This is a genomic window from Ferrovum sp. JA12 (assembly GCF_001431705.1).
Taxonomy (GTDB): domain Bacteria; phylum Pseudomonadota; class Gammaproteobacteria; order Burkholderiales; family Ferrovaceae; genus PN-J185.
The window spans coordinates 742095-972780 of record NZ_LJWX01000001.1 but is presented as its reverse complement, the minus strand read 5'-3'; the positions used below and the strand labels follow the sequence as shown (position 1 = coordinate 972780).

Annotated in this window: 212 protein-coding genes, 3 tRNA genes, 1 other RNA gene, 4 pseudogenes and 1 riboswitch (2 of these 221 only partly in view); of the genes and pseudogenes, 67 read left to right on the top strand and 153 right to left on the bottom strand. The window is 43.2% G+C overall.

Annotated features, from left to right (window positions below):
• Positions 1-1513 carry the 5' portion of a bifunctional isocitrate dehydrogenase kinase/phosphatase gene (gene aceK / locus FERRO_RS05005; protein WP_204374745.1) on the bottom strand. It extends 374 nt beyond the left edge of the window, so only the first 1513 of its 1887 coding nucleotides appear in the window; the start codon lies at positions 1511-1513; the stop codon falls past the left edge of the window.
• 3 nt (positions 1514-1516) lie between these two features.
• Between aceK and FERRO_RS05000 the strand changes: the two genes are divergently transcribed.
• Positions 1517-2767, top strand: coding sequence for an MFS transporter (locus FERRO_RS05000; RefSeq protein WP_056929733.1), 1251 nt, complete (start codon positions 1517-1519; stop codon positions 2765-2767).
• On the opposite strand, the gene FERRO_RS04995 is transcribed toward FERRO_RS05000, so the two are convergent.
• Genes FERRO_RS04995 through maiA form a run of 4 tightly spaced genes read right to left on the bottom strand, consistent with a single transcriptional unit; the run spans position 2718 to position 5892 of the window.
• A complete protein-coding gene (locus FERRO_RS04995; protein WP_056929732.1) occupies positions 2718-4241 on the bottom strand; it encodes a hybrid sensor histidine kinase/response regulator in 1524 nt (507 codons plus the stop codon). The two genes, FERRO_RS05000 and FERRO_RS04995, sit on opposite strands and share 50 nt — an antisense overlap.
• A gap of 4 nt (positions 4242-4245) precedes the next feature.
• On the bottom strand, positions 4246-4563 hold the full coding sequence (locus FERRO_RS04990) for a hypothetical protein (RefSeq protein WP_056929731.1): 318 nt from the start codon (positions 4561-4563) through the stop codon (positions 4246-4248).
• An 11-nt stretch (positions 4564-4574) separates the two neighbouring features.
• Complete coding sequence (locus tag FERRO_RS04985) at positions 4575-5231, bottom strand: DUF1614 domain-containing protein (RefSeq protein WP_056929730.1); 657 nt, start codon at positions 5229-5231, stop codon at positions 4575-4577.
• A gap of 7 nt (positions 5232-5238) precedes the next feature.
• Positions 5239-5892: a maleylacetoacetate isomerase gene (maiA, locus tag FERRO_RS04980; RefSeq protein WP_056929729.1), complete on the bottom strand. Its 654-nt coding sequence runs from the start codon at positions 5890-5892 to the stop codon at positions 5239-5241.
• An 85-nt stretch (positions 5893-5977) separates the two neighbouring features.
• On the opposite strand from maiA, the gene FERRO_RS04975 reads away from it, so the two are divergent.
• Positions 5978-6436, top strand: a complete 459-nt coding sequence (locus tag FERRO_RS04975; protein WP_056929728.1) for a phosphate-starvation-inducible PsiE family protein — start codon at positions 5978-5980, stop codon at positions 6434-6436.
• An 8-nt stretch (positions 6437-6444) separates the two neighbouring features.
• On the top strand, positions 6445-6855 hold the full coding sequence (locus FERRO_RS04970; protein WP_056929727.1) for a thioesterase family protein: 411 nt from the start codon (positions 6445-6447) through the stop codon (positions 6853-6855).
• Here the strand turns inward: FERRO_RS04970 and FERRO_RS04965 are convergent.
• The 3 genes from FERRO_RS04965 to FERRO_RS04955 are packed head-to-tail and all read right to left on the bottom strand — an operon-like array spanning position 6848 to position 9016.
• A complete protein-coding gene (locus tag FERRO_RS04965) occupies positions 6848-7783 on the bottom strand; it encodes a S49 family peptidase (protein WP_056929726.1) in 936 nt (311 codons plus the stop codon). The genes FERRO_RS04970 and FERRO_RS04965 overlap by 8 nt on opposite strands.
• Before the next feature lie 5 nt (positions 7784-7788).
• Positions 7789-8535 (bottom strand): YdcF family protein, encoded by a 747-nt coding sequence (locus FERRO_RS04960; RefSeq protein ID WP_056929725.1) that lies wholly within the window; start codon positions 8533-8535, stop codon positions 7789-7791.
• Between the two features lie 13 nt (positions 8536-8548).
• Positions 8549-9016: a TspO/MBR family protein gene (locus FERRO_RS04955; protein WP_082601186.1), complete on the bottom strand. Its 468-nt coding sequence runs from the start codon at positions 9014-9016 to the stop codon at positions 8549-8551.
• Between the two features lie 51 nt (positions 9017-9067).
• On the opposite strand from FERRO_RS04955, the gene FERRO_RS04950 reads away from it, so the two are divergent.
• The gene (locus tag FERRO_RS04950; protein ID WP_056929723.1) at positions 9068-9619 is read left to right on the top strand and encodes a thioredoxin family protein; all 552 of its coding nucleotides are present in this window, start codon (positions 9068-9070) and stop codon (positions 9617-9619) included.
• An 88-nt stretch (positions 9620-9707) separates the two neighbouring features.
• On the opposite strand, the gene FERRO_RS04945 is transcribed toward FERRO_RS04950, so the two are convergent.
• The 11 genes from FERRO_RS04945 to FERRO_RS04900 are packed head-to-tail and all read right to left on the bottom strand — an operon-like array spanning position 9708 to position 20896.
• Positions 9708-10346, bottom strand: coding sequence for a class I SAM-dependent methyltransferase (locus FERRO_RS04945; protein ID WP_056929722.1), 639 nt, complete (start codon positions 10344-10346; stop codon positions 9708-9710).
• A complete protein-coding gene (gene cydX, locus FERRO_RS09940; protein ID WP_082601185.1) occupies positions 10343-10465 on the bottom strand; it encodes a cytochrome bd-I oxidase subunit CydX in 123 nt (40 codons plus the stop codon). The genes FERRO_RS04945 and cydX overlap by 4 nt, the downstream gene beginning before the upstream one ends.
• Positions 10466-10494: 29 nt before the next feature.
• A complete protein-coding gene (cydB, locus tag FERRO_RS04940) occupies positions 10495-11631 on the bottom strand; it encodes a cytochrome d ubiquinol oxidase subunit II (RefSeq protein WP_056929721.1) in 1137 nt (378 codons plus the stop codon).
• 14 nt (positions 11632-11645) lie between these two features.
• Positions 11646-13214, bottom strand: coding sequence for a cytochrome ubiquinol oxidase subunit I (locus tag FERRO_RS04935; protein WP_056929720.1), 1569 nt, complete (start codon positions 13212-13214; stop codon positions 11646-11648).
• On the bottom strand, positions 13204-13401 hold the full coding sequence (cydP, locus tag FERRO_RS04930; protein WP_056929719.1) for a cytochrome oxidase putative small subunit CydP: 198 nt from the start codon (positions 13399-13401) through the stop codon (positions 13204-13206). The genes FERRO_RS04935 and cydP overlap by 11 nt, the downstream gene beginning before the upstream one ends.
• A gap of 3 nt (positions 13402-13404) precedes the next feature.
• Positions 13405-13731, bottom strand: coding sequence for a rhodanese-like domain-containing protein (locus FERRO_RS04925; protein WP_056929718.1), 327 nt, complete (start codon positions 13729-13731; stop codon positions 13405-13407).
• 10 nt (positions 13732-13741) lie between these two features.
• Positions 13742-15019 carry an NAD(P)/FAD-dependent oxidoreductase gene (locus tag FERRO_RS04920; RefSeq protein WP_056929717.1) on the bottom strand — a complete coding sequence of 426 codons (1278 nt, stop codon included), beginning with the start codon at positions 15017-15019 and terminating at the stop codon, positions 13742-13744.
• Positions 15020-15032: 13 nt separating this feature from the next.
• Positions 15033-16418, bottom strand: coding sequence for a TolC family protein (locus tag FERRO_RS04915; RefSeq protein ID WP_056929716.1), 1386 nt, complete (start codon positions 16416-16418; stop codon positions 15033-15035).
• Positions 16418-16630 carry a YgaP family membrane protein gene (locus tag FERRO_RS04910; RefSeq protein ID WP_056929715.1) on the bottom strand — a complete coding sequence of 71 codons (213 nt, stop codon included), beginning with the start codon at positions 16628-16630 and terminating at the stop codon, positions 16418-16420. The genes FERRO_RS04915 and FERRO_RS04910 overlap by 1 nt, the downstream gene beginning before the upstream one ends.
• Positions 16627-19854, bottom strand: coding sequence for an efflux RND transporter permease subunit (locus tag FERRO_RS04905; protein WP_056929714.1), 3228 nt, complete (start codon positions 19852-19854; stop codon positions 16627-16629). Before FERRO_RS04905 ends, FERRO_RS04910 begins: the two co-directional genes overlap by 4 nt.
• A 10-nt stretch (positions 19855-19864) precedes the next feature.
• On the bottom strand, positions 19865-20896 hold the full coding sequence (locus FERRO_RS04900) for an efflux RND transporter periplasmic adaptor subunit (RefSeq protein WP_056929713.1): 1032 nt from the start codon (positions 20894-20896) through the stop codon (positions 19865-19867).
• A gap of 133 nt (positions 20897-21029) precedes the next feature.
• Between FERRO_RS04900 and FERRO_RS04895 the strand changes: the two genes are divergently transcribed.
• From FERRO_RS04895 to FERRO_RS04865, 7 genes are all read left to right on the top strand, one after another.
• The gene (locus tag FERRO_RS04895) at positions 21030-21365 is read left to right on the top strand and encodes an ArsR/SmtB family transcription factor (protein WP_056929712.1); all 336 of its coding nucleotides are present in this window, start codon (positions 21030-21032) and stop codon (positions 21363-21365) included.
• Positions 21365-22162, top strand: coding sequence for a sulfite exporter TauE/SafE family protein (locus FERRO_RS04890; RefSeq protein ID WP_056929711.1), 798 nt, complete (start codon positions 21365-21367; stop codon positions 22160-22162). Before FERRO_RS04895 ends, FERRO_RS04890 begins: the two co-directional genes overlap by 1 nt.
• On the top strand, positions 22155-22379 hold the full coding sequence (locus FERRO_RS04885) for a TIGR02450 family Trp-rich protein (RefSeq protein WP_056929710.1): 225 nt from the start codon (positions 22155-22157) through the stop codon (positions 22377-22379). Before FERRO_RS04890 ends, FERRO_RS04885 begins: the two co-directional genes overlap by 8 nt.
• Positions 22379-22633, top strand: a complete 255-nt coding sequence (locus FERRO_RS04880) for a hypothetical protein (RefSeq protein WP_056929709.1) — start codon at positions 22379-22381, stop codon at positions 22631-22633. Before FERRO_RS04885 ends, FERRO_RS04880 begins: the two co-directional genes overlap by 1 nt.
• A gap of 51 nt (positions 22634-22684) precedes the next feature.
• Positions 22685-23563 carry an oxygenase MpaB family protein gene (locus FERRO_RS04875; protein WP_056929708.1) on the top strand — a complete coding sequence of 293 codons (879 nt, stop codon included), beginning with the start codon at positions 22685-22687 and terminating at the stop codon, positions 23561-23563.
• A 101-nt stretch (positions 23564-23664) separates the two neighbouring features.
• Entirely contained in the window at positions 23665-24204 is a 540-nt protein-coding gene (locus FERRO_RS04870; RefSeq protein WP_056929707.1) for a peroxiredoxin, read from the top strand.
• 6 nt (positions 24205-24210) lie between these two features.
• The gene (locus tag FERRO_RS04865; RefSeq protein ID WP_056929706.1) at positions 24211-25629 is read left to right on the top strand and encodes an exonuclease domain-containing protein; all 1419 of its coding nucleotides are present in this window, start codon (positions 24211-24213) and stop codon (positions 25627-25629) included.
• On the opposite strand, the gene FERRO_RS10650 is transcribed toward FERRO_RS04865, so the two are convergent.
• Genes FERRO_RS10650 through FERRO_RS04850 form a run of 3 tightly spaced genes read right to left on the bottom strand, consistent with a single transcriptional unit; the run spans position 25622 to position 27764 of the window.
• On the bottom strand, positions 25622-25807 hold the full coding sequence (locus FERRO_RS10650; protein WP_446718617.1) for a DUF1289 domain-containing protein: 186 nt from the start codon (positions 25805-25807) through the stop codon (positions 25622-25624). The genes FERRO_RS04865 and FERRO_RS10650 overlap by 8 nt on opposite strands.
• Positions 25807-26442, bottom strand: a complete 636-nt coding sequence (locus tag FERRO_RS09935; RefSeq protein WP_160318104.1) for a TonB-dependent receptor domain-containing protein — start codon at positions 26440-26442, stop codon at positions 25807-25809. Before FERRO_RS09935 ends, FERRO_RS10650 begins: the two co-directional genes overlap by 1 nt.
• On the bottom strand, positions 26337-27764 hold the full coding sequence (locus tag FERRO_RS04850; protein ID WP_056929703.1) for a TonB-dependent receptor: 1428 nt from the start codon (positions 27762-27764) through the stop codon (positions 26337-26339). Before FERRO_RS04850 ends, FERRO_RS09935 begins: the two co-directional genes overlap by 106 nt.
• Before the next feature lie 146 nt (positions 27765-27910).
• A riboswitch (cobalamin riboswitch) is annotated at positions 27911-28106 on the bottom strand.
• A gap of 94 nt (positions 28107-28200) precedes the next feature.
• On the opposite strand from FERRO_RS04850, the gene FERRO_RS04845 reads away from it, so the two are divergent.
• Entirely contained in the window at positions 28201-29109 is a 909-nt protein-coding gene (locus FERRO_RS04845; protein ID WP_056929702.1) for a 3'-5' exonuclease, read from the top strand.
• 460 nt (positions 29110-29569) lie between these two features.
• Here FERRO_RS04845 and FERRO_RS04840 read toward each other — a convergent pair whose 3' ends face one another.
• The 3 genes from FERRO_RS04840 to lptF form a co-directional block, all read right to left on the bottom strand.
• Positions 29570-30862 carry a serine hydrolase domain-containing protein gene (locus tag FERRO_RS04840; RefSeq protein WP_056929701.1) on the bottom strand — a complete coding sequence of 431 codons (1293 nt, stop codon included), beginning with the start codon at positions 30860-30862 and terminating at the stop codon, positions 29570-29572.
• A gap of 292 nt (positions 30863-31154) precedes the next feature.
• Positions 31155-31245, bottom strand: a tRNA-Ser gene (locus FERRO_RS04835).
• Between the two features lie 35 nt (positions 31246-31280).
• Positions 31281-32381 (bottom strand): LPS export ABC transporter permease LptF, encoded by a 1101-nt coding sequence (gene lptF / locus FERRO_RS04830; protein WP_056929700.1) that lies wholly within the window; start codon positions 32379-32381, stop codon positions 31281-31283.
• Positions 32382-32471: 90 nt separating this feature from the next.
• Between lptF and FERRO_RS04825 the strand changes: the two genes are divergently transcribed.
• From FERRO_RS04825 to FERRO_RS04815, 3 genes are read left to right on the top strand one after another with little or no spacing between them, the layout of a single operon-like run.
• On the top strand, positions 32472-33953 hold the full coding sequence (locus FERRO_RS04825; RefSeq protein ID WP_056929699.1) for a leucyl aminopeptidase: 1482 nt from the start codon (positions 32472-32474) through the stop codon (positions 33951-33953).
• Positions 33954-33976: 23 nt separating this feature from the next.
• The gene (locus tag FERRO_RS04820) at positions 33977-34399 is read left to right on the top strand and encodes a DNA polymerase III subunit chi (protein WP_056929698.1); all 423 of its coding nucleotides are present in this window, start codon (positions 33977-33979) and stop codon (positions 34397-34399) included.
• 2 nt (positions 34400-34401) lie between these two features.
• Positions 34402-37149, top strand: coding sequence for a valine--tRNA ligase (locus FERRO_RS04815; protein ID WP_056929810.1), 2748 nt, complete (start codon positions 34402-34404; stop codon positions 37147-37149).
• Between the two features lie 4 nt (positions 37150-37153).
• Here the strand turns inward: FERRO_RS04815 and FERRO_RS04810 are convergent, their stop codons facing one another.
• A complete protein-coding gene (locus FERRO_RS04810) occupies positions 37154-38587 on the bottom strand; it encodes a beta-barrel assembly-enhancing protease (RefSeq protein ID WP_160318103.1) in 1434 nt (477 codons plus the stop codon).
• Positions 38588-38630: 43 nt separating this feature from the next.
• Between FERRO_RS04810 and moaC the strand changes: the two genes are divergently transcribed.
• The 3 genes from moaC to FERRO_RS04795 all read left to right on the top strand — a co-directional run bounded on the left by moaC (position 38631) and on the right by FERRO_RS04795 (position 42572).
• Positions 38631-39122, top strand: a complete 492-nt coding sequence (gene moaC / locus FERRO_RS04805) for a cyclic pyranopterin monophosphate synthase MoaC (RefSeq protein WP_056929696.1) — start codon at positions 38631-38633, stop codon at positions 39120-39122.
• A 98-nt stretch (positions 39123-39220) separates the two neighbouring features.
• The gene (gene aceE, locus FERRO_RS04800) at positions 39221-41881 is read left to right on the top strand and encodes a pyruvate dehydrogenase (acetyl-transferring), homodimeric type (RefSeq protein ID WP_056929695.1); all 2661 of its coding nucleotides are present in this window, start codon (positions 39221-39223) and stop codon (positions 41879-41881) included.
• Between the two features lie 103 nt (positions 41882-41984).
• Positions 41985-42572 carry a superoxide dismutase gene (locus FERRO_RS04795; protein WP_056929694.1) on the top strand — a complete coding sequence of 196 codons (588 nt, stop codon included), beginning with the start codon at positions 41985-41987 and terminating at the stop codon, positions 42570-42572.
• An 80-nt stretch (positions 42573-42652) separates the two neighbouring features.
• On the opposite strand, the gene FERRO_RS04790 is transcribed toward FERRO_RS04795, so the two are convergent.
• Genes FERRO_RS04790 through fdxA form a run of 3 tightly spaced genes read right to left on the bottom strand, consistent with a single transcriptional unit; the run spans position 42653 to position 48273 of the window.
• Entirely contained in the window at positions 42653-45292 is a 2640-nt protein-coding gene (locus FERRO_RS04790) for a UvrD-helicase domain-containing protein (protein WP_056929693.1), read from the bottom strand.
• Positions 45293-45295: 3 nt separating this feature from the next.
• Positions 45296-47992: a PD-(D/E)XK nuclease family protein gene (locus FERRO_RS04785; protein WP_152975699.1), complete on the bottom strand. Its 2697-nt coding sequence runs from the start codon at positions 47990-47992 to the stop codon at positions 45296-45298.
• Positions 47950-48273, bottom strand: a complete 324-nt coding sequence (fdxA, locus tag FERRO_RS04780) for a ferredoxin FdxA (RefSeq protein WP_056929691.1) — start codon at positions 48271-48273, stop codon at positions 47950-47952. Before fdxA ends, FERRO_RS04785 begins: the two co-directional genes overlap by 43 nt.
• A 270-nt stretch (positions 48274-48543) precedes the next feature.
• Here fdxA and trxA point away from each other — a divergent pair, with 270 nt between their 5' ends.
• The 7 genes from trxA (at position 48544) to FERRO_RS04745 (ending at position 57362) form a co-directional block, all read left to right on the top strand.
• Positions 48544-48870 (top strand): thioredoxin TrxA, encoded by a 327-nt coding sequence (gene trxA, locus FERRO_RS04775; RefSeq protein WP_056929690.1) that lies wholly within the window; start codon positions 48544-48546, stop codon positions 48868-48870.
• Positions 48871-48991: 121 nt separating this feature from the next.
• Positions 48992-50251: a transcription termination factor Rho gene (rho, locus tag FERRO_RS04770; protein ID WP_056929689.1), complete on the top strand. Its 1260-nt coding sequence runs from the start codon at positions 48992-48994 to the stop codon at positions 50249-50251.
• A gap of 107 nt (positions 50252-50358) precedes the next feature.
• The gene (gene rpmE, locus FERRO_RS04765) at positions 50359-50565 is read left to right on the top strand and encodes a 50S ribosomal protein L31 (protein WP_056929688.1); all 207 of its coding nucleotides are present in this window, start codon (positions 50359-50361) and stop codon (positions 50563-50565) included.
• A 61-nt stretch (positions 50566-50626) separates the two neighbouring features.
• On the top strand, positions 50627-52285 hold the full coding sequence (locus FERRO_RS04760) for an ArnT family glycosyltransferase (RefSeq protein ID WP_056929687.1): 1659 nt from the start codon (positions 50627-50629) through the stop codon (positions 52283-52285).
• 5 nt (positions 52286-52290) lie between these two features.
• Positions 52291-56007: an ATP-dependent RNA helicase HrpA gene (gene hrpA, locus FERRO_RS04755; RefSeq protein ID WP_056929686.1), complete on the top strand. Its 3717-nt coding sequence runs from the start codon at positions 52291-52293 to the stop codon at positions 56005-56007.
• A 31-nt stretch (positions 56008-56038) separates the two neighbouring features.
• On the top strand, positions 56039-56482 hold the full coding sequence (locus FERRO_RS04750; protein WP_082601180.1) for an FKBP-type peptidyl-prolyl cis-trans isomerase: 444 nt from the start codon (positions 56039-56041) through the stop codon (positions 56480-56482).
• Between the two features lie 7 nt (positions 56483-56489).
• Positions 56490-57362 (top strand): MBL fold metallo-hydrolase, encoded by an 873-nt coding sequence (locus FERRO_RS04745; RefSeq protein WP_056929685.1) that lies wholly within the window; start codon positions 56490-56492, stop codon positions 57360-57362.
• Positions 57363-57717: 355 nt separating this feature from the next.
• On the opposite strand, the gene FERRO_RS10175 is transcribed toward FERRO_RS04745, so the two are convergent.
• The 7 genes from FERRO_RS10175 to rpsU form a co-directional block, all read right to left on the bottom strand.
• Positions 57718-57861: a hypothetical protein gene (locus tag FERRO_RS10175; RefSeq protein ID WP_160318102.1), complete on the bottom strand. Its 144-nt coding sequence runs from the start codon at positions 57859-57861 to the stop codon at positions 57718-57720.
• Positions 57862-58093: 232 nt separating this feature from the next.
• The gene (locus FERRO_RS04740; protein ID WP_056929808.1) at positions 58094-59143 is read right to left on the bottom strand and encodes a Fic family protein; all 1050 of its coding nucleotides are present in this window, start codon (positions 59141-59143) and stop codon (positions 58094-58096) included.
• Positions 59144-59266: 123 nt separating this feature from the next.
• Positions 59267-59629 (bottom strand): phospholipase D-like domain-containing protein, encoded by a 363-nt coding sequence (locus FERRO_RS04735; RefSeq protein WP_275044306.1) that lies wholly within the window; start codon positions 59627-59629, stop codon positions 59267-59269.
• 873 nt (positions 59630-60502) lie between these two features.
• A complete protein-coding gene (rpoD, locus tag FERRO_RS04730) occupies positions 60503-62386 on the bottom strand; it encodes an RNA polymerase sigma factor RpoD (RefSeq protein WP_056929684.1) in 1884 nt (627 codons plus the stop codon).
• Positions 62387-62458: 72 nt separating this feature from the next.
• Positions 62459-64207: a DNA primase gene (dnaG, locus tag FERRO_RS04725; protein WP_056929683.1), complete on the bottom strand. Its 1749-nt coding sequence runs from the start codon at positions 64205-64207 to the stop codon at positions 62459-62461.
• Positions 64208-64229: 22 nt separating this feature from the next.
• Positions 64230-64682, bottom strand: coding sequence for a GatB/YqeY domain-containing protein (locus FERRO_RS04720; RefSeq protein WP_082601199.1), 453 nt, complete (start codon positions 64680-64682; stop codon positions 64230-64232).
• Positions 64683-64700: 18 nt separating this feature from the next.
• Positions 64701-64913, bottom strand: coding sequence for a 30S ribosomal protein S21 (rpsU, locus tag FERRO_RS04715; RefSeq protein ID WP_056929681.1), 213 nt, complete (start codon positions 64911-64913; stop codon positions 64701-64703).
• A 103-nt stretch (positions 64914-65016) separates the two neighbouring features.
• On the opposite strand from rpsU, the gene tsaD reads away from it, so the two are divergent.
• A complete protein-coding gene (gene tsaD / locus FERRO_RS04710; protein WP_056929680.1) occupies positions 65017-66042 on the top strand; it encodes a tRNA (adenosine(37)-N6)-threonylcarbamoyltransferase complex transferase subunit TsaD in 1026 nt (341 codons plus the stop codon).
• 3 nt (positions 66043-66045) lie between these two features.
• On the opposite strand, the gene FERRO_RS04705 is transcribed toward tsaD, so the two are convergent.
• The 4 genes from FERRO_RS04705 to gpmA are packed head-to-tail and all read right to left on the bottom strand — an operon-like array spanning position 66046 to position 70199.
• Positions 66046-66810: a HesA/MoeB/ThiF family protein gene (locus tag FERRO_RS04705; protein ID WP_056929679.1), complete on the bottom strand. Its 765-nt coding sequence runs from the start codon at positions 66808-66810 to the stop codon at positions 66046-66048.
• Between the two features lie 7 nt (positions 66811-66817).
• The gene (locus FERRO_RS04700; protein ID WP_056929678.1) at positions 66818-68218 is read right to left on the bottom strand and encodes a S41 family peptidase; all 1401 of its coding nucleotides are present in this window, start codon (positions 68216-68218) and stop codon (positions 66818-66820) included.
• 19 nt (positions 68219-68237) lie between these two features.
• Positions 68238-69449, bottom strand: coding sequence for a murein hydrolase activator EnvC family protein (locus FERRO_RS04695; RefSeq protein ID WP_056929677.1), 1212 nt, complete (start codon positions 69447-69449; stop codon positions 68238-68240).
• A complete protein-coding gene (gene gpmA, locus FERRO_RS04690; RefSeq protein WP_056929676.1) occupies positions 69450-70199 on the bottom strand; it encodes a 2,3-diphosphoglycerate-dependent phosphoglycerate mutase in 750 nt (249 codons plus the stop codon). It lies immediately after the preceding gene.
• Between the two features lie 122 nt (positions 70200-70321).
• On the opposite strand from gpmA, the gene FERRO_RS04685 reads away from it, so the two are divergent.
• The 4 genes from FERRO_RS04685 to FERRO_RS04670 are packed head-to-tail and all read left to right on the top strand — an operon-like array spanning position 70322 to position 72486.
• Positions 70322-70741, top strand: coding sequence for a rhodanese-like domain-containing protein (locus tag FERRO_RS04685; protein WP_056929675.1), 420 nt, complete (start codon positions 70322-70324; stop codon positions 70739-70741).
• Positions 70742-70761: 20 nt separating this feature from the next.
• Positions 70762-71022, top strand: coding sequence for a glutaredoxin 3 (gene grxC, locus FERRO_RS04680; RefSeq protein WP_056929674.1), 261 nt, complete (start codon positions 70762-70764; stop codon positions 71020-71022).
• Positions 71023-71032: 10 nt separating this feature from the next.
• Entirely contained in the window at positions 71033-71500 is a 468-nt protein-coding gene (secB, locus tag FERRO_RS04675) for a protein-export chaperone SecB (RefSeq protein ID WP_056929673.1), read from the top strand.
• A gap of 2 nt (positions 71501-71502) precedes the next feature.
• Positions 71503-72486, top strand: coding sequence for an NAD(P)H-dependent glycerol-3-phosphate dehydrogenase (locus FERRO_RS04670; RefSeq protein ID WP_056929672.1), 984 nt, complete (start codon positions 71503-71505; stop codon positions 72484-72486).
• Positions 72487-72489: 3 nt separating this feature from the next.
• On the opposite strand, the gene trmL is transcribed toward FERRO_RS04670, so the two are convergent.
• Positions 72490-72951: a tRNA (uridine(34)/cytosine(34)/5-carboxymethylaminomethyluridine(34)-2'-O)-methyltransferase TrmL gene (gene trmL / locus FERRO_RS04665; protein WP_056929671.1), complete on the bottom strand. Its 462-nt coding sequence runs from the start codon at positions 72949-72951 to the stop codon at positions 72490-72492.
• 156 nt (positions 72952-73107) lie between these two features.
• Here trmL and bioB point away from each other — a divergent pair, with 156 nt between their 5' ends.
• Positions 73108-74100, top strand: a complete 993-nt coding sequence (gene bioB, locus FERRO_RS04660; protein ID WP_152975698.1) for a biotin synthase BioB — start codon at positions 73108-73110, stop codon at positions 74098-74100.
• Between the two features lie 5 nt (positions 74101-74105).
• Positions 74106-74939: a methyltransferase domain-containing protein gene (locus tag FERRO_RS04655; protein ID WP_056929669.1), complete on the top strand. Its 834-nt coding sequence runs from the start codon at positions 74106-74108 to the stop codon at positions 74937-74939.
• 9 nt (positions 74940-74948) lie between these two features.
• Here FERRO_RS04655 and ppa read toward each other — a convergent pair whose 3' ends face one another.
• Entirely contained in the window at positions 74949-75476 is a 528-nt protein-coding gene (ppa, locus tag FERRO_RS04650; protein ID WP_056929668.1) for an inorganic diphosphatase, read from the bottom strand.
• A 108-nt stretch (positions 75477-75584) separates the two neighbouring features.
• Between ppa and FERRO_RS04645 the strand changes: the two genes are divergently transcribed.
• Complete coding sequence (locus FERRO_RS04645; RefSeq protein ID WP_056929667.1) at positions 75585-76814, top strand: D-amino acid dehydrogenase; 1230 nt, start codon at positions 75585-75587, stop codon at positions 76812-76814.
• Between the two features lie 157 nt (positions 76815-76971).
• Here the strand turns inward: FERRO_RS04645 and FERRO_RS04640 are convergent, their stop codons facing one another.
• The 3 genes from FERRO_RS04640 to phaR are packed head-to-tail and all read right to left on the bottom strand — an operon-like array spanning position 76972 to position 80157.
• Positions 76972-78150 carry an acetyl-CoA C-acyltransferase family protein gene (locus tag FERRO_RS04640; RefSeq protein ID WP_056929666.1) on the bottom strand — a complete coding sequence of 393 codons (1179 nt, stop codon included), beginning with the start codon at positions 78148-78150 and terminating at the stop codon, positions 76972-76974.
• A 29-nt stretch (positions 78151-78179) separates the two neighbouring features.
• Positions 78180-79532: a 30S ribosomal protein S12 methylthiotransferase RimO gene (rimO, locus tag FERRO_RS04635; protein ID WP_056929665.1), complete on the bottom strand. Its 1353-nt coding sequence runs from the start codon at positions 79530-79532 to the stop codon at positions 78180-78182.
• Entirely contained in the window at positions 79525-80157 is a 633-nt protein-coding gene (gene phaR, locus FERRO_RS04630; protein ID WP_082601178.1) for a polyhydroxyalkanoate synthesis repressor PhaR, read from the bottom strand. Before phaR ends, rimO begins: the two co-directional genes overlap by 8 nt.
• A 274-nt stretch (positions 80158-80431) precedes the next feature.
• Here phaR and FERRO_RS04625 point away from each other — a divergent pair, with 274 nt between their 5' ends.
• On the top strand, positions 80432-80968 hold the full coding sequence (locus tag FERRO_RS04625; RefSeq protein WP_056929664.1) for a phasin family protein: 537 nt from the start codon (positions 80432-80434) through the stop codon (positions 80966-80968).
• A gap of 82 nt (positions 80969-81050) precedes the next feature.
• Here FERRO_RS04625 and phbB read toward each other — a convergent pair whose 3' ends face one another.
• The 8 genes from phbB to rluD all read right to left on the bottom strand — a co-directional run bounded on the left by phbB (position 81051) and on the right by rluD (position 91902).
• Positions 81051-81794 (bottom strand): acetoacetyl-CoA reductase, encoded by a 744-nt coding sequence (phbB, locus tag FERRO_RS04620; RefSeq protein ID WP_056929663.1) that lies wholly within the window; start codon positions 81792-81794, stop codon positions 81051-81053.
• 67 nt (positions 81795-81861) lie between these two features.
• Positions 81862-83628: a PHA/PHB synthase family protein gene (locus tag FERRO_RS04615; protein WP_056929662.1), complete on the bottom strand. Its 1767-nt coding sequence runs from the start codon at positions 83626-83628 to the stop codon at positions 81862-81864.
• Between the two features lie 146 nt (positions 83629-83774).
• Entirely contained in the window at positions 83775-86825 is a 3051-nt protein-coding gene (locus FERRO_RS04610; protein WP_056929661.1) for an efflux RND transporter permease subunit, read from the bottom strand.
• Positions 86825-87829, bottom strand: a complete 1005-nt coding sequence (locus FERRO_RS04605) for an efflux RND transporter periplasmic adaptor subunit (RefSeq protein WP_056929660.1) — start codon at positions 87827-87829, stop codon at positions 86825-86827. Before FERRO_RS04605 ends, FERRO_RS04610 begins: the two co-directional genes overlap by 1 nt.
• Positions 87829-89181 (bottom strand): TolC family protein, encoded by a 1353-nt coding sequence (locus FERRO_RS04600; protein ID WP_056929659.1) that lies wholly within the window; start codon positions 89179-89181, stop codon positions 87829-87831. The genes FERRO_RS04605 and FERRO_RS04600 overlap by 1 nt, the downstream gene beginning before the upstream one ends.
• A gap of 171 nt (positions 89182-89352) precedes the next feature.
• Complete coding sequence (locus tag FERRO_RS04595) at positions 89353-90126, bottom strand: ZIP family metal transporter (RefSeq protein ID WP_204374741.1); 774 nt, start codon at positions 90124-90126, stop codon at positions 89353-89355.
• Positions 90127-90158: 32 nt separating this feature from the next.
• The gene (gene pgeF / locus FERRO_RS04590) at positions 90159-90914 is read right to left on the bottom strand and encodes a peptidoglycan editing factor PgeF (RefSeq protein WP_056929658.1); all 756 of its coding nucleotides are present in this window, start codon (positions 90912-90914) and stop codon (positions 90159-90161) included.
• A complete protein-coding gene (rluD, locus tag FERRO_RS04585) occupies positions 90907-91902 on the bottom strand; it encodes a 23S rRNA pseudouridine(1911/1915/1917) synthase RluD (RefSeq protein ID WP_056929657.1) in 996 nt (331 codons plus the stop codon). Before rluD ends, pgeF begins: the two co-directional genes overlap by 8 nt.
• Between rluD and FERRO_RS04580 the strand changes: the two genes are divergently transcribed.
• A complete protein-coding gene (locus tag FERRO_RS04580; RefSeq protein WP_082601177.1) occupies positions 91895-92695 on the top strand; it encodes an outer membrane protein assembly factor BamD in 801 nt (266 codons plus the stop codon). The two genes, rluD and FERRO_RS04580, sit on opposite strands and share 8 nt — an antisense overlap.
• 10 nt (positions 92696-92705) lie before the next feature.
• Here FERRO_RS04580 and ftsB read toward each other — a convergent pair whose 3' ends face one another.
• The 5 genes from ftsB to frc all read right to left on the bottom strand — a co-directional run bounded on the left by ftsB (position 92706) and on the right by frc (position 98206).
• On the bottom strand, positions 92706-93047 hold the full coding sequence (ftsB, locus tag FERRO_RS04575) for a cell division protein FtsB (protein WP_082601176.1): 342 nt from the start codon (positions 93045-93047) through the stop codon (positions 92706-92708).
• 18 nt (positions 93048-93065) lie between these two features.
• Positions 93066-94346: a phosphopyruvate hydratase gene (gene eno, locus FERRO_RS04570; protein WP_056929656.1), complete on the bottom strand. Its 1281-nt coding sequence runs from the start codon at positions 94344-94346 to the stop codon at positions 93066-93068.
• 19 nt (positions 94347-94365) lie between these two features.
• Entirely contained in the window at positions 94366-95199 is an 834-nt protein-coding gene (gene kdsA / locus FERRO_RS04565) for a 3-deoxy-8-phosphooctulonate synthase (protein WP_056929655.1), read from the bottom strand.
• Entirely contained in the window at positions 95196-96845 is a 1650-nt protein-coding gene (locus tag FERRO_RS04560) for a CTP synthase (RefSeq protein ID WP_056929654.1), read from the bottom strand. Before FERRO_RS04560 ends, kdsA begins: the two co-directional genes overlap by 4 nt.
• A gap of 119 nt (positions 96846-96964) precedes the next feature.
• Positions 96965-98206 carry a formyl-CoA transferase gene (gene frc / locus FERRO_RS04555; protein ID WP_056929653.1) on the bottom strand — a complete coding sequence of 414 codons (1242 nt, stop codon included), beginning with the start codon at positions 98204-98206 and terminating at the stop codon, positions 96965-96967.
• Positions 98207-98617: 411 nt separating this feature from the next.
• On the opposite strand from frc, the gene FERRO_RS04550 reads away from it, so the two are divergent.
• Together FERRO_RS04550 and FERRO_RS04545 are read left to right on the top strand one after the other, a co-directional pair.
• Positions 98618-99640, top strand: a complete 1023-nt coding sequence (locus FERRO_RS04550) for a 2-dehydropantoate 2-reductase (protein ID WP_056929652.1) — start codon at positions 98618-98620, stop codon at positions 99638-99640.
• A 141-nt stretch (positions 99641-99781) separates the two neighbouring features.
• Positions 99782-100714 (top strand): LysR family transcriptional regulator, encoded by a 933-nt coding sequence (locus tag FERRO_RS04545; protein WP_056929651.1) that lies wholly within the window; start codon positions 99782-99784, stop codon positions 100712-100714.
• A gap of 47 nt (positions 100715-100761) precedes the next feature.
• Here FERRO_RS04545 and FERRO_RS04540 read toward each other — a convergent pair whose 3' ends face one another.
• Positions 100762-101637 carry an NAD(P)-dependent oxidoreductase gene (locus FERRO_RS04540; RefSeq protein WP_056929650.1) on the bottom strand — a complete coding sequence of 292 codons (876 nt, stop codon included), beginning with the start codon at positions 101635-101637 and terminating at the stop codon, positions 100762-100764.
• An 88-nt stretch (positions 101638-101725) separates the two neighbouring features.
• On the bottom strand, positions 101726-104098 hold the full coding sequence (ppsA, locus tag FERRO_RS04535; RefSeq protein ID WP_056929649.1) for a phosphoenolpyruvate synthase: 2373 nt from the start codon (positions 104096-104098) through the stop codon (positions 101726-101728).
• A gap of 81 nt (positions 104099-104179) precedes the next feature.
• Here ppsA and ppsR point away from each other — a divergent pair, with 81 nt between their 5' ends.
• From ppsR to FERRO_RS04520, 3 genes are all read left to right on the top strand, one after another.
• Positions 104180-105001: a posphoenolpyruvate synthetase regulatory kinase/phosphorylase PpsR gene (gene ppsR / locus FERRO_RS04530; RefSeq protein ID WP_056929648.1), complete on the top strand. Its 822-nt coding sequence runs from the start codon at positions 104180-104182 to the stop codon at positions 104999-105001.
• A 62-nt stretch (positions 105002-105063) separates the two neighbouring features.
• Positions 105064-105432, top strand: a complete 369-nt coding sequence (locus FERRO_RS04525) for a hypothetical protein (protein ID WP_056929647.1) — start codon at positions 105064-105066, stop codon at positions 105430-105432.
• Positions 105433-105491: 59 nt separating this feature from the next.
• The gene (locus tag FERRO_RS04520; protein WP_056929646.1) at positions 105492-105761 is read left to right on the top strand and encodes a hypothetical protein; all 270 of its coding nucleotides are present in this window, start codon (positions 105492-105494) and stop codon (positions 105759-105761) included.
• Here FERRO_RS04520 and FERRO_RS04515 read toward each other — a convergent pair.
• From FERRO_RS04515 to rpsB, 16 genes are read right to left on the bottom strand one after another with little or no spacing between them, the layout of a single operon-like run.
• A complete protein-coding gene (locus FERRO_RS04515) occupies positions 105748-106542 on the bottom strand; it encodes a TrmH family RNA methyltransferase (protein WP_056929645.1) in 795 nt (264 codons plus the stop codon). The genes FERRO_RS04520 and FERRO_RS04515 overlap by 14 nt on opposite strands.
• The gene (gene rnhB / locus FERRO_RS04510; protein WP_056929805.1) at positions 106539-107147 is read right to left on the bottom strand and encodes a ribonuclease HII; all 609 of its coding nucleotides are present in this window, start codon (positions 107145-107147) and stop codon (positions 106539-106541) included. The genes FERRO_RS04515 and rnhB overlap by 4 nt, the downstream gene beginning before the upstream one ends.
• The gene (gene lpxB, locus FERRO_RS04505; RefSeq protein ID WP_056929644.1) at positions 107137-108282 is read right to left on the bottom strand and encodes a lipid-A-disaccharide synthase; all 1146 of its coding nucleotides are present in this window, start codon (positions 108280-108282) and stop codon (positions 107137-107139) included. The genes rnhB and lpxB overlap by 11 nt, the downstream gene beginning before the upstream one ends.
• Positions 108282-109055, bottom strand: coding sequence for an acyl-ACP--UDP-N-acetylglucosamine O-acyltransferase (gene lpxA, locus FERRO_RS04500; RefSeq protein ID WP_056929804.1), 774 nt, complete (start codon positions 109053-109055; stop codon positions 108282-108284). The genes lpxB and lpxA overlap by 1 nt, the downstream gene beginning before the upstream one ends.
• On the bottom strand, positions 109055-109495 hold the full coding sequence (gene fabZ, locus FERRO_RS04495; protein WP_082601197.1) for a 3-hydroxyacyl-ACP dehydratase FabZ: 441 nt from the start codon (positions 109493-109495) through the stop codon (positions 109055-109057). Before fabZ ends, lpxA begins: the two co-directional genes overlap by 1 nt.
• A gap of 17 nt (positions 109496-109512) precedes the next feature.
• Positions 109513-110547, bottom strand: coding sequence for a UDP-3-O-(3-hydroxymyristoyl)glucosamine N-acyltransferase (gene lpxD / locus FERRO_RS04490; RefSeq protein ID WP_056929642.1), 1035 nt, complete (start codon positions 110545-110547; stop codon positions 109513-109515).
• Positions 110548-110559: 12 nt separating this feature from the next.
• Entirely contained in the window at positions 110560-111057 is a 498-nt protein-coding gene (locus FERRO_RS04485) for an OmpH family outer membrane protein (RefSeq protein ID WP_056929641.1), read from the bottom strand.
• Positions 111058-111069: 12 nt separating this feature from the next.
• Entirely contained in the window at positions 111070-113364 is a 2295-nt protein-coding gene (gene bamA / locus FERRO_RS04480) for an outer membrane protein assembly factor BamA (RefSeq protein ID WP_056929640.1), read from the bottom strand.
• 9 nt (positions 113365-113373) lie between these two features.
• Positions 113374-114735, bottom strand: coding sequence for an RIP metalloprotease RseP (rseP, locus tag FERRO_RS04475; protein ID WP_160318101.1), 1362 nt, complete (start codon positions 114733-114735; stop codon positions 113374-113376).
• A 9-nt stretch (positions 114736-114744) separates the two neighbouring features.
• Complete coding sequence (gene ispC / locus FERRO_RS04470) at positions 114745-115926, bottom strand: 1-deoxy-D-xylulose-5-phosphate reductoisomerase (RefSeq protein ID WP_056929638.1); 1182 nt, start codon at positions 115924-115926, stop codon at positions 114745-114747.
• Between the two features lie 3 nt (positions 115927-115929).
• Positions 115930-116751 carry a phosphatidate cytidylyltransferase gene (locus FERRO_RS04465; protein WP_056929637.1) on the bottom strand — a complete coding sequence of 274 codons (822 nt, stop codon included), beginning with the start codon at positions 116749-116751 and terminating at the stop codon, positions 115930-115932.
• A gap of 3 nt (positions 116752-116754) precedes the next feature.
• A complete protein-coding gene (locus tag FERRO_RS04460) occupies positions 116755-117537 on the bottom strand; it encodes an isoprenyl transferase (RefSeq protein ID WP_056929636.1) in 783 nt (260 codons plus the stop codon).
• A gap of 25 nt (positions 117538-117562) precedes the next feature.
• The gene (frr, locus tag FERRO_RS04455) at positions 117563-118120 is read right to left on the bottom strand and encodes a ribosome recycling factor (RefSeq protein ID WP_056929635.1); all 558 of its coding nucleotides are present in this window, start codon (positions 118118-118120) and stop codon (positions 117563-117565) included.
• A 14-nt stretch (positions 118121-118134) separates the two neighbouring features.
• Positions 118135-118851, bottom strand: coding sequence for a UMP kinase (gene pyrH, locus FERRO_RS04450; protein ID WP_056929634.1), 717 nt, complete (start codon positions 118849-118851; stop codon positions 118135-118137).
• 4 nt (positions 118852-118855) lie between these two features.
• A complete protein-coding gene (tsf, locus tag FERRO_RS04445; RefSeq protein ID WP_056929633.1) occupies positions 118856-119743 on the bottom strand; it encodes a translation elongation factor Ts in 888 nt (295 codons plus the stop codon).
• Positions 119744-119781: 38 nt separating this feature from the next.
• Positions 119782-120522, bottom strand: a complete 741-nt coding sequence (rpsB, locus tag FERRO_RS04440; protein WP_056929632.1) for a 30S ribosomal protein S2 — start codon at positions 120520-120522, stop codon at positions 119782-119784.
• A 246-nt stretch (positions 120523-120768) separates the two neighbouring features.
• Here rpsB and map point away from each other — a divergent pair, with 246 nt between their 5' ends.
• A complete protein-coding gene (map, locus tag FERRO_RS04435; RefSeq protein ID WP_056929631.1) occupies positions 120769-121563 on the top strand; it encodes a type I methionyl aminopeptidase in 795 nt (264 codons plus the stop codon).
• Positions 121560-124121: a [protein-PII] uridylyltransferase gene (locus tag FERRO_RS04430; RefSeq protein ID WP_160318100.1), complete on the top strand. Its 2562-nt coding sequence runs from the start codon at positions 121560-121562 to the stop codon at positions 124119-124121. Before map ends, FERRO_RS04430 begins: the two co-directional genes overlap by 4 nt.
• Positions 124122-124171: 50 nt before the next feature.
• On the opposite strand, the gene FERRO_RS04425 is transcribed toward FERRO_RS04430, so the two are convergent.
• The 6 genes from FERRO_RS04425 to smc form a co-directional block, all read right to left on the bottom strand.
• Complete coding sequence (locus FERRO_RS04425; RefSeq protein ID WP_056929629.1) at positions 124172-125971, bottom strand: DUF5666 domain-containing protein; 1800 nt, start codon at positions 125969-125971, stop codon at positions 124172-124174.
• A gap of 98 nt (positions 125972-126069) precedes the next feature.
• Complete coding sequence (gene def, locus FERRO_RS04420) at positions 126070-126597, bottom strand: peptide deformylase (RefSeq protein WP_056929628.1); 528 nt, start codon at positions 126595-126597, stop codon at positions 126070-126072.
• Positions 126587-127465, bottom strand: coding sequence for a UTP--glucose-1-phosphate uridylyltransferase GalU (gene galU / locus FERRO_RS04415; RefSeq protein ID WP_056929627.1), 879 nt, complete (start codon positions 127463-127465; stop codon positions 126587-126589). The genes def and galU overlap by 11 nt, the downstream gene beginning before the upstream one ends.
• 8 nt (positions 127466-127473) lie before the next feature.
• Complete coding sequence (gene ligA, locus FERRO_RS04410; protein WP_056929626.1) at positions 127474-129480, bottom strand: NAD-dependent DNA ligase LigA; 2007 nt, start codon at positions 129478-129480, stop codon at positions 127474-127476.
• Entirely contained in the window at positions 129480-130553 is a 1074-nt protein-coding gene (locus FERRO_RS04405; protein WP_056929625.1) for a cell division protein ZipA C-terminal FtsZ-binding domain-containing protein, read from the bottom strand. Before FERRO_RS04405 ends, ligA begins: the two co-directional genes overlap by 1 nt.
• A gap of 16 nt (positions 130554-130569) precedes the next feature.
• A complete protein-coding gene (smc, locus tag FERRO_RS04400) occupies positions 130570-134100 on the bottom strand; it encodes a chromosome segregation protein SMC (protein WP_160318099.1) in 3531 nt (1176 codons plus the stop codon).
• 71 nt (positions 134101-134171) lie between these two features.
• On the opposite strand from smc, the gene queF reads away from it, so the two are divergent.
• The 6 genes from queF to prmB are packed head-to-tail and all read left to right on the top strand — an operon-like array spanning position 134172 to position 139481.
• Positions 134172-134600, top strand: coding sequence for a preQ(1) synthase (gene queF / locus FERRO_RS04395; protein WP_056929623.1), 429 nt, complete (start codon positions 134172-134174; stop codon positions 134598-134600).
• A gap of 2 nt (positions 134601-134602) precedes the next feature.
• Positions 134603-135793, top strand: a complete 1191-nt coding sequence (dapC, locus tag FERRO_RS04390; RefSeq protein WP_056929622.1) for a succinyldiaminopimelate transaminase — start codon at positions 134603-134605, stop codon at positions 135791-135793.
• 8 nt (positions 135794-135801) lie between these two features.
• Complete coding sequence (gene dapD / locus FERRO_RS04385) at positions 135802-136623, top strand: 2,3,4,5-tetrahydropyridine-2,6-dicarboxylate N-succinyltransferase (protein WP_056929621.1); 822 nt, start codon at positions 135802-135804, stop codon at positions 136621-136623.
• A gap of 5 nt (positions 136624-136628) precedes the next feature.
• On the top strand, positions 136629-137447 hold the full coding sequence (locus FERRO_RS04380) for an NRDE family protein (protein WP_056929620.1): 819 nt from the start codon (positions 136629-136631) through the stop codon (positions 137445-137447).
• Positions 137434-138570: a succinyl-diaminopimelate desuccinylase gene (gene dapE / locus FERRO_RS04375; RefSeq protein WP_056929619.1), complete on the top strand. Its 1137-nt coding sequence runs from the start codon at positions 137434-137436 to the stop codon at positions 138568-138570. The genes FERRO_RS04380 and dapE overlap by 14 nt, the downstream gene beginning before the upstream one ends.
• A gap of 5 nt (positions 138571-138575) precedes the next feature.
• Positions 138576-139481, top strand: coding sequence for a 50S ribosomal protein L3 N(5)-glutamine methyltransferase (gene prmB / locus FERRO_RS04370; protein ID WP_056929618.1), 906 nt, complete (start codon positions 138576-138578; stop codon positions 139479-139481).
• Here prmB and rluB read toward each other — a convergent pair.
• The 5 genes from rluB to FERRO_RS04345 are packed head-to-tail and all read right to left on the bottom strand — an operon-like array spanning position 139445 to position 143822.
• Positions 139445-140323 carry a 23S rRNA pseudouridine(2605) synthase RluB gene (rluB, locus tag FERRO_RS04365; protein ID WP_056929617.1) on the bottom strand — a complete coding sequence of 293 codons (879 nt, stop codon included), beginning with the start codon at positions 140321-140323 and terminating at the stop codon, positions 139445-139447. The two genes, prmB and rluB, sit on opposite strands and share 37 nt — an antisense overlap.
• Positions 140292-140939 carry an SMC-Scp complex subunit ScpB gene (gene scpB, locus FERRO_RS04360; RefSeq protein ID WP_082601174.1) on the bottom strand — a complete coding sequence of 216 codons (648 nt, stop codon included), beginning with the start codon at positions 140937-140939 and terminating at the stop codon, positions 140292-140294. The genes rluB and scpB overlap by 32 nt, the downstream gene beginning before the upstream one ends.
• A gap of 5 nt (positions 140940-140944) precedes the next feature.
• The gene (locus tag FERRO_RS04355) at positions 140945-141760 is read right to left on the bottom strand and encodes a segregation and condensation protein A (protein ID WP_056929616.1); all 816 of its coding nucleotides are present in this window, start codon (positions 141758-141760) and stop codon (positions 140945-140947) included.
• Positions 141757-142959 (bottom strand): tryptophan--tRNA ligase, encoded by a 1203-nt coding sequence (locus FERRO_RS04350; protein ID WP_056929615.1) that lies wholly within the window; start codon positions 142957-142959, stop codon positions 141757-141759. The genes FERRO_RS04355 and FERRO_RS04350 overlap by 4 nt, the downstream gene beginning before the upstream one ends.
• Before the next feature lie 14 nt (positions 142960-142973).
• On the bottom strand, positions 142974-143822 hold the full coding sequence (locus FERRO_RS04345) for a 3',5'-nucleoside bisphosphate phosphatase (protein WP_056929614.1): 849 nt from the start codon (positions 143820-143822) through the stop codon (positions 142974-142976).
• Positions 143823-143936: 114 nt separating this feature from the next.
• Here FERRO_RS04345 and FERRO_RS04340 point away from each other — a divergent pair, with 114 nt between their 5' ends.
• Genes FERRO_RS04340 through glnE form a run of 4 tightly spaced genes read left to right on the top strand, consistent with a single transcriptional unit; the run spans position 143937 to position 148349 of the window.
• Positions 143937-144497: a septation protein A gene (locus FERRO_RS04340; RefSeq protein WP_056929613.1), complete on the top strand. Its 561-nt coding sequence runs from the start codon at positions 143937-143939 to the stop codon at positions 144495-144497.
• Positions 144490-144753 carry a BolA family protein gene (locus FERRO_RS04335; protein WP_056929612.1) on the top strand — a complete coding sequence of 88 codons (264 nt, stop codon included), beginning with the start codon at positions 144490-144492 and terminating at the stop codon, positions 144751-144753. Before FERRO_RS04340 ends, FERRO_RS04335 begins: the two co-directional genes overlap by 8 nt.
• A gap of 30 nt (positions 144754-144783) precedes the next feature.
• A complete protein-coding gene (locus FERRO_RS04330; protein WP_056929611.1) occupies positions 144784-145614 on the top strand; it encodes a peptidylprolyl isomerase in 831 nt (276 codons plus the stop codon).
• Between the two features lie 2 nt (positions 145615-145616).
• The gene (gene glnE, locus FERRO_RS04325; protein ID WP_056929610.1) at positions 145617-148349 is read left to right on the top strand and encodes a bifunctional [glutamate--ammonia ligase]-adenylyl-L-tyrosine phosphorylase/[glutamate--ammonia-ligase] adenylyltransferase; all 2733 of its coding nucleotides are present in this window, start codon (positions 145617-145619) and stop codon (positions 148347-148349) included.
• On the opposite strand, the gene purL is transcribed toward glnE, so the two are convergent.
• Entirely contained in the window at positions 148342-152232 is a 3891-nt protein-coding gene (purL, locus tag FERRO_RS04320; protein ID WP_056929609.1) for a phosphoribosylformylglycinamidine synthase, read from the bottom strand. The genes glnE and purL overlap by 8 nt on opposite strands.
• Positions 152233-152375: 143 nt before the next feature.
• On the opposite strand from purL, the gene ygfZ reads away from it, so the two are divergent.
• A complete protein-coding gene (gene ygfZ / locus FERRO_RS04315; protein ID WP_056929608.1) occupies positions 152376-153293 on the top strand; it encodes a CAF17-like 4Fe-4S cluster assembly/insertion protein YgfZ in 918 nt (305 codons plus the stop codon).
• The gene (locus tag FERRO_RS04310; protein ID WP_056929607.1) at positions 153290-154195 is read left to right on the top strand and encodes a lysophospholipid acyltransferase family protein; all 906 of its coding nucleotides are present in this window, start codon (positions 153290-153292) and stop codon (positions 154193-154195) included. Before ygfZ ends, FERRO_RS04310 begins: the two co-directional genes overlap by 4 nt.
• 281 nt (positions 154196-154476) lie before the next feature.
• Here the strand turns inward: FERRO_RS04310 and FERRO_RS04305 are convergent, their stop codons facing one another.
• The 4 genes from FERRO_RS04305 to secA are packed head-to-tail and all read right to left on the bottom strand — an operon-like array spanning position 154477 to position 160348.
• A complete protein-coding gene (locus tag FERRO_RS04305) occupies positions 154477-155454 on the bottom strand; it encodes a Nudix family hydrolase (RefSeq protein ID WP_056929606.1) in 978 nt (325 codons plus the stop codon).
• Positions 155455-155466: 12 nt separating this feature from the next.
• Positions 155467-156342, bottom strand: a complete 876-nt coding sequence (locus tag FERRO_RS04300; RefSeq protein ID WP_056929605.1) for an ATP-binding protein — start codon at positions 156340-156342, stop codon at positions 155467-155469.
• On the bottom strand, positions 156343-157569 hold the full coding sequence (gene argJ, locus FERRO_RS04295) for a bifunctional glutamate N-acetyltransferase/amino-acid acetyltransferase ArgJ (RefSeq protein ID WP_056929604.1): 1227 nt from the start codon (positions 157567-157569) through the stop codon (positions 156343-156345).
• Positions 157570-157603: 34 nt separating this feature from the next.
• Entirely contained in the window at positions 157604-160348 is a 2745-nt protein-coding gene (secA, locus tag FERRO_RS04290) for a preprotein translocase subunit SecA (RefSeq protein WP_056929603.1), read from the bottom strand.
• A 53-nt stretch (positions 160349-160401) separates the two neighbouring features.
• Between secA and FERRO_RS04285 the strand changes: the two genes are divergently transcribed.
• The gene (locus FERRO_RS04285; protein ID WP_056929602.1) at positions 160402-160839 is read left to right on the top strand and encodes a DciA family protein; all 438 of its coding nucleotides are present in this window, start codon (positions 160402-160404) and stop codon (positions 160837-160839) included.
• Here the strand turns inward: FERRO_RS04285 and lpxC are convergent.
• The 18 genes from lpxC to pyrC form a co-directional block, all read right to left on the bottom strand.
• Positions 160836-161765 (bottom strand): UDP-3-O-acyl-N-acetylglucosamine deacetylase, encoded by a 930-nt coding sequence (lpxC, locus tag FERRO_RS04280; RefSeq protein WP_056929601.1) that lies wholly within the window; start codon positions 161763-161765, stop codon positions 160836-160838. The two genes, FERRO_RS04285 and lpxC, sit on opposite strands and share 4 nt — an antisense overlap.
• Before the next feature lie 16 nt (positions 161766-161781).
• Positions 161782-162921 (bottom strand): cell division protein FtsZ, encoded by a 1140-nt coding sequence (gene ftsZ, locus FERRO_RS04275; protein WP_056929600.1) that lies wholly within the window; start codon positions 162919-162921, stop codon positions 161782-161784.
• 37 nt (positions 162922-162958) lie between these two features.
• Complete coding sequence (gene ftsA / locus FERRO_RS04270) at positions 162959-164197, bottom strand: cell division protein FtsA (protein WP_056929803.1); 1239 nt, start codon at positions 164195-164197, stop codon at positions 162959-162961.
• The gene (locus tag FERRO_RS04265; protein ID WP_056929599.1) at positions 164197-165060 is read right to left on the bottom strand and encodes a cell division protein FtsQ/DivIB; all 864 of its coding nucleotides are present in this window, start codon (positions 165058-165060) and stop codon (positions 164197-164199) included. Before FERRO_RS04265 ends, ftsA begins: the two co-directional genes overlap by 1 nt.
• A gap of 15 nt (positions 165061-165075) precedes the next feature.
• The gene (gene murB, locus FERRO_RS04260) at positions 165076-166011 is read right to left on the bottom strand and encodes a UDP-N-acetylmuramate dehydrogenase (RefSeq protein WP_056929598.1); all 936 of its coding nucleotides are present in this window, start codon (positions 166009-166011) and stop codon (positions 165076-165078) included.
• Entirely contained in the window at positions 166008-167435 is a 1428-nt protein-coding gene (murC, locus tag FERRO_RS04255; RefSeq protein WP_056929597.1) for a UDP-N-acetylmuramate--L-alanine ligase, read from the bottom strand. The genes murB and murC overlap by 4 nt, the downstream gene beginning before the upstream one ends.
• On the bottom strand, positions 167425-168540 hold the full coding sequence (gene murG, locus FERRO_RS04250; RefSeq protein WP_056929596.1) for an undecaprenyldiphospho-muramoylpentapeptide beta-N-acetylglucosaminyltransferase: 1116 nt from the start codon (positions 168538-168540) through the stop codon (positions 167425-167427). The genes murC and murG overlap by 11 nt, the downstream gene beginning before the upstream one ends.
• Positions 168537-169697, bottom strand: coding sequence for a putative lipid II flippase FtsW (gene ftsW, locus FERRO_RS04245; protein ID WP_446718616.1), 1161 nt, complete (start codon positions 169695-169697; stop codon positions 168537-168539). The genes murG and ftsW overlap by 4 nt, the downstream gene beginning before the upstream one ends.
• A complete protein-coding gene (gene murD, locus FERRO_RS04240) occupies positions 169697-171076 on the bottom strand; it encodes a UDP-N-acetylmuramoyl-L-alanine--D-glutamate ligase (RefSeq protein WP_056929594.1) in 1380 nt (459 codons plus the stop codon). Before murD ends, ftsW begins: the two co-directional genes overlap by 1 nt.
• A 7-nt stretch (positions 171077-171083) precedes the next feature.
• Positions 171084-172175 (bottom strand): phospho-N-acetylmuramoyl-pentapeptide-transferase, encoded by a 1092-nt coding sequence (gene mraY / locus FERRO_RS04235; RefSeq protein WP_056929593.1) that lies wholly within the window; start codon positions 172173-172175, stop codon positions 171084-171086.
• A 19-nt stretch (positions 172176-172194) separates the two neighbouring features.
• Positions 172195-173580, bottom strand: a complete 1386-nt coding sequence (locus FERRO_RS04230) for a UDP-N-acetylmuramoyl-tripeptide--D-alanyl-D-alanine ligase (RefSeq protein ID WP_204374737.1) — start codon at positions 173578-173580, stop codon at positions 172195-172197.
• Positions 173580-175082, bottom strand: coding sequence for a UDP-N-acetylmuramoyl-L-alanyl-D-glutamate--2,6-diaminopimelate ligase (locus tag FERRO_RS04225; RefSeq protein WP_056929592.1), 1503 nt, complete (start codon positions 175080-175082; stop codon positions 173580-173582). Before FERRO_RS04225 ends, FERRO_RS04230 begins: the two co-directional genes overlap by 1 nt.
• Entirely contained in the window at positions 175082-176815 is a 1734-nt protein-coding gene (locus FERRO_RS04220) for a peptidoglycan D,D-transpeptidase FtsI family protein (RefSeq protein ID WP_056929591.1), read from the bottom strand. The genes FERRO_RS04225 and FERRO_RS04220 overlap by 1 nt, the downstream gene beginning before the upstream one ends.
• Positions 176812-177099, bottom strand: a complete 288-nt coding sequence (gene ftsL, locus FERRO_RS04215) for a cell division protein FtsL (protein ID WP_056929590.1) — start codon at positions 177097-177099, stop codon at positions 176812-176814. The genes FERRO_RS04220 and ftsL overlap by 4 nt, the downstream gene beginning before the upstream one ends.
• A complete protein-coding gene (rsmH, locus tag FERRO_RS04210) occupies positions 177096-178046 on the bottom strand; it encodes a 16S rRNA (cytosine(1402)-N(4))-methyltransferase RsmH (protein ID WP_056929589.1) in 951 nt (316 codons plus the stop codon). The genes ftsL and rsmH overlap by 4 nt, the downstream gene beginning before the upstream one ends.
• A complete protein-coding gene (gene mraZ / locus FERRO_RS04205) occupies positions 178046-178492 on the bottom strand; it encodes a division/cell wall cluster transcriptional repressor MraZ (protein ID WP_056929801.1) in 447 nt (148 codons plus the stop codon). Before mraZ ends, rsmH begins: the two co-directional genes overlap by 1 nt.
• A gap of 168 nt (positions 178493-178660) precedes the next feature.
• Positions 178661-179015, bottom strand: an RNA gene (rnpB, locus tag FERRO_RS05020) — RNase P RNA component class A.
• 19 nt (positions 179016-179034) lie between these two features.
• Positions 179035-180072: a dihydroorotase gene (pyrC, locus tag FERRO_RS04200; RefSeq protein ID WP_056929588.1), complete on the bottom strand. Its 1038-nt coding sequence runs from the start codon at positions 180070-180072 to the stop codon at positions 179035-179037.
• A 91-nt stretch (positions 180073-180163) separates the two neighbouring features.
• On the opposite strand from pyrC, the gene FERRO_RS04195 reads away from it, so the two are divergent.
• Genes FERRO_RS04195 through FERRO_RS10170 form a run of 3 tightly spaced genes read left to right on the top strand, consistent with a single transcriptional unit; the run spans position 180164 to position 182446 of the window.
• A complete protein-coding gene (locus tag FERRO_RS04195; protein WP_056929587.1) occupies positions 180164-180433 on the top strand; it encodes a FeoA family protein in 270 nt (89 codons plus the stop codon).
• The gene (feoB, locus tag FERRO_RS04190) at positions 180430-182295 is read left to right on the top strand and encodes a ferrous iron transporter B (protein WP_056929586.1); all 1866 of its coding nucleotides are present in this window, start codon (positions 180430-180432) and stop codon (positions 182293-182295) included. The genes FERRO_RS04195 and feoB overlap by 4 nt, the downstream gene beginning before the upstream one ends.
• Position 182296: 1 nt before the next feature.
• A complete protein-coding gene (locus tag FERRO_RS10170; RefSeq protein WP_160318097.1) occupies positions 182297-182446 on the top strand; it encodes a hypothetical protein in 150 nt (49 codons plus the stop codon).
• A 30-nt stretch (positions 182447-182476) separates the two neighbouring features.
• On the opposite strand, the gene FERRO_RS10235 is transcribed toward FERRO_RS10170, so the two are convergent.
• From FERRO_RS10235 to ahpC, 5 genes are all read right to left on the bottom strand, one after another.
• The gene (locus FERRO_RS10235) at positions 182477-182626 is read right to left on the bottom strand and encodes a hypothetical protein (RefSeq protein ID WP_192839852.1); all 150 of its coding nucleotides are present in this window, start codon (positions 182624-182626) and stop codon (positions 182477-182479) included.
• A 450-nt stretch (positions 182627-183076) separates the two neighbouring features.
• Positions 183077-183433 carry a DUF2080 family transposase-associated protein gene (locus FERRO_RS04185; protein ID WP_082601172.1) on the bottom strand — a complete coding sequence of 119 codons (357 nt, stop codon included), beginning with the start codon at positions 183431-183433 and terminating at the stop codon, positions 183077-183079.
• A 251-nt stretch (positions 183434-183684) separates the two neighbouring features.
• Entirely contained in the window at positions 183685-185514 is a 1830-nt protein-coding gene (gene glmS / locus FERRO_RS04180; protein ID WP_056929585.1) for a glutamine--fructose-6-phosphate transaminase (isomerizing), read from the bottom strand.
• 224 nt (positions 185515-185738) lie between these two features.
• Positions 185739-187250 (bottom strand): alkyl hydroperoxide reductase subunit F, encoded by a 1512-nt coding sequence (gene ahpF / locus FERRO_RS04175; RefSeq protein WP_056929584.1) that lies wholly within the window; start codon positions 187248-187250, stop codon positions 185739-185741.
• An 11-nt stretch (positions 187251-187261) separates the two neighbouring features.
• Complete coding sequence (ahpC, locus tag FERRO_RS04170; protein WP_056929583.1) at positions 187262-187825, bottom strand: alkyl hydroperoxide reductase subunit C; 564 nt, start codon at positions 187823-187825, stop codon at positions 187262-187264.
• A 271-nt stretch (positions 187826-188096) separates the two neighbouring features.
• On the opposite strand from ahpC, the pseudogene FERRO_RS04160 reads away from it, so the two are divergent.
• Positions 188097-189382: pseudogene (locus FERRO_RS04160) on the top strand (ISNCY family transposase).
• A gap of 324 nt (positions 189383-189706) precedes the next feature.
• On the opposite strand, the gene FERRO_RS04155 reads toward FERRO_RS04160, so the two are convergent.
• The 21 genes from FERRO_RS04155 to FERRO_RS04050 all read right to left on the bottom strand — a co-directional run bounded on the left by FERRO_RS04155 (position 189707) and on the right by FERRO_RS04050 (position 208836).
• Positions 189707-190180: an RNA pyrophosphohydrolase gene (locus FERRO_RS04155; RefSeq protein ID WP_056929580.1), complete on the bottom strand. Its 474-nt coding sequence runs from the start codon at positions 190178-190180 to the stop codon at positions 189707-189709.
• A 46-nt stretch (positions 190181-190226) separates the two neighbouring features.
• Positions 190227-190862: a 7-carboxy-7-deazaguanine synthase gene (gene queE / locus FERRO_RS04150; RefSeq protein WP_056929579.1), complete on the bottom strand. Its 636-nt coding sequence runs from the start codon at positions 190860-190862 to the stop codon at positions 190227-190229.
• A gap of 1 nt (position 190863) precedes the next feature.
• On the bottom strand, positions 190864-191859 hold the full coding sequence (locus FERRO_RS04145) for a 6-pyruvoyl trahydropterin synthase family protein (protein ID WP_152975696.1): 996 nt from the start codon (positions 191857-191859) through the stop codon (positions 190864-190866).
• Between the two features lie 3 nt (positions 191860-191862).
• Positions 191863-192549 (bottom strand): 7-cyano-7-deazaguanine synthase QueC, encoded by a 687-nt coding sequence (gene queC, locus FERRO_RS04140; RefSeq protein ID WP_056929577.1) that lies wholly within the window; start codon positions 192547-192549, stop codon positions 191863-191865.
• Positions 192550-193155, bottom strand: a complete 606-nt coding sequence (locus FERRO_RS04135) for a rhomboid family intramembrane serine protease (RefSeq protein WP_056929576.1) — start codon at positions 193153-193155, stop codon at positions 192550-192552. It abuts the gene before it with no gap.
• A 14-nt stretch (positions 193156-193169) separates the two neighbouring features.
• Positions 193170-193898, bottom strand: a complete 729-nt coding sequence (locus tag FERRO_RS04130; protein ID WP_056929575.1) for a tetratricopeptide repeat protein — start codon at positions 193896-193898, stop codon at positions 193170-193172.
• Positions 193899-194564: 666 nt separating this feature from the next.
• Complete coding sequence (locus FERRO_RS04120; RefSeq protein ID WP_056929573.1) at positions 194565-194867, bottom strand: hypothetical protein; 303 nt, start codon at positions 194865-194867, stop codon at positions 194565-194567.
• Positions 194868-195113: 246 nt separating this feature from the next.
• Positions 195114-197621 (bottom strand): DUF2309 domain-containing protein, encoded by a 2508-nt coding sequence (locus FERRO_RS04115; protein WP_056929799.1) that lies wholly within the window; start codon positions 197619-197621, stop codon positions 195114-195116.
• Between the two features lie 86 nt (positions 197622-197707).
• A complete protein-coding gene (locus FERRO_RS04110) occupies positions 197708-199363 on the bottom strand; it encodes an NADH-quinone oxidoreductase subunit L (RefSeq protein WP_056929572.1) in 1656 nt (551 codons plus the stop codon).
• A gap of 179 nt (positions 199364-199542) precedes the next feature.
• Positions 199543-201894, bottom strand: coding sequence for a nitric oxide reductase activation protein NorD (locus tag FERRO_RS04105; protein WP_056929571.1), 2352 nt, complete (start codon positions 201892-201894; stop codon positions 199543-199545).
• Positions 201895-201939: 45 nt separating this feature from the next.
• On the bottom strand, positions 201940-202740 hold the full coding sequence (locus tag FERRO_RS04100) for an AAA family ATPase (protein ID WP_056929570.1): 801 nt from the start codon (positions 202738-202740) through the stop codon (positions 201940-201942).
• A gap of 85 nt (positions 202741-202825) precedes the next feature.
• A complete protein-coding gene (locus FERRO_RS04095; protein WP_056929569.1) occupies positions 202826-203041 on the bottom strand; it encodes a hypothetical protein in 216 nt (71 codons plus the stop codon).
• The gene (gene parA, locus FERRO_RS04090) at positions 203032-203667 is read right to left on the bottom strand and encodes a ParA family partition ATPase (protein ID WP_056929568.1); all 636 of its coding nucleotides are present in this window, start codon (positions 203665-203667) and stop codon (positions 203032-203034) included. The genes FERRO_RS04095 and parA overlap by 10 nt, the downstream gene beginning before the upstream one ends.
• A 54-nt stretch (positions 203668-203721) precedes the next feature.
• On the bottom strand, positions 203722-204000 hold the full coding sequence (locus tag FERRO_RS04085) for a 4a-hydroxytetrahydrobiopterin dehydratase (RefSeq protein WP_056929567.1): 279 nt from the start codon (positions 203998-204000) through the stop codon (positions 203722-203724).
• On the bottom strand, positions 203997-204440 hold the full coding sequence (locus tag FERRO_RS04080; protein ID WP_056929566.1) for a ferritin-like domain-containing protein: 444 nt from the start codon (positions 204438-204440) through the stop codon (positions 203997-203999). Before FERRO_RS04080 ends, FERRO_RS04085 begins: the two co-directional genes overlap by 4 nt.
• Before the next feature lie 32 nt (positions 204441-204472).
• A complete protein-coding gene (locus FERRO_RS04075; RefSeq protein WP_056929565.1) occupies positions 204473-204799 on the bottom strand; it encodes a BMC domain-containing protein in 327 nt (108 codons plus the stop codon).
• A 47-nt stretch (positions 204800-204846) separates the two neighbouring features.
• Entirely contained in the window at positions 204847-205143 is a 297-nt protein-coding gene (locus FERRO_RS04070; RefSeq protein ID WP_056929564.1) for a BMC domain-containing protein, read from the bottom strand.
• Between the two features lie 32 nt (positions 205144-205175).
• Positions 205176-205433 (bottom strand): carboxysome peptide B, encoded by a 258-nt coding sequence (locus tag FERRO_RS04065; RefSeq protein WP_056929563.1) that lies wholly within the window; start codon positions 205431-205433, stop codon positions 205176-205178.
• Between the two features lies 1 nt (position 205434).
• Positions 205435-205686, bottom strand: a complete 252-nt coding sequence (locus FERRO_RS04060; protein WP_056929562.1) for a carboxysome peptide A — start codon at positions 205684-205686, stop codon at positions 205435-205437.
• A gap of 20 nt (positions 205687-205706) precedes the next feature.
• Entirely contained in the window at positions 205707-207293 is a 1587-nt protein-coding gene (locus tag FERRO_RS04055) for a carboxysome shell carbonic anhydrase (RefSeq protein ID WP_056929561.1), read from the bottom strand.
• A 49-nt stretch (positions 207294-207342) separates the two neighbouring features.
• The gene (locus FERRO_RS04050; RefSeq protein WP_160318096.1) at positions 207343-208836 is read right to left on the bottom strand and encodes a CsoS2 family carboxysome shell protein; all 1494 of its coding nucleotides are present in this window, start codon (positions 208834-208836) and stop codon (positions 207343-207345) included.
• Between the two features lie 112 nt (positions 208837-208948).
• Here FERRO_RS04050 and FERRO_RS10165 point away from each other — a divergent pair, with 112 nt between their 5' ends.
• Positions 208949-209239: a hypothetical protein gene (locus FERRO_RS10165; RefSeq protein ID WP_160318095.1), complete on the top strand. Its 291-nt coding sequence runs from the start codon at positions 208949-208951 to the stop codon at positions 209237-209239.
• A gap of 112 nt (positions 209240-209351) precedes the next feature.
• Here FERRO_RS10165 and FERRO_RS04045 read toward each other — a convergent pair whose 3' ends face one another.
• Entirely contained in the window at positions 209352-209684 is a 333-nt protein-coding gene (locus FERRO_RS04045; RefSeq protein ID WP_056929559.1) for a ribulose bisphosphate carboxylase small subunit, read from the bottom strand.
• 80 nt (positions 209685-209764) lie between these two features.
• Complete coding sequence (locus tag FERRO_RS04040; RefSeq protein ID WP_056929558.1) at positions 209765-211186, bottom strand: form I ribulose bisphosphate carboxylase large subunit; 1422 nt, start codon at positions 211184-211186, stop codon at positions 209765-209767.
• Positions 211187-211497: 311 nt separating this feature from the next.
• Here FERRO_RS04040 and FERRO_RS04035 point away from each other — a divergent pair, with 311 nt between their 5' ends.
• Positions 211498-212469, top strand: a complete 972-nt coding sequence (locus FERRO_RS04035) for a LysR family transcriptional regulator (protein WP_056929557.1) — start codon at positions 211498-211500, stop codon at positions 212467-212469.
• 130 nt (positions 212470-212599) lie between these two features.
• On the opposite strand, the pseudogene FERRO_RS10645 reads toward FERRO_RS04035, so the two are convergent.
• Positions 212600-212977, bottom strand: a pseudogene (locus FERRO_RS10645) (zinc ribbon domain-containing protein); the annotation flags it as partial.
• A 235-nt stretch (positions 212978-213212) separates the two neighbouring features.
• Positions 213213-213389 carry a transposase gene (locus FERRO_RS10640; RefSeq protein ID WP_446718615.1) on the bottom strand — a complete coding sequence of 59 codons (177 nt, stop codon included), beginning with the start codon at positions 213387-213389 and terminating at the stop codon, positions 213213-213215.
• A gap of 44 nt (positions 213390-213433) precedes the next feature.
• Between FERRO_RS10640 and tnpA the strand changes: the two genes are divergently transcribed.
• Entirely contained in the window at positions 213434-214036 is a 603-nt protein-coding gene (tnpA, locus tag FERRO_RS10105) for an IS200/IS605 family transposase (protein WP_152975693.1), read from the top strand.
• A gap of 547 nt (positions 214037-214583) precedes the next feature.
• On the opposite strand, the gene FERRO_RS04025 is transcribed toward tnpA, so the two are convergent.
• Positions 214584-215447 carry a radical SAM protein gene (locus tag FERRO_RS04025; RefSeq protein WP_056929556.1) on the bottom strand — a complete coding sequence of 288 codons (864 nt, stop codon included), beginning with the start codon at positions 215445-215447 and terminating at the stop codon, positions 214584-214586.
• Positions 215448-215577: 130 nt separating this feature from the next.
• Between FERRO_RS04025 and FERRO_RS04020 the strand changes: the two genes are divergently transcribed.
• Positions 215578-216813: an aspartate kinase gene (locus tag FERRO_RS04020; protein WP_056929555.1), complete on the top strand. Its 1236-nt coding sequence runs from the start codon at positions 215578-215580 to the stop codon at positions 216811-216813.
• Positions 216814-216851: 38 nt separating this feature from the next.
• Positions 216852-216944, top strand: a tRNA-Ser gene (locus FERRO_RS04015).
• Between the two features lie 631 nt (positions 216945-217575).
• On the opposite strand, the gene FERRO_RS04010 is transcribed toward FERRO_RS04015, so the two are convergent.
• The 6 genes from FERRO_RS04010 to FERRO_RS03985 form a co-directional block, all read right to left on the bottom strand.
• Complete coding sequence (locus tag FERRO_RS04010) at positions 217576-218448, bottom strand: efflux RND transporter periplasmic adaptor subunit (RefSeq protein WP_056929554.1); 873 nt, start codon at positions 218446-218448, stop codon at positions 217576-217578.
• A 6-nt stretch (positions 218449-218454) separates the two neighbouring features.
• Positions 218455-218655, bottom strand: a complete 201-nt coding sequence (locus tag FERRO_RS04005; RefSeq protein ID WP_056929553.1) for a DUF1656 domain-containing protein — start codon at positions 218653-218655, stop codon at positions 218455-218457.
• Entirely contained in the window at positions 218652-220721 is a 2070-nt protein-coding gene (locus FERRO_RS04000; RefSeq protein ID WP_056929552.1) for an FUSC family protein, read from the bottom strand. Before FERRO_RS04000 ends, FERRO_RS04005 begins: the two co-directional genes overlap by 4 nt.
• Positions 220718-222127 carry an efflux transporter outer membrane subunit gene (locus tag FERRO_RS03995; RefSeq protein ID WP_056929551.1) on the bottom strand — a complete coding sequence of 470 codons (1410 nt, stop codon included), beginning with the start codon at positions 222125-222127 and terminating at the stop codon, positions 220718-220720. Before FERRO_RS03995 ends, FERRO_RS04000 begins: the two co-directional genes overlap by 4 nt.
• 12 nt (positions 222128-222139) lie before the next feature.
• On the bottom strand, positions 222140-222643 hold the full coding sequence (locus tag FERRO_RS03990) for a MarR family winged helix-turn-helix transcriptional regulator (protein ID WP_056929550.1): 504 nt from the start codon (positions 222641-222643) through the stop codon (positions 222140-222142).
• Positions 222644-222832: 189 nt separating this feature from the next.
• A tRNA-Arg gene (locus FERRO_RS03985) sits at positions 222833-222909 on the bottom strand.
• 559 nt (positions 222910-223468) lie between these two features.
• On the opposite strand from FERRO_RS03985, the pseudogene FERRO_RS10635 reads away from it, so the two are divergent.
• A pseudogene (locus FERRO_RS10635) lies at positions 223469-223690 on the top strand (IS6 family transposase); the annotation flags it as partial.
• Positions 223691-223817: 127 nt separating this feature from the next.
• Positions 223818-224447 (top strand): Crp/Fnr family transcriptional regulator, encoded by a 630-nt coding sequence (locus tag FERRO_RS03980; protein WP_204374734.1) that lies wholly within the window; start codon positions 223818-223820, stop codon positions 224445-224447.
• 5 nt (positions 224448-224452) lie between these two features.
• On the opposite strand, the gene oxc is transcribed toward FERRO_RS03980, so the two are convergent.
• Positions 224453-226219, bottom strand: coding sequence for an oxalyl-CoA decarboxylase (gene oxc / locus FERRO_RS03975; RefSeq protein WP_082601168.1), 1767 nt, complete (start codon positions 226217-226219; stop codon positions 224453-224455).
• A gap of 116 nt (positions 226220-226335) precedes the next feature.
• Positions 226336-227268 (bottom strand): methionyl-tRNA formyltransferase, encoded by a 933-nt coding sequence (locus tag FERRO_RS03970; RefSeq protein ID WP_056929549.1) that lies wholly within the window; start codon positions 227266-227268, stop codon positions 226336-226338.
• A 199-nt stretch (positions 227269-227467) separates the two neighbouring features.
• Between FERRO_RS03970 and FERRO_RS10630 the strand changes: the two are divergent.
• Positions 227468-227584 (top strand): annotated as a pseudogene (locus FERRO_RS10630) (hypothetical protein); the annotation flags it as partial.
• A 362-nt stretch (positions 227585-227946) separates the two neighbouring features.
• Here the strand turns inward: FERRO_RS10630 and oxlT are convergent.
• The 4 genes from oxlT to fdhF all read right to left on the bottom strand — a co-directional run.
• Entirely contained in the window at positions 227947-229233 is a 1287-nt protein-coding gene (gene oxlT, locus FERRO_RS03960; protein ID WP_152975692.1) for an oxalate/formate MFS antiporter, read from the bottom strand.
• Positions 229234-229446: 213 nt separating this feature from the next.
• A complete protein-coding gene (locus FERRO_RS03955) occupies positions 229447-229686 on the bottom strand; it encodes a formate dehydrogenase subunit delta (protein WP_204374733.1) in 240 nt (79 codons plus the stop codon).
• A complete protein-coding gene (gene fdhD, locus FERRO_RS03950) occupies positions 229683-230528 on the bottom strand; it encodes a formate dehydrogenase accessory sulfurtransferase FdhD (protein WP_056929547.1) in 846 nt (281 codons plus the stop codon). The genes FERRO_RS03955 and fdhD overlap by 4 nt, the downstream gene beginning before the upstream one ends.
• Positions 230528-230686 carry the end of a formate dehydrogenase subunit alpha gene (gene fdhF / locus FERRO_RS03945; RefSeq protein WP_056929546.1) on the bottom strand. Its footprint extends 2712 nt past the window's final position, so the window shows 159 of its 2871 coding nt (coding positions 2713-2871); its start codon lies beyond the right edge, outside the window — the gene reads right to left on this strand; it ends in the stop codon at positions 230528-230530. Before fdhF ends, fdhD begins: the two co-directional genes overlap by 1 nt.

Here is a 230686-nt window from a genome sequence, read left to right as displayed (position 1 = left end):
GTGGAATTTTCCTAAAATGACAATTGGTAATGTAATCAATCTCATCATAATCATAAAAAACCACTCTACCAAAACGGGTGACACCAAAATTCTTAAATAATAAGTCTCCCGCAAAAATATTGACTGCAGCCAAATCTTTCAGGGCATCACCAAACTCTGCAATGGCATGGGCAATCTGTTCATCATTCGCTTTATCCATATATATATTGAGTGGGACCATCCGTCGCTCAATATAAAGATGCTTGATAATCAAGGTATCTTCAGTCTCTTCGATTTGCGATTGTGCGAGTTTGCGTAATTCTTCTAACAGCTCTTGCGTAAATCGATGTTTAGGAAAAGCGACATTGGAGTACTCCATAGTATCAGCCATACGCCCTACCCGATCATGTTGTTTAACCAACAGATATTTGGCTTTCACTTGCTCGCGATGAATCTGCTTTGGCGGCGAAATAACGTCTTTGATAACCTTAAAGACATATGGATAGGAAGGGAGAGTAAAAACAGCCATTACCAGACCTCTAATCCCTGGAGCCACGATAAAATCATCACTAGAATATTTTAAGTGATGTAAAAAATCGCGATAAAAAAGCGTTTTACCTTGCTTATGAAGCCCCAAGATACTATACAGCTCAGCTTTGGGTTTCTGCGGTAACATACTATGCAAAAACTCCACAAACGCTGAAGGCACTTCCATATCCACAAAGAAATATGCACGACTAGAGTTCACCAACACGGACAGTTGTTCAGGGGTGAGTAATAAAGAATCCACCTCAATCCCCCCACAATTATCGTGCATGAGTGAAACCACAAAAGGATATTGGTTCCCCCCATTTATCATTCTTCCAATCAGATAGGCGGAAGTATTTCGGTAAAATACACTACTTAAGATTTGAATTTGATGGTTAGCCTCTAATACCAAGGGGTAGTCTAGGTGAGTGCGCCATATTCTGAGCAACCTTCTTGTATCCCTTTGCAGACAGGTTAAAGGTTTAATGAAATGAAGATCTTGATAAATTTGCCTAATCACTGACCTTAATCCATCTTGTAATGGGTAATAACAACGATAGGCAGGTGGATCCGAGTCAATATGCTCAGTTGAAACGCCCGCTCTAACAAAAATAAAATCATTATTGTAGTAAGAACGGTGAAGAATTTGACAAAATACTGAATTAAAAAAGCTTTCCGCTAACTCAGGCTGTTTGTGGTCTGTTAACAACACAATGTACTCTAGCTTTATTTGTTGCCAAGTATCATCATCCAGCGCATCGGCATTAAACTTTTCTACAAGATTCTTAACAGACTCGTGAACGCGACGGTCATAAAACTCAATTCGTTCAACAGCAATTTGTTGCAACTCAGCCCAGTTTTGTTGTTCAAACAAATACGTGGCTCTTTGTGAAGCTTCACGAAAGAGACGATAATGGCGATTAAAACCATCCAATAGCGCTTGGGCTACAACTTGGGCAACCGTGTTAGGCCGAGACAGAGAGGTGGCAGTGGATATCGACATCATTTTATGTTGAAATTAGTGGTTAAACCCTTTCATCGTTGCCTATCAGGACAATTAATGCCCCCCATTAAACTTTTACTTCTTTTGTGTGGCACTGAAATCTTAACTATGGCGCCCTTCTCAGCGGTCCCCGCGTTGCTACCTCAACTAAGTTTAAATTGGCATATGAACGCCACCCAAGCAGGGCTTCTTGGAGGATCTTATTTTCTAGGATATCTCGCTAGTATCTCACACCTCTCCGGCGCCACTGACAGACTGGATGCAAAAAAAATTTATATCGCAGGATGCCTGTTAGCTGGAATAGGAAGCTTTCTATTTTTAGTGATAGCCCGTAACTGGTATTTGGGTTGTCTCGCACAATTACTCTGCGGTGCTGGGCTGGCAGGGACCTACATGCCCGGTTTAAGGGCGTTAACAGATCGCTTGCCTGACTACTTACAAACGCGATATGTTGCCTTTTACACCTCCACCTTCGGTATAGGTGCCTCAGTATCCTATGCAATGACGGGTGGGATAAGTCATTTATTCTCATTAAATTCAGTATTTATCATCAACGCTATTCTTCCCCTCTTAGCGGCTATCGTCACCCATATCTTACTCAAGCCTATTCATCATAAAACAAAAATAACCAGAACGCTGTTAACAGGGCAAGTACAAGCCCTCAAAGATAAACTGATCAGAAACTTTATAATGGGCTATGCAGTACATTGCTGGGAACTGTTTGCTTTTCGCTCATGGATAGTAGTCATTCTAACTGAGGCACTGCATGGCCGATATTCAGCCACACTCACAGCAGCTCTCATTAATTTAATAGGTATCCCAGCCAGTATTTTAGGAAATGAATTCGCCTCAACGCGTAGTCGCTCACATTTCATTAAACGAGTGATGATGTTGTCAGGTATCCTCGCATGGGGATGTGGTCTATTCGTATATCACATAGAAATACTTCTTATATTACTACCCTTGTATTTCTTTTTCGTCATGGCAGATTCTGGGGCGCTCACAGCAGGATTAATTTCAGTCACACCCAAGACAGTACGGGGAGCCACCATGGCCATCTATTCCCTAGCAGGCTTTGGTGCAGGCTTTATAGGTCCCATTATAGTGGGAATGGTTTTGGATTTATTAGGTGGACAGCATCATCTCATCGCTTGGTTTTTTGCCTGCGGTTCCATGGGCTTAGGAAGCCTCATTATGTCATTTAAATTTAATGGTCATACAGTAAGTGAAGTTCTTGTAAAAAATCATGCTGATTAATGGGTTTAGTAAAGACCTTATCAACATAAGGTATCACCGTAGCCACTTCCCGCGATAATTCATCAAATCCTGTTATGACAAAAATTTGCTGATACAAAAATTGAGCCTTTGAATGGTAAATCTCTCGAATCAATGAAGAACTATTGGTTAATTCAAGATTTAAATCAAATATTAATAAATCAAATTGAGTATGTAATAGCGTCTCTCTTGCCTTTTCAGTCGTGTCTACCACAACGGGTTCACAGGGTAACACCTCTATCATTTTTTTTAGCCACCAAACATGTAAACTGTCATCATCAAGAATTAGAATTTTAATCGGTTTTTTGGGCTTTTTATTCGTCAATCGAGGTACATGTTGGCTTGATGCCACTGTAAATGGAATACTAATGCTAACGCGACTCCCTTGCGTATTGGAATCAACCAAACAGCGGCCGTTTAGCAAGGTAATTAATTGATTAATAATAGGTAAACCTAACCCGCGCCGAGTATTAATGTCTCTATGGTCGGTATTTGCCACAATATTTTCATGAAAGGAAAAACCTGGTCCCGTGTCTTGAATTATTAAATTTAATACTGCCTTCCCCTCATGACGATGTAAAACAAGCTGATAATCAATATGAATAAATCCCTGGTGTGTGTACTCAACGGCATTACTAAGAAGATTATGAATAATCTGCTGTAAAAAAACATCGTTACCCACAACATAAAGATTTTGTTTACCAGAAAACGTTGTATGCCATTGTAAGTCTTTAAGCGTGGCCCTTACTTGATAATAGGTAAATAAATTGTCAATCAGAGTAAAGGGTTGAAATGTATTAAATAAAATATTGTTTAACGGCGGATAGACAAAGTCTGAAGTGTAGAAATAATCAAGGATATGTTTAATTTGGTGGCCAGATTGCAAGATAGAGTTAGCAGCTTTTTTAACACCGTCTAACGCAGGACTTTCTAATAATTGATGCCCTAATACAACAATATTTTGTAGCGAATGTCTAATTTCGTGATTAATAGTAGCCAAAGCTTGATGAGATATTTGTTGATGGACGGGACTGTTGTCAATTAACTTTATAAAGCCGAAATATTGATAACCTAAAAAGGTTCTTTTTATAGTCAGTGTAGCTAACGCCAAAATCACTTTTCCATCTTTTCTGATATAGCGCTTCTGTCTGGTGAGTAATGGGAATACTCCTTGAATTAATTCATTAATAAGTATTTTTTCATTTTCAAGATCCTCTGTGTATGTAACGTCATCAAGCCCCAAGCCTTTAATTTCCGCCTGCTTATATCCGAGTAATTCCTCGCCTACTGTATTGATATTAAGAATTAAACCTTGGTTATCACATCTAAAAGCAGCCAATGAACTGCTCTGTTGATACTGTCTCCAAACATGCGAAAAGAACAAATCTCGGAAAAAATGAAAAAAAACCAGAGGAAAAATTTGAGCAACCAGCTGTATGCAATATACAAAAATCATCAGATTATTGGTTTTGTAAGTAATTTTCTAAAGAATGACATGCCGAATAAAAATTATTGTTGAATTCAATAAAAGTTGTAAACAAATTAAACTCAACACTATAGGATTTATTTAATTCTTTCGAACTGATTACTAACTGATGAAAGCCTAATAATCTAAAAGTACCAATATATTTATGAGCAATACGAGGAAGAGAATAAAGATCGTTACAGAGAGTATGCTCTAATTCTTTAAATACCTCAAAGGCTTGTTGAATTAAATTCAAACGCTCCTCAGGTTTTAAAAATGCAGTTTCTTCTAAAAAATGATTTTCGTTAAACAAATAAATACTCGCTATGCCAATAGTACTGCCACAAACCCAGTAATAAAAATACCATCAAAACTTCCTGCACCACCAATCGAGGCTACTGGTGCACCTAAATGCCTAATATCTTTGAGTCGAAGGATGTCAGCACCAATCAACACCCCTAAGGTTCCACTCACATAAGCTAAGGAAGCTCTGTCATCAGGGTTTAATATGGAAGAAATAATAGCTGCACAAATGGGCGCTATCAATATTGGCATACCAATCCCCATTCCAGGAACAGGCCGACTGATCCAATAAGATACAAGGCTAACTAACGTGATAGCAATTAGTAACTGAAACCACAATATATGGTGGTGTACAACTAAATATCCCGAAAAAACCAGCGGTAGTAATGCACCACCTACATTTATTTTTATTTCTGTTACCCCCTTGAAAATCGGTTTACCAAACAACCTTTGTGGCAAATTAAAAAGAGTATTTTTCTGGGATAAAGCATCGTCTGCCTTAAGTGATAATAAAGGTAGGTTAATAACACTACCAAACAAAGTCGCCATAATCAGTAAATAAGCAGAGTGACTGGACAGTCCCAACTTATCAAAGGCGACCGTTATAATATTTAATTGAATGATTACTATCAATAAAATAAAAGCAAAAACAAACAAGATAATTTTTAGAGGAGACATAACTTCCTTATTTGATATAGTCCATTTGTTGTTCCCACGACGCCTCTTTAAATGCCATTAATTGCATCGCGTTTTCATAAATTTTATGTATTATGGGATAGAGGGTGAGATCTAAATTTACTGCTAAAGCATTTCTTACTTGAGGTATTAAACAAGCCTCAAACAAACTCGGTTGATTCCCTGTTAAAAACAAGTTAGAGCTGATATCTGTCTGAGTGAGCTTATGTTCTAGATGATAAAAACCATTATTTAACCAGTGCTTTATCCATTGGTCTTTTTTAACTTTCGAGACTTCCATCTCCTTTAATAAATAACGCAGTACTTTTAAATTATTTAAAGGATGTATATCGCTGGTAATATCCTGACAAAGGGCTCGAACATACGCTTTATCCCCATGATCTTTGGGGAGTAATGACGGCTCTGGATAGGTGTCCTCTAAATACTCAATAATGGCCAAAGATTGGGTTAAAACCCTCTCTCCGTCAATTAATACTGGGACACAAGACGCAGCATTTAATTGCTTTAACTCTAGCAATAGAGGGGAGTTATCTTTACTGGTCAACGGAACAGGAACAATCTCATGGGGTAAGGCTTTAAGATTAAGGACGATTCTCACTCGGTAGGCAGCAGAACTTCTCCAATAGCTATATAACTTTAGCATGACTAAATTGGTGATGACTATCAAAAATTTATCTTAACATGTTACATTAACTACATGGCAACAATCAATTACAGCAAGGACTACTATGTTTAAAAATCAAATTATTAGTCTCTATAGTAGAGCACTTGATATTATTGTATCGATAATGATTCTGGTTATGCTTTTAATATTAATTGCCACAGTTTTTGGTGTTTTTATAGATTTAGGATCAGCCTTTAACTCTGTTCGTTCTGGTATCCCTTCACATAATCTCTCGCATGGTTTAGTGGACAGCTGGGCGAGAGACTTAGTGATTGATGTGTTGTCTGTATTTGTACTAATTGAATTATTTCGGACTTTCAGCGATTATTTTGAATATCACAGGATTCGCCTAAGAGTTCTTTCAGAAGTGGGTATTGCTTTTATATTAAGAGAAATACTCATTGATTTATACAATAACAATATTGAGTGGAAAATCATTCTTACCTTAACAACACTATTAGCTGTACTTATCTTTGCTCGTATCTCAGCGGTTAAATTTCATCCTAATGAAAATAGTCGCTGATCATCACCATGAGAATCATTCCCCCTAATACGGAAGGTTTTGCCATCATGACTGTTAAGGAAAGCTATCTAGCATGCCAGCTTAAGGACTCTTCGCTGCCTCCTGTATTCTCAACCCCTATGCTTGTGGCAGTGATGGAAAATGCCGCTTTAAATGCGATCAAACCCTATTTTGAGGAGCATGAAACTGCTGTAGGGACCGCAATAACACTAAAACATCTGGCTGCCACTCCTCTGGGCTTTAATGTCAGAGCAACGGCACAGGTCAGATCAGTGGAAGGTCGTATCATCACCTTTCATATTGAAGCATTTGATGACTTTGATAAAATCGGGGAAGCCGTCCATGAAAGAACTCTCATTAACTTGGACTCTTTCATGGACAGGCTGACAAAAAAAGCTCTTAAAAATAATTCTAAATAGGCAATATATTCATCACGCTTTGCCAATTAATATGTGACTCTGTTGAGCCCAAACGTTTGGCAATACGATCTGTAATGTCCTCAGTAGGGGTATAGTCAATAATATTTTTTACTTTAATAACATCTCTGGCTACAGATTTAACGCTACCCAAAGCATCCGTTAAACCTAATTGGATACTGCGCTCACCAGTCCATACCAAACCTGAGAACATATCAGGAGTTTCCTTAAGACGTGCTCCACGTCCTTGTCGAACGGCCTGTATAAACTGTTGATGAATTTGCTCCAACATGTCTTTGGCATAAGCCATCTGCTTTGGATTTTCCGGTGAGAAAGGATCTAAAAACGCTTTATTTTCGCCTGCAATAATCAAACGTCTTTCAATACCTAATTTCTTCATTGTATCGGTAAAGCCAAAGCCGTTCATGATGACACCAATGGAACCCACAATACTTGCCTTATCGACAAAGATCTTATCAGTAGCCGAGGCAACATAATAAGCTCCTGAAGCACATAAGTCCTCCACCACTGCGTACACGGGAATTGAAGCGTGAAGTCTTTTTAAACGTTTTATCTCATCATAAATTTGGCCGGCTTGGACTGGACTACCTCCTGGACTATTGATTCTTAATATTATTGCAACAGTGTTAGGGTCCTCGTACGCATCATCTAAGCCTTGAATAATTTTTTCGGCGCTGGTGTTATCAGTAGAAATTTCACCTTTCAACTGCACTTCAGCAATATGCTTTCCAGAAGCAGTCATGGAGTGACCAGAGTCTTTACCAAATAACCACCACACCACAATTAGTATGAGTAAAAGAGTACTTGCTCTAAAAAATATACGCCATTTTCTTGCCTTTTTTTGTTCTTCCAAGGCTGATAGCGCTATTTTTTCAATGATATCACGCTCCCAAGATCCATTATTTTCCATGTACTTTAATCCTTAAATATTCTATCAACCAAAATACCTAACCACTCGTGAAGAGCAATGCAACTCATCATCAGCGCCGTGGGGTGGGGTAATGATAAGTATAATAAACTATGTGGGTGAGTGACGAATCCAGTAGGCCCAACAAAAACCGTTAATTCTTCATGTTCAAATAATTTTTTTGCACGTAAAAGATGCCATGCTTGACTGACTAATATTATACGATGAATACCTGCAACTTGAAGCAATCCTGCAGAATATAAGGCATTTTCCGCTGTGTCTCTTGACTGATCCTCAACCCATTCAACCTGCCCCCTAAAGTCATGGGTAATAGACGCCTGCATCGTCTTCGCATCGGAATTGCCACCATAAACACTTCCGCCAGTAACTAAGATTGGCAAGTGTGTTAGACGCTGTAGTGCCACTGCATAACGAACTCGTTCTAGAGTAAAACGGTTCACTGTGTCGGAACCATATTCAGGAGCGTCCACATAGGTTCCACCACCTAATATGACGATCGCTTGTGCCTGAGACATTTCTCCTTTGGTCAACACATGATCAGGCTGAAGTTTTAGCATCAATAGATCGGTAACAGGATAAAAGGACAAAATTAGCAGTAGTCCCAGAGAGAAGATAAGTATTTTTTTAGCCATTCTTGGCCAGCGGTTTATCAAACAAGTAGCAATAAGAGCGATGACAATGAGGGATACAGGGGGAATTAACCAAGCACTTAAAATTTTCTTCAAATAAAACATTTATATAATAATCTTAATTTAATTGCCACAGATTGAAATTTAATAGTAGAGCGACCGTTACCCAAAGCACATAGGGTAAAAATAATATAAATATCACTTTCTTTTTGTGAAAGACGTTCATCAAAAATAGTATTAAACTAATCCATAGTAAAATAATATCTACCAATCCAAAAAGTAATTGATGTCGGCCGAAAACTAAATAAGACCAACCTCCGTTAAACAATAGTTGCATTAACCATAATCCTTTGAGTACCGCATCCCCTCTAACCAGCACCCAACTTCCGACTCCAATATCTATGATATAAAGAATTGTCCAAACCACTGGAAATACAATACTGGGTGGCGTCCACCAAGGCTTATATAAACTGATGTACCAAGAACCGGGTAAAAATAGCATTCCAGTCATAGCAGTACACAGAACAAGTACAAGTGCTACTAAAAAGAAAAATATTTTTGATCGATTTGTATTTATACTACTCATTATTAAGTTATGTATTAATCTAATTTTAATATTTAGCAACAAGGAGACGCCATGCCAGCTTTGACTACACCAATTTGTGACTTTAATTGGGTTGCTCCAGACTTTAGCTTAACAGGTGTTGATAAAAAAACCCATACATTACAAAGTACTCGTGGAGAAAATGGCTTACTGGTAATGTTCATTTGTAACCACTGCCCCTATGTGAAAGCCATTATTGAAAGACTATGTGAAGACTGTCGGGAACTGCAATCCTATGGAATCAATAGTATTGCTATCATGAGTAACGATACCAACACTTATCCTGAGGACAGTTTTGAGAATATGGCAAAATGGGCAAAGGAGTTAGATTTCCCCTTCCCTTATGTCTTCGATAACACTCAAGAAATTGCCAAACAATATGGAGCAGTATGTACGCCCGATTTTTTTGGTTTTAATCATCAACTTAAACTTCAATACCGTGGGCGATTAGATCCCTACGGTCTACAGCCGGCACCGGCAGATAGAAAACGAGAGTTATTTGACGCTATGAGTACTATTGCACAAAGTTCTAAAGGTCCTTTCGAGCAAATCCCTTCAGTGGGATGCTCTATCAAATGGTCTTAGCTTCTCTCAAAAAACCTTGGACATAATATTCATAAAAAATGCGGAGGAACAAGTCCTCCGCTAAGGGCTTCACAATTCTACTCACCTATTAACAAGTCTTATAGGCAATCACACCCATTAATGCGGATAAACCATGATGGCCATGGCCCTCACTCACAACCTCTTGGTATTCTGTTAGCTCTTCTATACGCCAATCCTTGAGTAAAGAACGCATCAGATCCTCTGTATAAAGATTTTCTAATACTGATGGCCCCCCTGTTTTGTACTCTAATTGTTTTGGGGTATAGCCTTGTAAAATCAATCCGCCTCCTAACTGAGTTAAGTGTTTCATGACAAAAAAGAGTTTCTCTCTCGTTTTGGGATCAGCAAACTGTATAAAAATACCAATTACCCAGTCATACTGTATTGCTGAATGTTGATCTAACCATTCATCAGAGAGCAAATCTGCACACTGAAAGTCCACTACAACTTCATGTTTAGTGGCCAAACGCTTGGCTTTTTCTACAGCTACCTCTGATATTTCAACAGCCGTAACAGACAAGCCCTGTTTTGCAAGCCAAACTGAGTTTCGTCCCTCACCGTCTGCTACACACAACACTCTTTGTCCCGCATGAAATAAATGTGATTGACGAGCCAGATAGGTATTAGGTTTCTCTCCAAAAAGATAATCATCACCGGTTGCTTTATAACGTTCTGTCCAAATTTTTTGCTGCGGATTAATACTCATAAGTGATCAACCTCATCTCTAGAAAGTAAACGTGAGCTTTCGTTCTCACCCCACATGGCATTTAAAATAGCCAATAAAACCGCAAAGCCAACACCTAAAATCCATGCAAAATACCACATTACAGTCTCCTAAAATTTATTCAAGATGATTAATAAGCCGAATGGTCATGATCTTTAATAAAGTCCAAAGTGACTTTTCCAGCCATTACCCTATAAGCCCAGGAGGTATAAAAAATTATTGTTGGTACAAATATCATGGCTGCCACCAACATAATGCTCAGTGTAGTTTTACTGGATACACTGTCCCAAACCGTCAATGATGAATTAAGCATCGTTGAGGAAGGCATAATAAAGGGAAACATTGAAACACCAGCCGTACCAATAATACCCACTATAGTGAGTGAGGAAAAAATAAAGGCTATGAGAGTTTTATTAAAACGCATTGCAATTAAAGCAAATAACACCCCCACATAAGACAATATGGGGACAAGCATAGTCCAGGGCATAGTATGATAATTAGATAACCAGGCTCCTTTCTCTCTCACAACAGTTTTAGCCAAGGGATCTGCTAATTGATTGGGGTCCACGTGAGAGGTGATGATATAGCCACTAATATCCATAGCCAGCCAAATTCCCGCCAAAGTGAAGGACAGTAACAATAAAAGGCCCGCTATGGAAGATGCTTTGATTGCCCTATTTTGTATTTCACCCTCTGTTCTATGGGCAAGGTAAACACCACCATGAAAAGTAATCATGGCAGAACTCACTACACCCGTTAATAACGCAAAGGGATTTAATAACTGCCAAAAGGAACCACTGTATGTTGAAACCAAATTATGATCAAAACCAAAAGGTACCCCTTGCAACAAATTACCAAAAGCTACGCCAAAAATGAGTGGTGGAACAGATCCTCCAATAAACAACCCCCAATCCCAAGTATTACGCCATATAGAATTATGGATTTTACTGCGATAATCAAAACCTACTGGGCGAAAAAACAAAGCCCACAGTACAGCCAACATAGCCCAATAAAACCCTGAAAAAGCGGTAGCATAAACAATTGGCCATGCCGCAAAAATGGCGCCACCACCAGTGATAAACCAGACTTGATTACCATCCCAGTGAGGACCCACCGTATTGATCACGACACGACGCTCGTTGTCATTTTTGCCGACAAAGGGAAGAAGTGTTCCCACTCCCATATCGTGCCCATCCATAATGGCAAAACCCACCAGTAATACCCCCACCAATAACCACCAAATAATCTTTAATGTGCTGTAGTCCATGTTGTCAGTCTCCTTTAAGCACGAGAGGGAGCGAGAGCGGATTCACCCTCATAGCGACCTGTACCCAGACTAGCTGGCCCTTGCCGTGCAAACTTAATCATTAAATAGACTTCCACAATGAGTAAGAGCGTATAAAAACCTACAAATCCACCGATTGAGCCGTATAACGATGCGGGACTTAATGTGGATACTGAGAGATGAGTCGGCAACACACCATAAATCGTCCAAGGTTGACGTCCATACTCGGCTACAAACCAACCAAACTCACAGGCAACCCATGGCATGGGAAACATCAAAAAAGCCCATTTTAATAACCAAGGCATTTTCTCGCAGCGGGTTTTAAGGCTCGCCCAAAAGGAGATAACGAATAAGGAAAGCAACAGAAAACCAATTGCCACCATGATTCTAAAACCCCAAAACATAGGAGCAACCTTTGGCACTGTGGAGTTCACAGCTTGTTCAATCTGCTCTGATGAAACATGATCAAAATCATTGGTATATTGTTTTAGTAATAAACCAAATCCTAAATCCTTTTTATGTGTTTCAAAAATTTGCTTTGCCCTAGCATCTTCAGGATGGCTTCGGATTATCTCAAGTGCTTTCACAGCTTCGATACCTGATATCACTCGAAGACGATTTTTTTCCTTAATGTCATGAATACCTGGTATTTGCTTAGAGACAGAACGTGTACCAATCAACCCCATTAACCATGGAACTTGAATACTCCAGTCGTTTTTTTGTAATTTCTCATTAGGCATTGCCACTAAGTTAAAAGGTGCAGGAGCAGGCTCAGTTTCCCACATGGCTTCAATGGCAGCCATCTTTGTTTGTTGCGCTTCACCTACGGTATAGCCAGATTCATCGCCTAAAACAATCACAGACAAAGCGGAAGCCAATCCAAAGGCAGCGGCAATTCTAAAACTTCGTTTGGCAAACTCAACATTACGACCTTTTAGTAAATACCAGGCTGAAATCGCTAAAACAAAGGTTGAAGCCGTGACATAGCCCGCTGACACTGTATGCACAAACTTAGCCTGTGCATCTGGATTAAATAACATGGCAGAAAAATCAGTGAGCTCCATGCGCATAGTGGTGTAATTAAATTCCGCTCCTACAGGATTTTGCATCCAGCCATTAGCAATTAGAATCCACATGGCTGATAAATTAGTACCAATAGCCATCAGTAGTGTAACCATTAAATGTTTTGGTTTTGACAGCCTATCCCAGGCAAAGAAAAATAAACCAATAAAAGTCGATTCTAAGAAAAAAGCCATTAATCCTTCAATGGCTAGTGGAGCACCGAACACATCGCCGACATAATGTGAGTAATAAGCCCAATTAGTACCAAATTGAAACTCCATTGTGATCCCTGTGGTAACCCCAAGGGCAAAATTAATACCAAATAATTTTCCCCAAAAACGAGTCATATCCTTATAAATAGTTTTTCCCGTCATCACGTAAACACTTTCCATCACCACCAAAATCCAAACCATACCTATGGTCAATGGGACAAATAGAAAGTGATACAGGGCAGTGATTGCAAATTGCATGCGCGACAAATTAACTAACTCATCACTGATCATGATTTACTCCTTGAGATTGATTTGAAACCTTAGTATTTAAACCAAAACTTTGTGATACTTTTGCAGCATCTACATGAACCTCTTGGTGCCTGACAAAGAAATTCCAAAGCAGAGTTAACAATAGTACTTTGATCACAATAACGATTGTTAACTCTTTACCCAGTTTTGGTTTATTCGAATTGGTCATTGCTTAACCCATTCTTTTAAGTTCTTTATTTAAACGTTGTGCAAGCTGTACTGCCCCACCGCCATTAAAGACAGCTTGATAACCTTGCTGCTTCATGATGTGACAAGCCTGTTGTGAACGTACACCCGACAAACAACACAAAATGACTGGTGTCTCTTTGTGGGGTACCATCTTTTGAATACCCGCATTGAACTGATCCAAAGGAATATTGATGGCTCCCTCCACATGCCCAGTAGCAAATTCTGCTGCGCTGCGTACATCTATAACCATTGCAGTACTAGGTAACTCCTGCGTTGATCCTGTCGAAAACAAATTTGAAAATAATCCCATGTTCTTTCCTTTATTTTGTATTTTGAAGACGCTCAATACCAATCCATTTCAATACATGTTTCTCATAAATGGGCTCAGAGCTACCTTGTTTCATTTTATAAATAAAGTATTTTTCAAAAGCAATTTTTGCCCAATGCACCCATCTTCCTTTTTTAAACCAATTCACATTTCTTGGGGGAATTTGCGGTAGCGCGATAAAGGCGGCACCCGTATCGCCCATATCGGCTAAACAAAAGGCATTCCAAGTACCTTTACTGTCTGGAGTGTGACCATTTAAATCCGCCCAAATATTATGCACAATGGCACTGACCATGGATTCAATCATGTATCCCGTTTTAGGAGTTCCAGTTGGAACGGGAGTTACCTCGACAGGTGGGATGGCTACGCAGACACCCGCTGAAAAAATATTTTTAAACTTCTTACTGCGTTGATACTCATCCACAATCACCATTCCTCGTGGGTTACACAATCCGTCCACAGAAGCCACTGGATCCACCCCCTTGAATGCGGGTAGCATCATACTGAATTTAAAAGGGACTTCATGTTCTTTTTTGATTTGACCTAATTCATCAAGCTCCGTCACAAACATTTTTCCATCTTCAATTTTTGTTACTTTGGCGTTAGTAATCCATTTAATATCATTATTACGCATCTCGCTCTCGAGCATTGACTTCGAGTCACCGACGCCACCCAATCCCAAATGACCAATATACGGTTCACTGGTGATATACGTCATTGGAACTTTATTACGAATTTTTCGACGACGTAGATCACGATTGACAATAAAAGCATATTCATAAGCTGGTCCAAAACAAGAAGCTCCTGGTAACGCTCCAATGATCACAGGCCCTGGATTTTCTACAAGTTGTTGATAATCTTTATAAGCTTCTTCTGCATGGTCCACGGTACAAATTGAGTGAGTAAACTGTTTTGGTCCTGCCCCCTCCACTTCATCAAAAGCGAGTTTAGGTCCTGTAGCAATAATTAGATAATCGTAAGTTAGACGGCTACCATCTGGAAACTCAAGAGCGCTTCCTTCCGCATCAATTTTAGAGACTGGTTGCGCAAGAAACTCAATATTTTTTTTGGCTAAATAAGGTCTAATTGGAAAAGTAATTTGGTCTCGATTTCTCCAACCCACTGCAATCCAAGGGTTGGAGGGAACAAACTGAAAGTAATCTACCGCATTAACTACCGTTATACGGTGATCTTTCCCTAATTTCTCTCTTAACTCATAGGCCGCAGGCATTCCTCCTGTTCCTGCTCCTAATACAACGATATGTGCCATTTTCCCTCTCCTTTTAAAAGGTTTGCAAAGTATTATTCACTGACTTAATTTGATCAACCGTTAATTGTCCAGACAGTGCGGCTAAATTTAATTCATTTAGAAGAAAGTCAATTCTTGCGCTAATCCAGTTCAAGTGAGCATTTGCGGCGTCTGATTCGGCATTAAGTAGATCTAATGTAGATCGATCACCTACTTTTCTACCCACCTCAGTTGCTCTTTTTCGTGTTTCACTTGCAAGCCAAGCGGCTTTCAATGCATTGACACGGCTAGCACCCATGGTTAACCCTAAATATGCTTGTTTGGCTTGTAAACTCACTTGTTGGCGTACACGATTAGTTTTGTCGAGATTCGCATCAACAAGATGTACTGCTTCATTTTCTTTAGCTACCCTCATCCCTCCGTTGTAAATAGGAATAGTGAGTTGTAAACCAATGATGGCGTCCCGATTTAAATTACTGGCATTAGGGCCGTAATCACCAGAACCGTAAACATGGGTATCGTTAACCTGTCCAACTAGATCTAACGAGGGACTTGAAAGCAGGTGATAGCGTTTAACGTTTTGTCTTGCTTGATTTAATTGATTTTGTGACAGTAATAACTGAGGATTACCTGATATCACTTGTGTTAACCAATAATCAAAGGGTTTGTGGTCAAATACCACTTCTCCCGCGGTGGGAATCATCACCTTTAAATCATCAATACCTATACCTGTTGCATCAGATAAGGCGGACTGTTTTATTTCCAAATCACTTTGTGCAGCCAACAGTTGTGCCTTCAGACCATCTAGCTTAGCAGTGGCCTCATGTAGATCTAAAATAGGGGCATCTCCCAACTTATAGCGAGCCTGAGCCTCTGCTTGCATCTTTTGAACCGCCAACAATTGATCTTGAGTAGTTTTCAAGGTTTCTAAGGCCATTGACACATCAAAATATTTTTTTACTAGGCGTAAGATAAAGTCCTGTTGTGCAGCTTGCCACTCAAGTTCAGCTATATTGGCTTGTAAGTCAAGCGTTTTAGACTGAGCTAATCGGTCTCCATTATAAATAGGTTGACGAATATTAATGGCCCACATGTTGTAGGTACCCTGATTAATTGAGGTATTAAAATTTGCAATACCTGGGATACCATTTTGTACAAACTGTGCTCCCGTTGTTTGTGTTTGTTGATCCATACGTCCAGCCCCACCTTGGATACTGATATCAGGACGCCATAATGAATTGGCTTGATCATGCTTCGTCATTCCCGCATCATGAGTAGATTGTGCTGCAAGAAAATCCAAGTCATGGGTCTGAGCGGCATTTAACACCGTAATAAGATCTGCGGCATTGGCTGTACTAAGTAAATTAAGAAGTATCAATACAGCGAGAATTAAATGTGCCCTTGACCAAAGTAATTTCATTAGCATTCCTCGCGTAAACCAAATAACCTACGTAATATATTGTTCATTAAGCACCAACGTGTGATTCCACTTTGTAATAAATTTAAACCTACAAATGCAGTAAAAGCGAGCCACCATTGACTAACAAAAATAGGACTTCCCTGAGTACCCAGCGCCAAGGATACTAAAATAAATGTCCCAGCAATGACACGGACTATTCGCCAAGAGGTCATGGTAAAATCTCCTTATTGATTAAATGTGAATCGATAAATTTTTTATGATAGGCAGCATAATAAAGTGTTGGAATAACTATCAATGTTAATAATGTTGAAACAAAAATACCGAAGATAAGAGAAATAGCGAGACCATTAAAGATTGGATCATCAAGAATAAAGAATGCGCCTAACATAGCTGCTAAACCTGTTAGTAGAATCGGTTGTGCACGCGTTACCGCAGAATGAATTATCGCCTCTTTAAAGGGAATACCCTCTGCCACTTGCAAATTAATAAAATCGACTAATAAGATGGAATTTCGCACAATAATTCCAGCCAAAGCGATCATGCCAATCATACTGGTTGCTGTATACTGGGCACCTAAGAGAGCATGACCTGGCATCACACCAATGATGGTTAATGGAATGGGAGCCATTATGATCAGTGGAGTCAGATAAGAGCCAAACTGAGCTACTACCAGCAAATATATCAATATCAAACCTACCGCATAAGCTGCACCCATGTCCCTAAAGGTTTCATAAGTGACCTGCCATTCCCCATCCCATTTAATAGAAAAGTGACGGTATGGGTCAGCTGGTTGATGAATAAAATAGTCTTTTAATTTCTCACCATTAGGGGTTGTGATAGCTTGAATTTTAGAACGCATTGCGAACATGCCATAGAGAGGACTATCCAGTCGTCCTGCCATGTCACCCACCACATAATTTACAGGCAATAAATCTTTATGATAAATAGGTTGCTCTCTTAGCGCATCCTTAATAGAGACTAATTCACTTAACGGGATTAACTGCCCTTCACTACCACGAACGGTGAAATGTAACAAAGCACCCAGATCTCCTTGCTCATCACCCGGCATTTGAATCCAAGCGGCCGCAGGATATTTTCGTTGATCATGAAGCCAGGTGGCGGCATGACCACTGAAGGCGGTTTGAAGTGTCGCCACAATGTCTTGTTGACTCACCCCATACAACGCTGCCTTACGACGGTCCACTTCAATCAATTTTTTTGGTGCGTTAGCAATACTGCTATCGTCTACATCCACCACATTAGAGGTGGCAGTAAAAACTTGTCGTACTGCCTTAGCTAAGCTTAATCGTCCCTCATCGGTAGGGCCATAAACTTCAGCTACGATGGGTGACAAAACCGGAGGTCCGGGTGGAACTTCTACTACCTTAATATTTGCATTATAAAGACGTCCGATTTTTTGCAAGTATGGTCTAATTCTGGTTGCAATAGCATGACTTTGTTCATCACGATGATGCTTGTCAACCAAATTAACTTGTATGTCCCCTTGATTACTATCGGTTCTTAGATAATATTGGCGAACCAGTCCATTAAAGTTAATGGGTGAAGCTGTCCCTACATAAGCCTGATAATTAATCACCTCAGGGACTGTTGCCAGATAGGCTCCTAACTCATGCATGACCGCAGCGGTCTCTTCAAGGGTAGTACCAGCTGGCATATCCACCATAACCTGAAACTCAGATTTATTATCAAAGGGTAACATCTTGAGTAAGACCAACCCCGTTGCTGGCAATAACATTGACAATACAATGAGTAAGCCGATAATCCCACCCAGTTTACGGCGGTTTTTTATTCCTTTTTGATCATCCAGTAACGGGGTAAAAATTTTATTGAATAAGGGATGTAATTTGCTGCCAAGTCCTCCACCATGACTATTAGGATGAACTGGTTTCAACCAAAGACGTGATAACCAAGGGGTTACGACAAAGGCTATAGCTAAAGATAATAGCATTCCCATGCTGGCATTGATCGGAATAGGACTCATATAGGGTCCCATTAAACCACTGACAAAAGCCATTGGTAGTAAAGCTGCAATAACAGTCAGGGTAGCTAAAATAGTTGGGCCACCTACTTCATCAACGGCTCCTGGAATCAATTCTAATAAAGTTTTATCAGGATGATGTAATTGGTGACGATGAATATTTTCCACAACAACTATCGCATCATCAACTAAAATCCCGATGGAGAAAATGAGGGCAAATAAAGAAACACGATTAAGTGTAAACCCCCAAGCCCACGAGGCAAACAATGTCACCGTTAGAGTTAAAATCACGGCGCTACCCACAATTAATGCTTCACGTCTACCTAATGCAAAAAATACTAAGGCCACCACACATGAGGTGGCAAACAGTAATTTTTCAATTAATTTTTTAGCTTTATCATTTGCTGTTGCGCCATAGTTTCTGGTTTCTGTAACAATAATGTTTGCCGGTATGACGGTATTCTTTAGATTATTTACTCTTTCCATGACAGCATCAGCCACATCAATAGCATTTTCACCGGGCTTTTTGGTGACAGAAACTGTCACGGCAGAATATTCTGCTGGTAATTGTTTGGTATGTGATCCAAACCATACATAGCGCTGAGCAACAGGAGGATCATTAGTGATACTAGCCACCTCACTCAGATAAATGGGACGGCCGTGATGTACACCAACAATCAATTGAGACATATCCTGAGCGTTGGTCAGAAAATTATTTGTTTCTAACTGAATTGACTGATTATTTGACAGTAACTGTCCAAGGGGAGCCCCCGCGTTAGCAGAGTGCAAAGTCTGAGTTAATTCACCTAGGGTTAAACCTGAACTATTGAGACGTGCAGCATCCACCTTGATATTAACTACTCGTCCTGGTCCACCAATTGTTTTAACTTCACGAGTACCTGGTACGCGTTTTATATCTTCCTCAATACTATGAGCCACTCTCTCTAAATCATAACTCCCTACTTGTGGGTCTTTACTATATAAAGTCAATCCCACGATAGGCACATCATCAATTCCTTTCGGCTTAATAATAGGTGGCAAAACGCCAAGACCTGAAGGTAACCAATCTGCGTTCGCATTGACCACATCGTATAACCTAACCAAAGCCTCAATTCTTGGTATACCTACTTTATATTGCACTGTAATCACGGACATGCCAGGGCGTGAGATGGAATAGACGTGATCAATACCTTGAATTTGTGAGAGTACTTGCTCTGCAGGAATAGATACCATTTGCTCAACATCTTTTGCGGAGGCGCCCGGAAAGGGAATCAATACATTAGCCATGGTTACGTTGATTTGAGGCTCTTCTTCACGAGGCGTAACAACTAAGGCAAATATTCCCAGTAGTAATGCCACCAGAGCAAGTAATGGAGTAATTTGTGCACTTTGAAAATAGTGAGCGATGCGTCCTGAAATTCCTAAGGGTTTATTCATCTGTACGCCCTCATTTCGTGTTTCCAAAGGATAAACTTTGCACATTTTCAATTAACCCTTGGGTAGAACTTAAGCCTGAAATTACCTCAACATCACTTCCCCAACGTCGTCCCAGTCTAACTTGTCTTAATAAAGGCTCGCCTTGTTCATTTTTAACATATACGCCCGTCATTTCCCCCCTTTCTACCACGGCAGTAATAGGAATAATGACTTTATTGGGAACAGATATGGTGGTCGGTAACCAGAGCCTCGCAAACTGTCCGGGTTTAATTTCTGCATGACCTTGTTGAATGTTTACGCGTAACAACACAGTATGAGTTGAATTGTCCACGGTAGGAAAAACCTCTAAAGATTGGGGTGTTAGTTCTTGATGAGGGCCTGATAAGGTAGGAACATCAATCTTGACTTGGTCTATAGACAAATCCTTTCTTACTGCTTCACTAGGTACTGCAGCACTCACTCTTAAATGATGTGGGTCATAGAGCGTTACTAGCACTCTGCCAGGCATAGCCATATCGCCTTGATTAATGGGTACTTCAGAAATAACTCCATCAAAAGGCGCTTTAATAATATAAAAATTCGCCTGTGCTCTTGCTGAGTGGGCTAAGGACAAGATAGCTTTTGCGTGAGCTTTTGCTGCTTCAAGCTTACTTTGTGCTCGATCCAAAGCGGCTTGGCTAATATAATCCTCTTTAAATAGGGCCTCTTGTCTTTGGTAGTCTTTTTGTGCCAAAGTTAAATCTGCATTTGCTGAACTAATTTGCGCTTCACTAGCCACTGCCTGGGGTTGCGCAGCACTCGAGTCGAGGTTTAATAATGTCTCCCCAGCTCTCACTTTTTGTCCTGCGACAACATTAATTTGAAGCACACGACCTGAAACTTGAGCGGCTATTTCCGCCTGATGAATGGATTGAACCTCAGCATCAAACGCATTGAGGGAAACAGGGTTATTGTGTTGATGAGTGGACTCGCTAAAACCAGAAATAGGAATAACTAAGCAATATAAAAAAACCAACTTTCTGATTATTTTACTTTTTATCATCGACAACCCCTTAATAGTTTATAAAATTATATTATATAAATTTATATTATTTACATTTATATAATATTTATTGCTATACTGTCAACAAATATATTCATTATTCAATTTTCTCTTTGAGGTAAGCGCTGTGAATATGGAAAAAATCGATTTTGAGTTAATGTATGAAGCTGCAGGGAGAGCTACGCAACTGTTAAAAGTCTTGTCCAACACAGATCGGCTCATTTTGTTATGTAAAATTGCTGAAGGTGAATGTAGCGTGAGCGAATTAGAAAATATGCTGGATATTAAACAGCCTACTCTTTCGCAACAGTTAACTGTGCTACGTGAAGAGGGGTTAGTGAAAACTCGTCGTGAGGGTAAATTCATTTACTACTCAATCTCCAGTAGTGAGTCGCTTGCTATAATGAATACACTTCAAGAACAGTTTTGCTCTACCAATAAAAAACCAGCTTGCTCACCTTCTAGCTAATGCAAAACATCTATTTAATTACAACTCTTGGCGGGGCCACGGGCCTCATTTTAGGCTTAACGGGCGCTGGTGGTGGAATCATCGCAACACCCTTATTGGTATTATTCTTAAACCTTAATGTAGTCAGTGCAGCCCCGCTGTCTTTATTAGGTGTGGCCGCAGCAGCTTGGGTAGGTATGATAATTGGGTTAAGGCAGGGCATAGTTCGTTATCGAGCCGCGTTTCTCATTACAGCCATCGCTCTATTAATCACTCCATTAGGAATAGAAGTAGCCCAACTCATACCAAAAATCTACTTAAAATTAATTTTTGTTATACTCTTATTGTACCAAGCATATCGTTACATAATCATTAAGTCGATTAGCACTGACCAAGAATTCCCCTGTCAAATTAATGAAAAAACAGGACGGTTTAATTGGAACGTTAAGTGCCTCATTACCATGGTTAAATTAGGGGGCGTATTGGGTCTCGCTTCTGGTTTGTTAGGTGTTGGTGGTGGTTTTGTCCTTGTTCCAGCCTTAAAAAAACATACCCCACTTAATATTCACTCTATTACCTCCACATCGCTCATGGTACTTGCGATAGTATCCACCGGAAGCGTTCTGCAGTGGAGTCTAGTGGGTAATTTTAACAGCCACCTTGCCCTTCCATTTCTAGTAGGAGCGTTAATAACAATGGCGATAGGAAGATTAATAGCCCCCAAAATCAATGAAATATTTTTAAGACGATTATTTGGTTTTATTTGTTTAATTAGTGCCTTAAGTTTAACTATACAATTGATACATCACCATGGCTAATCCGGTTAATGCAAAAAAACTCCTATTAAGCAAATGGACTTCTGTCCACCCATATAATAAAGAAAAACATCATTTAGTCGTTAAAGTCATTTACAATAAAGATCTACCCACCATCCCTCAAACCATTATCATGGAAGCGATCATTAATCATCGACAATGGACAATGGATTGGCAAGAATTAATAGACAGTGATCGTTGGCAACCCGGGTGGCAATAATGAAAAAAGAAATGATTAAGTCCATTCTAGAAAATGCATTTAAACAAAGCACCAAAACCCCCTCCTTTTGGCAATTACCTAAAGTATTACAAATCAAATATCAATTAGAAAACGCTGTGAGCAGCAAGGCAGTTATTTCGTTGCTTGAACAGCATAGCGTTTTAATAAAAGAGGCATTAGGACTTACTGATGAAATGTTCAATTCCACAGTACAGGCCATTAAAAATCTCGAAGGCGAGTCCTCAGGGAACTAATTGACCGTTCAGATATTCTATTAACTATCTGTAAACATTAAAAAAACAATCATGTGGGATGAAATAATCCGGCAAACAATTAGAGGAACCATAAAATCCTCTTCCACAGCAGAAGATTTCCTCACTCCAAACGGTGATCAAGGTTTATTCGGACCATCTAGTGTCATTTGGCAAGTTCATGCAGATTTTATTGTCATGATGATAGGAGGTATAAGCTCTCTCATCATGCAAGCACTTCAACCTCAGACCATGGCTGGGGTATGGGACCATTCTTCTTTTCGTGAAGATTTGCAGGGTCGTCTTGGCCGAACAGCTCAATTTATTGCGTGTACCACTTACGGCCCAAAAGATATGGCCTTGTCTGCTATAGAACGGGTAAAACATATACATCGCACAGTAACAGGAGTTGATCAACACAACACACCCTATCGTGCTGATGACCCTCATTTGCTGAAGTGGGTTCACATGACTGAAAGCTTATGTTTCCTAAATAGTCACCTTAGATATCGCGATCCTAATATGACTATCGTCCAACAAAACCAGTACTATAGAGAAATAGCTTTAATTGGAGAAATGTTAGGTGCAAAAGAACTACCGAAGGATATCGACTCTATCCAAAGAAACATTAATGAATATCGACACGAGCTTAGAATGAGTAAGCGAGTTGAGACCGTCATTGATTTATTGCATCACTTCCCAACCAAGCCAATGGGTAAACCATTGTTAAGTATAATTGTTAAAGCGGGATTTTATAATCTGCCTAACTGGGTATTTCCTATTATTGGAATATCTGCCCCCACTCAGTTAAACAGAAAAATTTTAGACACATCAATTCAAATCATAGCAAAACCTGTTCGTTATGCGCTAAGAAATGGCATTGCAGCCCACTCCTACAGGCGCCTTGGTTTAGAGGCACCATGGATGAACTAATATTACCAATCATCAAATGGTTACGGAGATAACAAGTAGGAGCATCAATGTAAAAAAGGATGCTCATTAGTTTATAAGCCAATTAATTAAAGGAGAAAGTCATGAAGTTATTATTATTAACATTAAGCTTATTTGTGGGTCTTGCCTTGGTATTTTCGAAATCAGCCTCAGCCAGTGATCTACCAACAGTGGGACAGGTAGCGCCTGATTTTAAAGTGATAGATCAACATAACCAACTGCAAAGCCTCGCCAATTACCGTGGTAAATGGATAGTCTTATATTTTTATCCTAAGGATGAAACACCTGGATGTACAACAGAAGCATGCGCTTACCGTGATGACTTTAATCAGGTTAAAAAAATGGACGGGGTCATTCTTGGTGTCAGCATTGACGATGCATCAAGTCACGCAGAGTTCGCGGCCAACCACCACCTACCTTTCCCTTTATTAGCCGATAAAGATGGAAGCATTTCTCGTTCTTATGGTTCAGAAAGAAGTCTATTGGGCTATAAAATAGCCAAAAGAAATACTTTTATCATAGATCCCAAGGGTAATATTGCGAAAGTGTATGAAAGTGTTGACGCAGGAGAAAACCCTAAAGAGGTCATCGCTGATTTACGACAAATGATAGAAAAAAAATAACGCAATATGAGTCAAATCTGGCAGAACAATATTATCTGTATAGATCTCGAAACAACAGGAGCCAATCCTATTAAGGATAGGATTACAGAAATCGGTATTGTAGAATTACTGCCGGATGGTTCAATTAGTGAGTGGCAAACACTGATTAATCCTGAGACATCTATTCCTCCTTTCATCTCTCGATTAACGGGTATTTCTAACGAAATGGTGAGGTCTGCACCATTGTTTTCAGAGATTGCCAGTGCCTTACTAGAACAACTAAAAGGAAAATATTTTGTTGCGCATAATGTACGGTTTGATTATGCCTTTATTAAACAGGAATTCTTAAAGTGTGGCATGTCTTTTAAAGAAAATACTCTTTGCACTGTTCGGTTATCACGACAGCTCTATCCTGAGCATATAAAACATAATTTAGATAGCCTCATTCAACGTCTTGGCTTGACTATTCAAGACAGGCATCGCGCACTCACTGATGCAAGAGTCGTCGCTGATTTTTTATTGCACGTAAGAAAAAGCTTTCCTGCGGAAACATATAACAAAGCCATCCAGAAAATCACCAAAAAACCTTCACTCCCCCCTGCCATTGAAGAGGGTTTTATCGACAGCATTCCAGAAAAAACAGGCGTTTATTTGTTTTATGGTGAAAATAATCTACCACTTTATATTGGAAAAAGTATTAATTTAAAAGAGCGAATCCTCTCACATTTTAATTCAGATCACAAACATCACAAGGAATTAAGACTATCTCAACAAGTCAAATATATTGAGTATCGTGAAACATGTGGAGAATTAGGGGCTTTGTTATTAGAAGCAAAACTCATTAAAGAGCTTAAACCCATACATAATCATCGACTAAGACGTCAACAACAACTTTGTACTTGGCAACTAATTAACCATAGCAATCAATATACTCTATCCCTCAGAAATACCGATGAGCTCAATTTTTTAGAATCTGATACCTATTTCGGTGTTTTCCAAAGCAGAAAAAAAGCTATCGATACACTCCATGCGATTGCCGACGCACATGGTATGTGTCTTGCCTTATTGGGAATAGAAAGCCACACAAAGGGGAAAGCCTGCTTTCGTTCACAGATCAATAAATGCCATGGCGCTTGCTGTGGCAAGGAAGAATTGGCTCATCATCAATTAAAGGTATTGATCGCTCTTGAAAAAATTAGGTTAAAAAATTGGAAATGGCATGGATGCATAGCTATAAAAGAGCATAACAATGATTCCAGTGAGTACCATTTAATTCATCAGTGGGGATACTATGGGACCTATCGCACCTATCAAGAGTTATTAGATGCGATGTCTACAACACAAGAGCCTTTATTTGATTTTGATATTTATAAGATATTAATTAAATTTATTTTCAAATCGGCAGAAATTATTGTGCTACCTAGCAAAAACTCCTTGATTAATTAAACAGAAGATCATTCAAACGATTTTGTGATTGAGCAATAACTCTCTTTTTCTCCTCATCATTTAAATTCATCCAATCTGTAATTTCTTGTAAGGTTCTACCACAACCCAAACAAACTCCTGTTACAGAATCTGTTTGGCAAATATTCACGCAAGGGGAGGAAATTGGGTTGGCACTCATCATTGGTCGTACCGCACACCAAAAAACACATTAGAACCGGGTGTGTTATAACCATATTGTAATTGGTAAGGCATGTTTGTTACGTTATCCCAACGTCCAAACACAGACCATCGCTTAGTCAATTGATAAGAACCATTTAAGCTTAACATTTGATAACCCGCTATCGGGAATTGTCCGTTAACAAGATATACACTATTGCTAATTGAGTCTGTAGCATATCTTTTACTCGAAGCGATGATATTTGCTCCTAATTTAATTTTTTTGAATGCATAGTCAGCTCCGATACGACCTACTTCTTCAGCCCTTAAAGGAAGTGCTAAATCAGTATTTCGATCAACTGGATTTAACAAATCCAAAGAGCCATGTATGTTGAAATATCCAATATACTTTTGAGCTGTTAATGTCATACCTTGGATTCTTACTTTTCCAATATTATAAGAAATAAAAGTAGACGGATCAGACTGTATCAGATTTGAAATATCATTCTGGTAAATGACGATTCCAAAGGCTTGATGATGATCATCATAATTTAATCCCCATTCAATATTCTTACTATATTCAGGGGATAAATTAGGATTACCACTATACGGATAGTAAAGCTGATCAAACGTCGGTTCACTAAATGCGCTGCCCACACCAAGATGGGTTTTATTGATTCGGATACTTGATAACCATAAGTAGCGCTTCCAGTTAATTTGGACCCATAACCGGAATAACCATCACTTCTGATACCCACATCCAACGTATGGAGACTTCTTTTTAAATGGTAAATGGTTGCCAATGAATCTACGCTTCTTGACAGGTTTTGATTACATATGGAGCATCCATCTGTGACAGTGCTATATGTTGCATTGAGGTATTCACTTCGATGTTCCGTAATGATCTGTAATTGATCCTGACCCAAAGCAAAACTATTTTGCCATCGATAGTCGTAAGTGGGCGTATAAGTTTGATCATTTGATAAAGAAGTTAAAAACTTTGCGTAATTTGAGGACAAAGCAATTTGAAAATTACTTAACCAATTATCGTTTATCTGATTGTTACTATAAATAGCCACATTAATCAACGTATTGATATTATTATCGAATTCTGAGGAATAAGTATTGGTATTGTAGTTATAAACCGCGCTTGGAAAGCCGTAGGTATTTTTTGAAGCAAGTAAGCGCATACCAATCTCCTGGCCTATACCAATCGTTTGTTCCAAATTACCATATGCACCCATTCTCTGATAGCCAGTCGCGCCTGTTGGATATGCTCCATCTATAGCTGGAGGATATAATCTTGAAAAGTTATTTCCGATAGTGTTATAACCTGATGAATTTTCCTGAGACACACCAAACGAGAATTTTGTGTTGTGTTCAGCATCTGTTGATCCACTTATTGATGCGCTGGACATACTGGTTCCATAACTGCCGTAGCCAGACATAGCACTCACCTTCGGTGCACCCTTACCTTCTTTCGTGAAGATTTGGACCACGCCTCCCACCGCATCAGAGCCGTAGTAGATGCTTTCAGGTCCGTAAACCACCTCAATATGATCAATCATTGACAATGGGATAGCATTCCAAATACCCCCACCAGTACTGGTTAGCTCTACCCGGACTCCATCCACAAGAAGCAAAGTGTGGTTACCGTTAGTTCCGCGGGTAAATACAGATGCAATATTACCTGAGTCGCCATAGGAGGCAATCTGAAATCCTGCTTGCTGTTGCAGTAATTCAGCCAAACTTTGTTGGCCAGCAGCACGAATTTGTTCATTACTGATAAACACATGATCTTGTATCACTTGAGAGCTAGGTGTGGGAATAAGATCTGCAGTGACTATCACTGGGTCTATTTGCAAAGGAGCACTGCTATTTTGATTATCTGCAAAAACAGGAAAAGTTGAAACCAATAAAACACATGCCAATACACTTCTTACCCTATCCGTAAGAGGTATAAAATAACCAGAATACATATTCAATCCCTAAAGTCTAAGGTCACACCCACGTAACCACTACCAATATAAAGAAGTAAGGGATATAAAGAGGAAAATGGAGATAAAGAGAGGGCGACAGCTGAGAGACTGTTTCACTCAGTACCAGCGAAGGTCCCCGTCCGCATTACTTGACTCAATCTATGGCCGATATCCGGGCTGGTGAACATAAGAACTTTACCTTCCCATGAATAATCACAGTGGTAATTAAGTCCGTAGTGAAAACAACTCACATTCACTTACCGTTGCGGGGGCAGCACACGTTTGATTAGTGTTTCCCGTTTAACTTGTCAATTAACAAGCACCATACAAAGTGATTAATTGTAACAAAAAATAAGAAAAATAAACAAATTATTATCTAACTCATCCTCAAAAAAGTCTCTACAATCGAAATACAGTTAACAAGGAATTACTTATCGTGGATATCAACACTGCACTAAATATTATTAAAAATAATCCAGATTATCGTGTGTTAACACGCTTAAAAATTGAAAATTTACATCAATTTGAGATAGCCCCAACAGGTGAGCCCTTAGGCCGATTAGCAGTCATTGATACAGAAACAACCGGTTTAAAAGTAGATGATGGGGACAGAATCATCGATTTATCTATAGCCACCTGCGAATACGGTAAGAATAGCGGACATTTATATCGTGTTATTAATAGATATGACAGTTTAGAGGATCCTGAATTCCCCATTCCACCAGAAGTAACTAAATTAACTGGCATTACAGATGAAATGGTCAAGAATAAAAGAATTGAGGAATCTAAAATTGATGAAGTGTTAGATGGAGTCAATTTAATTATTTGCCACAATGCCAGTTTTGATAGGGGTTTTTTAGAAGCACGATATCCGTTATTCACACAAATGCATTTTGGTTGTTCACTTAATGAAATTTCTTGGGACATTTGGGCCACTAAAAGTAGCAAGCTAGACTATCTTGGCTTTCGGTTTAATTTATTTCATGATGCTCACAGGGCAAAAGCAGATGTGGATATGCTGATGATGTTACTGAGTCAACCTACCCCCGATCAAAGTGCTACAGCCTTATCTATATTAATTGCTTCTGCCCGAAAAAAAATATGGCATATACAAGCAATCGATCTTCCATTTGATAACAAACATCTCGCCAAAGCTCGAGGTTATAAATGGTTTGAAGGGTCAGAGACTGTTAAAAAATCTTGGTATATTCAAGTTGAAGACTTGGACACAGAATTAGAGTTTTTAAAAGAAGTAGGTTGTAAACATCCCATGTTTACCCCCATCACTGCTAAAGAGAGATATAAACCACTCAAAGAGATCATGCAACGCTTAAATAGAAAGTGATGCGCTCAAAAACACTAATCATAATAACAATTTACTTATAAAGAAAAGGATGCAATCAGCACCCTTTTAAAATTTATTAAGCAATCTTATTATCTAGAAGAGTTAACCAGTTGTATTGAATCTTGTTGTCCGACTTTATGAAGAGATGCAGCATTCGCTTTGAAAGCGAACATATAAGTCGAAAAAATCGCTACTAAAATAACGAACAACGTAACTATATACTTCATAATTGGCTCCCTTAATAATAATTATAAATAAACAACTACTTAAGTTTGATTTTACACCAATATTTTTAGAAAGATAAAGTAAATAGTTGCATTTTGTTTCAAAGCGCAAAATCTCTTAGCTAGGCTTTTGATTGTTCATTACCAACAACTTTTATTTTTTTTTCAACAAACTAGCAACTCAATGGAGTTACCACTGAATCGCTAACTCTTTAATTACTAGTCCGGAGAAATAGTTAATTAATCAAAGCAGAATCAACTAAATCCTTAATCAAACGTCTGTAGTAAGGCCTTACTGGCCCAGGCACTTGGGTCATCACAACAACTGCTAAGTCTTTTTCTGGTTCAACCCAGAAAAAAGTCCCGGCTGCACCAGCCCACATATACTCTCCTTTACTACCCAATACTCCGGCCAGTCCATTTTCTTTTCGAACCATAAAACCCAAACCAAAGGTATAACCATCTATCCCCATGAGTAGTTGCCCTGGGCTGTAGGGTAAAGTAGTTCTATTACCAAGTTGGTCTGATGTCATTAATTTAATTGAAGCGGGCGATAAAATATGTTGGTGATTAACACTACCTAGATCAAGCATCATTGTCGCAAAATTTAAATAGTCATCAGCGGTAGTTACAGATCCTGCCCCTCCAGAATCGTTAGCAGGCTGTTCCGAAACGTCAATTAAATGGATAGGTTGATGTGTAAACGGGTCTATAGAGAGGGGTTCTGCTAAACGGGATAAATTATTTTCAGTAATATAAAATCCAGTATCCACCATATTTAATGGGGTAAAAATATTCTGTTTAAGATAATCACTCAATCTCTGGCCAGACACCTTCTCAACAATTCTTCCAAGCAAGTCTACAGACAAACTGTACTCCCAATTGGTACCTGGCTCCGTGCTAAGTGGAACTTTAGAAAAAGCCGTTATCTCTTGTTCTGGGGTTAAACTACGAACATCATAGGCCAAGTGTTCGTTAACCAATTCTTGTTGTTTATATGCCTCTTGAAGTAATTTATTTTTTGTAATTTCACCATAAACAATCCCCGATGTATGGCGTAAGAGATCAATGATTTGAATTTCTCTGCGGGCTGGCACAAGTTTATAAGTTATTTTGTCTCCCTCTTTCACTTCAATGGCTACTTTCATATCCTTTAATTCTGGTATGAATTTTGATACTGGGTCGGCCAAGGTTAGCTTACCTTGCTCCATTAATTGCATTGTAGCCACTGCAATAAAAGGTTTAGTCATTGAATAATTTCTAAAAATATTATTTCGCTTCATAGAAATATTTTTAGATTTATTTTGATATCCGATGGCTTCAGCGTACACAATTTTTCCGTATCTTTTAATAAGAATTACAGCACCGGGAATATGGCCTTCTTTTACTTCGTCTTCATAAACACGAGTGATTTTTTCTAAACCCTTTTTAGAAAAACCTAAAGCCTTTGGATTGATAGCTTCTGCATAAGTAGTTGTCAACGTTATCAGTAGGGCAACTGCTATAATAGCTCGTATACGCTTAATCATTTATATCCTCTTTTTCTCATTATTTAAATATTTTGGCGAATTAAAACATGAAGTGTATTTTTATAATTTATAGGTAAAGTAGGTAAGTAGCGGTAACATCAAGACTCTTTTAACCGAGAAGTCAAAATTGCACTGATAACATTCACATAACTTACCCAAGAAGAACGATATCAGATTTAAGCCATTTAAAGAGCAAGAATTACTCGAAATAGCTATAAAAAACGAGGTTAGTCCAGAAATTGGCTTATTTGAGGTTGTGCCTGATAGTTTAAACAAACGCACCGGATTGATGTGGCGGAGAGAGGGGGATTCGAACCCCCGTTGGGATATTATCCCAAACACGCTTTCCAGGCGTGCGACTTAAACCACTCATCCATCTCTCCAAGCCTTCCATTATAACTTATGAAGCCAATTACTGTCATTGGGTTATTTTTTTCTGACTAATAATTAATCGTTTAAAGGTCCATAACCATTGCCTTTTGATCAGTAAAAACAACGCTATAATGAAAAAAGCTAAATGTATTGGCCAAATACCAATCCAGGGCGAAACCTTCCCCTGCACAATCCAAGATTGGCCAATACCCATCGTATTGTAATAAATCATATAAGCTAACAACGCAAAAACCATATTTGCTGAACGACCGGCTCGAGTATTAATGTAAGATAAAGGTATAGCAAAAATACACAATACGATTAAGCTTATTGGAAGACCAATACGCCAGTGAAGTTCGCTCCATTGTTCCAAGGTTGGCTTTACTATAAGTTGACCAAATGGCATAGACTTAACTGACAATGAAGTCTGCCCTGATGCTTTCTCTTGAATTCTGAGTTGTGCCTCATCAAAATCAACCAAGTTATAATTTGCCGTACCAGGCTTCCCCTCATAACGACGACCCTTTTGAAGAATCACGAAACGATCACCATTGGCTTTTGTAGTCACAAAACCTTTTTCAGCAGCGATGACACCCACTTTATTGTCTTGGACAGATTGAACAAAAACATTAGATACATCTTTTTTATTAGTATTGATTGAATCAACAAAAAAAACTTGATCCGATTGTTTAGATTCTCTGAATACACCAGGAGTAATTTGTGAGGTATCGTCCTGTGAATCAAGCCGTTTCTGATAAACGGCTCTTTGCCCCATAGCCCAGGGCGAAACAACTATACTCATTAATGAAACAATAAGAGCCATGGGCATAGCAAAAGACAACACTGGTACCAAAAACCGACTCAAGCTTAAACCAGATGCCAGCCATATAATCATTTCAGAGTCTCTGTAAGCCCGTGTTAAAGTCATTAATACTGCCGTAAAGACGGCGGCTGACAAGATCACAGGCAGATAGGTCAGGATACCAAAACCTACCATGGCTGCAACCGCGTCACCTGATAGTTCGCCTCCAGCAGCTAGTCCAAGTAGCTTTACTACTGTTACAGTAAATAAAATAGCCACAAGTACCAGTAAAGCCATTAGTGCTGTTTGACTGAACTCACGACGAAAAACTTGATTAAATATCACTTATTTTTACCACTTTGACTTTTTTAGAGCTTTAACAAGATAATTTAGGGTTTAATATAACAATATTCTAATTTATATCGGAGATAAACTGTGGAATTTAGTGTAAAAGCCCAATCTTTGGACAAAATTGTAACGGAGGCATTGGTGATTGCAATCCCTGCAAACCAATCAATGACCGCAGACATCAAACTACTAGACAATAGCTCGACAAATATCATTAGTCAGATTCTCAAAAAAGGGGATCTTGGAAAAAACTTTGGTAATACCGTTGTATTACATCAAGTTCCAGGAATTAAGGCGCAAAGATTATTACTCATTAACAGTGGAACAAAGAATAGTTTGTCTGATAGTGAATACAAGCAATTAGTCCGTAACAGTTTAAAAAACTTAGAAACCCTCAATGTAAAAAATATTGCTCTAACACTCAACCAACTTAATGTAGACAATAGAGACGCTAACTGGGCTGTTGAACAAGCAACTCTCATTGCTCTTGAAACGCAGTACCGTGTTAAACGTATCTCAAAAGAAAAGGTCATCCCAAGTTCCTTACAGAGCATATCTTTTATTACTAAAGGTAAGACGCCAAGCACCGCTTTAATCAAATCGGTTAATCAAGCACAAGCCGTTGCTCATGGTATTGCATTGAGTAAAGATCTTGCCAATCTACCACCCAACATCTGTACCCCTAACTATCTTGCAAAAGAAGCACAGAAATTGGGTAAAGAATGGAAACTGAAAGTTGACGTACTTGAAAAGTCTGATATGGAAAAATTAGGAATGGGTTCTCTACTAGCGGTGGCTCAAGGTTCACACCAAGCGCCTAAATTAATTACTATGAAATATAACGGCGCCACACAAAAAAATGATAAGCCAATTGTGTTAGTAGGTAAAGGAATTACCTTTGATACTGGTGGTATTTCATTAAAACCCGCTCCTGAAATGGATGAAATGAAGTTTGACATGTGCGGAGCAGCCTCTGTTTTTGGAGTAATGCGTGCGGTGGCCGAAATGAAACTACCTATTAATTTGATTGGGATAGTTCCTACTTGTGAAAATATGCCAGATGGTAACGCAACGCGACCTGGAGATATTGTCACCAGTATGTCTGGCCAAACTATTGAAATTTTAAATACAGATGCTGAAGGTAGACTGATTTTATGCGACGCACTCACCTACGCTCAACGCTTTGAACCTAAAACTATTATTGATATTGCCACTCTCACAGGGGCCTGTGTCATTGCTCTAGGTAATGAAGCGGCTGCTCTCTTTGCCAATAACGATCATTTGTCACTGGCTCTCAAACAGGCAGGAGATATTACGGGTGACAGAGTATGGCCAATGCCTTTGTGGGAAGAATATCATGAAGGGCTAAAGTCGAATTTTGCAGACATGGCTAATGTTGCAGGGCGCGCAGGTGGTAGTATTACAGCTGCTTGTTTCCTAGCGAAATTTACACGTGAAGTCACATGGGCTCACTTAGATATAGCAGGTGTTGCCTATCGGGGTGGCAAAGAAAAAGGAGCCACCGGCAGACCTGTTTCCATGTTATGCCAATTTTTAACACAGCAATAGAAAGATAAATTAGGAACAACTGAGTGACACGTATTGATTTTTATACTCATATACAAGATCAAAATCTATTGGCGCAAAAACTTATTGAGAAAGCTTGGCAACAGAAAAAGACCATATGGGTAAGAGCTGCTAACCAAGCTCAAGCAGAAGCTATAGATCTTGGATTATGGCAGCTCCACCTCACCTCAGTAATTCCTCATTGTCTCAGTGACGACCCACTGGCTAAAGAGGTACCTATTGTCATCGATGCCAAGGGGCTTGCTCCATGGCACTATGACTGCTTAGTTAATCTTCACCCAGAACAGTTTGACTACTTTGCACGTTTTGAAAGGCTGTTAGAAATTGTCAGTACTGACGAACAAGACAAACAGTTCGCACGATTACGTTTTCAACATTACCGTAATCGTGGCTTTGAAATTTACACCCATAATATGAGTCGCAAATAATGATTGAATTAGATAAAAGCTTTGATCCACACTCCATAGAATCCTGTTGGTATCCCTTTTGGGAGAAAGAAGGCTTATTTAAAGCACGCCACCTACCATCAAGTAAACCATACGCTATTTTGTTGCCTCCACCTAACGTAACGGGCACGTTACATATGGGGCACGCTTTCCAACACACATTAATGGATGCATTAATACGCTACCATCGGATGCGTGGCGATAATACTTTATGGCAAGCAGGCACAGATCATGCTGGGATTGCTACTCAAATTGTAGTGGAAAGACAACTAGAAGCTCAAGGAACTGATAGAAAAACACTTGGCCGGGAGTCTTTTCTTGAAAAAGTGTGGCAATGGAAAGAGCAATCTGGTTCCACCATTACCCGTCAAATGCGTCGATTAGGTAGTTCATGTGATTGGGAACGTGAGCGCTTCACCATGGATGAGGGGCTGTCACGAGCAGTGAATGAAGTATTTGTTAAATTATATCGACAAGGTCTAATTTATCGTGGGAAGCGATTAGTTAATTGGGACCCTGTTTTACAAACTGCTGTGTCTGATCTTGAAGTGGTCGCCGAAGAAGAAGCTGGATTTCTTTGGCATATACGCTACCCCATCGTCAACCAACCAGGTGAGTTTTTAGTCGTAGCAACAACTCGTCCTGAAACGCTTTTTGGTGACGTGGCAGTCGCAGTGAATCCTCAAGATGAACGGTATCAATCCCTCATAGGAAAAACCCTACAACTACCCCTAACGAATAGACAAATTCCCATTATTGCTGATAATTATGTGGACAGTTCCTTTGGAACAGGATGTGTAAAAATTACCCCAGCTCATGATTTTAATGATTATCAAGTGGGTAATCGACATCAATTAACACCCATTAATATCTTCACTAAGGAAGCTCAGTTAAACGATCAAGTCCCCCAAGATTATCGAGGGTTAGATCGTTTTGTTGCCCGACAAAAGGTACTTGATGAAATTGAAGCGCAGGGACTTTTAGCTGAATCAAAAAAGCATACACTAATGGTTCCCAGAGGGGACCGCACAAGATCGGTTATCGAACCCATGCTCTCAGACCAATGGTTTGTTCGGATGGAAGGATTTGCTGAACAAGCTCTAGAATTGGTTGCCTCAGAGCAAATCCGTTTTATTCCAGAAAACTGGACCAATACTTACAATCATTGGTTAACTAATATTCAGGACTGGTGTATATCAAGACAACTGTGGTGGGGGCATCGAATTCCTGCTTGGTATGATAAGGCTGGTCATGTGTATGTTGCGCATACCCAAGCCGAAGCTGAAGCTCTGGCAGCAAATAGCGATCTAACCCAAGATGAAGATGTGTTAGATACTTGGTTCTCCTCCGCTTTATGGCCTTTTTCAACATTAGGCTGGCCCGAGCAAACAGCAGAATTAGCAACGTATTTACCGACTAATGTTCTGGTTACTGGCTTTGACATTATTTTCTTTTGGGTTGCACGTATGATCATGATGACAAGCCACTTCACGGGAAAAATCCCCTTTCAGGAGGTGTATATTACGGGATTAGTGCGCGATGCTCATGGACAAAAAATGAGTAAATCTAAGGGTAATATTCTGGATCCAATAGATATAATTGATGGGATTGACTTAGACAGTTTGGTTAAAAAAAGAACCAGTAACTTGATGGACCCAAAACAGGCAAAAGCCATTGAGAAAGCAACGCGCAACGAATTCCCTAAAGGTATTCCCAGTTTTGGAACCGATGCCTTGCGCTTCACCTTTGCTAGCCTTGCGACCCATGGACGTGATATCAAATTTGATTTACAGCGTTGTGAGGGATATCGCAATTTTTGTAATAAGATTTGGAATGCTACCCGCTATGTACTAATGAATATTCCTGATCATCAAATAGCTTACACCACCCCTCCTAAGGTCTTTAATTTTATTGATCAATGGATGTTAAGCCAACTTAATCAGAGTATTAAAGAAGTTACGGATCACTTTACAAGCTATCGTTTTGATCTTGCGGCACGATGTGTTTATCAACTAATTTGGGATCACTATTGCGACTGGTATGTGGAATTAGCTAAAACCTCTCTTAATACATCTGATGAAAATATACAGTACTCAACCCGCTATACCCTGATTCACACTTTAGAAACTGTGCTTCGCTTAGCTCATCCGCTCATGCCATTTATTACTGAAGAACTATGGCAAAAAGTATCACCCTTGGTGGGTAAACATGAAAAAAGCATAATGATTGCTTCCTATCCAGAGTTTCTTAGTCAACATGTTAACAAAGAAGCTGATCAACAGATTCAATTACTCAAAGAACTGGTTAATGCCTGTCGAACACTGCGCTCGGAAATGAATTTATCTCCTAAAGATCGAGTTCCTCTTTATATTAGTGGAAATACTAATCAATTAACATCCTTCACTGAGCATCTTGTTCATCTTGCGAGGTTAAGTGAAGTCGTATTTGTGGACAATCAAAGTTTAGAGAACACCTCAGCGTCTGTTGCAGTGGTGAATGAATATAAACTAATGCTCAAGGTTGAGATAGATATTGCTGCTGAAATATTGCGGCTCAATAAACAAATTGAGAAATTAAATGGTGAAATAACTAAAGCTCATCAAAAACTCAATAATCCCAGTTTTGTTGATAAAGCACCGATTGAAGTTGTTAACCAAGAAAAAGTAAGATTAAGTCAGTTTGAAAAACAAGTTCACGAACTGACTCAACAGGTGGCTCGTCTAGCAGAATAAAATATTATTTTTTACGATTGGCTTTATCTGCTAACAACACGTTTTTAAGAGTATTAATTTGTGCCTCGACGGACGATTTTTGATAAAAATCTCCGTCACCGGCTTTCAAAGCGATTTGCAATTGGTCAAGGGCCGCGCTAAAGTTATCCATATGCTCATAGTAATAGGCCAAAGCTTGGTGACTTAATAACTGCTGATTCAATGCGGCAAAACCCCGCGCCTCGTAATCATAGAGTTTTGCATCTTGTTGGTTATAACTGATTCTTTTATGGATAAAGTTTAAGGCCTCTTGATCTCGATGCAAATCAAGCATGGTTTTAATAAATCCATAATTAAGTGCTCGTTCATCAGGATACTGAGCTAATGCTTGGCGATAAAGATCAAGGGCTAACTCAAGCTTACCTTCATCGTGCACAATAGCTGCATTAAGACTTAAAAACATTGGATTCACTTTTGCATACAAACGAATGCTGTCTAATTTTTGCAGCGCCTCTGTATACTGATGATTTCTCCATAGAGCCACGGCGTAGCCGTAAATTTCAGGTTGGTCTTGTGGATATTTTGGATTGAGCTCTTCGCCAGCGAACGAGCGAACTGCTTCATTGGGTGTTCCCACTAAAGCTTTTATTCTGGAGCGAATCATCTGAAAATTAGGACCGTCTTGAACTTGTCTATAAGGTACATTTTGTAGTCTATTTTGTATCTCTGCTAAACGCTCAGTGGTCAAAGGGTGAGTTTGAAGAAAAGCAGGAACCCCCTCATAAAAACTATCATAATGCTGAAGTTTTTCAAAAAAAGTCCACATAGCGCGAGGGTCATAACCTGAGTGAACTAACCGCTGGATACCCAAGCGGTCAGCCTCTCTTTCATAACCACGACTTGAATTAAGTTGCGCCTGAATGGCACCTGCCTGCGCTCCCATTATCCCTCCCACCGCCGCATCTGGGCTCGATCTGGCTGCCAACAGAGCGGCCGCCATAGCAGCTAAAGTCAGTGGCATATTTTGGCTTTGCGCCTCCATTTCACGAGCCACGTGATGCTGCGTAACGTGAGAAATTTCGTGAGCTAACACTGAGGCCAACTCCGATTCATTCTCGGCAGCTAAAATCAAGCCAGTATGAACACCGATATAACCACCAGGCATTGCAAAAGCATTGAGTGTTGGGTCTTGTAAAATAAAGACTTCAAAATGCATACCCACAGCATCCTCACTGACCGCCAGTAAACGACCTGCTACATGATTAACAAAATCAACGGATTCCGGGTCAGTAAAATAAGCTGGATCAGATCTAATTTCCATCATCACCTGACGACCAAGAGCTGATTCATCTTGGGTAGACAGATAGTTGGCCGAACTATCACCAAGATCAGGTAAATCTCCTGCATTACCATTAATGGTAAAACAGTAAACTAAGAGATATAAAAATATACGTTTCATGAATATATGATACCCTAAAACAATTGTTTTTTTATTCAAAACCATGGCACTCACACACTTTAACTCACAGGGCGACGCACACATGGTAAACGTAGCAGACAAGCCTGCTACCCACCGACGTGCCATAGCAATGGGCACCCTTGCTATGCAGCCTTCTACTCTCGAATTAGTTATCAAGGGGCAAGCTAAAAAAGGGGATGTCTTAGCCGTGGCACAAATTGCTGCTATCCAAGGAGCTAAAAAAACCTCTGAGTTAATTCCTTTATGCCACCCTCTGTCTTTAACCCATATCAATGTTGAGTTTCAATGCGACACTGAAAACTCACTAGTACATTGCCAAGTGGTTGTTGAAACCACCGGAAAAACTGGGGTAGAAATGGAAGCGTTGACGGGCGTACAAATTGGTTTATTGACTATTTATGACATGCTCAAAGCTACCGATAAGGCAATGATAATCAGAGAAGTTTTTCTTGTTGAAAAAAGCGGGGGGCGATCAGGCCACTGGCTTAACCCTACCCTCTCTTCAAAGCCATAGCATCGAATTAATTTTGGCAGTAATATAGAGATTAGTCGGCGATCCCGACAGGAGGAATTCACCTAATAAATTAACCGCTGATCGCGAGGGAAACCAATATGTCCGCAGTGCCAGATAATGACAAACAAGAAACACAAGAATGGCTTGATGCCTTAGAGGCTGTTTTAGAACTAGAAGGTCCTGAAAGGGCTCATTATATTCTCGAGCAATTAATTGATAAAGCCAGACGTTCAGGCGCTTATCTCCCTTACAGCGCTAATACCGCTTATATTAATACTATTCCTCCTCATCAAGAGATTGGAATCCCAGGGGATCCTGAAATGGAGCACCGGGTGCGCTCTCTGATACGTTGGAACGCCATGGCCATGGTTTTAAGAGCCAACCGGACTTCCAGTGAACTGGGGGGGCATATAGCAAGTTTTCAGTCTGCCGCCACACTATATGATGTTGGTTTTGATCATTTTTTTCATGCGCCCACTGCTGAGCATGGTGGTGATTTATTGTATATTCAAGGCCATTCTGCCCCAGGCATTTATGCACGCGCCTTCCTAGAAGGACGATTGAACGAAGACCAATTATCTAAATTTCGCCAAGAGGTGGATGGTGGAGGATTATCTTCGTACCCACATCCTTGGTTAATGCCGGATTTTTGGCAAATGCCCACCGTTTCAATGGGGCTTGGACCATTAATGGCTATTTACCAAGCTCGTTTCATGAAATACCTACAAAACCGGGGCATTGCCAAAACCGATAACCGTAAAGTATGGGCTTTTATGGGTGATGGTGAAATGGACGAACCGGAGTCTCTGGGTGCCATCTCTCTTGCGGCCAGAGAAAAACTAGATAATCTTATTTTTGTGGTGAATTGTAACCTACAGCGACTAGATGGTCCCGTGCGCGGTAATGGCAAAATTATTCAAGAGTTAGAAGCTGATTTCCGTGGTGCCGGCTGGAATGTAATCAAAGTCATTTGGGGCAGACAATGGGATCAACTTATCGCTAAAGATCGTTCAGGACTTCTATTGCAACGTATGATGGAAGTGGTGGACGGGGAATACCAAAGTATGAAAGCGCGTGATGGCGCTTACGTGAGAAAACATTTTTTTGGTAAATATCCTGAGCTGGCTCGACTTGTGGCTAACATGACAGATGATGATATTTGGCGCTTAAATCGTGGTGGTCACGATCCTTTTAAAGTCTATAACGCCTATATGTCTGCAGTGCGCCACACAGGCCAGCCCACTGTTATTCTAGCTAAAACTGTGAAAGGCTACGGTATGGGCGAGTCGGGTGAAGGCCAGAACATTACGCACCAGCAGAAAAAAATGGGGGGAAATGCTCTCAAACAATTCCGTGATCGCTTCGACATACCGATCTCTGATGAACTGCTACAAGAAACGCCATTTTATCGCCCTGCTGAAGACAGTCCAGAGATTACCTATCTGCGTCAACAGCGTGAGAAGCTTGGTGGCTATATGCCAGTTAGACGTCATGATGTTCCTAAACTCCCTATTCCTCCTCTGTCCTACTTTGACTCTCTGTTACACAGTACAGAAGACAGACAATCCTCTACCACCATGGCCTTTGTTCGAATTTTGACATTACTTACTCGAGACAAAGAGCTAAGTAAGTTAATAGTGCCTATTGTTCCTGATGAATCGAGAACCTTTGGTATGGAGGGAATGTTTAGAAGCCTTGGTATTTACTCTTCTGTGGGACAGTTATATGAGCCCCAAGATCATGACCAGTTAATGTATTACCGTGAGGATGTGAATGGTCAAATTTTACAAGAGGGGATTAATGAAGCTGGTGCTTTTTCATCCTGGATAGCCGCTGCAACGGCCTATTCTAACCATGGAGTAACAACAATACCTTTTTATATCTTCTACTCCATGTTTGGATTCCAGCGCATCGGTGACTTAGCCTGGGCGGCAGGAGATATGCAATGCCGTGGTTTCTTAATTGGTGGTACCTCCGGCAGAACAACGCTAAACGGAGAAGGATTGCAACATCAAGATGGACACAGTCAAATTCACGCTAGTTTCATACCAAATTGTGTATCCTACGACCCAACTTTCGCCTACGAGGTAGCAGTTATCATTCAAGACGGTCTGAGGAGGATGTATCAAGAACAAGAAAATATTTTCTACTACATTACCACCTTGAATGAAAACTACTCACACCCAGCCATGCCACAGGGAGCGGAACCAGGCATTCTTAAAGGGATGTACTTATTCCAATCACGTCGAGATAACGCCAAAGCTCCTGAGGTACAACTTTTAGGTAGCGGCTCCATTCTGCGTGAAGTGATTGCTGCTTCCGAATTACTCGCACAAGACTGGGGCGTGAACAGCCAAGTATGGAGTGCCACGAGCTTCAATGAATTGGCGCGTGAGGGGCAAGCCTGTCTTCGTTGGAATCGTCTACATCCCACCGCTCCAAGAAAGCTACCTTATGTAGAAACGTGTCTTCAAAATACTACTGGCCCCATTATTGCTGCCACGGATTACATGAAAAACTTTTCTGAGCAGATTCGCGCTTTTGTTCCTAGAAAATATATTACCCTGGGAACAGATGGTTTTGGTCGATCTGACACCAGAGCAAAGCTTAGACACTTCTTTGAAGTTGATCGTTACTACGTTACCGTGACAGCACTGAGCGCTTTGGCTGAAGAGGGGAAAATTAAGGCAGAAGTGGTTGTTGAAGCTATTAAGAAATACAACATCAATCCAGAAAAGCCTCTTCCTACGTCGGTGTAATAAACACCCCCTCAAGAAAATAATCTTGAGGGGGATTCTTTTGTGTCCTTTTTTTTAGTATATTTATGGAATTAGTCTAAACTTTATTGTCTTGGAGATTTAAATGGAACATCAATTACCAGCTCTACCTTATGCAAAAAATGCTTTAGTACCACATATGAGCGAAGAAACCTTTGATTATCACTATAGCAAGCATCACAATGCATACGTCGTTAATTTAAATAATTTAATTAAAGGGACTGAGTTTGAAAGTTTAGATCTTGAGTCTATTGTAAAAAAAGCCCCTGCAGGTGGCATTTACAATAATGCGGCACAGGTATGGAATCACAGCTTTTTCTGGCATTGTCTAAGTCCACAAGGTGGTGGATCACCCTCTGGCGCTTTACTGGAGGCCATTAACAAAAAGTGGGGCTCTTTAGATGAATTTAAAAAGGCCTTTCAAACCTCTGCCGTAGGGAACTTTGGTTCTGGTTGGACATGGCTTGTTAAAAAAGACAACGGCGATCTTGAGATTGTTAACATGGGTGCAGCAGGTACCCCACTCACCACCGGTGATACAGCACTGTTATGTATTGATGTATGGGAACATGCCTACTATATTGACCACCGCAATTTACGTCCTAAATTTGTTGAAACCTTTTTAAATCACCTTGTAAACTGGGAATTTGCGGTGAGCAATTTTGCAGCATAAAACCATTTTGAACGCTTTAGTTACACGATAAAGAAAAATGGTGAGAGAAAAGCCGGTGCTACTGCTCCGGCTTTTTTATTTCACAATAAAACATGCTCAACAGAAATTAAGTCAGGAAACTCTTGGCCAATCTCTACTAATGCCTTAATCCAAGGAGTTTGTTTTGCCTCAACTGCACCCACAATATATAACTCACTTTGCGCTCGAGTGAGTGCCACATAAAGAAGATTGTTCTCTTCTCTTTCCAGGAGTAGGGATTCTTGTTCAATATAAGCGAGTTGCTTTTTAGTCAGCATTTTCTTCTCTGGCATATAAACAAAATAATCTGGATAAGGCAACTCAGGGGACCAATTAACATGCCAGTAATTACTTTTACTTTTTGCTTGCCAACCATCATGATCAACCAACCATACCATGGGCGACTCAAGACCCTTAGCACCATGAATTGTCATCAATCGTACCGCATTAACTCCATCACTCCCAAGGGCTCCCTGATCTGGGGCCTGAGCTTCGTCCTCACGTAACTCCTCCATTTCTTGAAGAAAACGCACCAAGTTTGGATAGCGTCCACTATTCCAGGAAAGAGCAAATTCAATAAAAGTCTCAATATTAGCGCGTACTTGAAAAAAACGCTCGGCGGATAAGGTGGACTGATAGGCTAATAGCAGTTGGCTTTCATCAATAATAGTTTCTAAGAGGTCATGAACAGGCACTCTTTGAGAGAGATCTCGCCAGTGCTTAAGGAGTACAAACTCCTTAGTAAAAGTGGTCAACTCAGAGAGTTGATTCCACCAAGAATCCGTTATAGAGAATTGTAAAAAATCCTCATCTTTAAACCCAAAAATGGGAGACTTTAGAGTCTGCGCCAAGCTAATGTTATCGGCAGGATATACTAAGACTTTTAGTAACCTTAACAAATCCTCAATCTCTAAATAAAACAGTAATTGCCCCTTCTGCTGACTCACAAAAGGAATATTATGATCCCGAAAAGTCTCTTCAAAGACAAGCAGCGTCTGTCTTCTTCTGGCCAATATCAACACATCACCAAAGCTTAATAACTTGTTCCCATTAGCCGTAATAATTTCACGCTGCCCCACAGCATTTAATAGATTACGTGCCACTAAAAAAGCCTCTGAAGCGTTTCTATTTTCATCCTGACGAGCTTGTTTAAGTGGATGACGTAAAGCCACCTGCTCTACCAAGGGAGTCTGCTGTGCTGTATCAGGTGCATCCTCAAATAAGAAAAGTTTGGTTACGCCGTGGGTAGCATTAAATTTTGGTAAATGGTTAACATGTGGAAAGTCAGGTCTATTTTCAAACAAACGGTTAACCAAATTAATAATATTATGATGGCTTCTGTAGGACTGCGATAAGGTCAACTCTTGCGCCTTATATTGGGACAATAATAAGTGTCTTGCCTCCTCAAAAATACGACTGTCAGAGCGTCTAAATCGATAAATTGCTTGTTTAGGATCACCAACCAAAAAAAGCGTCAAATCAGACTCAGCTTCTTTAGCGTTAGAAAACCACTGTTTCAGAATATGCCATTGTAGAGGACTAGTATCCTGAAATTCGTCAATTAACACCTGCTGATAACGTGCATCCAATCTATAAAACCAATGGGGAGCCTCTACAGGATCACAGAGTAATTGATAAACCCACAAAGATATATCAGAAAAATCTGCTTCATTATGTACCGTCTTTAAACGCAGTAATTCTTGAATAAATTCATCAACACATTCATAAAGTCTGATATTTAATTCAGATACCAGTTGGTATCGATAGCCTTCCCGATACTTTTCCATCACGTCAATCCAATCATTAATCAACTCATTTTGTTGTGCAGCGTTTAAGCCATTAACCAATGTTTGACGAGGTGTTCCAAACCCCTCTTGGGTAAACGTCCATGATAAAAGAGCGGTGATTGTTGCTTGTTCTGCCACCATTTGAGAGAGAGCAAGACCCGCCTGGCGTAATGCATTACTGAGTTGTGAGAGTTGATGAGTGAGGGAAGTTAATAATGATATCAAGTATTGATCATAGAACCATTTATCCGGCTCGGATACATGATAGTGTGTATTATCTTCAGAAGTCCATAATTGTTGTGGCCGCAGATGACGGTTTAACAGTTGCCATTCAACACGATAATTGGCAGCATCAAATAAAATCCGTCTAATCGATTCAGTACCTTTTTCCTTAATAAGCTTTTCTAGGGAGGAGTTTTTGTTAAAGGCTAATTGGGTTAATATATTCACCCAGGCTTCATGGCGTAGAGCTAATCGATCTATTCCAGGATTGACGTCATATTGGATGTTTGATGATAAAGGAGCATGTCGAATGAGTGATAAAAACCATTCATCAAAGGTACATATACTGACTCCTGATTGCAGCATGAGTAATTGATACAAACCTCTTGCTTTGGGTACATAATGATTTATTTCACTCTCACCGATACCTCTTTCAATTAAAAAAGATTTTACCCATGATTCGTCCTCAAAGGCCAATTGACGACACCATTGTTGCAAACGATCCTGCATTTCTCCGGCAGCTTTTCTGGTGAAAGTGATGGCAAGTATTCGGTTGGGCGCAATGTTATCCATAAGTAAACGGATAATACGCGATACCAGCAACCAGGTTTTACCTGTGCCTGCACAGGCATCCACCATTACGGAGAATTGTGGATTCAATGCATGATAATTAAGTCTCGCTTGCTGGTTCATCAATTATTGCCAAAATTGTTTTCGACATAGCCCTTGATACTGACAGCGCTGACAGATTGTAGTCTCTGCATGAGCAGGCCAACCCATCCCATCTTGAGTATCTTGTAAAATAGTAAACCAACGATCAATAATCTGCTGACTGAGTTCCCCTAGATGATTGACTGTCACCTCTTTTACCGGGTCGTCTTCTAAGAAAACATAGCTTGCATTCACTTCATATTCATCCATTAATTGAGCATATAAGGGAAGTTGTATCTCCTCTCCAAGCTCTATATCTTTTTTGGAAATCTGCTTGCTGTTTTTTAATTTGTAATCCAGTATTTCAACCAAGAGAGTATCCTCTTTCATCCGTGCATCCCATCTATCTATACTGCCAGCAACTTCCGTTGACTGATGATCCTTCGTTTTGATTTTTTTAAACCACTGCTCACTGCCTTGAATTTTCCAATGTTCTAATTCACGTTTTTCAAACCATTGTGATACTGCGGGGATAAGTGAATTCCAATAGACTAACCAAGCACGCCAGTAAGGATCCTGCTCTAGGACTCGTTGCCAAAGTTTATCGGTATTCTCTTGAATAGATTGTAACCATGAGTATTGTGATTGACGGCGTTTAGTTTCTACAGACAGACTTAAGATTTGATGAACCAATTGACCAAATTCAGCTTTGGTTACCTCTTCTTTAACTGGGAATGATTTTTTCAATCCTAACACATCATATATAAAAGACTGATAGGGACAGTTCAGAATTCTTTGATAAAAAGAAGCGGTGAGAGTTTTCGGTAGCCTTTGAGGAGGAATCACTACACTGGGTCGCTCTATCGTCTTGAAATAGGGTGTAGTATGTTGAGCAGTATTACATAGCATTAACGACTCATGATACATGGATAAATGTGTATTCTCTAAGATATCTAACATGGGTGATAGAGTGGTTTTTATCCCCCCATTTTCTGTACGATACATCACTATTATCGAATCAGAATGATCAAATAGTTCAAGTAGATCAAGTATCGCTTGATGAATAAAATTCTCCCTTATCGGCAACTGAAAAAGAGATCTTACTGCATCACTAAACAGTATATTGTTAGGGATATAGGGTAATTGACTATTGTCTGCACCCAGTACTAAGGTGGCTTTGGAGGGAATATATAAACATTGGGATAATTGCGTGAACACCACTTGAGCTTGCTGGCTATCTGGCTGATAGTGATTCATTTCAAGAATTCTCTCTAACCATTTGAACCACTCATTAAAAGTATATGATCCCTGTTGATGCTGTTGATTAGCCGCCAACTGCTGTAATAAATCCATCAACTGTCGCCCGGCATGATCTTGCTGGATGGCTTCCAACATTAACCAGAGTTCCAGTAATTCAAACAGCTTATGGATCCAATCACTCAGGCTAGCTTGGGTCTGTTGAAACAAGGACAAGCCTCTCAAAAGAATGGCTTTCACCTGTTCCTCACCTAATACTTGCCCAATCTCTTCATCTAAAGATCTTTGATTTAACCATTTATTCAACTGTGAGAGATGAGCAAATTGACCAATGGTGTTTTTTAATTGTTCGAGCAATACATCTCTCTCAGGCTCTGCCAAGGCAGACAAAAACCAAGGTAAGTGAAATAGCTCGAACAATCCTTGTCGAGTAATACCTTGTTGAATCAGACTTAAACAAACATGAACTCCAGCCACCACTGTTGTGGTACTCAACACCCAACCAGTACCGTCTTCAACACTAATCCCCTTAGATGATAAACAGGCTTGTAATCTTCTGGCGGCTTGCCGATCCTGAGCAACAACCATAATGGGTATCTGTTGGCTGGCTATTTTCTCCGCTATCCAGTTAAGGGCGTATTGAACCTCCTCTTCAAAATGATTGTATGCGGCTATTTTGATACGACCGGTAATGGGACTCAGCCTAAACCGAGCTTCGTAACGATGAATCCATTCAACCAAGTTAAGAGGTTGTTCAGGCATCCACAAGTGATACAACCACTCTCTAAAATCTGATGGTGAAGTATTTATGATTGGGATTCTTTTAACAGGCTTTTGCTGAGAGAGCTCTTCAATACAGTATTTTTCAGAGGGATAATGAAGACTTGCCTCCATCACTATAATAGCGTCTTCACCGATAAACTGAGGTAATCGCTGAAGACGCTCTATATAAGCCATAGCGACTGATAAACACTCATGAGAGCTGTGAAGTAATTGCCAAAGGGTATAAACCACCTTCGCTTCAAAAACCAAAGGTTGAGATAGGGCTGACTGATAAGCACTGGCAAGGATTTGCACCAAGGACTTCTCATCGTGTGGCCATACTATACCGTGCAAGCTGAGCTCATCCATGAGTTTCACCGCTTCTTCAGCAAAATTCCAACGGTAGCGGGCATTAAACCATTGATGTTCATTTAAAGCGTCATAGATCAACTGCTGACGCTCAAACTCTCCCATGATTCGCGCTTTTAACGGAACCCTCTCAGCGAGTATAGAAAATGTGGTGATATGAGCGCGAGGGGCAAGGGTTGCAATCAATGGACCTAATTGAGAGATGAGTTTTGCATGGGGGACAATAATAAGAATCCCCTTTCCACTCGGGTAATCCTTGATGAGATGCTGTACTTCATGGACCATTTCCTGAAGGGCCCATGACTGTCGCTCTACTTCTCCAGAAACTCGCGTTTTTCCTTCACGTCTTTCCACTCATCGGCATCCTCTAAAGGGTCTTTACGCTCAATAATAGGCTTCCAAACTTTCGCCAGATCTGCGTTGATTGCAATAAAGGCCCGTTGATTTTCAGGTACGTCATCTTCAGCATAAATAGCTTCTACCGGACATTCCGCGACACATAAGGTGCAATCAATACATTCATCTGGATCAATAACTAAAAAGTTAGGTCCCTCACGAAAACAATCTACCGGACATACATCCACACAATCTGTATATTTACAACGTATACAAGACTCGGTTACCACATAAGTCATGGCACTACTCTCCTAGCCAATAAATCGTTTATTTTAACAGGGCTAAAATGGATTCCACAAATACCCAAATCGAATTAATTAAGACCCAATATGTCTATTAAATTTATAATTATTCCAGGCGCAACACATTAGAGACTTTATTATAATAGTGGATCTATTATACATTTTTAACTACTATGCGCTTAGTTTGAATTGAGTTAAAATACATGTAATCTAAAAAATGCCTTATTCATCTAACGTAATTCCGTTACTTATTTTCAGAGGAAAATCATGAGTGAATCCATAATACATATTAGCGATCGTTCATTTGATGCTGACGTACTACAAGCCAATACTCCTGTTCTGCTAGACTTTTGGGCTGAATGGTGTGGTCCCTGTAAATTAATCGCACCAATACTTGAAGATATTGCCAAAGACTACTCCGGTCGTTTGAAAATAGCCAAATTAAATGTTGATGATAACCCCGAGACCTCAAGAAAATTCGGTATCCGCGGCATCCCTACCCTTCTACTATTCAAAAATGGTAACGTAGAAGCCACCAAAGTTGGAGCGCTATCTAAATCACAACTAAGTGCTTTTATTGACAGTCACTTGTAAAAAGCGTAGATTTTGTTGCACAGTTTGTGAAAACTGTGCAACTTAATTAATCTTAAAATCTTAACCCATTAATTCTTAAAAAATTTTCCCAACCTAACACTTCTCTATTCTTGGTCATTCTATGCATTTATCTGATCTAAAAACCCTACATGTCACCGAACTAGTCGAAATGGCTATTAAAAATGAAATTGAAGGAGCCAATCGATTACGTAAGCAAGAATTGATATTTGCTTTATTAAAGAACCAAGCCAAGAAAGGTGAAAGTATTTATGGTGAAGGAACCTTAGAAGTTTTACAGGATGGTTTTGGGTTTCTTCGGTCTCCTGAGACTTCTTATTTGGCGAGTCCCGATGATATCTATATTTCCCCCTCTCAAATCAGACGGTTTAACTTACATACCGGGGACAGTATTGAGGGTGAAATTAGAATACCTAAGGAAGGAGAACGTTACTTCGCTCTAGTTAAAGTTGATTTAGTGAACGGTGAGGCTCCAGAAAACTCAAAAAACAAAATCCTCTTTGAAAACTTAACCCCTCTTTTTCCAACTGAACCTCTTACCCTTGAACGTGATATAAAAGCTGAAGAAAATATCACTGGACGTGTCATCGATATCGTGGCTCCCATCGGGAAAGGTCAGCGTGGATTATTGGTAGCCAGTCCTAAAAGCGGAAAAACAGTCATGTTGCAACATATTGCACATTCTATTTCCTCCAATAACCCTGATGCTCATTTAATTGTTTTGTTGATTGATGAACGACCAGAAGAAGTAACTGAAATGCAACGCTCAGTGAGGGGCGAAGTGGTGTCCTCTACCTTTGATGAACCGGCCACCCGTCATGTGCAAGTGGCTGAGATGGTGATTGAAAAAGCAAAACGTTTGGTGGAGCATAAACGTGATGTAGTGATTCTATTAGATTCAATCACAAGACTTGCGCGGGCCTACAACACTGTCATCCCCTCATCGGGCAAGGTGTTAACCGGTGGTGTTGATGCGAACGCATTACAGCGTCCAAAACGTTTCTTTGGGGCGGCAAGAAATGTTGAGGAAGGGGGATCACTCACTATTATTGCTACTGCATTGGTCGATACCGGTTCTCGGATGGACGATGTGATCTACGAAGAATTCAAAGGTACTGGTAATATGGAAATTCACCTCGATCGACGAATGGCGGAGAAAAGAATTTATCCTGCTATTAATGTTAACCGGTCGGGAACCAGACGAGAGGAAATGTTACTGAAGCCAGAGGTTCTTCAAAAAATCTGGGTATTACGAAAATTACTTTATCCAATGGACGAAATTGAGGCGTTGGAATTCCTACTGGATAAAATCAAAGCCACTAAAAACAATGCTGATTTCTTTGATTCCATGCGCAGAGGCTAAATCTGCCGTAGTTTAGTATTGCTCTTTTATTGCCAAAAGGCTTAATTTAAGTCATAATAATGGGCTTAGTGTCGTATACCCCGACATATTTGTTTAGGATAAAGATTATGAAACCTGAAATTCACCCAAATTATCAAGATGTGACCGTTACTTGTAGTTGCGGAAACTCTTTTGTTACCAAATCAACCCTTGGTAAACCCAACTTATCTGTGGAAGTCTGTTCCGCTTGTCATCCGTTTTACACTGGTAAACAAAAAATTGTTGATACAGCTGGTCGTGTTGAAAAATTCCGTCAGAAATACGCCCGTAAATAATTATTTATTTTAGCCGTTTAAGGCAGCAGCTGTGCTGCCTTAAGTTTTAACTGGAGACCACGTGTTTTCACTCTTCTCCAATAAAAAGTCCTTGAGTTTTGATGGGGAATTCACCCTAGGCAAAACTGTCCTTTTCTTACTTATTTGCTGTGCTTGGCTAATCCCCGGCTTAACAGGCCACTCTCCTTGGAAATATGACGAAGCGGTCAGTCAAGGCATTATTTATCATCTCAATCATGGCGGTCACTGGTTATATCCAACTTTAGGTGGCGAGCCTTATTTTAATACCCCTCCCTTTTATTTCTGGGTTGCCGCCCTCACGCAACGCCTCTTTAGTCCTTGGCTAAACCCAGCGGATGCAGCAAGACTCTCGAGTGGGCTCTTTATGGCGCTAACTTTTGTTATTACCGCCCTCGGAGCCTATACTTTATTTGGTTCGCGAGCTATACGCGCCAGCGTTATTCTATTGATGGGCTCTGTCGGGCTTTTATTGAGAGCCCATGAGATGAGCTCTCATCTGTCATGGATCACCGGCATGGCCATGGTCTTTGTGGCCATTCCTTGGTCAAGAAACCAATCCCTGTGGGCTGGATTACTAGCAGGAACCGGTTTAGGCATTGCTTTCCTATCGATTGGCCCCTTAGCAGCGGGATTATTATTACCCCTAATTCTGTTAAGTCCCCTGGCTATCAGACCAGTCATGCCAAAAAGACCGCTCATTTATATCCTGGCTATTGTTCTCAGCTTAGCCCCCTTTCTTATAATTTGGCCCTATGCCCTGCATTTACATCATCCTAATGAGTTTCATCAGTGGTGGATGCGTCTCGCAGATCCTTTCCTTCATCCAAGCCAATGGTTTATTTTAACCACCACTCCTTTGTACTACTTGATTGTTAGTATTTGGTTTGCCTTTCCAGCAGCACCATTGTCCTTAGGTGTTCTTTGGTATGGTGGTAGAGCTCTACGCTCAAGACCCTCCGTACGCTACGTGATGCTTTGCTTGTTATGGTTCTACTTTGTATTAGGCTTTTGTACCCAACCCAATGAGTTTTATACCCTATCACTACTTGTCCCCTTGTCCATTCTTGCTGGTGGAAATATAGATCTGTTAAAAAGAGGCACTGCCCACGCCTTAGATTGGTTTGGGATGATTACTTTTGGACTCATTACTCTTTTATTATGGCTAGGGTGGGTTGCACAGTTATTAAATTTCCCAGCAAGTATTGTTAACTTTTTGGATACAACATTACCCGGTTTTCGTGAACAATTTCATTTCCTACCCTTTGTATTTGCTTTGTTCATCAGTGGATTATGGATTGTCACGATCATGCGCTCACACCAGAATGCCCGGCGTGCACTCATTAATTGGTCAGTGGGGCTTACTGTATCTTGGTTATTGTTGATGTCGCTGTGGTTACCCTTTATTGACCGTGCAAGAGGTTATGAGAGTGTTATGACCTCACTATCTAACAATCTTATACACCATCCTGGCTGCATAGCGAGTCTTGGCCTTGGTGAACCACAACGTGGATTATTGGAATATTATTTACATCTCCATACCCAACGCCTTGAAATAAATCCCTCATCAACTTGTCCTCTGTTGTTATTACAAGACAACCCACGCCATCGCATTTACCGCATTGGGGAAGGCACTTTATTATGGAGTGGCTCACGTCCTGGTGATCAAAAAGAGCGACTATATCTTTACACCAAGCCCTAATTACCATGCAAAAACCCGTCTTAAATCCTGAGTTTGACGGCTCATTGCCCATTCATGATCATCTGGATGAAATTCGTCTTTTAATTACTCAGCATCAAACACTTATTCTGTGTGGTGAAACAGGATCTGGTAAAACCACACAAATCCCTAAAATATGTCTCAGTTTGGGTTTTGGACAACATAAAATGATTGGTTGTACCCAACCCAGGCGTCTTGCTGCCAGATCAGTCGCGCAACGGCTGGCGCAAGAACTAAAAACTGAGGTAGGTCATGGCGTTGGCACTAAAATCCGCTTTCAAGACCGAGTCAATCCAACAGCAAGTGCCATCAAAGTGATGACAGACGGTATTTTATTGGCCGAAATAAACCGAGATCCTCGGCTAACAGCTTATGATGTCATCATCATTGATGAAGCCCATGAAAGAAGTTTAAACATTGATTTTTTACTGGGTTATCTTAAACAAATACTTCCTTCCCGCCCAGACTTAAAACTGATTATTACCTCAGCTACCATTGAAACGGAAAAGTTTTCTAATTTTTTCCACGGTGCTCCTATTATTGAAGTAAGTGGTCGCACTTACCCTGTTGATATTCGGTATCGTCCAGTGCAATTAGAACAAGAGGATAATGAGGACATAGAGAACGGCAGTACAAAGAGTCATCTGCTACAGGTTATAGATGATTTAATGAAAGAAACACATCAAGGTGATGTGTTGGTCTTTCTGCCGGGAGAGCGGGATATCAGAGATGTTCTCGATTCTTTAAGAAGACAGCAACCTGCCCACACAGAAATCATCCCCCTATTTGCTCGCCTCTCGCAACAAGAACAAGACAAAATCTTTAGTTCTAGCCCATATCGCAGGATTGTTTTATCCACTAACGTAGCAGAAACCTCACTCACGGTTCCTGGAATTCGTTTTGTTGTGGACAGTGGTTTGGTCAGAGTAAAGCGTTTTAGTCAACGTAACAAAATCGATCAATTACTCATTGAAAAGAACTCACAAGCCTCAGCCAAGCAGCGAGCGGGGCGTTCCGGTAGGACTGCTCCTGGGATTTGTATACGCCTATATAGTGAGGAGGATTTTAATAGCCGTCCAGCCTTTACAACCCCTGAGTTATTAAGAAGCTCATTGGCTGGAGTCATATTAAAAATGATCCACTTAAAGTTAGGCTCTATTGAAGACTTTCCTTTTATAGATCCTCCCTCACCAAAAGCCATTCAAAGTGGAAGGTTAGAATTATTGGAGCTTAGCGCTATCGATGGTAATCAGAACTTGACACCCATTGGTCAGAAAATAGCAAAGATTCCCTTAGATCCTCATTTATCACGCATGTTAATTGCGGCCCAAGAATATCAGTGTGTCACGGAAGTACTGATCATTACCTCCTTTTTAAGTATCCAAGACCCACGGGAGCGCCCCTTTGAATTGAGAGTACAAGCGGACCAACAACATAAACAGTTTGCCCATCCGCAATCTGACTTTATGTCCATCATCAACTTATGGCATGCCTATCTTAAGGAATTAAATGGAAGCAAAAAACACCAACTACGCTGGTGTCATAAACATTTCTTGAACTTTAAGAGAGTTCGTGAATGGCATGATTTACATCATCAATTAAAACAATCTATTGAAGCGCTTGGAATAACCCCTAATCAAAAGGAAACAACTTATGATTCACTACACAACGCACTACTTAGCGGATTAATTAGTCAAATTGGTAACTATCATCAAGACAGTGAAAGTTATCTGGGCGTACGTGGTTTAAAATTTAAAATCAATAAATCTTCATCCTTAGCATTGAAAAAACCCAAATGGATCATGGCTTCAGAAATCATTGATACGGGCATATTGCAGGCACGAACCGTCTGTCAGATTCAAAGTCATTGGATAGAAAAATTTGCTAAGGGTTTAATGCACTATACCCTCTCACCTGGCGAATGGGATCCCATTCAAGGTCAGGCGATAGCCTATGAAAATGGCACACTCTATGGGTTGACCGTTATTCAACGACGCAAAGTATCATTGGACCAACGTGATAGAGATCAGGCCTATTCTTTACTACTGCGACATTTATGTGTGTTACAAGAATATAGTGGAAAGATACCTAACTTTGTCTCACAAAACCATCACACCATTGAGAGCGTTGCGCTGCTAGAACATAAGACCCGACGTCAAGATGTTCTGATTGATGAGGAGGCTATCGTTGAATTATATCGGCACTACATTCCCTCGTTCATCACCAAAGCTCAAGAGTTAACAAATTGGTATCAGAAATTATCGTCACAGGAAAAAGAGACCCTTTTATTTACCCCAGAGCAATTAAAAAAACACAGTAGTGAAAATGCAACTCTTGTACTCTATCCCGATTCATTACATATTCATGGTAATGATTACCCTCTACTCTATCGCTTCGATCCAGGCCATCCATTAGATGGCGTTACCCTAAGAATTCCTCTGCCTCTACTGGGTTCGCTGAATGAGAGCGATATTGAATGGCTCGTACCTGGCCTTATCCGTGAAAAAATTCAACTATTAATTAAAGGATTGCCTCCATCCATTAGACGAGTACTGGTTCCAGTGCCTCATTGTATTACTCTTTTTTTAAGTCGGTTTTCAGAAAAAGATGGTTCATTATTAACCTGTTTACAAACATTTATTGCCGAGGTTTACCATCAGAGTATTTCACCGGAAAGTTGGCCTACGTTACCCAAACATCTTTTAATGAATTTGCAAGTTGTCACTGATTCCAATGAGGAAATCGCCCAATCACGATCCTTAAGCCAACTAAAACAACACTTAAGTCCCTTAATAGAAGAAGAAATACAACAACTAGATAACCCTCTTTTACACTTACCAGAGATTACCAGTTGGAACTTTGGTGAACTGCCTGAGGAAATTATTGTAAACAAAAAGGGGATTCGAATTATCCTATACCCCGCCTTAGTCAATGAAGAGGGCCATCTTTTTATTAGAGCAATGGACACTCCTCTTGAGGTACAAATCAAAACACAATCAGGAATTACCCGCCTAGTTGAAATTCAACTAAAGAGTTGGCTGAACCCTATAGAGAAAAATCTGACTCACTCAACAGAGTTGGCATTACTTCTCTGCAAGCTGTCTCCTCCCCCTCATCAACAAGTGGAGGGTTGGTTAAAAAAACAATGGTTACATCTTTTATTGAAAGAGCTCGTTAATTCTTTTTCAGGAAAAATTAATAACGAGTCCTCTTTTAGTCAGCTTTGCTTACATATACGATCTCAATTAAGCACTCTGATCAAACTGTTAAACGATAAACACCGCTTACTGTGCGAACTATTAAAACAATTTTTTACACAGCAAGAGAAATTAAAAAAGGCCGCTTACCCTGACTCCTATCGTGACATAATTGATCATCTGAATAGGTTACTGAATTGGTCTCTTTACTTGGATATTTCTTTGCAAGAGTATCTGTTGCGACCCAGGTATGTAGAAGGATTATTAAAACGTGTGGAACGTTGTATTTTGGATCCTCGCCAAGACCAAGATAAAATGAAACAAACCATAACCTTTACTACAAGACTCAAAGAATATCGTCATAAAAAAGGGAACTCCGAACCAAGTCAACAGTTTATGAAAATGCTGGAAGAGTTTTATCTATCATTGTATGCTCAACCCATGAAAACCCTCTATCCAATTTCTGTACAAAGGCTGGAAAAATTTTGGTCAGAACAGCTAAAATAACCATGGTAATATTCATTGTTCAGGAGAAGTTATGAAACAACTCATGTATTTTTTATTGGTATCACTGTCTTCTTTTTTTATCGCAAATAACAGTTTTTCAGCATCTACGGAGAAAACCACCATGACACTAGATGGATTAACCATCATTGACCATTTAATCGGTACAGGCGCCACAGCTAAATCAGGACAACAAGTATCAGTGCACTATACAGGCTGGTTATACGATGCCAACGCAAAGGACCATAAGGGACAGAAATTTGATAGTTCCGTGGACCGTAATCAACCTTTCCAATTTATATTAGGTGCGGGTCAGGTCATCAAGGGCTGGGATGAGGGCGTTGCGGGCATGAAAGTGGGTGGCAAACGAACTCTTATTATTCCCTCACACTTAGGTTATGGCAGTCGCGGTGCAGGGGGCGTGATCCCTCCTAACGCTAAGCTTATGTTTGATGTAGAACTGTTAGAAGTCAACTGAGTAGCCAATGGATAACCACGTCGTTAAATCATTTTTTGATCCAGGGACGTGGACTTATTCTTACGTGGTATATTCCTCACGTGATCTGCATTGTGTCATCATTGATCCGGTGCTTAACTTTCAACAAGAGTCAGGGCATATTACTTACGAGTCTGCGGATGAATTATTAAACTTTATTCGTTCTGAGAGGCTGGTTGTAGACTATATTCTTGAAACCCATGCTCATGCAGATCACCTTAGTGCAGGTCATTACATCCAAGAAGAAACAACTGCTCCCATCGCTATTGGCGAAAAAATCACTGAAGTTCAAAAAGTATTTAAATCTATTTTTAATTTTAGTCATGATTTTCCAACTGATGGGTCAGACTTTAACTATCTATTGAAAGATAAAGATGTTCTCAATTTTGGTGAATTGTCCTTAGAAGTTTTGTCTGTTCCGGGTCATACTCCAGCTTGTATGGCTTATAAAATCGGCGACACTATTTTTGTAGGGGATACTTTATTTATGCCAGACGTGGGCACCGCCCGCTGTGATTTTCCGGGTGGTGATGCAAAACAATTATATCATTCAGTACAAAAAATACTGTCATATCCCGATGACACTTTATTATATTTGTGCCATGATTATCCTCCACCAAACAGACAGACCCTTCAACACAAATCTACAGTTAAAGAACAAAAAGAAAAAAATATCCACCTTCACAGTGGCGTCAGCGAAACAGAGTTTGTGACTATTCGAAATAATCGTGACAAAACTCTAACCTTACCCAAACTCATCTTCCCTGCCATTCAATTGAATATTCGTGCGGGTAAAATACCTACCCCAGAGAGTAACGGAGTAAGTTATCTTAAAATCCCCTTAATGAATTCAAGATGTTGACCTCCTTTCCTGCCAAAGACTGGACCGTCCAGCCTTAGAACTAACCGCAACAGATGTGGACCACTTCGTCTACAAGCTTGGTCCCGCGATGAAGCCGGCAAAGCCCCTCGGGGCAGGCGGCCCAACGACTCATCAAACCGAGCGCGCGCGTCTGGTGCGCGACATCCTCGTGGGCAAGCAACCAAAAATGCTGAACATCAATTGGCTGAAGAATCATGAATTGTCGCGAAACTGAGCGGAACAACGAAAGGTGTTTGGCAATTTCAATATGTAGTTGCTGTTTTAACGGGTACTGGTGTGCAAGCTTAACTCACAACCACAGCCCTACAACCCCCATAAACGCGATGGTGCAACCTTAGTTTAACCAAAGGTCAAAGGTAGAAAAGAGAGGAATGCGACAGGCGCAGGCGGAATTCACCAGCAGTTGCCAAGGTAAAATACCACCTTGATACGTCACCGCCGTTACTGGGGCTTCAGGGGATACAAAAAATAAAAGCACTAGGCTGGCTTATTATATTGGTGGTGGGACGCAACCCCGTGTCAATTTAAGTTGTCCCAACGCCTGCGAGCTATTGCGGGCCGCTGCGAAAACCTACCAAAACCCCTTAACCCCTTATTCGGCAAGCATCTTAACAAGAAAATCGCCGGTTGTTTCGTTGCCGGTAGAGTGGATGCGGACGCGGGTTCAATTGCGGAGATCAGAATTGAACCCGCCTCCTAGACTGAGTGTTTCAGCGAAGCTCGTACCAGACACCCCGTCCGCTACCGTGCTGGTTCAAGTGTCCGCGTTCAATCAACGTGCGGAAATGTTGCTTGAGTGTATTGCGGCTTGCACCGGTCAGTTTAATTGCTTCGCCAATCGTGACGCGACCATGCTCGCGGGCAAACTCGACGATTTGCAGTGAAAGTTCCGGCAAGGTGGCCAGCACCAGTTTTTCGCGCTCCACCTTCTTTTCCAGTCGCTTGACCTGCTCGGTCAGCGAACGTAGGAAAAACACCAGCCATGGTTGCCAGTTCGGGGCATCGCTGCGAATCGTCCCTTGGGTTTGACGTAGTGACAGATAGTAGGCTTCCTTGCTTTGCTCGATGACGCTCTCCAGTGAACTATAGGGCGCGTAGGTATAGCCTGATTGCAATAGCAACAGGGTTGTGAGCACGCGCGAAAGGCGACCGTTGCCGTCTTGAAACGGGTGAATTTCCAGAAATACGACGACCCACACCGCAATGATGAGTAACGGATGCAGGTATTTTGAATCGCGTTCTTCCTGCACCCATGTCACCAATTCGTTCATCAAACGTGGCGTGTCAAAAGGTGAAGCTGTCTGAAACACGATCCCAAGCTGTGTGCCGTTTTCATCAAAGGCGGCGACGCTATTGGATGTGGTCTTGTAGTTGCCGCGATGCCATACATCCTTCTCGCTGTAAACGAGAAGATTCTGGTGCAACTGCTTAATATAGTTTTCGGTGAATGTGATGTCTTTCCACGACGAAAAAACTAGCTCCATGACCTCTGCGTAGCCTGCCACCTCTTGTTCGTCACGACTGGTGAAGTTTTTGATCTGCAGGTTGGACAGCAATCGCTCGACCTCGCGGTCGGACAATTTACTGCCCTCAATCCGGGTTGACGAGCCGATACTTTCGATAGTGGCAACGCGGCGCAGGGCAGACAGCCTGTCGGGGGAGAGCGTCCCCAAGGCACGCCAAGCCCCCTTGAATTCATCAATTCTAGCGATCAGTGACAGAATGTCCGGGGTGATATGGATTGTGTCGGTTTTAATCATGGAACCAATGATACACCCAATTACACCCATTTCAAGTGCGCTATCCAAAAACACACCCATTTACATCCAAAAGATCAGAGCATGTTCAGTGGCGGCTAAATGCTTCATTGGATCAGGGAAAACTCAGACTGGCGAGATCACTTTTGTGTCGATCAAGGAACACAGATGCTGGTCGAGTAATTGGGGGATACGTCCTCCGGAGATGAGGAGCACCCCAGCTTCCATATTTTTCTCCATTGCATGCCCCGTCAGATTCGCGCCCGTGATGAAACACACTACGCCATCTGCAATAGCAACCTTTGCATACATCCGACCATCAATAAATAGTTCGGTCTTGTCTTGCCACGCAAAGAGTTGTGCTGGTGGAACCAATGTTCTCATCTTTCCGATTATGTCGATGTTGATGCTTCCGCCGTGACCCATTGAGGACTCTAAGAGCATAGAGATGCTGACACCTCGGTTGCTGGCCTCATTGAGAGCTTTTATAATGCCCTAGATGATCAACCTAACCTTGCTACCTCCGTAGATAATTATGGCGATTTTGGATGATACGCTGCCAGACGATGCGATCCTATTCGATATGGCGGTTGATTCACCGTTGGTATGGGTGGCTCACAGCATGGCAAATGAATAGATTGCTTACCCATTTTCCCTTCAAACCGATTATCCGAGTCTGCGCGTAATTCTCTGAAAATAAAGGAGGTAATTTTTGACCTTTGCGGACTTCGACTTGGAGGGCTTGAGAGAGTCGCCGGAGAATATCCCTCCATGGAGAGAGAATAGCCGCAGAGATTGAGGGCAGTGGTGAGATGAGAAGTCCGCAACCTATTGGAAATTAAGCCACAGTGCGCGGGGTTTGTGGAAAAAGAAAAGGACTCAGAGAATGTCTGAGTCCTTAGTTTTGGTGGGCCGTCAGGGACTTGAACCCCGGACCAAAGGATTATGCTTACTACTACAGCTTTCACTGCCTGTTTCCAGTTTGTAGTCTGGACTGTCTCTTGTCTTTACGACCTACCCGTACAGTCTCTACACCTTCCTCTTAATGCTAAGAGGCTTGGCTCGGGATTACCACGCTTTACAGCACAGGCTTCCCCGAATTTGAGTAGTTCTACATGCCAGCAGAGCTAACTTACTCACATGCAACCCATTCACTGTCGACCATAGCGTGCGCTTTAGGTCGACCGTACTTAAGTCCTCTGCTCTAACCAACTGAGCTAACGGCCCATATAACTTGTTTATTATACAACATTGCCAGCAATCATCAAAAACAAAGTGCTGATTTGATGAGTTTTGACTTCATCACGATCGGGAATTTTAACTGTTATGATCCTCTCACCAGTTTTTTATCTTGCTACCCGATTAACTTTCATTATTATCGATGAAACTTCTTAATCTTTCCGAGCGTGACGGATGTCGCAGTTTTCTCAGAGCTTTGGCTTCAATCTGACGGATCCGCTCACGGGTGACGTCAAACTGTTTCCCCACCTCCTCTAAGGTATGATCTGTATTCATCTCAATACCAAAACGCATTCTTAACACTTTAGCTTCACGCTGCGTTAATGAATCTAAAACATCTTTAGTGGCCTCTCTCAGACTGGCATAAAGAGCTGAATCAGAAGGCGCTAAGGTTGCTGTATCCTCAATAAAATCACCCAAATGGGAGTCATCATCATCGCCAATAGGAGTTTCCATCGAAATAGGTTCTTTAGAAATCTTAAGGATTTTTCTGATTTTGTCCTCAGGCATTTCCATTTTTTGCGCTAGCTCCGCTGGATCTGGTTCAATACCTGTTTCCTGCAGAATTTGACGAGAGATTCTATTCATCTTATTGATAGTTTCAATCATATGCACAGGAATACGAATGGTTCTAGCTTGATCCGCAATGGATCGAGTAATAGCCTGGCGAATCCACCAAGTGGCATAAGTTGAGAATTTATAACCTCGTCGGTATTCAAACTTATCCACTGCTTTCATTAAACCAATGTTTCCTTCTTGAATAAGATCCAAGAACTGTAAACCGCGGTTGGTGTATTTTTTTGCAATAGAAATCACTAAACGCAAGTTAGCTTCAATCATTTCGCGTTTAGCCCGACGAGCACGTGCCTCACCTGTGGACATTTGACGAGCGATTTCTTTCAAATCCTTAATAGGTAAACCAACATCTCTCTGTATAGCTAATAAGTTCTCTTGCTGTTCAACAACATTATGTTTCAACCTAGTTAATGCTGTGCTATAAGCCTTACGCCCTGAAGCCTCATCCGTTATCCACTTAGTATTGATTTCATTACCAGGGAAAGATTTGATGAAGTGATTACGGGGCATACCAGACATATCCACACACAACTTCATAATTTCTTTTTCGTGTTGACGAACGCGTTCCACCAAATGACGCAATCCATTAGCAAGGCTTTCAACTTGTTTGGCTGTAAAGCGAATACCCATCAACTCTTGCGAAATACTTTCTTGCAAATCTTTATAGGCTCTACTACGTGTCCCTTTTTCAGCCAAGGCTTTTTTCATGCGCTTACTAAGACGACGAATGGAGGCAAAACGCGCTAAGGCATCAGCCTTAAGTTGCTCGAGATTGGCGTTACTAATGGCACCACCTTCACCATCCTCACCTTCTTCTTCAATGTCTAACTCTTCTTCGCTAGACATCATTTGCGCTTCAAGTTCTTCCTCTTCGCCGTTGGGGTCCACTAGACCATCTATAACCTCATCAACTCTTAGTTCATCTCGCTCAACTTTGTCAGCGAGTTCCAATACCTGATCAATGGTGGAGGGACAAGAAGAAATGGCCTGAATCATGTGCTTCAAGCCATCTTCAATACGTTTAGCAATTTCAATTTCACCTTCTCGAGTAAGAAGGTCAACAGTACCCATCTCACGCATATACATACGCACAGGGTCAGTGGTTCTGCCAAACTCAGAGTCGACGGAAGATAAAGCCGCTTCCGCCTCTTCCACGATATCCTCATCAGCGACCGCTGGAGGAGCATCAGACATCAATAGCTGTTCACTGTCAGGGGCCTCGTCATAGACGGCAATACCCATGTCATTAATCATCCCGATAACAGACTCGATCTGTTCAGCATCTAGCATGTCATCAGGTAAATGATCATTAATCTCTGCGTAAGTGAGAAATCCACGCTCTTTACCTAGTACCACTAAATTTTTTAGGCGTGTCCTTTGTTCTTCCAGATCAGTTTGGCGGGATTCGGACTTAGAGTTATCGTTTGCCATAATCAGTGACACCCCTTTTTATAGTTAAAATCAAATAAAGAAAGCTTTAAATTATACCACACATAGGGGTAACTAACCTTTCTTTTTAAGCGATAAAAGTCTTTGCAATTCAACAAGTTCCAACTCACTCAAGGACCTCTCTCGTGAAAATTTCATCAGTTCTTGAACCCTCGTTGCAACATAAGCATCCTCAAGACGTAATAAGCCATCTTGGTAAAATCCATCTAGTTCCTCTTGAGGCGTATGCTCGAGGGCGATCCATTCGCGTCTAATGGCTTTCTCTACTAATACAAACTGGTCATGGCCACGCAATAATTCAAGTAGCCCTTGAGGAGAAATGGTGCCACTTTGTTCACGTAATAAATTTACCACCGTCATCAGTGCCTCTTCATCCTGCCCTTTGAGGGTATGTCCTGGGTAACCGCAACGCTCAAGTAAGCTCGGATCAATGATCAGTGCCACCATCATTCGCGCAGCAAGACTCATCGGTTGATCGCGCCGTTGCACCAAAGGAGATCTGGTAGCGGTAGGCACTGCTTTCACTTCACCTACCACGCTTTTAACTAAATCTATGGACACACCAAGTTGCTTAGCCACTGCTTCACGAAGTAACATCGACATAGCAGGAGCCTTGATTTGCTCTAGATAGGTTTTGGCTTGTGTTAGCACCTTAGCGCGGCCTTCCATAGTAGCTATGTCCGCGTCCTCACGAATAACCTCAAAGAAATACTCTGAAAAAGGAAGTGCCTCTTCAATTTTTCTTTCAAAAGCCTCTTTACCATTAACCCGAATAAAACTATCAGGATCTTCCCCCTCTGGTAAAAACAGAAAAGTGAACTCTTTCCCGTCTTGCAACAAAGGAAGCCCCACCTCAAATGCTCTTTTTGCAGCTCTTCTGCCCGCCTTATCTCCGTCAAAAGAGAAGACAATACGTCGCGCGAGTCTCATCAACTTTTGCAAGTGGGTTGCCGTGGTAGCTGTACCCAGTGTTGCCACAGCATAATGCACGCCCCATTGGGACAGCGCCACAACATCCATATAACCTTCGACAACAATTACTTGGGAGCGTTCGCGGATGGCCTCTTTGGCCTGCGATAGGCCATATAATTCGTGACCCTTCTCAAAAATAGCTGTTTCCGGAGAGTTCAGGTACTTAGGTTCATCCTGTTTGATAACTCGTCCACCAAACCCAATCACTTGCCCTTTGGCATTGAGGATAGGAAACATAATACGGCCACGAAAACGGTCATAGCGCTTGCCTTCGTCGGCTTGAACGACCAACCCCGAATCCACCCATGAGTTATCACTATAAACAGGAGACAAACCCTCAAGATTACGCCACTGATTAGGAGCAAAACCTAGGCCAAAACGAGCCGCCACTTCACCTGACAAACCTCTATTTTTTAGATATTCAATGGCCTCTGCTGAGAGCTTGAGCTGCTCACGATAATAGAGCATAGCAGTGTGACATCGATCATACAGTGAAGTGAATTGATCTTGCTCTTTTGTCTGCTGAAATTCATGTGCTTGACTTTGCGGGACTTCAAGACCCACTTGAGAGGCGAGCTCTTCAATAGTTTCCACAAAGTCTGCACCGGTATACTCCATCACAAAACTAATGGCCGTGCCAGTGGCGCCACAGCCAAAACAATAATAAAACTGTTTTACAGGACTAACTGAAAAAGAGGGACTTTTTTCTTGATGGAAGGGGCAGCGAGCAACATAGTTACTACCAGCCTTTTTTAATGGAATATAGCGTTCAATCGTGTCTACAATATCGACTCTGGATAGCAAAGTCTGGATGAAATCGCGCGGAATCACCCGTCTCTCCTAGTGTTGATAATTAATGTGTGCCAAGTACTTGTTTAACAAGTTGGGATATTTTAGCCATGTCAGCGCGCCCACTCACTGTAGGTCGAAGGATAGCCATGACCTTTCCCATATCAGACATCACACTGGCTTGAGATTCGGCCACTGCCTGTTTGACGAGATCATTAATTTCAGTTTCAGTTAAGGGCGCTGGAAGATATTTTTCAAGAACAGTGACTTCAAAGGCTTCTTGTTCCACCAAATCCATACGATTGGCTTTGGTATATTGATCTATCGAATCACGACGTTGCTTAAGCATTTTTTCCAAAATAGAGAGAACTGCCACATCATCCACATCAACTCTCTCATCAACTTCTTTTTGCTTGATTGCCGCCAAGAGCAAACGCAGGGCCCCAAGTCTCTCACTGTCTCGAGCGCGCATTGCACTCTTCATGTCTTCAGTGATTTGATTTTTAAGCCCTGCCATGGACATTATTCAACCAATCTAAAACAACTTTGGGGGTAACATTTGACTGCGTAAACGCTTATAACGTCGTTTTACTGCAGCGGCTAGCTTACGTTTACGCTCAGCAGTGGGTTTTTCATAAAACTCACGAGCACGTAATTCGGTTAACAGGCCTGTTTTTTCAACTGCACGCTTGAAGCGACGCATGGCTACATCAAAGGGTTCGTTCTCTTTAACACGAATGTTTGGCATTCAATCCTCGGAAAAGTAATCATTAAAAACTCTAATTTTAACATTAAAACTCGAGTTTTGTCACTACACAGGTTAGAATCTTCATTTTATCTCGATTTTTAGCATGGTTAGAGTACTTGGCATTGAAACTTCCTGTGATGAAACTGGTATTGCTATTTATGATAGCCATCTCGGTTTGATGGCTGACCATCTTCACTCACAGATCAAATTACACAATGAATATGGGGGTGTGGTACCAGAACTCGCTTCACGCGATCACATTCGACGGATCTCCCCTCTCATTAAAGATACTTTGCAAACGGCCAATTGTGCTTTGTCTGATCTATCAGCAATCGCCTACACAGCGGGACCTGGACTGGCCGGAGCTCTATTAGTGGGCGCCTCCGTGGCTGAAGCCCTCGCCTTTGCATTAGATATTCCAGCCCTTCCCATTCATCATTTAGAGGGGCATCTGTTATCCCCTTGTCTTAGCACTACACCCCCTCAATTTCCTTTTGTAGCCTTACTTGTTTCAGGAGGTCACAGCCAGTTCATGAGAGTGGATTCTCCAGGGCGTTATGAGTTATTAGGAGAGAGCGTGGATGATGCTGCTGGTGAGGCATTTGACAAAACAGCCAAACTTTTGGGACTTCCTTACCCTGGTGGTCCGCATATTGCAAAACTCGCTACCTTGGGCAATGACCAGCGGTTTAACTTTCCCCGACCAATGATACACAGCGGTGATTTAATGATGAGTTTTAGTGGGCTTAAAACCGCCGTATCCCTAGTGGTGGCACAACATACAGAAAAAGATTACGCGGATATCGCCGCCTCCTTTGAAGCAGCCATTGTAGACACCCTATGCTCTAAGGCGGCAAAAGCCCTTGAAAAAACTCAATTAAAACAGTTGGTAATTGCAGGAGGGGTTGGTGCCAATCTAAAACTCAGGGAGCGCCTCGGCACCACCATCAGAGGGCTTGGTGGTGAGGTATTTTATCCGCCCCTGCATTTATGTACAGACAATGGCGCGATGATTGCCTTTGCCGGCGCTCAAAAAATACTGCTTCAACAAAAACCACCTATTAACCACAGTTTTTCAATTTATCCACGCTGGGATCTACAAGCCTACTCTGACCTCTACCGCACCTAAGAGCTAGGTTGATTTGACACACACCTTACAATTTTTATCCTGTCGATAGTGCATTGTCTGTGTATCACAATTTAGAGCATTAAATAGCACAAGGCGACCCACCAAGCTCTGTCCGACTCCGGCTAACAGTTTTAAAGTCTCAATAGCCTGCGCACTCCCAATCATCCCTACTAATGGTGATAAAACTCCCATGGTAGCGCAGGCTTCATCTTGACTGTGATTGTTATCAGGAAACAAACATTCATAACAAGGATTCTCTCCATCCCGCGCATCGAACACAGTTAACTGTCCATCAAATCGAATAGCTGCTCCGCAGACTAAGGGGATTTTATATTGAACACATAAACGATTAACGAGGTGTCGAGTGGTGAAGTTATCTGAACAATCGAGTACCACATCTACAGATGGCAAAACCATTGCACCCAAACTTGCCGTGAAGCGTTCTGCATAAACCTTAACAATCACAGCAGGGTTAATTCTTTGAATTGCCTGTTGGCAGGCTATCGCTTTATTTTCTTGAATATCTTGTGTGGAAAAGGCAACTTGTCTTTGTAAGTTAGTGAGGTCAACTTTATCATCATCCACAAGACTGATTTCGCCCACCCCACTCGCCCCAAGATAGAGCGCCGCAATGGAACCTAATCCTCCCACCCCGACAATCAGAATTTTCGAATTCCTGATTCGCTTAACCCCTTCCACATCCACTTCATTGAGAAGAATGTGACGAGAATAACGCAGTAAATCCTCGTCACCGAGTACTTCATTCATTTAAATACTATCTTTTAGCGTTAGCATGTTGTTTCAAATAAGACAAGGCCTCTTCCAACTGAACATCTTTTTTGCCGTCTGTTTTAGCTGTCTTATTGGTTTTCTTACCCATTTGATGAATCTGATCCATCGTGGCTGGGACGTCCTTAGTTTTTGCCGTAACAACCGGTTTCTTGCCATCGTTAGGGTTAGCTAAGTGACCCTCAAGATCTGCCTCATGAAGACCAAAGGCCTCATCAATCACACCCGGTTCAGCCACAACCACGTCAGGAGCGATACCTTTTGCTTGAATGGAACGTCCGCTTGGGGTGAAATAGCGTGCCGTAGTTAGCTTTAATGCCGTGTTATTACCAAGGGGTAAAATGGTTTGTACAGAGCCTTTACCGAAGGTCTGCGTACCTATAATGGTTGCACGGTGCTGATCTTGCAGCGCCCCAGCAACAATTTCAGAGGCAGAAGCCGACCCACCGTTGACTAACACCACTAGAGGTACTTGTTGTGCAGCCTCTGGCTCACCTTCAATATAGTCTGGACTGTTGGCGGAAAGTAGGTAATTTTGTGGCGCAACCGTTAAGCGCATTTTTGCATCAGGAATGCGCCCTTCCGTGTACACCACTAAAGTATCCTTGGGCAAGAAAGAGGCAGCCACACCAACCGCCGCATTTAATAAGCCCCCCGGATTATTTCTTAAATCGAGGACGATACCTTTGACATGGCCTTTGTCTTTCTTGTACAGATCATCAATGGCTTTAGCCAAATCTTCACCGGTACGCTCTTGAAACTGGCTGATGCGAATGACCCCATAGCCTTTTTCAGGAGTAGTCATGGTAACGCTTTTGGTTTTAATGATATCTCTCACCAAAGTAAAAGTGAGAGGTTTGGGAGTGTTTTTACGCAACACGGTCAACACAATACTAGTGCCTGGTTTTCCGCGCATACGCTTCACTGCATCATTAAGCGTCATACCCTTAACGGCTGCATTATCAATTTTAAACACCAGGTCTCCTGTTTTAAGACCTGCTCTTGAGGCAGGAGAGTCATCAATAGGGGTCACCACTTTAACGAGACCATCATCCATGGTCACTTCAATACCCAAGCCACCAAACTCACCCTGAGTGCCTTGTTGCAGTTCTTTATAAGCCTCTTGATCCAAATAAGCTGAATGGGGGTCTAAGCCAGATACCATGCCAATGATGGCTTGTTTGAGTAACTGTTTATCATCAACAGGCTCCACATAATCAGATTTAATGCGTCCGTACACCTCAGTGAAAGCTTTCAGCTCATCGATTGGCAAGCCGTTACTAACTGAAGCGGAGCGATCCGCTACCGCAGAAAAATTCAGAGTTAGGGCGAAACCGATTAATGCACCCATTAATACTAACCCTACTTTTTTAAAATGACTCCCCATAACATTCCTCTTTATTTAATTAACGTCCTCCAACCCAACTCAATGGATCGAAAGGCTTACTTTGATATCGTAGTTCGAAGTATATCCCTGTTTGAGAATTACTGCCTGATCGACCACTGGTGGCGATGGTATCGCCCATCATCACCTCTTGCCCCAAACTCACCACTATAGACTGAGCATCACCATAGAGACTCATATATCCTGAACCATGATCAATGATGATTAAGTTTCCAAAACCACGCAACCAGTCAGCATACACTACACGACCTGTGGCCACCGCTTTGACAGGTTGCCCCTCTTTCGCCCTGATAAAAATACCATGCCAAGTTAAACCAGTATCTAAACGTGGACTACCAAATCGGTTACCAAGTTCCCCCACAAGGGGCAAATGTAAGTGGCCCTTTAACCGTTGAAAGACATCATTAGCCTCCGTTGGCGTGGGTAAAAGTGTATTTTTTCCTATATTTCCCTCAGGCAATGGCGAAGAATTCTGATTGTTATGCTGGATTTTTTTCCTGTGGAGCCTAGCGGAGCGTTGTTGTGCTTTTTTCTCTAACAATCTGACCAGTTGTGTTAAGGCCTTTTCATTTTTAATTAAATTATCTAATCGTTGCTGTTGTCCTTGCTCAGTTTTAGACAATTCTGCATACAACTGATCACGGGTCTTTTTCTGTTTCTCTAAAACCAGAGATTGTTGCTTGAAAGTTAATTCAACTTGTTTTAGCTCATCCACTTTAATTTTTTGTTGTTGTGCAATTTTTTCTAGGCGTGTTGCCCGAAATAAGGCTAGCCTAGCTGCCACATCTTGGTCTTGTGCCAGAGCCGATAAATATTCTAAACGCAACCAGAATTGAGGATCCGTTTGTACTTCTTCTTCCTTGGTCACAGATAGGGCATGTTCATAGCGCTGATTGATTAAAGCACCCAAATTTGATTGATGAACGCTTTGTTCTAAACTTGCCTGCTGAGTTTCTCGTTCTAAATCTGCGACGGTTTGCCTGAGTTGTGTTTCGCGCAACTGAAGCTGATAGCGTTTTTTTGCGCTGGCGTTGATGGCAGCTTCAAGCTGCCTGATTTGGTGTTGAACTACAGTTCGATTATGCTGGGTTTGATTGAGATCTTTTTTTAATTGATGTATTTGTTTTTGTACATGATTTAAATCATGTTTGGGGGTCGCTGTGGCTACCGATAGCCACAGCAAACCCATCATCAAACAAACAAGTCGTTTCATTTAAACTGTTGCTTTGCCCTGTGCTGCTACGGCATGCTGTTGTTTCATGACTTCCTGCGCATCACCAAGATAATAATGGGCGGTACCCATTAGTTCTTCATCCAACTCAATCACCAAAGGTATTCCTGTGGGGATATTAACTGAGACGATGCTGTTTTCGTCAATTCTCATCAGATGCTTAAACAAGGCCCGAATCGAGTTGCCATGGGCTACAATTAACACTTGCTTGCCGGCATGAATATCCGGAGCGATATCCGAATGCCAATAGGGAAGAACCCGTTTTACGGTATCTTGAAGACTCTCACCACGGGGAAAATGATCTCTAGATACATGAGCATAGCGTGGATCAACGATCTCGTAGCGTGCATCATTAATGGCTATCAAAGGAGGCGGAATATCATAACTGCGACGCCAAATGAGTACTTGATCCTCGCCGTATTTGTCAGCGGTCTCAGCTTTATTGAGCCCCTGTAGATCACCATAATGACGCTCGTTAAGGCGCCAATCCTTGGTTACTGGGATCCAAAGCCTATCCATCTCTTCAAGGGATAAACAAAGTGTTTTAATGGCGCGTTTAAGCAGTGATGTATAAGCTATATCCGGGAACAAATCAGCCTCTTTCATCAATTTCCCAGCTTGGCTTGCTTGTTTTAACCCAGCCTCTGTCAAGGGCACGTCGGCCCATCCTGTAAATCGATTTTCATCGTTCCACTGACTTTGTCCGTGGCGCAATAAGATGAGTTTCTTCATAAATGTGTTTAAATATTTAATAGTCAATATTATATTTTAACAGGTCAGCGATGAAGTTTAATCAAAAATTCATTGACGCTCTGGTAAAATAATCTTTTTTCAGACTAAGATAGGGACTCAAGTTGGAATTTATCACTTCACATCTTGCGCTAGTGGTTCTAGTTGCCGCCAGTGCAATCATGCTACTCTGGCCTGAAATTCAGTCGCTCCTTGGCCAACAAAACCAAATTAGCCCGCTCACAGCAACGCAATTAATTAATCAGAAACATGCTCTGATCCTGGATTGTCGTAAGCAACAGGACTTTGACCTAGGTCATATTCCTCAATCTAAACGCCTTGACCTCGACCAATTAGAGCAGCAGATTAAGGAGATGAAACGTTTTTCTTCTCGGCCGGTCATTATTATTCCAATGGCAGGCAGCGTTGCGTCAAAGGTTATTAACGCACTGAAAAATTCAGGGTTTACTGACATCCTTATTCTTAAGGGCGGTATTACTGCTTGGATTGAAGCCAGTTTACCTGTTAACAAAACAACTAGTTAACGAAAATTAAGGAGTTATCCATGAGTGATGTGTTGATGTACACCACGGGCTACTGCCCCTACTGTGTTATGGCAGAGCGCCTTCTTAAAAGTAAAGGGGTTGGCGCAATAAAGAAAATACAAATTGATGAAAACCCTGAGGAACGATCCCGCATGATGGAAGCCACTGGTCGCAGAACAGTTCCCCAGATTTTCATAGGAGCTACCCATGTTGGAGGCTACGACGATTTAGTTGCACTCGATAAATCAGGTAAATTAATGCCACTTTTACAAACCCAATAGGAAATTAACTATGTCAGACGCAATTGGACAACCTGTTTTTGCAGTGGAAAAATTTTACGTGGTGGATGCTTCACTTGAAATCCCCCATGCTCCACAGATTTTTTTAGAAAGAGACACCCCCCAGCTACAAGTCGAACTCACTAATCAGCATAACGCTTTGGAGACTGGGCTGTACCATACCACTGTTAAAGTTACCGTGACAGCCAAATTGAAAGAAAAGACCATGTTTTTGGTTGAGGCTACCCAAGGCGGAGTATTTCGCATCGAAAACCTTCCACAAGAGGATATGGATATTGTGCTGAATGTTACCTGTCCTAACATGCTATTCCCGTACCTGAGAGAAGTCATCTCTGATCTCGTGGTCCGCGCAGGCTTTCCTCCTGTGATTCTAAATCCAGTTAATTTTGAAGCGCTTTATCAGCAACGTAAAGCACAAAATACCCATTCTGAAGCAGATAGCGCACACGTTACTCAATAAAAGTGAAAGTCACTATTTTAGGGCATGGTGCGTGGGGAAGCGCTTTGGCAATTCATTTGTGCCAGAGCCACTCTACAACACTATGGGGAAGGGACCCTGACGCGCTTGAGAACATTCAGCGTGAGCGTGAAAACAAACTGTATTTACCAGGTATCCCTCTTCCCGATAACCTGATACTGAGCACCCACCTCAATGAAGCGCTTCTATCCGCTAAGCTTGTCATTATAGCGACCCCCATCGCTTCATTGAGATCTCTCCTTGAAGCAATCCATCCCCTCACCCAAGTTCCTATCATTTGGGCCTGTAAAGGTTTTGAGCCCAAAACCGGTTATCTCGCCCATCAAATTGGACTAGAGATATTGGGAGTTGATTATCCATGCGCCGTCCTCTCGGGACCCAGTTTTGCGCAAGAACTGGCCAAGGGTTTACCTACCGCAGTCACCCTCGCCGCAAAAAATATTGACTTAGCTCAAGAACTAATGCGAGAACTGCACCATCCCCGCTTGCGTTTGTATGCCAGCGAGGACATTGTTGGCGTAGAAATCGCCGGGGCCATGAAGAACATTATTGCAATTGCTGCGGGGTTAAGCGACGGTCTGCAACTAGGGCACAACGCGCGCGCAGCTCTCATTACCCGTGGACTTGCTGAAATCAGTCGTCTTGGGGTGGCTATGGGTGGTAAAAGTGAAACGTTTATGGGACTCTCAGGGTTGGGAGACCTTGTGTTAACTGCCACAGGACCACTCTCCCGTAACTACCGGGTGGGCAAACTATTAGCCGAAGGCCAACGTTTGGAAGCTATTCTAAAGAGCTTAGGCCACGTAGCAGAGGGAGTCGGGGCAGCGCTTGAAGTCATGAGGCTTGCTAACCAATATCATATTGATCTACCCATAAGCAGGATGGTTGAAGCCCTACTCAATGAGCAGATTACTCCTCAACAGGCGCTTTTATCACTGTTAAATAGAGAGCCCAAACGAGAAAGTTAGGGATTACGCGCCTCTAAAACCATTTTGACGCCATGCCTCGTAAACAATGACCGCTGCTGCATTAGCCAAGTTAAGACTACGGCTACTTGGCAACATCGGTAAACGAATTCTCATTGTTGGCGAAAATTGCTCCAATATGTCTGGCGGCAATCCCCGCGTTTCAGGCCCCATTAAAAACGCATCGTCTTTTAAAAATTGATGATCATGCATATGACCACTTCCTTTAGTGGTGAGAGCGAAGATACGTTGCCGAGGATGAGTGCTTAGGTAGGCTTGCCAATTGTCATACAAGGATAAGCTTGCAAATTCATGATAATCAAGTCCAGCTCGTTTTAATTGTTTATCATCCAATTGAAAACCAAGGGGTTTAATCAGGTGCAATTGTGTCCCTGTATTCGCACATAATCGAATAATATTCCCAGTGTTGGGAGGAATTTCTGGCTGAAAAAGAATTAAATTAAACATCTGTGTTGTGGCGACTCTTATGCTGAAACATTGAATTAAACCACTAAGCTTCCCTATGGGGCAACCCATATCTCATTGGACCACTCATCCGTCAACATGGACAAACCAAGAATAATTTGACAATATGTTAGATGTTTTTGCATAAAGATATAGATTATGACTCAGTTAGTTGATAACCCTGTGAGCTCAATCGGCCACGTTGCTTCACAAAACAAGATTCAAGAGCGCTTAGCCATTGAAGCTCTTTTTGAGCTTCCATTTAATGACCTACTCTTTCAAGCCCATACCGTGCATCGTCAGCACTTTGACGCCAATGGCGTGCAACTGTCCACTTTATTGTCCATCAAAACAGGTGGGTGCCCAGAAGATTGTGGCTATTGTCCTCAATCTATTCGTCACCCAACGCAAGTGGCTAACTCTGCCATACTAAGTGTGGAGGCAGTACGTGAGGCGGCACAACGGGCTAAAAATGCAGGAGCGAGCCGCTTTTGTATGGGCGCCGCATGGCGCTCACCTAAGGACAAAGATCTTGATCAAGTCATTGATATGATTATCGAAGTTCAACGACTAGGTCTTGAAACCTGCGCCACCTTAGGTATGTTAAAACCACATCAAGCAGAGAAGCTCAAAGCCGCCGGATTGGACTACTATAACCACAACATAGATAGCGCCCCGGAATTTTACGAAGAAATCATCAAAACCCGAGATTATCAAGATCGTATTGATACCCTTCAAGCAGTACGCCATGCAGGCTTACATGTATGCTGTGGTGGTATTGTGGGGATGGGTGAAACTAGAGCCATGCGCGCGGGTCTATTGCATGAATTAGCCAGTCTTACACCGCAACCCGAGTCCGTTCCAATCAATCTTCTGGTTCAAGTAGAGGGAACCCCCTTACATGGCATAGAGGAACTGGACCCTTTTGAGTTTATTCGAACTATTGCTGTGGCCAGAATTCTCATGCCTCACTCAAGAGTCAGGTTGTCTGCAGGACGGGAGCAATTGAGCGATGCTCATCAAGCGTTATGTTTTTTTGCTGGGGCAAACTCTATTTTTTATGGTGAAAAGTTACTGACCACTGGCAATCCTGACGTACTAAGAGACCAGGAGCTCTTCGCGCGCTTAGGACTGCACGCTGAAAATGCCTAATAGCCATGGCGGAAATGCGCTTTAGAAAGTCCGATCAGAGGCTAATTGATGCCCAACAATCTCTGAGTTGGAGTCAAGATATTGCACAACGTCTGATTGAGCATTTTGAATTCATTAACATCTCCCCCGCAATCATCGTTAATCTGGGTTCAGGACCTGGTTGGGGTAATCGCGAATTACTCACCCTCTTTCCTCAAGCTCAATTAATTAACGTAGATATGTCTTGGTTAATGTTAGAGTCCTGCAGAGGTCCCAAACACAATCTCTGGCAGCGCTTAACTCAAAAAAATACTCTGCATTACCTATGCTCCGATGCAGAGTACTTAGCTATTCAATCTAACAGTGTTGATGTGGTCTTCTGCCATCTTTTATTGCCTGTGGTGGAGGGCAACCAGGTCTTGCAAGAAGCAAAACGAATCCTCAAACCCAATGGCTTATTAATTTTTTCTAACTTTGGTCCTGATACCCTAAAAGAAATACCCAATCAAATAAAAACCCACCAGTTCTTACAACAACTGGTGGATATGCACGATGTGGGAGACGCGCTGATTAATCTTGGTTTTCAACATCCCGTTATGGATCGTGAAAATATTACGCTCACCTTCACCAATCATGATCTGTTAATTCACGATTTTTATACTTATTTGGGTTATGCCATGGAGCGGGTACAGAGCTTAAAAAGACCCACTCCTTGGCTAAGGGAGTTATTAAAACTTCAATATCAACAGAGATCAACCTTAGATGTCACCGTTGAAATCAACTATGGCCATGCTTGGAAGAAAGATATACCTAAAACAGCTGACGGGAGGCCAATCATCCCCATACAGGCCTCCGAATAAAGTTTTCCTCTATTTGGAGTAGTTCTTTATCCCAGCCAAGATCTCTGCTCTGGCAGCCTCAACGCCTTCCCACCCTTCCACTTTCACCCATTTACCGACCTCAAGATCCTTATAATGCTCGAAGAAGTGAGCGATTTGTTTTAATGTCAGAGCGGGAAGATCTGCAGGCTCTTGAATGGCATCATAAATATTACATAACTTAGTTACCGGTACAGCCAACAGTTTCGCATCCACCCCAGCCTCGTCAGTCATTTTCAACATACCAATGGGACGACAACGAACTACTACGCCAGTGATTAAAGGAATCGGAGTGATCACCAACACATCCACAGGATCTCCGTCTTCGGACAGAGTTTGAGGAATATAGCCATAATTACAAGGATAATGCATGGCGGTAGACATAAATCGATCGACGAACATGGCACCAGTTTCTTTATCTAGTTCATATTTAATAGGACTGCCATTCATTGGAATTTCAATGATGACATTAATATCATTAGGAACATCTTTACCTGCTGGTACACGATCTAAAATCATTATCAGTCTCCCCCTTCAAAAAAACATTCATTATAACGGACTCAGTCTTTTTAGTGTTTGCTACAATAATAGATTAAACAAAGCTAATAACCCATTGATATTAATAATATGAGTCGTACCTCATCAATTATTGTTGTTGGAGCAGGGATTGTGGGAGTCCATACAGCTTGGTATCTGCAACAGGCTGGTTTTACTGTGACACTTGTGGATCACAACACTGCCCCAGCACAAGAAACCTCCTTTGCCAATGGTTCACAACTCTCCTATGGACATGTGGAGCCTTGGGCTTCTAAAGACACTTACCCCCAGATCTTTCGCGCGTTATGGGACGAGACATCTCCTATTTTGTTTCGCTTAAGGTGGGACCTCGCCCAATGGCGCTGGGCCTTTTCCTTTTTGCGTGAAGGTACGACGCAACGATATCATCATAACTTGAAACAGTTGCTGAAACTCGCCATGCGTTCCCGCGAGGCACATCTTGAACTACAACAAACATTACACATTGATTATGCTGAGCAAAACAAAGGAATTATCCATCTTTATGCGACGCAAGAAGCCTATCGCCTGGGGATCCATCACGCAGAGGTGATCAATGACCTAGGCTATGCTCGCTATCCCTTGAGTGTATCGGAGTTGTTTCACCTTGAACCTGCGTTAGAGCACAGTCCAACACCGATTTTTGGTGCCACCTACTGTCCTCAAGATGCTTCAGGGGATGCCAGAGCCTGGGCGCAGGCTCTATGTCAGGACTTTATAACAAAGGGCGGTAAGTTTCTAACTCAATCAACTGTTCAGTCTTTTGTTCGTGGCAGAGGACGTATCCAAGGAATTGTTCTTGAAAACCAAGAACAATTAGAGGCTGGGCGGGTTATTTTATGTACAGGAATCAGGACTATATCTCTTATTAAACCCCTGGGTTTGTCGGTGTCCATCTACCCAGTTAAGGGATATTCCATTACCCTACCTATCACCGATCCCTCTGTCATCCCTCACATCAGTTTAACCGATGATCAAGGTAAGATAGTCATGTCACGCTTAGGTAATTATTTGAGGGTTGCTGGTACCGCGGAATTTATTGGTTGGGATGATACATTAAATAACAAGCGCGTTGATTCTCTGGTGCGGCGTTGTCAAGCATACTTTCCTAAGGGATTAGATTTTAGTCAACTCAACGCGTGGACAGGATTGCGACCTGTAACGCCCTCTGGATACCCTTATATTGGTGAGTCTAAATTACCTGGGCTTTATTTTAATACCGGTCACGGAACTTTAGGCTGGACGCTAAGTGCTGGTAGCGCCAAAATCATTACCGAGCAAATCCTTCGAGAGCCTCTTTAGTCAAAATTGATGATCCTTTCCCCTCCTGAACGAGAAGAGTGGTAGGGCAATTTATGTTTAAAATCAACGTGAGAGCGACTTCAGTGGCCCCTTCAAAGAATAAAATCCCGGCCAATGTGTATTGGTCGAGATTTTATTCATGCACTCTTTTTAGGGACTAGAGTCTTTCAAAAATAGCAGCAATACCCTGTCCACCACCAATACACATAGTCACTAACGCATATTTACCGTTAATACGTTGTAATTCATACAGTGCTTTAGTGGTTAAAAAGGCTCCCGTGCAACCAATCGGGTGACCCAAAGCAATAGCCCCCCCATTAGGGTTGGTTTTTTGCGGGTCTAACCCCAATCCTTTCATGACACTTAGAGCTTGCGCTGCAAAGGCCTCATTGGATTCAATGACATCCATTTGATCCAAACGAAGTCCTGCCTTCTTTAAGGCACCTTGAGTGGCAGGAATAGGTCCCTCACCCATAATATGACTGGGTACTCCAGCCACAGCATAAGAGACCAATCGTGCCATGGGGGTTAGGTTAGAACGCTGAGCCGCTGTTGCCTCAGCGAGCACTAAAAAGGATGCGCCATCATTAATACCAGAAGCATTACCGGCGGTGACTGAGCCATCTTTTTTAAAAGCCGGTTTCATGGCGGCTAACTTTTCAAGGGAAGTACTTCTTGGATGTTCATCGGTATCAAATACTACATCGCCTTTTTTAGATTTAATAGTAATCGGTACAATTTGTGATGTAAAACGTCCCTCAGCAATGGCTTTAGCCGCTCTATTTTGAGATTCAAGAGCAAAAGCATCTTGTTCTTCACGGGAAATATTCCATTTTGTGGCAACGTTCTCAGCAGTAATTCCCATATGTCCTACACCAAAGGGATCCGTGAGTGCGGCCACCATCATATCCAGCATTTGCGTATCGCCCATGCGTGCACCAAAACGCATGGCTGGAGATAAATAACCGCCAGCAGACATCACCTCAACCCCACCCCCTACGCCAAACTCTGCGTCACCTAACATGATACTTTGGGCCGTGGATACAATGGCCTGTAAACCAGAACCACATAAACGATTCACTGCAAAGGCCGTGGAGTCCATGGACATTCCCGCTTCAATGCAAGTTACTCGTGCTTGATAGGGAAAACGATAATGGGTAGGAATGGTGTTACCTACGGTGGCATAAGTGATGTGTTGTGGGTCAATTTTGGCACGACTGATTGCCTCTTTTAAGACTATCCCTCCTAACACCCCCGGTTCAAACCCTGACAGTGACCCAGCAAACGCTCCAATTGCTGAACGAGCAGCACTTAATACAACAACCTCTTTAGTCATTTCCCCTCTCCTCATGGTAATTGAACGAACTATTCTACTTTTCTCGCAATACAGTCATACTCTTTTGTATCCTCAATCAACACGTGGGTTAATTGTCCTACCTTGAGCGCCTCGTGAGGATGGATAAAAACCAATCCATCAATTTCCGGAGCATCACTGGCGCTTCGTGCAATCGCCCAATCCTCCCCAACCTCATCGACTAGCACTTGTCGTCTTTTGCCTATCCAGGATCTTAAACGTTGCTCACTGATTTCCTGTTGCAAGCTCATCAATCTTTCTTGGCGCTCTAACTTAATTTCATCAGCAATAAATTGTCCAATATTGTTGGCAGCTGCCCCCTCCACAGGAGAATAGGTAAAACATCCCACACGGTCCAATTGTGCTGCCTTCAAGAAAGACAATAGGTCATTAAACTGCGCCTCAGTTTCCCCAGGAAACCCGACGATAAAGGTACTCCTGAGGGTGAGCTCTGGCGCAATTTTTCTCCAGGAATGAATACGATCTAGGGTTTTTTCAATATCTCCAGGACGTTTCATGGCTTTGAGTATCTCTGGATTGGCATGTTGCAAGGGAATATCCAGATAAGGCAATATTTTACCCGAAGCCATCAAGGGAATGAGTTCATCCACATGGGGGTAGGGATAGACATAATGCAATCTCACCCACACCCCTAGCTCACCTAAGGCTTCACATAATTCAGTAATACGGGTTTTTCTAGGGCGACCATTCCAAAAACCAGTTCGATATTTTATATCAACACCATAAGCGCTGGTATCTTGAGAGATAACCAATAGCTCTTTCACGCCGGCTTTAACTAAGTTTTCAGCTTCTTGCATCACCTCATGAATGGGACGACTGACCAAATCCCCCCGTAAAGATGGAATGATACAAAAGGTACATCGGTGATTGCATCCTTCACTTATTTTTAAATAGGCGTAATGATTAGGCGTTAGCTTAATTCCCTGTGGAGGCACTAAATCCATGAACGGATCATGCACAGCGGGTAAACTTTGATGGATAGCCTCCATGACGGCTTGTTTATCATGGGGACCTGTCACAGCCAGAACACCGGGGTGAGCTTGCCTGATTTTTTCTTGATTCGCTCCTAAGCATCCCGTCACAATAACTCGACCATTTTGCTCAAGGGCTTCACCAATGGCCTCCAGGGATTCATCAATAGCCGAATCAATAAATCCGCAGGTATTCACCACAACAATATCAGCTTCTTGATAACTGCCAGAGATTTGATATCCTTCAGCGCGCAATTGCGTTAAGATTTGCTCTGAATCAACGAGAGCTTTAGGGCAACCCAGTGAAACAAAACCCACCTTCGGGTTCTTAGGGACGCTACTTGGATTACTCCCAAACGTGGGGTTACTCATGATGTTTATCTGAGGTAAAGTGAGTGGAATGGTCCTTGGGCTCTGGCTCTACTTCATCCTGGGGGGTTAAGGGTTCCTTAAAACCTGGCGGATTAAAGGGAAATGGAGACGCACCAAAGATAGTCTGTGCCTGTTTTTGCATTTGATTTTGCATATCCACAAACATATTTGTTGTTTGTTCTAAATAATTGCCCATTAACCCTTGAATAGCCGGCGCTTGAGCATTCAAAAATTGCTGCCATATCTCATTACCCACGGCAGTCTTATTAGGATCTTTAAATTGCAGGGATTGATCTTGAACCTTCTTTTGTAATTCCACAAAAGCTTTCATTCCTTGCTCAAAGTAATTCCCCATGAATCCTTGCATCGTATTGCCGTAAGAGCGAATCATCTGCGATAACATGTCTGCAGTAAAAAAAGGAGAGACACCCGACTCTTCTTCTAAAATAATTTGCATTAAGACACTACGTGTTAAATCTTGATTGGTTCTTGCATCGAGTACTTGAAATTCAGCCTGATCAATAACAAGTTGTTTTATCTCTGTCAGGGTTATGTAACTGCTGGTTTCTGTATCGTAGAGCCGACGATTAGGATACTTCTTTATTAATCTTACAATTTGCGTCATAACAAGCCTCAAAAATGTTGCAAAACGTCAAAAAAATGTTGCGTTACACAAAAAGCATGATAATATGGTATCAAATTAATCAAGTTTTGTTTGTATTAATCAATATATTCGTGACTATTAATTCACTTATATAAAAAATATTTTTTGTTGCGTTGCAAAAAAAACATTGACAACGTAATTGACATTAGGTAAATTAACAATTGTGCGGTGCACAATATGGTGTACCGACCTAATTCATATTAACAAAGAACATTTTTTGAATAGGAGTAACACCATGTTTAACGCAAACGAACACTACACTGAGTTTAACAAATCTATGCTTAACTCTGCACTACAAATGGCTAAAATTTCTATGGACACCGTAGAGCGTCTTATGGGTTTAAATCTTGAAGCCGGTAAAGAAAACTTTGCCCACATAAGCGATACCTTGAAAAATTTAGGTGAAGCCCGTGACGCCCAAGCGTTAACCACTGTTCGCAACCAGATTAATGAAAAACTAGTTGAAAAATCAACTGGTTATGCACGTAGCATTTATGATGTAACCACCAACGCACAAGCTCAAATTAGCGCTTTGGTAGAGAACCATATTGCCAGTTTAAACCAATCTTTAACTAGCAATATCGATAAAGCAGTGAAATCTGCTCCTGCCGGTGCTGACGTAGCCATTGCTGCATTGAAATCTTCCGTGGCCGCAACCACTGCAGCCCTAGACGGAGTGACTAAAACAGCAAAGCAAGTTGCAAGTTTCACTGATGCTAGTATCAAAGCCACTGTTGACGCAGCCAGCGCTGCCATTAAACCAGTTGCTTAAAGGCTCCTCCTCCTTTATTCGAAAGGTTCCCTTTCAATAAAGGCTTAACCCGCAAGGACTCGTTTCTTGCGGGTTTTTTTATTTAAAACATGTGTTGGCCGCCATTAATTGAAATATTAGCTCCAGTAATAAACGCCGCCTCATTTGAAGCCAAATAAACGATCAACCCTGCTACTTCTTCAGGCTTACCTAATCGCCCCACAGGAATTTGGGGAAGAATTTTTGCTTCAAGAATTTCCGCTGGAATAGCAGTGACCATTTTGGTACCAATATAACCAGGAGAGATTGTATTCACAGTTACCCCTTTACGGGCAACCTCAAGAGCCAAGGACTTGGTAAAACCATGCATTCCAGCCTTGGCTGCAGCATAGTTCGTTTGCCCGAAGGCGCCTTTTTGGCCATTCACAGAAGAAACATTGATAATACGTCCCCAGCCTCGTTCAACCATGCCATCCACAAAGGGTTTGGTCATGTTAAAAACACTGTTCAAATTAGTATTAATCACCGCATCCCAATCAACTTTAGTCATTTTCTTAAAAGTCATATCGCGGGTGATCCCTGCATTATTCACCAATACATCTACAGGTCCTACCTCCGACTCAATCTTTGCCGCCATGTTAGCGCAATCCTCAGCGTCAGAGACATCCACAGGGTAGCCATGAAAATGGTAGCCTTTGTCGCTCATGGCCTGAAGCCAAACCTTTGAAGTAGTGTTCGAGTGGGAGTATGTGGTGATAACTCTATAACCAAGCTCTGCCAGTTTAACGCAAATAGACTCCCCTAAGCCGCCCATCCCGCCAGTAACTAAAACCAACCTTTGACTCATGTTGTCTCCTCTCCTTTATTGATGCGATGACTAATTTTAATTAATTATTGTTATTATACAAAAGCCCCTAGTTTTTTTCTTTTACGTACTGACCAGGCGCCTCCTCGATACTCACATACTCACTATTACCAAGCGCTAATGAAGCGGGTACCTTAGGCTCTCGATGTTGCAGGTGTAACCATTCAATCCAATGCCACCACCAACTACCCTTTTTCTCCACGGCCGTTTCAAACCAATGTTGCGCCCCCATTGATGTTTCGCCATCTATCCAGTAATTACGTTTATTTTTTTTAGCAGAGTTTATGGTTCCGGCGATGTGACCACTTGCCCCTAATACAAACTCTTTTTTTCCACCCAATAAATTAATCGATGAGAAGGCCGTATTCCAAGGAACAATATGATCTTCCTTGGCCGCAAAAATGTAGGTAGGGTAATTAATAACCCCCAGATCAATGGACTCCCCACACAGGGTTAAGGCATTAGGAATACGCAACTGGTTTTCCAAATAAAAATGTCTCAAATACCAAGCAAACATTGGGCCCGGCAAATTAGTCCCATCACTGTTCCAAAATAACAAATCAAAAGCCGGTGGCGTCTCCCCCTTCAAATAATTATTGACCACATAGGGCCAAATCAAATCATTAGGTCGTAAACTTGAAAAGGCCATGGCCAGTTCCTTACCGGATACAAGTCCACCTGAGCATAATTGCTTCTCACGGCTTTCTACAAAATTACGATCGATATACATGCCAATATCCCCAACATCACTGTAATCCAGCAAAGTGGTTAAGAAAGTCAGGCTAGCAATAGGTAATTTTTCTTTTTTCTGAAAAGCCGCCACAGCGGTAGCAAGCAACGCTCCGCCAATACAAAAACCCAATATATCCATGGTGTCACATTGGCTAATGGATTGAACGACTTTGATTGCTTGAATAATACCATCTTCAATATAGTCATCCCAACGCAACTGTTCTTGCTCAATCGAGATATTTTTCCAGGAAAGCATAAAAACCGTATGCCCTTGCCCCACCACAAAACGCACAAAAGAGTTATCTTCTCCCAAATCCATAATATAAAATTTATTAATACAGGGCGGAATGATTAGAATAGGTCGCTGGTACACCTCTTGCTCTACGGGACAATACTGAATTAGCTGAAACAAGTGGTTTTGAAAAACCACCGCTCCTGGTGTTGTGGCAATATTTTTTCCCACCTCAAAGACAGACTCATCGGTCATGGTGATATGACCTTTTTCTATGTCTTGAAGAAGATTTTCAAAACCCTTACGCAGACTCTCCCCTCCGGTCTCAACAGCCTTCATCAATACTTCGGGATTCGTGGCAGAAAAGTTACTGGGCGAGAGGGCATCCACAAATTGTTGGGTAAAAAAAGTTAGCTTCTCTTTAGTAGTCTCGTCAACACTAATGGACGTCACCACTTCCTTTAGCCATTGAGAGGTCAGCAAGTATGACTGACGGTAATAGTCAAACAATAAATTATCGTGCCAAAACGGAGAAGCAAAACGTTTGTCTTTCTCGGCACTAGCTTCTATTACATTAGATTTACTCTCTCCTGTAGCCGCTTTTTCGGCCATATTAATCCACAAAGCCAATTGATGTTGATAATAACGGGACTGTAATTCTTGCCACAGAGGAAGATCCTGAAGTACGGCCTCATTGAATTTGATCAACAAAGCCTCATATTCCTCTGGTTTGTATCCAGCAAGCAAATTACCAACATTTTCCGCCATCTTATAATTGGCATCAGTGAGTACAGAAGTGAGTTTCTGAACAGAGTCCGTGTGCATGACTGGCGTTTCAGAGTCGTTATTCATAGAGAATATAGTAAAGTTATTGTCAAACTAGATTAACTCTTGTATTAGGTAAATACAAGAGTATTAAAAAAACAATTTGCTCTTTCTTAGCAATAAAAAGTATCAATAAAATTAAATGCTTAAATTTTCTTAAGAAGAATCATTTATTACTTTTTAAATTTAATAAAACGCCATGACTGGTTACTCAGTTTATAATAAATGACCGGCATCACAAACAAAACCAAAGGTATTTGTACTATTAAGCCAGAGACGATAGCAATGGCTAAGGGTTGCTGCATAGCCGCTCCTTGCCCAATTGCCAATGCCAAGGGAAGCAAGGTAATAATAGCCGCCATGGTAGTCATGACGATAGGCCGCATACGATTCTTGCCAGATTGAATCAAGACCTCAACATCATCACTGATTGTTAAACTTTGAAACTCTGTAAAAAACAAAATTGCCACTTCAGTAATAATGCCTACGATCATCGTCATACCCATCATGGCTGAAATATTAAACTCCACATGAGTTACCCATAACCCGATAAAAATCGCAGGAATAGCCGCTATGGGCATAAGCAATATAGACAAGGCAATCTTGAAATTCTCGTACAAAAAAACCAGTAATAAAAAGACCAGCGCCAAGGCTGAGATAAATACAATTAACAATCCATGAAAGGCAATTTGCTGTTGCTGATATAAACCACCCAACTCATAATAAGACCCCTTGGAAAACAAATTAGATTGAACCAGTTTCTTTTGCACATCCTGCATCACAGAACCTAAATCACGGCCATTAATGCGTGCCGTAACCGCTACCATTTGTTTAAAGTTTTCTCTTTGAATCTGAGGTTGCCCTGATAAAACTTTAATTGTGGCAATGCGACTTAATGGAAAGATATGACCATCTTGAGATTTTATGAGTAATTGTTTAAGCAGATACTCGTTACTCCGGAGATTTTGCGGGAGCCACACACGAATCCCCACCATTTTCAACTCGGTTTGTACTGAGGTCACCACAACTCCTGTCATATAGTCAGAGAGTATTTGGTTAACACTCAGAGGATCCATTTTTTCGAATGCGGCCTTAACCGGATCGATATTGATTTGTAGCGCATCGCCTGCCGGGTTGATCCCGTTTTTAATGTCCACAATACCAGGTACGCTCTTAATAAGTTGGCTCACCTCTACTGCAGTTTGAAGTAAACTCTCTTGATTATTATCAAATATTTTAATCTCCACGGGTTGTGGTACGGAAGTTAAATCACCAATTCTATCTTCCATCAATTGCGCAAATTCCACCGTGACACCTGGGACCTTTTGTGTGATGTGTTGGCGTAAGGTCTCCATCACCTGATTAATAGGATCCCTAGATCCAGATTTTAAGCGTACAAAAAAATCGCCTTGATAGGACTCTGTGATCCACCCCCCCATTTGCGTTCCTGTACGATGAGAAAAAGTTAATACATTGGGATTGTCTTTAATGATAGCCTCAACCTGATTTCCAAGACGTACAGATTCTGTGAGAGAAGTACCGGGCTCCGTTCTGATGTCAATTGTAAATCCTCCCTCATCGGTCTCTGGCATGAATCCTGAACCCGTGGCGTAATAGCCAATGCCCCCTAAAACAAACAAAGGAACTAAAAAAACAGCTAGCTGCAGTGGTTGGCGTAGAAAACGTGTTAACCAATATTCATACTTTTGGTACACAACAGAGAACCCGTCATGTTGCTGCTCTGCTTGCGCATCTTCGGTCGTTAATAAAAAGTTACTAATAAGAGGAATAACTAACCATGTTATTAGAAACGATATCACCAAGCTCGCCGCCATGGTTAAAGAAAGCGCTTTAAAGAAAGCCCCTGTGACACCGTCCAAAAAAGTCAGCGGAATAAAAATGATCACCGTGGCCGAAGAAGATCCTACCAACGGCAAAGTAAACTCTCGCGCTGCCTGCATGATCGTAGCAGAATGGTTCCCAGAATGATCTCGTAAGCGACGCATAATGTGCTCAATCATCACAATAGCATCATCAATAATAAGACCCACAGCCGCGGCCATCCCTCCTAGCGTCATGATATTAAAAGTCATACCAAAAATGGCTAGAATCGTCACGGTGGAGGCCAACACTGCTGGCACCACCACTATAGCAATTAAAGTTATTTTATAGTTTCTTAAAAATAAAAATAGGACTCCTGCCGCCAACACAACGCCAATCAGTATTGCATCACGAACACTCACTGCAGAATCAATCACCAACTGACTTTGATCGTACCAATTAGCAAGCTTAATATGTCCCTGAAATTTGAATGTATCTAATTTTTGTCGAATGTCTTGTTCAATGGAGACCGTATTGGCATCTGGCTGCTGAAAGATATTAATTAATACAGCATCTTTACCATCAGCATTTACCCTGATCCACTGAGGAACCGTGCTGTCTGTCACGTTGGCCACTTCATCAACAGTAATGAAGCCATTTTTTCCGCTACGAATGATGGTATGTTTGATTTTATTAATATCGGACAAACGATTATCGGTAACAGTGAGGTACAACTTATAATGATCTTCAATTTTTCCAACTGCCGTGATGACGTTATTGGCATTGATGGCATTCATCACATCATTGATCGTTAAGCCATAGGCCAATAATTTGGCAGGCTTAATTGTTACATGAAATTCTTCTTGTGTTCCGCCTGTAATCTGAATCCGGGAAACACCTTCAACCGAGGATAAGAGAGGCTTTAATTGATACTCAGCAACTTCTCGCAACTTTGTTAACGTTTCAGAGTTCGAAGTGAGACTATAAGAGATAATGGGAAACACGGTGGTATCCATGCGTCTCACTAACATAGTAGTCCCCTTGGGCAGGGTAGACATAATTCTAGAAATGGCGGCGTTGGTTTCTAGAGTAGCATTGGCCATATCTGTCTTCCAGGGGAAATATACCGAAACCTGGGCTTCCCCTCGAGTGGTTTTAGAGCGAACATCTCTGACATGGGGAACTAAGCGAATGGCCTCCTCAACTGGCTTTGTGACCTGGAAAATCATTTGTTCAGCAGTCATGTCTCCTGAACTAACAGAAATTTCAACGCGTGGAAAATCAATATTAGGAAATAATGCAACAGGTAATTTGATTGAATTATAGATGCCAGAAATCACCAGCAAAAGAATTAAAAATAATAATGAGCGTTGATGCCTTTGAATCCATAAATCTATACGCATTATTGATTAACCTTTACTGCCATGCCATCTTTTAACTCATAGTTTCCTAAAACAACCACTGGTAAGTCTTTATTAAATGATCCTTCTATAGTAGTAATGTCATCATATTCTTTAGCTACAACATTAACTCTTTTAGCGTGATGATCAATGACCTGAAAAATATAGTATCCTTGGCTATCAAGGAGCACTGCAGAACGCGGGACTTGCCATTTTTTCCCCAAGCCAATTTCAATCACCCCTTGCATTCTCATACCAGGGGATACATGAGTATCTTTTAAATCACTGTAAACACTCACCAATCCCGTGTTTTGATCAACCATACCCGTAATAAATTGTATGTGCCCGTTAATCACTACCCCCGGATCAAAAACCGAAGATATATGCACTGGCAACCCCACACTCACTGAGGAGATGAGCTCTGGAATCACGCCCATCTGAAAATACAGTCCCTTGTTGACAACCAGTGATATAGCAGCTTGCGCTGGCTGAACCCGCATCCCAGGCTCCACTTGTACTAGAGTTACCACGCCATCAATAGGAGAGCGGACCGTATCATGGGCAATATTATTTCCCAACTTTATTTCCGCATTAAGACTACTTTGCGCATCAAACATGTTTTTTCTAGCTGTCATTAATTGGCTATTCGTAGCAAGATTTGCTTGATACATTCTTTCTACTCTTTGTAATTCTTTTTTAACTGTATTAAGTTGTAACTCTGCTTGTTGATAGTTTTTTAATACCGTTGCTGCCGTGGTGAGCTCATAAAGAAGATCATCTTTTTTTACCTTCTTGCCCACAAATACATACACCTTACTAACCTGCCCTGGACGTGGAATATTCATATTAAGTTGCGAATTAGGAAGAGCTGTAATGGAACCATAACCTGATAACTGATAACTCATATCAGCGTAACGAATCGGTTCCGTTTTAACCCAGGCAGTTCCCGCTTCCTCGGCGTTAGCAAACATCGCCCAAAAAAGCCATGTCATAATCATTAAACGCATCACTTTTCCACCCAATTTGATAAAGGTTCACCTATCAGCATTGATAGCTGTATATTTTGCTCAAGTAAGACTTGCTTGATTATCTCTAATTCTATTTTTTTATCCAGTTCGTTAATACTTAATTGCCCGTATGACGGGATATCTAAATCTTGACGCTGAAAGGCTGATTGTCCACCTACCGACAACACGGAAAGAGTGTGCAGTGAATCAGTCATCAACGGAATTTGTTGTTGTAACAAAGCTAAATCATGGGATAAACGATGCACATCACTAAAGGCCATATTTAACCGATTTTGGTATTCATCGTATAGCTGCTGACGGGTGGCTTTGGCAATAGCAACGTTACCTTGGTTACGATTAAATATCGGTAATGAGATCGATAAATCAAAGCCATTATAATTAACAGCGCCATTATCTCTTAGTTTCGTAAAGCCAAAGTTAATGGAAGGGAATTGTGACAGAATCGCTTCTCGCAAACGATAATCTTGCGCCTCATAACCCTTTTGTAGCGCCAGCAAATCCGGTCTGATACGGGTCACTTGATCTAATTGATTTTTTATATGATCTGCTGCCAAAACTGGTAAGGTTAAGTCATTCGTCAATTGCAATTTTGTCTCTGGGGGTAACCCTAATAGTTGATTCAGTAAATAACGATCCTGCATAATGACTCTTTGCAGTTCAAGACGTTGCTTAGCTGTCTCTTTAAGTAATAAGGTATTGACCGCAGTTGCGCTTAACTCTACATCTTTTCTTAACAGCGCCTGTTGCTGCGCTTCTTCAATTTGCTTTAGAATCGCTTCTTTTTTATTTAGCCATACCAATATGGTTTCATTAGTACAAATTTTCTCAAACAGCACTTGAACCTGTGACAACACTAACCATTCTTGCCAGAGCAAATCTAAATCAGCCTTTTGTGCGGTACTATGGGAATCATGTAGCACCGTGGAATGAGTAATTAGTGCAGAAATATTATAAAAAATACCGTACTCCGAGGCCATGGAATTCGATCCAACCCCTCCATTAATCGGGGCTTGAGGATAGAGAATCAAGGTGGGGTCGGGTAACAGACCCGCTTGAAAAGCCTGCGCTTTAGTAACTCCAGCAGCGTCCCTGGCCAGTTGCAATCCCGGGTTATGGGTCACAGCCACGGCAGCCACCTCAAGTACATTCAATCCATCATTAGGATTAAAAATAAAGGGACCCGAAGTCTGAGTCAAAAGACGTAAATCAGAACTCTCAAGACGATTTATATTTTGAGGCCAAAGCGGTTTATCTGGTAACGGCTGACTCTCATAGGTAGCGCATCCGGATACAAGTAAGACTACAGAAAAAACTATGGCTTTAACGTTCATTAGTCATATCAACGAGATAATTGGAGCGTAGATTTTAACTATCACAGCTTAAAGTTCACTTAAAACAAAAAACAACTATGGCTCTTATTTTTATTTAATATAGTCACATAGTTTTAAGTTAAGTTAATTTACTATGTTAATCTAATATTGGTTAAAGAATTATTAAATATTCTACTCTCCCACCAGTATATGCATCCAATGAATAGAGGCGACACCTAAGGCAATCAGTATCACTTGCCAAACTGACTCTTTAACATCAATTCGGCGGTGGAGCCCTGGAATCAAGTCAGCCACAGCCACATAAATCATGCTTGCAGCTGCCATAGCTAATAAATAAGGGACACTGTGCTGTAAAGACTGTAGCGCGAGACAAGCAAACACTCCACCTACTAAAGTGGCTACGCTAGTTAACAGATTAAATAATAATGCTTTTCTTTTTGACAATCCAGAATGTAAAAGTACCAAAACATCTCCCGCCTCTTGCGGAATTTCATGAGCAATAATAGCCAAAGCTGTCACAATACCTAGTTGAGTATTAGCAACAAAAGCCGCAGCAATAATAATCCCATCCACAAAATTATGAACAGAGTCGCCCACCACCACCATGGCACCGGTACGATGGTGGCTCTCGTGAGCTTCACGTGTATGCTCTGTCATGTCATGGGCATGAACATGACGCCATAAGACCAGCTTTTCTAACAGAAAAAACAATAAAATTCCCGCTAACACAGTCATAGAGACTAAGTCAGCATTATGCGAGAGAGTAAAGGCATGGGGCAGTATTTCCAAAAAAACAGCGCCTAACAGTGCACCAATAGCGTAACTAACCAGTAAAGGAACCCAGGTGGGACGAGCAGTGAGCACCACAAATATTGCACACACCACCGATAGCGAACCCGCAGCCAAACTTGCTATGACGGTATTAATTAAAGGACTCGTGATCACTGATCGTTACTCTTAGTGTTAATGGTTCAATATTATACGTTGCTTTGCATGGGGTCATCGATCCAAATGAAGTACCCCATTCGTCCAGTCAAGCCCACATCACGCCGGTGAGAATAAAACAAATCTGCCTGTTGATAATTGCAGGTTTCGCCCCCATAAATGGCTGTAATTCCAAGTTGGTGTAACTGCTGTTTAGCGAGTGCCACTAAATTCGCCTGCCATTTTCCAGGTTTTGACGTTTGCTTAAAAGCACTTGCGGCTTGCCTGTTGTGTTGCATAAAGACATCCCTGACTTCTTGCCCTACTTCAAAGTTTGACTGACTAATAGTAGGGCCAATCCATACCAAAAGCTGGTCAGTTGTAACGCCCATAGCCTGAATGGTTTTTTCAATAACCCCTTGCGCTAAACCTCGCCATCCGGCATGGGCTACCGCCACCACTTTTTCTGTTGCATGACAAAACAGTAAGGGCATACAATCCGCTGTTAAGACTACGGCAGCCTTACCCGGTGTAGACAGTATCGCTGCGTCCGCTTCAGGAGGGGCACTATCATGACGATCGTCAAGCCTCACTACTGTTGTACCATGAACTTGTTTTAGATAATGGGGCTTAACTTTTATATATTGCTCAACTCGTTGACGATTAATGGCCACATGCTCAGGCACGTCCTGCACATGATCACCCAAGTTAAGGCTGGCCCAAGGACCTACACTTACTCCACCTTGACGCACTGTGGTAAAGGTTTTTACCCATTGAGGAGCAGGCCAATTAACTATGAATTCATTCATAACGACACTGTCTCAGCGCCTCCACAAGCGCGACCAAGTCCGCCGCCAAAGGAATACTCCATTCACAATACTCCTTAGTTCTTGGGTGAATGAGTCCTAAGCGAAAAGCCTGTAGCGCCTGTCGATGAAGGGATTGTAAAGCCTGCATACTGTTATCATCAAAGCGGGCAGGTTTCCCCCCATAAACCGGGTCCCCTGCCAAGGGATGACCAATAAACTGCATATGTACTCTAATTTGATGGGTTCGCCCCGTGGCAAGGTGACACTCAACCAATGTGTGACAAGGTAACCGCTCAAGAATATTGTAATACGTTAAGGCTTCTTTCCCCGTGGCCACCACCGCCATTTTAATGCGTTGAGTGGGATGACGACTGATGGCAGCATCCACTTGACCGGGCATAGTTAGCATCCCCTGAACACAGGCCCAATAATGTCGTTTAACGGTCCTTGCCTGTAATTGCCGCACCAAATCCTGGTGAGTGGATAAGTTCTTGGCCACAACCATTAAACCATTTGTGTCTTTATCCAGACGATGCACAATACCGCAACGAGGGACCATTTTTAATTGATCGTTATAAAACAACAAGCCATTTTGTAAGGTGTTTGTCCAATTGCCATTCCCTGGATGAACCACCAATCCAGCGGGCTTATTGATAACAATCAGGTCTTCATCTTCAAAAACAATGTGTAACGGAATGGGTTGGGCTATGATTACCTCAGGATCTACCTCTTCAGGAATAAGCATGCTAACTTTGTCATCGGTCCATACCTTCCCTTTGGGTTGCGCTACCTGACCGTTAAGCTTCACGTCACCATTTTTAATCCATTGCTGTAAGCGACTGCGAGAATAATCTGGAAAAAGAGCCACTAAGGCTTGATCAAGACGATAACCTGCCAAATCGTGAGGTATCATGACTTCCATTGAGTCAAGCTCATCAAGACTGGTATAATCTATTAAATTAACAAATACTTTGGACATTATGAACATTAGTATAACTCGTTTTTTACTCCTTACCTTATCTTTGGCTATAGTGAGTTGTAGTAGTGCTACAGATGACTTGGATCCTACCAAAAACTGGTCGGCTTCTAAAATTTATACCGAAGCTAAAGCACAAATGCTTGATGGTAACTACGAACAAGCAGCCAAACTTTACGAATCGCTGCAAACTCGTTACCCCTACGGTATTTATTCACAGCAAGCAGAACTTGAGCAAATTTACTCTTATTACAAGCAAGGGGAAAAAGCCTCCGCCATCAGCGAGGCTGATCGCTTCATTAAGGCCCATCCCAGTCATCCGGGAGTGGATTATGCCTACTATATGAAAGGACTGGCTAACTTTGATGATGACTTAGGTCTTTTTGGAGTGTACTCCCAATCAGATCTGGCTCAACGCGATAGCAAACCCTATCGTGATGCATTTGAAACCTTTAAGGAGTTAGTAACCCGATTTCCGAAGAGTAAATACACGCCCGATGCCGTTGTTCGCATGCGTTATATCGTCAACGCCCTAGCGAAGGGTGATGTCATTACGGCCAGGTATTATTATAAGCGTCAAGCCTACCTCGCTGCCGTAGATCGAGCTAAGGAAGTACTTAGTCAATACCCTAAAAGCCCACAGGTGGAAGAAGCCATCTATATTATGGCAAAAAGTTATCAAGCCATGCACTTAACAAAACTCTCAGAGGATGCCTTCAGAGTATTAAATCGCGACTTCCCGAATAGTCGCTTTTTAAAAAACAAACCGTCTATCAACACCCCCTGGTGGAAAAAAATTCTTTAAGGAATAAGACTTATTTATTCTTTGATGACTGAGCGGCAGGATTAACTGATTGGGAATCATTTTGTGAGGGAGGAGGCACGTAACGATAAAAAGTTTCTCCTTGTCGAACCATGCCTAAATCTGTTCGGGCGTGTTCCTCCAAGGCATCGGTGCCTTTTTTTAGATCCCTCACTTCAGCAGTTAAAGCATCATTACGTGTTTTTTGTTGCACATTAGCGTCTCGTTGCTGACTGATCTGCTGATTTAAATTACGAATTCTCAGCCACCCCCCTTTACCAATAAAAAGGGAATAGCTGAGCATAGTGATTAATAGTAATAAAACAAATGAGACTATCTTACTAGGATCCCTCATTACATCCCTGACCGTAATTTACAGTTGATAAAAAGTATCTTTGCCCAAATAACGTGCAACAGACCCTAATTCGTCTTCAATTCTCAGTAACTGATTATATTTAGCCAACCGGTCTGAACGGGAGAGTGAACCCGTTTTAATTTGTCCCGCATTGGTTGCCACAGCAATATCAGCTATAACAGTATCCTCGGTTTCACCGGAACGATGAGATATCACGTTGGTATAACCCGCACGCTTTGCCATTTCAATGGCGGCAAAGGTTTCTGTTAAGGTACCAATTTGATTAATCTTAATTAAGATAGAGTTAGCAATCTTGCGCTGAATACCCTCTTTAAGAATCTTAGCGTTAGTGACAAAGATATCATCGCCCACTAACTGTACCTGTTTTCCTAATCGAGCAGTCAGCTCCTCCCAGCCACTCCAGTCAGCCTCCGACATAGCATCTTCTATGGTGATTAAGGGATACTTATTGACCCAATGAGTCAGATAATCAATCAGCTCCCCTGAACTCAAGCTGCGGTTTTCAGCATGTAAATGATAAAGTCCATCCTTGTAAAACTCAGAACTAGCGCAATCTAAACCAATAGCAATATCCTCTCCAGGGCGATAGCCTGCTTTCTCAATAGCACGCATAATAAGTATCAAACCGGCTTCGTTACTTTGCAGTCGTGGAGCAAACCCACCCTCATCACCCACAGTGGTGGACATCCCATCTTCATCAATCAATTTCTTAAGATGATGAAATACTTCAGCACCATAACGTAGAGCCTCCTTAAAACTGTCAGCCCCCACAGGAAGTATCATAAACTCCTGCATATCAAGACCATTATTAGCGTGTGCCCCACCATTAATAACATTCATCATGGGCACCGGCAATTCAATCGCATTAGCGCCCCCCAGATAACGGTAGAGTGGTAAACCAGTTTCCTCAGCAGCAGCTTTTGCTGTGGCGAGAGACACGGCTAAGATGGCATTGGCCCCTAAGCGTGCTTTATTTTCGGTGCCATCTAATTCAATCATGGTTTGATCAATATAACCTTGTTCACTGACATCCAGACCTACAAGAGCTTCATATATTTCAGTATTCACATGATGAACTGCTTTTTCCACACCTTTACCCAAGTAGCGTTTACTATCCCCATCACGCAGTTCAATCGCTTCACGACTTCCTGTGGAAGCTCCTGAGGGAACCGCAGCTCGACCTAGTGCGCCATCCTCAGTGACCACCTCGGCTTCCACAGTAGGGTTACCACGAGAATCAAGAATTTCACGGGCGTATACTTCAACAATAGAACTCATAATAGGGTTTCCTAATCAATCATTGAATTTCAATCAAACCTTGTTTTTTAACAATCATATCAATTTCAAGCAAAGTCTCTAATAACTCTCTCATCTGACCCAAGGGCCAGGCATTGGGTCCATCTGATAAAGCTTGCTGTGGACGAGGATGGGTTTCCATAAAAATACCAGCAATTCCGGCCGCCATCGCCGCACGGGCTAAAACCGGGACAAACTCCCTTTGGCCGCCACTTGCTGATCCCAAACCACCAGGTAGCTGGACGGAGTGAGTGGCATCAAAAACCACTGGGCAACCTGTCTCTCTCATGATGGATAAAGAACGCATATCCGATACCAAGTTATTGTAACCGAAGGATACCCCCCGCTCACAAACCAAAATATTATCCATACCACTGGCTTTTTTGGCTTTATCCACCACGTTTTTCATATCATGGGGAGCCAAAAACTGCCCTTTTTTAATATTAACAGGCCTACCAGAGAGTGCTACCGCCTCAATAAAATCCGTTTGCCGACATAAAAAAGCTGGCGTCTGTAAAACATCCACCACCGCGGCCACTTCGTTCACATCCTCTCTTTCGTGAACATCCGTTAATACAGGAATTGATAACTGTTTTTTCACCTCAGCGAGAATAGCTAAGCCTTGATCTTGTCCAGGACCACGAAAAGAACTTCCTGAGCTGCGATTAGCTTTATCATAGGAGGCTTTAAAAATAAAAGGAATCTCCAGTTCTTGCGTTATTTCTTTTAATTGTCCTGCAATCTCAAACACCAACTCACGGGACTCTATAACACAAGGTCCCGCGATCAAAAAGAAGGGCTGATTAATACCGGCTTCAAAGTGACACAGTTTCATGATTGCTCCCCAGGTAACAGGCTTTTCTTATGCTGCGCTAATGCTGCTTGGATAAAAGCACTAAACAGAGGATGTCCCGCGCGGGGCGTTGAAGTGAACTCAGGATGAAACTGGCACGCCACAAACCAAGGGTGAGAGGGCAACTCAATCATCTCGCATAATCCCTCATTACTGGATTTTCCTGAAATCTTCAGTCCTGCCGCCGTCAATTGAGGCAAATAAAAATCATTCACTTCATAACGATGACGATGACGCTCAGTAATCAGCTCCTGTTGATAAATCGCTCTGGCCAGAGAGTCTTCTTCTAAAATACAACTCTGCCCACCAAGACGCATGGTGCCGCCCAAATTAGAACTACTGGTACGCTTTTCAACGCTCCCCTTAGCATTAACAAACTCTGTGATTAAGGCAATCACTGGGTGAGGCGTTGTGGGCTCAAATTCGGTACTGTGAGCCGCAGTTAAATGCGCACAATGACGGGCGAACTCGACAACAGCCAATTGCATCCCCAGACATATTCCCAAATAAGGAACGGCGAATTCGCGAGCAAAGCGGATAGCTTTTATCTTTCCTTCCACACCACGCTTACCAAAGCCGCCAGGAACTAAAATGGCATCCATTCCTTTTAGACAATCCACGCCATCACTTTCCAAGCGCTCTGAGTCCACATAATGAATATTAATTTTCGCTCTCTGATGGATCCCCGCATGAATCAAAGCCTCGGATAAAGACTTATACGATTCTATTAAATCGACGTATTTGCCAACAATGGCAATACTGACCTCATACAAAGGATGCTCGATGGCATCCACTAATTTTGACCATTGTGACAAATCTGCTGGGGGTGCTTTCATTGCTAGCTTAGTTAACACAATCTCATCTAAATGCTGGGCGTGTAAACCACTGGGTATTTTATAAATACTATCCACATCAGGAGCAGAAATCACAGCGTCCACATGCACATTAGTAAACAATGCAATTTTACGACGTTCATCGTTAGGTAATGGCCGGTCAGCACGACAAATGAGTACATCGGGCTGTATCCCAATTTCACGCAACTCTTTTACAGAATGCTGAGTAGGCTTGGTTTTAATCTCTCCCGCAGAGGGCAAGTAAGGCAACAGAGTCAAATGAATAAAACAGGTGGCATCACGGGGTAACTCAACGGCCATCTGACGAATGGCTTCTAGAAAGGGCAAAGATTCAATATCGCCCACCGTTCCACCAATCTCAACAATGGCGATGTCGGCATCACTCGATCCTTGATTAATGCAATTCTTTATTTCATCAGTAATATGCGGAATAACTTGAACTGTCCCACCCAGATAATCACCGCGGCGTTCTTTTTTAATGACACTTTCGTAGATTTGCCCAGTGGTGAAATTATTTTTTTTAGTCATTTTGGCACTAATAAAGCGCTCATAATGGCCTAAATCTAAGTCCGTCTCTGCTCCATCATCGGTAACAAATACTTCCCCGTGCTGAAATGGACTCATGGTGCCTGGGTCTACATTGATGTAGGGGTCAAGCTTGAGCATAGTGATACGGATGCCTCTGGATTCCAGGATAGCACCCAGTGACGCGGCTGCGATGCCTTTTCCAAGGGAGGAAACAACACCGCCGGTGACGAAAATATACTTAGTCATGGAATTAGATAAATGTAAGACGAGTGATTATATCGTTTAATAGCATTTACCTCAAACATTACCGACAATGCTTTAAGCAAAACGAGCAGAGATCTAGCCCCCGCCCGCACTGACAGTCATCACTTATTAAAGGCTCCTGCTTGTTTATGCTGCGTAATTCTATCCTCATCCCAACCCAGAATCTCCTTAAGAATTTCATCAGTATGCTCCCCTAATAAAGGAGAGCGTTTGATGGGTACCTTGTTATCGGACAATTTAATGGGCATCCCCACATTAAACCATTTCCCGCGTTGTGGATGATCTAACTCAACATACATTTGTCGTAACTTAACATGATCATCTTGCGCTAAATCCTCGGTACTCATAATCGGACCACAGGGTACGTCGATATTATTAAGAATGGCCATAAACTCTCGTTTGGTGTACTGGCTAGCATAATCAGTAATCAGTTGCCACATGATGTTTTGGTGACGCCTTCTCTCTTGAATAGTTCTAAAGCGAGGGTCTTGTACAAGCGTGTCACCACCTATTTTTTTAGCTAGGTTTTCCCACACAGCCTCTTGAACCACAACATAAATATAATCATTGGGACCCCCAGGCTTACATTGAATGGCATTACCCAGTTGCCCTCCGCCTGAATCATTACCACTGCGCGGAGCAGCAGAGCGGTTTGCAGTATCTACAGAGTATTCCGGCAGGATACCGTGACTGAGTCGCTGATGATCTCTGAACTTAACACGACATAAATTCATAACAGAATCCATCATGGCAACTTCCACATATTGTCCTTTGCCTGTTGTGTGTCTGGCTTGCAAGGCAGCCAAAATCCCAATAGCCAAATGCAACCCTGTACCTGAATCACCGATTTGAGCGCCAGTGACCAAAGGTGGACCATCATCAAAACCTGTGGTACTCATAGATCCACCCATGGCTTGCGCAACATTCTCATAGGCTTTGAATTCAGAGTAAGGCCCTGCTGACCCAAAACCTTTTATAGAAGCCATAATAATCCTGGGATTGATGTTATGCACTGTTTCCCATGTAAAACCAAAACGATCTAAGACGCCGGGCCCAAAATTCTCCATCAGTACATCACATTGTTTTAATAACTCAACAAATACCTCTTTACCAGAGGGGTTTTTCATATTAACCGTGATAGACCGTTTATTACAATTCAGCATAGTAAAGTACAAGCTATCTGCATCAGGGATATCTCGCAACTGCCCACGTGTAATGTCTCCTGTAGGCGGTTCAAACTTAATGACATCCGCTCCAAGCCAAGCCAGTAGTTGTGACGACGTTGGGCCCGCCTGAACATGGGTCATATCAAGAATACGAATACCGGATAAAGCGTTTTCCATAAATCCCTCTTTGAAAAATAATGTTTTAATCTCACCTTACCTTTTTGTCGCTTTCACGGAAAAATGTCAAGTACATATGTCAATTCTTTCGCATTAATTCAGACAAATTCTGCCAAGTTTGGGTAATATTGGGGGGGTAAATTCGATAATGAGTAATAATTAATAGTGTTTACTTAAGTCATAGTTAAAACATTCTATGACGCTACAGATTAACTGACAAAAGACTCAACTCCAAACCACGAGAAACTCCTGACTTTGGCCACGGGGCGGTTCAGTACAAGTTAATAATGTATTAAAAACCCGATGTTAACATTTAATTCCCAACAAATTATGGCAAATGGGTATATTAAAAAATATTATGCATAGAAAACATAAGTTGCTTATAGTGATATTAAATTCTTAGGATAAATCATGAAAATTTGTATTATCGGTGGTGGTGGAGCTATCGGTGGCTTTTTAGCTGTTCAATTAGCCCGATCTGGCAATGAAGTTACGGTAGTAGCTCGGGGCAAAACACTCTCAGCTATATTAGAAAAAGGGTTGACTCTGATCAGCGAGGAACACCCGGAGGGCATTCAAGGCCCTGTTCGAGCGGTGGAAAATTTCAGTGAAGTGGGCGTGGTAGATTTAATTATTCTGGCGATCAAAGCCCATCAACTAAGTCCCATTGTGAATCAAATAAATCAAATAGTGGGACCAGAAACGGTCATTATCCCCATGCAAAACGGTATCCCATTCTGGTATTTTCAACGTCAAGACGGTCCCTATCAAAATCATATAATAGAGACCGTTGATCCACAGGGCCTGATCATGAAAACCCTAAATCCCAATCAAATCATTGGCTGCGTTGTCTATCCTGCTGCCATGAGTGTTTCACCGGGGGTGATTAAACATGTGGAAGGAGTGCGCTTCCCCTTAGGTGAACTCGATGGTGCCATGACGGAACGAATCCAAAAAATCTCTGCTGTCATGACTGCGGCAGGTTTCAAATCCCCCATACTCGAGGATATTCGTTCAGAAATATGGCTGAAATTGTGGGGAAATTTAACTTTCAATCCGATCAGCGCCTTGACTCACGGTACTCTATTAGAAATTTGCCAACATCCCAAAACAAGAGAGTTGGCAAAGGAAATGATGACCGAAGCTCAAAACATTGCCCATCAATTAGATGTTACCTTCCGCGTCAGTATTGAAAAACGCATTGATGGGGCGGAAAAAGTGGGCCGACATAAAACGTCCATGCTGCAAGATGTGGAAGCCGGGAGGGAACTCGAAGTCGACGCGCTATTGGGCTCAGTCATTGAACTCGGTAAACTTGTCAATGTTCCCACTGCGCGACTAGAGACCGTTTACGCACTGACCACCCTTCTCATGGAATGCATCCAGGATGCCAGAACAGGGATTTCTCTCACGAGACCTGGTAATCAACACTGAGACTTGGGGTCAAAGATACAAATAGTTTGCAATCAAAAAAAATGGAATGTTACAATAAAAATTGTAACCAATAATTAATTTTAAACATCACTACAGACTCAGTAATAATACTATTTGAGACTGCGGTCAAAACAAAAAAATATGCGCCACGCAACTCTACGTCAACTTAAAATTTTTGAAACCGTGGCGAGGCGACTCTCTTATTCTCGAGCAGCTGAAGAATTGAGTTTATCTCAGCCAGCCGTTTCCACTCAGATCAAACAACTTGAAAACCACGTTGGCATTCCCTTGCTTGAGCAATTGGGTAAGAAAGTCTATTTAACCCAAGCCGGGGAAGCCATGCTAAAACACTCCCGCCTCATTATTAATCAATTTCGCGATGCGGAAGCGGCCATGGATATGTTTAAAGGTAATTCCAGTGGAACGTTGAATGTTGGGGTCAATAGCGCTGCGGACTATTTCTTCCCCCATATTCTGGCGGAATTCAAAACGCTCACTGCCACCAAACAGGTGGAGTTAACCATTGCTAACCGTGCTAGTTTAATTGAAAAATTAAGTGAAAATGAGATAGATTTAGTCATTATGTGCACCCCGCCAACTGAATTCGAAGTGATATTGGAAAAGTTTGCACCTCACCCTTACGTGATTGTAGCAAGACCTGATCACCCCTTGGCTAATCAGAAAGAGATTCCCATTAAACGGCTTCTCGAGGAACCATTCATTACTCGTGAAATGGGCTCCGATACCAGAGAAGCCATCATTGAAAAATTCAAAGACAATTCAAAAGATCTGAATATTACCTTAGCCGTTCAAAGTACCGAGTCAATTAAACAAGCTGTGCGCTCAGGCATGGGTATTGCCTTTATCTCAGCGTTTAATATTAATTTAGAAATCGCTCTCAAACACTTAACCATATTAGATGTCAAAGATTTTCCTGCCATGCGTTATTGGTATTTGGTCTATCGAAAAGAAAAATTGTTGCCGCCCATTACACAAGAGTTTATAAATTTTGTACATCTGAAAGGCAAAAATTTAGTGCGTGACTTCACACCTTTGAGGAATCAATTGTCTTAAACCTTCTTCGGCGTAAACAGGCAGCCTTCACAACGACAAAGATCTTGTTATCGGAGAATATGATTCAGGCGCTCAATCTCCAGTATTAAAGCGCTATGATCAAGATCTGCAAAACCATTTTCTACCATGGTTGCAAACAAATCGCGCGTCTTATTTAGTAAAGGTAAATCAACATGGACTTCCTGCGCGACAGACAAGGCTGTATTTAAATCTTTCAGCTGCGTTGAAGCATGGGCTCCAGGAATAAAAGAGCGCTCAATCATACGTTGTCCATGAAGTTCCAAGATGCGACTTTCCGCAAAACCTCCGCGTATAGCTTCTCGCACCGCTCTAGGATTAGCCCCAGTTTGGGCCATAAGAGTCATGGCCTCGGCAACTGCCGCAATAGAAATCCCCACAATCATTTGATTCGCTAATTTAGCCAAGGCTCCTGCCCCAGCCTCACCAATGTAGGTTGCTCTACCTAAAACAGTAAAAATAGCCAAGGCTTGATCAAAAGCTGACCTATCGCCCCCAGCCATAATGGCCAAAGTACCCTGCTCTGCACCCACCACTCCCCCTGACACCGGAGCATCTAAAACCAAGGCTCCCTGATCATGACACCAGGCAGCATGCTGTTTTGCATTCTGCGGAGGAATAGAGCTCATATCAATAAATATTTTCTTTGCGTTGAGTGCTTGCAATATCCCTTTTTCTAAAACTTCACTCACCGCATGGGCATGACTTAACATAGTCATAATGACATCTGCTTGCGTGCTCGCCACATAAGGAGAGTCACACCATAAGGCTCCAGCATCGATTAAGGGTTGGCATTTCTCCGGCGTACGGTTCCAGACGAACAGCTGATAACCATGATCAAGTAACCTCATGCCCATGGGGGTTCCCATAAGACCAGTCCCAATTAGTGCACATTTAAGTTTCATAACATCTGTGTTAATGATCGTCCATAATCGATAAAGAAACGCTTCACCCTTGACGAGTGAAGCGCAGTATTACTTGTTCACTTTTTGACTAAACGGGTTTAGCCAGAAATAACCAAGTAGAGATAACTGAATCTGGGTTAAGAGACATGGACTCAATACCCTCCGCCATTAACCATTGGGCAAGGTCTGGATGATCTGAGGGCCCTTGGCCGCAAATTCCTACATACTTATTAGCACGACGGCAAGCACTGATAGCAAGGTGCAGCATCGCTTTAACGGCAGGGTCGCGCTCATCAAAGGCATGGGCCACCAACCCTGAATCACGATCCACAGCGAGGGTCATTTGCGTTAAATCATTAGAACCAATGGAAAATCCATCGAAACGCTCTAAGAATTGATCAGCCAGAATGGCATTGGCTGGAATCTCGCACATCATCACAATGCGTAAGCCATTGTCACCTCTTTTTAAACCGAGTTCGCTTAATAAGGCCAGAGTGCGGTCAGCTTCAGATAAACTTCTGACGAAGGGTACCATAATCTCAACGTTGGTAAAACCCATCACATCTCGGACATGCTTAAGGGCTTGACACTCCAGTTCAAAACATTCTTTAAAGGAAGAAGAAATATAACGAGCCGCCCCCCTAAAACCTAACATAGGATTTTCTTCATGGGGTTCATACTGCTTACCACCAATTAAATTAGTATATTCATTGGATTTAAAATCAGACAAACGTACAATAACTTTTTTGGGCCAAAAAGCCGCCGCTAAAGTTGAAATACCCTCTGTTAACTTCTCCCGGTAAAAATGCACAGGGTTTGTGTAACCCCTCGATTTTTCTTCCACCTCATCTTTTAACTCGGCTGGTAGATTAGGGTAATCAAGACAAGCGCGGGGATGCACTCCAATCATGGCACTGATAATAAATTCTAAACGCGCCAAACCTACCCCATCATTGGGTAAACGTTGAAAAGCAAATGCCAATTGCGGATTCCCGACATTCATGGTGATTTTAACTGGAATGGAAGGCATACTATCCAAGGTGACAGAGTTCACTTTGAAATCAAGTATACCTTTATAAATCTGCCCCGTTTCTCCCTCTGCGCAAGAGACCGTTACTTGCTCAATATGTTTCAGAACCTCAGTAGCATTTTCACAACCCACCACCGCAGGGATACCTAATTCACGGGCAATAATCGCAGCATGACAGGTTCTCCCTCCACGATTAGTGACAATCGCGGAGGCACGTTTCATAATAGGTTCCCAGTTAGGATCCGTCATATCGGTAACCAATACGTCGCCAGGCAGAACCTGGTCCATTTCACTAACATCAAAAATAATCTTAACTTTACCGGCACCGATTTTTTGACCAATAGCGCGGCCTGTAACCAGTACTTCGCCTTGCTGTTGTAATTGATAACGCTCTAGCGTATCAGCATTATTACGAGAGGCTACAGTTTCTGGTCGAGCTTGAAGAATATATAACTTCCCATCAACACCGTCTTTGGCCCACTCCACATCCATAGGACGTTGATAATGCTTCTCAATGATCATGGCATATCGGGCTAATTCCTCAAGTTCGTCGTTATTTAAGCAAAAACGCTGACGATCTTTTTCCTCCGTTTCTACCGTGGCCACTGTTTTTCCAGCAGTTTTATCGGCGCTGTAAATCATTTTTGTGGACTTAGAGCCTAAGTTACGCATCAGTACAGCAGGTTTGTTGTGGTTTAAAGCTATTTTACTTACATAGTACTCATCGGGATTTACTGCTCCCTGAACCACACTCTCACCCAAACCCCAACTTGCGGTAATTAAAACCACTTGCTCAAAACCTGACTCAGTATCCATGGTGAACAGTACGCCACTCGCCCCCATATCACTTCTTGCCATTCTTTGAATACCCGCTGACAAGGCAACTTCAGCATGAGAAAACCCTTGGTGGACCCGATAAGAGATAGCGCGATCGTTATACAGCGAAGCAAACACATGCTTGACGGCTTCAATAACGTTCTCTAATCCTGAAATATTAAGAAATGTCTCTTGTTGTCCCGCAAAGGAAGCGTCTGGTAAGTCCTCTGCCGTGGCGGAAGAGCGCACTGCTACAGAGGGATTGGCTTCACTGCCCACAGCCAGATTTTGATAGGCATGAGCAATCTCATCTAATAATCTTTTAGGTAAAGGGGCATCTAGAACCCATTGACGGATTTGTTTACCCGCTTGAGCCAGTGCATTCACATCATCCACATTTAAACTGCTTAGAACATCCTGAATCCTTTTTTCCAACTCGCCTTCCTTCAGAAAATCCCGAAAGGCCAGTGCGGTGGTGGCAAAGCCACCGGGAACTCGAACCCCAGCATGACTTAACTGGCTAATCATCTCACCTAGAGAAGCATTCTTTCCTCCCACTGAGTCAACATCAGTCATACGTAATGCTTCAAACCAACGAATATATTCCCCAGACATAGTTTTCCCCTAACCACCACAAAAACTTCTATTATAAAATATTCATGAAATAATAGGTTACACAAATAAAGAGATTTTCCTATGCCCAAAAGAAGTGTTTTTTACGTCTCCGATCGAACCGGTATCACCGCAGAAATGTTGGGACAGAGTTTAATCACTCAATTTGAATCCGTTTCTTTTAAGAGACGGACTCTGCCTTTTATCGCCTCCAAGGAAAAGGCTGAAGAGGCGGTCCAAATTATTAACCAAGCCGGACTTGAAGATGGCAACCAAGCTATTGTGTTTAGTACCTTAATCAATGATGACCTACGTCAGATAGTTCGTCTCTCACAGGCCTTAGTCTTTGATTTTTTTGAAATTTTCATCTCCCCCTTAGAAAATGCTCTGGGTCTTGCCTCGTCCCATGCCATTGGTCGCTCCCATGGCACTGGCGATTCAAAGACTTACACTCAACGAATTGAAGCCATTAATTTCACCATGGCCCATGATGATGGGGTTAGTGCTAGGGGGCTCAATGAAGCGGAAATTATTTTAGTGGGGGTATCACGTTGTGGTAAAACCCCTACTAGTCTCTATCTAGCCATGCAATTTGGCATTAAAGCGGCTAATTACCCGATTATTCCAGAAGATCTTCACCGACAAAAACTGCCTGATGCGTTAAATAGCTTCAAGAATAAGCTATGGGGACTATCTATCAAAGCTGTACGATTACACCAGATTCGTTCTGAGAGACGACCGGATAGTGAATACGCCTCACTCGCAAACTGTCGCTATGAAATTCAAGCTGCGGAAGCACTGATGAGAGGACAAGGTATCCCCTTTTTAGACTCAACAAATATGTCTATCGAAGAACTATCTACTACAATTTTGCATCAAACTGGCTTATCGAGAAACCTGTATTGACGTGACAGAATTGACAGTTAACTGACCACTCATATTTCTATCTCAACTTGGACCTACTTATCATGCGTAAAAATGCGTTTAACATACTCTTACTGGTTACTTTATTTGGTTTCTATCAACCCACCTATGCTTTCTGGCTATTAGGTTTTTCTGATGCCAAAACGCTTAATCCAGGAGGTCTGGGAGTCATTGCCGGAACTGGAGCACAGTTTGCTCGAGTGGGAAACCCACAAAGTAACAGTTTTACAGGGGCCATTCCCCATGCGGGCCTTCGCTATGGGTTAACTGACGACCTAGATATTGGCTATCGCTTGGTACAAGTAGCCCTTCCTTTTACTAGCGTTGGACCTACCTTGGGTAGCGAAGTGGACTTGAAAAAGCGCTTAACCAACCTGAATGACGCTTATCAAGTGGCGTTAGTGGGGGATTAGCTTATTCCTGTTTAGATCTCTCTGGCGTTTCTAAAAGTGCTTATAGTCCAGGGGTAGATTTGGTTCTCAGTCACACTTTAAATCAACAATACACTTGGTTTACGGAACTGCGGGAAGTCTATACAGCTATTCCCACTGCTGTAGGCAGTACAGGCAGTAACCACTTCAATGCGATCGGTATTGCATCAGGCGGTAAAATAAGATTAACAGACAGTACCAGTTTTGTCCCTGAAATAGGTTATTTTCATTTCAACGGATTACTCAACAACCAAAGTGCCAATGGCAATGCTATTCAAATTGGAGCTATTTTTGCCATTAAGGTTTGGTAAATGGTGATTGCTGTCTTAAGCTTTCAAACATGATAATAGAGCCTGCCACTGCTGCATTCAGCGACTCCACTTGATTGATCATTGGAATATGAAGATGGTTTGAGTAATGTTTTAATAGTTGAGGATCTATACCGCTCCCTTCATTGCCAATCACCAGTGTAAAGGGTTGGGATAAATTCACCTGCTTATAATCTTCACTACTATCTGTAAGTGCTGCGAGCCATACCTCTTGATGAGTCTGTGTAAGAGACTCTAACACCTCCACCTGTTCGTGTATAGACAGCACAAAATGCGCCCCCATGGCAGCGCGTAGCACCTTAGGAGACCAAACGTGGGCGCAACCTTTGGACAACAATATTCTATTAAAGCCACTGGCTGCAGCTGAGCGCAATAAGGTCCCCACATTTCCCGGATCTTGAATATTATCAAGCATCAAACAAAAGCCTCTACTACTATAGGAAGGCCGATAAGAGTGGATATTGATCACTGCCATTAAGCCATCAGGAGAAGACAAGGTACTCAGTTTCTTAAATACCCCAGGAGGAACTTCAATGGCCTGACTAAAATTAGCCTTAACCAAGTCAACGATCTCCTGATTAGCCCCCTTCTCTGCCGAGTAAATCAGGGTGTCCAGTGTCGCACTATGGCTGTGCGAGAGCCCCTCAACCAAATGAATACCTTCAATCACTGCTTGTTGAGTTTGTTGACGGTAGAGATTGTCTTTGGCAAGACGAACAATATGACGCACCAATGGGTTTTCCGTGGAGGTAATGGTTTTCATATTCGCTCTCGTACAGGACGAAAACTTTTTCGATGATGACAACTGACCCCATGCTCAGCAAGCATCTTAAGATGGTGTTGCGTTGGGTAACCCTTATGCTGAGCAAAGCCATAATAGGGATATTGTTGATGTAAATTAAGCATATATTTATCGCGTTCTGTCTTCGCTAGAATAGAAGCGGCGGATATGGCTGACACCCTTGCATCCCCGCCTACTATGGCGTACATCGAGTAATCACAAAGAATAAACTGGTTACCATCAATATAGACACCATCTGGTTGAAGAGACAGATTCAGTAAAGCACGCCGCATGGCCAATAAAGAGGCCTGAAGAATATTTATCTCATCAATTTCCTCCACGCTGGCCTCAGCCACTGCCCAGGAGAGAGCATTCTTCTTAATTAATGGGGACAACTGATCCCTTTTTGCTTGACTGAGTTGCTTAGAATCATTTAAGCCATCAATTGGATGGCGGGGATCCAAAATGACAGCGGCTGCCATCACAGGACCTGCAATGGGCCCACGACCGGCTTCATCAAGACCTGCGATGAGACCTACCAAAGGTTCTATTCCCTCTCTCAACCCTATCTTTTTTTTAATTAGCATGTTGATCTAAAACTTGTTTTATCCCCTCCATCATGGCACTTTCCGTATCCAACTCTAAGGCTTGGCGCATTCTTTGATAGGCCAATATCATCTGCTCGCGTTTGACACTTGGGGACAATAATAAACTGATACTTTGGGTAATATTGGTCACTGTAGCCCCCTCTTGTAGCCACTCATCAATAATGGGTTCATCTAAAATCAAATTAGGTAACGCAACAAAACCTTTTTTCTTTTTACGGCGTACCATCCAGGCGGTCAAAGAGGAGAGTGTATACGTCACAACTTGCGGGCAGTCATACAAAGCCGCTTCTAAGGTAGCGGTCCCTGATGCCACTAAAGCGACTTCTGCAGCGGATAGAGCGCGGTGGGCGTTTTCTTGCAGCATAATTAGAGGTAAATCCTTTATGCTGGAACCCACTTGCTGATAAAACATATCTTTTAGTCTAGTATTAATAAACGGTATCAAAAAAACTAACTGTGGGTGTTCTTGACTGAGCCTTCTTGCTACAGCAATAAATAAATTTGCATGGTACTTAATCTCTGATTGACGACTACCGGGTAATAGTGCGATCACACGTTTTTCTGCGTCTATACCCAGTGATTCTCGGGCTTTTACACGCTGCACCGGATACGGGATCTGATTCACCAAAGGATGGCCAATGTAGGTAGCAGTCACATGTTGCTTAGCAAAATAATCTTTTTCAAATGGGAAGATTACCAACAAGCGGTCCACTGCGCGTTGAATAAGAGGAATCCTTCCCTCTCGCCAGGCCCAGACGGTGGGCGCTACCATCTGAACAGTTTTAATCCCTTTAGCATGTAACTTTTCTTCTACTCCCAAGTTAAAGTCTGGGGCATCGATACCAATAAATAAGTCTGGGGGATTATTAATAAAATAGTGAACTAATTGTCTACGTATAGACAGTAATTCACGAATAGAAAGAATGACTTCCAAGTATCCGCGTACAGATAGCTTCTCCATAGGAAAAAGAGATCGGGCACCTTCAGCCATCATTAAAGGTCCCGCAATACCTTCAAAGTGAATATGTGGATAGTGTTTTTTTAAAGTTTGTATTAATGAAGCACCTAACTGATCACCTGATGCCTCCCCTGCCACTATACCAATCTTTAACATTAGCGCATAATGCCACGAGAGCTAGGTTGCAATAGAAAGTCTAAAAAAGACTCCATTTTTGGATACTCTGCAACCAATTCTTTAATTGCAATTTTGGCGTCTTCCAGTGATAAAGAAGAGCGATAAAGTTTTTTATAAGCTCGTTTTACTGCCATAATCTCTTCTGCACTAAAACCGCGACGTTTCATGCCCTCGCTATTCACCCCATGAGGGGAGGTGGGATTGCCTGCTACCGTCACAAAGGGTGGAACATCTTGCGTAACAACCGCGGAGATCCCTATAAAACTGTGTGCTCCAACACGACAGAACTGATGTACCCCAGAAAAACCGGCTAGAATAGCCCAATCGTCCACATGGACATGACCCGCAAGACTGGCATTATTTGCAAAAGTGGTATGATTCCCCACCTGGCAATCGTGAGCCAGATGAACGTAAGCCATAATCCAGTTATGGTTACCTAATCGAGTTACCCCACCATCATCAATGGTACCGATATTAAACGTACAGAACTCCCTGATAACATTATCATGACCAATTTCTAAGGCCGTGTTTTCCCCGCGATACTTTTTATCTTGAGGTTCCCCACCGAGAGCTGCAAAAGAATAAATCTTATTACGTTGACCAATGATTGTTTTACCAGAAATTTTAACGTGATCGCCAATAACCGTATCTCGTCCAATAATCACCTGTTCGTCAATAATCGAATAAGCGCCAACTTTAACACCTTCATCAAGTTGAGCATTGGGATGAATAATGGCTGTGGGATGGATCATCATTCTGCGATATTCTTCTCAGTACATAACAGTTCAGCCTCTGAAACTATCTTGTCATCCACCAGTGCTTGTGTTTCATATTTCCACAGGCGTGAAGAGCGTCGTATTAATTTAGCTTTAAGAATTAGTTGATCGCCAGGAAAAACAGGAGCTCTAAAACGGGCCTTATCAATACCAATAAAATAAGTCACCATATTGCCATTGGGTTGCGTCCCCTCTGTTTTATAGCTAAGCAGAGCGGCCGCCTGAGCCATTGCTTCAATAATCAATACTCCTGGCATAACAGGATGACCTGGAAAATGTCCTTGAAAAAAATCCTCATTCATGGTCACATTTTTAACAGCCGTGATAAATTCCCCCTCCTTCAAATCAATTACTTTATCGATGAGCAAAAAAGGGTATCTATGTGGAAGGTACTTCATCACTTCTTTGATATCCATAATAGTCATGTTCACCTCTATTCCTCTTTTTTAAATACTTTCTCTAAAGCTTTGACGCGTTTAACCCAATCGGAGAGATTTCGTAAATGGACTAAAGTCTCCATCCAATTTTTGTGGAGAGTACCCGGCACTCCAGAGGAATACATTCCGGGTTCTGTAATTGATTTTGTCACCATTGTGAAACCCGTTACGGTAACCCCGTCACAAATCTTCAAATGTCCAACAATCCCCACCCCCCCACCAATACGACAATATTTACCTATGGTAGTACTGCCCGACACACCCGTACAACCTGCGATAACAGTATGTGCGCCAATATGACAGTTATGTGCAATTTGGATTTGATTATCTAATTTCACTCCATCTTCAATCACTGTGTTGTCAATGGCCCCACGATCAATGGTGGTATTGGCTCCGATTTCAACATCGTTACCAATGATCACTCTACCAATTTGCGGGATTTTAATCCAACTTCCCTTATCCCAAGCCATACCAAAGCCATCGGATCCGATAACCACTCCCCCATGAACAATAGCCCTCTCGCCCAGTTGGGTAGAGTGATAGAGCGTTACCTTAGGGTACAATTTTGAATTCGCACCAATGATCGAATCTTGACCAATAAAGCATCCTGCCTCAATGACTACTCCCTCACCCAACTTCACTCCAGACTCAATTACCACATTGGGCCCAATGACGATATGTTGCGGCAGCACTACGTCCTGAGAAATCACCGCACTAGGATGCACACAAGTAGAGCGTCTTGCTATAGGAAAAAGTAATTGAGCTACTCGCGCATAAGTGGCATAGGGGTTTTTACTTATCAAACCACTGCAAGAAATACAGGAGAGATCCTCAGGAGACAGTATAACCGCACTGGCCCCTGTACTTTTTAGGGAGTCACGATACAGCGAATTGGATAAGAAAGTAATATCACCTGCCTGAGCCCCAGCAATGGTTCCAATCCCATCAATCAGAACGGAACCATCACCCGATACTTCAGCCTGACACTGCTGAGCAATTTGCGATAAAGAATATGATAACTTTGACTTCAAACACTCTTCCTATTACTTATCAGACAGTGCCTTTAACACTTTGTCAGTCAAATCAATTGTAGGGCTTGCATAAATCACATCAGATAAAATTAAATCGTATTTTTCGGATACGGCAATCTGACGTATCACCTTATTCGCTCTCTCTTGGATACCGGCCAACTCTTCATTACGACGGGTATTAAGATCTTCACGAAACTCTCTTTGTTTACGTTGAAATTCACGGTTTAAATCAGCTAACTCACGTTGCTTAGCATTACGGTCAGACTCAGACATGGTCAAACCATCTCTGTCTAAAGAAGTTTGAAGGTCACGTGCTTGTTTACCTAAACGTTGAAGATCAGCATCACGAGAAGCAAACTCTTGCTCAAGTTTTTTAGTAGCCTTTTGCGCCGGAGCTGCCTCACGGAAAATCCGTTCAATATTAATCCAACCAATTTTGACATTATCAGCATAGACAGCTGAAACAGAGGATAAAAGTGCAACGGCTAAAACTAGTCTTAAGAATTTCATATCAGTACTCTCTTAAAATGTTGAACCTAACTGAAACTGTAATCTTTCAATATTATCATAGGGTTGGGTTTTAAAGGGAAAAGCATAACTAAATTGTAACGGCCCTAATGGGGAATACCAGTTCACCCCAAGCCCGTAAGAATATCGAAATTGGCTGGTTGAAATAGGCTGGTTTTGTCCAAATACATTACCGCCGTCAAGAAAAGTACTTAAACGGAACGAGTGATCGTTAGCAAGTCCTGGAAAGGGGAAATAAATCTCCAAACTACCTGTGGCAAGTTTTGCCCCCCCTAAGTTATAAATATTGCCATAAATATCTTGTGCCTGTGGCCCCAAGCTAAAAGGATAGTAACCACGAACAGAGTTCGGCCCCCCACCAAAAAAGTTTTTAAAGAAAGCCAACGGTTGTCCACCATAACCATTGGCATAACCTAGGTGAGAGGAAGCGGAGAAAGTAATATCTTTTTTAAATGTTGGCGTTAACCACTGATCATCTGCTGTAGCTTTATAGTACTTCAAATCGGCACCCGGCAAACCCACCTCTAAACGATAGCGTTGATTCGCTCCTCGGGTAGGATAGAGGATACTGTCGCGCGTATCCTTCGTAAAACCAATATCACTTTTAATGGTTCTAGCCAAATCGCCAAACTGATTAACAAAGCCTAAATACTGCAGTGGACTGCCCGTATAAACATTGACGTTGGTTGACTCAAATCCAAAACCAAAAGTATAGGCATTGGTTTCACTCAAGGGAACAGTCCAATGTGTATCTGCACCAATAGTATTAGTACTGTATGGGCTTACACCAATCAGCGAGGTGGTATCTAAAGATTGATCATAAATACTATATGATCGTCCTATCCCATCCTCCGTCCAATAAGGATTAAAGTAGCTTAATGAAATATTCCTACTCACCAAACCAGTATTTAACGCAAGAGTCAGAGAATTACCTGTACCAAATAAGTTGTTTTGACTGATACTACCACTCAAAATAATCTTTTGTACTTGAGAATAACCAGCACCTAATTGAATGGAACCCGTTTGCTGCTCAACCACAGTGAAGTTCACATCCACCTGATCAGTGGTCCCTGGAACTGGTTTGGTATCCACGGTCACTTCTTTAAAGAAACCCAAGCGATCAATACGTTCTTTTGAGCGATTAATTTTAGCTATAGAATACCAACCGCCTTCCAACTGCCGTACCTCGCGCCTTATCACTTCGTCACGAGTTCTAGCATTGCCATAAATGTTAACGTGGCGCACGTAAACTCGACGACCTGGATCAATAACAAAAGTAAAAGAAGCTGTTTGATTATCTTTATTAATTTGCGGATTAGCATTGATATTAGCAAAAGAATATCCCTCATTGGCCAACCTGTCAGATATCGCCTTAATGGACTCCGTGACATTTTGTCTTGAAAACACTTCACCTTTTTTAAGCTTAATCAGTTTTTCCAATTCCGCCTTCGGTACCACAAAACGCCCTGCCATATTCACATTGGAGACAGTGTAGCGCTTCCCCTCAGAGATAGTAACAGTAATATAGATACCTAATTTATCGGGAGAGATAGCCACCTGAGTGGAGAGAATAGCAAACTCTAGATAACCTCGATCCTCGTAATAACTTTTTAATGACTCCAAATCACCACTGAGTTTTTGCTTAGAATATTGATCGTTTTTGGTATACCAGCTCAGCCAATCATGAGTAGATAATTTAAGCTGTGCTAATAAATCTTTCTCTTTAAAAGCTTTAACACCAATAATATCGATAGACTTAATTTCAGCAGTATCCCCTTCCACAATATTTAAAGAAATCGCTACCCGGTTGCGATCCATGGGAGTTACCGTGGCAATAACTTGAGCTGAATAATGTCCTTTACTCAAATACTGCCGCTTTAATTCTTTTTCCGCTTTATCAAGAAGCGACTTATCGTAAATACGACCTTCCACCAGACCAATGGATTTCAAAGCTTCCTTAAGTTGGTCTTTTGGAAACTCTTTTGAGCCGTTAATTTCAAGTTTCGCAATCGCTGGACGTTCATGGACCTTAACCACTAATACGTCATGATCGTTTTCTAACACCACATCAGAAAAAAACCCCGTACCATATAGAGCCTTCAGCGCCTCAGAGGCCTTTTCATCGGTTACCTTATCGCCCACTTTGACGGGCAGGTAAGTAAAGATAGTTCCCACTTCAATACGTTGCGCACCCTCAACTCTAATATCCTTAATGACAAAGGAGTCTAAAGCAAAAGCAAAGATACTAATAGAGCATAAAAGCAGGACAGAAAGTAGTTGTTTGATCATGAAATCAGGTCAATTAGTAAACAGTCTATGTATGTCGTTATATAAGGCGAAAGCCATGAGTGCAGTGAGTAGTACCAGTCCAATTTTTTGTGTAAAAGCAATAAATGAATCAGGTACTGGACTCCCTTTTAATAATTCCACTACATAATACAACAAATAGCCGCCATCTAATACCGGTATTGGAAGTAAATTCAACGCACCCAGACTGATACTGATTAAAGCAACAAAGGATAAAAAGGGAACAATACCCAATTTCGCTGTCTCTCCAGCAAATCCCGCAATCTGTACAGGCCCTCCTATACTTTTCCAAGAGGCTTTACCAACTAGCATCATGCCAAAAGTTTTAAAGGTTAAAGCAGTTACGTCCCATGTTTTATCGACGGATTTGATAACCGCTTGTCCCAGAGGATACTTAACGTTAATTCTTAATTTATTAATCAACTGAATATCACGCATGGGCATCACCCCGATTCGTCCAATCACCAAACCATCTGGACCCTTAAATGCTTCAGGAATAATCTTGATCTGACGTATTTGCTTAGCGCGCTCTACCTGAACTATCAACTCTTGGTTTGCGTGCGACTGAACAGTCTTCACTAATGCTTGCCAATCTAAAACCGGTTGATTGTTCACTGATATAAATTTATCTCCTTTTTCTAACCCTGCTTTGGCGGCCGGACTATCTGGCAGGATTTGATCAACAACTGCCTCAAGGGGAGGATTCCAAGGCGTAATACCCAGTTCTTTAATTAAGTCTTGTCCTGCTTGCGATAGATCGAAACCAAAGAGATCCAATGTCTTCAACGCAATATGTCCACTGCCATCTTGAACTTGTAAGGTGATTTTCTGTTCACTGAGCGTTTTTTCTACTAACAGAGGTTCAAGATCACTCCAGCTGGCTACTTTTTGAGCATCCACTTCAGTAATCAATTCTCCAGCTTGTAATCCAGCACTATCGGCTACGGTTCCTTTTGCAGGACTATCCACGTAAGGACGCATACCTGTCATGCCCACCATATTAAGAATAGTAAAGAGGAGAATAGCTAAAATAAAGTTAGCTAAAGGCCCTGCGCTAACAATCGCAAATCTTTTAAAGAGTGTTTGGTTGTTAAAAGCACGATGTAACTCATTGTGCGGAACCGGCGCCTCTCGTTCATCGAGCATTTTCACATATCCACCCAAGGGGAGCATAGCAAGGACCAACTCAGTCTTATCGCTACCAAAACGTTTTTGCCAAATGGGTTTACCAAAGCCAATTGAAAAGCGTAAAACTTTCACTCCTGAGAGTTTGGCCACATAAAAATGGCCAAATTCATGAACAGTAATTAATACTAATAGCGTCACTAAAAATGCCGCTAATGTTTCAATCATACCCATTTTCTATACCTTACTTTTCTTAATGATTTGTTGAGTAACTAATCTTGCTTGGTGGTCAGCCGCCAAAACGGCCGCCAGAGACTCCACAGGACCCATTGTCATGTGGTTCAGTACTCTTTCGATGATTTCTGTAATATGGTTAAAGGGTATCTCCCCCTCCAAAAAACTTCCTACTGCCACTTCGTTTGCTGCGTTGAAAATAGCACTGGCAGTTCCACCAGTTTGTACTACCTCATAAGCCAAGCGTATAGCAGGAAAGCGTTCCATATTTACTGCTTCAAACTGTAACGTACCAATTTTAGCCAGATCTAGTATCTCAACTCCCGACTCAATTCTCTCTGGATAAGCCAGGGCGTGGGCGATGGGAGTACGCATATCAGGACACCCTAATTGAGCAATAACGGATCCATCTTTATAGGTCACCATAGAATGTATGATGCTTTGTGGGTGTATGAGGACTTCCACCTGAGAGGCCGATGCGTTAAATAACCAACAGGCCTCAATCAACTCCAAAGCCTTATTCATCATGGTGGCTGAATCTACGGAGATTTTCTTACCCATATTCCAGTTAGGGTGTTTACATGCTTGCTCTGGAGTAATATGAGTTAATTCATGGAATTGTTTATGTAAAAAAGGACCGCCAGAAGCTGTCAAAATAATTTTACGTATCCCATGCTGATCCAACCCTTGTTGATGGTTTATTGGGAGTGATTGAAAAATAGCATTATGTTCGCTATCCACAGGTAATAAGGTCGCATGATGTTGTTTCACTGCATCAATCAAGAGTTTTCCTGACACCACCAGCGATTCTTTATTGGCCAGAAGAATTCTTTTACCGCAACGCGCCGCAGCCAGCGTTGACTGTAATCCTGCTACGCCAACAATAGCTGCCATCACAATATCCACTGTATCATGTGCCGCAATGTATTCAAGGGCATCAAGACCAAACAATAGTTCAACGCCAATTTCTTTAAAACGTTGATCAAGTTCAGGGTTAGGCGTGATAGCAGCTAAAACTGCGTAATGAGGTGTAAATACTTTACATTGTTCAAAGAGTAGCTCAACGTTATTAAAGGCACTTAACGCAAAAATTTGATATTTATCAGGGTGCAAAGCAACCACTTGTAAAGTGCTTCGCCCGATTGACCCTGTGGATCCTAAAATGGTAATAGATGGCTTAGTCATAGATTATTTAATCAAACTCTGCGTCCAAATAGCCATGATGGGTAACGTTGCGATGAGGGCGTCAATTCGGTCTAGAATACCACCATGACCAGGTAGAATAAATCCACTATCTTTCACCCCCACACATCTTTTTAACCAAGATTCAAACAAATCCCCCTCAATCCCAAAGGCCACTATAGTCAGCAACAAGCTGTAAAACAAGATAGGATGAGCCTGTATCCAAATGGTTAAAGGGATTTTCTGCCAAGGCCAAAATAACTGTAAAAAGAGACCATATAAACCAACAGCAAACAATGCCCCTGCTACCCCTTCCCAAGTTTTACCAGGGCTAATACTGGGTGCTAACTTGTGTCGCCCAAAAGATCTACCGGCAAAGTAGGCAGCACTATCAGACAACCAAATAACACCAAACAATAACAGTAAGTGGAGGGCGCCAGATTGTTTTATGACCGAGAGTGAAGAAAAAGTCGCAAAAATCAGTAACCACCCAAGTAATGCATGTGTCCACTTATTCTGTAAGTGCCAACCTCTTTTTAACCAAAGGGGAGCTATAATCAGCCAAAAGGCCACTGATAAAATATTTATCGTCAGGATAATTGAATTCGTAGTATCAAGGAACAGTATGAGGAGAAAAACTCCCATACTGCCTAATACATATAAACCAGTATTAAGCAAAGAATAACGACCTAGCTGTGCCCATTCCCATAAGGCGACTATGGCAATTAGCGCCACTAAGACAAGCCATTGTTTTTCCGAGGTATAAAAAAGTGCCCAGCCCATACCCATGAATAAAAAAAAAGCCGTCACGACTCTTTGTTTTAACATTTCTTATAAAGCCGTAGACACACTAGGCCAGTTTGAATGGATCACTTGTTCACTGGTTCTACCGAATCGTCTTTCTCTTAATTGATAAGACAGTACCGCTTCTCTTAGACTCGATTCGTTAAAGTCAGGCCATAGGGTATCAGTGAAATAAAGCTCGGTATAAGCCAATTGCCACAATAAAAAATTACTCATTCGTTTCTCCCCCCCTGTACGAATAAACAAATCGGGTTCAGGAATATCACTCGTTGACAAAAAGGGAAGTAAATCACTTTCTGTAATCGCCTCGTTTTTCATATGGGGTTTTGATTGCAGTAGTGCATTGACAGCTTGCAATACATCCCAACGACCACCGTAATTCGCGGCAATAGTAAGGGTTAACTGAGTGTTGTGTTGCGTTAATTGTACAGAAGCTCGAATCACCTCTTGAAGAGTTGCATCAAACTGAGATACGTCACCAATCACTTTTAAACGGATGTTATGGCGGTGTAAGCGAGTAATTTCCTTTTTTAATACCGTTAAAAAGAGCTGCATTAACATGGAGACTTCATCGGAGGGACGTCGCCAATTCTCGCTACTAAAAGCAAAAAGAGTAATATAAGAAATACCCATATCCATGGCGGACTTAACCAGAGTCCTGAGAGAATCGACACCACGCCGATGGCCCATGATTCTTGGCAATAATTTATTTCGAGCCCAACGACCGTTACCATCCATGATCACAGCCACATGCCTTGGAATTGATCCAACCTCAGGAATTGCTAGGGTAGAGCTATTGATGTGACTCATGGCAAATCCTCAGGTGAAATAAAATTTATACCGCCATTAATTCCGATTCTTTGACAGTCAACAATTTATCAATTTCTGCAATAAATTTATCGGTTATTTTTTGTATGTCATCCTGAGCTCGACGATCATCGTCCTCAGAAATTGATTTGGACTTAAGCAAATCTTTTAATTGACTGATTGCGTCACGACGAATATTTCTCACTGCAACTCTAGCATTTTCAGCCTCAGACTTAACAACTTTGGTTAAATCCCTACGTCTTTCCTCCGTCAAAGCGGGCATCGGCACTCGAATCAAGTCACCCTGACTAGCTGGGTTTAACCCCAAATCAGCATCCCGTATTGCTTTTTCGATGGCTGACAGTAAATGCTTTTCGTAAGGAGAAACGCCAATTGTTCTTGCATCAATCAAATTAACATTCGCTACTTGGTTCACCGCTGTGGGGGTACCGTAGTAGTCCACCATGACATGATCGAGCAAACCCGCATGAGCACGTCCAGTTCTCACTTTTGACAAATCTAATTTCAATGTTTCAATGGATTTAGCCATTTTTTGTTCGGCTGTTTTTTTTACGTCAGCAATCATTCGACTGGCTCCAATTAATTCCTAACAAATGTTCCCTCAGGCTCACCCATAATAATACGTTTTAGTGCGCCTTCCTTAAATATGCTAAACACACACAAGGGCATATTTTGATCACGACATAAAGTTAATGCCGTAGCATCCATTACTTGCAAGTTATTGACTATAGCCTCTTCAAAAGTTAAGAAATCATATCGCTTAGCTTGAGAGTCCTTAATCGGATCGGCAGTGTAAATACCATCCACTTTAGTGGCCTTGAGAACTACATCAACATTCATTTCCATGCCACGTAATGCGGCCGCAGTGTCTGTGGTGAAAAAAGGATTTCCCGTGCCTGCCGCAAAAATCACTACACGGCCATCTTCAAGATAACGTAAAGCTTTGCCTCTAATATAGGGCTCTGCAACTTGATCCACATGTAAAGCAGACTGAACTCGGCTAACCAAACCAACTCGTTTCATGGCATCTTGTAGAGCGAGGGCGTTCATAACCGTAGCCAACATCCCCATATAATCTGCAGTTGCACGGTCCATCCCTTCCGCACCTAAAGCAACGCCACGGAAAATATTGCCACCGCCAATGACTATAGCCAATTGAACACCGAGTTGTTGAACCTCAGCGAGTTGCGCCACAATACGGTCGATCGTGGCGCGATTAATCCCGTACGCATCAGAACCCATCAGGGCTTCCCCTGACAACTTGACTAAGATACGTTTGTAAACGGGTTGCATCATAAGATTAGGCTATTGCCGCCCCTGCTGCGGCAGCTACTTCAGCCGCAAAATCTTCGCTCTTCTTCTCAATCCCCTCACCCACCACATACATAGTAAAGGCATGAACTTTTGCTTTTTTAACAGTCAAGAGTTTTTCAACCGTCTGGTCAGGATCTTTCACGAAAGGTTGACCCAGCAGCGTAACTTCAGCTAAGTATTTAGCAATTCTACCGTCCACCATTTTAGCGACGATTTCAGCTGGTTTACCAGATTCAGCAGCTTGCGCCGTATAAATTTCACGCTCTTTATCAAGCACTTCTGCAGGCACTTGTTCTTTTGATACACAAATAGGCTTACTGGCCGCAATATGCATAGCCAAATCTTTACCTAAGGCATCATCACCCCCTTCCACATCAATCATCACTCCGATTTTTGACCCATGAAGGTACTGTGCTAAACGACCGGTTGCATTAAACCTCACAAAGCGACGAATGGTAATGTTTTCACCCAACTTCATTACCAACGCTTTCCTGGCTTCCTCAAGGATCTCTCCCGACGAGGTTTTACACTGGCTTAATTGCTCAACATCAATCACATCGGCATGAGCCACGCACTCTGCAGCCGCTTTAGCAAAGGACACGAAATCATCGTTTTTACCAACAAAATCCGTCTCGCAATTCACTTCAACCATAACACCGAGGTTTCCCTGGCTATTTAAGTAGGTTGCCACCACCCCTTCGGCTGTAACACGACCAGCCGCTTTACTGGCTTTAGCACCACTACGAATCCTCAGCAGGTCTTCAGCAGCTTTAATATCACCATCAGCCTCTGTAAGCGCTTTTTTACACTCCATCATGCCAAGCCCCGTTAATTCACGCAGCTCTTTCACTAAACTTGCGGTAATTTCCGCCATTTTAAACTCCTTAAACTTCTCTCAATTAAAACAATAACTTACTCTTGTGCAGGCTCAACGACTTCCTCGTATTCTTCACCTTTAATCAATTCAGAAATACTTTGTGCGCGACCTTCTAAAATGGCATCAGCCACACCACGAGCATAAAGACGGATAGCACGGGTTGAATCATCATTACCAGGAATAACGTAATCCACACCTTCTACTGAGTTATTAGTATCAACCACACCAATAATAGGAATCCCTAATTTACGAGCTTCAACAATAGCGTTTTTTTGATAACCCACATCAATCACAAACATCGCGTCAGGAACGCCTTGCATATCCTTAAACCCACCCAAACTGCGCTCAAGCTTCTCAAGCTCTCGCTGATAATTTAAAGCTTCTTTTTTAGGCAACTTGTCCAACGTTCCATCTGTCGTCATGGTTGTTAACTCGTTCAAACGTTTAATGGACTGTTTAACAGTTTTAAAGTTAGTTAACATCCCACCCAACCAACGATGATCAACAAACGGAGAATTACTCCGCAAAGCTTCCTCACGAACAATCTCTCTAGCCTGACGCTTTGTCCCAACAAACAAAACAGTCCCTTTATTACTTGCTATTTGCCGAACAAACTTCATTGCCTCTTGATACATAGGCAGAGTTTTTTCAAGATTGATAATATGAATTTTATTGCGATGACCAAAAATATACGGGGCCATTTTTGGATTCCAAAAACGGGTTTGATGCCCAAAATGAACACCTGCTTCTAACATTTGACGCATTGTTACTGACATAAAACACTCCTTAGCGTAAGGGTTGAGCCTCTGCCGACCAATTTACTTTTCCAAAAAAGCACCCTAACATGTTGTCGGCATGAGTCGTTAAAATTGAGCTAATAGTTTAAGCCCATCGTTTTTTTAAGTAATACACCAATATGTATGTATTAACAAAAGCCCTTTATTTTAGCACTTTCAGGGGTTGCTTTCAAGAAATAGCCACTAAAATGCTATAATCATTGGAAATTTATAACCGGTAACCCCATGACAATACATATTAAAAACAATGAAGAAATAGCGGCAATGCGCATTGCTGGCCAACTAGCTAGCGAAGTGCTTGATTATATTAGCCCTTTTGTGAAAGCGGGGGTATCAACAGGAGAACTTGATCGGCTATGCCATGACTATATGGTCGACGTACAGCATACCATTCCCGCCCCCTTGAACTATTGCCCCCCGGGATACTCTCCTTATCCAAAATCCATTTGTACCTCCGTTAACCATCAGGTTTGCCATGGCATCCCAGGTACTAAAGTCTTAAAAAATGGCGATATTGTTAACCTTGATATTACCGTTATCAAAGATGGCTTTCACGGAGACACAAGCCGAATGTTTATTGTGGGTGAAGGGAGCGTGCAAGCACAGCGTTTATGTCAAGTGACTTTTGAGTCCATGTGGATTGGTATTGAACAAGTGAAACCCGATGCTTTTTTAGGTGACATTGGGGCGGCCATTCAAACCTATGCTGAAAATGCTGGGTTTAGTGTAGTCAGGGAGTTTTGTGGTCATGGTATCGGTAAAGAATTTCATGAGGATCCTCAAGTTTTACACTATGGCAGAAAAGGCTCAGGATTAAAACTCCGACCAGGTATGATTTTTACCATTGAACCTATGATTAATGCAGGTAAAAAAGACATCAGACAGTTGGCTGACGGATGGACAATTGTCACGGCTGACCACAGTCTCTCGGCGCAATGGGAACACACTGTTTTAGTCACTGATACAGGTTATGAGGTATTAACCCACTCTGCAGGATGTCCACCACCCCCCACACTATGACAAATATTGACGTAAAAGAAATTAGACAACACCTTGCTAGGCAAAAAGAATCCTTAAAAGAACAGTATTATTTAAATCCTAATCCTCATTCACTATTGAAAAGATGGACAGAAGTTGTCGACAAGGTCTTAAAACAGATCTGGCAAGCCTATCATTTTACTGGTGAAATGAGCCTAGTAGCAGTTGGGGGATATGGTCGTGCTGAATTATTCCCTTTCTCGGATATTGATTTACTTCTATTGATTGAAAACAATTTAAATCAAGAGGATTCCGAAAAGATCGAATCACTTATTAGTTTGTTTTGGGATATTGGTCTTGAGGTTGGGCACAGCGTGCGGACAATAAAAGAATGTCTAATGGTGGCTCAACTGGATATTACAATTGCCACTACCCTTATTGACTCACGCTTGGTATGCGGACAAATAAAACACATCATACAATTGCAAAACAGTTTGTTTACCACCTTAGATTTAAAACAATTTATTGCTGACAAAATTAAAGAACAACAAGATAGACACCACAAATATAATGATACAGCCTTTAATTTAGAACCTCACATTAAAGAAAGCCCTGGAGGGATAAGAGATTTACATTCTATTATTTGGTTATCATGGGGGGCGGGCTATGGCAACACTTGGCAAGATCTAATTAAAGCTGGAATTTTATTTGAACCAGAAATAAAAAAAATAAAAACGTTAATTAAATATCTTGCTAACCTAAGAATACGACTTCATTATCTTACTAAAAGACGTGAAGATAGATTGCTTTTTGATTATCAAAACCCCCTAGCAGAGGAGCTCGGATTTAAAGATAAAGACAATCGTCGTGCCAGTGAGTTGATGATGCAACAATACTATCAAATTGCAAAATCTGTATTAATCATCAACACCATTATCATTGAACAGGTCAAAACACACATCACCCATACACAAGGATTTAGCCAACAACAGACTTTATCCACACATTTTATTCGCCAGAATGATTTACTAGGAACTATTCCTGAGAATCTTTTTAGCCTAAAACCTCAATATATTTTTGAGGGTTTTTTGATGCTTCAAAAATATCCAAAACTGCGGGGTTTTACACCCAGCGTCATTAGGGATTTGTGGCGTGCACAAAAATTAATCAATCATTCATTTCGTGCTAATCCTGACAATCAAGCCCTGTTTATGGAAATTCTGCGGCAGCCCTTAAGGACAGCCGAGGTATTAAAGCGCATGAATTATTTCGGCATTTTGGGCAGATATATCCCTTCATTTGGCAAAATTGAAGGGCAAATGCAGCATGATTTATTTCATGTTTATACCGTCGATGAGCACATTCTTCGTGTATTAACAAATTTAAGACGCTTTGCAGTCCCGCAGTATGATCATGAATTTCCCTTTTGTTCGATCTTAATGCGTCAATTTGACAGAGTTGATCTCCTTTATATCGCCGCACTATTTCATGACATTGCTAAGGGCCGCGGTGGGGATCATTCAACCTTAGGGTGTGTGGATGCTCAAGCCTTTTGCAACACCCATTGCTTGTCTAAGCCAGATACTGATTTGGTTACATGGTTGGTGGAAAATCATTTACGCATGTCTTCGGTAGCACAAAAACAAGATTTATCAGATCCTGAAGTCATAGAAAAATTTGCCTACAGAACACAAGATAAAAGACACCTCACGGCTTTATATCTTCTCACCGTAGCTGATGTCAGGGGGACGAGTCCCAAAGTATGGAATGCTTGGAAAGCAAAATTACTTGAAGATCTTTATCGATTAACTGAGCGCTATTTTTCAGGGCATCAAACGGATATTGATACGGAAATTGAAGATAAAAAGAAAAAAGTTGAATACACATTAAAGCATTATGGTTTAACTAACCCAAATCAAATCAAACTCTGGCAAATCGTAGACTCTCACTACTTTCAACGCTATGACGAGAAAGAAATCACTTGGCAAGCCAGATCTCTTCAAGGGGTCATAGAGGTTAAAAGATCCGTTGTTAAGGCTCGCTTGTCGCCCTTGGGTGAAGGAATCCAAGTACTCATCTACGCTCCAGATCAAACGGCATTGTTCGCTCGAATCTGCGGTTATTTTGAAAAAATAGCCTATACCATTCAGGAGGCAAAGATTCATACTGCCCTCAATGGCTATGCACTAGATACCTTTCAGATAGTTCATCGCAGCGCAGAAAACGATCATTATCGTAATGTGATTAAACGTATCGAAGAAGAATTGCAACAAAGACTTGAACAACAAAGCCCCCTTGAGGCGGTTCTTAATTCTCGAATTTCAAGACATCTACAACATTTCCCCATCACAGTGATGGTTCATTTTGGCGAGAGAGAGCGAAATCAAGATCGATCCTTAACCATCGTGGCGGGTGATAGACCTGGACTACTGTATAGAATTGCCCGAGTATTGGTAGAGCACCAAATTAGTTTAAAAAGTGCTCGTATAAATACCCTTGGAGAGAGAGTTGAAGATATTTTCATTCTTGATGATAAAGGTTTAGAACGACTTGATATCCGAGACACTATTCGCCAAGAATTAATTGATGCGTTAACGTAACAGCACCCAAGGTATTCTTTATCTTGGGTGCTGTTAGGCTTTCCTGATTATTAGTTATCAAACCCTCTAAACCCTAAATTCCCACCTCCGTTGTCACTGTGTTCGCCCAAATGATTAAGGGCGTTACTCAGTAACGTGGTTTGTGGAATGACCGTCAACACCCCACTAGTCACAGTAGTATCAATAGTTGTTGAGTTTGCGCTATTCAAGGCCCCCACAGCGGTAACATAGTCGCCAACGTTGACAGTCAAATTAGTTTGGGAATAATTAATAGTGATGCCCTGTACGGTGAATGGTGTGATCACTCCACCTACGGCTCCAGAAGTCGCGAGACCAGAGACGCTGACAAAACCTGAAAGGGGTGCTTTAATTACATTAAAACTATTGACACGGCGATTAGAGGAGGCATCAACATAAGTGGAGACAACTACGTATACAGGGGTTATTGTTAATTGACTGAGGTAAGTATTAAAGTTGTTGATATTAAAGGCGGAAAACTGAGTAGCCGTTCTATCAGCGATCTCTGTATTGCAATCCACAATCATTGATTGACCCAATAGGCTTATTGTGTAGGCAGGCAATGAACTCGAACAGTTTGTTGATGCATTGGCGCCTTGAGTGATACCAGAGATGGTAATAGGTGCTGTGTAGATTGTCCTTGATAGAGAAGAGGAGATATCCGACTGTATTGAATTAGCAAGAATCGTTCCGTTGGTTTGTACAGTACCAGTTAATTCCACTTTTGAACCCACCACTGGAAGCTGAACACTCAGAGCGCTACCATCAACCGTTACACCACGAACCACAAAGGTGCTTCCCGAGACAGAGGATACGGTTCCTTCAATTTCTACTGTTTGACTAACTTGTAATGTGGCCCCTCCAGGATTAAGGGAATTCGCGCCACTCGAAGCATTCACCACATTAGGTAAAAATACATTAGTACTTGGCGCAACAAGCCCCCGGGCCGATACGAAACTGCCGTTTGTAATAAACGAGCAACTACCTTGGGTGCCGTTGAGTGTACAAATCGGCGTGGAACTTGATGTGGATAAATTAAGTGTTTCCCCACCAATTGTATAAGTGGTGCCATTGCTAGTGGTGGATACCGTCACTATACCTGACACCTTAAATGGATATAACTCTGTGGAAGTCTGATTATCCGTAACAAACGCCTGCGTAAAAATAGGATTGGTCTCATCCCAAGCGCTAACCATCGTGGCTACAATTTGAACCTGGGAAGTTCCAGATACAGCATAGGAGTAACCATAGACAATCACATAGGAACCATTTGTTGTGCCACTGGTGGAAACTAGATTAGATTGTCCTGTAATAACCGTTGGACTGCAGGTATTAGTGGAGACGCAAGCTCGTTTATCCACAAAGGCTGTACTGGAAGTCACTTGAACACTCTGCCCCATGACAGTAATGGTGCCAGCAGTCAGATCACTTGCATCCACATAGCCCCTAACCAATGGCGCAATTCTGACCTCTTTCGCTACTGGAAGTGCATTAGTACTGTTGGTGGCAGAATTTACTGCTACGGTCATACCCACTTCAGGGGAGAGTAAACCGCTTGTTGCTAGAGCGCTGTTTGATGAATTACCAAGAATTCCCGTATCTGCATCCACAAAATTGGCAGAATTGGTATCAAACTCATGGCCATTAACAAAGACACTACCCAGAGCTGTAACAGTACCGTTGGAAACACTTGCTGTGGACTGCAAAGCTGTAGGCGTTGCAGAGCTACTGGTGGTTGTTCCTCCCCCACCGCCTCCGCCACAGGAAGCCAAACCAATCGTCAATAACATCACAGCTGTGACCACCCATTTTCGATCTGCGCAGAACTTCATGATTGCTCCCCTTTTCGCGTTAGCTATACATGGGAATTTTACCCATTTTTTTATAGAATGCAAGAGGATACTAAACGTATTTCAAAAATTATTTAAAATCAATCGTCTGGAGTATCTATTCCGAGTTCTTGAGAAAAACCAAAAGTATTAAAGTCGCGTATTCTCATGGGATAGAGAACACCATCCAAGTGGTCACATTCATGTTGAACAACCCGTGCATGAAAGCCTGAAACAGTTCGATCAATCACCTCACCTCTTTCGTTCATGCCTTGATAACGCAAATGGCTGTAACGTGGTACTCGACCTCTTAAGCCAGGGACAGAAAGACAACCCTCCCAATCCTCATTCATCTCTACAGACAAAGGAGTAATAGTAGGATTAATGAGGACAGTCATCGGTACCTCCTCAACATCTGGATAGCGCGAATTATGTTTTACACCAAAGATAACTACACGCAAACTCACGCCAATTTGAGGTGCTGCTAATCCCGCACCATCTAAGTGAGCCATGGTGTCAAACATATCTGTCAATAATGAGAGCAGAAAAGGATCGTCTACGTTTTCCACTGGTTTTGCAATTTCTTTTAAGATGGGATGTCCCATCCTCAACACTGGTCTAATTGCCATAGGACCCTTCGTGCTGTTTCAACCATTTCAGAAATTGCTGCCCAACTTCATGGTGTCTCACTCCAAAGGCTATTGTGGCTTTTAAATACCCTAATTTACTACCACAGTCATAACGGATACCTTCGAAGGGGAGCGCCAAAACATCCTGATCTTTTAGCAAACTAGCAATACCATCGGTGAGCTGTATCTCACCACCGCTACCTGGTTGAACTTGTCTTAAATAATCAAAAATTTCAGGGGTCAGCAAATATCGACCAACAACGCCAAGAGTTGATGGAGCTTTGTCAGGCTCAGGTTTTTCTACAATTTGGATAATTTTTTGCAACGTATTTTTTTCTTGAGTAGCCACAATACCATACTGTTTTGTTTCCTCTCGCGCCACCTGTTGAACACCCAGCACCGAGGAACCCGTTTGATTATATAAGTCAACCATTTGCCTTAAAACAGGCTTCTTGGAATCAATCAAGTCATCGGCCAATAAAATCGCAAAAGGCTCATCACCCACCAAGGATTCTGCACACAAAATAGCATGCCCTAAGCCTAAGGCCTCTGGTTGCCTTACATACACACAGCTGACATTTTTAGGAAGTAAACCTCTTATGTTTTCTAAAAGTGTCGTTTTTCCTCTTTGCTCAAGCTCTGCCTCCAACTCATAAGCCTTATCAAAATGATCCTCGATCGCTCTTTTTCCACGACCCGTAACAAAGATCAGCTCAGTTATGCCCGCAGCCACTGCTTCCTCGGCTGCATATTGAATTAACGGCTTATCCACTATGGGGAGCATTTCTTTAGGACTGGCTTTGGTTGCAGGCAAAAAACGACTACCTAATCCTGCCACAGGGAACACGGCTTTTCTAATGGGTTTCATTTAATTAATTATCCTAATCCAATTAACTCTATCAATTCTTGCTCATTGAGTATGGTAATACCTAATTCATGAGCACGATCTAATTTACTTCCTGCCTCACTACCTGCCACGACAAAATGTGTTTTAGTAGACACACTGCTGGCAACCTTCCCGCCCACTTGTTCAATTTTAAGCCTGGCTTCATCACGGCTTAAATGAGGAAGTGTCCCCGTTAATACAAACACTTTCCCCGCAAAAGGAAGATGTTGTATGGGTTCAATCTTTGGCCAATAAATCCCCGCTTGGAGTAACTTATTAATGACTTCACTATTATGCTCTTCTGCAAAAAAATCATGAATAGACTCTGCAATAACAGGCCCCACATCTCTTACTGCCAGCAACTCCTCTTGCGAAGCTTTCATTAATTGATCTATTGTACCAAAATGAGTCGCCAGATCTTTGGCCGTGGTCTCGCCCACATTACGAATACCTAAAGCAAAAACAAACCGAGGAAATGTTGTATTCTTACTGCGCTCAATTGCCGACAACAAGTTATCAATAGATTTCTGTCCAAAAAGAGGTAGTTGCATTAATTGATCATTTGAGAGCTCATAAATATCTGCAGGAGTATTTAATAAACCTAACTCAACAAATTGTTCAACACGTTTATCTCCAAGCCCTTCAATATTCATAGCGCGGCGATGACAAAAATGAACTAAAGCCTGTTTTCTTTGGGCAGGGCAATATAGCCCTCCAGAACAACGTAAAGTCGCTTCATCTTGTAGACGATATACATGGCTGCCACATACCGGGCAACCTGTTGGCATAGTGAATGGTAAAGATAATGGGGAGCGCTTATCCAACATTACCTTCACCACTTCCGGAATCACATCGCCCGCTCGCCTGACCCAGACACTGTCCCCCACCCGTACATCTTTTCTTTTTAGCTCATCTTCATTATGCAAAGTAGCGTTTGTAACGGTAACCCCACCCACAAAAACAGGTTTTAACCGAGCCACAGGAGTGAGCGCACCAGTTCTTCCAACTTGGACATCAATAGCCAATACTTCCGTCACAGCCTCTTCCGCTGGAAACTTATGAGCAATAGCAAATCGTGGGGCTCTCGAGACAAAACCTAGCTGTTGTTGAAGCATGAGATCATTCACTTTATAAACCACTCCATCAATTTGGTAAGGCAAAGAGGGACGTAATGTGTTTATCGTTTTGAAATAATCTAATAATCCTGATACTCCTAATACTGTTTTTCGGATATCAGCAACTGGAAAATGAAGGGAAATCAACCAATCCATTAGTGATGAATGTGAGCTGAAATCGCCCACTCCTTGAGCCACACCTAAACCGTAGGCAAAAAAAGATAACTTACGTTGTGCTGTCAGCGAGGGATCTAGTTGGCGCAAGCTCCCTGCTGCTGCATTGCGTGGATTAGCAAACAACTTTTCTCCAGACCTTTGCTGATTGCGATTCAATTGCTCAAAGTCTTTCTTCAACATCAGTACTTCACCGCGTACCTCCAAAAGAGGGGGAGCCTCTTTACCATATAATCTTAATGGGATGGAACGAACTGTTTTCAAGTTAAGCGTCACATCCTCTCCCCTCGCGCCGTCGCCTCTCGTACTTCCCTGTATAAAAAGTCCGTTTTCATAAACTAGATTTACCGCAAGACCATCAAATTTTGGCTCACAGACATACTCAACTTCGTTGACTTGTAGAGCTTCCCTAATGCGACGATCAAAGTGAATGATATCTTCTTCAGAAAACCCATTATTGAGTGACAACATGGGTAGCCGATGTGGGACTTCAATGAATCCCTCCTTGGGAGCCGCTCCCAATCTTTGAGTGGGAGAATCGGTTGTTACATACTGGGGATAATATTGCTCAAGATCCAATAATTCTTTAAATAACAAATCAAATTCCGCATCCGTAACAGAAGGTTGATCAAGGGCGTAGTATTGATAGTTATACCGATCAATAAGCTCTTTGAGCTCCTGTATTCTCTTGGCAATTAAATCTGTCATTACATTGAAAAAAGCTTTTTAGCTACAGCCTCACCTGGAGTGATACCGAACTCATTCATCTCGAGGTGAATTTTATCCATCTGTTTTTTGATACGTTCAATTTGCTTTATTCCTAAGGGCTTGAGATTATCGTCCACGACTATGCCGCCGAAATTTGCAACCAATTCATTCGCGCAGGTAAAGGCATCAGTAATAGCTTCTGCAACATCCCTAATTTGCGGAACATCAATAATAAATGTGAGCCCTTTTAACAAGTTCGGATCAGTCTCGATATCCAGAATGGGTTTTAGATCTTTATCTCCTAAGGTATAGAGCGCCTGAGAAGAAGCATTAAACGCATGAAAAAGTCCATCATCTTCAAGCGATAGCCCTTTTTCAAGAAGAAAATTTTTCACACCGCTCATCGATACAGTTGTCTTTTCACCGAACAAAATATTAAGCCCTATCATGATGTCCACCTTGGCACAAAACTCTTCAATTGTTTTGGCCCGCTCAAATAGCTCTTTCTCACGATGGGAGCGGATGGTTAGATGAAGCCCTGTAGCAAACAAGGTTAGGCTAGCTATGACCTCTTGCCATCTGGTTTCTGTTAAAGGTCCAGAGCGACTTGATACAGGCATGATCACTCTGAGATATCGATAGGTTTGTGATGAATCAAACTTTTCTAGATCAACCCAACTCTCAGAATCTGTTTCATAAACTTGCCAGTTTACACTGCCGTATAAACCCTTAATAGATTGAATAGCTTGTACAAGTGGTCTGTACTGGAGATCCTCCTCAGCAGAAAACAACACAGACCACTCAAATTTAGAGTTAACCTCTTCAACTTGCTTTAACGAAATAGGAGTGTCACCCTTCTTGAGATGACTGGCTTGGGTCTCCCTCTCATGACCTGCCAACCTGATAAGTGGTTCATCATCTCCCTCAAAGGATCTCGAGCTAACAGGCGCAGCTTTTGGTTCATCGTTAATGATTGTTTTTTTATAACGATAGGCTTGCACGCGACCTATAAAGAGAAAGACAATAACCAGCACAACTCCCATAATAATTAGATATATTTGTAAACTGGTCATTCTTATCCCTTATTAATCAAACTGAAAGTGTTTCAGTTAAACGTATAGCCTCGTCCACATCAACGGCTACCATTCTCGATACTCCCGACTCAGCCATGGTGATACCCACTAACTGTTGAGCCATTTCCATGGCAATTTTATTATGAGTAATAAACAAAAACTGAGTAAACTCAGACATTTTAGTCACCAGCTTCACAAACCGCTCAGTATTGGCGTCATCTAATGGCGCATCCACTTCATCAAGTATACAAAATGGAGCAGGATTAAGTTGAAATAATGAAAAGACTAAAGCTAAAGCAGTTAAGGCCTTCTCACCACCTGATAACAAATGTATTGAAGTGGTTTTTTTACCAGGGGGTTGAGCTATTATTTGAATTCCCGCATCCAAAATCTCATCTCCAGTCATTTCAATTCGTGCATAGCCACCAGCAAACAAAGATGGAAACAAAGTACTAAAACTTTCATTCACTTGGTTAAAGGTCGCGTTTAACTGCTCTCTGGTGTCACGATCAATTTTTTTCATGGCGTTTTCTAGTGTCTCAACAGCCTCTTGTAAATCGGCCTGCTGAGAATCAAGATATGTTTTTCTCTCTCGTGAAGATTCTAATTCAACCAAAGCCGCCAAGTTAACTGGTCCTAGGGCTTCGATATCCTTCTGAACCTTAGTGATATCAGCTTGCAGAGTGGAAGTTTTAACCCCCTTTTCTAACTGGGCCGCTAACACTGTCTCATCCGCATTATTTTCCGCCAAGATCAAATGGGCTTGCTCTACACCAAGACGAGCTTCTTGTTCCTTTAAACGCAAATCACTTAATTTTTCTCTTAAGGGGTCTAGTTGCTGCTCTAAACGTAATCGATTTTCTTCAGTGTCACGCATTAGCGCAGCACAATTATCCAAATCAATACGCGCCTGTTTTAATGTAATATCAACTTGCTCTCTAACCTGCAATGCTTGCTGCAGGCTGGCCTCTGTTTGCTCTATAGAAATGGTATCAAGGTGTTGTTGCAACTCCTGCAAACGAGGCTCTTTATAACGTAAACTGTCAATCACAGCCTGATGATTATGATTAATCATCTCAATCTTTGATTGAGCCGTCTTGAATAAATAAGTAGATTCCCGTTCAGCCCCAGTGGCAGCTTGAAGTGCTTTGCGACACATTTCAAGACTTTGATCCGCATTCTTTGCCGCGGCATCTAAATCAAAAAACTGTTTTTTTACGCCTTGTAAGCCATCTTCAAAAGCTTTAATGTCGGCGGTATAACGATTCAATAAAGTGTTTTCCTCGGCGTGCTTGATGGCAATCTCATTTAACTCTACTTGCAACTGTTGCTGACGTTGTTCAAAGCGCAGCTGTTCAGCCTGTAAACGCGAACTTTCCACTTCTAAGTTTCGCAATTTATTACTTTCATAACGTAAACTCTCACTGCGTTGAGTGAGCTGATTTTTTACCTCCACCAATGTCTCTTCGGCAAGCAAGGCCTCCTTCTCAACCCTCACACTCACAACCAGTAAACGTTCTTTTTCTGCGAGCAACTCCTCAATCTCACGGGCTCTAGTAATCGCTCCATGAACCTCAATCTGAGGGGCAAAAAATTCCACGGTAGAATGCGTGACGCAATGACCTTGCACAGTCACCAATATGACGTCTTGAGGTAGGCTTTCCATTAAAAGAATAGCTTCTGTTAAGGACTCAACGACGTATACGTCATCTAACCATTGCCTTAGTAAACCTTGAAGGGACTGCGATTTAGCAGTCACCGCCGTAATAAGTCGGGTACCCCAAAGCTCATTTTGTATGACGGCAGACTCATAGGGTCGCGCCGAAGCCTTGAATAAACTAAAACCTAGGGGCAGACGATTCTCTCCCCAGTCAATCACCGGATTAAAATCCTTGACCTCCAACGCACGCAGACGGTGCTTTAATACCGCTTCAAGCGCTGTTTCAAAATCTGGCTTCACATCAAGCAATTGCCACAGCAAGGGTAATTGATCTAAACCATGCGCTTTGACTAATTCATTGGCATTCGTAGAGGTGGCAATTTTTTGTTGTAGTCCAATTAATGCTTTTAACTGTGCATCAATGTTTGCAATCTGTTTTTGATGTTGCTGGAGTACCACATTGGCGGAACGAACCAGCGTTTCGCAACGCTTAACCCTCAGATCTAAGGAACTCACCGTAACGCTTAAGATACTCAGCTTCACCTCTCTCTCACGTACTTCTGAACGCAAACGATTGAGTTCTGATGAGTCCGGAGCTGTTAAAGAGGTACGTTCTTTATCTAATCGCTGTTGACGCTCCTCGTACTGCTGCAACAAACGCATGCCGGCGTTGTAGTCTGATCGCGCCTTAGTTAATTGACTCTCTGTTTTAACTTGCTCTTCACGAACCATGTTCAAAGCTTGTCTGGCTTGCTTGGCTTGCTGTTCTGCCTGCGGTAACTGCGTTTGAGCATCCCTTACTCTGGCGAAAGCTAACTCAGTGAGTTCCTTGGCCTTAGCAAGCTCTCCTTGGTGCTGTTGTAATGATTGTTCATCGCTGTGCAAGCGTTGCTTGGACTCATTAATCTCTTGATTAAGGCGAGCTATTTCCGCCTCTAAACGTTTTTTCTCATTACGTAACACATTGAGCTCACTCTCAATACGCGACACATCACTATTGGCCTGAAAGACGTGACCTTGGGCAACATTTACGGAGTCAGATGTGTCATGATGCTCTTGCCGGATGAGCTCAAGACGTTTCTCTGTTTCTCTTAAATTAGCAATTCGTTCATCTAATTCGTTCTGAACTTTTTCCAGCTCTCTTAGAGCTCTCTGTCGGGTATTTTCAGCATCTCTTTTTCTGGCGTAAAGTAATAAGTTTTGTAAGTTTGATAGCTCAGATTGCAAGCCTTTATATTTTTCCGCAACAACCGCCTGCCCCTCGAGCTTTCCAATCTGATTGTCTAACTCTCTTGAAATATCTGCTGTACGAGATAAATGACCTCTTGCATCGTTTAAACGCAGCTCGGTTTCACGGCGGCGCTCTTTATAGCGTGAAATCCCTGCCGCCTCTTCCAGAAAAACTCTTATTTCCTCAGGTTTTGATTCAACAATACGCGAAATCATCCCTTGCTCAATAATAGCGTATGCCCTAGGCCCAAGACCGGTTCCCATAAATACGTCCTGTACATCCTTGCGTCTCACATGGGTGTTATTGATGTAATAATTGGATACCCCATCGCGAGCGAGAACACGCCTTACAGAAATTTCGGCATACTGTGACCATTGCCCTGGCGCTCGGCCATCCGCGTTATCAAAAACCAGCTCTACGCTGGCCCGGCCTTGAGGTTTACGATTAGTCGTCCCACCAAAAATCACATCTTGCAGAGTTTCACCACGTAGCTGTTTTGCTTGTGACTCCCCAAGCACCCATCGAACGGCATCAATAACATTAGATTTTCCGCAGCCATTGGGTCCTACAATACCAACCAATTGACCGGGAACGGGAATCTGTGTTGGTTCTGCAAAAGACTTAAATCCTGCTAATTTTATATGTTTTAAATGCAATTTAACGCCAGCCACTAAAAAAGGGGTTTAAAATAGTGATTTTACCTTATCCCGCGTATAGGACAACAACTATGGCAAACGAACCAAGTAAACAATTAGACACTTTTGTTAACCCGTCTCCAGAAAGAGATTATCTGATTCACATGGAAATCCCTGAGTTTACTTGTTTATGTCCCAAAACAGGGCAACCTGATTTCGCCTGGTTTACTTTAGATTATGTACCTGACCAAAAGAACGTAGAGTTAAAGAGCCTTAAATTATACATGTGGTCCTATAGAAATGAAGGAGCCTTTCATGAGGCGGTCACAAATAAGATCTTGTCAGACTTGGTCAATACTTGCCAACCACGGTTTATGAGACTTTTAGCCAGATGGTACGTGCGTGGGGGCATTTATACTCATGTGGTGGTAGAGCACACAAAAGAAGGCTGGATACCCAAAGTCACTATTCCACCCCTGGCATTCAGTCAAGAAACACCTTTAACACACACCTTTGGTTAAACATGAACCCTCGTTTAGACTTATTGCAACCCTACCCATTTGAACGCCTGCGAGGCTTAATGAAAGGGATCGCAGGGAACACCACACTACCCTTTATTGCCTTGTCGGTGGGGGAACCCCGCCATCCTACTCCGCAATTTATTAAAGAGGCATGGCAAAGAGAAGCATCAGCACTGGCTTACTACCCCACCACACTCGGCCATGAACAATTACGAGTCAGTATTAGCCAGTGGATTAGCAAACGCTTTAAGGTAGACCAGCTCGACATAAATTCTCAAATCATCCCCACCCTTGGGAGTCGTGAGGCCTTGTTTTCAATCATTCAAGTGCTAGTCAACACCGAGGCAACGAAGCAATATGTTATTTGCCCTAATCCGTTTTATCAAATCTATGAAGGTGCTGCACTGTTAGCGGGGGCGACACCTTATTTTGTTAATTCTAATTCCATTCATCATGAGATCGATTACTCACAAATTGATCCGGCAATTTTAAAACAAACCGCCGCGCTATTTGTGTGTTCCCCAGGCAATCCCACTGGGAAGGTTATGACTCTCGAGCAATGGCAAGCGTTATTTAAACTGTCCGATCAATATCACTTCACCATTATTAGCGATGAATGTTACACAGAAATTTATCCCGATGAAACCAACCCACCAATAGGAGCCCTGACGGCCTGTCAAATGCTAGGAAGGCACCATTTTGATAGATTAATCGTCATGAGTAGCTTATCCAAGAGATCAAATATTCCTGGCATGCGTTCCGCCTTTGCAGCAGGTGATGCTAATATCCTTAAATCATTTTTACTGTACCGAACCTACCATGGGAGCGCCATGAACCCTGCTATTCAAAAAGTCAGCGAACTGGCTTGGCAGGATGAAGAACATGTTATCGAAAATCGGCGTTTATACCGAGAAAAATTAACTATTTTTTATGATATTGTAAACAGCAGTATTGCCTTAGAAAAACCTGAGGCCAGTTTTTATTATTGGATAAAAACACCCATTGATGACGTCCTCTTTACGCAGCAACTGTTTGCTAAATATCACGTACAGGTATTACCTGGAAGCGTATTAGCAAGAGAACATCAGTCTATTAACCCTGGCAAAGATCGTGTGCGCGTAGCGTTAGTGGGAAGCCTTGAGGAAACCATTGACGCCGCACACCGAATTAAAGAATTTGTTTCACAACTTTAGGAAACCCAATGATGAATTTGCAACCACTTATTGAAGAAGCATTTGAACAACGCACAGAGTTTACTCCCACAAATGCCCCCAGCAATCTTAAGCAAGGAATTGAAGAGGTAATTCATGGATTGGATACGGGGACTTTACGTGTTGCCGAGAAAATTAATCATGAGTGGGTCACCCATCAATGGTTAAAAAAAGCAGTGCTACTATCCTTTAGGCTACGCGACAACACCATGAGTGAAGGGGCCTTTACCCGTTATTGGGATAAAGTGGATAGTAAATTTAGCTCCTATGAGGCAGCTGATTTTGAACAAGGTGGTTTTCGTGTTGTGCCGCCGGCAAGTGCTCGACGTGGAAGTTTTATTGCTAAAAACGTAGTATTAATGCCCTCCTACATCAATATCGGGGCTTTCGTAGATGAAGGAACCATGGTAGATACTTGGGCTACGGTAGGGTCCTGCGCCCAAATTGGTAAAAACGTTCATTTATCAGGAGGAGTTGGGATCGGTGGAGTGCTAGAGCCGGTGCAGGCGAATCCAACCATTATTGAGGATAACTGTTTTATTGGGGCGCGTTCAGAGGTAGTGGAAGGAGTTATCGTGGGAGAAGGATCGGTGATTTCAATGGGTGTTTACATTGGTCAAAGTACTAAGATTTTTGATCGCGAAACTGGCTCCGTCACCTATGGGAAGATTCCCCCAGGTTCTGTGGTTGTCTCGGGTAACCTGCCTTCAAGTGACGGGACATACAGTCTTTATTGCGCTGTCATAGTCAAAAAAGTGGATGCTAAAACAAGAGCGAAAACCAGTATTAACGAGTTATTACGCGGCGATTAAGGACTATGTGTTTAATACTAGTCGCCTGGCAACAGCACCCATATTTCCCGTTAATTATTTTATCTAATCGCGACGAGTTTTATCAAAGACCCAGTCAAATCCCCCGTTTTTGGGCTGATTATCAGAGCGTTTATGGGGGTCGGGATTTGCAAGCGGAAGGAACCTGGCTTGGGGTAAACCGCTTCAAACGATTAGCCGCTGTGACTAATTACCGTGATCCAAGTCGATTAAAAACTGACGTTAAATCTCGGGGGCAACTGACCGCTAACTTTCTATGCCACTCACAGCCCATAAACGAGTACTTAACAGATCTAACACATCATCTTGATAGGTTTAACGACTTTAATTTACTCTTGTATGATCATCAAGAGTTAACCTGTTTTGAAAGTAAATCAAAAACAATCCACTCTCTTGATCCAGGTATTTATGGACTCAGTAATCATTTTCTTGACACACCATGGCCAAAAGTCACAGTGGGTAAAGAACAATTAAGTCACACTCTTAAGACGTGGGCTAAAGACATACGTACACTTGAAGATTTACACGACGACACGCAATGCCTCACCGTGTTAAGCGACATTTTATCCAATGATGCCATTTATGCCGATTCATCATTACCCAGTACAGGTTTATCTCTAGAGCTTGAACGTCGATTGTCCGCTGCCTTCATTAAATCAGATGATTACGGAACACGAGCATCTTCCATTGTGATTGGCAATCAAGATGGAGATTTTCTTTTTTTTGAGAAACAATATGGTATGAATGGTATCTTTGAAGGGGATACCAGCGCCATTGTTTACCATTTAGAACATAACCATGACTAATACACTAGCACTTGTTAAAGAACTTATTGCCCGTCCCTCAGTCACCCCTGATGACCAAGGTTGCCAGACACTGATTAGCCATCGATTAATCCCATTAGGCTTTAAGGAACAGGTTATCAAGAGTCACGGCGTCACTAATACTTGGTTAAGGCGTGGAACAGAGTCTCCTTTAGTGGTTTTTGCAGGTCACACCGACGTAGTACCCACCGGCCCTGAGGACGGATGGCAATCGCCACCCTTTGAACCCACCCAAGTTGGAGACCTCCTTTACGGTCGTGGGGCCTCTGACATGAAATCCTCCTTAGCGGCTTTCGTCACCGCCATTGAATCGTTCATAAACACCCAACCCAATGTCAAAGGATCTATTGCATTACTACTTACTTCCGACGAAGAAGGCCCAGCCACGGACGGTACAGTCAAAGTGGTGGAATGGTTAAAAAACCAAAATATCTCTATCGACTACTGCATCATTGGAGAACCTACCGCAGTGGAACAATTAGGAGACACCATCAAAAATGGTCGACGTGGATCCTTATCTGGCAAGCTCACCATTATTGGCAAACAAGGTCACGTGGCTTATCCCCATTTGGCCACTAATCCCATTCATGAGTGTGCCGCAGCAATTTCAGAGTTAGTGGCAACGCAATGGGATCAAGGCAATAACTACTTCCCCGCTACGACTTTTCAAATATCCAATATCCAAGGAGGAACGGGGGCAAGTAATGTTATTCCTGGCGAAGTTCATATCTGGTTTAATTTTCGCTTTTCCACAGAAAGTACCGATCAGTCTCTGATCGAGCGTACTGAAGCCATCCTTAAGAGAAACCATCTGAACTTTCATATCGACTGGCAATTGGGTGCGAAACCTTTTCTTACTGAAAAAGGAAAACTGATCCATTGCGCCTCTGAAGCTATTTATGAAGTAGTGGGTATCCAAACTAAAATATCCACAACTGGCGGCACATCAGATGGAAGATTTATTATTGATATATGTAAAGAACTCGTTGAAATCGGTCCTTCTAATGCCACCATTCACCAACGTAACGAAGCAGTAAAAGTCAGCGACCTTGATCATCTCTCAAGCATTTACTGTACCCTATTAAAAAAACTCCTGACTTCCTAAGGATAATGATGATGGATACTCAATTTTTACCTGAAGAAATTGTCACTATCAGAGACCTTTTACGTTATACAGTCACCCTGTATAACGAGGCGGGCTTATATTTTGGTCACGGCTTTCCTAGCGCTCACGAGGAAGCCAGTTATTTAATCCTCCACACACTGCATCTGCCCTTTGATCAAAAAAATCTATGGTTAGACGCCAGTTTAACTGAGCAAGAAAAAACCAAACTCTTTGAACTGATCCAAAGACGGGTTGTAGAAAAAATTCCTGTAGCCTACCTCACACACGAAGCATGGCTTGGAGATTATCGGTTTTATGTGGACGAGAGAACTATCGTACCTAGGTCTTTTATTGCTGAGGTATTACTCAATGATCTCGATACTTGGTTTAAAGATCCCAAAGCCGTTAAGCATGTGGCTGATTTATGCACAGGCGGGGGATCTTTAGCGATTTTATTGGCACTGTTATTTCCTGAAGCTTCAGTGGATGCGGTAGATATTTCTAAAGATGCCTTAGAAGTTGCCCAGATCAACGTTAGTCAATATGGCTTAGCTCATCAAATTCATCTACGCCATGGGGATTTGTTTCAGGCCTTACCCAGTCACAAACACTACTCACTAATTATCTCAAACCCCCCCTATGTGGATGCTGAAACAATGTCTTCCTTGCCCGCTGAATATTGTTCGGAACCTAATCTCGCACTAGCGAGCGGAGAGGACGGTCTTGATCATATTAAACGTCTTCTTAAAGAGGCACCACAGCATCTAGCTAAGAACGGCATACTCATTGTGGAGATCGGACATAATCGAGCAGCATTAGAAAACGCTTTTCCACAACTTCCCTTTTTATTTTTATCTCTTCCCGCTGGAGATGATTATGTTTTTGTTCTGCGTCGCGAAGATTTGCTGTGAGAAGATAAATCGCTGGCACTGCGCCGGCTACGAATCCGACCGGGAGTATAGCTCTTGTCTCTTGGGGAAGGAGTGTGTTGTTTGACCTTCATGGGTTTAGTAATACCGACCCATTCAATCACTTGCTTAACTTGTTCAGGTTTTAATTCTAAAAACTGCCCGCGCTTAAGCCTTGAAGGCAGTTCCATCATACCGTAACGGGTTCTCAATAAACGACTAACCATCAAATTCATGGCTTCAAACATTCGTCTTACTTCACGATTTCTTCCTTCCTTGATCCCCACTTGATACCAATGATTAGTTCCCTCACCACCCATATCCCGTATCCATTCAAATCGTGCAGGGCCATCATCAAGAGTGATTTCTTTACAACAACGTTTTAAATCATCTTCAGACATCTCGCCAACAAGTCGTACCGCATACTCACGCTCAATCTCAAAACTGGGGTGCATTAAGCGATTAGCAAGATCTCCATTGTTAGTGAATACTAGTAAACCACTGGTATTAAAATCTAAACGACCTACATTAATCCATTTCCCTCCTCGAATTCGAGGGAGTGCACTAAATACAGAAGGTCTCCCCTGCGGATCATCACGGCTAACTATTTCCCCTTCTGGTTTGTAATACAAAAGAATTTTAGGAATTTCTTCAGAAAAGTTTAATTTAATAATACGCCGATCAACTTTAACCGTATCCATTGTGGTAATTCGGGTACCAACTGTAGCCACTTCACCGTTAACCAATACACGTCCCTCTTCAATCAGGGTTTCCATGTCACGGCGCGAACCCAGTCCTGACTGGGCAAGAATTTTATGTAGCTTCTGAGCTGAGGGTAATGTCATTTAAATTGGCTTCATCTAATTGAATCTTTAACTCACTGTCCACAGCATCCTCCAAGGAGAGAGTTAAAGCTACTTCGTTCGGGTTTTCTTGTAAGTCCATTAAGGGAGGAAGGTCTGACAGAGAATGTATATTTAAGTCATCTAAAAATTGTTTTGTGGTGCCATATAAAGCGGGTTTACCAGGTACCTCACGGTGTCCTAGTACCTCTACCCAACCCCGTGCTTCAAGGGTTCGAATCACATTGGAGGCAACCGCCACGCCTCGAATTTCTTCAATGTCACCCCGAGTTACCGGTTGGCGATAAGCAATAATTGCTAAGGTTTCCATAACGGCTCTGGAGTATTTTGGAGGTTTTTCAGGATTAACCGCGTTGATTTTATCTTGCACCTCAGCCTTAGTCTGAAAACGCCATCCTGTTGCCACCTCTACCAATTCAACGCCACGCCCCTGCCAGTCCTGTTGTAATTCTTGTAACCACTGCTGGATATGATTATGTTCGAACTGACCGGCAAATAATTTCTTTAAAAGGCCAATATTTATCGGCTCCTCAGCAACAAGAATACTGGCTTCAATCAGTTTTTTTGCTTCCTGACTTACTTCTTGATCTATGTGCATAGTCATTACTCCACGGACTCCCCACCGAGACTAACATAAAGCGGTGCGTAAGCTTCAGTTTGAGATACGTTCACCATTCGTTCTTTCACTAATTCAAGGATAGCAATAAAATTGACTACCGCCAGCGGAACGCTCATTCCCTCATCAAATAAATCCATAAAAGCGACAAACTGATGTTCATTTAATCGCTTAAGAATTTTGGTCATATATTCTCGAACCGAGAGTTGTTCACGGCTAATTCTGTGGTGTTTGTTTATTTTAATACGTGATAAAACAAGTACCCAAGCATCTTGTAAATCACGCAGTGATACCTCGGGTAAGCGCTCTAATAGCACATCATCCACCCAAGCACGAGCATGCTTAAATTCTCTTCCCTCACGGGGCATTTCCTCTAACTCATGAGCCGCCATTTTTATTCTTTCATATTCAAGAAGACGTCTCATTAAGACTGCACGAGGATCAATCTCTTCCTCCTCCGTGCTGGCTGGGGGCACGGGTAAGAGCATTCTTGATTTAATTTCTATGAGTACAGCAGCCATCACTAAATATTCAGCAGCCAACTCCAGGCGGCCCTGTCGCATGGCTTCAACATAACTCATATATTGACGAGTGAGCTCAGCCATAGGAATATCTAAAATATCAAGAGAATTTTTTCTAATGAGATAAAGCAGTAAATCCAGCGGCCCCTCGAAACTCTCTAAAAAAACCTCTAATGCTTCTGGAGGAATGTAAAGATCTGTGGGAAGAGAGGAAATAGGCTCGCCATTAACCTTAGCAATTGCATGGCTAATAGGTATCTCTAGAACCTCCACATCACTCATGAATAGGATAACCCAGTGGCTTCCCTCACGTCGCGAAGGGTATCGTTAGCAATCTTTTTAGCTCGCTCACAACCGTCAGCGATAATATTTTTAACTAAGGTAGGGTCGCTGGTGTAAATGGCCGCTTTGTCTTGCATGGGTTTTAACTCAGCATTCACTTTATCAATGACTGGTTGTTTGCATTCCAAACAGCCAATGGCCGCGGTTTTACATCCTTCCACCACCCAATCACAAGTTTTTTCATCACTATAGGTCCTGTGAAACGAGAATACCGGGCAACGATTAGGATCGCCGGGATCAGTTCGTCTAACACGAGCAGGATCGGTTTGCATTGTACGAATTTTTTTCGTTACCGTTTCCTCATCATCTCTGAGTGAAATAGAGTTATTATAAGACTTAGACATTTTTTGACCATCCAAGCCAAGCAAACGAGATTCCTCCGTAAGGATCGATTGGGGTTCAACTAAAATCATCTTGCCGCTCCCCTCCAGATAACCAAATACTCGCTCTCTATCTGCCACCGTCAAGTTTTGTGTTTCCGAAATAATTTCACGAGCCTGCTCAAGCGCGTCTTCATCACCTTGTTCTTGATAACGATTTCGTAAGTCCAAATATAGCTTAGCCTTTTTGGTACCCAGTTTTTTAACCGCCGCCAGAGCTTTTTCACCAAAACCAAGCTCACGTCCGTATAAATGATTAAAACGACGCGCCACTTCACGAGTAAATTCAATATGGGGAATTTGATCCTCACCTACCGGCACTTGATTAGCGCGATATATCAAAATATCCGCGGCCTGTAATAAGGGATAACCCAAAAAACCATAGGTCGATAAATCTTTATCGGTAAGTTTTTCTTGTTGCTCTTTGTAGGTGGGAACCCTCTCTAGCCAACCCAGAGGAGTCATCATTGATAAAATCAAGTGGAGTTCCGCATGCTCAGGCACTCTGGATTGAATAAACAAAGTAGCCTGATTGGGATCCACCCCCGCCGCTAACCAATCAATCACCATATCCCAAACATGGGACTCAACATGGCTAGGGTCATCATAATGTGTTGTCAAAGCATGCCAGTCGGCCACCATAAACAAACACTCATGTTCATGTTGCAACTTAATCCAATTTTTTAATACACCATGGTAATGACCAAGATGCATCGAGCCCGTTGGGCGCATGCCTGAAAGCACACGGTCAGGGTACATTCTCTACTCCTAGTTTAATGAGTTGATGGGGGCGACCACATTTGCCAGACTGGTTTACAACCATAGGGTAACTCAGGTAATTTGCCCGGTTCGCAAAAGCTTTCCCCCGGACCATGAAAATCAGATCCTCGCGACGCCAGTAAATTTCTTTTTCTAACATGCTGCGCAAAAATTTCGACCTCTTCTTTATTGTGGTTTGAAGTGACTACCTCAAGAGCTAAACCGCCAAACTCAACAAATTCATCTAATAAAGATTCCATCTTGGCTTTACCCATTTCATAACGTCCCGGATGAGCCAGTACTGGAATACCCTGGGCAGCGCGAATCCAATGTAATGCCTCCGAAAGATCTGCCCAACGGTGTCTTACAAACCCGGGTTTACCTTTAATGAGATATCTTTTAAAGACTTGCGACACATTTTTAGCATGACCTTGCTCAACAATATACCGAGCAAAATGAGGCCGAGCGATGATATTAGGATTTTGAGCAAACTTGAGAGCTCCTTCAAAAGCCCCTGCGATGCCTACCTTAGCCAGCTCATCACCAATTAGCTTAGCTCTTGCCACTCTTCCTTGACGAATTTGAAGTAATCCCTCAACCAAAACATGGTGGGTGGGGTCAATATTAAGGCCTACCACATGAACCGTGTGATTACCCCAGGTAACAGAAATCTCCACCCCATTAATAAATACAATGCCCGCTTCTACAGCAGCGAGTCTCGCCTCAGCTAACCCCCCCACATCGTCATGGTCAGTGAGTGACAGGGTTGTCACTCCATTAGAAGCGGCCAACCGAACTAGCTCAGTGGGACTTAATAGACCATCTGAAACACGGGAGTGATTATGTAAGTCAATGTTTTCCATGGATTTTTTAATAAAGTAATAGGTATATGATAGCAAATCTTAGGTTTCCCCGATACACCTCTTTTTCATTTTGTCATAGACAACCCTACCCCTTTTCTAGGAAAATAACAGTCTATGAAAATATTCTTTGATTTGTTTCCAGTTGTTTTATTTTTTATAGCCTATCAATGGCATGGTATCTACTGGGCTACAGCGGTGGCCATAGCTTCTAGCATTTTACAAATTGCTGCACTCCTTCTTCTTAAAAAAAGAGTAGAGCCCGCAGCCTGGATTGGTCTTGTGGTGATAGTCATCTTTGGTGGTTTAACATTGTGGACGAAATCCCATCCCTTAGGCGGGATTAACCCAACTGTGTTTATTCGTTGGAAACCCACTGTACTCTACTGGATATTTGCCACCATATTATTCTTAGGCCCCCTGGTTTTACAAAAAAATCCCATGCGCTCCCTGTTAGGCAAAGAATTACATTTACCAGATACCCTATGGGGAAAAATTAACATGGCTTGGGCAATCTTCTTTAGTTTTCTGGGAGCTATTAACTTATACGTGGCTTTTCACTATCCTGAACCGGTATGGGTTAAATTCAAATTATTTGGTTTGTTGGCCTTAATGATAATATTTATTGTGATACAAGGCATTCTTTTAGCAAAACATATCAAACAACCCAATGATTAATAACGATAATCTTATTGATCTCATGAAGGAGCGTTTGGCTAGTTTAGAACCTAAAACACTCACTATCAGAGATGACACGAGACTCCATGAGGGACATCTTGAAAGTCAAGGTGCTGGGCACTTTAAATTAACCATAGATAGTGAACAGTTTGCAGGTAAAGATGTCCTAAGTTGTCACAGACTGATTTATAATGCTTTAGGTGATTTATTTCCTCATAGAATTCATGCATTAAGGATTAACCTCCTTAATAGATAACAGTAATTTTCAATCAAGGACTACATTATTATGAAATTGAAACAAACACTTATTTCCCTATCACTAGTGGGGGGACTGTTAGGCTTAACCTTAGTGTATGCTGACCAAACAAAACAAGCCACGGGCTCTAGCAGTAACAACGGAAAAGAAGTTATTGTTAACGGTACGCCCATTTCCAATGAGAAAGTAGATGTGGTGATGCGTTCTCAAGAAGCACAAGGTCATCCAGGTGGAGAACAGCTTGAACGCGCTGTTAAGGATAATCTGATTGCATTACTTCTCATCTCTCAAGAAGCGGAAAAAGAGGGGTTAGATAAAGACCCAGCTAATGCAGCACAAATCGACTTAACCAGACAACAGATTCTGGCCCGTGCCTTACAAACCCGCTATGCCAAAGAGCATCCTATTTCAGACAGCGTTCTTAGAAATGAATATGACAAAATGAAAAGCGAAGTGGGTTCTAAAGAGTACTCTGCCGAACATATTCTTGTCAAAACAGAAGCTGAGGCTGATCACATCATTGCAGAACTCAAAAAAGGCGCGAACTTTGAGAAACTCGCCAAAGAAAAGAGTCTTGATACAGGATCTAGCGCTAACGGTGGAAAATTAGGTTGGGCTGCTCCTTCCACCTTTGTAAAAGGGTTTGCGGACGCCATGGTAAACCTTAAAAAAGGACAATTTACTGACAAACCCGTCAAAACACAATTTGGCTATCATATTATTCGTCTACTAGATGTCCGTGCCTTGAAAGCCCCTCCATTTGACGATGTGAAAGAGCGTATCCGTCAAGCTAAAGAACAAGAGGCCTTTGCAAAAATGGTGCAAGAATTACACAGTAAAGCCAAAATCGAAAACAATTAATTTTGTTTGATCCTTGGCAGTATTCCCATTATTTGTCGAGACTTCTTAAAGCAAAGAAAGTCTCTCAAGAAGTAATTAACGCGTCCTTGACTTCGGTTTGGACGCGTTTTTCATTCATAGAACCTCTTCGTCAACTTACTCCGCAGGAAGGCCCCCATAGTCAGCGACTCGCCATTGGATTGAGGCGTTTAAGACAACAGGTATACAGTCATCTCATCATTAAGGATCTGATGGGACTCGCGGATGTCCATGAAGTGACTCAGCTAATGAGTGACTTTGCAGAGTTTTCTATACAACAGGCTATCAGGACGCTTACCGATGAATTGATTAGTCGTCACGGTACGCCAGTGGGCCGAGAGACACATCAGAGCCAAGAGTTATTGGTTATAGCCATGGGCAAGTTAGGCGGTAGAGAGCTAAATGTTTCCTCAGACATAGATTTGATTTTTGCCTATGAGGAGGAAGGCGACACTCATCCCTCCTCTCCCGAGCAACGATCCATTTCTAACCAAGATTTTTTTCATCGCCTTGGCCAGCAATTAAATAAGTTACTTTCCGAAATGACCGACGAGGGTTTCGTATTTCGTGTTGACTTAAGATTGCGTCCTAACGGAACAGCAGGACCGCTAGTGGTCAATCTCGCCATGTTGGAAGATTACTTTACTATTCAGGGTCGCGATTGGGAACGCTATGCCTGGATTAAAGCACGAGTGGTGTCTGACCCAGAGAATGCACAGGTAAAACGAGGTACTCAAGCCTTAATGGAGAAAGTTATTCCATTTGTATATCGGCGCCACCTAGATTTTTCTGCCATGAGCGCACTGCGCAGTATTCATCGTTTAATAAGAGATGAAGCCAGCGCCTCGGAGCTTAAGCAAAGCTATCGAGGTACAGATATTAAATTAGGGTCTGGGGGTATTCGCGAAATTGAATTTATCGCTCAAGTATTCCAACTCATTCATGGCGGACAAGATGTTAAGTTAAGAGTCATCCCCACCCTTGAGGTGTTGGATAGATTAGTTGAGCGTGGATTTATGACAGCTCAAGATAGAAAACAACTCAGAGAAGCCTATTTATTTTTGAGACAACTTGAGCATCGAATTCAATATCGAGAAGATTTACAAATTCATTACTTACCTGTCAATGAGCACGATCTCACAGAACTCGCCTTGAGTATGGGATATATGGATAGCCATAGTTTTTTGAAAAAACTGAACGCTCACCGTGATCAGGTTAGCTTGCTGTTTGATAAAATCTTCCCAAAAGAAACCGAACCTGTTTTAAGTATAGGAGACCAATTCTGGCAACGGGCAGAGGGATTGGTTGATGAATATCATCAAACAACACCTGATTTCGCATTGATACAAAAACTGTCTTCTTTAAAAAACACCTTCTCCTATCGAGCACAAACGTCACGAACCAGGGAACAGTTTGATATAGCCATGGGCAAAGGGATAACCCTCATCTTTGAAGGTTATCCATCAGAACAACATGACACTATCGTGAATCGTTTCTTACGTTTCATGGAAGCCATTAGTCGTAAAGCCTCCTATGTGATCTTGTTGGTGGAATATCCTCATGTCATCGCTAGATTAATTGATTTACTTAATACCTCCGAATGGGCCAGTCAGTACATCACGCAACGACCTCAATTATTAGATGAGTTTTTAAAAAGTAACCCTTTCCATCATGATGTGACAGATTACTGGAATAACTTTAAAGACCATTTACAGGAAAGAATGAATGAGGTACCAGATGATATTGAAGAACAAATGCATCTTCTAAGAAGGGCAAAACAACAACAGACCTTCCAGATTTTGTTACAAGACCTGCATAAGAAACTGACCGTCACTGAAGTGGCAGATCATTTAAGCGCCATGGCTGATGTACTCGCAGAGGTTGTTTTAACAGCGGTTTGGCAACAGTATCCTAAGAAACACATCCCTCACCCTAAACTGGCCATCATTGCTTATGGCAAATGGGGAAGTAAAGAAATGGGTTACGCCTCAGATTTGGATCTAGTCTTTTTACATAACGACGATGATCCTGACGCACAAATTCATTATTCATATCTGGTCAGAAAGTTTTCACAATGGATGGTAACTCCCCTAGGGACAGGAATCCTCTATGACATTGATATGCAATTAAGACCCAATGGTAGCGCCGGGTTGTTAGTGAGCCCTCTTGATGCTTTTCACCACTACCATCACCAAAACAGAGATAACTCAGCTTGGGTATGGGAGCATCAAGCCCTCACTCGCGCACGCTTTTGTTGCGGGGATAATCCTGTGGGAGAATCCTTCAATCAAATTCGCTTTGATGTCTTAACTAAAGAACGGAACATGACCTCCCTCAAGCAAGAAATCCTATCAATGCGTGAGCGCATGTACCATGGCCATCCTAATCCTACGGAGCTATTTGATATTAAACACGACAAGGGAGGGATGATTGATATCGAATTTATCGTACAGTTTTTAATATTGGCCCATGCCCATCAATTTCATGGTTTAACAGATAACTTGGGGAATGTTGCACTCCTGCAGCGTTGCGCTCAACTAGGCTTATTAAATACTGAGGAAGGGGCGGCCTTGGCACAATGCTATATTCAGTATCGCGAATGGCAACACACAGAAAGACTAAAGGGAGCCACTGAAGCACGCATCCCTTTAGCCATCGCTAACCAACATATTCTTCAAGTTACCCGTAGTTGGGATCACTTATTCCTTACTAATTAACAAACGCTCGCGCATTTCTAAACATTCTCAACCAAGGTCCATTCTCAGACCATGAATCGGGATACCAAGAGTTTTGTACGGTTCTAAAGGCTCTCTCAGGATGAGGCATCATGATGGTAAAACGGCCGTCTCTGGATGTGATTCCAGCCAGTCCAGTAGGCGAACCGTTAGGGTTTAATGGATAAGTGGTGGCAACTCTACCAAACCCATCCACATAACGCAAAGAGATGAACCCTTGTGCTCGATTGAGCGAGTCTTCATTAGCAAATTTCGCATAGCCTTCACCATGAGCAATAGGGACAGGGATGCGACTGCCTGCCATACCTTTTAATAATACCGATTGACTTGGTGTGATCTCCAGCAAAACCACTCTGGCTTCAAATTGTTCCGACCGGTTACGTTTGAAACGAGGCCAGTGATCAGCGCCTGGAATCAGCGCTGACAAATTACTCATCATCTGGCACCCATTACAAACTCCTAAAGCAAAGACATCTAGCCGATTGAAGAAAGCGGAAAACTGATCATAAGCTCGAGTATTATACAAAATAGATTTAGCCCATCCTTCCCCCGCACCCAACACGTCGCCATAAGAAAATCCGCCACAGGCGACCATTCCTTTAAATTCTGACAAGTGAACACGTCCGTGCAAGATATCGCTCATGTGAACATCTACCGCCTTAAACCCTGCCAGATCAAAAGCTGCGGCCATCTCCACATGACCATTCACCCCTTGCTCTCGTAATATGGCAATCTTTGGGCGAACACCTGTATTAATGTAAGGAGCCGCTATATCTTGATTTGGGTCAAAAGTTAAATGCCAGGTTAATCCCGGATCACTGCGATGATTAATCCGCTCATACTCTTGCATTACTGTTTGGGGGTTATCACGTAACATCTGAATTCGATGGCTAGTTTCAGACCAAGCAAGATGAAGCTGCCCCAACGACTCATCCACTAGTACCTGTTGATTATGTTGAATAACCAGACGATCGCTATCGTTGACATGTCCTAATACATAATGAGCTCCAACCAACCCCACAGCATCTAATGACTCTTGAACATACACCAAATCTGTCTCTCTGACTTGGATAAGGGCCCCTAACTCTTCATTAAACAAACAAGCCATGACTTGGTCTGATTGAACGATGGCGCTAAGGTTAATAGTGGCACCTAATCTTGAACAAAACAACATTTCGCATAGCGTTGTAACCATTCCACCATCTGATCGATCATGGTAGGCAAGAATCTTGCCCTCTTGATTTAAGACCTGGATGATGACAAAAAAGGCTTTCAAATCTTGCGCTTTATCTACGTCAGGTGTTTCATTACCCACTTGGTTAAAAACTTGAGCCAGGGCACTGGCTCCTAATCGATTTTTTCCTCGACCAAGATCAATGAATAACAAGGTCGTGGGTTCCTCATGGCATAACTCAGGCGTTAAGGTGTTTCGTACATCAAGACAAGAAGCGAAGCCCGAAATAATTAAAGACAAGGGGGAGGTGACCGCATGCTGTCCATTTTCGTCCTGCCAGACTGTTTTCATGGACATAGAATCTTTGCCCACAGGAATACTTAAATCAAGGTCTATACAAATATCCTGCGTGACTGTCTTAACGGTGTCATACAATAAAGCATCTTCACCCAAAGAACCGGCGGCCGCCATCCAATTGGCTGATAATTTGATATCACTTAATTTAGCGATGCGAGCAGCGGCCAAATTAGTAAGGGTCTCCCCTACAGCCATCCGTCCAGAGGCAGGCGCATTGATGACTGCTAAGGGAGTACGTTCACCCATAGCAAAAGCTTCGCCATGGTAATGATGAAAATCTGCCAAGGTCACCGCCACATCAGCGACAGGTACTTGCCAACGTCCCACCATCGGATCACGATGAGATAATCCTCCCACCGTGCGATCGCCAATGGTTATTAAGAAGCTTTTGTCAGCCACGGCAGGCAAACGTAATACTCGGTACAAGGCTTCTCTAACAGTGATCGATTGATCAAACTGTAGAGGGGGTAGTGTGGGTTGAAGATGAGCCACATTACGTAACATTTTAGGAGGTTTTCCTAATAATGATTCTAATGACATATCCACTACAGTTTCGTTAAGCAAGCTGTCTTCCACCACCAAGCGTAGCTCTTGCGTCGCCACCCCCACCACAGCAAAGGGACAACGTTCACGCTCACACATGTGCGTCAACACCGTGAGTTGGTCTGGATGAATGGCTAGGACATAGCGCTCTTGAGATTCATTACTCCAGATTTCTCTGGGTGACATACCAGGCTCCTCAGAGGGGACTTGACGTATATCAAAACGCCCCCCCACTCCTCCGTCGTACGCGAGTTCTGGAAAAGCATTTGAAAGACCGCCTGCCCCCACGTCGTGAATAGCAAGAATAGGATTTTTTTCACCCAATTGCCAGCAACGATCAATGACCTCCTGAGCGCGTCGTTGTATTTCAGGGTTAGATCGTTGCACAGAGTCAAAATCTAATTGCTCTTGATTATCACCACTCGTCATTGAGGAGGCCGCCCCTCCACCTAGACCAATTCTCATTCCAGGGCCACCTAACTGAATAAACAAACAACCCGCTTGCAAGGGTTTTTTATGGGTGTGCCGATCGTCAATAACACCAATGCCTCCTGCTAGCATAATGGGTTTATGATAGCCACGCATTTCGCCAGCCACTTGTTGTTCATAAGTCCTAAAATAGCCGGCAAGATTAGGACGACCAAACTCATTATTAAATGCCGCTGCTCCAATCGGACCTTGAATCATAATATCTAGCGCCGATACAATACGAGAGGGGCGTTCCCCAGTTCCTGCTTCCCACGGCTGAACAAACCCTGGGATATGTAAATGAGAAACACTAAACCCACTTAATCCTGCTTTAGGCTTAGCCCCAATACCCGTAGCGCCCTCATCTCTAATCTCACCGCCACTACCCGTGGCGGCGCCAGGATAAGGAGCAATAGCTGTGGGATGATTATGAGTTTCCACCTTAACTAAAAAGTGTGTTAATAAAGGTTGGTAGGCATAAGATCCGTCAGCATCAGGGAAAAAACGATGGGCGAGCTTACCGGTCAAAATAGCAGCGTTATCTGCATAAGCTACAATAGTTCCTTGGGGATGATGTTGGTGAGTAGCGCGCACCATGGCAAAGAGCGACGCCTGTTGTGGTTGTCCATCAATTACCCAGTCAGCATTAAAAATCTTATGTCGACAGTGCTCTGAGTTAGCTTGAGCAAACATCAATAATTCAGCATCTGTAGGATTTCTATTAGCCGTAACAAAGACTTCCAGTAAATAATCAATTTCATCCTCTGTTAGAGCTAAACCATAGTCCTGATTAGCTTTCACCAAAGCTTGCCGTCCCTCTGCGAGTAGGTTGACTCTATTTAACGGCTGCGGCTCATGGGGTTCGAATAAACGCTGGTACTCCGTACGGTGACGAATCACTGTCTCAGTCATTCGATCGTGTAAAGATTCAGCAAGTTGATGCCAAATGTCTTCAGTCATGGGTTGAGACAAGTTGACTTGATAAGCTACCACCCTCTCTATGCGGTCAACTTGGGTTAAACCACAATGATGCACAATATCCGTAGCTTTACTGGACCAAGGTGAAATAGTCCCCACACGAGGGGCGACAATTAAACTCGCTTCCCTATCCTGGAGAGTATCCATGGGTTCCCCATAACTGAGAATCTGTTGCAGACGATTGCCCCCGTCTTCATCAATGCGGGCGTGTATAGAAAAACAATGTTCATACCATGCAGTAAGATTCACCACCGGCAAACCTATCTGTACTAACTTTTGACGTAAACGTTGTAAGCGAAAGGGTGATAGAGCTTGGGAGCCTTGCATATAGTGGACTGCATTCATATCAATTAATTTTCCACGGTTTAAATAAGATTATTATAACGGATCCCATCTTCCCACAGTATTTGAAAAGCGATTCATTCCCCCCTTAACGGATCACTCTGGTTTAAAATAAGGTATTGTTCCTTATTTATTACAGTTCACTTATGCTGATTCATCAATCTCTTAACCACTATGGGTTAATACGCTTTAGTGGCTCCGATGCTGAAAAATTTCTACAAGGTCAATTGACCCAAGATATGTCCCTCGTTAAAGAGGGAAGCGTCTCTTTGACTGGCTACTGCACCCCTAAGGGACGCCTTCTGGCAAGCGGACTAGTCTGGCGAGATAGTCAAGGGTTTTGGTGGCAACCCAAGGCAGAACTGAGCCAAGCGTTAATTAAACGTCTCACTATGTTTATCCTGCGCGACAAGGTGGTCATTGAAGACTTCTCTCATCAATATTTACAAATTGGACTCTTTTCAGCGCATATTGAGGCTGCCTTGGAAAGTCTCTCTCTACCCTGCCCCCTTAAAACAGACGCCCTCACCACCGAGCAAGGCTTACACATTATTCGCTACCATTCAGATAGAGTCATCATAATTGGTGAGACATCGCTGCTCAGTAAAGTCTTAGCCTTGAATCATAGCGAGGAGCACCATGATCTGTGGCAACAAACGCAAATTATCGAGGGCTTTCCTGAAATCACCTTATCAGAGCAAGATCAATGGATCCCGCAGATGGTCAATATGGATCTGATACAAGCTGTTAGTTTTAAAAAAGGCTGCTATACAGGCCAAGAAATTGTGGCGCGTACCCACTATTTAGGCCAGGTAAAACGCCGTACTTTTCTTTTTAGCTGCTCTGCTGCCACGATAGAAGAGAGCGATATACTGGTCAGCGTTTCGGATCAAAATAGCACGCTAGGCCATGTCATTAACTGTTGCCATCAAGCTCACGGTGACTTATTTTTAGCTGTGGTACAGGTTGATGCTATGCGACAAAAGGTACCCTTGATGATCGCACGAAACAATATTTCGGTCACCGCACAATCTCTTCCCTATGTCGTAATCTCTGACTTATGAAAATATTATTACGACTCCCCACTTGGATGGGTATTGCTTTACTGTGGCTCGTGCATTTTTTGCCTCTACCTATCCTCGCCTATCTTGGTCGAGCGATAGGTCACTTGGCTTTTTATACTAAAATGAGTCGTACCAGCCGCATTAATATTCACGCCTGTTTCCCTGAACTCTCTACCATTGAACAACGTCAGTTAGTTAAAAAACAATTGAGCGCGTTATGTACAAGCTTACTTGAATTAGGGGTTATTTGGTGGGCCCCCAAAACCAGAATAGAAAAACTAGTCACTTTTAAAAATATACACTTTACCGAAAACCAAACACGACCCATTATATTTTTAACTCCCCACTTTGTTGGTCTAGAAATACAAGGGGCACGAATGAGTAGGGTTTTTCGTGGTATCGCTATGTTTGCCCCCCATAAAAACCCTGACATTGACCGTTTGATCTGCGCGGCCCGTGATCGTTTGGATGATGTTATTTTTGTACAACGCAAGCAAGGATTAAGACCACTTATTCGTGGACTTAAGGACGGCAGACGCTTATATATTCTTCCTGATATGGATTTTGGAGAGAATAACGATTCTATTTTTGTGCCGTTTTTTAATCTTCCAGCAGCCACCGTCACCACCCTACCGCGCTTAGCTCAACTCACAAATGCTGTGGTGATCCCAACTATTTGCTACGCTTTGCCAGGGCATACGGGCTATCAAGTTGAGTTTTTTGAGCCCTGGGAAAATTATCCCACCGACTCCATAGAGGAGGACGTGGCACGCATGAACCGTTTCATTGAAGAGCAAATTAGGCGATTTCCAGAGCAATATTTTTGGGGACATAAACGTTTTCGAACCCGACCCAATAACAGTGAACCTTACTTTTATCGTTGGCCACAGCCTCTTGATTGATTCCATAGCCGTGACTAATCTTTAAGAACTGAGTTAAACGTCCTGAGAATGGGCGCGATCTATGTCGCTTCCCTCCCTTATGAGGCCCCCGAGTCATTACCTACGGACATCACTCGGGACCACCAAAGTTAAGGAAAAAAGTAGCAGGCTCCTTAGTCGAGGGTAAGGGGTGGCCTACGGTGCTGTATTAGCATAGAGAAACTTGGGCAACACCAGCAATTCTGAGGGATTTAGTCGTTTTCTGAAAAACCCTATCATCACTCAATAAGTACCCAAGACGGTCAACACAGATCTGACCGAAAACGATTGGCAATAGGCGTGTTATCCCGCCAAATATGGCTCATAGAAGCGATTCCTTGGCCATGGCAGGAGAAGACATGGGTAAGCATAGAGCTCTGCATTCCACCCAGTGCATAGACTGGAAAACTACAATTTTGAATTAGGTTTGTAAACTGCTCCCAGCCCAAGGGCAACTGCTCGGGATGAGTCTGGGTGGTTTGAACAGGTCCCAGCACAGCAAAGTCACAGCCCAAGCGCTGTGCATAATGAAGCTCTATTTGATTATGGCAGGAACAAGCCACTATCGGAAAATCTGGGCGTGCCGTTAAGCTGATTAATTGTTGAGCAGTTAAATGGACACCATGGGCCTTCACCGCTTGAGCAATTTCCATGGAAGAATTAATAAGTACTTGGGCTGAGTAGTGCTTGGCGATAACCATCACTTTTTCAGCCAGCTTGTATAATAACTCAGGCGGTAAATCTTTCTCTCTTAACTGAATTAATCTTAAACCTCTAAAGCAGGCACGTTCTAAGGATTCTAAAAACTCCGGCTCTGTCATCTGTTGACCATCAGTGATGCCATAGACCACTGGTAACTGTAGGGCATTTAAGATTTTTTGATTAGCAGGCAGCATAGGGCTCACTACCTCTTCCCCCCATCCTTGCCAAGCCAACTTTTGATTCTCTAAGGGCTCAGGTTGACCTTGCCATTGAGTCACTCTAAACAAACTTAATCGAACATGGGCGTGGGGATAGACAAACGTGTCACTAAACCATGGGGAGCATTGCGTTACTTGAATTCCCAGCTCTTCTTCAAGTTCACGATACAGCGCTTGAAAACAAGACTCCCCAGGCTCCACCTTCCCGCCAGGAAATTCCCAATATCCCTCATAGACTTTCCCCGCCGGTCGTTGCGCCATCAGATAACGACCCTTGGTATCGACCACTATACCCACCACCACCTCAATAGGCCCACTCATGGCATTCCCCCCTCAGCTCAAACGTCCAGACCAGTCTCTGGCAAATTGCCAAGCGCTGCGTCCACTTCTGGATCCTCTCATTAAGGCCCAAGCCAGAGCTTCCATTCTAAACTCTTCCGTATTGACTTTTTCGGCACCCAAGGCGGTCGCCCAATGTGTTGCAATCGTGAGATACGCCTCTTGATCCATAGGGTAAAAGGAAATCCACAAACCAAAACGATCTGACAAGGATGTTTTTTCTTCGATAGTCTCCCCAGGGTGAATTTCACCCTTAAGATGACTGACCTCTTGGTTATCTGAAAGAAATTCTGGCATTAAATGACGGCGATTACTGGTGGCGTAAATCAATACATTTTGCGGCGTTTCACTCACTGAACCATCCAATACGGTCTTCAACATTTTATAGCCTGATTCATTGGCTTCAAAAGACAAATCATCACAAAAAATAATAAAACGCTGAGGGTGGGGCGCCAAGGCATCCACAATGTCAGGTAAGTCCAACAAATGCTCTTTATCCACCTCAATCAAGCGCAGTCCTTGCTGTTTAAATTCATTCACTACGGCTTTAATAAGGGAGGATTTACCAGTGCCCCGTGCTCCAGTTAAAAGCACATTATTGGCCCCTCTTCCCAACACAAATTGCTGGGTGTTGTGATACAAACGTTGTTTTTGATCATCGATTTCCTGTAGATCTCTTAACTGTATTGTCGGTAAGCGACTGACCGCCTCAAAAAATCCCTGACCGTTCTGTTGAATACGCCAACGCGCCACGCTGGTCTGCTGCCAATTAATGTCCTTGACCTGCCCCGGTAAAGAAGCGGATACGAGTTCAATCAAGCGATCCAATCGCTTAATCAAAGAGTCCATATTCTGATTAGGATCACTCATTTAACTACGGTAATCGGCGTTAATACGAACATAATCATAAGAAAAATCACAGGTCCAAACCGTTTGCGTCACCACACCTCGGTTTAACACCACACGGATCATGATTTCAGATTTCTTCATGACATGTTTACCCAGCTCCTCAAGATAGCTTGCTGCTCGCCCTCCAAACTCAGAGACCAACACATCATCTAAATAAAGCTTTAACTGCGTCACATCTAAATCATTAATTCCAGCGTAACCAATAGCAGCCAGAATTCTTCCTAAATTAGGATCCTGTGCAAAAAACGCTGTCTTAACAAGGGGAGAATGGGCAATGGCGTAAGCCACCTTTAGACACTCTTCTTGGCTTTTCCCATTTTCCACTACCACTGACATAAATTTAGTGGCTCCCTCCCCATCCCGCACAATGGCTTGCGCTAAGAAACTGGCCACTTCAATTAACCCTTCCTTGAGGATAGCGTAAGCTCTACTCTTGCCATCTGTAATGGGCGACATCTTGGCTTTGCCTGTGGCTGCCACCACAAACGAATCATTGGTTGAGGTGTCTCCATCCACAGTGATACGATTAAAGGAAAGGTCCGCAACCTCTTTGACTAATTGCTGCAAGAGTGACTGATCAATATTGGCATCGGTCGCCATAAACCCTAACATGGTGGCCATATTAGGATGAATCATGCCTGCCCCTTTGGCAATTCCCGTGATCGTTACCACCACCTCATCGACTGTTATTTTTTTAGAATAGGCTTTAGCCACCGTATCGGTTGTCATAATAGCGTGCGCTGCATGATACCAATTGTTATCAGCCAACGTCGTGGTAACCGGTTTGATCCCATTTAACAAGGGCACCATAGGTAAACGCTCTAAAATCACCCCCGTAGAAAAGGGCAGCACTGCCTCACGCGGTAGCGATAACTGATCAGCCACTGCTTGACAAATAGTGATAGCATCCTCGTAACCCGCCTCCCCTGTTCCAGCATTGGCGCATCCTGTATTGATTATAAGCGCCCGTGGCTGGGTCGACAGAAGATGCTCTTTACATAGGGTAACAGGCGCAGCACAGAAACGGTTCTGTGTAAACACAGCACCAACCACTGTCCCCTCAGAAAAAGTGATCAGCAGTAAATCTTTACGATTAGCTTTTTTAATTCCCGCCTCATGGTAGCCTAATAAAACCCCATCCACAGGATAAAGACTCGAAGGCTCTGGTTCCTTAAGATTCACTGCCATATACAATTCCCCTTTACAGTCTTATAAAAGTGCACTAAGCCAAACGCCCATGACACTGCTTGTATTTCTTACCCGACCCACAGGGGCAAGGATCGTTGCGTCCCACCTTAGGGACTTCCCGGCGATAAGTTAAAGCCTCCTCGGCGCCAATGTTGACGGAAAGATCATCATCATTACCCGCTAAGGCTTCGTCGTAATCAGCGTGATGATATTGCACATTGCTCACTTGAAGCGCCTGAGTTTCTTGCTCTACCGCTTTTTCTACTTCACTTTGCATGCTCACTTCAACGCGACACAACACTTGGGTCACATCCCGCTTAATCCCATCTAGCATGGTTGAAAACAACTCAAAAGCCTCTCGTTTATATTCTTGTTTTGGATTTTTTTGCGCATACCCTCTAAGGTGAATCCCTTGACGCAAATGATCCAAAGCTGCCAAATGTTCACGCCAATATTTATCAATGGTATGTAACAGTATTGATCGCTCATAAGCATGAAGTGCACTCGCGTCGACAATCTGAAACTTTTCTTGGTAGCGCTCATGAGAGAAAGTAATAATTTTTTGCAATAAACTCTCTTCACTTAAATCAGGTTCAGCCTTTAGCCACCCAGAGAGATCGCAGGTAAGAGCATAGTCGTGCTCTAACGACTGGGACAATCCCGCCAAATCCCATTGTTCCTCTGTCATATTCTCTGGAACATAACGTCTAAATTCATCAGTTAACACAGCAACTCGCATGGCTGTAATAGTTTCAGCAATATCTTTGGACTCGAGTATTTCATTACGTTGAAAATAAATAACTTTACGTTGATCATTGGCCACATCATCGTACTCAAGTAACTGCTTACGCATATCAAAGTTGCGTGCCTCAACTTTTCGCTGTGCATTTTCTATGGCGCGTGTTACCCATGGATGCTCAATAGCTTCCCCTTCAGGCATTTTCAATCGGTCCATAATGGAGGCCACGCGATCCGCGGCAAAAATCTTCAATAAAGGATCCTCTAGGGACAGGTAAAAGCGAGTGGATCCTTTGTCTCCTTGACGACCTGCCCGTCCACGTAACTGATTATCAATTCGTCGTGATTCATGTCTTTCAGAACCCACAATATGTAATCCACCCGCGGTCAACACCGCGTCATGAACCGTCTGCCACGTCTCTTTCAGCGCTTTAATTTGCTGACTTTTTTGCTCGTCCGTGAGCGTTTCATCTGTAGCGACCGCAGCCAAGTCTTTCTCAACATTGCCCCCTAGTACAATATCTGTCCCACGCCCAGCCATATTGGTGGCAATGGTGATCACACCAGGTCGCCCTGCTTGCGCCACAATATCTGCCTCACGAGCATGTTGCTTAGCATTTAATACTTGATGTGGCAGTTTTTTTTCATTTAAAAAATGAGACAATAATTCGGAGCTTTCAATGGAGGTAGTACCCACTAAGACAGGTTGTCCGCGCTGGTGACAGTCCTCAATATCCTTAATCATGGCTTGGTATTTCTCACGGGCACTTCTAAAAATTTGATCCATTCGGTCCTGCCTCACCATAGGACGATGGGTGGGAATCACGACTGTTTCTAAGCCATAAATATGCTGAAACTCAAAGGCTTCTGTGTCAGCGGTCCCCGTCATGCCTGAGAGCTTACCGTAGAGTCTGAAGTAATTTTGAAAAGTAATTGAAGCCAGAGTTTGCGACTCATTTTGAATGGCCACGCCTTCTTTGGCTTCCACCGCTTGATGAATGCCTTCAGACCAACGTCTACCTTGCATCATACGACCGGTAAACTCATCCACAATAATGATTTCATCATTTTGAACCACATAATGTTGATCACGGTGATAGAGTACATGGGCTCGTAAGGCCGCATAAACATGATGCATTAAAATAATATTACTAGGATCATATAAGCTGCTTCCTTCGTTTAGCAGCCCCATACTAATCAGTAATTGTTCTGCTTTTTCATGGCCGGCTTCTGAGAGCATCACTTGATGAGCTTTTAAATCAACAAAGTAATCCCCATCTGATTCCTCAGCGCTTTGGGCGACTAAATGAGGAACCAGTTGATTAATTTTTATATAAAGGTCAGCGCTATCCTCAGCCTGCCCTGAGATAATGAGAGGAGTTCTGGCCTCATCAATTAAAATAGAATCCACCTCATCGATAATGGCAAAATTTAAACCACGTTGCACTCTCTCCTCAGGACTACCCACCATATTGTCACGCAGATAATCAAAACCAAACTCATTATTCGTGCCATAGGTAATATCGGAGCCATAGGCCATCTGTTTGTCTTCATGGGTCATTTGTGACAGATTAACGCCAACACTTACCCCCAAGAAACGATGCACTCTCCCCATCCATTCAGCATCACGTCTAGCCAAATAATCGTTTACCGTTACGATATGTACTCCTTTACCGGAGAGCGCATTAAGGTAAGCGGGTAGAGTACTAACTAGGGTTTTTCCCTCGCCCGTGCGCATTTCTGAAATCTTTCCGTCATGAAGCACCATGCCGCCGATCAGCTGAACATCAAAATGACGCATACCTAATACTCTCTTACTTGCCTCACGCATCACGGCAAAGGCTTCTGGCAATAGATCATCCAAGGTTTCACCTTGTTCTAAACGCTGACGGAATTCTGGTGTTTTTTGTGCTAACGCCTCGTCCGATAAAGAAGCCAAAGAGGGTTCTATGGCATTAATTTTAGTAACGACCTTATAATACTGCTTGAGTAAGCGATCGTTACGTGTGCCGAAAATCTTTTTTAGGAATTGAGTGATCATGGGCCTAAACGCCTGTTAAACAAAACTATGATTTTACCAGATACAATACCCTGATGAACTCTAGATCATTAGGCAATTTACTTAATCAAGAAAATAACCTGCAACAATGGCAAAATAAAGCTAAATTGATCAGGGAAATCGAGCTCTATTGGCAGAATTTATTGCCTGAGCCTTGGCGCGATCTGAATTATGTTGCCAATCTTGACCAACAGGTGCTGTTAGTGTGTAGTACCCATAACGCAGTGTTCAATAAATTAAGGCAGCTTGAGACCTCCTTACTGGGACAAATACAAGCGCAATTCCCTCATATTACTTCCATCAAGTTTAAGATGGTACCCAGCGCCCCTCACATTGAAAGAATATCCATGGCCAATGAGTCACTGAGCAGTGACACCCTCGCCTTGTTTGAGCAAAGCGTAATGAGAATGAAAAAAGGACCGGTGGCTGAAGCACTACAAAAACTACTTACCCATCACAGACGAAAACCTTAGAAAACAGGCTGTGTGTTTAAATCCACCAGAGGCTCTATAAAAGCAGTAGGGGGAGTTCTATTGCTCTCAAAGGTCACAAACTCCCAGGCAGACTCGTTATCCAGTAATGCTCGAGCCGCAACATTATTGAGCGCATGACCTGATTTGTGACCAATGAAACTGCCTAACAAGGGGTGACCGATTAAATACAGATCGCCAATAGCATCGAGGATTTTATGGCGCAAAAATTCATCGGCAAACCGCAGGCCATCCGCATTTAACACCCGAAACTCATCCATAACAATGGCATTATCTAAGCTCCCACCCAAGGCCAAGCCCATGGATCGAAGCTTTTCCACATCTTGAGTAAAACCAAAGGTTCTCGCTCTAGCCACTTCCTGAACATAAGAAGTCTGAGCGAAGTCTACTGTCACAGACGAGCCCATATCCTTAAATGCAGGATGATTAAACTGTCCCTCATAGGTGACTTTGAAGCCAGGATAGGGCTCAAAACGAGCCAACTTATCACCCTCTTTAACTTCCACTACTTGCTTAATTAATATGTATTTCTTTAAGGCGACCTGCTCCATGAGCCCTACAGATTGAATCAGAAAGATAAAAGGCCCCGAACTCCCATCCATAATAGGGACTTCTGGACCGGTAATATCAATATACAGATTATCAACCCCTAACCCTGCTAGTGCCGACATCAAATGCTCAACGGTGCTCACCTTAGCTTGATGTTGCTCAATTAAAGAAGACAGTCTGGTATCAGTCACGTGGTGCGCTAAGGCTTGAATAGTTGGGGCATCAGGTAAGTCCGAGCGAACGAATACAATCCCCGTGTCCACGGGGGCAGGACGTAGCGTGAGGCTGACTTTCACCCCCGTATGTAGTCCTATCCCTACGGTTTGTACCGAAGACTTAATGGTTCGTTGCTTCAACATGCCACCATCCGAGTTATTAGTCCGCCTGTTTTCTTAAAAATGCTGGAATATCATACACATCCATGCCCGTTTCTTTTAAAGCATCCACCGTAGAACTGCGCCCGCGACGAATAGGAGTGTCATATTCCTCATCAATTGGGTTGCCATCGGTCCCGGTCATCACAATGCGGATGGGAGGTGTTTGCATACGTTTAACAGGCTCACCCAGACCAGTGGCCACAATGGTCACACGCAGAGAATCACCGATGGTTTCATCCACAACACTACCAAAGATCACCGTGGCGTCGTCAGCGGTGAAGGAGCGAATAGTATTCATGACATCATGAACCTCTTTTAATTTCATATTGGTACCGGCGGTAATATTCACCAACACCCCTCTTGCTCCCGCCAAATTCACATCCTCTAACAGCGGGCTTGCGATAGCCTGTTGAGCCGCAATATGGGCGCGATCAATACCGGCAGCCATGGCTGAGCCCATCATCGCCACTCCCATCTCTGACATCACGGTTTTAACGTCCGCAAAATCCACATTGACGAGCCCAGGACAATTAATCACTTCAGCAATCCCTGCCACCGCCCCCTTGAGTACGTCGTTTGCCGCTTCATAGGCCTCTAACATAGTAATGTCTTCACCTAACACATCCATGAGTTTTGCATTAGGAATGATAATGAGGGAGTCGACGTTTTGCGCCAACTGAGTGATCCCATCAAGGGCAGCTTTCATGCGCTTGCCTTCAAAATCAAAGGGTTTAGTCACCACCGCCACAGTCAAAACACCCAACTCTCTCGCAATTTCCGCCACCACAGGCGCTGCACCTGTTCCCGTTCCACCGCCCATGCCAGCGGTGATAAACAACATGTCAGCACCTTGAATCATTTCAGCAATCCGTTCGCGATCAGCCAATGCTGCCTGACGGCCTACTTCTGGATTAGCTCCAGCTCCTAGTCCCTTAGTAATTGACTGCCCCAACTGCAGTAAATGCGTGGCTTTACTACGTTTCAAAGCTTGGCTGTCTGTGTTCATAGCAATAAATTCCACACCCGATACACCGCGTGACACCATATGCTCCACCGCGTTACCACCGCACCCCCCCACTCCGATAACTTTAATGACGGCTTCGAGCGCTTGATTTTCTAGAATTTCAAAAGATGGCATGTTTTATTCTCCTAATTGTTCTGTAGATTTTACCTAATTAAAACGCACTCTTAAACCAATTTTTCATTCGTTCGTAGATTTGTGCAAAAGAGGTGATGTGAGAGCGAGACACTTGCTCTTTTTGATGTTGCTCTACCCCTGAATAAAGAAGCCCCATGGCCGTGGCAAACCTTGGATTTTTTACCACCTCAACAAGACTTCCTTGATAGTTAGGAGTCCCCACACGAACTGGCATATGGAAAATCTCCTCACCCAACTCCAGCATTCCTACCATCAAACTGGCACCACCTGTTAGCACAATGCCAGAGGATAAAAGCTCTTCAAAGCCACTGCGTCTGAGTTCTGCTTGTATTAAAGAAAACAACTCTTCCACCCGTGGTTCTACCACTTCAGCCAAAGTATGTTTTGACATTTGTCTTGATCCCCGATCACCCACCCCAGGAACTTCCAATAATTGGTCTGCATCTGCCAAATGGCGAAGGGCGCAACCATGGGCAATTTTAATTTCCTCAGCATCCTTGGTTGGGGTTCTTAAGGCCATAGCAATATCGTTGGTAATCTGATCACCGGCTATAGGAATAATGGCCGTATGGCGAATTGCTCCACCAATAAATACCGCGATATCAGTGGTCCCACCACCAATATCCACTAAACATACCCCCAAATCCTTTTCATCTTCCGTTAACACAGCCACTGAGGAGGCGAGGGGCTGCAAAATCAAATCACGTACCTCAAGACCACAGCGCCTTACACATTTCATAATATTCTGAGCCGCAGAGACAGCGCCTGTTACGATATGAACCTTCACCTCGAGACGAACACCACTCATACCGATAGGCTCTTTAACATCCTCTTGTCCGTCAATAATAAACTCTTGCGTTAAAATATGGAGTATTTGCTGATCCGTTGGGATACTGACAGCCCTAGCTGTTTCAAGCACTCTTTCAATATCGTCCTCGGCAACTTCTTTATCTTTAATGGCTACCATACCATGAGAATTAAAGCTCTTAATATGACTGCCAGCGATACCGGTAATCACTTCACTAATTTTGACATTAGCCATCAACTCAGCTTCTTCTATGGCGCGATGAATTGAGTTCACCGTTGCCTCAATATTAACCACCACTCCTTTTTTAAGTCCTTTAGAAGGATGTTGACCAATCCCAATAACATCAAATCCTCCTTCAGGTAGGATCTCTGCAACAATAACCACAATTTTAGAGGTCCCAATATCAAGCCCAACGATCAAACTACGTTGGTCGCGATTTTTTTGCATCATTGCCCCACTCCCGATTCATCTTTGGCTAGGCGCAAAGCAAAGCCACTTTCATATCTTAAATCAACCAACTGTCCTGGCTCCACTTGATTACCAAAAATGGTCGGGAAAACCTGCACAAACTTACCTAACCGCTGATGAATATTAACGCGGCCTAAATAAAGAGTTAATCCATTATCTAACTTAATTGTCCAAGCCCTTCGCTCAGAGAGAACCAACTGATCAATATGTTGATGGATATGGGCTAATTGACGGTTAAATTCCTGAGCCTCTCTTAATACTTCCACCTCTGATCCATCAGGACCCGAGTATTGAGGTAAATGACCGGTATAATCTGCCTCAAATAACTGACCGTTTGTATCTAACATTCTCTGCTCGTCCCAACGAACCATTGGATGATGTTCCACTATGTTGACCTCCAACCCGTTCGGCCATAAACGACGTAAGTGTACATGACTCACCCAGGGTATTGAATTTAATTCTTTTGCAGCCAAGGGTAAATTAAAGGTAAAGAAATTGCCAGGCATGGATTGCATATGTTTACTGATTAATTCTTTATCCACTTGTTGTAAGTCACCTGTAACCTGGATACGCTGTATATTAAACATTGGCCGTTTGATTCCCCAGCTGACCAAGGCATAAAGCATCACCAGCAATACCCCAGCGATAGCACATTTAGTGACTAGAGTAGCCACATTCAGCCAATTCATTTTTTCCACACTTTGTGTTTGAGTGCCTGGTTTAACCCGGGTACCCATGGAAGACTGACGACGCTTTCTTCGTTGAGATAACTCAAAGTCATCTCTTTTGGGACGGTGATTGCGTCCTAACTGTAGCCATCCTGGTAATGTAATAACAGCCATAGTAAACCCTCCTCCTTAACCTTTTGTATTACCAATAATTCTGACCTCTGGCTGAAGTGAGACACCGCACTCCTCCCAGACCTTTTGCTGAACACGATAAATTAAGTTTTCAATATCGGTGGCACACGCATTACCTGTATTAACAATGAAATTTGCATGCTTTTGCGACACTTCAGCAGACCCCTCACGTAACCCCTTCAAACCACATTGTTCAATTAATTGCGCTGCAAAACCCTCTGGTGGATTACGAAATACGGATCCTGCGTTAGGTTGTCCAAGTGGCTGACTTGCTACGCGTCGTGCTAACAATTCTTTAATAATTCGCTGACCCTGCCGTAAGGGATCATTAATGAACCTCAACTTGCTCGCAATAAACCACTCATTGGTTGGCTGCAATCGATGAGGGATTTGTGACTCTGATGAGTTTTTTAATGCCACATGCCGGTAACTGATGTCATAGTCCTCAGCCGTTCTCTCGTGAAAACATCCCTCTTCATCCATGGTGACAACCGTCTGCACGCAGTCCCATGTTTCGTGTCCATAGCATCCCGCATTCATGGCTAGGGCTCCACCCATAGTGCCTGGAATGCCCGCTAAAAACTCGGCTCCTTGATAACCCAGTCTAGCCACCGTCCGCGCCACCTTCGGCGCCGGAACCCCAGCCTCGACCTCTAAAACCAATTCATGGGCTAATTGCGTTATTATTTTTATTTCCTTTAATGCGCCATGCATTTGAATCACAGTTTCTGATAATCCTCCATCGCGGACCAGTAAATTACTGCCTAAGCCCATCACATGAAAAACCGACTGACTATGTTCGCGTACAAAGCCAAATAAATCCTCTCGGTTTAAAGGTACATAAAACAACTGAGCACTACCCCCAGCACGCCAACTCACGTGCGCACTCATGGGTTCATTTTTTCTCAAGGATCCTGGGCTCAGGTAAGTCATGATGTCATGAACTCTTCAGTTAACTTCATTAACTGCTGAGGTAATAAACCGATACTTCCAGCGCCCATGGTGATCAGTACGTCCCGGTCCTGCAAATAATCCAACGACACTTGGGCGAGGGTCGCCAAATCACTATGACGGAGAGGTTTTTGATGGATTTTTTTACGCTCTAGGGCTTGCGCTAAATGATCACTATCTATACCCGTTAAAGGACTTTCCCCCGCCGGATAAATATCACATAAAATCACGCCATCGGCCTGAGATAGAACCTCCACAAAATCTTCAAAACAATCCCTTGTTCTACTATAGCGATGTGGCTGAAAAGCCAACACGATGCGTCGATGTGGATAAGCGCCACGAGCAGCTTCAAGAGTTGCCTTCATTTCCACCGGATGATGGCCGTAATCATCGACCAAATCAAATAACCCTTTATGCTGCGGAAGTATTCTGACTCCATAGCGTTGAAAACGCCGTCCTACCCCAGTAAATTTTTCTAACGCCTTAATAATAGATGGTGTTGAAGCTCCTACCTCAAGGGCCACAGCAATAGCTGCCAGGGCATTTAATACATTGTGATGACCGGGTAAATTCAATACCACCGAAAGACGACGAGTCTCTTGTCTTACCCGGTTTGGTTTAAGTAGAACGCCAAAACTCATTTGACCTTGGTTGGCTTTCACGTCAACGGCTTGAATCATTGCCTCATCGGAAAAACCGTAAGTCACCACTGGCTTTTCAATACGCGTTAATAATTCTTTAACCACAGGATCCTCAAGGCACAATACGGCCACACCGTAAAAAGGTAAATGATCTAAGAACTGAATAAACGCATCTTTTAGTTTTTCAAAATCATGATCATAGGTTTCCATATGATCTTGGTCTATATTGGTTACCACTGAAATGACTGGTTGTAAAAAGAGAAAGGAAGCATCCGATTCATCCGCTTCAGCCACAATAAACTCACCCTTACCCAGCGCTGCATGGGCGCCCGCACTGTTTAATTTACCGCCAATTACAAAAGTGGGATCAAGATCCGCCTCGGCTAAGATACTGGCAATTAAACTGGTGGTCGTAGTTTTACCGTGAGTGCCCGCTACGGCTATGCCTTTCTTTAGACGCATTAATTCTGCCAGCATCATGGCTCTTGGGACTACCGGAATTCTCTGCTCTCGTGCACGCACCACTTCAGGATTGTTTTTTGCTACCGCCGTGGAGACTACCACCACATCCGCACCTTCCACATGATGTGCATGATGACCTTGTCGGATCAGAGCACCTAGCCCTGCCAGTCGCTCGGTTGCCGCGTTAGTATTCAGATCTGAGCCGGTCACCTCATAGCCTAGATTTAATAGTACTTCCGCAATGCCGCTCATCCCAGCGCCACCAATACCCACAAAATGAATATGATGTACCTTATGACGCATAAATCATTTCCTCAGCAGCCTGGCACAACTCATCTGTGGCCTGTCTTTTAGCGAGTTGATAGGCGCGCTTTGCCATTAAAGATAAGTCTTGTCGATTAAGGTGCTTTAAAAACTTAACCAAACCCTCTACCGTTAAATTTTTTTGTTGAATCAAGTAGGAGGCTTGCTTACCTTCTAAAAATTGCGCATTGATTGTTTGATGATCATCGACCGCTGAGGGGAAAGGAACAAATAAACTGGCTACCCCAGCACAAGCCACTTCACTTACTGTTAATGCGCCAGATCGACAAATTACCAGGTCAGCTTGTTGATACACCTCGGCCATGTCATCAATAAAAGACACCAGCTGAGCCTGTACTTGATAAAAACTGTAGCACTGTTGTAACTCCTCAAATAGTTTAGCTCCTCCTTGATGAATGACCATGGGTCGCTCGTCCACTGGAAGTTTAGATATAGCCTCAGGAATAACTCTATTTAACGCTCGCGCTCCTTGACTCCCACCCAGCACAAGCAACACAAGCTTGCCATGGCGAGCTTGATAGCGCTTAAGGGGATCTGTAAGGCTTGCAATTGATGTTCTGACCGGATTACCAATCCATGTTGATGAATTGGGTCTGGGTAAAAGATGAGCCAATAGATTATTTGACGGTTGCTCAAATGCACCTGGAAACCCCGTAAACACTTGTTTAGCCCACAAAGCCAACAGGCGATTAGTTAAACCGGCCACGGCATTTTGCTCATGAATGATTAATGGGCAACCATACCACTTAGCAGCGACTCCACCTGGAAAAGAAGCAAACCCTCCAAAGCCCACGGTCAACACAGGTTGATACTGTCGATAGAGTGCTAAAGCGGCTTTACAGGCCATCAACATCATCCATGGTGCCCGTAAATATCGCATTAAACCATTGCCACGCATTCCCTGTACAGCCACCTTTTCTAATTGATAATTTCTTTGTGGAACTAATTTAGCCTCCATTCCTTGCTCAGAACCCAGCCAAATAATTCGATACTGTTTCAGTTTTAATTGATCGGCAAAAGCCAGAGCAGGGAATACATGCCCGCCCGTTCCACCTGCCATAATAAATATTATGCGCTCTGTCATGACAACCTCCCGCGTGGAGACACACGAAGTTCATAATCAATACGCATTAATAACGCCAAGGCTAAGAGATTTGACACAATTCCAGAACCACCATAACTCAACAAGGGGAGAGTCAATCCTTTAGTGGGAAGCATCCCCATGTTCACTCCCACATTAACGATCGTTTGTACCGCAATCCATACGCCAACTCCCTGCGCTACCAAAGCACTAAAATGACGATCTAGCGCCGCAGCACGGCGTCCTATAGCAAAAGAACGCCACAGCAAAAAGACAAATAAACCCAAGGTGATAAAGACTCCTACAAAACCCAATTCCTCAGCAATCACTGCCATGAGGAAATCCGTATGGGCTTCAGGCAAATATAATTGTTTCTCTACACTGGCCCCAAGCCCCACGCCAAACCATCCCCCATGACCAAACGCAATCAGGGCATGGGTTAATTGATACCCCTTACCAAAAGGATCTGCCCAAGGATTCCAGAACCAAATTAAACGATTTAAGCGATAGGGAGAGATCACCACCAAGGCCACAAAAGCCACGGACAACAGGAGCATTAATATGACAAACAAACGCCAATTTAACCCCCCTAAAAACAAAATTGAAGCGGTAATGGCCGTCATCACCACCAATGCACCAAAATCTGGTTCTTTTAACAATAAATAGCCCACTAAAATCATGATGAGTCCCATGGGGAAAAAACCTTTAGTAAGGCTATGCATAAAGGCTGCTTTACGAACGGTGTAGTCAGCAGCGTAAAGCACCACAAAAAACTTCATGAACTCAGAGGGTTGTAAATTAAAAACAATTAAAGACAACCAGCGACGACTGCCATTTACTTCTTTGCCCAGACCAGGTACCAAAACCAGTATCAGCATAGGTAATCCCACGGCAAAGAAGAGATAAGGAGCTAGTCTTTGCCATGTTTCAACTTTAATCTGGAAGGCGATAAAGCCAGTCATCAGGGCTGCCGCCACATACATTAGCTGCCTTATGAAAAAATAATTGGAATGATAGCCGGTGTGGCGATCAGCTTCCGCACTCACGATTGAGGCGGAATATACCATGATGACCCCCACAGCCAGCAGTGACAGAATGGTCCAAAGTAACGCCATATCGTATTCAGAACGCAATAGCTTAGGAGGAGCGATGTTTTTCATCATACCTTTTCTCCAATGACTTCTTTCACTGACTGAATAAACACCTGAGCGCGATGTTCATAATGATCAAACATATCAAAACTAGCGCAGGCGGGCGACAGTAGAACGGCATCGCCTTCTTTTGCCAAAGCCACGGATTGAACCACCGCCTCTTTCATATCCTTAGCATGGACCACAGGTATCCCGCAGTGCTGAGTCGCCTGCTCAATGAAGGGGGCATCTCTGCCAATTAATACCAAGGCGCGACCATAGGTTTTTAAGGCGGGTCCCAAGGGGGTAAAATCTTGTCCTTTACCCTCGCCACCCGCAATTAATACCACCTTCTGCGACAAGCCCTTTAAAGCGGCCACGGTGGCCCCAACATTAGTCCCTTTTGAGTCATCGTAAAAAGTTATCTGCTGGTGGGTAGCCACCCATTCAACACGATGAGGTAATCCTTTAAATTTCATTAAAGCTTCGCACGCCTGAGTAGGATCAACACCCACTGCCGTAGTTAAGGCGAGTGCTGCCATGGCATTGGCAACGTTATGGGAACCTGCTAGAGGTAACTTATTTACCTTGAGATACCGGGTTGAACCAAGACTGATCCAAGCGTCATCTTGATTTTGCGTGACACCCCACTGCAAATGATTAGCTGGCGGATTTAAGCCAAAAGAGTGCGCCGCAGAAATCTTATGCCCCATGGCTGCGGAATAAGAGTCCTCACGGTTTACCACCGGATGCTTACAATGCTTAAAAATCCGTTCTTTCGCCGACGCATAATCGCCCATACTTGAATATCGATCTAAATGATCTTCACTGATGTTCAATACTGTGGCCGCATCAAGCCACAAATTATCGGTACTCTCTAACTGAAAACTAGATAATTCAATCACGCAGGCTTCTAGGGCATCTATCTCGCTCATGACAGCCAATACTGGAGTCCCAATATTACCAATTACCGCGGTGTTATAACCCGCATGCTTTAAAATCTCTCCCACCATGGTGGTTACGGTACTTTTACCATTGGAGCCTGTAATTCCTATCACAATAGGTTTGTGCGGTAAGGTTGCGATGACTCGCGCAAAGATCTCCACATCGCCCATGACAGAAGCCCCGCGTTGCTTGGCGTCACGTAGTGGCTGATAGCTCTGTGCTATGCCTGGGCTAGTAATAATGATATCGGCTTTCTTAATCGCTTCCAGATGCGCCTCACCACAATAGAAAACAACCTCTTTAAAAGTCATTTGTAAGCGTTCTAATTGGGGCGTTTGCTCTCTGGTATCCGCCGCTAAAACGGTTAACTCAGGGAAATGTTGTAACCAACGCAATACCGAGCTACCGGTCTCGCCAAGACCTAGCACAAGGATTATTTGTTGCGGGTTAAATACTGTTTGCATATCTTAATTACCTAATCTTTAAGGTGGACAAACCAGCCAAAATTAAAATAATCGTAATAATCCAAAAACGAACCACCACCTGATTTTCCTTCCATCCTTTCAACTCAAAATGATGATGCACCGGAGCCATTCGAAAAATACGATTACCCGTTAATTTAAATGAGGCCACTTGCAACACCACCGACAACGTTTCAAATACAAATACGCCACCCATCACAAATAAAACAATTTCTTGCCTAACAATAACCGCCACCAACCCTAAAGCCGCCCCGAGGGATAACGCCCCGACATCACCCATAAAGACCTCTGCGGGGTATGCGTTAAACCAGAGAAAGGCCAAGCCTGCTCCGGTCATGGCTGCACAAAACACCACCAACTCTCCCGCTCCGGGAATACTTGGAAAAGCGAGATAAGCAGCAAAAATTTTATTACCGGCCACATAGGCAAAAATTGATAAAGCGGCGGAAATCATGGCGGTAGGCATGATAGCAAGACCATCTAACCCATCGGTTAAATTCACGGCATTGCTGCTACCTACGATGACCAAGTAGGTCAAAATAATGAAACCGATATTGCCAAGAGGTAATCGGATGGTTTTAAAAAACGGCACAATCAGTTCTGTTTCAGCGGGACTCACTGCCATGTTAGCTAAATAAATCGCCACACACAGGGCAATGACCGACTGCCAAAAGAACTTAGCCCGCGCTGATAATCCCTTGGGATTGCGATGTACGACTTTACGGTAATCATCCACCCAACCAATCACACCAAAACCAGTTAAAACGGTCAGGCAAAGCCAAATATAGCGATTGGTGAGATCAGCCCACAGCAGTGAAGTAATCGTAATCGCCACTAAAATCAAAGCGCCGCCCATAGTGGGTGTTCCACTTTTAATCAAATGGCTCTGCGGTCCGTCGGCTCTTACCGATTGACCTATTTTATAGGCCGTAAGCTGGCGAATCATAGCTGGCCCGACCATAAAGGACAAAGTAAGCGCCGTGAGCATGGCCAGCACAGCTCTTAAGGTGATGTATTCAAAGACATGAAAGCCATGAATCCCCATGGTTGTCCCTAACCAATGTGCCAGTACTAGCAACATATCTGTAATCTCTTTTTGATCATTGCATTAACCCTTTAACTACTCGCTCCATCTGCATAAAACGGGATCCTTTCACTAATACCGTTGTCTCGCTATTGAGTTGCGGCTTGAGTACGGCAATAATTTCCTCCACCGACTCATAGTGATGTGCATTGACCCCAAAACTTGCAACACTGTAATGGGTCAGTTGACCTACAACGTACAAGTTATCAATACCGGATTCTTTTGCTCGCAGGCCAATTTCCTGATGTAATTCTTGCGCAAATTGACCTAATTCACCCAAATCACCTAACACCAGAATCTTCCTTCCCTCTCGTTCACTCAATACATTAATCGCCGCATAAACCGAATCAGGATTAGCGTTGTAAGTATCATCTATGACTAAGGCTCCTAGCGCAGAAAATTGAGCTTGAAGGCGTCCTGGAACACCACTGAAGGACTCCAAACCATGGATAATTTCACTGGCTCTCACCCCAGCCGCAAAACAGGCCGCAGTCACTGCTAGAGCATTGTCGCGGTTATGTCGGCCTGGTATGTGTAAACGCACACTCAAGGTTTCCCCAAAACCCGAGACAGTGAGATCTTCACCCTTAATAGCGCCAGTAATATCCGCGGCGGCGCCCATGGCAAAGGTTAATTGTCGGTAAGGGTTGGCCGCTTGCGCCAGAATTGAGCTGGTAGACAAATCCGTTGGATATACCGCAACCCCCTCTTTATCCAACCCTACAAATATTTCACTTTTTGCCTGGGCTATAGCTTCAATGGAACCCAGCAGGCCAATGTGTGCCCGTTGTACTGTATTTATCAAGGCAATATCGGGTTGAGCTATTTTTGAGAGGTAGGCTATTTCTCCTGTGTGATTCATACCCATTTCCACCACCGCAAAACGATGATGGGAACGCAATGCCAATAACGTTAAGGGAACACCAATGGCATTATTCAGGTTTCCCTCCGTGGCGAGTACTGCATTGTCCTCGTAACCAATTTGCAGGGCATGAGCGCGCATAATGGAAGCCATCATTTCCTTAACAGTGGTTTTACCATTGCTTCCTGTTAAAGCAATCACAAATGGATTAATTTTTTTACGCCAAACATGAGCTAACTGGCCAAGGCTTATTAAGGTATCCTGCACCTTTAACAAACAGGCACTCGATAAGTCCGCTGGCGGCACCCAGTGCTCATTCACCAGCGCACACACAGCGCCCTTATGAAGAGCTTGGCTAACGTAGTCATGGCCGTTAAATTGTTCACCTTCTAAGGCGATAAATACGTCCCCTTTTTCAATACGCCGACTATCCGTAGAAATACGGTTAACCTCCAGCGAGTCCAATGAGCTATCAAGGGGTAACCTTAAGAAATGGGCTAACTGACCTAAGCTCATCATGGGCGTATTCTGCTCACTCATTACCCTCTCCCGCGAGACCATTGATTGACTACCTCATGGTCACTAAAAAATGATTTAATTCCTTTTATTTCCTGATAAGTCTCATGCCCCTTCCCGGCAATCAGCACCACATCATTGTGGGTAGCCATATTCAAGGCAAACTCTATCGCCTGGCGACGATCAAGAATGATCTTAGCCTCCTTGACGGCGACCCCTTTACGGATCGCCTCTGCAATTGCGAGAGGATCCTCATCACGCGGATTGTCATTAGTAATGATGACCTGATCCGAGAACTTGTCGGCTACTTCTCCCATTAACAGGCGTTTACCAGCATCTCGATTTCCACCACAACCCACCACACAAATTAACTTTCGTGGCTCAGGAATCAGTTCTTTGAGGGTAAGTAGCACTTGCTCTAAAGCGTCTGGGGTATGAGCATAATCAATCACCACCACTGGCCCATGATTTAACAGCACTTTCTCCAAGCGGCCTTTGGGGGATTGCAATTTAGGTAAAGAGGCAATGACCTGATCCAGGTTCAAACCCAAACATTTTAATGCTGCCAATACTGCCAACAAGTTCGCCACATTAAAGCGTCCCAAAATCGGCGCAGTCACTGAGCGGGCGACGCCCCCATCTACCACATCAAAGGTGGTTTGATAGAGATCTAACTTAATGTTTGCTGCAAAGAGAACTGCCGGATCGTCGGTGGGTACTACCGAATAACCCATCACTTTCGGTATGATATTTTTATAGCGTTCAAATAGTTCTCGGCCAAACTCATCATCAATATTAATCACTGCCCACTTTAAATCGCATGCTTGAAACAGCAAGGCCTTGGCTTCTCCATAAGCTTGCATAGTGAGGTGATAATCCAAATGATCACGAGTAAGATTAGTAAACACAGCACCAATAAAATTGATACCTCTGACACGCCCTTGAACCAAGCCATGAGAAGATACTTCCATGACGCAATCTCTACACATCGCTTCACTAAATTGCTTTAACCTTTTTTGGCACTCTATAGCATCTAAAGTGGTATTCACTGAGCTTGTCAGATGAGGCCAAATACCATTGCCCAAGGTACCCATGAGGCCACAAGATACCGCTTGCAGTGATAGAAGTTGAGCGATCCACAGGCTACAAGTACTTTTACCGTTGGTTCCAGTTACCCCTACAACTCTCATTTTTTGCGAGGGAGAGCCATATACAACACTGGCCAATTCACTGATATTTTCTTTTAATTGCGCCACAGGGCGGTGCTTCACATGAGCCCATTGTGCAGGCCAAACAAAGTCATTTGAATCCCAAATAATTGATCCAGCCCCTCGCTCTATGGCGTCTGCAATATAGTCTCTGCCATCCTGCCTATCTCCTTGATAGGCCACAAAGGTGTCTCCAGACTTAACGGATCGACTGTCAGCGGTTAACTCACGAATCTTGAGTTCTGAATGCAATTGAGCCGCAGTATGTTTAAAACTACCGCGGCCAGGAGGGAGTGGATGATTGACACTATTTATCATCACGTATCCTCCGCTGCATCATTTTTAGTGATCACATGGAAATCACCAGAACCCGGGGCGTCAGGAGGAACAGCATTCATTTGCAATACACTACCCATTAACACAGAAAAAACAGGGGCCGCCACTTCTCCCCCGTAATAGACTGCGCCCTTTGGGTCATCTATCATGACGCCAATGATATAGCGCGGATTGGAGGCGGGAGCAAAGCCAACAAAAGAGGCTATATAATGATTCCCATAGTGACGACCACTGACCTTATGGGCTGTGCCTGTTTTTCCAGCAACGCGATAACCCTTTACCTGCGCTTCAATGGCTGTCCCTTCTGGTTGAACCACCATCTCTAACATACTCTTCACTTCATCAGCGGTTTTCTGTGAAAATACCCGCCGACCGACCGTTTCTCCATTAACCTTAATAATGGATAAAGGTTTTAATACACCATGGTTAGCAAAAACCGTATAAGCCTGAGCTAATTGGGTTAGGCTAACTGAAATACCGTTACCGTATGCCATAGTAGCCTGCTCGATGGGGCGCCACGTTTTATAAGGGCGCACCTTACCACCCGTCTCCCCCGGAAAACCCAGCTTTGGTGGCAACCCAAAACCCACATCTGTAAAGGTATTCCACATATCTTTTTTATCTAAAGAAAGAGCAATACGCGCCGCTCCCACATTACTAGAATGCTGAATAACCTGCGCCACCGTTAGCGCGTCAGAGCGATGGGTATCATGAATTTTGGCGGGACCTATACTCATGACTCCGCCAGTTGTTGGGATTACCGTATCAGGAGTAACTTTACCCAACTCAAGAGCCGTTGCTATGGTAAAAGGTTTTAAGGTAGAGCCGGGCTCATAGGAATCCGTTAATGCTCGATTTCTCAGTTGTGCCCCTGAGAGATGGTGACGGTCATTGGGGTCGTAATTTGGGCAGTTAGCAAGAGCTAATATTTCTCCTGTTAGACTATCCACCACAATCACAGAGCCTGCCTCGGCATGGTGTAGTTCTACGGCACGGGTTAGCTCTCGATAAGCCAAATGTTGAATACGATAATCAATACTCAGCGTAATATCTTGACCCGGTCTTGAGACGCGTATATTTTGCTCATCCTCAATAATATGACCAGCCCGATCTTTAATGACTCTCTCAGCCCCATCGCGCCCCCCTAAAAAGCGTTGATAGGCAAACTCAATCCCTTCTTGACCCATATCATCGGAATTGGTAAAACCAATCACATGGGCCACCTCTTCACCTTTTGGATAGGCGCGGTGATAGCCTCGCTGCGCAAATAAACCTGTTATATCGAGATGCATGATTTGTTGTGCTACGCTTGGATTAACCTGGCGTTTCAGATAAACGATATTACGTTTCCCTTCATCCAGTTTTTGCTTGAGCTCATCCACATCCATACCCAACAAACCAGCCAGCTTTTTCTCTTGGTGATCATCAATATCAACATTTTCTCGGCTAGCTAAAATCGACTCTGAGGGAACGCTAATGGCCAAAGGGACGCCATTGCGGTCACGAATAATTCCTCGGTTAGCTGGAATATCAATAACACGGCTGTAACGCTCTTGCCCTTTTTGTTTAAGAAAATTTGCATGAAAACCTTGTAAGTAGATATCTCTACCTACTAGCACCACAAACCAACCCATTAAAAATAAAAGTAAAAATCTCGAACGCCATCCCTCAAGCTTAAAATTAAATCGTGATTGGGGTTTAGAGTCGAACCTCATGGAACACCTTGATCAGAGGAGGCTGATGAGACGATCAGCTTTATTTTCCCAGGAAGAGGAGAATGCATTTGTAACTCTTGTATCGCTCCTTCCTCAATACGCTTACTTGAAGTCAGTGATCCTTGTTGAATTTGTAACTCATTCCACTCATTGTGGAGCTGTAGAGCATAATCTCGCTCTTTTTGTAAATCAATAAATAACACTCGTGAACGATGTTGAGCATTGACTACAGCTAGAGCCATCAACACTACCACCATAAAGAGTATAAAGTTAATTCTATTCATGCCGCGCACCTCTCAGCCACCCGCATCATCGCACTTCGGCTTCTTGGGTTGGCTTGCTGTTCTTCACTAGATGCTTTAATGGCTTTACCAATCAAGCGTAATTTAGGCTGCGGTCTTTGTGCTTCAGCAATAGCGATCCCCCTAGGAATTTCAGGGGGAGAGGAGTGACGTTTAAAAAACTGTTTTACTAATCGGTCTTCTAAAGAATGAAAACTAATCACTACCACCCGACCACTTTCCTTTAATAAAGACAGTGTTTGCGGCAGTACCTTTTCAATCTCCTCTAATTCTTTATTGATAAAAATGCGGATAGCTTGAAAGGTACGCGTAGCAGGATTAAGACCTGGCTCACGTTTTTTTACAATACTGGCAATCAAATCAGATAATTGTTGTGTGGTTTCAATGGGGGTTATATTTCTCTGGTTCACAATCGCTAGAGCAATTTGTTTGGCAAAACGCTCCTCACCATAGTCTCGTATAACCCGGGTGAGATCTAGTACCCCCACCTGACTTAGCCATTCCTTGGCAGACATGCCAGCCTCAGGGTTCATCCTCATATCAAGAGGACCATTAAACCGAAAACTAAAGCCACGCTCAGGCTCATCTAACTGCGGAGAGGAGACACCCAAGTCGAGTAAAATACCGTCCACTTGTTGCACTCCCAAGCCAAGCAGCCGCTCATTCATCTCAGAAAAGCACCCATGGACAAACTGCAAACGCTGATCTTGCCACTGCCGAGCTATGACACTTGCTGCCGGATCGCGATCAAAAGCAATTAACCTGCCATGAGGACTTAACTGTTTTAAGATTGCCTCACTGTGTCCGCCTCGTCCAAAAGTGCCATCCACATAAATACCATCTGGCACAATGTGAAGCGCTTCAATGGCCTCAGACAACAGGACACTAACATGACGAGATGGATGAGTAATAGTTGTATTGGTCTTCATTACAATGAAAAGTCTTCCATACCAGCCGGAATAAGGTCAGCACCCAAGCGCTCAATTTCTTTGAATTGCTCCTCCCAGGCCGGTGGATTCCATAACTTAAAGTGACTACCTTGACCGAACATCATCACTTCTCGGTCAATCTCTGCAAAACGCCTTAAGGCTGGGGCAATGAGGACTCTACCCGCACCGTCCATTTCCACATCATCAGCATGTCCCACTAACAAACCCTGCAAAAGAGTTGAATTACGGTCAAAGCCAGAGCGCTTCATGATTGCGTCGCGAATAGGCTCCCACGCAGAACGGGGGTAAAGAAGAAGACAACGGTGGGGGTGGGCAGTAATCACGAGGTGACCATCACTTTGCACACGCAAAGCATCTCTATAACGAGTTGGTACTGCCAATCGTCCTTTGGCATCCAAACTGATTAATGATGGCCCTTGAAACACTTTCTCCCCTTTTTTTAGCCCAAAAAGATCGAATTTCCCATAAATTCCCACTTTTTTCCACTATAGGATATAAGTACCATGAGGTCAAGAGTTAAGAGCCAGCAAATCACTGTTTTTTTTGAAGAATATGGGATATTGGAGGGGTTCTAACAATGCTAAGAAAAGATGAGGTGAAGCTGGCCGGTAAGCCGGGTTCTGTCGTGGACAGTCATTCCTCTAGACGACTGGTTACCCAGTCGTTCCAGCAACCTACCCAGGAACAACGCGAGCCACGTTAACGTTCCTCTATTTGGTCTTGCTCCGAATGGGGTTTAACATGCCAAAACTGTTGCCAGTTTCGCGGTGCGCTCTTACCGCACCTTTTCACCCTTACCTGCATTGCCTAAACAATACATCGGCGGTCTAAGTCTCTGTATCACTTTCCATGGCCTCACGGCCTCCGGTCGTTAACCGGCATTCTGCTCTATGGAGCCCGGACTTTCCTCTCCGTGTGTGGACACGCAGCGACTGTCTAGCCAGCTTCACTTACTATTCTAGCAAGATTAAGCCACTAGACTCCAAATAAGATATTCTCCTGAGCGCATGGGAACCAAAGATTGAGATCCATAGGGTAGCGTCAACGGAACCTTAACCTGCTGTTTTTCAATAGTTATTTGATCTTTATTACGAGCCAAACCATAAAAATCAGCACCGTAAAAAGAAGCAAAACCTTCGAGCTTATCGAGGGCTCCAACACTCTCGAAAGCCTCAGCATATAATTCAATTGCTGCATGAGCCGTATAAATGCCAGCACAGCCACAGGCGTTTTCTTTCACGTTTTGTGCATGGGGGGCACTATCTGTGCCTAAAAAAAACTTTGGGTTCCCAGAAATCACAGCCTCAAGAAGGGCTTGACGGTGTGTTTCACGTTTTAACACGGGTAAACAATAATGATGAGGACGAATCCCACCCTGAAACAAGGCGTTACGATTTAATAACAGATGATGCGCCGTGACGGTGGCGGCTACATTGCTGCCTGCGGTTAAAACAAACTTAACCGCTGAGGCAGTGGTAATATGTTCTAAGACTACCTTTAATTTGGGGTATTTCAAGACTAAGGGAATCAGCTCTTCTTCAATAAACACCCTTTCTCTATCAAAGACATCCACATGGGGGTCGGTGACTTCACCATGAACCAATAAGGGCAGCCCTAATTGCTCCATGGCCTCTAGTACCGCCTCAACGCTCCCCCACTGGCGCACGCCAGAGTCTGAATTGGTCGTTGCTCCAGCTGGATAATATTTTACTGCCTGCACAAAACCCGACTGTTTTGCTAACTCCATTTCCTCCACGCGACTGTTTTCCGTTAAATAGAGGGTCATGAGGGGAGTGAAGCTTGCTCCTGCAGGAAGAGAGGCCATAATTCTGTCATAATAGGCTTTTGCCTGAGCTACGCTGATAACAGGCGGCTTGAGATTTGGCATAATAATAGCTCGGGCGAAACGTTTTACCGTATCAGGCAATACAGCCTTTAAAAAGTCTCCGTCACGCACATGTAAATGCCAATCATCTGGGCGTGTTATCGTTATCCTTTCGCTCATAACCTCTCCTGTTTATCCCCGTATAATTTAGTGCAAATATTAACATAATACCTTATTGCAAATAAGAAGTATTCTCGTTTAAGATAGAGGTATGAATACTATTTATCGAGCCAGTGAGCTGAAAACCGGAGAAAGCGCTGTCATTAGCGAAGTTAGCCTTGATGCCACCACGGATCCACGCTTGGGGGAGGACTGTATTCGACGCTTGCTTGAACTAGGCTTTATTCCCGGCGAATCGGTAAAAGTGATCCGCAAAGGCTTTCCCTATGGTGATCCTATCGCCTTTCGTATTGGCACTTCCACTTTTGCTTTGCGCGCCAAAGAAGCGCAGACCATTAAAGTAGGCTTACCTCAATCATGAAAAACGCCTATATTGCCGCTCTCGTTGGAGCCCCTAACTGTGGAAAAACAGCTCTCTTTAACCAACTCACAGGTAGTCGACAAAAAGTCGCTAATTACGCTGGGGTGACCGTGGAAAAAAAAGAGGGGGATTTAAATTGCCCTTCAGGTCAAAGAATTCACATAATTGATTTACCCGGAACCTACAGTCTTACACCCACCTCACTGGATGAATCCATTACCCGCCGCGTTGTCATGGGGCAACTTAAAGATGAAGTGGCCCCTGATTTACTAGTATGCGTGGTGGACAGTACCAATTTACGCCTGCATTTGCGTTTAGTGTTGGAGTTGACCCGTCTTAAAAAACCCATGGTCTTGGTGTTGAACATGATGGATGTGGCAAGAAGCCAAGGGCTTCAGATCGATGTCAAAAAACTCTCCCATGAACTCTCTATTCCCGTAGTGGAATGCATTGCGGTAGATAAGCAAGGGGCGCATGATGTAGTGGATTTTCTTGATCAATGTAACCTTGCCGATCATCAGAACGCCCTGTTACCTTGGAAGGACCCCACCACTCACGAGCTACAACAAATGCAACACAGAGTAAGAGAAATCATTGAGCTTACCTGTGATGAATCCATTAGACACGAAGGGGTTACTGAGCGCTTAGACAACATCATCATGCATCCCGTCTGGGGAATGCTGATTTTAATGTGCGTGTTATTCTTCACCTTCCAGGCGGTTTTTAGTTGGGCCAACTTACCCATGAAGGCCATTCAACACGGTATTGATTGGATCAGTATTAGTGTTAATCATTGGCTACCACAGGGGTTACTGAGGGCTTTACTCGTCGATGGAGTGATTTCAGGGGCTGGCAGCGTCATCGAATTTCTACCCCAGATCCTGATTTTGTTTGCCTTTATCCTAGCTCTCGAAGACTCCGGTTACCTACCCCGTGCAGCCTTTTTACTGGATCGAATCATGGGGAGCGTAGGCTTATCGGGTCGCTCATTTATTCCTCTTCTATCAAGCTTTGCTTGTGCCATTCCCGGGGTCATGGCCACGCGCACCATTCAAAATCCACGGGATCGTCTTACCACTATTTTGATTGCGCCTTTAATGACTTGCTCGGCAAGACTGCCGGTTTACGGACTACTCATCGCCGCCTTTATTCCCCATAAAACCGTCATGGGACTCTTTAATCTGCAAGGGTTGGTCCTATTTTCTCTCTACATGGGTGGCATTGTATCGGCCATGTTGGTGGCTCTTGTTCTTAAAAAAACCATTGGTCGCCGTCACTATCAACCCTTAATGATGGAACTGCCCGCTTACCGCCTGCCCCATTTACGTAATTTAGCCATGGGCTTACTGGAGCGTGCGGAAATCTTCACTTCACGGGTAGGTAAAATCATTCTACCCATGATGATTATCCTATGGTTTTTAAGCTCTTTCCCGGGAGCCCCTGCTAACGCCAGCAACCCGGCCATCAGCTATAGCCTCGCGGGTAAACTGGGTGAATTTTTGCAACACATTTTCGCTCCCATTGGCTTTAACTGGCAAATTTGTTTAGCTCTTGTGCCAGGACTCGCTGCCCGAGAAGTGGCAGTCGGAGCATTGGGCACTGTTTATGCCTTAGCAAGTAGTGGTGGAGAAGTGAGTACCTCTGCGTTAGCGCCGGTACTGCATCAGTCCTGGAGCTTAGCCACTGCTTTATCGTTATTAGTATGGTATATTTTTGCGCCACAATGCGTGGCAACGTTAGGCGCTGTAAAACGGGAAACCAATTCATGGCGTATCCCGTCGATTATGCTAACTTACTTATTTGCTCTGGGATACATTGCTTCTTTCATTACTTATCGGCTAACGCTGATGCTGGGAGGTTAATATGTGGGATTCAATGATTACTATGGTTATTGTGGCTATTGCGGCAGTTTACTTAATTCGTCAGTGGACAAATAAAAGTGCTTGTCATGGCTCCTCTGCTTGTAACAACTGCCAATCTTCCAAGGCTGAAGAAGAGCATAACCACTGCTAAATAACACTCATCAATCCCTTGATCAGATAATTACCAGTGGTGAATAATACTAGCCACAATAAGGATATTAGTGAGTACGTACACCATCACAATACCACTTCTAATTAAGGCAACTTTATCCGCCTCTTTATTATCGCCAACTGCCTTCTCTCCTAATGCCTTAGCCCACAAACGCCACATACCCCTCCCCCATTTATAAAGTCACGTATAACTCACATTAATTAAAGGATTTCCCCCTGACACTCAGATTTTTTATTCTCTCCCTTAGCCTACGAAACTTACTCCAACATTAATTTCACCTTGAGTGGTAAATCGCCCAGCGCTACTTACGTATATTCTGCCATATTCCACCATACTCCTAACTGTAGAACAATCAGATCAGATTGACGCTCTTCAAATAGTTGCCTTCCCTATAGGTAACCTCCTAATTGAATCAGTTACACGACAGGTATAAAGCGAATCAATACCATCGGGCGTTGGAAGGCTGTCCAGCTTCTCCCATTTAAAGCCTGTGCCCTTATAGAATTCAGGCCAAGATAACTTGTGTATTTTTTCAAATACCAAACGAACTCTATCAGCTTCAGTCGTCTCAAGAGAAATCAGCTCTCCAAGAATACCGAGTTATTTAAATCAAGCTGAATGTTCTTTGCGCTTCACACTTTGAGCCTTTTTTATCTTTAAATCTGCAAAATTGGATTCTTTTGCTGGGTTTTTAAAAGCCCATGCCAAAGCCTTTCCAATGCCCTTCTTCGCAGCAGCAGGCTCATGCAACCAACGTTCATTATCCGGAATAATAGTGACTGTGCAAATAACCCTAACACCTGGTTCCAGGTTTTCAATAAGCACTTTTTTACCAGCATGTTCTTTGCCAAGCGAAATCTGACCACTCGTACCAATTGATTTAACGACTTGATAGTCTAAACTGCTGTACCTATAAAACTCTCTTTTAAACACTGGCTTTGACTTTATTCTATTTTCATTCGGCATGATTACATGATAGAAAGAATATTGTACTTGTAATCATTTTTTACGTTGTTTTATTACTAGGAACGATCTTACAAACCTTGGAATGATTTAGCACGCCCCATAGCGCACTCACTTTTTAAGTTAACAATCACTGAATTTAAAGCGGTTTTTTTGAGAGTTTTTTCTGTTAATCCCATGCTCGCGAGTTCGAATCTCGCTCGACCCACCATCAATCTCCAGCAAGAATGCGTCCAGACTACCGCCTAACGAGATTACTCTACCGTTACGCTTTTCGCTAAATTACGGGGTTTATCTACATCTGTGCCACGTTGACAGGCCACATGATAAGCCAACAATTGAAGCGGAACCACATGCATAATGGGGCTCAAGATCCCTTCATGATCAGGCATACGAATTACATGAATACCCTCCTCTGCTTTAAAATGAGAGTCATTATCAGCAATCACGTATAGCACCCCACCACGGGCTTTCACTTCCTGTAGGTTTGATTTTAATTTTTCCAGTAAATTATCATTGGGCGCCACAGCAATCACAGGCATGCGTTCATCCACCAAGGCGAGGGGACCATGTTTGAGCTCTCCTGCCGGATAAGCCTCTGCATGAATATAGGAAATTTCCTTTAATTTCAATGAACCCTCTAGGGCAATTGGATAGTGAATTCCTCGGCCTAAAAATAGCACATGTTCTTTTTGCGCGATACGATCAGCCCACAACTTAAGCTGTGGCTCCAAATTGAGTACATGTTGAATTTTGTTGGGTAATCGTCTTAAGGCGTCCAAATACTCGCCTTCATGCTCCTTAGTCAAGCGCTCCTGTTCTTTTGCAATTACCACAGCCAAAGAGAACAATGCCACTAATTGGGTAGTGAATGCCTTGGTGGAGGCCACACCAATCTCTATGCCGGCGCGAGTGAGAAAAGAGAGTTCCGATTGTCGAATCAAAGCGCTCTCGGGGACATTACAAATCGTCAAAGTGTGATGGTGACCTAGGGCTTTCGCATGCTTCAAGGCCGCTTGCGTATCTGCCGTCTCACCAGATTGAGAAATAGTAACAACTAAATAATCTGTTTGCGGGACCGATGTCCGATAGCGGTACTCACTCGCCACTTCTACGACACAAGGTAGCTGTGTAATATGCTCCACCCAATAGCGTGCCACTAAACCCGCATGATAACTGGTACCGCAGGCCAGAATCATGACTCCCTTGATGTGTGGCAAAACCTCCTGCGCTGTTGCGCCAAAAAGTTGAGAACTAAAACCCAAACCCAAAACCTTCTCAACCGTATCAGTAATAGCCCTGGGTTGCTCTGCGATCTCTTTTTGCATGTAATGCTGGTAAGGACCTAACTCCACATTGTCAGCAGAGAGTTCACTAATATGGAAGGGGCGCTCTACACTCTCCCCCATGGCATCACAAATGGAGTAACCCGTATGAGTGAGCTCCACCACATCCCCCTCTTCCAGATAGAGCATTTTCTGTGTGACACTAATCAGTGCCGAGGCATCAGAAGCCAAATAGTAACCCTCTTCCCCTAAACCAATCAGTAAAGGGCTGCCCAGTCGCGCTGCCATCAATTGATGAGGTTTGTCTTCCACCATCACAGCAATGGCATAAGCGCCCTCCAGTCTTGCTAGAGACTCTCTCACAGCTAATTTAAGATCATGGTGCTGTCGGTAAAAAGAATGTACTAAATGAGCGATAACCTCTGTATCAGTTTCTGAAGTAAAGAGATAGTCCTCACTTTGTAGCTGTCGACGCAACTCTTCATAGTTTTCAATAATACCGTTATGGACCACTGCCACACCATCTAAACTGACGTGTGGATGGGCATTACGCTCTGAGGGTACCCCATGGGTCGCCCAACGGGTATGCGCAATACCAATGAATCCTGTGACCTGATGTTGATTAACCTCTTCCTCTAATTGTTTAACGCGACCCGTACTTCTGACGCGCGACAAATGTTGGTGTTGAATAACTGCAATCCCTGCCGAGTCATAGCCCCGGTATTCTAAACGTTTTAAGCCCTCAATTAAGATAGGGACAATGTTCTTCTGACTAATGGCACCAACAATACCGCACATGATCGTCACCTTACCAAAGGATATAAAACAATTATTATGTCTTAAATCATTATTAATAGGATAGCTTTTGCTGTTTACTCTTAAAGCCAATCCTGTAGTATCTTAAAAATCAATAAAGTAACTAATTTTAATATTTAAAAAAATGAGTTATAGCGGACAAAAGAAGTATTAACACGAAAAACGGCCTCATCTTTAAGGCCGTTTTATGAAAGAGAAAAGTATTATTAGTGGCGTATCAGGTAATCAAAAGCACCCAAAGCTGCGGTGGCCCCAGAGCCCATACTAATCACAATTTGTTTATAGGGAGTGTTGGTGCAATCTCCTGCAGCAAACACGCCAGGCATTGAGCTTTGATGATGCCCATCCACCACAACCTCACCAAATTTAGTGCGTTCAATGTCATTACCGAGCCAATCTGTATTCGGAATGAGTCCGATCTGAATAAATACTCCTTCTAAATCAATCTTTTTTTCTTGACCAGTATCACGTTCAATATAAATCATGCTGTTGACACGGGCGTCACCAGTGATCTCCTTAGTCTGCACATTCTTTAATACTGTTACGTTAGGTAGACTGTAAAGACGTTTTTGCAATACATCGTCGGCTTTGAGTTCTGGCATAAATTCAAGCAGGGTCACGTGACCTACAATACCAGCAAGATCTATGGCTGCTTCAACGCCACTATTACCGCCTCCTACTACCGCCACGTGCTTGCCTTTAAATAAAGGCCCATCGCAATGGGGACAATAGGCAACTCCTTTATTCTTAAATTCAGCCTCACCTGGAATACCGAGATTTCTCCAGCGCGCTCCAGTGGCAACAATCACTGTTTTACTCTTTAATGTAGCGCCGCTTTCAAGATCCACCTCTATCATGCCATTGCGACGGATTGCTTTAGCGCGCTGTAAATTCATAACGTCAACTGGATAATGTTTTACATGCTCTTCAAGGTTAGCCACCAATTTTGGGCCTTCGGTGTAAGACGTACCAATCAAATTTTCAATACCTAAGGTATCCATCACCTGGCCACCAAAGCGCTCAGCCACTAACCCCGTTTTAATTCCCTTACGTGTGGCATAAATGGCGGCGCTAGCACCAGCTGGTCCACCACCGATCACCAGGACATCAAACTCTTTACCATCAATGTCACTCACATCCGCTTGGCTGCCCATTTTGGCGAGTATCTCTTCCACGCTCTGACGACCACTGGCAAACATTTCGCCGTTAAGCATTACGGCTGGAACTGCCATAATATTTTGACTTTCCACTTCATCTTTAAATACTGCACCATCAACCATGGTATGGGTAATGTGAGGATTTAGCACACTCATTGTGTTTAATGCTTGAACCACATCAGGACAATTGTGGCATGACAAACTGATGTAGGTAACAAACTCAAAGTGTCCTCTCACTTCTTTAATTTGATCCACCACTTTGTTATCTATTTTTGGCCTTCTACCGCTTACTTGTAATAGCGCTAAAACAAAGCTTGTAAATTCGTGTCCTAAAGGGATGCCGGCGAAGGTAATACGTTCCCCCACCTGAAAACTGGGTGTTCTAATTAGTGTTGCCTGCTCCACCTTAATGAGTGGAGCCATGCTTGAGACCTCATGCAATAGCTCCATCATCTCAAGGGAGGTGGCATCAGTGCCAGCACTAACCTTAATGACAACTTCACCTTCCAACAATTGGAGATATTGTTGTAATTGTTCTTTAATACTGGACTCTAATGCCATGTTGTAACTCCTTAGATTTTGCCGACTAAATCAAGACTTGGGGTAATGGTTTTAGCACCTTCTTTCCATTTTGCAGGACATACTTCGCCAGGGTGAGCTGCCGTATATTGAGCTGCTTTAAGTTTTCTTAAGGTCTCTGACACGTCACGAGCGATCTCGTTGCTGTGAACTTCTGCAGTTTTAACCATGCCTTCAGGATTGATAATGAACGTACCACGTAAGGCCAAACCCTCTTCGTCAATATGAACATCGAAGCCACGGGTCAAAGTATGAGTTGGGTCGCCCACCAATGGAAATTTTGCTTTGCCAACAGCAGGACTAGTCTCATGCCATACTTTGTGAGAGAAATGAGTATCAGTGGTAATAATATATACTTCCGCACCTAGTTTCTGGAACTCAGCGTAGCTATCCGCGGCATCTTCTACTTCTGTGGGGCAGTTAAAAGTAAAGGCTGCAGGCATGAATATAAATACATTCCATTTTCCTTTAATGGACTCACTACTCACCTCAACAAATTTACCATTGAGATAAGCTTGGGTTTTGAATTCAGGTACTGGTTTATTAATAATAGACATAATTTTCTCCTTTACCACTTGATTAATTTAACTAAATAAAATTTAGCTTAATAAAATATAAATAGATTATTGGGATGACACAATTAAAAAGGTTTAGAATAAGTCTAAACTGTAGCCAGTTTATGACTTTACTACACACCTGTCAAGTCAAGTTCAACGGATTGTTAGCGCAAAGTAGTAATGTCCGGTTTCTCCCAAATAGAAATGTCCGCTGGTAGTTAAACTCACGCTGTTAGAAACAGTGGCGGATATTTTGAAGATGGACAAACTCATGAGTCAAAAAGAAGTGAAGCGAGCCCAGATGCTGGATCTGTTGACAGAGGGCAAAATCGACCAACAGGAAGCCGCGCGGCGACTGGGTATCACTACCCGCCAGGTGCGCCGCCTGACCCGGCGTTATCAGGCAGCGGGGCTGTCCGGACTGATCAGCAGGAAGCGCGGCAAGGCATCGAATCGGCGGCTGGACGATGCCATCTGCACGATGGCCATTGATCTCATTGGCGCGCATTACAGCGACTTCGGGCCGACGCTGGCCTGCGAGAAGCTGGCCGAACTGCATGAGGTAAATCTGTCTGTCGAGACCACGCGCCAGCTAATGATCAAGGCGGGCACTGGCACCCCAGGAAAGGCGGCTCCATATGCGCACACCCGATGCGCGAGCGTCGCGCCCGCTTCGGCGAGATGATCCAGATCGACGGCAGCCCCCACGACTGGTTTGAAGACCGCGGCGAATATTGCACTCTGCTGGTATTCATCGACGATGCTACCGGACGGCTGACGCAACTGCGCTTTGCACCGAGCGAAACCACGCTGGACTATATGCAGGTGTTGCACGATCATATTCTGGCGCACGGCGTACCTGCGGCGTTGTACTCTGACCGCCACAGCATCTTCCGCATCAACGCCAAGGAGTCCGATCCGGAGGCCGAAACACAATTCTCGCGTGCGGCGCGCGAGCTGGGAATCGCATGCATCCACGCGCACAGCCCGCAGGCCAAAGGACGCGTGGAACGCGCCAATCAGACCTTGCAGGACAGGCTGGTCAAGGAAATGCGACTGGCCGGCATCAACAACATGGACGAGGCCAATGCGTGGTTGCCGGGCTATATCGAGGACTTCAACAGGCGCTTTGCGGTCGCGCCCAAAGACCCGTCTGACGCGCACCTGGCCTATGCCGGAACACCCGCCAGCCTGATGCGCACCCTGTCGGTTCAAGTAACGAAAACGCTCTCAAAAAACCTGTCTTGCCAGCATGAAAACCAGTTGCTGCAGGTCGAAACGACGGGCACGGGTCTGGGACTACGGGGCGCGAAAGTGACGGTGCATCGGCACTTTGACGGCACGTGTGAACTGCTTTGGAGAAAACGCGAATTGACATACAGCGTGATGGACAAACCGGAACGACAGTCGGCGGTGGCCGATGGCAAATCGGTCAATGCACGAGTCGACAAGGCACTGACTCGGCGCAACACCGGACACAAGCCTGCAGCCAATCACCCCTGGAGAAAAATGCCCGTCGGCAAATCCGCCCACGACGGGCAGCGCGCAACACCGTAGCGCAAGGGAAACAGCAAAAGCGGACATTTCTACTTTGCAGGAAAGCGGACATTTCTATTTAGCGTTGACAGTCAAGTTCAACGGATTGTACCGGATTCGAGGAAAGGGTAACTCAAAAAATCGACTCGTATTCTAGATTTACTCAGAATCCTTGTAACACAAGGATTATTGGACAACATAACGAAGCCTAGCAACGAGAGCAGTCGCGCCGATAACTGTGTCGACCACCAGAAATGCATGCTATCGGATTCCAATCAATGGGCCTTGACCAGTGGTGTCACGAAAAATGAAACCAACAAGCGCCCCAGATTCTATAAATACAGGTTACAGCTCAAGATAAACAGACAATTCCTTCAGTGCTAGCTGATAGACGTCGCGTTTAAACTCTATAACAGTTTCAATGGGTACCCAGTAGTCGTGCCAACGCCAAGCATCAAATTCAGGTTGATCACTGGCGCGCAAAGACACATCTGAATCTTTGCCGACCAGACGCAATAAAAACCAAATTTGTTTTTGTCCCTTGTAGTTGCCACGACAATCTCGCCGCACCCATTGCTCTGGCACGTTATAGCGTAACCAATTTTTGGTTCTACCTAAAATCGCCACATGCTGAGGGAGAAGCCCAACCTCCTCAGTCAACTCTCTATACATGGCTTGTTCAGGAGTTTCACCATGCTTTATGCCTCCTTGCGGAAACTGCCAAGAGTGCTCTCTGATTCGTTTACCCCAAAAAACTTGGTTTTCAGCATTACAAAGGATAATCCCTACGTTAGGTCGGTATCCGTCCCGATCAATCATGGTCCTATCCTAATTTAATTTAATCAACTATGACTATTGTTCCACATTACGGAATTCCTATCAATTTATGTGTCTGAAGTGATAGATGCCACTCGGGGTGATCAAGACAATAATCAACAGCAATCTTGAGGTTTTGTGCCTGTTGCGGACCATCCATTGGTTGCAACGAAAAATAATCAAAATCCAAGGAGGTATAACGAAGAGGGTCAATATGCTGTTGTGGAAAAATTAACTTTAACTCATGACCTGTTGTTTGCTTGAGTTCTTCTTGCCCCTTTGGACTGACACAAATCCAATCAATTCCCGGTGGTGCAAGGAGCGTCCCATTCGTCTCCACAGCAATATAAAAGCCTTTATCATGTATTGCGTTAATCAAAGCTACATCCACTTGTAAGAGTGGCTCCCCTCCCGTTAAAACCACCCAAGGTTTTCCTGTTCGGCGCTCGCCCCAACACTGTTCAATCGCGCTGGCTAATTCCATAGCCGTGTTGAAACGACCTCCTCCTACCCCATCTACTCCCACAAAATCCGTATCACAAAAGTTGCAGCGGGCTTGATTTCGATCCTCTTCCCGCCCAGACCACAGGTTACAGCCAGCGAAACGACAAAAAACAGCTGTTTTGCCCATTTGTCGCCCCTCACCCTGCAACGTTAAAAACATCTCTTTGACGGAATAGGCCATCTTATTCAACCCATAGAGAAAGCGGGGAATACTCTTGTCGCACCCCCTCTTGCGGCGTCTGCCATAGACTCAAACGAGTCACTGTAGGTAAAGATGTTATAGCTTGCTGACTTAACCAGTTCAAACACTCCAGGGAGCTCCCCGAACCAAAATAATGGTGTAAGGGCTGATGATCTAATTGGTCAATCCAAGGAGCGAATATCTTCTTAACATCACCAAAATCCTCTACCCACTGAAAAACATTATCTAAAGAAGAGCTAAGTCCCACACGCAAAATATAGGTATGCCCCAGTGTAGTATGACTATTTTGCTGAGTGGCGCTATCAAAGGAGAACTCTTTCCAAATATAAAAATCTTTCCCGTTATAAACAGAGCCTGTGGAACGGGTTTCAAACACCGTTACTTCACTGACGGGCGTCGATAACTTATTAAAATAATGCCAAATCCAATGGGCAAGCATTTCGCTGGTAGGGTTACTCAACCCCTCTATCTCGTTGAGTAACTGATGATTAAGCCTTGCGTATAATTCACCCCATACCTGCCTTACCTGCTCCTGTTTAGCGGGAGCACAATAAATAAGTACTTCAAAACCATGGCCATGTAAGCGACCACACTTATGATTGGCTGGCACATGGGGTAAATAATGAGCCGCCTCAAAACGTGAACGAAACCAAGTCTGAATGTCACCTTGAGAGAGGTAAGTTAAGCCATACTGGGGGCCTGACCACAATTGTAGTCGCTGTAATGATGAGTTATCCAATCGTGACCGGAACCAAGACAACAAACCCTCGTTATCAGGGCAAGCCATATAATCATTCAAATAAGAAAGATCCAAATACTGACATAGTTTAGTGAGCTCAACCCATTGATCACTCAAGCCTGTGTATTCAATTCTAAAACTATGCCCGTGAAGTCGTGGGGTGGGATGATTCGCAGCCACCGTATGACGGGCTGCCTCAAACGCCCCTGCGCCAAGATATAAAGTACGTTGCATCATCACTTACTTTCCCACCAAGGGGTCAATCATATGTAATTCCGCAAAACCCTTGTTCCGCAACAAACAAGCATCACATTGGCCGCAGGGCTGTCCCAAAATACCCGGATCATAGCAACTCGTGGTGAGAGAGTAATCCACCCCTAAAGATAAACCCGTTTCAATAATTTGTTTTTTTGTCATAGCCATTAAAGGTGCATGAATAGTCAAATGACTCTTACCCTCAACACCAGCGCGGGTAGCAAGATTAGCCATCTGTTCATAACTGCGAATATATTCTGGTCGACAATCCGGGTAGCCACTATAATCCAGAGCATTCACGCCAATAAAAACATCTTCTGCCCCCAATACCTCAGCCCAGGCTAGAGCAAAGGACAGAAAAATTGTGTTTCGTGCCGGCACATAAGTAATGGGAATACCCTGCCCCATCTCCTCCACCGATCGATGCTTCGGAACGGGTTCTTGAGTGGTGAGAGCGGAGCCACCAATTTGACGCAAATCAAATTGCACTATACTGTGCTCCACTACCTTAAAATGTTGAGCAATACGTTTTGCTGCCTCCAATTCTATCCGGTGACGTTGGCCATAATCAAAACTCATCGCATAAGGAAGAAACCCTTGCTCTTTTGCAATAGCCAAAACTGTGGTGGAATCTAAACCACCGCTTAGCAAAATCACTGCCGGTTTATTCATCTATCTTCTTCGCCAATATTTAAGGAATACCCAAGCCCCCAACATACCACCTAAATGAGCAAAATGTGCGACTCCCGCTTGCGTTCCTGCAACACCTTGGAACAACTCTATGCCGCCGTAGAGCGTAGCAAACAGCCAAGCCGGCATTGGGATAGGAGGAATTAAAAGAATCACTGTACGCTTTGGGAAACATAGTGCGTAAGTTAACAACAAACCAAATACCCCCCCTGAGGCACCAATGGTTGGAGAGGGTTCTCCACCGACCAGTGAATAGAATATCATTTGAAACAAAGCCGCAGAAACCACCGAGGAAAAATACAGTTGTAAATAACGCTTCTCACCAAACACTCTTTCCACATCGGCCCCGAACATATAAAGACCTAACATGTTCAAAAAAAGATGATTGATGCCGCCATGTAAAAAAGCATAAGTGATTATTTGCCAAGGTTCAAACTTTGGATAGCCAATAAAACCAGGGGGTACGGACACCGGCCATAAGGCTAACCACTCAATAGGAAGAGTAGTGGCTGTGAGGGTTTGTATAAAAAAAACAATGACATTAATAAAAATTAATGTACGCGTTACTTTTGGGACAAAATCAAACATGGTTACATTTTTTCTCAGTGCGATTTAGATAAATACTCATTAATAGCGTTACGTACACCCAACTGCTGAATACGATCGGATAATTGATCAGCACGGACAACTTGATGTTGATCCATCTGCTTAATCAATTCTGACTTACAACGTTGCGCTTGCCCCACCCCCATCAATACAGCACGCTTACATAAAGCAAAAGCGATGATGTTATTTTTTTGTACACCAAAACCCTGTGCATAGTATATGCCGATATTTGCTGTAGCAAGCCCATCACCCATATCCGCCGCTTTTTCAAACCAAATGTAAGCGTCTCTATAGCTCTGAGGGACTCCTTCACCCTGTGCATACATTAAAGCAAGGTTATTATCTGCATCAAGATTACCCAATTCTGCAGCACGCTTATAGTACACCAGAGCCTTCGGACTGTCCGCTTTTACGCCAACCCCTTCACTAAAAAGAAATCCGAGGTTATTTAAAGCAACGGGGTTATTCTGTTGGGCAGCCTTATTGAACCAAATAAGAGCATTATTGAATTCATGTTTTTCTCTGAAATATGAGCCTAACCAATTTTGCGCTACAGAGTCCCCCACATCAGCGGCACTTTTAAGTTGTTGTAACGCCCCGGCATTACCTTTATATGCTTTAAAGGCCAAGGACTGAGCCTCTTTATTTTCCAAGGCTTGCAAATCAATAGATGCGATGAATAGATAGAAAAAAACCATTAACCCTTTAATGTTTGGGTATCCCATCCCAACCCCCTCGAATAATAAATAATTATATTTAATGTTTTTAAAGACCCTCTGATTACCATAGACATCTTAAAAAGAAAAATGTTTTAAATCAGCAACATTAAAACTAATTTTAATAGCTAGGCAGTTACAATATCATAACTATAACCTTGTTATCCTACACTCCCTGAGGGTTATCCCTATATCCGTAACAAGTTACAGGAGGAAATCTTATAGTCGGCATCATGCTTTGCCAGAAATTGCGGAGAACTTTCCCTTGGTATCTTACCCTAACATCGACCCGCAGCAGTTCCCTCATTGCTGCGAAAAAAGGTGACTCTCCACCCTCAACCACCCTCTGCACCCTAAACGGTGAAAGGTGCTCCATATTGCATCATTTACTCCCTCATACCCAACAGAACGAGAGATACTGCGAGATCATTGGTAAGTCACTTCAGTGGTTGAATCATTCTTGAGCAATATGAAGAATGAACGAATCAAATATCAAATTTACGCCATATAAGGAGGAAACCAAATCGTATACTTGTAATGATATCGAAGTGTTCTGTAATCGAACCCACAGGTGCAGCTATTTAAATCAACTGATCCCGATGGTTTTTAAGAGGTTACACACTGTGGGTAGCCCACTGAAAACCGAGAAACGTCTTCAACAGTGAGGAAAACCCATTATTCGTCTTCACCCAACTCCGGATCCCAACCATTCTTGCGAGCCTTTATAATTGCGTCGGCATACAATTTGGTATGTTTTTCCCGTAAGTCATCTGGTAGGTGACTAGGTATATGCGCATAGGGTTTCCAAGCCGCATGGACCTTTTCATACAAATTCTGCATTTGTGCAGCACTCCATCCCTCGCAGGTTTGTGTTTCAGGCAAAATACCAAATAACCATGCATCACGCACAATACGCCCCAGATGGGTTAGTCCGCCTTTGTTATCTTTATCAACGCCCGCATATAATTTATTTTTCATTTAAATCCAGTCTGATCTAGTGGCTACTGGTTATTATGTTCACCTAATCATATTTCATTATACAATTTAACCTGAGTCGAAAAAGCTACCTAAGTCATTTTTAAATATGTAATCTGGATAAACATGGCGTTAAGATATTGGTAGCTTGAACCCTTTCGTGTCCACTATTGACGACCTACCTCATTTCAGTCCCAGAATTGAGAATAAATACCCCATGTCATAGCAACTCCAAACAACAGTCATACGCTAGTCGGTCGCAACAGGTGAGACTCGTTCCCACTGGGCAACAGATACTCGACGGTAGACGCTAACGTCCTCGTCAATCTGGAACAGGTGTAACCAGCCATTCTCAACCAACTGACGAATCAATTCATGGCGAGCGATGATGGCATCCATGGCTGCCTGAGGGGCCTCGATGAAGACGCTCAGTCGCATCGGTTCATGAACCCAATTCTTGCCGTCATGCAGAGACTGAATGGGTAGACCAACGCGCAAATCACCGCCATTACCCTCCAGCACACCGATTGCTCCGCCTGTTATGTTGTGTAGTACCTTATTTCCACTGCCGAAGAGTTTATTATTAACTACTGAGCCGTAGTACTGCATGTTGATCCAGTTTGTTACCACCATAGGCGCGGTCATGATCAGCTCTAGAATCTGAAAACCATTGTCAGCTTGCCACTGATAATCGTGAAGAAAAGCTCTTCCACCCAGATCCATGCAAGACGTGCGTTCCCGCGGCGCGACAATAAAGGCAGCATTATTGGCCAGAGCCCACTCCGGCCGCACTTGGGACCAGTCAAGGCTACGTTGGCGCACATTAGCCTCTACTGCTTGGTCAGTCTGGCCGGCAATTCCCAGTAATACTGAGCGTTGCATACGGGTCAGCTCTCCTGCTTGCTCTAGCAACTGACGGAGTTTCTCCAGATCATGCAGTAACTGATGGGGTACGTCATCGGTATCGAATAAACGCACCTTGTCAGTGGTAGTATCGTGCAAACCAGCCAGGAACCACGTGTCTTCAGGGATGACAATGCCTCGTTGTTGCAAATCGCGCCGCACTGAAGGTTGATTGAGCAGTGCAACCACCACTCGGGCGCTAGCTTCGCCAGTTTGTCCAGCGCAGGCGCCACAGTCCAAACCAGTGGCATGGGGATTGTTCACAGTGGAGCTACCATGACCAGCCAACAATACTAAACGCCCAAAATTGTCTGTCATCGACATTGCACGCAGGATACGCTCGGCATGCCCAACCCAATCAGACTCTGGTATTCCTGAATCTTCATGGTGAGGGGAGAGTTGTGCCTTGGGGATCTCTGCCAACGAAGGTTCTATGCGATCGAGAATACTCAGGTCGAGACCCTGGGTATATGGATCTGGAACTGGCCTGCTCCAGCCTAAGCTGTCTGTCAGCAGCTTAGGTGCGTACATTAACCCAGCAGCTTCAACAAAGGAGAAACAGGAGGACGCCGAGAGTTTAAAACCCTTCCACGCTTTGAATAAACCAATACGACGGCGCCGCTTAGTCAGCGCATGATTTGTCTGCTGGTCGCCATCCTTCATCTTTTCGTATATGCGATAGGCCGGATTGAAGATGACTGGCACATGGCTATGACCGACACTGGCACCCAAAGGAACATACTCGATAAAAATCCCGAAGAAACCGGCAAAACCGATGGTCTGCACCGATGGCGCCACAGTCTCTAGGCAACGGCGAAACACTTCGGAACGCACATCAATACAGAAAACAGCCTGGGCTGCTGGCCGAGTTTGCTCCCCCTTACGTGGTGGATTATTGAGGCTCGATATTATAGTACGTTGAAAGCCAATTTCCATGGCGTTAAGCATAATACGATCAATCTCTGCTGCTGCTTGGCGCTTAGCAGAGGGCGGACGCATACAGGCAGCCAACATCTCTCGCCACCGCGCTACCAGAGCTACCGACTCTTTTTCCCTAAACAGTAATACATCCCAAATCAGACGGATTGCCAATAGGTCGACGATGGAATCGTCCCTCTTACCGCCCAGTTCTGCCTGCCAGCGCAAGTAACGGGCCCAGGCCGCCCAGCCACCGATGCTCAATAGCGAGGCATGCAGATAGCGTTCCATTCCTTCCTCTGGGATACCCAATTGGGTAACGGCCCAAGCGATGGCGGTACGCGGATCTGCAGGCAGCAAGGCGACTTCCGAGCGGAAGTGTTGCAAACCCATCATCGCGGGACTGCGATCAATAGCGGCAGCTTTGAGCCAGGATGCATACAGAGACTGGTCTCGCCAGGGCATGGCTACGATGGCTTGACCCAGATCAAAGTAGGCAGCACAGTGCAGGCTGATGCGCTCAGTGACAAAACTTGACCAAAGTCCACCCTCCACCTGCTCTAGTACTTCGCTGACCGAGGCCATACCCAATCTGGGTCGGGGCGCCGAGGCTGCCAGAGTCCATTCAACTATGGATATATCAAGCTGGCTACCACAGCGAACGATGGCTTGCTGCAGGTCTTCTCGCGAAATACGGCCTTTTACCAATTGCTCGCGGTAATAATCACGCGGCATGTAAAGATTAGTGCCGGTAATACGAGCCAGGGTGTCGGAGGCAGATTGGAAACTGTGGTCGCTTAGCCCGAAAAAAGGATTAACGGCAATGAAGTGTTTTAGCGGCCACAGCGGTGCGATCCTCCCGCAAGCTGCGTCGATACATCTGTTCAGTTCTGCGGTATCGGGAGCCATCAGTTTATCCGACTGGTTTTTTAGCATTCGTTCTGTCTTAGTTCCTAATGAAGGATCTTCGAAGATCGCTCTCTCAGTCCCGCTCTTGGCGTTAATAACGTTTGTGTTCATGATTATCCTTTGTGAGATCTTTCTGTGGCAAAGGGTGTGGATAGGTTGCCCTGAATCGGCGTAGGGCTAGGCCATACTCGTTGCAATAACCTGGTAATGTATACGTCAATGTACAAACCGTTATAGAGATGCATGTAAAGTCCGTCAATCCATGACGCTGGGGCATATTTAAGAAGTTTCTGCAGCATCAACAGAGCTAGAAAAATACCGACGACGACAAGTGCCAATACTTTTTGGAAAGGCCCTGTCGTATTTTGTATGGGTAACACGCTATCGTGTAGGGCTATATCAAACAGGGAATGCAGGCTGAAATAGATTGTGCAGACTAAGGCACCCAATCCCAGACCGCGTAGCAAGAATAGGCCGTTGTCCATCACGCTGGCCGTTTGTAATAATAGTTGAGTGATAGCGATCGCGACGATGCTACCTGTAGCGATCAAGGACGGTTGTGACTCTGGTGTGATACCAAAGACCGCTCCCACACTTACTGTCATGGACAACCCGGTTACCAGAGCAATGAGCAGGCGTCCAAATCTGAAGTCTCCATTACGGGTCACTATGGTGGGTGCCCGAAAGGCGTCCACGCCACTACCAGAGGCAAGAAAGGCATGGGCCTTGTAAAGGGAGTGGGCTACTAAGTGCAGCATAGCTAGGCTATAGAGTCCGAGTCCGCACTCTAGAAGCATGAATCCCATCTGAGCAGTGGTAGACCAAGCTAACGACACTTTAATGCTAGTCTGGGTGAGCATTACAAGTGAGGCTAAGGCAAGGGTAACCAGCCCGATAATTGCCAGAGTACCGAGTGCGAGTTCAGACTGGGACATAATGGGACTCATGCGGATGATTAGAAAAGCACCTGCGTTGACAATGCCAGCATGCAGTAGTGCAGAAACTGGCGTAGGCGCCTCCACAACCTGGATCAGCCAGCCATGGAGGGGAAATTGGGCAGACTTGAGAACAGCGCTCAGTACGATCAGCATAGCTGCACACTGCAAAGCAAGCGGGAGTGATCCTTGCATCCTTCCCACGCTGCTTAATAAGTTCGAGTACTCCAGACTATGTAGGGTCGACCCGATCAGAATAATAGCAGTGAGATGGCTCAGGTCACTGATCCGATTAGCGATAAACTTCTTATGTGCAGCTAACTGAGCGGCACGACGCTCTCGATAGAACATTAACAGCTGGTGTAAGCATAAACTATTGGTGATCCAGGCTAGCCAGAACATGAGCATGTTGCCCGATATGATTAGAGCTAGAATGGTGCCCAGAGTCAGGCTAAGCCACTTGTGAAAGCGACCCTGATTGAGATCTCCATCTAGATAGTTCCGAGAGTAGCGGGTCACCACGGCGCCAACGAAGGAGACTAAAACGAGCATGATAACAGTGACAGTATTGACATAGGCGGTGATGGAAAAGGCACCGATATTTCCCGGGAGGTCGATAGTGTAGAGGGTCCAAGTACGTGCCCCATCGACGCTGTAGACTACCGCAGCCAATAAGGCGCAAAAGCAAGCTAACCAAGCAAGATTTCCGTTCAGGTGCGCCATGAATTTCGGACGCTGGTTGGCCCAAGCAGTCGGTATCAACCCCGCCAACAGTAAGACTAATGGGGCCAACAGCACCAGAGCAGGTGTAAGAAAGGTAAATATGGATTGCATGACAATCTCCGTTTGCAATGTTAAAAAGGGCTAAAAAGCATACTTCCCTGATACCTTGGGGTAACGGAAAGTATTCAGTAATTGCGTAACACAAAACGTCAGCCAAGTAGTATCTCTGATTGAAAACTGCTCGTTCTGTACCTCAGTAATCAATTTAAACAAAACTAATTTTTCGATATTCATCGTGTCAAGCCCATATAAAGCATAGGTAACTTCTCAGGTAAGCGCTGCACGTGATCTACCACCATATAATTTCTTGCACCAAAGATACGCGACACATACTGATCAGAACGAGGATCAAGGCTTAAGCAATAAGTCAATATTCCGTTTCGTGTTAATTCCTCTACTGCCTTTTTTGCATCGAAACGTAGATACTGTGGATCGCGTACATCATTGTCTGCAGGCTCTCCATCAGTAATGACCAATAATAATTTTTTGCTGCTGGGTTGACGTTTCAGTATCGAGCCTGCATGGCGCATTGCCGCTCCCATACGAGTGGAAAGTTGTCCGCTCATGCCTGCTAGTCTGGCCTTGGCATGGTCGTTATAAGACGCACCGAAATCCTTGTAACGGAAATATTCAATATCATGACGACCATTTGAATCGAAACCGTGTATCGCAAACGGATCGCCAATCTTGTCCAGCGCATCAGCCAGCAGCACAGTCGCTTCACGTGCCAGTTGCAACACGGTACTTTCCGAACCCATCACAGCATCATTGGTAGACTCTGACAAATCGATTAGTAGTAGTACTGATAAATCACGAACTTTGCGAACGTTGCGTATCATGATGCGGGGATTGGGTTGTTCGCCCCTCCGCATTTCTGTCATCGCCAGCACTGCTGCATTCAGATCGATCTCATCGCCATCTTCCACTTTACGGATACGTTGCACCCCTTGCGGCTGCATAGCTTCGATGAGGTGCTTCAAACGACCGATGATGGGTTTATGCTTAACCACGATGTCGTTAATAATTTTCACATCACCCGGCTTTGCACGTTTTTCCAACACGGTGCACCAGTCAGGCCTGTCCAACTGCATCTGGTAATCCCACTCGGCATAGTGATAGGGTTCCGGAGGCGGCTCGCGACCTTCCTGCTGGTTAATACTGGTAGTTTCCTCATCACGAAAGAATTCGCTTTTCAGAACCCATATTTCATTGGCATCGTCACCTGCACCCGGTACGTCGAGCGCATTAATCATTTCCATTACGCTGACCGTTTTGCGTATCTGATGGGAATTCATGCCGGCGATAACCTGGGTAGTCTCGCGTATATCCTCAAACTCCCACATATAGCGGTTATCGTCGCGATAGGGGATGTCGATCTGATCCTTGGACTGGCTGTAAGTAACGCCCAAGAGTTGTAATTCGGCTGCCAATTCCTTACCGATTTCTATGACCCACTCCGTCACATTGTCTTGCTTATTTTTCTCATTAAATAGACGAAGCCCGAGTGTCACCCAGGCATGGTTGTCATAATAATGTTTATCTTGCAAACGTCGCGCCAGTCTCTTCATCAGTTCAACAGAAGTTTCACCAGACTGTGGCGTGGCGGTATGCAATTCCGACCAAGTCTGCCGGAGACCTGGAAATTTTTCCATTGCCAGTTTTTCAATACGCGCATCCTCAATCAGACCACACAATGCCTTCTGTAATGCACTCAAACCGGTATCATCAAATTGTTTACTGGTATACACCTGATGGCAGGCCGCATGGGCAGCACTGGCACGATACAATTCGATACCAGTGACACGTTTTTCTTCGCCCTCTACCGTGGTATAAACGTAGTCATCATAGGCGTCGGGTAAGTGTATGATGTAACCATCAATATAAGGTTGATAACCTTCGCGTTTTTCAAAGTCTCCGCTGGTAGGCCGCATAAAAAAATCGCGCGCCCACAGCGCACGTAAATACATGCCGATGCGACGCTGCACGTCGATAAATAGGGTGCCCTTACGCTCCTTTTGCAATACACTCATGGATTCGAGACTATCCAGACTGAAGTATTTAAGCTGATCTTCAAAATTGGTTTTATGTGCCTGTGCTCCCCACATGATCCAGCGGCGCAAACCGCCCAGCGTAAGCTGGCTGAGCAATACATCAAGGTGATCTAGCATCGGTTTCAAACCGCGCGGTGCCTGTGCCAGCAGAGTATCCAGTAAATGCAGATAAGAGCGGAAAAGTTCGGGATCGCCAAGTCGTGCTGCTGCCACCGGGCTACTTGAAAAGATGGCAGCAATAACCGAAGCACTGGTTTTGGAATACATCTTGATGGTTGTGGCCAGTAAATCGCTGATCGCATCCTCGCCCAGTTCACGCGCTACTGCTGGTGCGCTTTGGATAAATGACACGACCAGATCGGTACCACGACCCAGGGATTTGAGCCCCGTTGCTGCTTCAAGGAAATATTTCTCGATGCCACGCGAGCTAAATACACGAGCAGCTTCACCCCAAGAGGCTCGTAAGACTTCGCCTGCGTGCTCTCCGAGCTCTTCCAATATATCCTGATAATTTTCGAGTTCAACTGCCATGCTAAAGCTCCTATGGTGGTTGAGGCTAACTGTTCATTTTTTGTGTTAAAAGAAAGTGTTAGTTACAACATCTAGCGCATCCCGCCTATCCAGCTCACCATCAATAGGCTGCACCAGTGTCACATCGAGGCCGAATAACAGATTTATGTCACTTGCAATCAGCTTGTCTGCATAAATCAGCATACGGATAGAGATACCTTTTTCGAGACTATGTCCCTTTAATTTGCATGCATGCTTGGTAAATGACAGCGGTTTATTAGTGGCATTCAGAGATACCTTGGTGTCGTATTCAACAGTTTCTACCTCGATATCATTTGACGAATAATTAACATCAAGTGGGCAAAAACGCTGTTTGGAGGACTGTTTAAAATGTTTCATTAATGACTGATAATCGGAGTGATAGACACTTAGCAACCAAAAATCCGGATGTGCATGTATTAGCTTGCCCTTTTTTCCCAGGGGCAATATGCGACGTACGTTGATCAAAGGATGTATCACAAAAGTAGTGTTCTGGCTCGCTTCGGCCACTTCATCCCGATAGAAAATTTCTCCCAATCTGGCTACGACGGTCAGTGGTCCATCCTGAAAGCGTGTGAGGGAAGTATCAAATAGCAAATAACCAACTGGATTCGATGGGATCATGTCTTCATTACAGGTTAGGATAATCAATGGTCCCTGCAGTTTCCATCCCATATACTCTACAAAACGTGACCTGCCGTATCCAGTCAGCCTTTTCAATATCATTGGTATGCGCGCAGAACCATCTGATTCACATAGGTCAATCTCGTCAGCTACTACACCATAGTAGTGTTGTGTTTCGATGTTGTACTCGGCAATAACACTCATGATTATTCCTGATAATTAACACTAGATTTAGTTTTTTCTGCTACCGAATTTACTACGCGGCTGAACAGGAAATCCAAACAGACTTCTAGTCTGGCCAGATACGTTCCGGATGCAAAATTTCATAGTTAGCATCACTATCTCTGACCGGGTCCTTAATCTTAGTTTTCGCAGGTGTGAGTTTGCTCATACTTTCAGAAGTTTTTGCTGCCACCTTATGCTTAGCTAAATCAAGAGTTTTTCCCTGTTCCATTACTTGACGTACACCTTGCGCTAGTTTTGAATTTGTTTTTTTTACTGACATAAAACCTCCTTGATGATTGCATCAATATCTGCTGCCGCCTGCACACCGCGTTTCCCTAAGCCATAGACACTTTGACCTTCAATCGCGGCAGTACGATAAGCGGCTCGTCGTTGCATAGATGCAGCCAGTACCGACACATTAAACACTGCCACTGCATCGCGCATATCGCGTGACAACGCATTTCGTGTCTCTAGCTGGTTCAGGACCAGATGCGCGATAAGGCCAGGATTATGTTTTTTTGCTTCGTTTACTGCGGCTATCATATCCACACTGGCCCATAAATCCACCGGTGATGGTAATACTGGTATCAACACCTGATGCGCCATGCGCATAATGGTGGTAACTGTTTCATCCTGCATTGTGGGGGGGCAATCTATAACTACAAAACGATGGCTATATGTCAATCTTTCCAGTACTATCATAGGATTACCGACCAGCTGAGAAACTTCTGGTAAACACGAACTGCCACCCCCCATCCTCACCCAATGCGTAATCGAACGCTGTGGGTCGGCATCAACCAAATGAACAGTTCCAGTTTTTGATAAACCCGAAGCGAGATTCAACGCCAGCGTTGTTTTGCCGGTTCCGCCTTTCTGGTTGATAACAGCAATAATGCGATTAGTCATTTCTGTTCTCCAAACAGAAGTATAAAACCGAGAAGCAACCTTACTTTCTCATGGTTAGTTTCGCATCTGTCCTGCTAGCTTTTGCATATCCAAGATAAATGAGGAATCGCGTTCATGCAGTATGGTTTGCCCAGTACCATCAATACTTATATTGACGTAAGTTTTTCCAAAACTGACATCCGGATAATAGTCTTCACGTTTTGAAAGATCGGCTAATTGATCTAGAAACTGCCGAGTCTCGCCATAACTACCAAAGTCGAAACGCTGATTAAACGCTGCCACGCGTTCCGATCCGGATTGGGTAACAGTATTGTTTTCTTTTATCAAGTTCATGCCTTTCTTCCTTTTCGTTGTGTCGACAGTAAACCTTCAAGCTCACCTAAATGACCCATTTCCTCTCGCATGATTTCGTCGAACAATAACTGCGTCTCAGTGTCACGTATACGTGCGCAATATTGTGATGCTTCTTCATATAAATGTATGGCTTCAATTTCAAGCAATCGGTTGATCTGCCACATTTCCTCCACGTTACGTCCCGTCCGAACAGGTGGTAATAGCGTGGCATTGGAAGGGATACCCAAAACAAGCATTCTCTCCATTAGACGTTCTGCATGTATCAACTCTTCTTGCACATCCTTGCAAATCCGTTCGCTCATTTCAGCCATTCCCCACAGACCGACCAGTTTAGCTTGCATCAGATACTGCTGTATTGCCGCTAGTTCATGACTGAGGGCGCGTCCCAGATATCCTCTTAATCTTAGGTCGGGCTGCATGTAAATTCCTTCATTCAATTCGTCAATATGGCTTAGGTCAAGTCGCCGTCAAGACCGCTACGTCCTGAGTCAGGGCTAGCGGGCAGGATGTTTTCAACCTCCGAGTGCACGCGAGCTATAATGTGCGCTGCTACCAAGCCATCACCAACACGCTCGCATGCGTCAGCACCAGCACGCACCGCTGCGTTGACTGCACCGGTTTCACCCCTCACCAGAACGGTGACATATCCACCACCAACAAATTGACGACCGACCAGACGAACTTCCGCCGCCTTCGTCATCGCGTCCGCCGCTTCAATTGCCGGCACCAAACCGCGGGTTTCAATCATGCCCAGTGCTACTCCATTTACGTTTGCCATTTTTAGTACTCCTTCCTCTGGTAAATATATGTTCAAATTATTTTTAATTATTTAGCAACCGTATCGGGCAAGATGTTTTCAACCTCTGAGTGCACGCGAGCTATAATGTGCGCTGCTACCAAGCCATCACCAACACGCTCGCATGCGTCAGCACCAGCACGCACCGCTGCGTTGACTGCACCGGTTTCACCTCTTACCAGAACAGTGACATATCCACCACCAACAAATTGACGACCGACCAGACGAACTTCCGCCGCCTTCGTCATCGCGTCCGCCGCTTCAATTGCCGGCACCAAACCGCGGGTTTCAATCATGCCTAATGCTATTCCACTTACGTTTGCCATTTCCGCTCTCCTTGATTACATGAAAAAACTACTTATTTACTGCCACCGGCATTCCAAAAATCAATAATTCCGCATATTGTTAGATCTGTCAGTGTCGTCTTATCACCTGTTGCAATACGTGCTGCAGAACCGCTTGTTGTTATCACCCACTTGCCTGGTGGTACCCCGACCGGGTCACACGCTACATTGAGTTTTCCTTGCATATCCTCTACTACTCTCAACGATGCATTCATCAGTCCCGGCGCACGACGGGTGGCCACTAGGTCTGACACTACGCGCATGATTTCCATGTCAGCCTTCCGACCAGTGATCGATGATGCCGATGATGGTCAAATCACTAGGAAAGTCTTTGCTCCCTGCAGCTTCACGCGCTGCAGAGGAACCTACGCAAATTACCCAGTCACCTGGTATACATCCCACTGAATCGACCGCTACCTGCCGTGGTCCACCGATTTTCTCTCTGACTACCAGCAAAGGGCGATGCCCCAGCTCTTTTATGCGATTGGTTGAAACCAGAGTTTTTTCTACCTGACAAATCTTCATTGCTTACTCCTTAAAATCGGTTATGCCGCAATTGCTTCAACCAACTCTATAGGGCTGCCAGAACGTTTGTCTTGGACGGTCAAGCTAAACACCAGTAAACCCTTTTCTGCTAGATCGAAATAACGCTTTTCAATTGCCTCCCTAATACGTTTGCAGCGGTCCGCAGAGCGTTCTCTGCATCCTGGCACCCGGCTGTCATAGCGATAATGGATGGCAATCGGTATAGGTAAACCATGCTTTATATTTAGCTTCTTAAAAATCTTGATACCCACATCCATATCCGGTGCCCCTTCTTCAATAGTATGTAAATGGGCAAGATAAGCGAGATTACGCATCTGAAACTCTTCAAATCCCTCACCTACATTAATAAAACGTTCTGCATGACCGATATCCTTATAGCGACCGCCCCAATTGCTGCATACATACTCAATCTGGGAGAGATTGTTAATTAACAGTGAAGCAATCAGTCTGCGCATACCTTCATGGGGCTCTCCATTACCAGCTCCCCAACCTGTGATCGCACTGGCTTCTAGAATGGCACGGTGCAATTTAAGTCTGGCAGTGCTGGCATCATCATTTACAGTTGCACGGTACAAATCTATGTTGTCGACAAACCGGTACAGACTCATTTGTCCGTCGGCGTCCGGGATATGTACTTTGATAGCGTCAGTATCTGTGTCTACACCGATCAGCAAACTGTCCACCGACGCACCGCAACAAAAGCTATTTTCAATTGCCTGACGAAATTCATTCAATCGTTGCAAAGCTGCTTCAGCTGCATCAGCTGCATTGCTGCCATGGGCAGCACAACCTTCCTGTTTTGGGTTGGAACTGCTCCAGTGATAAACTGCTACTTTAAGATATCGTGTACCTGCATCTGCAGTTACCGGACGACCTTCCCGGAAACGCATCAATTCTGTTTCTATCCAGCGTTTGACGTTAGCCTCTACATCAAACATTGCTCCAGCATAGGATTTGCGACTATGTACCGCACCATCTGGCAGACGCAATATGTAGCGTACAAGCCCTTTAAGACGCCCATCTGAGCACGGTGAAATATCTACAGCGTGATAGCCGCTATCCAGGAAAAATGACATTGCTTCGTCTGTATCCTGTTGTGGATTGTTGTGCCTAGCCTGCGCTGCCAACAAACGCAACATGCGCATTACACTCTCACCGTACAAAACCCGCATGTCCAAGTCAGAGACCCAAGCATCTGCCAGTATGTCGGCTGGTAATTCAAAGCCCATCTGTTCGAGTGCTATGACTTGTGCACGCTGTTCAAAATCAGGTTCGTGCTGTAAGCTCGCAATACGTTTTAGCACCTGCACAATGGCATCAAAGCTATTTTTTATCTTCAGTTCATGCGCCAATAATTGCTGATTCTCTGACTCGTTGGTGAGTGGGTGACGACACGGTCTACCTGAATCTGTTGAACATGCCGGATTACCCGACACATCAGAATCATGCAAAAGTTCATGCGCTGAAAAGACTTGCCGCTGAGCACGTGCCTGCAACACTCCAGCTGGCGTACCCAGACCATAAGGAGGGCGAGTAGTTATATGAAGTGGGCTTATGCGTTGCCCTGGGCGATTTCTCGTATTCATCTCAGCCTGTTATCTGTTTGTGTGCCTATACACTCTCTGTTATGACTTATCAACCTCGTGCCCCGCCGGAATATGTAATGGCAGAACCTTTGGCATCACTACCACTGCTACCGGTGACTTTGCTAACTGGCAAATCGGGACGTTCACGTTCCTTAAATTGTGTAGCGCTGATCATCGGTTTGCGAGGCTCTCCGCGCATAGTCTGATTACGTTGGGAAAATGCACCTTCTGTACCGGTTATGCTTTCATTGCGCCTCCATGCGGCGCCAGTAATTGCAACCCCTCCCTCTCGACCATCACCCGTCAAACGATTGCGTGCAGAAACCGAATCTATTGGTGTAGGGTTCATTGACGACATAATTGGTGTCGAACCATCCTGATAACGAAACTCGGGCGTACCTGAAACCAGACCAGCTGCCAAATTAACCGGTCCAGTGATTCGTCCAATCGCGCCATATGCTGTACCGCTAATTTTATTTACACAACTTTTCTGACTGCTTCGCGCCGGAGTAATAATGCTGAAAGTCCTTTGTGCAACAACAGGAGACCGCTCCTCAGGCATTTCTACATGGGGTACATTTGCAGGGCCACGGGCCAATGGATGCGGATTATTATTCACAACGGACTGAGGCTCGCTCTGGCTTTTTGTTGAGTAGGGCGTACCACTCAATGTTATATGTTCGCCACGTTCTGCCCCCGTCACTTTGTTTCCACCGTCAATTCTTGAGCCAGTTCCAGCATGGGCCCCACGGCTGATTATCAGTGCACGTGAGGCAGCTTGTTGTGTCGCATCGCAAAACGATTCAAATTGGTCCGAACCGGTATACTCCGTACCAGAAATCGCCAAACAGCTACCTTGCTCATCACCGGTCACTTTTACACTGCGGCCAACTTCCGTACCGCTCACCCCTAATCCGGTACGTGTAGCCATTATTCCAACCTTGAGAGGTGCAGGCTGGGTGATGATTGATTCAAGTTTATCGGTGCTTAAGTATTCGTTACCTGTGATGGCCTTATTTGCAGCCACTTCTGTACCGGTTACTTTATCTGCACGTCCCCTATCGATGCCACTCACACGTTGTCCTCTGCTTGTCATTCCTACACCGACTTTAGCTGGAGGTGGAAAAGGTGTCGACGAACACAATGCAACATACTGTTCCGCGCCAATATATTCGGTACCGGTAATATCGCGACAAGTACCTGACTCGAGGCCGGTTATTTTATTGTTACGCTCCAGCTGTGAACCGCTGACGGTGGTGCCACTCAATGTCGTGCCAAACTCAACTTTGTTTGCTGTCGTATCCGGGCGTAGGCGACCGGAAGGACGGCAAACAGGATCATTGCCGCGTCCGTTCTTACATAAATCAACGCGGCGTGCACGGGCAGCAGCACGGCCTGTCAATTTTTCATTGGCTGCAACTTTCATATCCATCACTTTCACGGCTTTTTTTCCCTGATTAGAAAGTGCGCGACGCCGCTCCTGGCACAGTTTGCGGACTGCTGAAGCAACTTGACCCACAATTGAACTAGGTTCCTCCGTCACAATTGAACAGAGCTCATCAATAGCTTCTTCGTGCTCAGACTCTGCTTTACCCTCTGCGTTTTTAAGTCCACCAGCCGTTTCAGTTATTGATGCAATTTCTGTTACTGGAGGTATGGTTATCGTTTCAACTGGTTTGTGTACGGTGCTGATTGCCGGAAGAGAGCTTGCCGTTGTCATTACGCTTGACGACGTTTTAATCTGCCCAAGCGCTGTTTTTCCACCGCGTGACATTGCTTCACGTCTTGCCCGTGATAAGGCCTTACCTGATGCGCTATCTAATGTCGAACTGGCCGTATCAGATTTACTGTTTACCGTTAAATTGCTCATGCTCTCATCCTTCCGTAATCATTCATTACTTTCGCCAGACTTGCTCTATCCAGCGCAAAAAGCATTTTCTGAATAACCTTGTTTTTATCTTTGCCGCTTTTCTTCTTTTGCCGCAAAGTATATTCACAAATGTTTTTTTAATTTATATGCTGTGGCTGAATCCGATCCAAACGAGGCAGTTTCACTGTTCACCTTCCGCGAAACACCACAAAGGAAGTTCCTTGGCTTTGCGAATAGTTATCAAAACCGATCAATCGTACGTGGTTATTCGGGTGTGCTCGGTGACATGCTTCCAATTCAGCAAGAACCACATCAACCGATTGCTCACCAAACATTGGCAGTTTCCACATGTACCAGAAATAAGCATCGGCACGAGCTGGTTCTACGTGCTCAATTCCAGGATTCCAGCCTTGCTTGATCAGGTAACTGATCTGATTACGAATTTTTTCCGGTGTCAGCGGTGGTAAGTACGAAAAGGTTTCGTATTTGGGTGTGGAGACATAATCATGTATTTCAGCCATTTCTTATTCCTTTCTAGTAAGCGGCGTCAGCCTTTTGGCCGCAATCCGCAATAGTTTTATAAACTTCTGTCAAAGTATGTTTAACGGTTAACCACGTCCAACTTGTCTACCGTATCAAATTCGAACTTGATTTCTTTCCATGTTTCCATTGCTATTTTGAGTTCAGGGCTAGACTTGGCGGCATTGTTTAGAATTTCCTTACCTTGACGCTCAATATCTTTGCCTTCATTGCGCGCTTCCACACAAGCTTCAAGTGCCACCCGATTGGCCGCAGCTCCAGCTGCGTTACCCCATGGGTGACCCAATGTACCACCACCAAACTGTAAGACTGAGTCATCACCAAAGATGTTGACAAGTGCCGGCATGTGCCACACGTGAATACCACCAGAAGCTACTGGCATTACTCCTGGCATTGAACCCCAATCCTGATCAAACATGATGCCGCGTGAACGATCCTCGGGTATGAAGGATTCGCGCATCAAATCTATCCAGCCAAGTGTTGCGGCGCGGTCACCTTCTAGCTTGCCAACGACTGTCCCTGAGTGCAGGTGATCACCACCGGACAGACGTAGAATCTTGGTCAATACGCGAAAGTGAATACCGTGGTGTGGGTTACGGTCGAGTACAGCGTGCATCGCGCGGTGTATATGAAGCAAAATACCGTTCTTACGGCACCAGTTGGCCAAACTTGTATTAGCTGTGAATCCACCAGTGATGTAATCGTGCATAATTATTGGTGCGCCAATCTCCTTTGCAAATTCAGCACGTTCAAGCATCATTTCGCAGGTCGGTGCTGTTACATTAAGGTAGTGTCCCTTACGTTCGCCAGTTTCAGCCTGCGCAGTCAGTGTGGCATCCTGCACAAATAAGAACCGGTCACGCCAGCGCATAAACGGTTGACTATTAACGTTTTCATCATCCTTAGTAAAGTCCAGGCCACCACGCAGACACTCATAAACTGCACGACCATAGTTCTTGGCTGATAGACCCAACTTGGGTTTAATCGTACAACCTAACATGGGGCGGCCATATTTATTCATCCTGTCGCGCTCTACCTGAATACCGTGTGGTGGGCCACCACAGGTTTTTACATAATGCAGAGGAAAACGCACGTCTTCGAGACGCAAGGCACGAATCGCTTTGAAACCGAACACGTTACCCACAAGCGAAGTAAACACGTTTACCACGGAACCTTCTTCGAACAAGTCGATTGGATAAGCTACAAATGCATAAAAGCAGTTGTCATCGCCCGGTACGTCCTCAATGCGATATGCGCGTCCCTTGTAATAGTCCAAATCGGTCAACAAATCGGTCCACACCGTGGTCCAGGTACCTGTCGAAGATTCAGCTGCAACAGCCGCTGCAGCCTCTTCACGATCGACCCCCGCCTGTGGAGTAATCTTGAAGCATGCCAAGATATCCGAATCCAAAGGGGTGTATTCTGGCATCCAGTACGTCTGCCGATATTCCTTAACACCTGCCTCATATTTTTTTGCGGCCATGTTTTTCTCTCCTGGTGCTATTGTAAAAAAGCGTATTAAACCGTCATACATGTTCCGACGGATTGGCTTCATTGTGGAATAGATAAATGATTACTAAAAGTTAAATATTTTAATTGTTATGATTAACTGTTATTAACTTAATAACTGGTTGGTTTTTTGGTAATCTAACTGAGATACTTGGCCATAATTTGTTTAACCACAGGCTAAAAATGTTTCTTACCCAACAGTTGGAATGAATTGTGATTTAAGTTTTTAATTAATAAAAAATAAATTTATTTCCTTTCACCATTAACTAAAGTTTAATATCAGTTATGTCTATACTTCACGCAACCCTACATCAGCTAAAAATCTTTGATGCCGTTGCACGACATCTGAGTTTTGCGCGTGCTGCCGAAGAGTTACATTTGACACCGCCTGCACTTTCCATACAGGTAAAGCAACTTGCTGATGTGATCGGCCAGCCACTGTTTGAACAGATCGGCAAAAAAATATCATTAACTCCCACAGGGGATGTGGCTTGGGCTGCCTGTCGAGACGTATTAGAGCGTTTGGAGCAACTTGGTCAGGAATTGGCTGCACTTCAAGGACTGGAAAAAGGTAGCCTTAAACTTGCCACGCTCGCTACGGCGAAATATTTCATCCCGAGACTATTGGGGAGCTTCTGTACAAAGCATCCTGGCATCGATGCTGCCTTGTTTATGGGAAACCGTGAGGAGTTACTGAAACGGATAGCCCGCAACCAGGACGACATTTATATTCTTGGTCAACCACCTGAAAATATAAATGTGATATCAGAATCATTTGCTGACAATTCTCTCGTTATAATCGCTAGCCCTACACACCCCTTGGCACATGAAAAGAATATCCCACCTACCCGTTTAAAAGGCCTTCCATTTATTTTGCGCGAATCAGGATCGGGTACAAGGCTTGCAACCGAAAACTTTTTTGAACATCACGGAGTTCCACTCAAAATGCGCATGGAACTCGGCAGCAATGAAGCCGTTAAACAAGTTGTTGTAGGGGGACTTGGTATTGCCGTACTGAGCGCTAGCACGATACACGCCGAATTATCAACCGGCGAACTGGTTGTGCTTGATGTGAAAGGTTTTCCGCTTAAGCGTAAGTGGTATATGGTTTATCCGGCGGGTAAACATCTTGCTCCTTCTACTAGAGTGTTTATGGAATATCTGCTAGAAGCCAATCATTTGCATGGGGCTAATATACCGTATCCGAAAACTAATATTAAAAGTACCCTAAAAAAGAAGAATAAAGAAAAATTATAGAAGACGTATAAATAATGATTAATAAAATATTTACTAGATCAGCGCTGTTGTCTTCCGCACGTGGCTCGACCTTCATGTAAATGATTTTGTTTCGCTAATTATTAGAGATAAGAATCATAGGGGTCATAGATCAAGTGGAAAGCTTAAGGAGAAACTGCCAGTTCTCAATATTGGATTTGCCCATTGACATCCTCCCCCTGCCTAAAGGCAGGGGATTCCTACTGCTTCTACCCCGGAGGGATATATAACTTCGGTAAGTTCCTGTCGCTGACGGCTTTGCTGCACCGTTCACTGGGTAGGCGAACCGGGTATGCCTAGCCCTTAGCCTATTGATGACTGCATTAAGGACTGCGTTCTGCACATACCCGCTTTCGACGCATTCAAACTTGGTGGGTGATTTGCGATTCTCGGCGGATACATGGTCAGTAGCCGGACATGTCCGACTAGTAGTGCGTGGATCATTGACAAGGATATCGCCACCACGCCAACTCTGCTTGCTTTCCAACTGGCGGCGAAATTCGTCCTAACCCTAATCGAGAATCGACTTGTTCAGTCCGAACTTAGGCTTTAACGCTTCACCCTGATGCTTCAATCGTGCCTGTTACCGACATGCTCATGGTCGTGACTTTCAAGTCTTCAATAACAATCATCATGTGGTGGTTGCTGATGAAGATAGAAGTCTGGTGGAGAAACTCGTCCCGGGTATGGGCTACCCATTGATATAATCGTGATGTTCTTGGTTTCTATTTTTTCCAGTTGCTACTGAACTTTATTTTGCGACTCAAATAACGCTGATATTTCCCCAGCTTTACAGCATTCTTGCGGAAGGCATTGACCGGCTCACACATTGTGCCATCGGAGAGCGTAGCAAACAGCGTAATGCCTGCATCAAGTCCAACAATGGACGTGGACGGATGCACCGGCTGTTTAACCTTACGCTTTGCCAGCAATACAAAATACGGTAATGTTTTTGATCACCCCTTCGACAGCGCACTCTTTCGGTAGCGATCCAGCCCAGCTTAGTAAGCCGGTTGCGGCTATTACCAGTATTGAGTTCGCAACCTTGAGGGAAACAAAAACTACTGCTGACGCCCTTCTTTTTGACGGTCGGACAGTAGCCACGTTTCTCGAAAAAGTTTTTGTAGGTTCGCACCAAGTCTTTCAGCACGATTTGATATCACCGGCAAGGGGCTTCCTTGGGTCACAAGATATCAGATTCTTTTTTCCAGACAGAAAGCCACTTATACATATCAAAATGATTAATGACCTGCGCGGTATCTTCGCCGTTGTCTGTGCCGACCTTGAGGCGGATCTGATGGAATTCGACGGCGAGCAGGATGATGCTTGTCTCCTAATAAACTATCTGCCCAAACTGGCGCTATCAATTCTGACGAACAGTCTCAAAAGGGTGTCCAGTCGAATGATTCGCAAAAAGGCACTATCCCTGTGTCCACGAAAAACCATGGGGAGGGTATTGTGGTTGTCCTCGTGTTTTTCAGGTTCTTGCAGCGGAGCACTGATTGCCATCATTCTTGAATATATTGAGCAACAGCAATCCCCTGAGTAAGCTGGCAACATGGACATCTATGTATGTAGAAACTCTAAATACTGACATACGTTACTTTAAATAAGAAAGGCGAACCATTAGTGACTTTTATAGACAACTAGATATAAAATAGAGCTGAAAATTCTCTTTTTAGATCTTGGCGGCCCGGATAAAATCGATTAGGGCTGGGGGACGTTCTGAGGGGTGTGTTGTCCCCATCAACAACGCTTACCACGAGAATTGGACTGACATAGCATCACTGATATAGAGCCTAAGAACTGCTATCTCACTACCCTCTTATTTACCACCATTCAATCATGGGTTGATTCATTATGCTACAGATTAGGGTAATGCCTTGATTGCAGGGTAAGCCGGTGACCTAGATCACATCTTAAGTGAGCACTATGAACGTTACGTTAAACAGCTGGCGTTAACCGAGAGAGTAGCGTGAGTCCGCTGTGCTTTGTTGATAGAAAAAAACTGTCAAACAAAAACGGATAACTTATTCGCCACAAAATTGAACAATTCTATTTATTGCTAACAGCATCCTCTGAGCAAAATCCTTATCCTAAGGAGTCACTTTTACCTTCAAGCCTAGCAGTTCAACCCGTTTCGCCAACTGATTGAGCCATTCTTCACTTAACCTACCTATACGCGAAGCATCTGGCTGGTAAGATGGTCGAGCAAGGCTATAGAGTAGAACTCCCTTAAGGGGCAGAGAGTGCTGAAGGGCTTTCTCAAGTATGTTTAACCAACTGGTTATCTCTCTCTCAGAGGGGGGTAGTGTATCCCAACTGACCATACAAGTTTGAATCCAGGTTGGGCATAAGGTAGCCACCTGAGTTAAGCGTGTCACCATCAGTTCAGGATCAAGATTAACTTGATTTATCCTTAAAATATCCTCCTTATCTCCGCGGTCACATTTAAACCATATTTCTGCCAAGCCCTTCTTCGCCATTGACTGAAAAGCTCTTTGAACTCTCGGTTGGTGACTAAAACTTCCATTGGTAATCACCACGATTTTGACCTGCTGAGTTAGTCCATAGAAAGCCAAAGCCTCCTCGGCAATAGCCACAGCCTCTGGAAAGAGTTTTGCTGAGGTGGGTTCGCCGTTCCCTGAAAAAGCAATATCATTTAAACGCCTTAACTCAGGGTCCACAAAACGCGCCATAAAATCGCCATTAACCACTTGATCCAACATAGTAAACAACTCTTGTCGTAATAACGAAAGATCGGTCAAAGGAGCTTTCCCACGCTGAAGATTAGGTACTTGGCAATATACACAAGCCCAATTACAGGCACTATTAGTATTTAAATTAATGCCAATTGAGACCCCTTCCGAGCGTCTTGATACAACAGGATAAACATAGGTCATTCCTGTTACGTCACGGTTATGGTCTTCAAATGTAAGATGTTTTTCAGTCTGAGTCATTAAGTTTTAAGTCAATAATAGGGTCATTAAGGAATTATCATGCCATCGACCACCACTTTATCGCAAACCATCCACCACAGCTATCGAATGATGTAAAATAGAGTTTTTTGTATTAGACGACACTGAAATCATGGCACTTATAGTTCAAAAATATGGTGGAACATCCGTTGCGAACCCTGAACGCATCAAAAAAGTCGCAGAACGCGTCGCCCGGTTTGTCAAACAAGGTCATCAGATCGTGGTAGTAGTATCTGCTATGAGTGGTGAAACCGATCGGTTAATTAAACTTGCCAAAGAACTTCAGGACTTTCCTGATCCACGTGAATTAGATGTCATGGTATCCACCGGTGAGCAAGTGACAATTGGCATGACCGCTATGGCTTTAATTGCTATGGGTATTAAAGCTAAAAGCTATACAGGGTCACAGGTACAAATTCTCACTGATGAGGCACATACCAAGGCGCGGATTCTTGATATTGATGACACGAAAATTAAAGCTGATCTAGAGGCAGGTTATGTTGTGGTGGTGGCAGGTTTCCAAGGAGTCACGGATCACGGCAGTATTACTACGCTTGGGCGCGGTGGGTCTGATACCACGGGTGTTGCCCTAGCCGCCGCACTCAAAGCAGATGAATGTCATATCTACACGGATGTTGATGGGGTATACACCACAGACCCAAGGATTGTGCCTGAAGCACGACGTCTTGAGACAATCACCTTTGAAGAAATGTTAGAAATGGCCAGTCTTGGCTCAAAGGTCTTACAAATTCGTTCGGTAGAGTTTGCTGGGAAATATAAAGTTAAACTCAGAGTACTTTCTAGTTTTGAAGATAACAATGACGGTACATTAATTACGTTTGAGGAAAACAATACTATGGAACAACCCATTATTTCTGGCATCGCTTTTAATCGTGACGAAGCCAAATTGTCGTTACTAGGCGTCCCTGATCGCCCAGGGGTGGCTCATGCCATTCTCTCTCCCGTGGGAGCTGCCAATGTGGATATTGACATGATCATTCAAAATATCGGGGTTGATGGATCCACAGACTTCTCTTTTACGGTTCATCGCAATGATTATCAAAAAGTCTTAGATTTGTTAAATAACTCTATTAAGCCACAAACAGGTGCGAGGGAAGTTCGTGGTGATAATAAAATTTGCAAGGTATCACTGGTTGGGGTTGGCATGCGCTCACACGCTGGGGTGGCAAGCTTAATGTTTAAAACTCTCTCCGATGAAGGCATTAACATTCAGATGATTTCCACTTCAGAAATTAAAATTTCTGTGGTCATCGATGAGAAATATATGGAATTAGCGGTACGTGCTCTGCACAAAGCATTTAACCTAGAGAACTCTGTTACTGTTTAAGTTGAAATACTCTGGTAGAATATTGTCTTTAACGAGTGGGAGAGATGGCCGAGTGGTCGAAGGCACTCCCCTGCTAAGGGAGCATGCGGTCAAAAACTGCATCGAGGGTTCGAATCCCTCTCTCTCCGCCACTGGTTAATAAGCTATATAAATCAATAAGTTAAATCTCATCAGGCTCCGCACCCCCATCGGGAAATGAGTATTTATCCAACACCATTAATTACTCCATTCCAACCACATAGAGCAAGACTCCGAGTCGGTGATTGTGACAATTCCTGAAGCTAACAACCCATCCAGCAATTCTTTTCTTTTTTTATGTAATCCTTCGGTAATACCATTGAATTTGGAAAACCGCCAACTCCGAGTAATGGCTCTCTAAATAAAATCGAGTCCCGTGAACAGTCACTTTTACTGGACTTTATTCAAATAGAACGAGTAACTGGGGAGTTTCAACAACAACTCTATGACCACCTGTTTCACCACATGCCAGAGAATTACTGTTGATTATTGATAAATGTATTCTGGACTTAGCAAAGTCACTGCCTTGATTAAATACCATGGGGCATTAACGATACAGCGCTTCAATGATCGCGCGGCAGCTGATGAACAGGCGACTGAATCATCTGTCTGAGTGAAGCCATGAACACGGATTCTATTGCGCGTAAGAAAAAACTCACCCGCGAATCTATAATTGAAACGATTAAGCGGATTAAATATCTGGGTGGGGCAGAGTTGGCGGCAAAGAGTTTCCCATTGTGTCGATCAATGCTGCGGGGTCAATGTCACGGTACAGGTCATTCCTGCTACGATATTGACGTTATTGGGTATGCTATCTATTTTGATACGCACGGGGACACGTTGGGCGAGTCTTACCCAATTAAAACTGGGATTTACGTTGGCTAATAATCTTGAGCCAATAGGGTTATCGCGATCATCAATGCCGTGAGCAATGCTTTCCACATGCCCTCTCATCGTCACATCGGTTCCCAAGAGATTAATTACTGCCCTATCTCCCAGGGCGATACCATGAACTTTGTTTTCCTCAAAGTAACCGTAAACCCAAAAAGAATGCTCATCAATCAGTGCCAGTGTGGCATTACCTGTGTGAACGAAGTCCCCAGGCCGCAGTAATAGATTGGTGACCCAGCCATCCACCGGAGAGCGCACATGAGTGCGCTCAAGATTCAGATTAGCTTGGCTGAGTTCTGATAAGGCTAACTCATAACGAGCCTCAGCGCCCTCCACTGCCAATTGAGCATTATCTTTATCCTCAAGAGATATCACTTTTTCATCCACTAATTGACGACGCTTTGCTTGAGCTTGTCGTAAACGCAGGTCTGCTTTTTTTTCAGCAACATTCGCTTTAGCCTCCAGCACAGCATTGCGATAACGCTCAAGGTCTATATCAAAAAGAATATCGCCGCGCTGAACGTGTTGGTTATCTTTAACATAAACGGCGGTAACAAGGCCATTGACATCCGGAGCAATATTAATAATATCTACACGAATGCGGCCATCCCGGGTCCAAGGTGCTTGCATATAATGAAACCACAATGTGCGCAGAAAAAAAGCTGCTACCAGAACCACCACTAGAGTGGGGAGAATTTTTTTATAGGATTGAAAGGATAGTTTCATAGTTAATTAGTAAATCAATAAGGCTAAAAGAGAAAAGATAACAGCAAACAATGCTGTCCTAAATAAGGCAGGATGCCAAATCATTTGATAGAGGCGGGTGCGAACAAACTGCTTATCAAGATAAAGCATGATTATTCCAGTGATCACGAAAATCAATACCAGAGTAGGAAGTTCGGCGCCCATGAACACTATCTCTAATTTCATCATAGGGCATCTCTTGATTGGGTTAACCATGATTGATGGTCTACCAAGGCGTGCTTGAGTAAGCGCAAATCTGTTAAGACCGGCAAATTAGCCGATACCCTATTTTGATCAAGATACCTTAGCGTATTATCGATACACTGTATGCTTTTTGTGAAATCATCAACACTGAGAGTATTAAATAAATTTGCCACTGACTGGATCACATGATCAAAGTATTTTTTTATCCTTTCATCGGTGAGAGTCATCGCTGTGTGTTGAAGATTGATCATTAAATGACCAGCTTCAATACAGATATAAAACCACCCCAGCAGTGTCTGCTCGGGTGTGGTCACCATTTTATGGGCACCTCCAGAGCGGTATAGAAGTTCTCGTGAGGCCCTTTCAAACTTCTCTCGACGCAACGCCTCTCCTCGGACAGAACAATTCACCACTAATTGTCGAAGCGATTGAATTGTTTTTTTCTGCAACCAGCTATTACTTTGTAAATCCATTAATTGATACATGACAGAGGAGCACAATAAACCTATAAAGTCTGCCAACACATCATTCATGAAGCTAAGCTGATTATCTTGGTATGTTTTACCAAACCCCAAGTGACTTAAGTAGACAATAAATATGCCACCTCCTAATACAGAGGTGTCAGGTTTTGCGGTAAAAAAGCTGGCGATCATAATTCCTGGAAGAATAGCCAGAATCAAGGTAACAACATCCTGTGCTTCAACAAGTAAACTACAATTAACCCAATATCCCAGTAAAGCACCCATGAAACCACCCATGAGAAACTGGGCAACTGTTTTGGTGGGAGTTGGACTGGTGGCAAATAAGGTGGTGGCGACCACAGCCATAGTAATCGCCTCAATACCAGATGGCCAAGCAATCTGGATCCAAATTAGAGCCATGATCAACAACACCAGGGCGCCACGTAATCCACCCAAGGCTGCTGCCATAGGTTCAAAGTGGATGTCTATAGAAGAGGAATCCATGTCATGACTATTGGCACTTAAGGTACTGTAAGTTTTCACATGCACACATAGTTCTGAGATAAATCTCTGAAGTAGTGCCACTCCCGTTTGAAACTCTTCCTTGTCCGACGACTCACGAAGGCTCTCTGGCACTGAAATAAAATTAAACTGTTCTTTTAATGATTCTAATGACTGAAGTACTTGAGCAGCTTCCCTTTCATTATGAACTTCTTTGCCATTCACTCTCATGGCTGTACCTATCTGTGTATAGACTTTTTCTAGAGCAAGAGCAACCGGATGCACTCCTAATTGAAGTAAACGATGAATAAGTTGTGTGAAGGTGTGATGCGTGGTGGCAAGGGACATAAACTCTCTATTCAGTTGAGTTAGTTTAAGTCGTAGAGTTCGAGAGGCATCACTCTCTAAGGCCGAGGAAGCTTGATAGGATTCCAGTCTAAAAATATCATTCATTAATTCCACTAATGATGCTGTATTTTTTTTGGAACCTATTTGGTGACTGAGTAGAATGGTAAAGTCAATAAAACGCTTTTGAATAGCCATCACAATCACATCACCCATTCTACGGGGGAGAAGAAGATCACTCACAATCGTGGCACATAAAAGACCCACTGTGATTTCAGAGATACGGTTCATAGCAAGATTGAAACTAAGATCAGGGTTCACCGTAGCAGGTAAACCCACTACGCATAAGGTATAACCTGCTAGCACAAAAGCATAGGATTGATGATCGCGCAGAATAATAGAGCCTGCCGTACAAATACCGATCCACAAGGCCATGCTAATAAAAAATAGAACCGGTTCTTGGGCAAATAGCCCCACCAATATGATTGACGCAGTAATCCCCGCCACACTGCCAATGAGGCGATAATAACTTTTACTTAACACCATACCAGAGTGGGTTTGCATTACGATAGCTACGGTAATCAAAGCTGTTCTTGGCTGCTCTAAGTCCATAGCAAAAGAACCTAAAAGAGCCAAGATGGCAGCTAGGACAACTTTGCTGATATGAATGAGGGTAAAAGATTCTTGTTTAATCCAATGTCTTATTTCATCAGGTATCCATTCTCTTGTTGTGATGACAGTCATTGACTTCCTCCGCCCAACGCTCTCATGAGTTCCGCATAAGCGGTTAAACGTGCTTGATCAATTTCCACCATACGCTTAGCTACTGTGAGGTAGTTCTGGTTATTACTTAAGACGGATTGGTAACTGGTTAATCCTGCTTGATAGGATTCTTTGGCAAAAAGAAGTGATTGTTGTCTTTTGTATAATGCTTTCTTTAGTTCTTGTTGTTGTAAGTTCATACTGTTGAGTTGAGCTAAACTATTCGAGATTTCCTTTAAGGCATCTAGCACTCTTTGATTATATTGATCCACCGCTAAATCAAATTCAGTGGTAGCTAAATTCAATTGACCTTGACGAAGTCCCCCATCAAATAGGGGTAGAGAAAGGGCTGGTCCTACCCCCGCCATGGCACCTTGGCGGCTTAATAATTGACTAAAACCAATGGCTTCAAAGCCAATAAAAGCAGACAAATTCACATCAGGATAAAAAGCGGCTTGAGCCACTTGTATTTTTTTTTGCATTTCATGAAGACGAGAGAGTGCGGCGCTTACATCTGGTCTGTTGGCAATGAGGTGCAGGGGTAACGACGAAGGAAGTTCAAGATTAGTATGCAATGTCAATGTGGGTCGTTTGAGTGAGTCCAAAGCTCCGGGCCCCTGTCCAATCAGTGCTGCAAGGGTTGTTTTGAGTAATTGAATACGCAAATTAAGGGCGGAAATGGTGTTGTTGATAATTGGTAATGAGGCTTCATTGTCGTTAACTTTTGCCGTGGATCCCATCCCCACTTGCTGTCGTTGGGTTTCTATCGCAATTTGTTCTTGTGTGTCTTTAAGTTCTTCCTCAGACAAATCTTTTAACTGATAGGTGGCCGTTAACTCAAGATAGAGTTTAATAATAGCGCTATGAAGCTCTATCACCATCTCCTGTCCGTCAAGAGCTACTGCCTTGGCCTCGTCCACTGAAGCTAACCACTGATTTTTACGTTTTTTCCATAAGTCTAAATTATAGGAAAACGTTGTAAATATACTATTGTTCCAATAAGTGCTTCCCGCCCAAGGTGGAGGAATAAATTGTAACGCCGTGAATCGCTCTCGGTCAGCACTGGCATCTACGCTAAGATTTGGAAGTCGTTGGCTTTGATACAGGTTCGTGACTTCTCTAGCAAGCTCAATTCTGTGATGAATACTGTTAACTATTTGGCTACCTTGGCCCGCCTCCTTTAATAATTGATTAAGCTGTTCGTCTTGATATAGAGTCCACCACGTTTGTTCAGGAGGAGCGATTTGCGCATGATGCTGGAGTGTCTTGCCAAGAGTTAATTGCTCAACCTGAAGGATTGTTGAGGAGGGAGTTACCGGCTGATAGGTCGCGCACCCTGTTAAGAGTAATAGGGTGAGACTAAAGAGTAATGGGGATAGTCTTAGCATGGCTCACAAAAATTAACCAAGTAACGCAAGATGGTTAACCAGTTTTTTTAAGGTCTGTAGCATATCTTGGCGCTCCTCTAGGGTAAGTGTTGACATGAGTGCATGCACTTTCTTGTTGTAATCAGGTACCGTTGAGTCTAACTTTTGTAACCCCAGGGTGGTGAGTTGTATGACATATTTTCGTCGATCCTCAGGATCCTCTACCCGTGTCACAAAACCCTCTCGCTGTAGGCTATCAATAAAACCTGTCATGCTGGCTTTGGTCACTCCCGCTTTTTCTGCAAGATCAGTGGGAGAGGAGCATAAATTAGGTTGTCTTAGAAGAAGAATTAAAATCCACCATCTGCCCTGCAATAACCCATATTTTGCTAAGAGTTTATCCAGCGCTTGTGAAATATCTGAGCCGGCTCTGAGTAGCACAAGAAAATCCACGATAGCTGTAATATTAATATCAGGATAGCGCGCAGTAAATTTTTTTAAACTTTCACTGGTAGGTAACTCTTTTAACAGTAGCATAATTGAAGTCTAGATTAATTGTTAGCTAGCTAATATTATGCTACCTTACTGTTTAACTGTCAATAATGATATATCTTCTTTAGCGAAGTTTTCCGTGTGTGGACTCAAGTAGAGAGGTAACAAAAAGAACTGGCTAAAAAAAACGGATGAAATCATGTTGATTTCACCCGTTAGTTTTACTTCCAAATATGGCGCGCCCGGCAGGATTCGAACCCACGACCCCTTGGTTCGTAGCCAAGTACTCTATCCAACTGAGCTACGGGCGCAAAGAATAATATTCTATCACAGCCAAAAAAAATCGTATATATTCCTCTCCAAAGCTGTTATCACAACATGGTCATATCCAGCTTCTCCCAAATAGACATGTCCCCTGGTCGGTAAACTCACGCTGTTAAAAACAGTAGCTATTATTTTGAAGTTAGATAAATCCATGAGTCAACCAGAAGTGATACAAGTCCAGATGCTGGATTTATTAATGAAGTCCAAATAGACCTCATCCAGATGCCAGGTATCACCAGCTACGAAGGATTTCATCGTTGACCACCACGCCTCACTCAGACATCCTCTTCTCAACATCACGGTAGCGGAGGTAAAACCGGAAATACAGCAAGACGCATTAGCCGATGAGTCAAGGGGAAAGCGATGACGGTGGGAGCAGCAGTCTGTAATCGTGACAACCTTTGCATCAGATTCTGGTTAACATGACAATACCTGCTCGCCCTGTCCGAAATCCTTCTATTTTAGACGCTATCGGCGCAATAGAACTGGGAACCCACATAAGCCGCAATCCAAGATTTTTCCGGCACTGGGTCAAATAACGCCAATAACCAGCGGGCTGAGAATTCTCATCAGCCAACACGAGAACGGGAGCGACGGAGACGTCGTTTTAAGTCCCCTGGTGAGGCACAGTGGTTTCTTTCCACGTTTTCTGTCATTAACAATCATTTTCGCCCTGGCCGGCATCTACTGAAAACAGTGCATTACCGTGAGGTGATGGGGCGGCGTTTTGCAGATTGGCGTGATATTTGTGCACTGGAAGCAGCCTGAGGTGACCGATGAGGAGTCTATTTCGTCCAAGATCAGTTAACTTGACAATACCGTCAACACCAATGGCTATGTTAGTATAAGCTTATTCATTCTATGATTTATCACTGACATTCATTTTTAAGGGCCTATGGTTCAGAGCACAACTCCGATTACAGACATTCCTCTTATTCAACATCCTTTGCGTCTGATGTTAAGCAATGCATTGCGCCAAAATACTGTTTTAGATTGTTTGAACGATGAAGAGCTAGGTGAACTAGAATCGTTGTTGGTCATCGCTGAAGTTAAAAAAGAGGACCTCTTATTAGCACAAGGCTCTGTTGAAATGGAACAGTACTTTGTTCTTGAGGGACTCCTTAAACGAGTAGTAGCAAATCCTGAAGGAAAAGAAATGATCTTGCGTTTTGCTGGCGCTAAAGACATTGAAACAAGTTATGCCGCTTGGCGCCTAGAAACCCCTGCCCCCTACAGCATCCGAGCCGTCACTAAAGTGCGTGTTGCCAAGTGCCCAATGCCCCAATGGGCAGAGTTGATGAGTCGCCACCCACAGCTTAAACACGATTTTGAGTATGAAGTCATGCGCCTGATGAGTGAGATTATGGCGCATACTATTACGCTACATTTGTTGGATGCCACAGGCAGAATGAAACGTTTTCAAAGAAAACATCCTGAACTCGCTACGTTAATCCCTAAAAAGGATTTAGCCCTTCATCTCAATATTTCACCGGAAACGCTAAGTCGTTTGCTACACCAAGAATGAACTGTCTATGTTTTTAAATTAGCGGTAGGATTCAGGTTTGCAATACGACCGCTTTCTGTGCCTGCGGCTTCATCAATAATGGCGTTGATAAGCGTGGGAGCTTTGCTTGTCACGGCACGTTGAATAGCTTGCATCAGCTCTTCTGGGGTTTTAACATAAGCGCCTACTCCACCAAAGGCCTCCATCAGTTTCTCATAACGAGCGTCTTTGACAAATACCGTAGGAGCCACATCACTGCCACCACCCGCATTCACATCGGTGCCGCGATATACCCCATTATTATTTAACACAATCACGCATATTGGCAATTGATAACGACAAATGGTTTCCACCTCCATCCCACTAAATCCAAAGGCGCTATCTCCTTCTATCGCTATCACCTGCTCCCCCGTCTCAATGGCAGCGGCCACAGAAAAACCCATACCAATACCCATGACACCCCAAGTCCCCACATCTAAGCGTTTTCTTGGCTGGTACATATTCACAATGGAGCGAGTAAAATCTAAGGCATTGGCTCCCTCATTAACAAGGATTATCTGGGGATTCTCTTTAACAATATCGCGTACCACTCTCAATGCACTATGAAAAGTCATTGGCGTTGGATTATTAGCTAAGGTATCAGCCATTTTTTGTATATTTTTATTTTTCTTCTCTTGTACCGCATTAAGCCATGCTGTGGGAGGCGTCGGCCAATTGGTATCAATATGAGCCAATAATCCCTTGACACAGGATTCGATATCGCCCACCAAAGGGGCTTCAATCGCCACATTACTATCCATTTCAGTGGCGGCAATATCAATTTGAATAAAGCGTTGCCCGCCCCACTCCTTGAGCGAACTCCCTCCCCAGGTTTTGCCTTTGCCATGGGAGAGTAACCAATTCAGTCTAGCACCAATTAATAACACCACATCAGCTTCAGGCAACACATAAGAACGAGCAGCTTGTGCTGACTGTGGATGATCATCAGGCAGTATTCCCTTAGCCATAGACATCGGTAAATAAGGAATCCCCGTGGTTTCAATCAACCGTTTAATCTCCTCATCACACCTCGCGTACGCAGCCCCTTTACCTAATACAATTAAAGGTCTTTGTGCGGATTGTAATAAATGTATAGCTCGCGCAAGAGCTGTGTGATCTGGTATTTGCTTGGGCGCTGGATCCACCACTTTAATGAGTGATTTTCGTGCCGCTTCCTTATCCATAGTTTGGATAAGGAGCTTACCGGGTAAATCTAAATAAACTCCTCCTGGGCGGCCCGACAGGGCAGCTCGAAGGGCACGCGCAATTCCCACACCGACATCTTCGATATGTAAAATACGAAAGGCGCTTTTACACAAGGGTTTAGCTATGGCGAGCTGATCCATTTCCTCATAATCTCCTTGGGCGAGATCCACCACCTCTCTCTCGGAGGAGCCAGAAATTAAAATCATTGGGAAACAGTTAGTGGTGGCATTGGCTAAAGCGGTTAAGCCATTCAAAAAGCCCGGGGCAGATACCGTTAAACATACACCAGGCTTAGCATTTAAAAATCCAGCAATGGCAGCGGCATTACCAGCATGTTGTTCGTGACGAAAAGAGATGACCCGTATTCCTTGAGCTTGAGCTTGACGCGCTAGATCAGTAATGGGGATACCTGGGACGCCGTAAATGGTATGAATATCGTTTAATTGAAGCGCTTGAATCACCAAATGAAAACCATCAATGAGTTCATCATTGTCAGCGCTCACTTGCCCTTTAATATTAGTTACTACCGCCTCAGGAATCATTTTCATCACCGACGCATTTTAAAAAAATATGTGATTAGTTTTTTAAGTATTCGGTATTTTTCATTTAACCTCATTGACCAAAGTCAATTTTTCACCCTATTGATAATAGCCATTGACTCTCATCAAGAATTCATGACCATACCCTCTTGAATGGCATAAGTCTTGATGAATTCATTAGCCGTTATTTTTTTACCCTCCTCATGCTTGAGTTTAAACACTTCAATGTATCCTCCCTGTGCTGTAATTTTAAAACTCACAGGGCCGACCTCTGTTATCTCACCGATTCGGCCATGCACAGCACCAAAGGTTCTAAAAACCTGTTTTTTAACATCAAACAACTGAATTTTTTTATCTCCCAAGAGCGTCCAGGCACCCGGGGCAGGATTGCAGCCGCGAATTAAGTTGTATAAGTAATCCACATGACTATACCAATTAATCCTGGCCTCCATAGTTCGACACCAGCCCTCATAACTTGCTTCACCCTCATCTTGTATAACTTCTTTATGCCTCCCCTCAAAGATCAGATCAGCGGCCTCCACCATGGCAGCCACTCCAAGTGGGAATAGGGCATTAAAATAAAGACTGCCCACCGTATCATGATCACCGATAGCCACATGTTGTTGAAGAATAATCGGCCCCTCATCTAAGCCGTCGGTAGGTCTAAAAATAGTGAAACCCGTTTCCTTATCCCCATTAATAATTGCCCAATTAATGGAGCTCGGTCCACGATGCTTAGGTAATAAGGAGGGATGATATTGAATGGTACCGTACTGAGGAATTGACACAAAATCAGGAGGAGCGAATTGCACAACATAGGCCATGATACCTAGGTCAGGGTATAAACGACGCATAGTCATGGTAGCTTCTTCACTTTTGAGTGAAGCAAACTGATATACAGGAATACTATTATTCTGTGCAGCAAGACGGAGGGAATCGGCCTTTGTTCCTTCCTTCTCTGGCGCGCAAAATACCCCTAACACCTCATCACCACGTCCTAAAAAAGCGTCGAGAACACCCTTGCCAAAGTCTTGTTGCCCTATGATGACGACTCTCATCACGCCTCCTGTCATTGACTGATATGTAAGGATAATAAAATGAGAGTAAATTGAAGAGGCTCCAGGGTCATTGACACAAATCAATTACACAAAAAATAATCAATAGAAATCAATGAGTGCTCAGTACCGAGATAAGATCAAAGATGAAGTCTCTCTTCGTATTGGTGATCAACTGCAATACCTCTGACGAGCCGTTGACCAAGAGGGAGAAGTCATCGACCTTGTGGTGCAGACATGGCGAAACAAGGCAGTCGCTCTCACGTTTTTCCGAAAACAGCTTGCGGGGAAGAAGAAAGTACCCCCCGATGCATCGTAACCGATAAACTGGTGGGCTATACAGTAACCAATGTGGAAGTGCTGCCAAGTGTTGCGCGTATTCGGAATAAGTGCACCTCCAACTGGGTTGCAAATTCTCATCAGCCAACACGAGAAGGTAAATGTCGAAGTCGTCGTTTCAAGTCCCCTGCTGAGGCACAGCGCATTCTGCCCACATTTCCTGTCATGAGCAATCCTTTTCACTCTAGCCTGCATCGGCTAAAACAGTGCATTACAGGGAGGCGATGGGAGTGGCGTTTTGCAGATTGGCGTGATGTTTATGCACTGGAAGCAGCCTGAGGAGATCCGTAAGAAGTCTATTTTGTCCAAAATCAGTTAACTTTGACAATACCCTCAAACCCACTAGTCTTGGTGTTGATTTGTTTGATCAATAAAGTGGCTTCGCATAGGCGCTAGAATAAATTTAGCGGCAAATCCTGCGCCTATGGCTATGATGGCTGAGACCAGAAAAACCCGATTCCAATTGCCGCCTTGGGAGAGAAGGGAGGCAATGGGGACAATCAGTGCGGCGGTACCTTTAGCTGTATAGAGTGCGCCAGCATTCCCCGCCGCGTTTTGTATGCCGAAAGTATCAGCGCAGGTTGCTGGAAAGATGGAGAAAATCTCGCCCCAGAATAAAAATACCATTGGCGCAAATATCATAAACATCACAGGTTCATGGCCAAAGTTCAGGAGTCCTAACAAAGCGAGGCCCTCCCCCACAAAGACCACGAACATGGTATTTTCTCGACCGATGAAATCAGAAATAAAGCCCGTAATAGGTCGCGTAAATCCATTACACAAACTATCCAAGGATAAGACCACCGTTAATAAGGGTAAGGTGCCACCAAAGAGCGTAGAAATGGGTAGCTTAGCGATACCATAATCTGCGGCAATAGGTTTCATTTGTGCAGTGGCCATCAACCCCCCTGCCGCAACGGCAACAAACAAAGCATAGATCACCCAGAAAACAGGGGTTTTAATCATCTCTGAAGTAGTAAAGTCTTGCTTCACCGAAGCCACTCTCCGAGAAGCCACTGTGCCCTGTGGTGGCCGGGGGCGAACAAGTAATAAAGCCAATACAAAAATCACTACGCCTTGGGCAATACCAAAAAACTGAAAGGTATGTTCATAGCCTGAACGTTGAATCATATTAGCAATGGGAATAACCGTGATTGCCGCTCCCGCGCCAAAGCCTGCCGCCGTCAAGCCAGCAGCGAGGCCTCTCTTATCAGGAAACCATTTCAAAGCATTACCCACGGCAGTGCCATAGACGCATCCTGCACCGATACCAGAAACCACAGCCGCCACATAAAAAGCTGTCAGTGAATTACCATGGGCGTTCATCACCCAACCTATAGCCGCTAATACTCCTCCTGCAGCAATCACCGGTCGAGGCCCAAAACGATCCACAAGCCATCCCTCAACAGGAACAAGCCAGGTTTCAACCAGTACAAAAATCGTAAAAGATACTTGAATAGCAGCCTTACCCCAATGGTATTTATTGTCAATGGGGTTAACAAAAAGGGTCCAACCATACTGGAGATTAGCGATCATTGCCATGCAAATGACGCCAAACAACAATTGCATCCAGCGATTATGCAACGCAGGTTGGTGTGGGCTACTTGTTGCCAAGAAACGATCCATCATCACCCATTTCCTTCTCGCAAATTTTTTCTTATTATGAGGTTTATAGATCAGTGCGTTAAAGATGCTTTATCAACATAGCATGACTTACTCAAAAAAATAAGTCCTTGATATAAATTAACAGTAGTCAAGAAAATTAAGGGGATAAATTAACGAGTGATGGAAGAGAAAAGGCCGAGGACAAAAGAGGGAGAAGGGATCCCCGGCCTTGTGAAACTAACCGTGATAGGCGCCCAACTCTTCATTCATGAAGGTAAGAGCATGCTTCATAATAGGTTTTAACTCCTCATCACCATGCTCTTTGATGTAATCAAAAAAGGATTGTTGCATACGTTTTTCCCAAAAACGCTTAATGTGACTTGCCGCATCGCGGGCAGCTTGTTCCCGGTCTGGCATGGAAGAGAAAAAGTCGCCAATGGCATTAGCCATTTTAATTAAATGGTGCGGGTTCATCATGATAACTTTACTCCTTGTTCCTCTGTGATACGCTGTGGGTGTGTATAAATAACCTGTGAATGACTACGACTAAAACCCACTAAAGTTAACTGGTATTCATCAGCCATTCTAATCGCTAGGGCAGTTGGGCCTGAAACCGCTACTAAAATGCCAACTCCCATTTGAATACTTTTTTGAACCATCTCATAACTTGCTCGGCTCGTAACCAATACTGCACCATGTTCAAAATCATAGGCTTGTTGAGCCATGGCGCCAAAGAGTTTATCCAGTGCGTTATGGCGACCCACATCCTCACGTGCCAACATGATTTGCCCTCTGGCATTGACCCAGAACGCTGCGTGGGTAGCTCCAGTTATTTGCTGCAGAGGTTGAAAGTGCCTCATTTCCTCTAACGCTCTTTGCAAATGATCATGGGCCAGAGTAAAAGTAGTATTAACTTCTGACATGGGTTTAAATACCTGGGCAATACGCTCGGTACCACACAACCCACACCCAGTCCTACCAGCCAAGTTTTGACGACGGCTATCCAAAATAGCAAAGCGCTTTTCATCAATATTCACAGCCACGCGAATTCCAGCCTCCAATTCCTCAATGGCCACTGATTTAATCTGATCAACGCTTTTAACGATACCCTCTGTTAAGGAAAAACCAATAGCAAAGTCTTCCAAATCCTGCGGCGACGCTAACATCACCACAAAGGGAACGCCATTGTATTCAATACCAATGGGCGTTTCTTCAGCGACAATATCCTCAGTTTTTTCAACCTGCTGCCCGCGCAAACGGATCACTGCCACGGACTCAGTGGTGTGAGTTTGTTCAAGAAGGGGGGATAAACTATCCATTATTTAGCACCCACTAAGCTGTCAGCTTGTTTACGCTCACGCAATAAACGCAATTGGTTGTCATTAAACTCTTTGTATTGTTTTTGCCACTCAGAGGGCTGTTTCACTTTCATTACCTGAACTGCAGTGACCTTATATTCAGGACAGTTTGTGGCCCA

Bases quoted from the DNA above. Each gene is read 5' to 3' on its own strand.
- rpsU (WP_056929681.1), bottom strand. From the start codon at position 64,913: ATGCCAAACATTCGTGTTAAAGAGAACGAACCCTTTGATGTAGCCATG.
- FERRO_RS04135 (WP_056929576.1), bottom strand. From the start codon at position 193,155: ATGTTTGATTTTGTCCCAAAAGTAACGCGTACATTAATTTTTATTAAT.
- murG (WP_056929596.1), bottom strand. From the start codon at position 168,540: ATGACAGAGCGCATAATATTTATTATGGCAGGTGGAACGGGCGGGCAT.
- ftsA (WP_056929803.1), bottom strand. From the start codon at position 164,197: ATGCAAAAAAATCGCGACCAACGTAGTTTGATCGTTGGGCTTGATATT.
- FERRO_RS04880 (WP_056929709.1), top strand. From the start codon at position 22,379: ATGAAAAAAGAAATGATTAAGTCCATTCTAGAAAATGCATTTAAACAA.
- trmL (WP_056929671.1), bottom strand. From the start codon at position 72,951: ATGTTTAATTTAATTCTTTTTCAGCCAGAAATTCCTCCCAACACTGGG.
- FERRO_RS04460 (WP_056929636.1), bottom strand. From the start codon at position 117,537: ATGAGTCACATCAATAGCTCTACCCTAGCAATTCCTGAGGTTGGATCA.
- ppa (WP_056929668.1), bottom strand. From the start codon at position 75,476: ATGATTTTAGATCGTGTACCAGCAGGTAAAGATGTTCCTAATGATATT.
- rnhB (WP_056929805.1), bottom strand. From the start codon at position 107,147: ATGCTAATTAAAAAAAAGATAGGGTTGAGAGAGGGAATAGAACCTTTG.
- FERRO_RS04220 (WP_056929591.1), bottom strand. From the start codon at position 176,815: ATGAGGTTCGACTCTAAACCCCAATCACGATTTAATTTTAAGCTTGAG.
- FERRO_RS04305 (WP_056929606.1), bottom strand. From the start codon at position 155,454: ATGAGTGGGCCTATTGAGGTGGTGGTGGGTATAGTGGTCGATACCAAG.
- FERRO_RS04105 (WP_056929571.1), bottom strand. From the start codon at position 201,894: ATGGCAGTTGAACTCGAAAATTATCAGGATATATTGGAAGAGCTCGGA.
- FERRO_RS04065 (WP_056929563.1), bottom strand. From the start codon at position 205,433: ATGGAAATCATGCGCGTAGTGTCAGACCTAGTGGCCACCCGTCGTGCG.
- FERRO_RS04850 (WP_056929703.1), bottom strand. From the start codon at position 27,764: ATGTATTCTGGTTATTTTATACCTCTTACGGATAGGGTAAGAAGTGTA.
- FERRO_RS04035 (WP_056929557.1), top strand. From the start codon at position 211,498: ATGTCTATACTTCACGCAACCCTACATCAGCTAAAAATCTTTGATGCC.
- FERRO_RS04310 (WP_056929607.1), top strand. From the start codon at position 153,290: ATGAAAATATTATTACGACTCCCCACTTGGATGGGTATTGCTTTACTG.
- FERRO_RS03955 (WP_204374733.1), bottom strand. From the start codon at position 229,686: ATGATGAACCCGCACCATTTAATTAAAATGGCTAATGCCATTGGCGAC.
- parA (WP_056929568.1), bottom strand. From the start codon at position 203,667: ATGACTAATCGCATTATTGCTGTTATCAACCAGAAAGGCGGAACCGGC.
- FERRO_RS04085 (WP_056929567.1), bottom strand. From the start codon at position 204,000: ATGAACTTGATAAAAGAAAACAATACTGTTACCCAATCCGGATCGGAA.
- queC (WP_056929577.1), bottom strand. From the start codon at position 192,549: ATGAATAAACCGGCAGTGATTTTGCTAAGCGGTGGTTTAGATTCCACC.
- FERRO_RS03990 (WP_056929550.1), bottom strand. From the start codon at position 222,643: ATGCTACTGTTAAAAGAGTTACCTACCAGTGAAAGTTTAAAAAAATTT.
- pyrC (WP_056929588.1), bottom strand. From the start codon at position 180,072: ATGAGCGAAAGGATAACGATAACACGCCCAGATGATTGGCATTTACAT.
- ispC (WP_056929638.1), bottom strand. From the start codon at position 115,926: ATGACTAAGCCATCTATTACCATTTTAGGATCCACAGGGTCAATCGGG.
- ppsR (WP_056929648.1), top strand. From the start codon at position 104,180: ATGCCCAAAAGAAGTGTTTTTTACGTCTCCGATCGAACCGGTATCACC.
- rimO (WP_056929665.1), bottom strand. From the start codon at position 79,532: ATGAGTAACCCCACGTTTGGGAGTAATCCAAGTAGCGTCCCTAAGAAC.
- FERRO_RS04695 (WP_056929677.1), bottom strand. From the start codon at position 69,449: ATGAAACGACTTGTTTGTTTGATGATGGGTTTGCTGTGGCTATCGGTA.
- FERRO_RS10235 (WP_192839852.1), bottom strand. From the start codon at position 182,626: ATGTGGCGTTTGTGGGCTAAGGCATTAGGAGAGAAGGCAGTTGGCGAT.
- FERRO_RS04465 (WP_056929637.1), bottom strand. From the start codon at position 116,751: ATGTTAAAACAAAGAGTCGTGACGGCTTTTTTTTTATTCATGGGTATG.
- FERRO_RS04610 (WP_056929661.1), bottom strand. From the start codon at position 86,825: ATGCGTATAGATTTATGGATTCAAAGGCATCAACGCTCATTATTATTT.
- FERRO_RS04545 (WP_056929651.1), top strand. From the start codon at position 99,782: ATGCGCCACGCAACTCTACGTCAACTTAAAATTTTTGAAACCGTGGCG.
- trxA (WP_056929690.1), top strand. From the start codon at position 48,544: ATGAGTGAATCCATAATACATATTAGCGATCGTTCATTTGATGCTGAC.
- FERRO_RS04900 (WP_056929713.1), bottom strand. From the start codon at position 20,896: ATGATAAAAAGTAAAATAATCAGAAAGTTGGTTTTTTTATATTGCTTA.
- FERRO_RS04890 (WP_056929711.1), top strand. From the start codon at position 21,365: ATGCAAAACATCTATTTAATTACAACTCTTGGCGGGGCCACGGGCCTC.
- FERRO_RS03980 (WP_204374734.1), top strand. From the start codon at position 223,818: ATGGTTCAGAGCACAACTCCGATTACAGACATTCCTCTTATTCAACAT.
- fdxA (WP_056929691.1), bottom strand. From the start codon at position 48,273: ATGACTTATGTGGTAACCGAGTCTTGTATACGTTGTAAATATACAGAT.
- FERRO_RS04355 (WP_056929616.1), bottom strand. From the start codon at position 141,760: ATGAGTGATGTGGAGGTTCTAGAGATACCTATTAGCCATGCAATTGCT.
- glmS (WP_056929585.1), bottom strand. From the start codon at position 185,514: ATGTGCGGTATTGTTGGTGCCATTAGTCAGAAGAACATTGTCCCTATC.
- ftsW (WP_446718616.1), bottom strand. From the start codon at position 169,697: ATGAAAAACATCGCTCCTCCTAAGCTATTGCGTTCTGAATACGATATG.
- FERRO_RS04840 (WP_056929701.1), bottom strand. From the start codon at position 30,862: ATGATTAAGCGTATACGAGCTATTATAGCAGTTGCCCTACTGATAACG.
- ftsB (WP_082601176.1), bottom strand. From the start codon at position 93,047: ATGAGGGATCCTAGTAAGATAGTCTCATTTGTTTTATTACTATTAATC.
- FERRO_RS04985 (WP_056929730.1), bottom strand. From the start codon at position 5,231: ATGTCTCCTCTAAAAATTATCTTGTTTGTTTTTGCTTTTATTTTATTG.
- queF (WP_056929623.1), top strand. From the start codon at position 134,172: ATGGCAAACGAACCAAGTAAACAATTAGACACTTTTGTTAACCCGTCT.
- FERRO_RS04995 (WP_056929732.1), bottom strand. From the start codon at position 4,241: ATGATTTTTGTATATTGCATACAGCTGGTTGCTCAAATTTTTCCTCTG.
- lpxB (WP_056929644.1), bottom strand. From the start codon at position 108,282: ATGTTAAAGATTGGTATAGTGGCAGGGGAGGCATCAGGTGATCAGTTA.
- ahpC (WP_056929583.1), bottom strand. From the start codon at position 187,825: ATGTCTATTATTAATAAACCAGTACCTGAATTCAAAACCCAAGCTTAT.
- FERRO_RS04100 (WP_056929570.1), bottom strand. From the start codon at position 202,740: ATGAGTGTTATTGCCGAGTACAACATCGAAACACAACACTACTATGGT.
- dapD (WP_056929621.1), top strand. From the start codon at position 135,802: ATGATGAATTTGCAACCACTTATTGAAGAAGCATTTGAACAACGCACA.
- hrpA (WP_056929686.1), top strand. From the start codon at position 52,291: ATGCAAAAACCCGTCTTAAATCCTGAGTTTGACGGCTCATTGCCCATT.
- FERRO_RS05000 (WP_056929733.1), top strand. From the start codon at position 1,517: ATGTTGAAATTAGTGGTTAAACCCTTTCATCGTTGCCTATCAGGACAA.
- phbB (WP_056929663.1), bottom strand. From the start codon at position 81,794: ATGAGTCAAAGGTTGGTTTTAGTTACTGGCGGGATGGGCGGCTTAGGG.
- FERRO_RS04920 (WP_056929717.1), bottom strand. From the start codon at position 15,019: ATGGCACATATCGTTGTATTAGGAGCAGGAACAGGAGGAATGCCTGCG.
- FERRO_RS04795 (WP_056929694.1), top strand. From the start codon at position 41,985: ATGGAACATCAATTACCAGCTCTACCTTATGCAAAAAATGCTTTAGTA.
- FERRO_RS04080 (WP_056929566.1), bottom strand. From the start codon at position 204,440: ATGCAGCCCGACCTAAGATTAAGAGGATATCTGGGACGCGCCCTCAGT.
- ftsZ (WP_056929600.1), bottom strand. From the start codon at position 162,921: ATGCCATCTTTTGAAATTCTAGAAAATCAAGCGCTCGAAGCCGTCATT.
- FERRO_RS04120 (WP_056929573.1), bottom strand. From the start codon at position 194,867: ATGAAAAATAAATTATATGCGGGCGTTGATAAAGATAACAAAGGCGGA.
- rho (WP_056929689.1), top strand. From the start codon at position 48,992: ATGCATTTATCTGATCTAAAAACCCTACATGTCACCGAACTAGTCGAA.
- ftsL (WP_056929590.1), bottom strand. From the start codon at position 177,099: ATGAATAGAATTAACTTTATACTCTTTATGGTGGTAGTGTTGATGGCT.
- FERRO_RS04970 (WP_056929727.1), top strand. From the start codon at position 6,445: ATGAGAATCATTCCCCCTAATACGGAAGGTTTTGCCATCATGACTGTT.
- galU (WP_056929627.1), bottom strand. From the start codon at position 127,465: ATGAAACCCATTAGAAAAGCCGTGTTCCCTGTGGCAGGATTAGGTAGT.
- FERRO_RS04975 (WP_056929728.1), top strand. From the start codon at position 5,978: ATGTTTAAAAATCAAATTATTAGTCTCTATAGTAGAGCACTTGATATT.
- def (WP_056929628.1), bottom strand. From the start codon at position 126,597: ATGGCAATTAGACCAGTGTTGAGGATGGGACATCCCATCTTAAAAGAA.
- queE (WP_056929579.1), bottom strand. From the start codon at position 190,862: ATGGCCTATTCCGTCAAAGAGATGTTTTTAACGTTGCAGGGTGAGGGG.
- FERRO_RS04615 (WP_056929662.1), bottom strand. From the start codon at position 83,628: ATGAATAACGACTCTGAAACGCCAGTCATGCACACGGACTCTGTTCAG.
- murC (WP_056929597.1), bottom strand. From the start codon at position 167,435: ATGCGTCATAAGGTACATCATATTCATTTTGTGGGTATTGGTGGCGCT.
- frr (WP_056929635.1), bottom strand. From the start codon at position 118,120: ATGATTGCTGACGTAAAAAAAACAGCCGAACAAAAAATGGCTAAATCC.
- ahpF (WP_056929584.1), bottom strand. From the start codon at position 187,250: ATGGCATTAGAGTCCAGTATTAAAGAACAATTACAACAATATCTCCAA.
- FERRO_RS04875 (WP_056929708.1), top strand. From the start codon at position 22,685: ATGTGGGATGAAATAATCCGGCAAACAATTAGAGGAACCATAAAATCC.
- FERRO_RS04335 (WP_056929612.1), top strand. From the start codon at position 144,490: ATGATTAATAACGATAATCTTATTGATCTCATGAAGGAGCGTTTGGCT.
- FERRO_RS04525 (WP_056929647.1), top strand. From the start codon at position 105,064: ATGCGTAAAAATGCGTTTAACATACTCTTACTGGTTACTTTATTTGGT.
- FERRO_RS04605 (WP_056929660.1), bottom strand. From the start codon at position 87,829: ATGCGTTTAATGATTATGACATGGCTTTTTTGGGCGATGTTTGCTAAC.
- FERRO_RS10170 (WP_160318097.1), top strand. From the start codon at position 182,297: ATGTGGGATTCAATGATTACTATGGTTATTGTGGCTATTGCGGCAGTT.
- FERRO_RS04485 (WP_056929641.1), bottom strand. From the start codon at position 111,057: ATGAAATTCTTAAGACTAGTTTTAGCCGTTGCACTTTTATCCTCTGTT.
- FERRO_RS04540 (WP_056929650.1), bottom strand. From the start codon at position 101,637: ATGAAACTTAAATGTGCACTAATTGGGACTGGTCTTATGGGAACCCCC.
- grxC (WP_056929674.1), top strand. From the start codon at position 70,762: ATGAGTGATGTGTTGATGTACACCACGGGCTACTGCCCCTACTGTGTT.
- FERRO_RS03995 (WP_056929551.1), bottom strand. From the start codon at position 222,127: ATGCTAAGACTATCCCCATTACTCTTTAGTCTCACCCTATTACTCTTA.
- rluB (WP_056929617.1), bottom strand. From the start codon at position 140,323: ATGACATTACCCTCAGCTCAGAAGCTACATAAAATTCTTGCCCAGTCA.
- moaC (WP_056929696.1), top strand. From the start codon at position 38,631: ATGGCACTCACACACTTTAACTCACAGGGCGACGCACACATGGTAAAC.
- ppsA (WP_056929649.1), bottom strand. From the start codon at position 104,098: ATGTCTGGGGAATATATTCGTTGGTTTGAAGCATTACGTATGACTGAT.
- FERRO_RS04640 (WP_056929666.1), bottom strand. From the start codon at position 78,150: ATGACTAAAGAGGTTGTTGTATTAAGTGCTGCTCGTTCAGCAATTGGA.
- feoB (WP_056929586.1), top strand. From the start codon at position 180,430: ATGAAAAACGCCTATATTGCCGCTCTCGTTGGAGCCCCTAACTGTGGA.
- maiA (WP_056929729.1), bottom strand. From the start codon at position 5,892: ATGCTAAAGTTATATAGCTATTGGAGAAGTTCTGCTGCCTACCGAGTG.
- fabZ (WP_082601197.1), bottom strand. From the start codon at position 109,495: ATGGATATCAAAGAAGTGATGAAGTACCTTCCACATAGATACCCTTTT.
- FERRO_RS04005 (WP_056929553.1), bottom strand. From the start codon at position 218,655: ATGATGAAATTAGAGATAGTGTTCATGGGCGCCGAACTTCCTACTCTG.
- FERRO_RS04010 (WP_056929554.1), bottom strand. From the start codon at position 218,448: ATGAAACTATCCTTTCAATCCTATAAAAAAATTCTCCCCACTCTAGTG.
- lpxA (WP_056929804.1), bottom strand. From the start codon at position 109,055: ATGATCCATCCCACAGCCATTATTCATCCCAATGCTCAACTTGATGAA.
- ygfZ (WP_056929608.1), top strand. From the start codon at position 152,376: ATGCTGATTCATCAATCTCTTAACCACTATGGGTTAATACGCTTTAGT.
- FERRO_RS04885 (WP_056929710.1), top strand. From the start codon at position 22,155: ATGGCTAATCCGGTTAATGCAAAAAAACTCCTATTAAGCAAATGGACT.
- pgeF (WP_056929658.1), bottom strand. From the start codon at position 90,914: ATGAATGAATTCATAGTTAATTGGCCTGCTCCTCAATGGGTAAAAACC.
- rsmH (WP_056929589.1), bottom strand. From the start codon at position 178,046: ATGAAGACCAATACAACTATTACTCATCCATCTCGTCATGTTAGTGTC.
- FERRO_RS04380 (WP_056929620.1), top strand. From the start codon at position 136,629: ATGTGTTTAATACTAGTCGCCTGGCAACAGCACCCATATTTCCCGTTA.
- FERRO_RS04330 (WP_056929611.1), top strand. From the start codon at position 144,784: ATGAAATTGAAACAAACACTTATTTCCCTATCACTAGTGGGGGGACTG.
- scpB (WP_082601174.1), bottom strand. From the start codon at position 140,939: ATGCACATAGATCAAGAAGTAAGTCAGGAAGCAAAAAAACTGATTGAA.
- phaR (WP_082601178.1), bottom strand. From the start codon at position 80,157: ATGACGCAAATTGTAAGATTAATAAAGAAGTATCCTAATCGTCGGCTC.
- FERRO_RS04000 (WP_056929552.1), bottom strand. From the start codon at position 220,721: ATGACTGTCATCACAACAAGAGAATGGATACCTGATGAAATAAGACAT.
- pyrH (WP_056929634.1), bottom strand. From the start codon at position 118,851: ATGATGCAACCCGTTTACAAACGTATCTTAGTCAAGTTGTCAGGGGAA.
- secA (WP_056929603.1), bottom strand. From the start codon at position 160,348: ATGATCACTCAATTCCTAAAAAAGATTTTCGGCACACGTAACGATCGC.
- FERRO_RS04945 (WP_056929722.1), bottom strand. From the start codon at position 10,346: ATGAGTATTAATCCGCAGCAAAAAATTTGGACAGAACGTTATAAAGCA.
- FERRO_RS04285 (WP_056929602.1), top strand. From the start codon at position 160,402: ATGAACTCTAGATCATTAGGCAATTTACTTAATCAAGAAAATAACCTG.
- secB (WP_056929673.1), top strand. From the start codon at position 71,033: ATGTCAGACGCAATTGGACAACCTGTTTTTGCAGTGGAAAAATTTTAC.
- FERRO_RS04020 (WP_056929555.1), top strand. From the start codon at position 215,578: ATGGCACTTATAGTTCAAAAATATGGTGGAACATCCGTTGCGAACCCT.
- FERRO_RS04955 (WP_082601186.1), bottom strand. From the start codon at position 9,016: ATGAGTAGTATAAATACAAATCGATCAAAAATATTTTTCTTTTTAGTA.
- FERRO_RS04705 (WP_056929679.1), bottom strand. From the start codon at position 66,810: ATGAATGAAGTACTCGGTGACGAGGATTTACTGCGTTATTCTCGTCAC.
- tnpA (WP_152975693.1), top strand. From the start codon at position 213,434: ATGTTTTTGATCACCCCTTCGACAGCGCACTCTTTCGGTAGCGATCCA.
- mraY (WP_056929593.1), bottom strand. From the start codon at position 172,175: ATGTTGCTAGTACTGGCACATTGGTTAGGGACAACCATGGGGATTCAT.
- FERRO_RS04600 (WP_056929659.1), bottom strand. From the start codon at position 89,181: ATGAACGTTAAAGCCATAGTTTTTTCTGTAGTCTTACTTGTATCCGGA.
- FERRO_RS04340 (WP_056929613.1), top strand. From the start codon at position 143,937: ATGAAAATATTCTTTGATTTGTTTCCAGTTGTTTTATTTTTTATAGCC.
- fdhD (WP_056929547.1), bottom strand. From the start codon at position 230,528: ATGGATAGTTTATCCCCCCTTCTTGAACAAACTCACACCACTGAGTCC.
- FERRO_RS04905 (WP_056929714.1), bottom strand. From the start codon at position 19,854: ATGAATAAACCCTTAGGAATTTCAGGACGCATCGCTCACTATTTTCAA.
- FERRO_RS04405 (WP_056929625.1), bottom strand. From the start codon at position 130,553: ATGACCAGTTTACAAATATATCTAATTATTATGGGAGTTGTGCTGGTT.
- FERRO_RS04095 (WP_056929569.1), bottom strand. From the start codon at position 203,041: ATGTCAGTAAAAAAAACAAATTCAAAACTAGCGCAAGGTGTACGTCAA.
- murB (WP_056929598.1), bottom strand. From the start codon at position 166,011: ATGACTTACCTGAGCCCAGGATCCTTGAGAAAAAATGAACCCATGAGT.
- oxlT (WP_152975692.1), bottom strand. From the start codon at position 229,233: ATGATGGATCGTTTCTTGGCAACAAGTAGCCCACACCAACCTGCGTTG.
- FERRO_RS04145 (WP_152975696.1), bottom strand. From the start codon at position 191,859: ATGATGCAACGTACTTTATATCTTGGCGCAGGGGCGTTTGAGGCAGCC.
- FERRO_RS04960 (WP_056929725.1), bottom strand. From the start codon at position 8,535: ATGTTTTATTTGAAGAAAATTTTAAGTGCTTGGTTAATTCCCCCTGTA.
- FERRO_RS04925 (WP_056929718.1), bottom strand. From the start codon at position 13,731: ATGGGATTATTTTCAAATTTGTTTTCGACAGGATCAACGCAGGAGTTA.
- FERRO_RS04915 (WP_056929716.1), bottom strand. From the start codon at position 16,418: ATGAAATTACTTTGGTCAAGGGCACATTTAATTCTCGCTGTATTGATA.
- FERRO_RS04700 (WP_056929678.1), bottom strand. From the start codon at position 68,218: ATGGGGAGTCATTTTAAAAAAGTAGGGTTAGTATTAATGGGTGCATTA.
- FERRO_RS04515 (WP_056929645.1), bottom strand. From the start codon at position 106,542: ATGAAAACCATTACCTCCACGGAAAACCCATTGGTGCGTCATATTGTT.
- FERRO_RS04130 (WP_056929575.1), bottom strand. From the start codon at position 193,898: ATGGGATACCCAAACATTAAAGGGTTAATGGTTTTTTTCTATCTATTC.
- FERRO_RS04350 (WP_056929615.1), bottom strand. From the start codon at position 142,959: ATGTACCCTGACCGTGTGCTTTCAGGCATGCGCCCAACGGGCTCGATG.
- FERRO_RS04810 (WP_160318103.1), bottom strand. From the start codon at position 38,587: ATGAAACGTATATTTTTATATCTCTTAGTTTACTGTTTTACCATTAAT.
- kdsA (WP_056929655.1), bottom strand. From the start codon at position 95,199: ATGAAACTGTGTCACTTTGAAGCCGGTATTAATCAGCCCTTCTTTTTG.
- rpoD (WP_056929684.1), bottom strand. From the start codon at position 62,386: ATGGCAAACGATAACTCTAAGTCCGAATCCCGCCAAACTGATCTGGAA.
- purL (WP_056929609.1), bottom strand. From the start codon at position 152,232: ATGAATGCAGTCCACTATATGCAAGGCTCCCAAGCTCTATCACCCTTT.
- oxc (WP_082601168.1), bottom strand. From the start codon at position 226,219: ATGAAAATGATTCCTGAGGCGGTAGTAACTAATATTAAAGGGCAAGTG.
- FERRO_RS04185 (WP_082601172.1), bottom strand. From the start codon at position 183,433: ATGCCGAATGAAAATAGAATAAAGTCAAAGCCAGTGTTTAAAAGAGAG.
- eno (WP_056929656.1), bottom strand. From the start codon at position 94,346: ATGAGTTCTATTGTTGAAGTATACGCCCGTGAAATTCTTGATTCTCGT.
- tsaD (WP_056929680.1), top strand. From the start codon at position 65,017: ATGGTTAGAGTACTTGGCATTGAAACTTCCTGTGATGAAACTGGTATT.
- FERRO_RS04655 (WP_056929669.1), top strand. From the start codon at position 74,106: ATGGCGGAAATGCGCTTTAGAAAGTCCGATCAGAGGCTAATTGATGCC.
- dapC (WP_056929622.1), top strand. From the start codon at position 134,603: ATGAACCCTCGTTTAGACTTATTGCAACCCTACCCATTTGAACGCCTG.
- FERRO_RS04230 (WP_204374737.1), bottom strand. From the start codon at position 173,580: ATGAGTGAGCAGAATACGCCCATGATGAGCTTAGGTCAGTTAGCCCAT.
- FERRO_RS04070 (WP_056929564.1), bottom strand. From the start codon at position 205,143: ATGGCAAACGTAAGTGGAATAGCATTAGGCATGATTGAAACCCGCGGT.
- FERRO_RS04935 (WP_056929720.1), bottom strand. From the start codon at position 13,214: ATGATCAGTGATGAGTTAGTTAATTTGTCGCGCATGCAATTTGCAATC.
- FERRO_RS04155 (WP_056929580.1), bottom strand. From the start codon at position 190,180: ATGATTGATCGGGACGGATACCGACCTAACGTAGGGATTATCCTTTGT.
- FERRO_RS04865 (WP_056929706.1), top strand. From the start codon at position 24,211: ATGAGTCAAATCTGGCAGAACAATATTATCTGTATAGATCTCGAAACA.
- cydP (WP_056929719.1), bottom strand. From the start codon at position 13,401: ATGACCAATTCGAATAAACCAAAACTGGGTAAAGAGTTAACAATCGTT.
- FERRO_RS04055 (WP_056929561.1), bottom strand. From the start codon at position 207,293: ATGAATACGAGAAATCGCCCAGGGCAACGCATAAGCCCACTTCATATA.
- FERRO_RS10165 (WP_160318095.1), top strand. From the start codon at position 208,949: ATGGTTATCGTTTCAACTGGTTTGTGTACGGTGCTGATTGCCGGAAGA.
- FERRO_RS04110 (WP_056929572.1), bottom strand. From the start codon at position 199,363: ATGCAATCCATATTTACCTTTCTTACACCTGCTCTGGTGCTGTTGGCC.
- FERRO_RS03970 (WP_056929549.1), bottom strand. From the start codon at position 227,268: ATGAGAGTCGTCATCATAGGGCAACAAGACTTTGGCAAGGGTGTTCTC.
- FERRO_RS04560 (WP_056929654.1), bottom strand. From the start codon at position 96,845: ATGACTAAGTATATTTTCGTCACCGGCGGTGTTGTTTCCTCCCTTGGA.
- frc (WP_056929653.1), bottom strand. From the start codon at position 98,206: ATGGAAAACGCTTTATCCGGTATTCGTATTCTTGATATGACCCATGTT.
- FERRO_RS04045 (WP_056929559.1), bottom strand. From the start codon at position 209,684: ATGGCTGAAATACATGATTATGTCTCCACACCCAAATACGAAACCTTT.
- FERRO_RS04075 (WP_056929565.1), bottom strand. From the start codon at position 204,799: ATGGCAAACGTAAATGGAGTAGCACTGGGCATGATTGAAACCCGCGGT.
- FERRO_RS04750 (WP_082601180.1), top strand. From the start codon at position 56,039: ATGAAACAACTCATGTATTTTTTATTGGTATCACTGTCTTCTTTTTTT.
- bamA (WP_056929640.1), bottom strand. From the start codon at position 113,364: ATGATCAAACAACTACTTTCTGTCCTGCTTTTATGCTCTATTAGTATC.
- FERRO_RS04040 (WP_056929558.1), bottom strand. From the start codon at position 211,186: ATGGCCGCAAAAAAATATGAGGCAGGTGTTAAGGAATATCGGCAGACG.
- bioB (WP_152975698.1), top strand. From the start codon at position 73,108: ATGACTCAGTTAGTTGATAACCCTGTGAGCTCAATCGGCCACGTTGCT.
- FERRO_RS04425 (WP_056929629.1), bottom strand. From the start codon at position 125,971: ATGAAGTTCTGCGCAGATCGAAAATGGGTGGTCACAGCTGTGATGTTA.
- FERRO_RS04265 (WP_056929599.1), bottom strand. From the start codon at position 165,060: ATGGCTGTTATTACATTACCAGGATGGCTACAGTTAGGACGCAATCAC.
- FERRO_RS04580 (WP_082601177.1), top strand. From the start codon at position 91,895: ATGAACATTAGTATAACTCGTTTTTTACTCCTTACCTTATCTTTGGCT.
- prmB (WP_056929618.1), top strand. From the start codon at position 138,576: ATGATGATGGATACTCAATTTTTACCTGAAGAAATTGTCACTATCAGA.
- gpmA (WP_056929676.1), bottom strand. From the start codon at position 70,199: ATGAAGAAACTCATCTTATTGCGCCACGGACAAAGTCAGTGGAACGAT.
- rpsB (WP_056929632.1), bottom strand. From the start codon at position 120,522: ATGTCAGTAACAATGCGTCAAATGTTAGAAGCAGGTGTTCATTTTGGG.
- ligA (WP_056929626.1), bottom strand. From the start codon at position 129,480: ATGACAGATTTAATTGCCAAGAGAATACAGGAGCTCAAAGAGCTTATT.
- lpxC (WP_056929601.1), bottom strand. From the start codon at position 161,765: ATGTTGAAGCAACGAACCATTAAGTCTTCGGTACAAACCGTAGGGATA.
- FERRO_RS04870 (WP_056929707.1), top strand. From the start codon at position 23,665: ATGAAGTTATTATTATTAACATTAAGCTTATTTGTGGGTCTTGCCTTG.
- aceE (WP_056929695.1), top strand. From the start codon at position 39,221: ATGTCCGCAGTGCCAGATAATGACAAACAAGAAACACAAGAATGGCTT.
- FERRO_RS04225 (WP_056929592.1), bottom strand. From the start codon at position 175,082: ATGATAAATAGTGTCAATCATCCACTCCCTCCTGGCCGCGGTAGTTTT.
- cydB (WP_056929721.1), bottom strand. From the start codon at position 11,631: ATGGACTACAGCACATTAAAGATTATTTGGTGGTTATTGGTGGGGGTA.
- FERRO_RS04430 (WP_160318100.1), top strand. From the start codon at position 121,560: ATGACAAATATTGACGTAAAAGAAATTAGACAACACCTTGCTAGGCAA.
- FERRO_RS04300 (WP_056929605.1), bottom strand. From the start codon at position 156,342: ATGAGTGATCCTAATCAGAATATGGACTCTTTGATTAAGCGATTGGAT.
- FERRO_RS04965 (WP_056929726.1), bottom strand. From the start codon at position 7,783: ATGGAAAATAATGGATCTTGGGAGCGTGATATCATTGAAAAAATAGCG.
- murD (WP_056929594.1), bottom strand. From the start codon at position 171,076: ATGCAAACAGTATTTAACCCGCAACAAATAATCCTTGTGCTAGGTCTT.
- FERRO_RS04060 (WP_056929562.1), bottom strand. From the start codon at position 205,686: ATGAAGATTTGTCAGGTAGAAAAAACTCTGGTTTCAACCAATCGCATA.
- FERRO_RS04550 (WP_056929652.1), top strand. From the start codon at position 98,618: ATGAAAATTTGTATTATCGGTGGTGGTGGAGCTATCGGTGGCTTTTTA.
- FERRO_RS04195 (WP_056929587.1), top strand. From the start codon at position 180,164: ATGAATACTATTTATCGAGCCAGTGAGCTGAAAACCGGAGAAAGCGCT.
- FERRO_RS04345 (WP_056929614.1), bottom strand. From the start codon at position 143,822: ATGGAAAACATTGACTTACATAATCACTCCCGTGTTTCAGATGGTCTA.
- FERRO_RS04790 (WP_056929693.1), bottom strand. From the start codon at position 45,292: ATGAACCAGCAAGCGAGACTTAATTATCATGCATTGAATCCACAATTC.
- FERRO_RS04115 (WP_056929799.1), bottom strand. From the start codon at position 197,621: ATGCTAAAAAACCAGTCGGATAAACTGATGGCTCCCGATACCGCAGAA.
- rseP (WP_160318101.1), bottom strand. From the start codon at position 114,735: ATGATTGAAACATTAGCGGCATTTTTAGTGACGCTATTAGTATTAATT.
- FERRO_RS04740 (WP_056929808.1), bottom strand. From the start codon at position 59,143: ATGATTAAAACCGACACAATCCATATCACCCCGGACATTCTGTCACTG.
- FERRO_RS04625 (WP_056929664.1), top strand. From the start codon at position 80,432: ATGTTTAACGCAAACGAACACTACACTGAGTTTAACAAATCTATGCTT.
- rluD (WP_056929657.1), bottom strand. From the start codon at position 91,902: ATGTTCATAATGTCCAAAGTATTTGTTAATTTAATAGATTATACCAGT.
- FERRO_RS04745 (WP_056929685.1), top strand. From the start codon at position 56,490: ATGGATAACCACGTCGTTAAATCATTTTTTGATCCAGGGACGTGGACT.
- cydX (WP_082601185.1), bottom strand. From the start codon at position 10,465: ATGTGGTATTTTGCATGGATTTTAGGTGTTGGCTTTGCGGTTTTATTG.
- rpmE (WP_056929688.1), top strand. From the start codon at position 50,359: ATGAAACCTGAAATTCACCCAAATTATCAAGATGTGACCGTTACTTGT.
- FERRO_RS10650 (WP_446718617.1), bottom strand. From the start codon at position 25,807: ATGAGTGCCAACCCAATTTCCTCCCCTTGCGTGAATATTTGCCAAACA.
- map (WP_056929631.1), top strand. From the start codon at position 120,769: ATGACAATACATATTAAAAACAATGAAGAAATAGCGGCAATGCGCATT.
- argJ (WP_056929604.1), bottom strand. From the start codon at position 157,569: ATGGCAGTGAATCTTAAGGAACCAGAGCCTTCGAGTCTTTATCCTGTG.
- FERRO_RS04025 (WP_056929556.1), bottom strand. From the start codon at position 215,447: ATGACTCAGACTGAAAAACATCTTACATTTGAAGACCATAACCGTGAC.
- FERRO_RS04645 (WP_056929667.1), top strand. From the start codon at position 75,585: ATGAGTCGTACCTCATCAATTATTGTTGTTGGAGCAGGGATTGTGGGA.
- FERRO_RS04895 (WP_056929712.1), top strand. From the start codon at position 21,030: ATGGAAAAAATCGATTTTGAGTTAATGTATGAAGCTGCAGGGAGAGCT.
- FERRO_RS04720 (WP_082601199.1), bottom strand. From the start codon at position 64,682: ATGGCAGGGCTTAAAAATCAAATCACTGAAGACATGAAGAGTGCAATG.
- FERRO_RS04950 (WP_056929723.1), top strand. From the start codon at position 9,068: ATGCCAGCTTTGACTACACCAATTTGTGACTTTAATTGGGTTGCTCCA.
- tsf (WP_056929633.1), bottom strand. From the start codon at position 119,743: ATGGCGGAAATTACCGCAAGTTTAGTGAAAGAGCTGCGTGAATTAACG.
- FERRO_RS04910 (WP_056929715.1), bottom strand. From the start codon at position 16,630: ATGACCTCTTGGCGAATAGTCCGTGTCATTGCTGGGACATTTATTTTA.